The sequence below is a fragment of the Photobacterium swingsii genome, assembly GCF_024346715.1.
GTDB classification, from domain to species: domain Bacteria; phylum Pseudomonadota; class Gammaproteobacteria; order Enterobacterales; family Vibrionaceae; genus Photobacterium; species Photobacterium swingsii.
Genome location: NZ_AP024852.1, coordinates 3,402,499 through 3,633,184, shown reverse-complemented (window position 1 = coordinate 3,633,184; position 230,686 = coordinate 3,402,499). Strand labels below are relative to the sequence as shown.

The 230,686-nt window shown below is 46.0% G+C and carries 195 protein-coding genes, 32 tRNA genes, 14 rRNA genes and 1 riboswitch (2 of these 242 running past the window's edge); of the genes, 171 read left to right on the top strand and 70 right to left on the bottom strand.

The window, feature by feature from the left end; translation table 11 throughout:
• Positions 1 to 104: riboswitch (cobalamin riboswitch) on the top strand (it extends 114 nt beyond the left edge of the window).
• A gap of 37 nt (positions 105 to 141) precedes the next feature.
• From OCU77_RS16515 to murI, 3 genes are all read left to right on the top strand, one after another.
• The gene (locus OCU77_RS16515; protein WP_048900047.1) at positions 142 to 2,019 is read left to right on the top strand and encodes a TonB-dependent receptor domain-containing protein; all 1,878 of its coding nucleotides are present in this window, start codon (positions 142 to 144) and stop codon (positions 2,017 to 2,019) included.
• A 78-nt stretch (positions 2,020 to 2,097) separates the two neighbouring features.
• A complete protein-coding gene (locus OCU77_RS16510; RefSeq protein ID WP_048900048.1) occupies positions 2,098 to 2,766 on the top strand; it encodes a Dph6-related ATP pyrophosphatase in 669 nt (222 codons plus the stop codon).
• A gap of 69 nt (positions 2,767 to 2,835) precedes the next feature.
• Complete coding sequence (gene murI, locus OCU77_RS16505) at positions 2,836 to 3,627, top strand: glutamate racemase (RefSeq protein ID WP_048900049.1); 792 nt, start codon at positions 2,836 to 2,838, stop codon at positions 3,625 to 3,627.
• Here the strand turns inward: murI and OCU77_RS16500 are convergent.
• The gene (locus tag OCU77_RS16500) at positions 3,599 to 4,063 is read right to left on the bottom strand and encodes an RNA recognition motif domain-containing protein (RefSeq protein ID WP_048900050.1); all 465 of its coding nucleotides are present in this window, start codon (positions 4,061 to 4,063) and stop codon (positions 3,599 to 3,601) included. The two genes, murI and OCU77_RS16500, sit on opposite strands and share 29 nt — an antisense overlap.
• A gap of 586 nt (positions 4,064 to 4,649) precedes the next feature.
• Between OCU77_RS16500 and OCU77_RS16495 the strand changes: the two genes are divergently transcribed.
• From OCU77_RS16495 to OCU77_RS16380, 24 genes are all read left to right on the top strand, one after another.
• A 16S ribosomal RNA gene (locus OCU77_RS16495) occupies positions 4,650 to 6,192 on the top strand.
• A 96-nt stretch (positions 6,193 to 6,288) separates the two neighbouring features.
• Positions 6,289 to 6,364, top strand: a tRNA-Glu gene (locus OCU77_RS16490).
• Position 6,365: 1 nt separating this feature from the next.
• Positions 6,366 to 6,441: transfer RNA gene (locus OCU77_RS16485), tRNA-Lys, on the top strand.
• Positions 6,442 to 6,472: 31 nt separating this feature from the next.
• Positions 6,473 to 6,548: transfer RNA gene (locus OCU77_RS16480), tRNA-Val, on the top strand.
• Positions 6,549 to 6,862: 314 nt separating this feature from the next.
• Positions 6,863 to 9,754 (top strand): 23S ribosomal RNA (locus tag OCU77_RS16475).
• A gap of 127 nt (positions 9,755 to 9,881) precedes the next feature.
• Positions 9,882 to 9,997 (top strand): 5S ribosomal RNA (gene rrf, locus OCU77_RS16470).
• 407 nt (positions 9,998 to 10,404) lie between these two features.
• A 16S ribosomal RNA gene (locus OCU77_RS16465) occupies positions 10,405 to 11,947 on the top strand.
• 99 nt (positions 11,948 to 12,046) lie between these two features.
• A tRNA-Glu gene (locus OCU77_RS16460) sits at positions 12,047 to 12,122 on the top strand.
• Position 12,123: 1 nt separating this feature from the next.
• A tRNA-Lys gene (locus OCU77_RS16455) sits at positions 12,124 to 12,199 on the top strand.
• A gap of 31 nt (positions 12,200 to 12,230) precedes the next feature.
• Positions 12,231 to 12,306: transfer RNA gene (locus OCU77_RS16450), tRNA-Val, on the top strand.
• Between the two features lie 41 nt (positions 12,307 to 12,347).
• Positions 12,348 to 12,423 (top strand) — tRNA-Ala (locus OCU77_RS16445).
• A 259-nt stretch (positions 12,424 to 12,682) separates the two neighbouring features.
• Positions 12,683 to 15,574, top strand: a 23S ribosomal RNA gene (locus OCU77_RS16440).
• Positions 15,575 to 15,701: 127 nt separating this feature from the next.
• Positions 15,702 to 15,817, top strand: a 5S ribosomal RNA gene (rrf, locus tag OCU77_RS16435).
• Positions 15,818 to 16,224: 407 nt separating this feature from the next.
• Positions 16,225 to 17,767 (top strand): 16S ribosomal RNA (locus tag OCU77_RS16430).
• A 75-nt stretch (positions 17,768 to 17,842) separates the two neighbouring features.
• A tRNA-Ile gene (locus tag OCU77_RS16425) sits at positions 17,843 to 17,919 on the top strand.
• A 45-nt stretch (positions 17,920 to 17,964) separates the two neighbouring features.
• Positions 17,965 to 18,040: transfer RNA gene (locus OCU77_RS16420), tRNA-Ala, on the top strand.
• A gap of 259 nt (positions 18,041 to 18,299) precedes the next feature.
• Positions 18,300 to 21,191 (top strand): 23S ribosomal RNA (locus tag OCU77_RS16415).
• A gap of 127 nt (positions 21,192 to 21,318) precedes the next feature.
• A 5S ribosomal RNA gene (gene rrf / locus OCU77_RS16410) occupies positions 21,319 to 21,434 on the top strand.
• A gap of 407 nt (positions 21,435 to 21,841) precedes the next feature.
• Positions 21,842 to 23,384, top strand: a 16S ribosomal RNA gene (locus OCU77_RS16405).
• 75 nt (positions 23,385 to 23,459) lie between these two features.
• Positions 23,460 to 23,536: transfer RNA gene (locus tag OCU77_RS16400), tRNA-Ile, on the top strand.
• 45 nt (positions 23,537 to 23,581) lie between these two features.
• Positions 23,582 to 23,657 (top strand) — tRNA-Ala (locus OCU77_RS16395).
• Between the two features lie 259 nt (positions 23,658 to 23,916).
• Positions 23,917 to 26,808 (top strand): 23S ribosomal RNA (locus OCU77_RS16390).
• Between the two features lie 127 nt (positions 26,809 to 26,935).
• Positions 26,936 to 27,051, top strand: a 5S ribosomal RNA gene (gene rrf, locus OCU77_RS16385).
• The 16S, 23S and 5S rRNA genes sit together here with 12 tRNA genes alongside, the layout of an rRNA operon.
• 66 nt (positions 27,052 to 27,117) lie before the next feature.
• Positions 27,118 to 27,194, top strand: a tRNA-Asp gene (locus OCU77_RS16380).
• 634 nt (positions 27,195 to 27,828) lie between these two features.
• Here OCU77_RS16380 and pssA read toward each other — a convergent pair.
• Together pssA and OCU77_RS16370 are read right to left on the bottom strand one after the other, a co-directional pair.
• On the bottom strand, positions 27,829 to 29,178 hold the full coding sequence (gene pssA / locus OCU77_RS16375) for a CDP-diacylglycerol--serine O-phosphatidyltransferase (protein ID WP_048901105.1): 1,350 nt from the start codon (positions 29,176 to 29,178) through the stop codon (positions 27,829 to 27,831).
• Between the two features lie 102 nt (positions 29,179 to 29,280).
• Entirely contained in the window at positions 29,281 to 29,724 is a 444-nt protein-coding gene (locus OCU77_RS16370) for a GNAT family N-acetyltransferase (RefSeq protein WP_048901104.1), read from the bottom strand.
• A gap of 76 nt (positions 29,725 to 29,800) precedes the next feature.
• Here OCU77_RS16370 and murB point away from each other — a divergent pair, with 76 nt between their 5' ends.
• From murB to rpoC, 16 genes are all read left to right on the top strand, one after another.
• Positions 29,801 to 30,841 carry a UDP-N-acetylmuramate dehydrogenase gene (gene murB, locus OCU77_RS16365; protein WP_048901103.1) on the top strand — a complete coding sequence of 347 codons (1,041 nt, stop codon included), beginning with the start codon at positions 29,801 to 29,803 and terminating at the stop codon, positions 30,839 to 30,841.
• Positions 30,838 to 31,800, top strand: a complete 963-nt coding sequence (birA, locus tag OCU77_RS16360) for a bifunctional biotin--[acetyl-CoA-carboxylase] ligase/biotin operon repressor BirA (RefSeq protein WP_048901102.1) — start codon at positions 30,838 to 30,840, stop codon at positions 31,798 to 31,800. Before murB ends, birA begins: the two co-directional genes overlap by 4 nt.
• Positions 31,800 to 32,531, top strand: coding sequence for a type III pantothenate kinase (locus OCU77_RS16355; protein ID WP_048901101.1), 732 nt, complete (start codon positions 31,800 to 31,802; stop codon positions 32,529 to 32,531). Before birA ends, OCU77_RS16355 begins: the two co-directional genes overlap by 1 nt.
• Before the next feature lie 95 nt (positions 32,532 to 32,626).
• Positions 32,627 to 32,702 (top strand) — tRNA-Thr (locus OCU77_RS16350).
• Positions 32,703 to 32,719: 17 nt separating this feature from the next.
• Positions 32,720 to 32,804 (top strand) — tRNA-Tyr (locus OCU77_RS16345).
• Positions 32,805 to 32,843: 39 nt separating this feature from the next.
• Positions 32,844 to 32,918 (top strand) — tRNA-Gly (locus tag OCU77_RS16340).
• 11 nt (positions 32,919 to 32,929) lie between these two features.
• Positions 32,930 to 33,005: transfer RNA gene (locus OCU77_RS16335), tRNA-Thr, on the top strand.
• Positions 33,006 to 33,107: 102 nt separating this feature from the next.
• A complete protein-coding gene (gene tuf / locus OCU77_RS16330; protein ID WP_107303053.1) occupies positions 33,108 to 34,292 on the top strand; it encodes an elongation factor Tu in 1,185 nt (394 codons plus the stop codon).
• 220 nt (positions 34,293 to 34,512) lie between these two features.
• The gene (secE, locus tag OCU77_RS16325) at positions 34,513 to 34,890 is read left to right on the top strand and encodes a preprotein translocase subunit SecE (RefSeq protein WP_107303052.1); all 378 of its coding nucleotides are present in this window, start codon (positions 34,513 to 34,515) and stop codon (positions 34,888 to 34,890) included.
• Between the two features lie 11 nt (positions 34,891 to 34,901).
• On the top strand, positions 34,902 to 35,447 hold the full coding sequence (nusG, locus tag OCU77_RS16320) for a transcription termination/antitermination protein NusG (protein ID WP_048899793.1): 546 nt from the start codon (positions 34,902 to 34,904) through the stop codon (positions 35,445 to 35,447).
• A gap of 126 nt (positions 35,448 to 35,573) precedes the next feature.
• The gene (gene rplK, locus OCU77_RS16315) at positions 35,574 to 36,002 is read left to right on the top strand and encodes a 50S ribosomal protein L11 (RefSeq protein ID WP_048899794.1); all 429 of its coding nucleotides are present in this window, start codon (positions 35,574 to 35,576) and stop codon (positions 36,000 to 36,002) included.
• Between the two features lie 4 nt (positions 36,003 to 36,006).
• Positions 36,007 to 36,711, top strand: coding sequence for a 50S ribosomal protein L1 (gene rplA / locus OCU77_RS16310; RefSeq protein ID WP_048899795.1), 705 nt, complete (start codon positions 36,007 to 36,009; stop codon positions 36,709 to 36,711).
• 252 nt (positions 36,712 to 36,963) lie between these two features.
• The gene (rplJ, locus tag OCU77_RS16305; protein WP_048899796.1) at positions 36,964 to 37,458 is read left to right on the top strand and encodes a 50S ribosomal protein L10; all 495 of its coding nucleotides are present in this window, start codon (positions 36,964 to 36,966) and stop codon (positions 37,456 to 37,458) included.
• Between the two features lie 60 nt (positions 37,459 to 37,518).
• Positions 37,519 to 37,884, top strand: coding sequence for a 50S ribosomal protein L7/L12 (rplL, locus tag OCU77_RS16300; protein ID WP_048899797.1), 366 nt, complete (start codon positions 37,519 to 37,521; stop codon positions 37,882 to 37,884).
• A 224-nt stretch (positions 37,885 to 38,108) separates the two neighbouring features.
• Positions 38,109 to 42,134 (top strand): DNA-directed RNA polymerase subunit beta, encoded by a 4,026-nt coding sequence (gene rpoB, locus OCU77_RS16295; RefSeq protein ID WP_107303051.1) that lies wholly within the window; start codon positions 38,109 to 38,111, stop codon positions 42,132 to 42,134.
• Positions 42,135 to 42,230: 96 nt separating this feature from the next.
• Complete coding sequence (gene rpoC, locus OCU77_RS16290) at positions 42,231 to 46,445, top strand: DNA-directed RNA polymerase subunit beta' (protein ID WP_048899798.1); 4,215 nt, start codon at positions 42,231 to 42,233, stop codon at positions 46,443 to 46,445.
• A 212-nt stretch (positions 46,446 to 46,657) separates the two neighbouring features.
• On the opposite strand, the gene OCU77_RS16285 is transcribed toward rpoC, so the two are convergent.
• Positions 46,658 to 47,140: an Rsd/AlgQ family anti-sigma factor gene (locus OCU77_RS16285; RefSeq protein ID WP_048899799.1), complete on the bottom strand. Its 483-nt coding sequence runs from the start codon at positions 47,138 to 47,140 to the stop codon at positions 46,658 to 46,660.
• Positions 47,141 to 47,290: 150 nt separating this feature from the next.
• Between OCU77_RS16285 and nudC the strand changes: the two genes are divergently transcribed.
• Together nudC and hemE are read left to right on the top strand one after the other, a co-directional pair.
• Positions 47,291 to 48,052 (top strand): NAD(+) diphosphatase, encoded by a 762-nt coding sequence (gene nudC / locus OCU77_RS16280; protein ID WP_048899800.1) that lies wholly within the window; start codon positions 47,291 to 47,293, stop codon positions 48,050 to 48,052.
• A gap of 255 nt (positions 48,053 to 48,307) precedes the next feature.
• Entirely contained in the window at positions 48,308 to 49,375 is a 1,068-nt protein-coding gene (gene hemE, locus OCU77_RS16275) for a uroporphyrinogen decarboxylase (RefSeq protein ID WP_048899801.1), read from the top strand.
• Between the two features lie 113 nt (positions 49,376 to 49,488).
• Here hemE and OCU77_RS16270 read toward each other — a convergent pair whose 3' ends face one another.
• Entirely contained in the window at positions 49,489 to 50,070 is a 582-nt protein-coding gene (locus OCU77_RS16270; protein ID WP_048899802.1) for a uracil-DNA glycosylase family protein, read from the bottom strand.
• A 6-nt stretch (positions 50,071 to 50,076) separates the two neighbouring features.
• Complete coding sequence (locus tag OCU77_RS16265) at positions 50,077 to 50,988, bottom strand: D-2-hydroxyacid dehydrogenase (protein ID WP_048899803.1); 912 nt, start codon at positions 50,986 to 50,988, stop codon at positions 50,077 to 50,079.
• Positions 50,989 to 51,117: 129 nt separating this feature from the next.
• Here OCU77_RS16265 and OCU77_RS16260 point away from each other — a divergent pair, with 129 nt between their 5' ends.
• Both OCU77_RS16260 and brnQ read left to right on the top strand, forming a co-directional pair.
• Positions 51,118 to 51,705: a YjaG family protein gene (locus tag OCU77_RS16260; protein ID WP_048899804.1), complete on the top strand. Its 588-nt coding sequence runs from the start codon at positions 51,118 to 51,120 to the stop codon at positions 51,703 to 51,705.
• A gap of 576 nt (positions 51,706 to 52,281) precedes the next feature.
• The gene (gene brnQ, locus OCU77_RS16255) at positions 52,282 to 53,598 is read left to right on the top strand and encodes a branched-chain amino acid transport system II carrier protein (protein ID WP_048899805.1); all 1,317 of its coding nucleotides are present in this window, start codon (positions 52,282 to 52,284) and stop codon (positions 53,596 to 53,598) included.
• 106 nt (positions 53,599 to 53,704) lie between these two features.
• Here the strand turns inward: brnQ and OCU77_RS16250 are convergent, their stop codons facing one another.
• Positions 53,705 to 54,760, bottom strand: coding sequence for a CNNM domain-containing protein (locus OCU77_RS16250; protein ID WP_048899888.1), 1,056 nt, complete (start codon positions 54,758 to 54,760; stop codon positions 53,705 to 53,707).
• A 225-nt stretch (positions 54,761 to 54,985) separates the two neighbouring features.
• On the opposite strand from OCU77_RS16250, the gene hupA reads away from it, so the two are divergent.
• Both hupA and OCU77_RS16240 read left to right on the top strand, forming a co-directional pair.
• On the top strand, positions 54,986 to 55,258 hold the full coding sequence (gene hupA, locus OCU77_RS16245) for a nucleoid-associated protein HU-alpha (RefSeq protein ID WP_048899806.1): 273 nt from the start codon (positions 54,986 to 54,988) through the stop codon (positions 55,256 to 55,258).
• A 44-nt stretch (positions 55,259 to 55,302) separates the two neighbouring features.
• Positions 55,303 to 55,998, top strand: a complete 696-nt coding sequence (locus OCU77_RS16240; protein WP_048899807.1) for a DUF1481 domain-containing protein — start codon at positions 55,303 to 55,305, stop codon at positions 55,996 to 55,998.
• Positions 55,999 to 56,089: 91 nt separating this feature from the next.
• Here the strand turns inward: OCU77_RS16240 and purD are convergent, their stop codons facing one another.
• Both purD and purH read right to left on the bottom strand, forming a co-directional pair.
• Entirely contained in the window at positions 56,090 to 57,379 is a 1,290-nt protein-coding gene (gene purD / locus OCU77_RS16235) for a phosphoribosylamine--glycine ligase (protein ID WP_048899808.1), read from the bottom strand.
• A 218-nt stretch (positions 57,380 to 57,597) separates the two neighbouring features.
• Positions 57,598 to 59,190, bottom strand: a complete 1,593-nt coding sequence (purH, locus tag OCU77_RS16230) for a bifunctional phosphoribosylaminoimidazolecarboxamide formyltransferase/IMP cyclohydrolase (protein ID WP_048899809.1) — start codon at positions 59,188 to 59,190, stop codon at positions 57,598 to 57,600.
• 222 nt (positions 59,191 to 59,412) lie between these two features.
• On the opposite strand from purH, the gene zntR reads away from it, so the two are divergent.
• Complete coding sequence (gene zntR, locus OCU77_RS16225; RefSeq protein ID WP_048899810.1) at positions 59,413 to 59,886, top strand: Zn(2+)-responsive transcriptional regulator; 474 nt, start codon at positions 59,413 to 59,415, stop codon at positions 59,884 to 59,886.
• Here zntR and OCU77_RS16220 read toward each other — a convergent pair.
• A complete protein-coding gene (locus tag OCU77_RS16220; RefSeq protein WP_048899811.1) occupies positions 59,883 to 60,092 on the bottom strand; it encodes a hypothetical protein in 210 nt (69 codons plus the stop codon). The genes zntR and OCU77_RS16220 overlap by 4 nt on opposite strands.
• Positions 60,093 to 60,253: 161 nt before the next feature.
• Between OCU77_RS16220 and ppnP the strand changes: the two genes are divergently transcribed.
• A complete protein-coding gene (ppnP, locus tag OCU77_RS16215; protein WP_048899812.1) occupies positions 60,254 to 60,535 on the top strand; it encodes a pyrimidine/purine nucleoside phosphorylase in 282 nt (93 codons plus the stop codon).
• A gap of 67 nt (positions 60,536 to 60,602) precedes the next feature.
• A complete protein-coding gene (locus OCU77_RS16210) occupies positions 60,603 to 60,905 on the top strand; it encodes an antibiotic biosynthesis monooxygenase family protein (RefSeq protein WP_048899813.1) in 303 nt (100 codons plus the stop codon).
• A gap of 69 nt (positions 60,906 to 60,974) precedes the next feature.
• On the opposite strand, the gene fis is transcribed toward OCU77_RS16210, so the two are convergent.
• From fis to OCU77_RS16150, 12 genes are all read right to left on the bottom strand, one after another.
• Entirely contained in the window at positions 60,975 to 61,271 is a 297-nt protein-coding gene (gene fis / locus OCU77_RS16205; protein WP_005372656.1) for a DNA-binding transcriptional regulator Fis, read from the bottom strand.
• Between the two features lie 23 nt (positions 61,272 to 61,294).
• Positions 61,295 to 62,260, bottom strand: coding sequence for a tRNA dihydrouridine synthase DusB (dusB, locus tag OCU77_RS16200; protein ID WP_048899814.1), 966 nt, complete (start codon positions 62,258 to 62,260; stop codon positions 61,295 to 61,297).
• 175 nt (positions 62,261 to 62,435) lie between these two features.
• Positions 62,436 to 63,320 carry a 50S ribosomal protein L11 methyltransferase gene (gene prmA / locus OCU77_RS16195; protein WP_048899815.1) on the bottom strand — a complete coding sequence of 295 codons (885 nt, stop codon included), beginning with the start codon at positions 63,318 to 63,320 and terminating at the stop codon, positions 62,436 to 62,438.
• Positions 63,321 to 63,510: 190 nt separating this feature from the next.
• Entirely contained in the window at positions 63,511 to 64,971 is a 1,461-nt protein-coding gene (gene panF, locus OCU77_RS16190) for a sodium/pantothenate symporter (RefSeq protein ID WP_048899816.1), read from the bottom strand.
• The gene (locus OCU77_RS16185; protein ID WP_048899817.1) at positions 64,964 to 65,245 is read right to left on the bottom strand and encodes a YhdT family protein; all 282 of its coding nucleotides are present in this window, start codon (positions 65,243 to 65,245) and stop codon (positions 64,964 to 64,966) included. The genes panF and OCU77_RS16185 overlap by 8 nt, the downstream gene beginning before the upstream one ends.
• Before the next feature lie 190 nt (positions 65,246 to 65,435).
• Positions 65,436 to 66,779: an acetyl-CoA carboxylase biotin carboxylase subunit gene (gene accC, locus OCU77_RS16180; RefSeq protein WP_048899818.1), complete on the bottom strand. Its 1,344-nt coding sequence runs from the start codon at positions 66,777 to 66,779 to the stop codon at positions 65,436 to 65,438.
• Between the two features lie 13 nt (positions 66,780 to 66,792).
• Positions 66,793 to 67,260, bottom strand: a complete 468-nt coding sequence (accB, locus tag OCU77_RS16175; protein ID WP_048899819.1) for an acetyl-CoA carboxylase biotin carboxyl carrier protein — start codon at positions 67,258 to 67,260, stop codon at positions 66,793 to 66,795.
• A gap of 20 nt (positions 67,261 to 67,280) precedes the next feature.
• Entirely contained in the window at positions 67,281 to 67,736 is a 456-nt protein-coding gene (gene aroQ, locus OCU77_RS16170; protein WP_048899820.1) for a type II 3-dehydroquinate dehydratase, read from the bottom strand.
• 352 nt (positions 67,737 to 68,088) lie between these two features.
• On the bottom strand, positions 68,089 to 68,994 hold the full coding sequence (locus OCU77_RS16165) for a DMT family transporter (protein WP_048899821.1): 906 nt from the start codon (positions 68,992 to 68,994) through the stop codon (positions 68,089 to 68,091).
• A gap of 214 nt (positions 68,995 to 69,208) precedes the next feature.
• Positions 69,209 to 71,158: an acetate--CoA ligase gene (gene acs, locus OCU77_RS16160; RefSeq protein ID WP_048899822.1), complete on the bottom strand. Its 1,950-nt coding sequence runs from the start codon at positions 71,156 to 71,158 to the stop codon at positions 69,209 to 69,211.
• 307 nt (positions 71,159 to 71,465) lie between these two features.
• Positions 71,466 to 72,089, bottom strand: a complete 624-nt coding sequence (locus OCU77_RS16155) for a 3'-5' exonuclease (RefSeq protein ID WP_048899823.1) — start codon at positions 72,087 to 72,089, stop codon at positions 71,466 to 71,468.
• 26 nt (positions 72,090 to 72,115) lie between these two features.
• Complete coding sequence (locus OCU77_RS16150; protein WP_107303049.1) at positions 72,116 to 73,963, bottom strand: DUF294 nucleotidyltransferase-like domain-containing protein; 1,848 nt, start codon at positions 73,961 to 73,963, stop codon at positions 72,116 to 72,118.
• 208 nt (positions 73,964 to 74,171) lie between these two features.
• On the opposite strand from OCU77_RS16150, the gene OCU77_RS16145 reads away from it, so the two are divergent.
• Entirely contained in the window at positions 74,172 to 75,332 is a 1,161-nt protein-coding gene (locus OCU77_RS16145; RefSeq protein WP_048899824.1) for a 3-phenylpropionate MFS transporter, read from the top strand.
• 89 nt (positions 75,333 to 75,421) lie between these two features.
• Here OCU77_RS16145 and flhA read toward each other — a convergent pair whose 3' ends face one another.
• The 7 genes from flhA to OCU77_RS16110 are packed head-to-tail and all read right to left on the bottom strand — an operon-like array spanning position 75,422 to position 81,743.
• Positions 75,422 to 77,521 carry a flagellar biosynthesis protein FlhA gene (gene flhA / locus OCU77_RS16140; RefSeq protein WP_084711839.1) on the bottom strand — a complete coding sequence of 700 codons (2,100 nt, stop codon included), beginning with the start codon at positions 77,519 to 77,521 and terminating at the stop codon, positions 75,422 to 75,424.
• Between the two features lie 15 nt (positions 77,522 to 77,536).
• Entirely contained in the window at positions 77,537 to 78,664 is a 1,128-nt protein-coding gene (gene flhB, locus OCU77_RS16135; protein ID WP_048899825.1) for a flagellar biosynthesis protein FlhB, read from the bottom strand.
• Positions 78,661 to 79,437 carry a flagellar biosynthetic protein FliR gene (gene fliR / locus OCU77_RS16130; RefSeq protein WP_048899826.1) on the bottom strand — a complete coding sequence of 259 codons (777 nt, stop codon included), beginning with the start codon at positions 79,435 to 79,437 and terminating at the stop codon, positions 78,661 to 78,663. The genes flhB and fliR overlap by 4 nt, the downstream gene beginning before the upstream one ends.
• A 6-nt stretch (positions 79,438 to 79,443) precedes the next feature.
• Positions 79,444 to 79,713: a flagellar biosynthetic protein FliQ gene (locus OCU77_RS16125; protein WP_048899827.1), complete on the bottom strand. Its 270-nt coding sequence runs from the start codon at positions 79,711 to 79,713 to the stop codon at positions 79,444 to 79,446.
• Positions 79,714 to 79,754: 41 nt separating this feature from the next.
• Positions 79,755 to 80,483, bottom strand: coding sequence for a flagellar type III secretion system pore protein FliP (fliP, locus tag OCU77_RS16120; RefSeq protein ID WP_048899828.1), 729 nt, complete (start codon positions 80,481 to 80,483; stop codon positions 79,755 to 79,757).
• On the bottom strand, positions 80,483 to 80,842 hold the full coding sequence (fliN, locus tag OCU77_RS16115; RefSeq protein WP_048899829.1) for a flagellar motor switch protein FliN: 360 nt from the start codon (positions 80,840 to 80,842) through the stop codon (positions 80,483 to 80,485). The genes fliP and fliN overlap by 1 nt, the downstream gene beginning before the upstream one ends.
• Complete coding sequence (locus OCU77_RS16110; protein ID WP_048899830.1) at positions 80,835 to 81,743, bottom strand: flagellar motor switch protein FliM; 909 nt, start codon at positions 81,741 to 81,743, stop codon at positions 80,835 to 80,837. Before OCU77_RS16110 ends, fliN begins: the two co-directional genes overlap by 8 nt.
• 637 nt (positions 81,744 to 82,380) lie before the next feature.
• On the opposite strand from OCU77_RS16110, the gene OCU77_RS16105 reads away from it, so the two are divergent.
• From OCU77_RS16105 to OCU77_RS16070, 8 genes are read left to right on the top strand one after another with little or no spacing between them, the layout of a single operon-like run.
• Complete coding sequence (locus tag OCU77_RS16105; RefSeq protein ID WP_048899831.1) at positions 82,381 to 83,253, top strand: MotY family protein; 873 nt, start codon at positions 82,381 to 82,383, stop codon at positions 83,251 to 83,253.
• A complete protein-coding gene (locus tag OCU77_RS16100) occupies positions 83,250 to 84,749 on the top strand; it encodes a sigma-54-dependent transcriptional regulator (RefSeq protein WP_239686032.1) in 1,500 nt (499 codons plus the stop codon). Before OCU77_RS16105 ends, OCU77_RS16100 begins: the two co-directional genes overlap by 4 nt.
• Positions 84,750 to 84,769: 20 nt before the next feature.
• The gene (locus OCU77_RS16095) at positions 84,770 to 85,114 is read left to right on the top strand and encodes a flagellar hook-basal body complex protein FliE (RefSeq protein WP_048899832.1); all 345 of its coding nucleotides are present in this window, start codon (positions 84,770 to 84,772) and stop codon (positions 85,112 to 85,114) included.
• A 13-nt stretch (positions 85,115 to 85,127) separates the two neighbouring features.
• Complete coding sequence (gene fliF, locus OCU77_RS16090) at positions 85,128 to 86,825, top strand: flagellar basal-body MS-ring/collar protein FliF (RefSeq protein WP_048899833.1); 1,698 nt, start codon at positions 85,128 to 85,130, stop codon at positions 86,823 to 86,825.
• Positions 86,812 to 87,819, top strand: a complete 1,008-nt coding sequence (gene fliG, locus OCU77_RS16085) for a flagellar motor switch protein FliG (RefSeq protein ID WP_048899834.1) — start codon at positions 86,812 to 86,814, stop codon at positions 87,817 to 87,819. The genes fliF and fliG overlap by 14 nt, the downstream gene beginning before the upstream one ends.
• An 8-nt stretch (positions 87,820 to 87,827) precedes the next feature.
• Positions 87,828 to 88,535: a flagellar assembly protein FliH gene (fliH, locus tag OCU77_RS16080; RefSeq protein ID WP_048899835.1), complete on the top strand. Its 708-nt coding sequence runs from the start codon at positions 87,828 to 87,830 to the stop codon at positions 88,533 to 88,535.
• Positions 88,528 to 89,859: a flagellar protein export ATPase FliI gene (gene fliI / locus OCU77_RS16075; RefSeq protein ID WP_048899836.1), complete on the top strand. Its 1,332-nt coding sequence runs from the start codon at positions 88,528 to 88,530 to the stop codon at positions 89,857 to 89,859. The genes fliH and fliI overlap by 8 nt, the downstream gene beginning before the upstream one ends.
• A gap of 10 nt (positions 89,860 to 89,869) precedes the next feature.
• Positions 89,870 to 90,304 (top strand): flagellar FliJ family protein, encoded by a 435-nt coding sequence (locus tag OCU77_RS16070; protein WP_048899837.1) that lies wholly within the window; start codon positions 89,870 to 89,872, stop codon positions 90,302 to 90,304.
• Positions 90,305 to 90,329: 25 nt separating this feature from the next.
• On the opposite strand, the gene OCU77_RS16065 is transcribed toward OCU77_RS16070, so the two are convergent.
• From OCU77_RS16065 to flgA, 3 genes are all read right to left on the bottom strand, one after another.
• The gene (locus OCU77_RS16065) at positions 90,330 to 90,764 is read right to left on the bottom strand and encodes a flagellar protein FlgN (RefSeq protein ID WP_048899838.1); all 435 of its coding nucleotides are present in this window, start codon (positions 90,762 to 90,764) and stop codon (positions 90,330 to 90,332) included.
• Positions 90,764 to 91,039, bottom strand: coding sequence for a flagellar biosynthesis anti-sigma factor FlgM (gene flgM / locus OCU77_RS16060; RefSeq protein WP_048899839.1), 276 nt, complete (start codon positions 91,037 to 91,039; stop codon positions 90,764 to 90,766). The genes OCU77_RS16065 and flgM overlap by 1 nt, the downstream gene beginning before the upstream one ends.
• Before the next feature lie 105 nt (positions 91,040 to 91,144).
• Positions 91,145 to 91,915 carry a flagellar basal body P-ring formation chaperone FlgA gene (gene flgA / locus OCU77_RS16055; RefSeq protein ID WP_084711840.1) on the bottom strand — a complete coding sequence of 257 codons (771 nt, stop codon included), beginning with the start codon at positions 91,913 to 91,915 and terminating at the stop codon, positions 91,145 to 91,147.
• 74 nt (positions 91,916 to 91,989) lie between these two features.
• Here flgA and flgB point away from each other — a divergent pair, with 74 nt between their 5' ends.
• From flgB to OCU77_RS15930, 24 genes are all read left to right on the top strand, one after another.
• Positions 91,990 to 92,364 carry a flagellar basal body rod protein FlgB gene (gene flgB / locus OCU77_RS16050; protein ID WP_107303048.1) on the top strand — a complete coding sequence of 125 codons (375 nt, stop codon included), beginning with the start codon at positions 91,990 to 91,992 and terminating at the stop codon, positions 92,362 to 92,364.
• Positions 92,365 to 92,369: 5 nt separating this feature from the next.
• The gene (gene flgC, locus OCU77_RS16045; RefSeq protein ID WP_048899841.1) at positions 92,370 to 92,789 is read left to right on the top strand and encodes a flagellar basal body rod protein FlgC; all 420 of its coding nucleotides are present in this window, start codon (positions 92,370 to 92,372) and stop codon (positions 92,787 to 92,789) included.
• An 11-nt stretch (positions 92,790 to 92,800) separates the two neighbouring features.
• On the top strand, positions 92,801 to 93,487 hold the full coding sequence (locus tag OCU77_RS16040; protein ID WP_048899842.1) for a flagellar hook assembly protein FlgD: 687 nt from the start codon (positions 92,801 to 92,803) through the stop codon (positions 93,485 to 93,487).
• A 31-nt stretch (positions 93,488 to 93,518) separates the two neighbouring features.
• On the top strand, positions 93,519 to 94,775 hold the full coding sequence (gene flgE, locus OCU77_RS16035; RefSeq protein WP_048899843.1) for a flagellar hook protein FlgE: 1,257 nt from the start codon (positions 93,519 to 93,521) through the stop codon (positions 94,773 to 94,775).
• Positions 94,776 to 94,788: 13 nt separating this feature from the next.
• Entirely contained in the window at positions 94,789 to 95,523 is a 735-nt protein-coding gene (gene flgF / locus OCU77_RS16030; RefSeq protein ID WP_107303047.1) for a flagellar basal-body rod protein FlgF, read from the top strand.
• Between the two features lie 87 nt (positions 95,524 to 95,610).
• The gene (gene flgG / locus OCU77_RS16025; RefSeq protein WP_048899844.1) at positions 95,611 to 96,396 is read left to right on the top strand and encodes a flagellar basal-body rod protein FlgG; all 786 of its coding nucleotides are present in this window, start codon (positions 95,611 to 95,613) and stop codon (positions 96,394 to 96,396) included.
• Between the two features lie 10 nt (positions 96,397 to 96,406).
• Positions 96,407 to 97,066: a flagellar basal body L-ring protein FlgH gene (gene flgH, locus OCU77_RS16020; RefSeq protein WP_048899845.1), complete on the top strand. Its 660-nt coding sequence runs from the start codon at positions 96,407 to 96,409 to the stop codon at positions 97,064 to 97,066.
• Positions 97,066 to 98,175: a flagellar basal body P-ring protein FlgI gene (locus OCU77_RS16015; protein WP_169773267.1), complete on the top strand. Its 1,110-nt coding sequence runs from the start codon at positions 97,066 to 97,068 to the stop codon at positions 98,173 to 98,175. The genes flgH and OCU77_RS16015 overlap by 1 nt, the downstream gene beginning before the upstream one ends.
• Entirely contained in the window at positions 98,175 to 98,684 is a 510-nt protein-coding gene (locus tag OCU77_RS16010; protein ID WP_053111866.1) for a rod-binding protein, read from the top strand. The genes OCU77_RS16015 and OCU77_RS16010 overlap by 1 nt, the downstream gene beginning before the upstream one ends.
• On the top strand, positions 98,681 to 100,087 hold the full coding sequence (flgK, locus tag OCU77_RS16005) for a flagellar hook-associated protein FlgK (protein WP_048899846.1): 1,407 nt from the start codon (positions 98,681 to 98,683) through the stop codon (positions 100,085 to 100,087). Before OCU77_RS16010 ends, flgK begins: the two co-directional genes overlap by 4 nt.
• A gap of 58 nt (positions 100,088 to 100,145) precedes the next feature.
• Positions 100,146 to 101,027, top strand: coding sequence for a flagellar hook-associated protein FlgL (flgL, locus tag OCU77_RS16000; protein ID WP_239686033.1), 882 nt, complete (start codon positions 100,146 to 100,148; stop codon positions 101,025 to 101,027).
• A 110-nt stretch (positions 101,028 to 101,137) separates the two neighbouring features.
• Positions 101,138 to 102,223: a hypothetical protein gene (locus tag OCU77_RS15995; protein WP_048899848.1), complete on the top strand. Its 1,086-nt coding sequence runs from the start codon at positions 101,138 to 101,140 to the stop codon at positions 102,221 to 102,223.
• Between the two features lie 299 nt (positions 102,224 to 102,522).
• Positions 102,523 to 103,722, top strand: coding sequence for a flagellin N-terminal helical domain-containing protein (locus OCU77_RS25225; protein WP_048899849.1), 1,200 nt, complete (start codon positions 102,523 to 102,525; stop codon positions 103,720 to 103,722).
• A 233-nt stretch (positions 103,723 to 103,955) separates the two neighbouring features.
• Positions 103,956 to 105,503, top strand: coding sequence for a flagellar filament capping protein FliD (gene fliD, locus OCU77_RS15980; protein ID WP_048899850.1), 1,548 nt, complete (start codon positions 103,956 to 103,958; stop codon positions 105,501 to 105,503).
• Between the two features lie 18 nt (positions 105,504 to 105,521).
• Positions 105,522 to 105,929 (top strand): flagellar export chaperone FliS, encoded by a 408-nt coding sequence (gene fliS / locus OCU77_RS15975; protein WP_048899851.1) that lies wholly within the window; start codon positions 105,522 to 105,524, stop codon positions 105,927 to 105,929.
• Positions 105,919 to 106,206, top strand: a complete 288-nt coding sequence (locus tag OCU77_RS15970) for a hypothetical protein (RefSeq protein WP_048899852.1) — start codon at positions 105,919 to 105,921, stop codon at positions 106,204 to 106,206. Before fliS ends, OCU77_RS15970 begins: the two co-directional genes overlap by 11 nt.
• A 10-nt stretch (positions 106,207 to 106,216) precedes the next feature.
• Positions 106,217 to 107,389 carry a flagellar hook-length control protein FliK gene (locus tag OCU77_RS15965; RefSeq protein WP_048899853.1) on the top strand — a complete coding sequence of 391 codons (1,173 nt, stop codon included), beginning with the start codon at positions 106,217 to 106,219 and terminating at the stop codon, positions 107,387 to 107,389.
• Positions 107,390 to 107,409: 20 nt separating this feature from the next.
• Positions 107,410 to 107,892: a flagellar basal body-associated FliL family protein gene (locus OCU77_RS15960; protein ID WP_048899854.1), complete on the top strand. Its 483-nt coding sequence runs from the start codon at positions 107,410 to 107,412 to the stop codon at positions 107,890 to 107,892.
• 8 nt (positions 107,893 to 107,900) lie between these two features.
• Entirely contained in the window at positions 107,901 to 108,653 is a 753-nt protein-coding gene (locus OCU77_RS15955) for a FliA/WhiG family RNA polymerase sigma factor (RefSeq protein WP_048899855.1), read from the top strand.
• Positions 108,654 to 108,666: 13 nt separating this feature from the next.
• Entirely contained in the window at positions 108,667 to 109,515 is an 849-nt protein-coding gene (motA, locus tag OCU77_RS15950) for a flagellar motor stator protein MotA (protein ID WP_048899856.1), read from the top strand.
• Positions 109,516 to 109,519: 4 nt separating this feature from the next.
• Positions 109,520 to 110,521 (top strand): flagellar motor protein MotB, encoded by a 1,002-nt coding sequence (locus OCU77_RS15945; protein WP_048899857.1) that lies wholly within the window; start codon positions 109,520 to 109,522, stop codon positions 110,519 to 110,521.
• 147 nt (positions 110,522 to 110,668) lie between these two features.
• Positions 110,669 to 111,715 (top strand): plasmid segregation protein ParM domain-containing protein, encoded by a 1,047-nt coding sequence (gene parM, locus OCU77_RS15940; protein WP_048899858.1) that lies wholly within the window; start codon positions 110,669 to 110,671, stop codon positions 111,713 to 111,715.
• Positions 111,708 to 112,625, top strand: a complete 918-nt coding sequence (locus tag OCU77_RS15935; protein WP_048899859.1) for a hypothetical protein — start codon at positions 111,708 to 111,710, stop codon at positions 112,623 to 112,625. The genes parM and OCU77_RS15935 overlap by 8 nt, the downstream gene beginning before the upstream one ends.
• Before the next feature lie 109 nt (positions 112,626 to 112,734).
• Positions 112,735 to 116,166, top strand: coding sequence for a PAS domain-containing hybrid sensor histidine kinase/response regulator (locus OCU77_RS15930; RefSeq protein WP_107303046.1), 3,432 nt, complete (start codon positions 112,735 to 112,737; stop codon positions 116,164 to 116,166).
• Positions 116,167 to 116,882: 716 nt separating this feature from the next.
• Here OCU77_RS15930 and OCU77_RS15925 read toward each other — a convergent pair.
• The 7 genes from OCU77_RS15925 to aspA form a co-directional block, all read right to left on the bottom strand.
• The gene (locus OCU77_RS15925) at positions 116,883 to 118,586 is read right to left on the bottom strand and encodes a sodium:solute symporter family protein (RefSeq protein WP_048899860.1); all 1,704 of its coding nucleotides are present in this window, start codon (positions 118,584 to 118,586) and stop codon (positions 116,883 to 116,885) included.
• 11 nt (positions 118,587 to 118,597) lie between these two features.
• Entirely contained in the window at positions 118,598 to 118,864 is a 267-nt protein-coding gene (locus OCU77_RS15920) for a DUF4212 domain-containing protein (protein WP_048899861.1), read from the bottom strand.
• Positions 118,865 to 119,067: 203 nt separating this feature from the next.
• On the bottom strand, positions 119,068 to 119,700 hold the full coding sequence (locus OCU77_RS15915; protein WP_107303045.1) for a MarC family protein: 633 nt from the start codon (positions 119,698 to 119,700) through the stop codon (positions 119,068 to 119,070).
• A 273-nt stretch (positions 119,701 to 119,973) separates the two neighbouring features.
• On the bottom strand, positions 119,974 to 120,609 hold the full coding sequence (locus OCU77_RS15910; protein WP_048899862.1) for a response regulator transcription factor: 636 nt from the start codon (positions 120,607 to 120,609) through the stop codon (positions 119,974 to 119,976).
• Positions 120,610 to 120,776: 167 nt separating this feature from the next.
• A complete protein-coding gene (locus OCU77_RS15905; protein ID WP_048899863.1) occupies positions 120,777 to 121,691 on the bottom strand; it encodes a LysR family transcriptional regulator in 915 nt (304 codons plus the stop codon).
• 469 nt (positions 121,692 to 122,160) lie between these two features.
• Positions 122,161 to 123,468, bottom strand: coding sequence for an anaerobic C4-dicarboxylate transporter (locus OCU77_RS15900; RefSeq protein ID WP_048899864.1), 1,308 nt, complete (start codon positions 123,466 to 123,468; stop codon positions 122,161 to 122,163).
• A 124-nt stretch (positions 123,469 to 123,592) separates the two neighbouring features.
• Positions 123,593 to 125,053, bottom strand: coding sequence for an aspartate ammonia-lyase (aspA, locus tag OCU77_RS15895; protein WP_048899865.1), 1,461 nt, complete (start codon positions 125,051 to 125,053; stop codon positions 123,593 to 123,595).
• A 442-nt stretch (positions 125,054 to 125,495) separates the two neighbouring features.
• Between aspA and OCU77_RS15890 the strand changes: the two genes are divergently transcribed.
• Complete coding sequence (locus OCU77_RS15890) at positions 125,496 to 126,059, top strand: FxsA family protein (RefSeq protein WP_048899866.1); 564 nt, start codon at positions 125,496 to 125,498, stop codon at positions 126,057 to 126,059.
• 137 nt (positions 126,060 to 126,196) lie between these two features.
• Here the strand turns inward: OCU77_RS15890 and OCU77_RS15885 are convergent, their stop codons facing one another.
• The gene (locus OCU77_RS15885; protein ID WP_107303044.1) at positions 126,197 to 127,555 is read right to left on the bottom strand and encodes an MATE family efflux transporter; all 1,359 of its coding nucleotides are present in this window, start codon (positions 127,553 to 127,555) and stop codon (positions 126,197 to 126,199) included.
• Between the two features lie 207 nt (positions 127,556 to 127,762).
• On the opposite strand from OCU77_RS15885, the gene OCU77_RS15880 reads away from it, so the two are divergent.
• The 3 genes from OCU77_RS15880 (at position 127,763) to ltrA (ending at position 132,593) form a co-directional block, all read left to right on the top strand.
• The gene (locus OCU77_RS15880; RefSeq protein WP_048899867.1) at positions 127,763 to 128,053 is read left to right on the top strand and encodes a co-chaperone GroES; all 291 of its coding nucleotides are present in this window, start codon (positions 127,763 to 127,765) and stop codon (positions 128,051 to 128,053) included.
• Positions 128,054 to 128,092: 39 nt separating this feature from the next.
• The gene (groL, locus tag OCU77_RS15875) at positions 128,093 to 129,739 is read left to right on the top strand and encodes a chaperonin GroEL (protein ID WP_048899868.1); all 1,647 of its coding nucleotides are present in this window, start codon (positions 128,093 to 128,095) and stop codon (positions 129,737 to 129,739) included.
• A 1,162-nt stretch (positions 129,740 to 130,901) separates the two neighbouring features.
• Entirely contained in the window at positions 130,902 to 132,593 is a 1,692-nt protein-coding gene (gene ltrA, locus OCU77_RS15870; protein WP_048899869.1) for a group II intron reverse transcriptase/maturase, read from the top strand.
• A gap of 1,602 nt (positions 132,594 to 134,195) precedes the next feature.
• Here ltrA and rimK read toward each other — a convergent pair.
• The 4 genes from rimK to epmB form a co-directional block, all read right to left on the bottom strand.
• Entirely contained in the window at positions 134,196 to 135,101 is a 906-nt protein-coding gene (gene rimK / locus OCU77_RS15865) for a 30S ribosomal protein S6--L-glutamate ligase (protein WP_048899871.1), read from the bottom strand.
• A 255-nt stretch (positions 135,102 to 135,356) separates the two neighbouring features.
• Entirely contained in the window at positions 135,357 to 136,571 is a 1,215-nt protein-coding gene (gene alr, locus OCU77_RS15860) for an alanine racemase (protein WP_084711841.1), read from the bottom strand.
• Positions 136,572 to 136,610: 39 nt separating this feature from the next.
• Positions 136,611 to 138,239 (bottom strand): methyl-accepting chemotaxis protein, encoded by a 1,629-nt coding sequence (locus tag OCU77_RS15855; RefSeq protein ID WP_048899872.1) that lies wholly within the window; start codon positions 138,237 to 138,239, stop codon positions 136,611 to 136,613.
• Between the two features lie 198 nt (positions 138,240 to 138,437).
• A complete protein-coding gene (epmB, locus tag OCU77_RS15850) occupies positions 138,438 to 139,460 on the bottom strand; it encodes an EF-P beta-lysylation protein EpmB (RefSeq protein WP_048899873.1) in 1,023 nt (340 codons plus the stop codon).
• A 33-nt stretch (positions 139,461 to 139,493) separates the two neighbouring features.
• Here epmB and efp point away from each other — a divergent pair, with 33 nt between their 5' ends.
• The gene (gene efp, locus OCU77_RS15845) at positions 139,494 to 140,060 is read left to right on the top strand and encodes an elongation factor P (RefSeq protein ID WP_048899874.1); all 567 of its coding nucleotides are present in this window, start codon (positions 139,494 to 139,496) and stop codon (positions 140,058 to 140,060) included.
• A 77-nt stretch (positions 140,061 to 140,137) separates the two neighbouring features.
• Here the strand turns inward: efp and OCU77_RS15840 are convergent, their stop codons facing one another.
• From OCU77_RS15840 to frdA, 5 genes are all read right to left on the bottom strand, one after another.
• On the bottom strand, positions 140,138 to 140,842 hold the full coding sequence (locus tag OCU77_RS15840) for a VV20781 family protein (protein ID WP_107303043.1): 705 nt from the start codon (positions 140,840 to 140,842) through the stop codon (positions 140,138 to 140,140).
• Between the two features lie 210 nt (positions 140,843 to 141,052).
• Complete coding sequence (gene frdD, locus OCU77_RS15835) at positions 141,053 to 141,415, bottom strand: fumarate reductase subunit FrdD (RefSeq protein ID WP_048899877.1); 363 nt, start codon at positions 141,413 to 141,415, stop codon at positions 141,053 to 141,055.
• Positions 141,416 to 141,425: 10 nt separating this feature from the next.
• A complete protein-coding gene (gene frdC / locus OCU77_RS15830; RefSeq protein ID WP_048899878.1) occupies positions 141,426 to 141,809 on the bottom strand; it encodes a fumarate reductase subunit FrdC in 384 nt (127 codons plus the stop codon).
• A 2-nt stretch (positions 141,810 to 141,811) separates the two neighbouring features.
• Positions 141,812 to 142,552, bottom strand: coding sequence for a succinate dehydrogenase/fumarate reductase iron-sulfur subunit (locus OCU77_RS15825; protein WP_048899879.1), 741 nt, complete (start codon positions 142,550 to 142,552; stop codon positions 141,812 to 141,814).
• Positions 142,552 to 144,351 (bottom strand): fumarate reductase (quinol) flavoprotein subunit, encoded by a 1,800-nt coding sequence (gene frdA / locus OCU77_RS15820; RefSeq protein WP_048899880.1) that lies wholly within the window; start codon positions 144,349 to 144,351, stop codon positions 142,552 to 142,554. Before frdA ends, OCU77_RS15825 begins: the two co-directional genes overlap by 1 nt.
• Positions 144,352 to 144,934: 583 nt before the next feature.
• Here frdA and epmA point away from each other — a divergent pair.
• On the top strand, positions 144,935 to 145,900 hold the full coding sequence (epmA, locus tag OCU77_RS15815; protein WP_390624755.1) for an elongation factor P--(R)-beta-lysine ligase: 966 nt from the start codon (positions 144,935 to 144,937) through the stop codon (positions 145,898 to 145,900).
• A gap of 374 nt (positions 145,901 to 146,274) precedes the next feature.
• Here epmA and OCU77_RS15810 read toward each other — a convergent pair whose 3' ends face one another.
• From OCU77_RS15810 to OCU77_RS15800, 3 genes are all read right to left on the bottom strand, one after another.
• The gene (locus OCU77_RS15810) at positions 146,275 to 147,162 is read right to left on the bottom strand and encodes a DMT family transporter (RefSeq protein WP_048899881.1); all 888 of its coding nucleotides are present in this window, start codon (positions 147,160 to 147,162) and stop codon (positions 146,275 to 146,277) included.
• 193 nt (positions 147,163 to 147,355) lie between these two features.
• Complete coding sequence (locus tag OCU77_RS15805) at positions 147,356 to 148,090, bottom strand: carbonic anhydrase (RefSeq protein ID WP_048899882.1); 735 nt, start codon at positions 148,088 to 148,090, stop codon at positions 147,356 to 147,358.
• Positions 148,091 to 148,352: 262 nt separating this feature from the next.
• Complete coding sequence (locus tag OCU77_RS15800; protein WP_107303041.1) at positions 148,353 to 150,236, bottom strand: methyl-accepting chemotaxis protein; 1,884 nt, start codon at positions 150,234 to 150,236, stop codon at positions 148,353 to 148,355.
• Between the two features lie 555 nt (positions 150,237 to 150,791).
• Here OCU77_RS15800 and OCU77_RS15795 point away from each other — a divergent pair.
• On the top strand, positions 150,792 to 151,373 hold the full coding sequence (locus tag OCU77_RS15795) for a porin family protein (RefSeq protein ID WP_048899883.1): 582 nt from the start codon (positions 150,792 to 150,794) through the stop codon (positions 151,371 to 151,373).
• 70 nt (positions 151,374 to 151,443) lie between these two features.
• On the opposite strand, the gene OCU77_RS15790 is transcribed toward OCU77_RS15795, so the two are convergent.
• From OCU77_RS15790 to rsgA, 3 genes are all read right to left on the bottom strand, one after another.
• Positions 151,444 to 152,859 (bottom strand): SLC13 family permease, encoded by a 1,416-nt coding sequence (locus OCU77_RS15790; RefSeq protein WP_048899884.1) that lies wholly within the window; start codon positions 152,857 to 152,859, stop codon positions 151,444 to 151,446.
• Between the two features lie 145 nt (positions 152,860 to 153,004).
• Positions 153,005 to 153,871: an archaetidylserine decarboxylase gene (asd, locus tag OCU77_RS15785; RefSeq protein WP_048899885.1), complete on the bottom strand. Its 867-nt coding sequence runs from the start codon at positions 153,869 to 153,871 to the stop codon at positions 153,005 to 153,007.
• A 211-nt stretch (positions 153,872 to 154,082) separates the two neighbouring features.
• The gene (gene rsgA, locus OCU77_RS15780; RefSeq protein WP_048899886.1) at positions 154,083 to 155,135 is read right to left on the bottom strand and encodes a small ribosomal subunit biogenesis GTPase RsgA; all 1,053 of its coding nucleotides are present in this window, start codon (positions 155,133 to 155,135) and stop codon (positions 154,083 to 154,085) included.
• A gap of 82 nt (positions 155,136 to 155,217) precedes the next feature.
• Here rsgA and orn point away from each other — a divergent pair, with 82 nt between their 5' ends.
• The 17 genes from orn (at position 155,218) to OCU77_RS15695 (ending at position 158,011) form a co-directional block, all read left to right on the top strand.
• The gene (gene orn / locus OCU77_RS15775) at positions 155,218 to 155,763 is read left to right on the top strand and encodes an oligoribonuclease (protein ID WP_048899887.1); all 546 of its coding nucleotides are present in this window, start codon (positions 155,218 to 155,220) and stop codon (positions 155,761 to 155,763) included.
• Between the two features lie 129 nt (positions 155,764 to 155,892).
• Positions 155,893 to 155,969 (top strand) — tRNA-Met (locus OCU77_RS15770).
• 23 nt (positions 155,970 to 155,992) lie between these two features.
• A tRNA-Gly gene (locus OCU77_RS15765) sits at positions 155,993 to 156,068 on the top strand.
• 83 nt (positions 156,069 to 156,151) lie between these two features.
• A tRNA-Met gene (locus OCU77_RS15760) sits at positions 156,152 to 156,228 on the top strand.
• 23 nt (positions 156,229 to 156,251) lie between these two features.
• A tRNA-Gly gene (locus OCU77_RS15755) sits at positions 156,252 to 156,327 on the top strand.
• An 83-nt stretch (positions 156,328 to 156,410) separates the two neighbouring features.
• Positions 156,411 to 156,487 (top strand) — tRNA-Met (locus OCU77_RS15750).
• A 24-nt stretch (positions 156,488 to 156,511) separates the two neighbouring features.
• Positions 156,512 to 156,587: transfer RNA gene (locus OCU77_RS15745), tRNA-Gly, on the top strand.
• A 55-nt stretch (positions 156,588 to 156,642) separates the two neighbouring features.
• A tRNA-Gly gene (locus OCU77_RS15740) sits at positions 156,643 to 156,718 on the top strand.
• Between the two features lie 67 nt (positions 156,719 to 156,785).
• Positions 156,786 to 156,861 (top strand) — tRNA-Gly (locus OCU77_RS15735).
• Between the two features lie 68 nt (positions 156,862 to 156,929).
• A tRNA-Met gene (locus tag OCU77_RS15730) sits at positions 156,930 to 157,006 on the top strand.
• 23 nt (positions 157,007 to 157,029) lie between these two features.
• A tRNA-Gly gene (locus tag OCU77_RS15725) sits at positions 157,030 to 157,105 on the top strand.
• 83 nt (positions 157,106 to 157,188) lie between these two features.
• A tRNA-Met gene (locus OCU77_RS15720) sits at positions 157,189 to 157,265 on the top strand.
• Between the two features lie 24 nt (positions 157,266 to 157,289).
• Positions 157,290 to 157,365 (top strand) — tRNA-Gly (locus tag OCU77_RS15715).
• 83 nt (positions 157,366 to 157,448) lie between these two features.
• Positions 157,449 to 157,525: transfer RNA gene (locus OCU77_RS15710), tRNA-Met, on the top strand.
• Between the two features lie 24 nt (positions 157,526 to 157,549).
• Positions 157,550 to 157,625 (top strand) — tRNA-Gly (locus OCU77_RS15705).
• 209 nt (positions 157,626 to 157,834) lie between these two features.
• Positions 157,835 to 157,911: transfer RNA gene (locus OCU77_RS15700), tRNA-Met, on the top strand.
• 24 nt (positions 157,912 to 157,935) lie between these two features.
• Positions 157,936 to 158,011: transfer RNA gene (locus OCU77_RS15695), tRNA-Gly, on the top strand.
• Positions 158,012 to 158,935: 924 nt separating this feature from the next.
• On the opposite strand, the gene queG is transcribed toward OCU77_RS15695, so the two are convergent.
• Together queG and OCU77_RS15685 are read right to left on the bottom strand one after the other, a co-directional pair.
• Positions 158,936 to 160,069 carry a tRNA epoxyqueuosine(34) reductase QueG gene (gene queG, locus OCU77_RS15690; protein WP_107303160.1) on the bottom strand — a complete coding sequence of 378 codons (1,134 nt, stop codon included), beginning with the start codon at positions 160,067 to 160,069 and terminating at the stop codon, positions 158,936 to 158,938.
• Positions 160,070 to 160,303: 234 nt separating this feature from the next.
• Complete coding sequence (locus OCU77_RS15685; RefSeq protein ID WP_048900345.1) at positions 160,304 to 161,056, bottom strand: PEP-CTERM sorting domain-containing protein; 753 nt, start codon at positions 161,054 to 161,056, stop codon at positions 160,304 to 160,306.
• 299 nt (positions 161,057 to 161,355) lie between these two features.
• Here OCU77_RS15685 and OCU77_RS15680 point away from each other — a divergent pair, with 299 nt between their 5' ends.
• From OCU77_RS15680 to motX, 12 genes are all read left to right on the top strand, one after another.
• Positions 161,356 to 162,843: an NAD(P)H-hydrate dehydratase gene (locus OCU77_RS15680; protein ID WP_107303159.1), complete on the top strand. Its 1,488-nt coding sequence runs from the start codon at positions 161,356 to 161,358 to the stop codon at positions 162,841 to 162,843.
• Between the two features lie 7 nt (positions 162,844 to 162,850).
• Positions 162,851 to 163,318, top strand: coding sequence for a tRNA (adenosine(37)-N6)-threonylcarbamoyltransferase complex ATPase subunit type 1 TsaE (gene tsaE, locus OCU77_RS15675; RefSeq protein WP_048900346.1), 468 nt, complete (start codon positions 162,851 to 162,853; stop codon positions 163,316 to 163,318).
• 1 nt (position 163,319) lies between these two features.
• The gene (locus OCU77_RS15670) at positions 163,320 to 165,026 is read left to right on the top strand and encodes an N-acetylmuramoyl-L-alanine amidase (RefSeq protein WP_107303158.1); all 1,707 of its coding nucleotides are present in this window, start codon (positions 163,320 to 163,322) and stop codon (positions 165,024 to 165,026) included.
• A gap of 2 nt (positions 165,027 to 165,028) precedes the next feature.
• Positions 165,029 to 167,170 carry a DNA mismatch repair endonuclease MutL gene (gene mutL / locus OCU77_RS15665; RefSeq protein WP_048900347.1) on the top strand — a complete coding sequence of 714 codons (2,142 nt, stop codon included), beginning with the start codon at positions 165,029 to 165,031 and terminating at the stop codon, positions 167,168 to 167,170.
• Positions 167,163 to 168,098: a tRNA (adenosine(37)-N6)-dimethylallyltransferase MiaA gene (gene miaA, locus OCU77_RS15660; protein ID WP_048900348.1), complete on the top strand. Its 936-nt coding sequence runs from the start codon at positions 167,163 to 167,165 to the stop codon at positions 168,096 to 168,098. The genes mutL and miaA overlap by 8 nt, the downstream gene beginning before the upstream one ends.
• Before the next feature lie 86 nt (positions 168,099 to 168,184).
• Positions 168,185 to 168,451 (top strand): RNA chaperone Hfq, encoded by a 267-nt coding sequence (gene hfq, locus OCU77_RS15655; protein WP_261855994.1) that lies wholly within the window; start codon positions 168,185 to 168,187, stop codon positions 168,449 to 168,451.
• Between the two features lie 26 nt (positions 168,452 to 168,477).
• Positions 168,478 to 169,767, top strand: coding sequence for a ribosome rescue GTPase HflX (gene hflX, locus OCU77_RS15650; RefSeq protein ID WP_048900350.1), 1,290 nt, complete (start codon positions 168,478 to 168,480; stop codon positions 169,765 to 169,767).
• Between the two features lie 51 nt (positions 169,768 to 169,818).
• Positions 169,819 to 170,979, top strand: coding sequence for an FtsH protease activity modulator HflK (gene hflK, locus OCU77_RS15645; protein WP_048900351.1), 1,161 nt, complete (start codon positions 169,819 to 169,821; stop codon positions 170,977 to 170,979).
• 2 nt (positions 170,980 to 170,981) lie between these two features.
• Positions 170,982 to 171,974, top strand: coding sequence for a protease modulator HflC (hflC, locus tag OCU77_RS15640; protein WP_048900352.1), 993 nt, complete (start codon positions 170,982 to 170,984; stop codon positions 171,972 to 171,974).
• A 65-nt stretch (positions 171,975 to 172,039) separates the two neighbouring features.
• Complete coding sequence (locus tag OCU77_RS15635) at positions 172,040 to 172,234, top strand: DUF2065 domain-containing protein (protein ID WP_048900353.1); 195 nt, start codon at positions 172,040 to 172,042, stop codon at positions 172,232 to 172,234.
• A 122-nt stretch (positions 172,235 to 172,356) separates the two neighbouring features.
• Positions 172,357 to 173,673, top strand: coding sequence for an adenylosuccinate synthase (locus OCU77_RS15630; protein ID WP_048900354.1), 1,317 nt, complete (start codon positions 172,357 to 172,359; stop codon positions 173,671 to 173,673).
• A 268-nt stretch (positions 173,674 to 173,941) separates the two neighbouring features.
• The gene (gene motX / locus OCU77_RS15625; RefSeq protein WP_048900407.1) at positions 173,942 to 174,568 is read left to right on the top strand and encodes a flagellar protein MotX; all 627 of its coding nucleotides are present in this window, start codon (positions 173,942 to 173,944) and stop codon (positions 174,566 to 174,568) included.
• 118 nt (positions 174,569 to 174,686) lie between these two features.
• Here motX and hmpA read toward each other — a convergent pair whose 3' ends face one another.
• Positions 174,687 to 175,871 carry an NO-inducible flavohemoprotein gene (gene hmpA, locus OCU77_RS15620; RefSeq protein ID WP_107303157.1) on the bottom strand — a complete coding sequence of 395 codons (1,185 nt, stop codon included), beginning with the start codon at positions 175,869 to 175,871 and terminating at the stop codon, positions 174,687 to 174,689.
• Between the two features lie 106 nt (positions 175,872 to 175,977).
• On the opposite strand from hmpA, the gene nsrR reads away from it, so the two are divergent.
• The 7 genes from nsrR (at position 175,978) to rplI (ending at position 181,589) form a co-directional block, all read left to right on the top strand.
• Positions 175,978 to 176,418, top strand: a complete 441-nt coding sequence (gene nsrR, locus OCU77_RS15615) for a nitric oxide-sensing transcriptional repressor NsrR (protein WP_048900355.1) — start codon at positions 175,978 to 175,980, stop codon at positions 176,416 to 176,418.
• 160 nt (positions 176,419 to 176,578) lie between these two features.
• Positions 176,579 to 179,149 carry a ribonuclease R gene (rnr, locus tag OCU77_RS15610; RefSeq protein ID WP_048900356.1) on the top strand — a complete coding sequence of 857 codons (2,571 nt, stop codon included), beginning with the start codon at positions 176,579 to 176,581 and terminating at the stop codon, positions 179,147 to 179,149.
• 3 nt (positions 179,150 to 179,152) lie between these two features.
• Positions 179,153 to 179,890: a 23S rRNA (guanosine(2251)-2'-O)-methyltransferase RlmB gene (gene rlmB, locus OCU77_RS15605; RefSeq protein ID WP_048900357.1), complete on the top strand. Its 738-nt coding sequence runs from the start codon at positions 179,153 to 179,155 to the stop codon at positions 179,888 to 179,890.
• A 241-nt stretch (positions 179,891 to 180,131) separates the two neighbouring features.
• Positions 180,132 to 180,545: a 30S ribosomal protein S6 gene (gene rpsF, locus OCU77_RS15600; RefSeq protein WP_048900358.1), complete on the top strand. Its 414-nt coding sequence runs from the start codon at positions 180,132 to 180,134 to the stop codon at positions 180,543 to 180,545.
• Positions 180,546 to 180,552: 7 nt separating this feature from the next.
• Positions 180,553 to 180,867 (top strand): primosomal replication protein N, encoded by a 315-nt coding sequence (priB, locus tag OCU77_RS15595; RefSeq protein WP_048900359.1) that lies wholly within the window; start codon positions 180,553 to 180,555, stop codon positions 180,865 to 180,867.
• A 3-nt stretch (positions 180,868 to 180,870) separates the two neighbouring features.
• Positions 180,871 to 181,098, top strand: coding sequence for a 30S ribosomal protein S18 (rpsR, locus tag OCU77_RS15590; protein ID WP_006233798.1), 228 nt, complete (start codon positions 180,871 to 180,873; stop codon positions 181,096 to 181,098).
• Positions 181,099 to 181,136: 38 nt separating this feature from the next.
• Entirely contained in the window at positions 181,137 to 181,589 is a 453-nt protein-coding gene (gene rplI / locus OCU77_RS15585) for a 50S ribosomal protein L9 (protein ID WP_048900360.1), read from the top strand.
• A 98-nt stretch (positions 181,590 to 181,687) separates the two neighbouring features.
• Here the strand turns inward: rplI and OCU77_RS15580 are convergent, their stop codons facing one another.
• A complete protein-coding gene (locus OCU77_RS15580) occupies positions 181,688 to 182,437 on the bottom strand; it encodes a DUF481 domain-containing protein (protein WP_107303156.1) in 750 nt (249 codons plus the stop codon).
• Between the two features lie 208 nt (positions 182,438 to 182,645).
• Here OCU77_RS15580 and OCU77_RS15575 point away from each other — a divergent pair, with 208 nt between their 5' ends.
• The 3 genes from OCU77_RS15575 (at position 182,646) to OCU77_RS15565 (ending at position 186,429) form a co-directional block, all read left to right on the top strand.
• On the top strand, positions 182,646 to 184,043 hold the full coding sequence (locus OCU77_RS15575; RefSeq protein WP_048900362.1) for a replicative DNA helicase: 1,398 nt from the start codon (positions 182,646 to 182,648) through the stop codon (positions 184,041 to 184,043).
• Positions 184,044 to 184,067: 24 nt separating this feature from the next.
• On the top strand, positions 184,068 to 185,147 hold the full coding sequence (gene alr, locus OCU77_RS15570) for an alanine racemase (RefSeq protein ID WP_048900363.1): 1,080 nt from the start codon (positions 184,068 to 184,070) through the stop codon (positions 185,145 to 185,147).
• 88 nt (positions 185,148 to 185,235) lie between these two features.
• The gene (locus OCU77_RS15565; protein ID WP_107303161.1) at positions 185,236 to 186,429 is read left to right on the top strand and encodes a BamA/TamA family outer membrane protein; all 1,194 of its coding nucleotides are present in this window, start codon (positions 185,236 to 185,238) and stop codon (positions 186,427 to 186,429) included.
• Between the two features lie 64 nt (positions 186,430 to 186,493).
• On the opposite strand, the gene OCU77_RS15560 is transcribed toward OCU77_RS15565, so the two are convergent.
• Positions 186,494 to 186,913: a secondary thiamine-phosphate synthase enzyme YjbQ gene (locus OCU77_RS15560; RefSeq protein WP_048900365.1), complete on the bottom strand. Its 420-nt coding sequence runs from the start codon at positions 186,911 to 186,913 to the stop codon at positions 186,494 to 186,496.
• Positions 186,914 to 187,188: 275 nt separating this feature from the next.
• On the opposite strand from OCU77_RS15560, the gene pgi reads away from it, so the two are divergent.
• The gene (gene pgi / locus OCU77_RS15555) at positions 187,189 to 188,841 is read left to right on the top strand and encodes a glucose-6-phosphate isomerase (RefSeq protein ID WP_048900366.1); all 1,653 of its coding nucleotides are present in this window, start codon (positions 187,189 to 187,191) and stop codon (positions 188,839 to 188,841) included.
• A gap of 300 nt (positions 188,842 to 189,141) precedes the next feature.
• Complete coding sequence (locus tag OCU77_RS15550) at positions 189,142 to 190,536, top strand: SPFH domain-containing protein (RefSeq protein ID WP_084711875.1); 1,395 nt, start codon at positions 189,142 to 189,144, stop codon at positions 190,534 to 190,536.
• A gap of 176 nt (positions 190,537 to 190,712) precedes the next feature.
• Here the strand turns inward: OCU77_RS15550 and OCU77_RS15545 are convergent, their stop codons facing one another.
• The 3 genes from OCU77_RS15545 to OCU77_RS15535 form a co-directional block, all read right to left on the bottom strand.
• A complete protein-coding gene (locus OCU77_RS15545) occupies positions 190,713 to 191,174 on the bottom strand; it encodes a chemotaxis protein CheX (RefSeq protein WP_048900367.1) in 462 nt (153 codons plus the stop codon).
• A gap of 28 nt (positions 191,175 to 191,202) precedes the next feature.
• Positions 191,203 to 191,652 (bottom strand): zinc uptake transcriptional repressor Zur, encoded by a 450-nt coding sequence (zur, locus tag OCU77_RS15540; RefSeq protein ID WP_048900368.1) that lies wholly within the window; start codon positions 191,650 to 191,652, stop codon positions 191,203 to 191,205.
• 710 nt (positions 191,653 to 192,362) lie between these two features.
• Complete coding sequence (locus tag OCU77_RS15535) at positions 192,363 to 192,602, bottom strand: hypothetical protein (RefSeq protein ID WP_107303155.1); 240 nt, start codon at positions 192,600 to 192,602, stop codon at positions 192,363 to 192,365.
• A gap of 433 nt (positions 192,603 to 193,035) precedes the next feature.
• Between OCU77_RS15535 and OCU77_RS15530 the strand changes: the two genes are divergently transcribed.
• Positions 193,036 to 193,356, top strand: coding sequence for a hypothetical protein (locus OCU77_RS15530; RefSeq protein ID WP_048900370.1), 321 nt, complete (start codon positions 193,036 to 193,038; stop codon positions 193,354 to 193,356).
• A gap of 38 nt (positions 193,357 to 193,394) precedes the next feature.
• Entirely contained in the window at positions 193,395 to 193,523 is a 129-nt protein-coding gene (locus tag OCU77_RS15525) for a hypothetical protein (RefSeq protein WP_261855993.1), read from the top strand.
• Positions 193,524 to 193,580: 57 nt separating this feature from the next.
• Here the strand turns inward: OCU77_RS15525 and OCU77_RS15520 are convergent, their stop codons facing one another.
• A complete protein-coding gene (locus tag OCU77_RS15520) occupies positions 193,581 to 194,189 on the bottom strand; it encodes a S24 family peptidase (RefSeq protein ID WP_048900371.1) in 609 nt (202 codons plus the stop codon).
• Between the two features lie 134 nt (positions 194,190 to 194,323).
• Here OCU77_RS15520 and OCU77_RS15515 point away from each other — a divergent pair, with 134 nt between their 5' ends.
• The 20 genes from OCU77_RS15515 to OCU77_RS15420 all read left to right on the top strand — a co-directional run bounded on the left by OCU77_RS15515 (position 194,324) and on the right by OCU77_RS15420 (position 204,153).
• Complete coding sequence (locus OCU77_RS15515; RefSeq protein WP_048900372.1) at positions 194,324 to 194,578, top strand: pyocin activator PrtN family protein; 255 nt, start codon at positions 194,324 to 194,326, stop codon at positions 194,576 to 194,578.
• Positions 194,579 to 194,588: 10 nt separating this feature from the next.
• On the top strand, positions 194,589 to 194,831 hold the full coding sequence (locus tag OCU77_RS15510) for a hypothetical protein (protein ID WP_144414933.1): 243 nt from the start codon (positions 194,589 to 194,591) through the stop codon (positions 194,829 to 194,831).
• Positions 194,832 to 194,833: 2 nt separating this feature from the next.
• A complete protein-coding gene (locus OCU77_RS15505) occupies positions 194,834 to 195,013 on the top strand; it encodes a hypothetical protein (protein ID WP_048900374.1) in 180 nt (59 codons plus the stop codon).
• The gene (locus tag OCU77_RS15500) at positions 195,013 to 196,917 is read left to right on the top strand and encodes a replication endonuclease (RefSeq protein WP_107303154.1); all 1,905 of its coding nucleotides are present in this window, start codon (positions 195,013 to 195,015) and stop codon (positions 196,915 to 196,917) included. Before OCU77_RS15505 ends, OCU77_RS15500 begins: the two co-directional genes overlap by 1 nt.
• Before the next feature lie 185 nt (positions 196,918 to 197,102).
• The gene (locus OCU77_RS15495; RefSeq protein ID WP_048900376.1) at positions 197,103 to 197,474 is read left to right on the top strand and encodes a hypothetical protein; all 372 of its coding nucleotides are present in this window, start codon (positions 197,103 to 197,105) and stop codon (positions 197,472 to 197,474) included.
• Positions 197,475 to 197,942, top strand: coding sequence for a hypothetical protein (locus OCU77_RS15490; RefSeq protein ID WP_048900377.1), 468 nt, complete (start codon positions 197,475 to 197,477; stop codon positions 197,940 to 197,942).
• Positions 197,923 to 198,147 carry a hypothetical protein gene (locus OCU77_RS15485; RefSeq protein WP_048900378.1) on the top strand — a complete coding sequence of 75 codons (225 nt, stop codon included), beginning with the start codon at positions 197,923 to 197,925 and terminating at the stop codon, positions 198,145 to 198,147. Before OCU77_RS15490 ends, OCU77_RS15485 begins: the two co-directional genes overlap by 20 nt.
• Positions 198,134 to 198,793 (top strand): type IV secretory system conjugative DNA transfer family protein, encoded by a 660-nt coding sequence (locus OCU77_RS15480; RefSeq protein ID WP_048900379.1) that lies wholly within the window; start codon positions 198,134 to 198,136, stop codon positions 198,791 to 198,793. The genes OCU77_RS15485 and OCU77_RS15480 overlap by 14 nt, the downstream gene beginning before the upstream one ends.
• Positions 198,794 to 199,038: 245 nt before the next feature.
• On the top strand, positions 199,039 to 199,866 hold the full coding sequence (locus OCU77_RS15475; RefSeq protein WP_048900380.1) for a major capsid protein P2: 828 nt from the start codon (positions 199,039 to 199,041) through the stop codon (positions 199,864 to 199,866).
• A gap of 8 nt (positions 199,867 to 199,874) precedes the next feature.
• Positions 199,875 to 200,150, top strand: a complete 276-nt coding sequence (locus OCU77_RS15470) for a hypothetical protein (RefSeq protein ID WP_048900381.1) — start codon at positions 199,875 to 199,877, stop codon at positions 200,148 to 200,150.
• Position 200,151: 1 nt separating this feature from the next.
• A complete protein-coding gene (locus OCU77_RS15465) occupies positions 200,152 to 200,304 on the top strand; it encodes a hypothetical protein (protein ID WP_162845637.1) in 153 nt (50 codons plus the stop codon).
• Positions 200,304 to 200,528, top strand: coding sequence for a hypothetical protein (locus OCU77_RS15460; RefSeq protein ID WP_048900382.1), 225 nt, complete (start codon positions 200,304 to 200,306; stop codon positions 200,526 to 200,528). Before OCU77_RS15465 ends, OCU77_RS15460 begins: the two co-directional genes overlap by 1 nt.
• A 3-nt stretch (positions 200,529 to 200,531) precedes the next feature.
• Complete coding sequence (locus OCU77_RS15455) at positions 200,532 to 200,912, top strand: hypothetical protein (protein WP_048900383.1); 381 nt, start codon at positions 200,532 to 200,534, stop codon at positions 200,910 to 200,912.
• Positions 200,902 to 201,393 carry a hypothetical protein gene (locus OCU77_RS15450; RefSeq protein ID WP_048900384.1) on the top strand — a complete coding sequence of 164 codons (492 nt, stop codon included), beginning with the start codon at positions 200,902 to 200,904 and terminating at the stop codon, positions 201,391 to 201,393. Before OCU77_RS15455 ends, OCU77_RS15450 begins: the two co-directional genes overlap by 11 nt.
• A 2-nt stretch (positions 201,394 to 201,395) precedes the next feature.
• A complete protein-coding gene (locus OCU77_RS15445; RefSeq protein WP_048900385.1) occupies positions 201,396 to 202,094 on the top strand; it encodes a hypothetical protein in 699 nt (232 codons plus the stop codon).
• On the top strand, positions 202,094 to 202,801 hold the full coding sequence (locus tag OCU77_RS15440) for a hypothetical protein (protein ID WP_048900386.1): 708 nt from the start codon (positions 202,094 to 202,096) through the stop codon (positions 202,799 to 202,801). Before OCU77_RS15445 ends, OCU77_RS15440 begins: the two co-directional genes overlap by 1 nt.
• Positions 202,802 to 202,856: 55 nt before the next feature.
• Positions 202,857 to 203,267: a virion protein gene (locus OCU77_RS15435; protein ID WP_146156706.1), complete on the top strand. Its 411-nt coding sequence runs from the start codon at positions 202,857 to 202,859 to the stop codon at positions 203,265 to 203,267.
• 13 nt (positions 203,268 to 203,280) lie between these two features.
• Positions 203,281 to 203,457 (top strand): hypothetical protein, encoded by a 177-nt coding sequence (locus OCU77_RS15430; RefSeq protein WP_160314735.1) that lies wholly within the window; start codon positions 203,281 to 203,283, stop codon positions 203,455 to 203,457.
• Entirely contained in the window at positions 203,454 to 203,675 is a 222-nt protein-coding gene (locus tag OCU77_RS15425) for a hypothetical protein (protein ID WP_048900388.1), read from the top strand. Before OCU77_RS15430 ends, OCU77_RS15425 begins: the two co-directional genes overlap by 4 nt.
• 226 nt (positions 203,676 to 203,901) lie before the next feature.
• Entirely contained in the window at positions 203,902 to 204,153 is a 252-nt protein-coding gene (locus tag OCU77_RS15420; protein WP_048900389.1) for a hypothetical protein, read from the top strand.
• Positions 204,154 to 204,170: 17 nt separating this feature from the next.
• Here OCU77_RS15420 and OCU77_RS15415 read toward each other — a convergent pair whose 3' ends face one another.
• A complete protein-coding gene (locus OCU77_RS15415; RefSeq protein WP_048900390.1) occupies positions 204,171 to 205,250 on the bottom strand; it encodes a site-specific integrase in 1,080 nt (359 codons plus the stop codon).
• A gap of 83 nt (positions 205,251 to 205,333) precedes the next feature.
• On the opposite strand from OCU77_RS15415, the gene dusA reads away from it, so the two are divergent.
• From dusA to OCU77_RS15380, 7 genes are all read left to right on the top strand, one after another.
• The gene (gene dusA / locus OCU77_RS15410) at positions 205,334 to 206,362 is read left to right on the top strand and encodes a tRNA dihydrouridine(20/20a) synthase DusA (protein ID WP_048900391.1); all 1,029 of its coding nucleotides are present in this window, start codon (positions 205,334 to 205,336) and stop codon (positions 206,360 to 206,362) included.
• Between the two features lie 248 nt (positions 206,363 to 206,610).
• On the top strand, positions 206,611 to 206,841 hold the full coding sequence (gene pspG, locus OCU77_RS15405; RefSeq protein ID WP_048900392.1) for an envelope stress response protein PspG: 231 nt from the start codon (positions 206,611 to 206,613) through the stop codon (positions 206,839 to 206,841).
• A gap of 157 nt (positions 206,842 to 206,998) precedes the next feature.
• Complete coding sequence (locus OCU77_RS15400; protein ID WP_048900393.1) at positions 206,999 to 207,646, top strand: TIGR04219 family outer membrane beta-barrel protein; 648 nt, start codon at positions 206,999 to 207,001, stop codon at positions 207,644 to 207,646.
• A 149-nt stretch (positions 207,647 to 207,795) separates the two neighbouring features.
• The gene (locus OCU77_RS15395) at positions 207,796 to 208,029 is read left to right on the top strand and encodes a hypothetical protein (RefSeq protein WP_048900394.1); all 234 of its coding nucleotides are present in this window, start codon (positions 207,796 to 207,798) and stop codon (positions 208,027 to 208,029) included.
• Positions 208,030 to 208,174: 145 nt separating this feature from the next.
• Positions 208,175 to 209,992 carry an assimilatory sulfite reductase (NADPH) flavoprotein subunit gene (locus tag OCU77_RS15390; protein ID WP_107303152.1) on the top strand — a complete coding sequence of 606 codons (1,818 nt, stop codon included), beginning with the start codon at positions 208,175 to 208,177 and terminating at the stop codon, positions 209,990 to 209,992.
• A complete protein-coding gene (gene cysI / locus OCU77_RS15385) occupies positions 209,992 to 211,683 on the top strand; it encodes an assimilatory sulfite reductase (NADPH) hemoprotein subunit (RefSeq protein WP_048900395.1) in 1,692 nt (563 codons plus the stop codon). The genes OCU77_RS15390 and cysI overlap by 1 nt, the downstream gene beginning before the upstream one ends.
• Positions 211,676 to 212,464 (top strand): phosphoadenylyl-sulfate reductase, encoded by a 789-nt coding sequence (locus tag OCU77_RS15380; RefSeq protein ID WP_048900396.1) that lies wholly within the window; start codon positions 211,676 to 211,678, stop codon positions 212,462 to 212,464. The genes cysI and OCU77_RS15380 overlap by 8 nt, the downstream gene beginning before the upstream one ends.
• A gap of 108 nt (positions 212,465 to 212,572) precedes the next feature.
• Here OCU77_RS15380 and OCU77_RS15375 read toward each other — a convergent pair whose 3' ends face one another.
• Positions 212,573 to 213,073, bottom strand: a complete 501-nt coding sequence (locus OCU77_RS15375) for a DUF2780 domain-containing protein (protein ID WP_048900397.1) — start codon at positions 213,071 to 213,073, stop codon at positions 212,573 to 212,575.
• Positions 213,074 to 213,283: 210 nt separating this feature from the next.
• Positions 213,284 to 213,904: an FKBP-type peptidyl-prolyl cis-trans isomerase gene (locus OCU77_RS15370; protein WP_048900398.1), complete on the bottom strand. Its 621-nt coding sequence runs from the start codon at positions 213,902 to 213,904 to the stop codon at positions 213,284 to 213,286.
• A 136-nt stretch (positions 213,905 to 214,040) separates the two neighbouring features.
• On the opposite strand from OCU77_RS15370, the gene OCU77_RS15365 reads away from it, so the two are divergent.
• Positions 214,041 to 214,727, top strand: coding sequence for a LysM-like peptidoglycan-binding domain-containing protein (locus tag OCU77_RS15365; RefSeq protein ID WP_048900399.1), 687 nt, complete (start codon positions 214,041 to 214,043; stop codon positions 214,725 to 214,727).
• A 99-nt stretch (positions 214,728 to 214,826) separates the two neighbouring features.
• On the opposite strand, the gene OCU77_RS15360 is transcribed toward OCU77_RS15365, so the two are convergent.
• From OCU77_RS15360 to OCU77_RS15350, 3 genes are all read right to left on the bottom strand, one after another.
• Entirely contained in the window at positions 214,827 to 215,288 is a 462-nt protein-coding gene (locus OCU77_RS15360) for a GNAT family N-acetyltransferase (RefSeq protein ID WP_048900400.1), read from the bottom strand.
• Positions 215,289 to 215,397: 109 nt separating this feature from the next.
• Positions 215,398 to 215,979: a Crp/Fnr family transcriptional regulator gene (locus OCU77_RS15355; protein ID WP_048900401.1), complete on the bottom strand. Its 582-nt coding sequence runs from the start codon at positions 215,977 to 215,979 to the stop codon at positions 215,398 to 215,400.
• A 93-nt stretch (positions 215,980 to 216,072) separates the two neighbouring features.
• A complete protein-coding gene (locus OCU77_RS15350; RefSeq protein WP_107303151.1) occupies positions 216,073 to 218,037 on the bottom strand; it encodes a bifunctional 2',3'-cyclic-nucleotide 2'-phosphodiesterase/3'-nucleotidase in 1,965 nt (654 codons plus the stop codon).
• Between the two features lie 408 nt (positions 218,038 to 218,445).
• Here OCU77_RS15350 and cysG point away from each other — a divergent pair, with 408 nt between their 5' ends.
• From cysG to OCU77_RS15310, 8 genes are all read left to right on the top strand, one after another.
• A complete protein-coding gene (gene cysG / locus OCU77_RS15345) occupies positions 218,446 to 219,852 on the top strand; it encodes a siroheme synthase CysG (protein WP_048900402.1) in 1,407 nt (468 codons plus the stop codon).
• Positions 219,853 to 219,865: 13 nt separating this feature from the next.
• Positions 219,866 to 220,774 carry a sulfate adenylyltransferase subunit CysD gene (gene cysD, locus OCU77_RS15340; protein ID WP_048900403.1) on the top strand — a complete coding sequence of 303 codons (909 nt, stop codon included), beginning with the start codon at positions 219,866 to 219,868 and terminating at the stop codon, positions 220,772 to 220,774.
• Positions 220,775 to 220,784: 10 nt separating this feature from the next.
• Positions 220,785 to 222,215 (top strand): sulfate adenylyltransferase subunit CysN, encoded by a 1,431-nt coding sequence (gene cysN / locus OCU77_RS15335; RefSeq protein WP_048900404.1) that lies wholly within the window; start codon positions 220,785 to 220,787, stop codon positions 222,213 to 222,215.
• 3 nt (positions 222,216 to 222,218) lie between these two features.
• Positions 222,219 to 223,946 (top strand): SLC13 family permease, encoded by a 1,728-nt coding sequence (locus OCU77_RS15330; protein ID WP_048900405.1) that lies wholly within the window; start codon positions 222,219 to 222,221, stop codon positions 223,944 to 223,946.
• 23 nt (positions 223,947 to 223,969) lie between these two features.
• On the top strand, positions 223,970 to 224,590 hold the full coding sequence (gene cysC, locus OCU77_RS15325; RefSeq protein WP_048900406.1) for an adenylyl-sulfate kinase: 621 nt from the start codon (positions 223,970 to 223,972) through the stop codon (positions 224,588 to 224,590).
• A 24-nt stretch (positions 224,591 to 224,614) separates the two neighbouring features.
• Positions 224,615 to 225,358, top strand: a complete 744-nt coding sequence (gene cysQ, locus OCU77_RS15320; RefSeq protein ID WP_084711876.1) for a 3'(2'),5'-bisphosphate nucleotidase CysQ — start codon at positions 224,615 to 224,617, stop codon at positions 225,356 to 225,358.
• A gap of 713 nt (positions 225,359 to 226,071) precedes the next feature.
• Positions 226,072 to 227,614 (top strand): 16S ribosomal RNA (locus OCU77_RS15315).
• Between the two features lie 367 nt (positions 227,615 to 227,981).
• A 23S ribosomal RNA gene (locus OCU77_RS15310) occupies positions 227,982 to 230,686 on the top strand (it continues 187 nt past the right edge of the window).

Below are 230,686 nucleotides of genomic sequence, written 5' to 3'. Positions count from 1 at the left end.
TTTTGTCTATTTAGCTCAGCAATAGATGAAATGGGAAGTTGTTGCCGTAGGCGGTGTAAACCTCGCTCTTAAGTCCGAATACCAACCAGTGCTTCGAAGCAATGTGCTTAGTAATAAACGCGACTTAAGGTATCCAACATAATGAAAAAAACGCTCTTAGCAGTGGCGTTAGCCCCTCTATTTATTCAAAGTCAGGCTTTTGCGACCGAAACATCAACCGATGATGTCATGGTGGTAACCGCGAACCGATTTGAACAGCCTCTCTCTACTGTCATTGCATCAACGGATGTAGTGACAAAAGCACAGATTGAAAGCCGTCAATTAAAAACACTTACTGATGTTCTAAAGTGGTTGCCTGGTGTGCAAGTTACTAACAATGGTGGCCTTGGCCAATCAAGCTCGGTATCCATTCGTGGTAGTTCTTCTAAGCATGTTGTTGTGCTTTATAACGGTGTTCGTTTAGGAAGTGCGACAACAGGGAGTGCAAACTTTTCAGCAATTCCGTTAGTTGGTGTTGAAAAAGTAGAGTTAGTGCGAGGCCCTCGTGCTGCAGTATATGGTGCAGATGCTATTGGTGGTGTGATCAATATTGTGACGACCAGTCATATTGAAGGCGATCAAGGCGTTATTTCTGCCGGCATAGGAAGTGATGAATATCTGCAAGGGCAAGCATCCGTTGCTAGTCAGCTGGGTGAGAATAGTTGGCTAAAAGTTGGTGTGAATAGCGAGTCAGCAGAAGGTTTTGATGTCTCTGGTGAAGGGTTTAACCCAGATCAACCAGATGATGATGGCTTCCGTCGTCAAGATCTGTCTTTAGAGTTAGGTAGTCAATTTACGCCAACTCTTCGTGGCCGCGTTTTAGGCTTTTATCACACTAGCTTGAATGAGTATGAATACTATATTTCAAATGGTCAGAAATCACCGGATGAGCAAGAGTCAAAGCTATTCAATGTCTCAGGCCAGCTGGAATACAGCCGTGATAAATTGGGGTCAGCACTTACTATCTCTAAAAACCAAGATTCCAGTGATAATAAAGGTGGAGAATTCCCTGGCAGTAAGATTGTGACAGATCGCTATGTCATTAACTGGTTGAACTCTTACCAACTGACTGAAAGCGTCTTAATTCAAGGTGGCATTGATTATCAAAATGATTCGGTCGCGGACTCAAACTTGTGGAATTCATCGAAGGGTAAATTTGAGTCATACGATGGGACTAGTCGTTATAATCGTGCTGCCTTTTTATCGTCGTTTGTTAATTTAGGTGATGCGCAGTTCGAAGCTAGTGTACGCTACGATGATAATGAGGCTTTTGGCAGCTACACAACTTGGCAGTTGGGGGCTGGCTATGGCGTAACGGATAATATTCGTGTAATTGCATCTGCTGGAACAGGTTTCCAAGCGCCAACCTTTAATGATTTATATTGGCCGGGTTACGGTAATAAAGAGCTTAAGCCTGAAGAGTCTTTTAATTATGAGGCTGGGGTTGAGGCATATTACTCTTTTGCTGATTTTAGAGTGGTGGGTTATTCCAACAAAATTGATAACCTCATAACTTACCAAGGAAAAGATAAAGAGCTAGAGAGTTCTAGCGCCGATATTAAAGGTATCGAGATTTCAGCAAACTTTGATACGGGCCCTTTTTCTCACATGGTATCGCTTGATTTACTGGATCACGATAATAAAGTGAATGTGGCTGGCTTTGGGAAACCGACGGATATTCAATCAAAAAAACTCGCACGTAAGGCTAATGAAGTGGCTAAGTGGTTAGTGAGTTATACGTATGATGAGTGGCAAGCTGACTTGAGTTATATGTATCAAGGTAAGCGCTATGATGATTCAAAAAATACGATTGAACTCGAACCGTATAGCTTAGTTGATGTCTCAGCGTCTTATGCTATCAACACTCGCTGGGTCGTTAGAGGAAAAGTTGCTAATTTATTAGATAAAGAGTATCAAACAGCCAATACGTATAATACTCAGCGTCGCGCTTTCTACCTGACAACGACATATCAGTTCTAACAAGGTATTTATTGTTCAAGGCCGCGATATAGCGGCCTTCTTTATATCTATTTTATAACCACATAGTGTTGATAAAACATGAAACCCATTAATGTTGTTATCAGTTGGAGTTCGGGCAAAGACTCGACACTGACACTACTTCGCTTATTAGACGATCCTCAATACAGGGTTGTGGGGTTGGTTACCACCTACCTAGAAGATGAAGTGCCTTTTCAGGCTACCCCGATAGATGTTGTTCGCCAACAAGCAAGTCTAATAGGTTTGCCTTTGATTACCGTTGCTCTGCCAAGTGTATTTCCACCGAATGACGTGTACCAGTCGATGGTAGTTAATAGCTTAAAAACATCGAAGCTAGAAATAGATGCTGTCGCGTTCGGGGATATGTTCTGCAATGGTATTGCAGACTACCGCCGTAGCTATATTGAACCCGCGGGTTGGCAGTGCATTTTTCCATTGATGGGTGAAAGTAGCCAAGATCTAGCGAAAGAAATACTCACCCGAGGCATCGAAACACTGGTGACTACGGTGGATACGGAGCAACTAGATAGTCGCTATTGTGGTCAATGGTATAGTGCTGAGTTTATTGCGGCTTTACCTAGTGGTGTTGATCCTTGTGGTGAAGATGGTGAGTTTCATACATTAGTCGTGGCTGCTCCCTGCTTTAAAGGTCAACTTGAAATAGTACCTTCTTATATAGACCGAACAGCTAGATTTCATTATCAACGCTATCAATATTCTATTGGCTAATGTTGGTTTCTGAACGATAAAAATCGCAGTATGATAGCCTCTGTTTTTATCACCTAGGTATCATGTGTTGTGAGAAGTGTTCTGATTTTTGATTCTGGAGTCGGTGGGTTATCGGTATATCAAGAGATCCGTGCACTACTTCCGCATGAGCATTATGTTTACGCTTTCGATAATGCGGCTTTCCCTTATGGTGAGCTGGAAGAGTCGGTACTGATTGCTCGGACATCGAAAATTGTGTCACAGCTAGTGCAAAAACACAGTGTTGATTTAGTGGTGATTGCCTGTAATACCGCGAGCACTATTGTCTTACCTACGTTAAGAACACAATTAGATATCCCTGTGGTAGGAGTCGTTCCTGCAATAAAACCTGCTGCTGCTTTAAGCCAAAAAAAGGTTATTGGCCTATTGGCCACGCCTGCAACAGTAAAACGCCGTTATACCCAAGAGCTAATTGCTGAATTTGCAAAAGATTGCGAAGTGCTGATGATAGGCTCAACACGATTGGTTGAAATCGCAGAACAAAAGTTACGAGGTGAACTCGTTTCAGTTGCCGAGATCCAAGAAATACTTTCTCCTTGGCTTGAGCGTGTTGACGGTATTGTATTGGGGTGTACGCATTTCCCTCTGATCAAGAATGAAATTCAACAGGCTTTTTCCACACCCGTGCAAATCATTGATTCGGGGAAAGCGATAGCAAATCGTGTGAAGGCGCTACTTGGTGAAAGTGATAGTAAGAGTAAATCCGTAAAAGCGAACATTACATACAACAGTGCCGCTTCACATCATGAAGCGGCACTGAATATTTTTCTTATTGAGTTAGGGTTAAGCCCTATTAAGAATCTAAATCTTCCCCATTTTTAGGCTCATTAGCCTCACGTACTTTCAGTGTGCGTTGGCCGTATTCTTTGTTGTTTAGGTTAGTGATAGCCGTTGCGACATCGGCACTATTCATAACAACAAAGCCAAACCCTCTACGTTTACCTGTACGTTTGTCTTTCATTAGGCGAACAGCGAAGACTTCACCATGTTCAGAAAATAACTCTTTTACGTCATTTTCATTTGCACGATAAGGCAGATTGCCAACGTAAATTGTTTTACTTGAACTCGAAGTAGAAGATGAGTCATCAGAAGTTGCAGCTGTAGAAGATGTTCCTTGCATAAAGTGGACAGCTAACCCAGATAGGATGACACCTAACGCGAAGGCGATAGAAGGTGAGATATCGATAAAGCTCATGATTAAAGCCCCTAGTACAGCGAGAGCTATGATTGTTACTAAAGTTTGATTGGATAATTTCATATTCAATACTACGTCGTCGTAAATAGTAAGAAGAATGCTTATTGGTTATTTTAACATCAGAATCACATTGATATTACTTTCATTGACTTATAATTGCCAGTAAGTGAATGTGACGATCGTCAAATGTTGCCCTGTGCAGGCTAAATAACACATTAGGTTAAATGTTCACCGGTTGCATATTTTTTTGATAAAAAGGCTTGTCAGTGCGATCTAAATCTCTATAATGCCGCCTCACTGACACGGAGAGCTGCTTACCAAACAGGTAAAAGAAGCAACGAGTTAGTGTGGTGAAAGCCTCTAAAATAAAGTTTCAAAAAGTGTTTGACACTTACGATGATTTCTTTAGAATGGCGCACCTCTTCAGAGCGAAAGCGAAGAAGAAAGTTCTTTAACAATTTGACCATGCAATCTGTGTGGGCACTCGTGAAATGAATAGTCAAAAAGATTATATCAATGAACTGAGTGACCAATACAAATAACAAGTTTACTTATTATTTGGCACAGTCAATTCGAATATCATGACTAGCTTCTAGTTATCGATATTCAATCAGTATTCATTGAGCCGGTCGCAAGACCAACAAAACTTTAATTGAAGAGTTTGATCATGGCTCAGATTGAACGCTGGCGGCAGGCCTAACACATGCAAGTCGAGCGGTAACAGGAAGTAGCTTGCTACTTCGCTGACGAGCGGCGGACGGGTGAGTAATGCCTGGGAATATGCCTTGATGTGGGGGATAACTATTGGAAACGATAGCTAATACCGCATAATGCCTACGGGCCAAAGAGGGGGATCTTCGGACCTCTCGCGTCAAGATTAGCCCAGGTGGGATTAGCTAGTTGGTGGGGTAAAGGCTCACCAAGGCGACGATCCCTAGCTGGTCTGAGAGGATGATCAGCCACACTGGAACTGAGACACGGTCCAGACTCCTACGGGAGGCAGCAGTGGGGAATATTGCACAATGGGGGAAACCCTGATGCAGCCATGCCGCGTGTATGAAGAAGGCCTTCGGGTTGTAAAGTACTTTCAGCAGTGAGGAAGGTGGTAGTGTTAATAGCGCTATCATTTGACGTTAGCTGCAGAAGAAGCACCGGCTAACTCCGTGCCAGCAGCCGCGGTAATACGGAGGGTGCGAGCGTTAATCGGAATTACTGGGCGTAAAGCGCATGCAGGCGGTCTGTTAAGCAAGATGTGAAAGCCCGGGGCTCAACCTCGGAACAGCATTTTGAACTGGCAGACTAGAGTCTTGTAGAGGGGGGTAGAATTTCAGGTGTAGCGGTGAAATGCGTAGAGATCTGAAGGAATACCGGTGGCGAAGGCGGCCCCCTGGACAAAGACTGACGCTCAGATGCGAAAGCGTGGGGAGCAAACAGGATTAGATACCCTGGTAGTCCACGCCGTAAACGATGTCTACTTGGAGGTTGGTGTCTTGAACACTGGCTTTCGGAGCTAACGCGTTAAGTAGACCGCCTGGGGAGTACGGTCGCAAGATTAAAACTCAAATGAATTGACGGGGGCCCGCACAAGCGGTGGAGCATGTGGTTTAATTCGATGCAACGCGAAGAACCTTACCTACTCTTGACATCCAGAGAATTCGCTAGAGATAGCTTAGTGCCTTCGGGAACTCTGAGACAGGTGCTGCATGGCTGTCGTCAGCTCGTGTTGTGAAATGTTGGGTTAAGTCCCGCAACGAGCGCAACCCTTATCCTTGTTTGCCAGCACATAATGGTGGGAACTCCAGGGAGACTGCCGGTGATAAACCGGAGGAAGGTGGGGACGACGTCAAGTCATCATGGCCCTTACGAGTAGGGCTACACACGTGCTACAATGGCGTATACAGAGGGCTGCCAACCAGCGATGGTGAGCGAATCCCAGAAAGTACGTCGTAGTCCGGATTGGAGTCTGCAACTCGACTCCATGAAGTCGGAATCGCTAGTAATCGTGGATCAGAATGCCACGGTGAATACGTTCCCGGGCCTTGTACACACCGCCCGTCACACCATGGGAGTGGGCTGCACCAGAAGTAGATAGCTTAACCTTCGGGAGGGCGTTTACCACGGTGTGGTTCATGACTGGGGTGAAGTCGTAACAAGGTAGCCCTAGGGGAACCTGGGGCTGGATCACCTCCTTAACGATAGACTGCTTGTTTGATGCAGTGTCCACACAGATTGCTTGGTCGAAATGTCAGAGAGCACCATGTTGCCCAACAACATGGTAGAAATACTTAGTCCCATTCGTCTAGAGGCCTAGGACACCGCCCTTTCACGGCGGTAACAGGGGTTCGACTCCCCTATGGGACGCCACGGGTCGTTAGCTCAGTTGGTAGAGCAGTTGACTTTTAATCAATTGGTCGCAGGTTCGAATCCTGCACGACCCACCATTCTTTCTCACGAAGGAATTCAAACTATCGTGGGCGATTAGCTCAGTTGGGAGAGCACCTCCCTTACAAGGAGGGGGTCACTGGTTCGAGCCCGGTATCGCCCACCACTCTCTAACTGTTTTCTGCGTCATGCAGATTCAATGAAGGTTTCCTTTGTTGAGTCCGCTTTTTTGCCGCCGAAAATCATTAGAAAGTGGTTCTTTAGATAGAAACACATGCTCTTTAACAATCTGGAAAGCTGACTAGTACATTCAATCGAATGATTGAATGACAATAGTTTTTATCTTAATGATAAAAACGAGTTCTCAAAACAACACACATTCAAGTGTCTTGTGTAAGAGTCCGGCGAAAAACCAATTTGTGTCCTTATCAGACACACAAACCTTGGTTGTTTGAACATACAGACCCTTTGGGGTTGTATGGTTAAGTGACTAAGCGTACACGGTGGATGCCTTGGCAGTCAGAGGCGATGAAGGACGTATTAACTTGCGATAAGCCCAGTTTAGATAGTAAAAATCACTTGAGACTGGGATTTCCGAATGGGGAAACCCAACTGCATAAGCAGTTATCGTTACGTGAATACATAGCGTAACGAGGCGAACCGGGGGAACTGAAACATCTAAGTACCCCGAGGAAGAGAAATCAACCGAGATTCCGACAGTAGCGGCGAGCGAAATCGGATTAGCCCTTAAGCTAGTCTTGCGTTAGGTGAACAAGCTGGAAAGCTTGGCGATACAGGGTGATAGCCCCGTAACCGACAACGCATTACAAGTGAAAACGAGTAGGACGGGACACGTGATATCCTGTTTGAACATGGGGGGACCATCCTCCAAGGCTAAATACTCCTGACTGACCGATAGTGAACCAGTACCGTGAGGGAAAGGCGAAAAGAACCCCTGTGAGGGGAGTGAAATAGAACCTGAAACCGTGTACGTACAAGCAGTAGGAGCCCACTTGTTGGGTGACTGCGTACCTTTTGTATAATGGGTCAGCGACTTAATTTTAGTAGCAAGGTTAACCGTTTAGGGGAGCCGTAGGGAAACCGAGTCTTAACTGGGCGTCATAGTTGCTAGGATTAGACCCGAAACCAGGTGATCTAGCCATGGGCAGGTTGAAGGTGAGGTAACACTTACTGGAGGACCGAACCGACTAATGTTGAAAAATTAGCGGATGACTTGTGGCTAGGGGTGAAAGGCCAATCAAACCTGGAGATAGCTGGTTCTCCCCGAAAGCTATTTAGGTAGCGCCTCGGACGAATACTACTGGGGGTAGAGCACTGTTAAGGCTAGGGGGTCATCCCGACTTACCAACCCTTTGCAAACTCCGAATACCAGTAAGTACTATCCGGGAGACACACGGCGGGTGCTAACGTCCGTCGTGGAGAGGGAAACAACCCAGACCGCCAGCTAAGGTCCCAAAGTTATAGCTAAGTGGGAAACGATGTGGGAAGGCTCAGACAGCCAGGATGTTGGCTTAGAAGCAGCCATCATTTAAAGAAAGCGTAATAGCTCACTGGTCGAGTCGGCCTGCGCGGAAGATTTAACGGGGCTAAGCTATACACCGAAGCTGCGGCAATATGACTTGTCATATTGGGTAGGGGAGCGTTCTGTAAGCCGTTGAAGGTGGTCTGTAAGGGCTGCTGGAGGTATCAGAAGTGCGAATGCTGACATGAGTAACGATAAAGGGAGTGAAAAACTCCCTCGCCGGAAGATCAAGGGTTCCTGTCCAACGTTAATCGGGGCAGGGTAAGTCGACCCCTAAGGCGAGGCCGAAAGGCGTAGTCGATGGGAAACAGGTTAATATTCCTGTACTGCTTATAACTGCGATGGGGGGACGGAGAAGGCTAGGTGGGCTTGGCGACGGTCGTCCAAGTTCAAGGGTGTAGGCTGATAGTTTAGGCAAATCCGGACTATCTTAAGGCTGAGACCTGATGTCGAGTCACTACGGTGATGAAGTCATTGATGCCATGCTTCCGGGAAAAGCCTCTAAGCGATAGGTTATACGTAATCGTACTCCAAACCGACACAGGTGATCAGGTAGAGAATACCAAGGCGCTTGAGAGAACTCGGGTGAAGGAACTAGGCAAAATGGTACCGTAACTTCGGGAGAAGGTACGCTCCTCACGGTGATGAGACTTGCTCTCTAAGCTGTAGGGAGTCGCAGATACCAGGTGGCTGCAACTGTTTATTAAAAACACAGCACTGTGCAAAATCGAAAGATGACGTATACGGTGTGACGCCTGCCCGGTGCCGGAAGGTTAATTGATGGGGTTAGACTTCGGTCGAAGCTCTTGATCGAAGCCCCGGTAAACGGCGGCCGTAACTATAACGGTCCTAAGGTAGCGAAATTCCTTGTCGGGTAAGTTCCGACCTGCACGAATGGCGTAATGATGGCCACGCTGTCTCCACCCGAGACTCAGTGAAATTGAAATCGCAGTGAAGATGCTGTGTACCCGCGGCTAGACGGAAAGACCCCGTGAACCTTTACTACAGCTTGGCACTGAACATTGACCCTACATGTGTAGGATAGGTGGGAGCCTTTGAAACCTCGTCGCTAGATGGGGTGGAGGCAATCTTGAAATACCACCCTTGTATGCTTGATGTTCTAACGTCGCCCCCTTATCGGGGGTGCGGACAGTGCCTGGTGGGTAGTTTGACTGGGGCGGTCTCCTCCCAAAGAGTAACGGAGGAGCACGAAGGTGGGCTAATCACGGTCGGACATCGTGAGGTTAGTGCAATGGCATAAGCCCGCTTGACTGCGAGAATGACAATTCGAGCAGGTGCGAAAGCAGGTCATAGTGATCCGGTGGTTCTGAATGGAAGGGCCATCGCTCAACGGATAAAAGGTACTCCGGGGATAACAGGCTGATACCGCCCAAGAGTTCATATCGACGGCGGTGTTTGGCACCTCGATGTCGGCTCATCACATCCTGGGGCTGAAGTCGGTCCCAAGGGTATGGCTGTTCGCCATTTAAAGTGGTACGCGAGCTGGGTTTAGAACGTCGTGAGACAGTTCGGTCCCTATCTGCCGTGGGCGTTAGATGATTGAGAGGGGCTGCTCCTAGTACGAGAGGACCGGAGTGGACGAACCGCTGGTGTTCGGGTTGTGATGCCAATCGCATTGCCCGGTAGCTACGTTCGGAATCGATAAGCGCTGAAAGCATCTAAGCGCGAAGCGAGCCTCAAGATGAGTCATCTCTAGACCTTTAAGGTCTCTAAAGGGTTGTCGAAGACTACGACGTTGATAGGCAGGGTGTGTAAGTGCTGCGAGGCATTGAGCTAACCTGTACTAATTGCCCGTGAGGCTTAACCATACAACACCCAAGGGGTTTTACGGACTCCATGAGCACTTGAATGACGTGTTTGAACGAAATTGTAAACACTAGTTAGATTTTCCCAGATTGTATTTATCGCCTGATGGCGGTAAATAACCCGAATTTGCTTGGCGACCATAGCATTATGGACCCACCTGATCCCATGCCGAACTCAGTAGTGAAACGTAATAGCGCCGATGGTAGTGTGGGGTCTCCCCATGTGAGAGTAGGTCATCGCCAGGCTTCAATTTTGAGAGCCCGTTGGCAACAACGGGCTTTTATTTCGCTCTAGCGCCACCTGGTGTGAGCGGAGTCAACATAAGGTTTTTGTGTTTTAATCGAATGATTAAAAAGATGAAAATTTTATCTTGACTTAAAAATCAAGAAGCGTATTATACGCGTCCTGACTTGCTGAAGCGTTTAACGCTAAGGCATTGAAAGTCAACGTTCTTTAACAATTTGACCATGCAATCTGTGTGGGCACTCGTGAAATGAATAGTCAAAAAAGATTATATCAATGAACTGAGTGACCAATACAAATAACAAGTTTACTTATTATTTGGCACAGTCAATTCGAATATCATGACTAGCTTCTAGTTATCGATATTCAATCAGTATTCATTGAGCCGGTCGCAAGACCAACAAAACTTTAATTGAAGAGTTTGATCATGGCTCAGATTGAACGCTGGCGGCAGGCCTAACACATGCAAGTCGAGCGGTAACAGGAAGTAGCTTGCTACTTCGCTGACGAGCGGCGGACGGGTGAGTAATGCCTGGGAATATGCCTTGATGTGGGGGATAACTATTGGAAACGATAGCTAATACCGCATAATGCCTACGGGCCAAAGAGGGGGATCTTCGGACCTCTCGCGTCAAGATTAGCCCAGGTGGGATTAGCTAGTTGGTGGGGTAAAGGCTCACCAAGGCGACGATCCCTAGCTGGTCTGAGAGGATGATCAGCCACACTGGAACTGAGACACGGTCCAGACTCCTACGGGAGGCAGCAGTGGGGAATATTGCACAATGGGGGAAACCCTGATGCAGCCATGCCGCGTGTATGAAGAAGGCCTTCGGGTTGTAAAGTACTTTCAGCAGTGAGGAAGGTGGTAGTGTTAATAGCGCTATCATTTGACGTTAGCTGCAGAAGAAGCACCGGCTAACTCCGTGCCAGCAGCCGCGGTAATACGGAGGGTGCGAGCGTTAATCGGAATTACTGGGCGTAAAGCGCATGCAGGCGGTCTGTTAAGCAAGATGTGAAAGCCCGGGGCTCAACCTCGGAACAGCATTTTGAACTGGCAGACTAGAGTCTTGTAGAGGGGGGTAGAATTTCAGGTGTAGCGGTGAAATGCGTAGAGATCTGAAGGAATACCGGTGGCGAAGGCGGCCCCCTGGACAAAGACTGACGCTCAGATGCGAAAGCGTGGGGAGCAAACAGGATTAGATACCCTGGTAGTCCACGCCGTAAACGATGTCTACTTGGAGGTTGGTGTCTTGAACACTGGCTTTCGGAGCTAACGCGTTAAGTAGACCGCCTGGGGAGTACGGTCGCAAGATTAAAACTCAAATGAATTGACGGGGGCCCGCACAAGCGGTGGAGCATGTGGTTTAATTCGATGCAACGCGAAGAACCTTACCTACTCTTGACATCCAGAGAATTCGCTAGAGATAGCTTAGTGCCTTCGGGAACTCTGAGACAGGTGCTGCATGGCTGTCGTCAGCTCGTGTTGTGAAATGTTGGGTTAAGTCCCGCAACGAGCGCAACCCTTATCCTTGTTTGCCAGCACATAATGGTGGGAACTCCAGGGAGACTGCCGGTGATAAACCGGAGGAAGGTGGGGACGACGTCAAGTCATCATGGCCCTTACGAGTAGGGCTACACACGTGCTACAATGGCGTATACAGAGGGCTGCCAACCAGCGATGGTGAGCGAATCCCAGAAAGTACGTCGTAGTCCGGATTGGAGTCTGCAACTCGACTCCATGAAGTCGGAATCGCTAGTAATCGTGGATCAGAATGCCACGGTGAATACGTTCCCGGGCCTTGTACACACCGCCCGTCACACCATGGGAGTGGGCTGCACCAGAAGTAGATAGCTTAACCTTCGGGAGGGCGTTTACCACGGTGTGGTTCATGACTGGGGTGAAGTCGTAACAAGGTAGCCCTAGGGGAACCTGGGGCTGGATCACCTCCTTAACGATAGACTGTTTGTTTAATGCAGTGTCCACACAGATTGCTTGGTTAAAATGTAAAAGAACATATTCATGTTGCCCAACAACATGAAAGAAACACTTAGTCCCATTCGTCTAGAGGCCTAGGACACCGCCCTTTCACGGCGGTAACAGGGGTTCGACTCCCCTATGGGACGCCACGGGTCGTTAGCTCAGTTGGTAGAGCAGTTGACTTTTAATCAATTGGTCGCAGGTTCGAATCCTGCACGACCCACCATTCTTTCTCACGAAGGAATTCAAACTATCGTGGGCGATTAGCTCAGTTGGGAGAGCACCTCCCTTACAAGGAGGGGGTCACTGGTTCGAGCCCGGTATCGCCCACCATCTTCTCTATTGAGAACTTCTCCTAAGAAGTAAAACTTTATGGGGCTATAGCTCAGCTGGGAGAGCGCCTGCCTTGCACGCAGGAGGTCTGCGGTTCGATCCCGCATAGCTCCACCACTTTCTAAAAACATTCGTTTGAGTGTGTTTAGAAAGTGGATGTCTTCGGACTAACACATGTTCTTTAACAATCTGGAAAGCTGACTAGTAAATTGAATCGTTAGATTCAATTACAATAGTATTTTCGAAAGAAAATACGAGTTCTCAAAACAACACACATTCAAGTGTCTTGTGTATGAGTCCGGCGAAAAACCAATTTGTATCCTTATCAGACACACAACCTTGGTTGTTTGAACATACAGACCTCTTGGGGTTGTATGGTTAAGTGACTAAGCGTACACGGTGGATGCCTTGGCAGTCAGAGGCGATGAAGGACGTATTAACTTGCGATAAGCCCAGTTTAGATAGTAAAAATCACTTGAAACTGGGATTTCCGAATGGGGAAACCCAACTGCATAAGCAGTTATCGTTACGTGAATACATAGCGTAACGAGGCGAACCGGGGGAACTGAAACATCTAAGTACCCCGAGGAAGAGAAATCAACCGAGATTCCGACAGTAGCGGCGAGCGAAATCGGATTAGCCCTTAAGCTAGTCTTGCGTTAGGTGAACAAGCTGGAAAGCTTGGCGATACAGGGTGATAGCCCCGTAACCGACAACGCATTATTAGTGAAAACGAGTAGGACGGGACACGTGATATCCTGTTTGAACATGGGGGGACCATCCTCCAAGGCTAAATACTCCTGACTGACCGATAGTGAACCAGTACCGTGAGGGAAAGGCGAAAAGAACCCCTGTGAGGGGAGTGAAATAGAACCTGAAACCGTGTACGTACAAGCAGTAGGAGCCCACTTGTTGGGTGACTGCGTACCTTTTGTATAATGGGTCAGCGACTTAATTTTAGTAGCAAGGTTAACCGTTTAGGGGAGCCGTAGGGAAACCGAGTCTTAACTGGGCGTCATAGTTGCTAGGATTAGACCCGAAACCAGGTGATCTAGCCATGGGCAGGTTGAAGGTGAGGTAACACTTACTGGAGGACCGAACCGACTAATGTTGAAAAATTAGCGGATGACTTGTGGCTAGGGGTGAAAGGCCAATCAAACCTGGAGATAGCTGGTTCTCCCCGAAAGCTATTTAGGTAGCGCCTCGGACGAATACTACTGGGGGTAGAGCACTGTTAAGGCTAGGGGGTCATCCCGACTTACCAACCCTTTGCAAACTCCGAATACCAGTAAGTACTATCCGGGAGACACACGGCGGGTGCTAACGTCCGTCGTGGAGAGGGAAACAACCCAGACCGCCAGCTAAGGTCCCAAAGTTATAGCTAAGTGGGAAACGATGTGGGAAGGCTCAGACAGCCAGGATGTTGGCTTAGAAGCAGCCATCATTTAAAGAAAGCGTAATAGCTCACTGGTCGAGTCGGCCTGCGCGGAAGATTTAACGGGGCTAAGCTATACACCGAAGCTGCGGCAATATGACTTGTCATATTGGGTAGGGGAGCGTTCTGTAAGCCGTTGAAGGTGGTCTGTAAGGGCTGCTGGAGGTATCAGAAGTGCGAATGCTGACATGAGTAACGATAAAGGGAGTGAAAAACTCCCTCGCCGGAAGATCAAGGGTTCCTGTCCAACGTTAATCGGGGCAGGGTAAGTCGACCCCTAAGGCGAGGCCGAAAGGCGTAGTCGATGGGAAACAGGTTAATATTCCTGTACTGCTTATAACTGCGATGGGGGGACGGAGAAGGCTAGGTGGGCTTGGCGACGGTCGTCCAAGTTCAAGGGTGTAGGCTGATAGTTTAGGCAAATCCGGACTATCTTAAGGCTGAGACCTGATGTCGAGTCACTACGGTGATGAAGTCATTGATGCCATGCTTCCGGGAAAAGCCTCTAAGCGATAGGTTATACGTAATCGTACTCCAAACCGACACAGGTGATCAGGTAGAGAATACCAAGGCGCTTGAGAGAACTCGGGTGAAGGAACTAGGCAAAATGGTACCGTAACTTCGGGAGAAGGTACGCTCCTCACGGTGATGAGACTTGCTCTCTAAGCTGTAGGGAGTCGCAGATACCAGGTGGCTGCAACTGTTTATTAAAAACACAGCACTGTGCAAAATCGAAAGATGACGTATACGGTGTGACGCCTGCCCGGTGCCGGAAGGTTAATTGATGGGGTTAGACTTCGGTCGAAGCTCTTGATCGAAGCCCCGGTAAACGGCGGCCGTAACTATAACGGTCCTAAGGTAGCGAAATTCCTTGTCGGGTAAGTTCCGACCTGCACGAATGGCGTAATGATGGCCACGCTGTCTCCACCCGAGACTCAGTGAAATTGAAATCGCAGTGAAGATGCTGTGTACCCGCGGCTAGACGGAAAGACCCCGTGAACCTTTACTACAGCTTGGCACTGAACATTGACCCTACATGTGTAGGATAGGTGGGAGCCTTTGAAACCTCGTCGCTAGATGGGGTGGAGGCAATCTTGAAATACCACCCTTGTATGCTTGATGTTCTAACGTCGCCCCCTTATCGGGGGTGCGGACAGTGCCTGGTGGGTAGTTTGACTGGGGCGGTCTCCTCCCAAAGAGTAACGGAGGAGCACGAAGGTGGGCTAATCACGGTCGGACATCGTGAGGTTAGTGCAATGGCATAAGCCCGCTTGACTGCGAGAATGACAATTCGAGCAGGTGCGAAAGCAGGTCATAGTGATCCGGTGGTTCTGAATGGAAGGGCCATCGCTCAACGGATAAAAGGTACTCCGGGGATAACAGGCTGATACCGCCCAAGAGTTCATATCGACGGCGGTGTTTGGCACCTCGATGTCGGCTCATCACATCCTGGGGCTGAAGTCGGTCCCAAGGGTATGGCTGTTCGCCATTTAAAGTGGTACGCGAGCTGGGTTTAGAACGTCGTGAGACAGTTCGGTCCCTATCTGCCGTGGGCGTTAGATGATTGAGAGGGGCTGCTCCTAGTACGAGAGGACCGGAGTGGACGAACCGCTGGTGTTCGGGTTGTGATGCCAATCGCATTGCCCGGTAGCTACGTTCGGAATCGATAAGCGCTGAAAGCATCTAAGCGCGAAGCGAGCCTCAAGATGAGTCATCTCTAGACCTTTAAGGTCTCTAAAGGGTTGTCGAAGACTACGACGTTGATAGGCAGGGTGTGTAAGTGCTGCGAGGCATTGAGCTAACCTGTACTAATTGCCCGTGAGGCTTAACCATACAACACCCAAGGGGTTTTACGGACTCCATGAGCACTTGAATGACGTGTTTGAACGAAATTGTAAACACTAGTTAGATTTTCCCAGATTGTATTTATCGCCTGATGGCGGTAAATAACCCGAATTTGCTTGGCGACCATAGCATTATGGACCCACCTGATCCCATGCCGAACTCAGTAGTGAAACGTAATAGCGCCGATGGTAGTGTGGGGTCTCCCCATGTGAGAGTAGGTCATCGCCAGGCTTCAATTTTGAGAGCCCGTTGGCAACAACGGGCTTTTATTTCGCTCTAGCACCACGTGGTGTGAGCGGAGTCAACATAAGGTTTTTGTGTTTTAATCGAATGATTAAAAAGATGAAAATTTTATCTTGACTTAAAAATCAAGAAGCGTATTATACGCGTCCTGACTTGCTGAAGCGTTTAACGCTAAGGCATTGAAAGTCAACGTTCTTTAACAATTTGACCATGCAATCTGTGTGGGCACTCGTGAAATGAATAGTCAAAAAAGATTATATCAATGAACTGAGTGACCAATACAAATAACAAGTTTACTTATTATTTGGCACAGTCAATTCGAATATCATGACTAGCTTCTAGTTATCGATATTCAATCAGTATTCATTGAGCCGGTCGCAAGACCAACAAAACTTTAATTGAAGAGTTTGATCATGGCTCAGATTGAACGCTGGCGGCAGGCCTAACACATGCAAGTCGAGCGGTAACAGGAAGTAGCTTGCTACTTCGCTGACGAGCGGCGGACGGGTGAGTAATGCCTGGGAATATGCCTTGATGTGGGGGATAACTATTGGAAACGATAGCTAATACCGCATAATGCCTACGGGCCAAAGAGGGGGATCTTCGGACCTCTCGCGTCAAGATTAGCCCAGGTGGGATTAGCTAGTTGGTGGGGTAAAGGCTCACCAAGGCGACGATCCCTAGCTGGTCTGAGAGGATGATCAGCCACACTGGAACTGAGACACGGTCCAGACTCCTACGGGAGGCAGCAGTGGGGAATATTGCACAATGGGGGAAACCCTGATGCAGCCATGCCGCGTGTATGAAGAAGGCCTTCGGGTTGTAAAGTACTTTCAGCAGTGAGGAAGGTGGTAGTGTTAATAGCGCTATCATTTGACGTTAGCTGCAGAAGAAGCACCGGCTAACTCCGTGCCAGCAGCCGCGGTAATACGGAGGGTGCGAGCGTTAATCGGAATTACTGGGCGTAAAGCGCATGCAGGCGGTCTGTTAAGCAAGATGTGAAAGCCCGGGGCTCAACCTCGGAACAGCATTTTGAACTGGCAGACTAGAGTCTTGTAGAGGGGGGTAGAATTTCAGGTGTAGCGGTGAAATGCGTAGAGATCTGAAGGAATACCGGTGGCGAAGGCGGCCCCCTGGACAAAGACTGACGCTCAGATGCGAAAGCGTGGGGAGCAAACAGGATTAGATACCCTGGTAGTCCACGCCGTAAACGATGTCTACTTGGAGGTTGGTGTCTTGAACACTGGCTTTCGGAGCTAACGCGTTAAGTAGACCGCCTGGGGAGTACGGTCGCAAGATTAAAACTCAAATGAATTGACGGGGGCCCGCACAAGCGGTGGAGCATGTGGTTTAATTCGATGCAACGCGAAGAACCTTACCTACTCTTGACATCCAGAGAATTCGCTAGAGATAGCTTAGTGCCTTCGGGAACTCTGAGACAGGTGCTGCATGGCTGTCGTCAGCTCGTGTTGTGAAATGTTGGGTTAAGTCCCGCAACGAGCGCAACCCTTATCCTTGTTTGCCAGCACGTAATGGTGGGAACTCCAGGGAGACTGCCGGTGATAAACCGGAGGAAGGTGGGGACGACGTCAAGTCATCATGGCCCTTACGAGTAGGGCTACACACGTGCTACAATGGCGTATACAGAGGGCTGCCAACCAGCGATGGTGAGCGAATCCCAGAAAGTACGTCGTAGTCCGGATTGGAGTCTGCAACTCGACTCCATGAAGTCGGAATCGCTAGTAATCGTGGATCAGAATGCCACGGTGAATACGTTCCCGGGCCTTGTACACACCGCCCGTCACACCATGGGAGTGGGCTGCACCAGAAGTAGATAGCTTAACCTTCGGGAGGGCGTTTACCACGGTGTGGTTCATGACTGGGGTGAAGTCGTAACAAGGTAGCCCTAGGGGAACCTGGGGCTGGATCACCTCCTTAACGATAGACTGCTTGTTTAATGCAGTGTCCACACAGATTGCTTGGTTAAAATGTAAAAGAACGCAAAAAAGACTTGGGTCTGTAGCTCAGGTGGTTAGAGCGCACCCCTGATAAGGGTGAGGTCGGTGGTTCAAGTCCACTCAGACCCACCACTTTTTCTCCCAGAAAAAGTGATGGTACAGTCTTTTTATACCGTTGGGGTTATAGCTCAGCTGGGAGAGCGCCTGCCTTGCACGCAGGAGGTCTGCGGTTCGATCCCGCATAGCTCCACCACTTTCTAAAAACATTCGTTTGAGTGTGTTTAGAAAGTGGATGTCTTCGGACTAACACATGTTCTTTAACAATCTGGAAAGCTGACTAGTACATTCAATCGAATGATTGAATGACAATAGTATTTTCGAAAGAAAATACGAGTTCTCAAAACAACACACATTCAAGTGTCTTGTGTATGAGTCCGGCGAAAAACCAATTTGTGTCCTTATCAGACACACAACCTTGGTTGTTTGAACATACAGACCCCTTGGGGTTGTATGGTTAAGTGACTAAGCGTACACGGTGGATGCCTTGGCAGTCAGAGGCGATGAAGGACGTATTAACTTGCGATAAGCCCAGTTTAGATAGTAAAAATCACTTGAGACTGGGATTTCCGAATGGGGAAACCCAACTGCATAAGCAGTTATCGTTACGTGAATACATAGCGTAACGAGGCGAACCGGGGGAACTGAAACATCTAAGTACCCCGAGGAAGAGAAATCAACCGAGATTCCGACAGTAGCGGCGAGCGAAATCGGATTAGCCCTTAAGCTAGTCTTGCGTTAGGTGAACAAGCTGGAAAGCTTGGCGATACAGGGTGATAGCCCCGTAACCGACAACGCATTACAAGTGAAAACGAGTAGGACGGGACACGTGATATCCTGTTTGAACATGGGGGGACCATCCTCCAAGGCTAAATACTCCTGACTGACCGATAGTGAACCAGTACCGTGAGGGAAAGGCGAAAAGAACCCCTGTGAGGGGAGTGAAATAGAACCTGAAACCGTGTACGTACAAGCAGTAGGAGCCCACTTGTTGGGTGACTGCGTACCTTTTGTATAATGGGTCAGCGACTTAATTTTAGTAGCAAGGTTAACCGTTTAGGGGAGCCGTAGGGAAACCGAGTCTTAACTGGGCGTCATAGTTGCTAGGATTAGACCCGAAACCAGGTGATCTAGCCATGGGCAGGTTGAAGGTGAGGTAACACTTACTGGAGGACCGAACCGACTAATGTTGAAAAATTAGCGGATGACTTGTGGCTAGGGGTGAAAGGCCAATCAAACCTGGAGATAGCTGGTTCTCCCCGAAAGCTATTTAGGTAGCGCCTCGGACGAATACTACTGGGGGTAGAGCACTGTTAAGGCTAGGGGGTCATCCCGACTTACCAACCCTTTGCAAACTCCGAATACCAGTAAGTACTATCCGGGAGACACACGGCGGGTGCTAACGTCCGTCGTGGAGAGGGAAACAACCCAGACCGCCAGCTAAGGTCCCAAAGTTATAGCTAAGTGGGAAACGATGTGGGAAGGCTCAGACAGCCAGGATGTTGGCTTAGAAGCAGCCATCATTTAAAGAAAGCGTAATAGCTCACTGGTCGAGTCGGCCTGCGCGGAAGATTTAACGGGGCTAAGCTATACACCGAAGCTGCGGCAATATGACTTGTCATATTGGGTAGGGGAGCGTTCTGTAAGCCGTTGAAGGTGGTCTGTAAGGGCTGCTGGAGGTATCAGAAGTGCGAATGCTGACATGAGTAACGATAAAGGGAGTGAAAAACTCCCTCGCCGGAAGATCAAGGGTTCCTGTCCAACGTTAATCGGGGCAGGGTAAGTCGACCCCTAAGGCGAGGCCGAAAGGCGTAGTCGATGGGAAACAGGTTAATATTCCTGTACTGCTTATAACTGCGATGGGGGGACGGAGAAGGCTAGGTGGGCTTGGCGACGGTCGTCCAAGTTCAAGGGTGTAGGCTGATAGTTTAGGCAAATCCGGACTATCTTAAGGCTGAGACCTGATGTCGAGTCACTACGGTGATGAAGTCATTGATGCCATGCTTCCGGGAAAAGCCTCTAAGCGATAGGTTATACGTAATCGTACTCCAAACCGACACAGGTGATCAGGTAGAGAATACCAAGGCGCTTGAGAGAACTCGGGTGAAGGAACTAGGCAAAATGGTACCGTAACTTCGGGAGAAGGTACGCTCCTCACGGTGATGAGACTTGCTCTCTAAGCTGTAGGGAGTCGCAGATACCAGGTGGCTGCAACTGTTTATTAAAAACACAGCACTGTGCAAAATCGAAAGATGACGTATACGGTGTGACGCCTGCCCGGTGCCGGAAGGTTAATTGATGGGGTTAGACTTCGGTCGAAGCTCTTGATCGAAGCCCCGGTAAACGGCGGCCGTAACTATAACGGTCCTAAGGTAGCGAAATTCCTTGTCGGGTAAGTTCCGACCTGCACGAATGGCGTAATGATGGCCACGCTGTCTCCACCCGAGACTCAGTGAAATTGAAATCGCAGTGAAGATGCTGTGTACCCGCGGCTAGACGGAAAGACCCCGTGAACCTTTACTACAGCTTGGCACTGAACATTGACCCTACATGTGTAGGATAGGTGGGAGCCTTTGAAACCTCGTCGCTAGATGGGGTGGAGGCAATCTTGAAATACCACCCTTGTATGCTTGATGTTCTAACGTCGCCCCCTTATCGGGGGTGCGGACAGTGCCTGGTGGGTAGTTTGACTGGGGCGGTCTCCTCCCAAAGAGTAACGGAGGAGCACGAAGGTGGGCTAATCACGGTCGGACATCGTGAGGTTAGTGCAATGGCATAAGCCCGCTTGACTGCGAGAATGACAATTCGAGCAGGTGCGAAAGCAGGTCATAGTGATCCGGTGGTTCTGAATGGAAGGGCCATCGCTCAACGGATAAAAGGTACTCCGGGGATAACAGGCTGATACCGCCCAAGAGTTCATATCGACGGCGGTGTTTGGCACCTCGATGTCGGCTCATCACATCCTGGGGCTGAAGTCGGTCCCAAGGGTATGGCTGTTCGCCATTTAAAGTGGTACGCGAGCTGGGTTTAGAACGTCGTGAGACAGTTCGGTCCCTATCTGCCGTGGGCGTTAGATGATTGAGAGGGGCTGCTCCTAGTACGAGAGGACCGGAGTGGACGAACCGCTGGTGTTCGGGTTGTGATGCCAATCGCATTGCCCGGTAGCTACGTTCGGAATCGATAAGCGCTGAAAGCATCTAAGCGCGAAGCGAGCCTCAAGATGAGTCATCTCTAGACCTTTAAGGTCTCTAAAGGGTTGTCGAAGACTACGACGTTGATAGGCAGGGTGTGTAAGTGCTGCGAGGCATTGAGCTAACCTGTACTAATTGCCCGTGAGGCTTAACCATACAACACCCAAGGGGTTTTACGGACTCCATGAGCACTTGAATGACGTGTTTGAACGAAATTGTAAACACTAGTTAGATTTTCCCAGATTGTATTTATCGCCTGATGGCGGTAAATAACCCGAATTTGCTTGGCGACCATAGCATTATGGACCCACCTGATCCCATGCCGAACTCAGTAGTGAAACGTAATAGCGCCGATGGTAGTGTGGGGTCTCCCCATGTGAGAGTAGGTCATCGCCAGGCTTCAATTTTGAGAGCCCGTTGGCAACAACGGGCTTTTATTTCGCTCTAGCACCACGTGGTGTGAGCGGAGTCAACATAAGGTTTTTGTGTTTTAATCGAATGATTAAAAAGATGAAAATTTTATCTTGACTTAAAAATCAAGAAGCGTATTATACGCGTCCTGACTTGCTGAAGCGTTTAACGCTAAGGCATTGAAAGTCAACGTTCTTTAACAATTTGACCATGCAATCTGTGTGGGCACTCGTGAAATGAATAGTCAAAAAAGATTATATCAATGAACTGAGTGACCAATACAAATAACAAGTTTACTTATTATTTGGCACAGTCAATTCGAATATCATGACTAGCTTCTAGTTATCGATATTCAATCAGTATTCATTGAGCCGGTCGCAAGACCAACAAAACTTTAATTGAAGAGTTTGATCATGGCTCAGATTGAACGCTGGCGGCAGGCCTAACACATGCAAGTCGAGCGGTAACAGGAAGTAGCTTGCTACTTCGCTGACGAGCGGCGGACGGGTGAGTAATGCCTGGGAATATGCCTTGATGTGGGGGATAACTATTGGAAACGATAGCTAATACCGCATAATGCCTACGGGCCAAAGAGGGGGATCTTCGGACCTCTCGCGTCAAGATTAGCCCAGGTGGGATTAGCTAGTTGGTGGGGTAAAGGCTCACCAAGGCGACGATCCCTAGCTGGTCTGAGAGGATGATCAGCCACACTGGAACTGAGACACGGTCCAGACTCCTACGGGAGGCAGCAGTGGGGAATATTGCACAATGGGGGAAACCCTGATGCAGCCATGCCGCGTGTATGAAGAAGGCCTTCGGGTTGTAAAGTACTTTCAGCAGTGAGGAAGGTGGTAGTGTTAATAGCGCTATCATTTGACGTTAGCTGCAGAAGAAGCACCGGCTAACTCCGTGCCAGCAGCCGCGGTAATACGGAGGGTGCGAGCGTTAATCGGAATTACTGGGCGTAAAGCGCATGCAGGCGGTCTGTTAAGCAAGATGTGAAAGCCCGGGGCTCAACCTCGGAACAGCATTTTGAACTGGCAGACTAGAGTCTTGTAGAGGGGGGTAGAATTTCAGGTGTAGCGGTGAAATGCGTAGAGATCTGAAGGAATACCGGTGGCGAAGGCGGCCCCCTGGACAAAGACTGACGCTCAGATGCGAAAGCGTGGGGAGCAAACAGGATTAGATACCCTGGTAGTCCACGCCGTAAACGATGTCTACTTGGAGGTTGGTGTCTTGAACACTGGCTTTCGGAGCTAACGCGTTAAGTAGACCGCCTGGGGAGTACGGTCGCAAGATTAAAACTCAAATGAATTGACGGGGGCCCGCACAAGCGGTGGAGCATGTGGTTTAATTCGATGCAACGCGAAGAACCTTACCTACTCTTGACATCCAGAGAATTCGCTAGAGATAGCTTAGTGCCTTCGGGAACTCTGAGACAGGTGCTGCATGGCTGTCGTCAGCTCGTGTTGTGAAATGTTGGGTTAAGTCCCGCAACGAGCGCAACCCTTATCCTTGTTTGCCAGCACGTAATGGTGGGAACTCCAGGGAGACTGCCGGTGATAAACCGGAGGAAGGTGGGGACGACGTCAAGTCATCATGGCCCTTACGAGTAGGGCTACACACGTGCTACAATGGCGTATACAGAGGGCTGCCAACCAGCGATGGTGAGCGAATCCCAGAAAGTACGTCGTAGTCCGGATTGGAGTCTGCAACTCGACTCCATGAAGTCGGAATCGCTAGTAATCGTGGATCAGAATGCCACGGTGAATACGTTCCCGGGCCTTGTACACACCGCCCGTCACACCATGGGAGTGGGCTGCACCAGAAGTAGATAGCTTAACCTTCGGGAGGGCGTTTACCACGGTGTGGTTCATGACTGGGGTGAAGTCGTAACAAGGTAGCCCTAGGGGAACCTGGGGCTGGATCACCTCCTTAACGATAGACTGCTTGTTTAATGCAGTGTCCACACAGATTGCTTGGTTAAAATGTAAAAGAACGCAAAAAAGACTTGGGTCTGTAGCTCAGGTGGTTAGAGCGCACCCCTGATAAGGGTGAGGTCGGTGGTTCAAGTCCACTCAGACCCACCACTTTTTCTCCCAGAAAAAGTGATGGTACAGTCTTTTTATACCGTTGGGGTTATAGCTCAGCTGGGAGAGCGCCTGCCTTGCACGCAGGAGGTCTGCGGTTCGATCCCGCATAGCTCCACCACTTTCTAAAAACATTCGTTTGAGTGTGTTTAGAAAGTGGATGTCTTCGGACTAACACATGTTCTTTAACAATCTGGAAAGCTGACTAGTACATTCAATCGAATGATTGAATGACAATAGTATTTTCGAAAGAAAATACGAGTTCTCAAAACAACACACATTCAAGTGTCTTGTGTATGAGTCCGGCGAAAAACCAATTTGTGTCCTTATCAGACACACAACCTTGGTTGTTTGAACATACAGACCCCTTGGGGTTGTATGGTTAAGTGACTAAGCGTACACGGTGGATGCCTTGGCAGTCAGAGGCGATGAAGGACGTATTAACTTGCGATAAGCCCAGTTTAGATAGTAAAAATCACTTGAGACTGGGATTTCCGAATGGGGAAACCCAACTGCATAAGCAGTTATCGTTACGTGAATACATAGCGTAACGAGGCGAACCGGGGGAACTGAAACATCTAAGTACCCCGAGGAAGAGAAATCAACCGAGATTCCGACAGTAGCGGCGAGCGAAATCGGATTAGCCCTTAAGCTAGTCTTGCGTTAGGTGAACAAGCTGGAAAGCTTGGCGATACAGGGTGATAGCCCCGTAACCGACAACGCATTACAAGTGAAAACGAGTAGGACGGGACACGTGATATCCTGTTTGAACATGGGGGGACCATCCTCCAAGGCTAAATACTCCTGACTGACCGATAGTGAACCAGTACCGTGAGGGAAAGGCGAAAAGAACCCCTGTGAGGGGAGTGAAATAGAACCTGAAACCGTGTACGTACAAGCAGTAGGAGCCCACTTGTTGGGTGACTGCGTACCTTTTGTATAATGGGTCAGCGACTTAATTTTAGTAGCAAGGTTAACCGTTTAGGGGAGCCGTAGGGAAACCGAGTCTTAACTGGGCGTCATAGTTGCTAGGATTAGACCCGAAACCAGGTGATCTAGCCATGGGCAGGTTGAAGGTGAGGTAACACTTACTGGAGGACCGAACCGACTAATGTTGAAAAATTAGCGGATGACTTGTGGCTAGGGGTGAAAGGCCAATCAAACCTGGAGATAGCTGGTTCTCCCCGAAAGCTATTTAGGTAGCGCCTCGGACGAATACTACTGGGGGTAGAGCACTGTTAAGGCTAGGGGGTCATCCCGACTTACCAACCCTTTGCAAACTCCGAATACCAGTAAGTACTATCCGGGAGACACACGGCGGGTGCTAACGTCCGTCGTGGAGAGGGAAACAACCCAGACCGCCAGCTAAGGTCCCAAAGTTATAGCTAAGTGGGAAACGATGTGGGAAGGCTCAGACAGCCAGGATGTTGGCTTAGAAGCAGCCATCATTTAAAGAAAGCGTAATAGCTCACTGGTCGAGTCGGCCTGCGCGGAAGATTTAACGGGGCTAAGCTATACACCGAAGCTGCGGCAATATGACTTGTCATATTGGGTAGGGGAGCGTTCTGTAAGCCGTTGAAGGTGGTCTGTAAGGGCTGCTGGAGGTATCAGAAGTGCGAATGCTGACATGAGTAACGATAAAGGGAGTGAAAAACTCCCTCGCCGGAAGATCAAGGGTTCCTGTCCAACGTTAATCGGGGCAGGGTAAGTCGACCCCTAAGGCGAGGCCGAAAGGCGTAGTCGATGGGAAACAGGTTAATATTCCTGTACTGCTTATAACTGCGATGGGGGGACGGAGAAGGCTAGGTGGGCTTGGCGACGGTCGTCCAAGTTCAAGGGTGTAGGCTGATAGTTTAGGCAAATCCGGACTATCTTAAGGCTGAGACCTGATGTCGAGTCACTACGGTGATGAAGTCATTGATGCCATGCTTCCGGGAAAAGCCTCTAAGCGATAGGTTATACGTAATCGTACTCCAAACCGACACAGGTGATCAGGTAGAGAATACCAAGGCGCTTGAGAGAACTCGGGTGAAGGAACTAGGCAAAATGGTACCGTAACTTCGGGAGAAGGTACGCTCCTCACGGTGATGAGACTTGCTCTCTAAGCTGTAGGGAGTCGCAGATACCAGGTGGCTGCAACTGTTTATTAAAAACACAGCACTGTGCAAAATCGAAAGATGACGTATACGGTGTGACGCCTGCCCGGTGCCGGAAGGTTAATTGATGGGGTTAGACTTCGGTCGAAGCTCTTGATCGAAGCCCCGGTAAACGGCGGCCGTAACTATAACGGTCCTAAGGTAGCGAAATTCCTTGTCGGGTAAGTTCCGACCTGCACGAATGGCGTAATGATGGCCACGCTGTCTCCACCCGAGACTCAGTGAAATTGAAATCGCAGTGAAGATGCTGTGTACCCGCGGCTAGACGGAAAGACCCCGTGAACCTTTACTACAGCTTGGCACTGAACATTGACCCTACATGTGTAGGATAGGTGGGAGCCTTTGAAACCTCGTCGCTAGATGGGGTGGAGGCAATCTTGAAATACCACCCTTGTATGCTTGATGTTCTAACGTCGCCCCCTTATCGGGGGTGCGGACAGTGCCTGGTGGGTAGTTTGACTGGGGCGGTCTCCTCCCAAAGAGTAACGGAGGAGCACGAAGGTGGGCTAATCACGGTCGGACATCGTGAGGTTAGTGCAATGGCATAAGCCCGCTTGACTGCGAGAATGACAATTCGAGCAGGTGCGAAAGCAGGTCATAGTGATCCGGTGGTTCTGAATGGAAGGGCCATCGCTCAACGGATAAAAGGTACTCCGGGGATAACAGGCTGATACCGCCCAAGAGTTCATATCGACGGCGGTGTTTGGCACCTCGATGTCGGCTCATCACATCCTGGGGCTGAAGTCGGTCCCAAGGGTATGGCTGTTCGCCATTTAAAGTGGTACGCGAGCTGGGTTTAGAACGTCGTGAGACAGTTCGGTCCCTATCTGCCGTGGGCGTTAGATGATTGAGAGGGGCTGCTCCTAGTACGAGAGGACCGGAGTGGACGAACCGCTGGTGTTCGGGTTGTGATGCCAATCGCATTGCCCGGTAGCTACGTTCGGAATCGATAAGCGCTGAAAGCATCTAAGCGCGAAGCGAGCCTCAAGATGAGTCATCTCTAGACCTTTAAGGTCTCTAAAGGGTTGTCGAAGACTACGACGTTGATAGGCAGGGTGTGTAAGTGCTGCGAGGCATTGAGCTAACCTGTACTAATTGCCCGTGAGGCTTAACCATACAACACCCAAGGGGTTTTACGGACTCCATGAGCACTTGAATGACGTGTTTGAACGAAATTGTAAACACTAGTTAGATTTTCCCAGATTGTATTTATCGCTAATGGCGGTAAATAAAACAGAATTTGCTTGGCGACCATAGCATTATGGACCCACCTGATCCCATGCCGAACTCAGTAGTGAAACGTAATAGCGCCGATGGTAGTGTGGGGTCTCCCCATGTGAGAGTAGGTCATCGCCAGGCTTCAAATTTAGATATACGTATTGAACGACGTGTATCGGATAGACAGATTACTGTTTATCACCGTGTGGAGCGGTAGTTCAGTTGGTTAGAATACCGGCCTGTCACGCCGGGGGTCGCGGGTTCGAGTCCCGTCCGCTCCGCCACTTATACTAAGCCCGAGTCTTACGACTCGGGCTTTTTTACGTTTGTACTTTGGCGAATCATGGTGCGGAATCGATCGTTCAGTTGGTTAGCCTCTTTACCTTTTGACCTTGAAGGCGGCGGCCTATCACGCCGGGGATGTGCTGATTTTTGGTGTGGCAGTTTATCTATATAAAGTCCTGTCCGCTCCGCCACTTATACTAAGCCCCCTTTTGTTTGCAAATAAGAAAGTACGACTTGGGCTTTTTTACATTTGTACTTTGGCGAATCATGACGCGGAAGCGGTCGTTCAGTTGGTTAGCCTCTTTAGCTTGAAGGCAGCGGCCTGTCACGCCGGGGGGCGCTTATTTTCGGTGTGGCAGTTTATCTATATAAAGTCCTGTCCGCTTCGCTACTTATACTCAGCCTGAGTCTTACGACTCGGGCTTTTTTATGTTTATAGTTTATAAAAGATCTCGCTGAGTGATCATTTTGTGGGTTTCTCTGCAGCTGTAGGGTCGACATATAGAGTAATGGTCGAGCTATGTTGTGTAATTACCTCAGTGGTTTCATACCATTACGCTTTTTGGACTGTAAAGAAAAAGGCCAGTGATTTAATCACTGGCCTTGGAATTGTAGGCTTTTCTGCACTGTAGTTTATAGAATCTGATTAAGGATATGGTCAGCCTTAATGGTTTTGATTCGCTTGATAAGCTTTCGCACAGGGGCTGGGTACGACTCGATTTTTTCGATGTACTTGTAGCTGTCAATGCGCAAGGTATGCGTTAGGATCTTATCTAACTCTTGTTGTTTTTGTTCCGCCAAAAGTTGATTTTTATCGTGAACCAAAATGGCATTCTCCAGATCAAGCTTCCAAGCGCGAGGGTTGAGGTTATTACCCGTGATCAACATGAATTTCTTATCTACCCAGATCCCTTTTAGGTGGAAGCTGTTGTCATTGTGCTTCCATAAGTGGATAGAGAGTTGACGCTGGGCAATAGCAGCTTCGTTTTGTTTGGCGAAATTACGAAGATTCACTTCGTATAAGTAAGGTAATCCAGCGATTGTTTTGAATGGTTCACTAGGTGGAATGAAAAAGTCATTCGCTGTTTTGTCACCTACAACGATAGTTACCTTAACACCACGACGAATAGCGCGACGTACTTCACGGCTGATTGTTCGCGGGAAGTTAAAGTACGGGGTACAGATTGTCAGTTCTGTCTGAGCACTTGCTATCAGAGTACAAATATGGCGATTCAGTTTGTTCTTACGCTTACCTAAGCCAACAAGCGGAGTCAGTCCCACCTGGTCTTCGTTAATTGCTTCTGGTTCGAACTCATAGCTTGCACGCTGTAGCGAACTTCGTAGCTGGCGAATTGCACCTTTAAGGTTTTTGGTATCCGGTCGATTCTTCTGATTTAAGCAATTAACAGCATCACTATCGACGAGTACATCGGAGATGAAGTTCGCCATACTATTCGCAAGTTGTTCATTACGAATAACATGGTAGCGGTCGTAGCGGTAGCGATCGTGCTGAGCTAGATAAATATCATTCAAGCTGGCGCCACTATAGATAACCTTGTTATCCACGACAAAGCCTTTCAGGTGGAGTACACCAAAAACTTCACGGTTTCGCACTGGTACGCCTAAAACTTCAATTTGAAATTGATGCTTTTCTGCAAATTCGCGGTATAGCGCCGCATTACCATCTGACTTTTCAGCGCCAATCAGCCCACGTTGAGCACGGTGCCAATCAACCAAGACCTTAATATCTAGCTCTGGATTAGCTTGCTTTGCATTGTATAAGGCTTGTAGCACGCTACGGCCAGCTTCATCATCTTGTAAATAAAGCGCTACAAGGTAGATTCGATGTTTTGCTTGTGCAATCTCACTGAGTAAACGTTCACGGAAAGACCCCGCATCTAGCAGTGTTTCAAGATCTTTCGGGTTGTGTGCAATACGTGGTAATTGCTCAATGAGCTGTCTATTGACTGTAGCTGAATCCATCATCGCCTCGTTTCGCGGCCTATACGATATAAATCTGTTAATTTGATGGGCAATTATATCAGAAAAATATTAAACACCATCACATGTATAGCAGACTTCGCCTTAGTTCTGACCTAACGCAGGTTTCTGATAAATCATTGGAACCAAATTCTTGCCACTTTCGCTATAACGCTTAAAGCGTGAGGCAAGATAATGAGGTAGTTCAGTGTCTTCGATCACGGTGAAATGCGCCCTTTGGTATAAAGGCACAAGGTGGCTGAAGGCAAAGCAATAGCATGGCTGGCTTTCAATTTGTTTTGTTGTCGCGGCGAGTAGCGCATCGCCGACTCCTTTTCCACGGTAATCAGGAATAACTAACATGCCTGTTAGCAGCTGAATATCTTCGATTTTCTTGAAACGAACACAGCTTATTATGCTGTTTCCATCCTCACCGACCCAAATGTCCTCATCTTTTTTCGCTTTGCCTGCTGGGTAATAATTTTTATATAAACGATTAATTAATGGAAACCGTAGTGGCTCTAAAATATGGAAACTTAGCTTGTTCATGGGAAAACACTGCGTTGATTGAATGAATCGGTTAAAATACTGCAATTATTATACAAAGGTATGGTTCGATAGCCGCATGAATATTTTGCCTGAAAAGTCACTCGCACCTTTTCATACATTTCACTTAGATGTGAATGCTGATGTGATCGCTGAAGCTAACAGCCCCGCAGACTTGCTTGCAATTTGGCAGAGTGAAGAGTTTCAGAACCTACCGAAGTTATTATTAGGGCAGGGGAGTAATATGTTATTTACGGCCCCTTTCCAAGGTGTCGTTGTACTTAATCGTATCAAGGGCATCAAGGTTAATGAGACAGCACAAGGTTACCATCTTGATGTTGGGGCTGGCGAAGACTGGCATCAGTTGGTTAAGTGGACTGTTGCGAATGGGATTGCAGGCCTAGAAAATTTGGCTTTAATACCTGGTTGTGTCGGCTCCTCGCCTATACAGAACATAGGGGCTTATGGCGTAGAACTGAAAGACGTCTGCGAGTATGTTGATGTGCTTGACTTAAAGACGGGGGCTCAGGAACGTTTATCGAATCGTGATTGTTTATTCGGTTATCGCGACTCTATCTTTAAGCATGCGTATAAAGATAATAAAGCCATTACGGCTGTTGGTTTGTTTCTCCCGCGTGAGTGGCAGCCTCAATTAGCCTATGGTCCGCTTGCCGAGCTAGATCCCGCATCAATCACAGCACATGATGTTTTCAGCCGTATCTGCACCATTCGACAAGAAAAGCTGCCCGATCCAAATCTGATCGGTAACGCAGGTAGTTTTTTTAAAAACCCCGTCATCTCCATTGCTCTGCGTGATCAAATGTTGGTGTCATACTCTAATTTGCCTAGTTATGCTGTGTCTGACACTGAATGTAAGCTTGCTGCTGGTTGGTTGATCGATCAGTGTGGCTTAAAAGGTTATCAGATTGGTGGCGCTAAAGTGCATCAGCAACAAGCTTTGGTTTTAACTAATACTGGCACAGCGACCTCTGCAGATGTGACACGTTTGGCGGCTTATGTTGTGGAACAGGTGAAATTGAAGTTCGGTATTTGCTTGGAGCACGAAGTTCGCTTCATGTCAGCAACGGCTGAAACGAATTTAGCGGAGGTGATGCGATGAAAGAGCATACCACTCGCTTAACATTAATTCGTGCATTAGCGGACGGAGCTTTTCATTCTGGTGAAACCCTAGGTCAACAGCTGGGCATTTCTCGTGCTGCAATCAGTAAGCATATTAAGGCTCTTCAAGATTGGGGGCTAGATATTTATCGGGTTCAGGGAAAGGGCTATTGCTTGGCGAATGAGCTCGAACTACTTGATTGCGAAAAGATTTTAGCTCAAGTAAAGTGCTCTCACTTGAGTTTAATTCCTGTTATTGATTCAACAAACCAATATTTGTTAGATCGCGTCGGTCAGTTACCGAGTGGTGCAGTTTGCTTAGCTGAGTACCAGCAAGCAGGGCGAGGTCGTCGAGGTCGACAGTGGTTATCGCCTTTTGGCAGTAATTTGTATTTGTCGATGTATTGGCGACTTGATGCGGGTATGGCGGCGGCGATGGGGCTGAGTTTAGTGGTTGGCATTGCTATTGCTGATACATTGACCTCACTCGGTGCACAAAACATTAAGCTAAAATGGCCGAATGACTTGTATTACCAAGATAAAAAGCTGGCCGGCATTTTAACGGAGATGACAGGACAAGCCGGAGATGCTGCCCATTTGGTTATCGGTATGGGGTTAAACATTGCGATGTCTGCTCGTGACGGTGACGCTATAGAGCAGTTGTGGATCAACCTTTCGGATGCGTGTGAAAATGTTCCATCGCGTAATGTCTTGGCTGCGACGCTAATTGAGCGTCTTCAGTGCATACTTGTTGAGTATGAGCAGGTTGGTCTTGCTGGCTTTGTTGATCGTTGGAATGAGTACGATAATTTTTTGAATCGTCCTGTGAAATTATTGATTGGTGAACGTGTGGTTGAAGGAATTGCCCGCGGAATTGATAAGCAGGGCGGGTTATTACTAGAAACTGAGCAAGGTATTACACCTTACATCGGTGGTGAAATCAGCCTCAGGGGTTGTTGATGCAATTATTAATCGAAGCGGGTAACACTTACGTTAAAGTGGCCCAATTGTTTCAAACTGGCGATCTTGAGTTATTAGGTCGTTACCCAAGTAAAAAGTTAGAAATGGTCTTAGAACCCCTGTTAGAAAAAGGAATAAACAGGATTGTCTTTGCCAGTGTTGGGCCTGTTGAAGTTGATAACTCGATTCAGCGCATAGCCCAGCTTGCAAACATACCCGTGCTTCAAGTGAAAACTCTGCGTAAGGATTTTGGAGTAAAGAATGCTTACGCTGAGTATCAGTACCTGGGTGTGGACCGTTGGCTAACATTGGTTGCCATTCGACAAGAGTTCAAGAAGCCGACAGTGATTGTCGACATAGGCACGGCATTAACTTTTGATGTGATGTCTGATGATGGCAAACACCTCGGTGGTTGGATCGCACCGGGTTATCAACTCATGATGAAGTCCGTATTAGAAAACACAACCAAAGTATTCTCCGATCGTGAGCATAGTGAAACGCTGACTTTCTCTGATAATACGGCGGATGGTCTTAAAAATGGTTGCAGAGCAGCATTACTTGGGTTGATTGAATATGGTCTAAAGCAAGCCAAAGATCGCTTAGGGGCTGAGCCTGAAGTGATTTTATGTGGTGGTGGTGTTCGTCATTTACCTGTGTCATGGGCTAAGCACTATCGCCATAAGTCGGAATTAGTTCTTGAAGGGTTAGCTCTTTACGCAAAATGTAGGTAGTGTCTAAAATTTGAACGTTTGAAATAAAAAGCAAAAAAAAAGGCTAAAAAGTATTGCAAGGCTTATACGCTTTCACTAGAATGCGCAGCAATTACGCCGACTTAGCTCAGTAGGTAGAGCAACTGACTTGTAATCAGTAGGTCACCAGTTCGATTCCGGTAGTCGGCACCAGTTTTTGCTACACCCCTGGAGGGGTTCCCGAGTGGCCAAAGGGAACAGATTGTAAATCTGTCGGCTCTGCCTTCGATGGTTCGAATCCATCTCCCTCCACCATTTTCAAACGTTTGAATAGCTCTACGAGTTACGAGTTTTGCGGGCATCGTATAATGGCTATTACCTCAGCCTTCCAAGCTGATGATGCGGGTTCGATTCCCGCTGCCCGCTCCACACTTTTGTGTGCTGATATAGCTCAGTTGGTAGAGCGCACCCTTGGTAAGGGTGAGGTCGGCAGTTCGACTCTGCCTATTAGCACCACTCCTCCCAAGTTACTCTCAAACATTTGATATATACTCTACAAACCCATGATTGGTTGTGTGGTCGTAATGCCACCAAATACCGTGCCTAGAGGGACTATCCATGTCTAAAGAAAAATTTGAACGCGTAAAACCGCACGTTAACGTTGGTACTATCGGCCACGTTGACCACGGTAAAACAACTCTAACTGCTGCTATCTGTACTACACTTGCAAAAGTGTACGGTGGTGTTGCTAAAGATTTCGCATCTATCGATAACGCTCCTGAAGAGCGCGAGCGTGGTATCACAATCTCAACTTCTCACGTTGAGTACGATACTCCAACTCGTCACTACGCACACGTTGACTGTCCTGGACACGCCGATTACGTTAAAAACATGATCACTGGTGCTGCTCAAATGGACGGCGGTATCCTAGTTGTTGCTGCAACTGATGGCCCTATGCCACAGACGCGTGAGCACATCCTTCTTGGTCGTCAGGTTGGTATCCCTTACATCATCGTATTCATGAACAAATGTGACATGGTTGATGATGAAGAGCTACTAGAACTAGTAGAAATGGAAGTTCGTGAACTTCTTTCTGAATACGAATTCCCTGGTGATGACTGCCCAGTAATCATGGGTTCTGCTCTTGGCGCTCTAAACGGCGAGAAAGAGTGGGAAGACAAGATTGTTGAACTAGCTGAAGCGCTAGATTCTTACATCCCAGAGCCAGAGCGTGCTATCGATCTGCCATTCATCCTTCCAATCGAAGATGTATTCTCAATCCAAGGCCGTGGTACTGTTGTAACTGGTCGTGTTGAGCAAGGTATCATCACTGTAGGTGACGAAGTTGCTATCGTAGGTATCAAAGAAACTACGCTAACTACTTGTACTGGTGTTGAGATGTTCCGTAAACTTCTTGACGAAGGCCGTGCTGGTGAGAACGTTGGTGTTCTTCTACGTGGTACTAAGCGTGATGAAGTTGAGCGTGGTCAAGTTCTTGCTAAGCCAAACTCAATCACTCCACACACTACTTTCACTTCAGAAATCTACGTTCTTTCTAAAGATGAAGGCGGTCGTCACACTCCTTTCTTCAAAGGTTACCGTCCACAGTTCTACTTCCGTACAACTGACGTAACAGGTACTATCGAACTACCTGAAGGCGTAGAAATGGTAATGCCTGGTGATAACATCTCTATGACTGTTACTCTAATCGCGCCAATCGCGATGGACGAAGGTCTACGTTTTGCTATCCGTGAAGGTGGCCGTACAGTTGGTGCTGGTGTTGTTGCAACTATCGTTGAATAATATTTGACGACACGGTACTAAAAAGGGCATCATTTGATGCCCTTTTTCTGCGTTAAATGTCTAAATTGCATGTTTTTTAGCCATTTAACGTAGAGAGAAATTTTGCAGAGATGAAATTTTCTGTTCGTTAATTAATAAGTTAGCGATTGATTTCATTTTCTTTGCCTCGCTTTTGCGGGGTAATTTTCGTCTATATTGAGACTAGTTACAGGTTGGTTGTATGAAAGCGAATGCCGAAAACCCAAGCAGCTCAAGCAATATGGATGGCCTTAAATGGGTTGTCGTAATTGCGCTGCTCGCTGCCGCTGTGGTTGGTAATTACCTGTACAGTGATGTTTCTGTAGTGTTCCGCGCTGCTGCTGTTGTAGTCCTTGTGGCTGCTGCTGGTGGTATTGCTGCACTTACAGCGAAAGGTAAAACCGCGATTACGTTTGCTCGTGAGTCGCGCATGGAAGTCCGCAAGGTAGTATGGCCTACTCGTCAGGAAGCTACGCAGACAACCTTTATCGTTCTAGCTGTCACTGTTGTTATGGCGTTAGCCCTATGGGGCATTGACGGCATTATGGTCCGTCTAGTCCGCCTAGTTACCGGTGTGTGAGGTAAAAGTTCATGAGCGAAGCTCCGAAAAAACGATGGTATGTGGTTCAAGCCTTCTCTGGTTTTGAAGGTCGTGTGGCACAATCACTACGTGAACATATCAAAATGCATGGTATGGAAGACCTATTCGACGAGGTTTTAGTACCTACGGAAGAAGTGGTTGAAGTGCGTGCAGGCCAACGCCGTAAAAGCGAGCGCAAGTTCTTCCCAGGCTATGTACTTGTACAAATGGTGATGAACGATGAAAGCTGGCACTTGGTGCGTAGCATTCCTCGTGTAATGGGCTTCATTGGCGGAACGTCAGATCGTCCAGCGCCTATCTCTGATAAAGAGGCGGCAGCAATCCTTAATCGCCTTGAGAAGGCGAGCGAGTCACCAATTCACAAAACGGTCTTTGAACCAGGTGAAGTGGTACGTGTTACCGATGGTCCATTTGCTGATTTCAACGGTACTGTTGAAGAAGTGGATTACGATAAGAGCCGTATTAAGGTTTCTGTATCGATCTTCGGTCGCGCAACGCCAGTTGAACTAGAATTCGGTCAAGTGGAAAAAAGCTGATCAAAAAACAATCAGCGTGATATTGTCAGGGGCGTGAAATTACATTATAATTTCGCGCCCTTTCGTTAGACGGGGAGTCTATTTTTTAAGAAATAGACGTTTGAACCCAAATTTAGGTATATAGCAATGGCTAAAAAAGTAGAAGCGTACATCAAGCTGCAAGTAGCAGCTGGTGCAGCAAACCCTAGTCCACCGGTTGGTCCAGCACTTGGTCAACACGGTGTTAACATCATGGAATTCTGTAAAGCGTTCAACGCTAAGACTGACTCTCTAGAGAAAGGTCTACCGACTCCAGTTGTTATTACAGTATACAACGACCGTTCTTTCACGTTCATCACTAAGACTCCACCGGCAGCAGTTCTTCTTAAGAAAGCTGCAGGCGTTAAGTCTGGTTCTGGCCGTCCGAACACTGAGAAAGTTGGTACTATTACTGACGCTCAGATCCAAGAGATCGCAGAAACTAAAGCTGCGGACATGACTGGTGCTGACATCGAAGCTATGAAGCGTTCGATTGCTGGTACTGCTCGTTCAATGGGTCTAGTGGTAGAGGGTTAAGACAATGGCAAAACTTACTAAACGTATGCGCGTAATCCGCGAAAAAGTTGATATCACTCGTGAATACGAAATCAACGAAGCTGTTGCTCTTCTTAAAGAACTAGCTACTGCTAAATTTACAGAATCTGTAGACGTTGCAGTTAACCTAGGCATTGATGCACGTAAATCAGACCAAAACGTACGTGGCGCAACTGTGCTACCACACGGTACTGGTCGTGAGATCCGTGTTGCTGTATTCACTCAAGGTGCAAACGCTGAAGCTGCTAAAGAAGCTGGCGCTGACCTAGTGGGTATGGAAGAGCTTGCTGATCAAGTTAAGAAAGGCGAGATGAACTTTGACGTAGTTATCGCATCTCCTGATGCAATGCGCGTTGTAGGTCAGCTTGGTACTATTCTTGGTCCACGCGGTCTAATGCCAAACCCTAAAGTTGGTACTGTAACTCCTAACGTTGCTCAAGCAGTTAAGAATGCTAAAGCTGGTCAGGTTCGTTACCGTAACGACAAAAACGGCATCATCCACACTACTATCGGTAAAGTGGACTTCGATGCTGCACAACTAAAAGAGAACCTAGAAGCTCTTCTAGTTGCACTGAAGAAAGCTAAGCCTTCTTCAGCTAAAGGTACTTTCCTTAAGAAAGTAAGCATCTCTACCACTATGGGTGCAGGTGTAGCGCTAGACCAGAATACTCTGGACACTAACGCACAATAATTTGCAGTAACGCCAAATTGCTGTATAATTTGGCGTTCACAAATTCATGGCTGAGGTTAATTACTTGATAATTAACCTTCGTCAAAGACCGTAGGCGTTCTTTTGAACTTAATATCTACCTACGTAGACGGTGCCAGAACATGATTGATGTAAATCTATCTTGGATCTGCGCCGTAAAGACTCTCCTGTCATACTGGCAGTGAGTGGTGTAATGACTGGGGTAACCCAGCAAAAAATCCAGGAGCTATTCCAATGGCATTAAATCTTCAAGACAAAAAAGCAATTGTTGCTGAAGTCAACGAAGCTGCCAATGGTGCCCTGTCTGCAGTTGTTGCTGACTCTCGTGGCGTTGCAGTTGGTGCGATGACTTCTCTACGTAAACAAGCTCGTGAAAACGGCGTTTACCTGAAAGTTGTTCGTAACACACTAGCACGTCGTGCAGTTGAAGGTACTGATTTTGAATGTCTTAAAGACGTTTTTGTTGGTCCATCACTAATCGGCTTCTCTAACGAGCACCCAGGTGCTGCAGCGCGTCTTTTCAAAGACTTCGCTAAAGAGAACAAAGATTTCGAGATCAAAGCAGCCGCATTCGAAGGCGCTGTTGCTGACGCAGAAATTCTTGCGACACTACCAACTTACGACGAAGCTATTGCACGCCTAATGATGTGCATGAAAGAAGCTTCAGCTGGCAAGCTGGTACGTACTATCGCAGCTGTACGCGATCAGAAAGAAGAAGCAGCGGCTTAATTGTCCCTGTTTTATCTGAACGCTATATTAAATTAATTGTTGATTTCAAAGAGAATTGTTATGTCTATCACTAACGAGCAAATCCTAGACGCAGTTGCAGAAATGTCTGTAATGCAAGTTGTTGAGCTTATCGAAGCTATGGAAGAAAAATTCGGTGTTTCTGCTGCAGCTGCAGTAGTAGCAGGCGGCGCAGCAGCAGAAGCTGCTGAAGAGCAAACTGAGTTTGACGTAATCCTAACAGCTGCTGGTTCACAGAAAGTACAAGTTATCAAAGCTGTACGTGGCGCAACTGGCCTAGGTCTTAAAGAAGCTAAAGCTGTAGTAGACGGCGCGCCAGCACCACTTAAAGAAGGTGTTGACAAAGCTGAAGCTGAAGCTCTTAAAGCTCAACTAGAAGAAGCTGGTGCTTCTGTTGAAATCAAATAATAAATATTTGATTTCTTAGCCTTTTTAGGCTAATGGCTGGTGGCAAAATGCCACCGGCCTTTTTGCGCTGTAGGGTAATGGTAATTTTCACATTGTTTTGTAACCATTATTCACGCAAAAAACAGCTCTATATTCTTTGGAGTTGTTCCTACAATAAACAATGTTACTAGTCACTGTCCCATAGTTGGACAGTTTGGATCACTTATCAGCGATCTGAGGAACCTATGGTTTACTCTTATACCGAGAAAAAGCGTATCCGTAAGGATTTTGGTAAGCGTCCGCAAGTGTTGGACATACCATACTTGCTGTCGATCCAGCTTGAGTCTTTTAAAAAATTCATCGAGCAGGATCCTGAAGGGCATTACGGTCTAGAAGCTGCCTTTCGTTCTGTTTTTCCAATTCAGAGCTACAACGGCAATTCCGAGCTGCAATACGTTAGCTATCGTCTCGGTGAGCCGGTCTTCGATGTTAAAGAATGTCAGATTCGTGGCGTAACATATTCAGCTCCACTACGCGTGAAGCTTCGTCTTGTTATGTACGATAAAGACGCGCCTGCTGGCACCGTAAAAGACATCAAAGAACAAGAAGTTTACATGGGCGAAATTCCGCTCATGACAGATAACGGTACATTCGTTATTAACGGTACCGAGAGGGTTATCGTATCCCAGCTGCACCGTAGCCCGGGTGTCTTCTTCGACAGCGATAAGGGTAAGACCCACTCCTCAGGTAAAGTGCTATATAACGCACGCGTAATCCCATACCGTGGTTCATGGTTGGATTTCGAGTTTGATCCTAAGGATAACGTATTCGTACGTATCGACCGTCGTCGTAAGCTTCCTGCTTCAATCATTCTTCGTGCTCTAGGTAAAACTACTGAAGAGATCCTTGACCTATTCTTCGAAAAAGTAAATTTCGAAGTTCAAGGCACTGCTTTAGTAATGGAACTAGTACCTGATCGTCTTCGTGGCGAAACTGCAAGCTTCGATATCGAAGCAAACGGTAAGGTGTACGTTGAAACTGGTCGTCGTATCACTGCCCGTCATATTCGCCAACTAGGCAAAGACGGCGTAGATCATATCGAAGTACCTGTTGAATACATTGTAGGCAAGATTTCTTCTCGCGATTACGTGAATGAAGAGACTGGCGAGCTGATTGTTTCAGCTAACCAAGAATTGAGCCTAGAATCACTAGCATTGCTATCTCAGGCTGGTCACAAGTCTATCCAGACGTTATTTACTAACGATCTAGACTTTGGTCCGTACATGTCTGAAACGCTACGCGTTGACAGCACAACAGATCGTCTAAGTGCGCTTGTAGAAATCTACCGCATGATGCGCCCTGGTGAGCCGCCAACACGTGAAGCTGCTGAGCAACTGTTTGAAAGTCTGTTCTTCTCTGAAGATCGTTACGACCTATCTGCTGTAGGCCGTATGAAATTCAACAGCTCTATGCTACGTGACGAAACAACAGGTTCAGGCACACTAGACGAGCACGACATCATTGATGTTATGCGTAAATTGATCGACATCCGTAACGGTCGTGGTGAAGTTGATGATATCGACCACCTTGGTAACCGTCGTATTCGTTCAGTTGGCGAAATGGCTGAAAACCAATTCCGCGTTGGTCTAGTACGTGTTGAGCGTGCAGTTAAAGAGCGTCTAAGCCTAGGCGATCTTGATGCAATCATGCCTCAAGACCTAATTAACGCTAAGCCAATTTCTGCGGCAGTAAAAGAGTTCTTTGGCTCTTCGCAACTGTCTCAGTTTATGGACCAGAACAACCCACTGTCAGAAGTTACTCACAAACGTCGTATCTCGGCGCTTGGTCCAGGTGGTCTGACTCGTGAACGTGCTGGCTTTGAGGTTCGAGATGTACACGCGACTCACTACGGTCGTCTATGTCCAATCGAGACCCCAGAAGGTCCAAACATCGGTCTTATCAACTCACTTTCAGCGTTTGCTCAATGTAACCCTTACGGTTTCCTTGAAACGCCTTACCGTAAAGTTGTTGATGGTAAAGTTACCGAAGAAATTGAATACCTGTCTGCAATCGAAGAAGGTCAATACGTTATCGCACAGGCGAATGCCGCGCTTAACGAAGACGGTTCTTTTGCTGACGAACTGATCACTGCACGTCAGAAAGGTGATTCAGGTCTGCACCCACGTGACCACGTTCAATACATGGACGTTGCAACCAACCAGGTTGTATCTGTGGCGGCATCCCTAATCCCGTTCCTTGAACACGATGATGCTAACCGTGCCCTTATGGGTGCGAACATGCAACGTCAGGCAGTTCCAACACTACGCGCTGATAAGCCGTTAGTTGGTACTGGTATCGAGCGTAACGTAGCGGTTGACTCAGGTGTAACAGCTGTTGCTAAACGTGGCGGTATGGTTCAGTCAGTAGATGCTTCTCGTATCGTTGTTAAAGTTAACGAAAGCGAGCTAGTACCTGGCGAAGCTGGTATCGACATTTACAACCTGACGAAGTACACCCGTTCTAACCAGAACACATGTATTAACCAGCGTCCAACTGTACTACCTGGCGAGCCAGTAGCACGTGGTGATGTTCTTGCTGATGGTCCTTCAACAGACCTTGGTGAGCTAGCGCTTGGTCAAAACATGCGTATCGCATTCATGCCTTGGAACGGTTACAACTTCGAGGATTCCATCTTAGTATCTGAGCGTGTTGTACAGGAAGATCGCCTGACAACTATCCACATTCAAGAACTATCTTGTGTGGCTCGTGATACTAAACTTGGCTCAGAAGAAATCACTGCCGATATCCCTAACGTGGGTGAAGCAGCGCTATCTAAGCTGGATGAATCAGGTATCGTTTACATCGGTGCGGAAGTTAAAGGCGGCGACATTCTGGTAGGTAAAGTGACACCGAAAGGTGAAACGCAACTGACTCCAGAAGAGAAGCTACTTCGTGCAATCTTCGGTGAGAAAGCGTCTGATGTTAAAGACTCTTCTCTACGTGTACCTAACTCAGTGTCTGGTACCATCATCGACGTTCAAGTCTTTACTCGCGATGGCGTAGAAAAAGACAAGCGTGCGCTTGAAATCGAAGAAATGCAGCTTAAAGAAGCGAAGAAAGACATCACAGAAGAATTCCAGATCCTTGAGGGTGGTCTTCTTGCTCGTGTTCGTACACTGCTTCTTTCTGCGGGCTACAGCGAAGATAAAATGTCTTCAATGAACCGTGAAACGCTGTTTGCACAAACGCTTGACGATGAAAACCTGCAAAACCAACTAGAGCAGTTGGCTGAGCAGTACGATGAGCTTAAAGCTGAATTCGATAAGAAGTTCGAAACCAAGCGTCGTAAGATCACACAGGGCGATGACTTAGCACCTGGCGTACTTAAGATTGTTAAAGTATACCTAGCTGTTAAACGTCGTATCCAGCCTGGTGATAAGATGGCGGGTCGTCACGGTAACAAAGGTGTAATCTCTAAGATTAACCCTGTTGAAGATATGCCGTACGATGAAAAAGGTCAGACTGTCGACATCGTTCTGAACCCACTGGGTGTACCATCTCGTATGAACATCGGTCAGATCCTGGAGACTCACTTGGGTCTTGCAGCGAAAGGTATCGGTGACAAACTTAACGAGATGCTGAAACAGCAACAAGAGCTTCATAAGTTCCGTAACTTCCTGCAGAAAGTTTACGATCTAGGCGATACTCGCCAGAACGTAGATATTGCAGAGTTATCTGACGATGAAGTACGTACGCTGGTTCAGAACCTACGTAAAGGTCTACCAATTGCAACGCCTGTATTTGATGGTGCTCCTGAGAAATCTATCAAAGAACTGCTGAAGCTTGGTGATCTACCAGAGTCTGGTCAGTTGAAACTGTTTGACGGTCGCACCGGTGATGCGTTTGAGCGTCCTGTAACTGTTGGTTACATGTACATGCTGAAACTAAACCACTTGGTTGATGACAAGATGCATGCCCGTTCTACCGGTTCTTACAGCCTAGTTACTCAGCAGCCGCTGGGTGGTAAAGCTCAGTTCGGTGGTCAGCGTTTCGGTGAGATGGAAGTATGGGCGCTAGAAGCATATGGCGCAGCTTACACTCTACAGGAAATGCTAACTGTTAAGTCGGATGACGTTAACGGCCGTACGAAGATGTACAAAAACATCGTCGATGGCGACCATCGTATGGAACCTGGTATGCCGGAATCGTTCAACGTATTGTTGAAAGAAATCCGCTCGTTGGGTATCAACATCGAGCTGGAAGACGAATAAGCAGGCATAAGCCATACTTATTAGTTACTCCGGTATATATATGAAGGCGCCAGCAGACTGGCGCCTTTATGGGTCAACTCCTCACAGGAGCCGAATGTGAAAGACTTACTTAAGTTTCTGAAAGCACAACATAAGACCGAAGAATTTGATGCAATCAAAATCGGTCTTGCTTCACCTGACATGATCCGTTCATGGTCTTTTGGTGAAGTTAAAAAGCCAGAAACCATCAACTACCGTACCTTTAAGCCTGAGCGTGACGGTCTTTTCTGTGCACGTATCTTTGGCCCGGTAAAAGACTACGAATGTCTTTGTGGTAAATACAAGCGCCTTAAACACCGCGGTGTTATTTGTGAAAAATGTGGCGTAGAAGTAACTCAGACTAAAGTACGTCGTGAGCGTATGGGTCACATTGAGCTTGCTTCACCTGTAGCCCACATCTGGTTCTTAAAGTCACTTCCGTCTCGTATCGGTCTGTTAATGGACATCCCGCTACGTGATATCGAACGTGTTCTTTACTTCGAATCATATGTAGTTATCGAACCAGGCATGACCAACCTTGAGCGTAGCCAACTGCTTTCAGAAGAGCAGTACTTGGATGCACTTGAAGAGTGGGGCGATGAGTTCGACGCTAAGATGGGTGCAGAAGCGGTTAAAGCACTTTTAGGCAACATGGACCTAAATGCTGAAATCGAAAACATGCGCGAAGAGCTAGAAGAAACTAACTCTGAAACTAAGCGTAAGAAACTGACCAAGCGTCTTAAGCTTGTTGAAGCATTCCTACAGTCAGGTAACAACCCAGAGTGGATGATCCTGTCTGTACTGCCAGTACTACCGCCGGATCTTCGTCCGTTGGTACCGCTAGATGGTGGCCGTTTCGCTACTTCAGATCTGAATGATCTGTACCGTCGCGTAATTAACCGTAACAACCGTCTGAAGCGTCTACTGGATCTAGCAGCACCTGACATTATCGTACGTAACGAAAAACGTATGCTTCAGGAGTCTGTAGATGCATTGCTTGATAACGGTCGTCGTGGCCGCGCTATCACAGGTTCAAACAAACGTCCTCTGAAATCTCTTGCTGATATGATCAAGGGTAAACAAGGTCGTTTCCGTCAGAACTTGCTTGGTAAGCGTGTAGACTACTCAGGTCGTTCTGTTATCACAGTAGGTCCATACCTACGCCTGCATCAGTGTGGTCTTCCTAAGAAGATGGCACTAGAGCTATTCAAACCGTTTATCTACGGCAAACTAGAAACTCGTGGCCTAGCGACGACGATCAAAGCTGCTAAGAAAATGGTTGAGCGCGAAGAAGCTGTTGTTTGGGATATCCTAGACGAAGTGATCCGCGAACACCCAGTAATGCTTAACCGTGCACCAACACTGCACCGTCTAGGTATTCAGGCATTTGAACCAGTACTAATCGAAGGTAAAGCGATTCAGCTTCACCCACTAGTGTGTGCGGCATACAACGCCGACTTCGATGGTGACCAGATGGCGGTACACGTACCTCTAACTCTGGAAGCACAGCTTGAAGCACGTGCACTGATGATGTCTACCAACAACATCCTATCGCCAGCGTCTGGTGATCCTATCATCGTACCTTCTCAGGACGTTGTATTGGGTCTTTACTACATGACGCGTGACAAGATCAACGCGAAGGGTGAAGGCATGTACCTTGAAGGCTCGTCTGAAGCTGAAAAGGCATACCGCACTGGTAACGCAGAACTACACGCTCGCGTGAAAGTTCGCATCACAGAACACCGTTACGACGAGCAAGGCAACCTAGTTGCTGATACTAAGCTTGTTGATACAACGGTTGGTCGTGCAATCCTATGGCAAATTGTTCCTAAAGGTCTTTCTTTCGATCTTGTGAACACTGAAGCACTGGGTAAGAAACAAATTTCTAAGCTGCTTAACACTTGTTACCGTGAATTGGGCATGAAAGACACTGTAGTCTTCGCTGACCAAATCATGTACACAGGTTTTGCATACGCTGCACTATCTGGTGTGTCTGTAGGTATCGACGATATGGTTGTACCTGAAGCGAAATACACCAAGATCGCAGAAGCAGAAGCAGAAGTTGCTGAAATCCAAGAGCAGTTCCAATCTGGTCTTGTAACAGCTGGCGAACGTTACAACAAAGTTATCGATATCTGGGCAACAGCGAATGAGCAAGTTGCTAAAGCGATGATGGATAACTTGTCGTTTGATACTGTTGTTAACCGTGATGGTGAAGAAGAACAACAGAAATCGTTCAACAGCGTTTACATGATGGCCGATTCTGGTGCTCGTGGTTCTGCAGCGCAGATTCGTCAGCTTGCTGGTATGCGTGGTCTGATGGCTAAGCCGGATGGCTCAATCATCGAAACGCCGATCACTGCGAACTTCCGTGAAGGTCTGAACGTACTACAGTACTTCATCTCTACGCACGGTGCTCGTAAGGGTCTTGCCGATACAGCACTTAAGACAGCGAACTCAGGTTACCTAACACGTCGTCTAGTAGACGTAGCACAAGACGTAGTAATCACTGCGGATGATTGTGGTACGCACGCTGGTATCACTATGATGCCTCTAATCGAAGGCGGTGACGTTAAAGAGCAACTGGGTGATCGTGTTCTTGGTCGTGTTGTGGCTGAAGACGTTATCAAACCTGGTACAGATGAAGTTCTTGCACCACGTAACACGCTTCTTGATGAGAAGTGGTGTGAAATCCTGGAAGAGAACTCTGTAGACCAAGTTAAAGTACGTTCTGTTGTAACATGTGAAAACGACTTCGGTTGTTGTAAGCACTGTTACGGTCGTGATCTTGCGCGTGGTCACTTGGTGAACACTGGTGAAGCAGTAGGTGTTGTTGCTGCACAATCAATCGGTGAACCAGGTACACAGCTAACGATGCGTACGTTCCACATCGGTGGTGCGGCATCTGCAGCAGCGGCTGAAAACAGCATCCAAGTTAAGAACACAGGTTCTGTTAAACTACAGAATGCTAAGTTCGTAACTAACAACGAAGGTAAGCTAGTTATTACTTCTCGTGCGTCTCAAATGAGCATCATTGATGAATTTGGCCGTACTAAAGAGAACTACAAACTGCCTTACGGTTCACACCTGTCGAAAGGCGACGGTGAAGAAGTTCGAGCTGGCGACGTAGTTGCTAACTGGGACCCACACACAATGCCAATCATCACTGAAGTGGCAGGTCGTATCCAATTCGTTGATATGATTGATGGTGTGACGATCTCTCGTCAAACTGATGACCTAACGGGTCTGTCTATGATTACCCTACTAGACGCTGCTGAGCGTACTGGTGCAGGTAAAGACATGCGTCCAACGGTTAAATTGGTTGATGAGCAAGGTAACGATGTAATGATCGCCGGCACTGAAATGCCAGCACAATACTTCCTACCTGGTAAAGCGATCGTACAACTAGAAGACGGTGCTGAAGTTGGCATCGGTGATACGCTAGCGCGTATTCCACAAGCTTCTGGCGGTACTAAAGATATCACCGGTGGTCTACCACGAGTTGCTGACCTATTCGAAGCACGTAAGCCGAAAGAGCCTGCAATTCTTGCAGAAATCACGGGTACAGTTTCGTTTGGTAAAGAAACGAAGGGTAAACGTCGCCTAATCATCACGCCTGCTGAAGGCAACGCATACGAAGAAATGATCCCTAAATGGCGTCAGTTGAACGTATTCGAAGGTGAGAAGGTTGAATGTGGTGATGTAATCGCTGATGGTCCAGAAACTCCGCACGATATTCTACGTCTACGTGGTGTACACGCAGTAGCAGAATACATTGTGAACGAAGTTCAGGAAGTTTATCGTCTACAAGGCGTTAAGATTAACGATAAGCACATCGAGACTATCGTTCGTCAAATGCTGCGTAAGGTAACTATCGTAGCGGCAGGTGACTCTGAGTTCCTACCGGGCGAGCAAGTTGAATTCTCTCGCGTAACAATCGCAAACCGTCAGCTAGAAGCTGAAGGCAAGCTGATTGCGACATACTCTCGTGACCTTCTAGGTATCACGAAAGCATCGCTAGCGACTGAGTCATTCATCTCTGCTGCATCGTTCCAAGAAACGACGCGCGTACTTACTGAAGCTGCGGTTTCTGGTAAGCGTGATGAGCTTCGTGGTCTGAAAGAAAACGTAATCGTTGGTCGTCTAATTCCAGCGGGTACCGGTTTCGCTTACCACCAACGCCGTCAAGACGAGCGTAATGCAGAACTTGAGCCAGTAGCGCCTCAAGTAGATCAAGAGCAAGCGACTCAAGATCTTGCAGCACTGCTTAACGCGGGTCTGAACGACGATTAATCATCGTAGTCATACTTGATTGATATTAAAAAGGCATCCTTAGGGATGCCTTTTTGTTTTCTGGCGTTTATAGCGGAAAGGTAAGATAGATTGGTGGATGATAGTGCCGAGGGCAGCACTTGCTTTCGTTAATATGTGGCAGATAATGGGGTATTACAGGCACAACGAGAAGCAGCTAGGCTGCCTCACCGTTATCTGTTACTTGCTGGCCTTTATGCGCCCGGAGGGCAAGCCAGGCTTTCGCTGATTAATTCAATCAGCTTATCTTCAAGTGCAAAACGCTGCTCGATAAGCTCACCAACTGCGGATAAGTGCTGATCGAAACTATCCATCGTTGTGGCTTCATCAGCATCACAATAGCGGTCAGCGAAATTTAATAGGGGATCGGTCGTTTGGGTGATTCTTACGTATAGCTGGGAGATATCTTCAGTCGGAGAATATCCCGTATCGTTCCAGCGTGCCATCACCATGTCATAGATCTTAAAATGGCCAGCGGAAATATAATCGACGAGTTGTTGCGAGAATAGTTGTAATTGAGAGGCTTCAGGTAGTTGATTTTTACTGCTTTCAAAGGGCGGTAGCCCTGCAAGTTTACAGTAATCAATCAGCAACTGTTGACGTGACATTAACCAGTGGTCAATGACGTCGCTGGTGCCGCCCCATTGTTGTTGTACTTGCTCAAATTTACTCAACATGACCATGCCCTCATGATCTACCAGTATCCTAACAAGATACTATACCTATGAAACTCTTAATAAAGAGAACCTTGTATGCGGATTCATATTCCGTTATCAAGTTTAGATTGCCAGTAAAAACGGTACCCTGCAAGGATGGATGTAACATTGATGTTAAATAAACAAGAAATAGCGTATTGGTGTGTAGTACAAGATCGTAAGGTTTACCTTCCATTTGGTGAACTTCCACTACTTACTGCCAATGAATTGGCGTTTGATACTGATTTGGCAAGAAAAGTTGGTGAATACAATAATCACCCTGTGTATTGGCTTGAAGCGCCCGAAGCGCTGAATAGTGCAGATTTTCACACTCAACGTGAATTATTGGATGTGGCGCCAGCTTTATTTGATTTAGTGGGGCGTGCAACGCAACTGTCGCATATGCTGCATACCCAAAAATATTGTCCGTCGTGCGGTGGCCAATGCCAGTTAGCTGAAATGGATATTGCCATGGTGTGCCAGCAGTGCGATAGCCACCACTACCCGCGTATTTCACCGTGCGTGATTGTCGCAGTGCGCCGTGGTGACGAGTTGTTGTTAGCACAGCACCCTCGCCATAAGACAGGCATGTACACTGTTATTGCAGGCTTTGTTGAAGCGGGTGAAACGCTAGAGCAATGCGTGGCTCGTGAAGTATTAGAAGAAACGGGGATCATTGTCAGTAATATTCGTTATGTCGGCAGCCAGCCGTGGGCATTTCCATCTAATTTAATGATGGGCTTTTTAGCCGACTACCAAAGCGGTGAATTAAAGCCAGATTATACTGAGTTGAGTGATGCTGTTTGGGCCACGAAAGCAACCCTGCCTGAGGTTGCTCCTAAGGGAACTATTGCTCGGCACCTTATCGAATTATCGTTAGAAAAAATGAAATAACTCTAAAGAGGTAGGGAGGGAGTCAGAGATAAAAAAACCCTCCGAAGGGAGGGATAAGGTGTGATTCATTACTCTCTGATGAGTAAGTCGTTGTTATTATTGCTAGCACGCTCGTTTTGTATCACGTCTTATGGCTCTCTCACAAATAGAGTAATCAGAATGTTGCAGTAAACTTGATCTGCTTAACAATTGCCCTCTTTTGTTGCCGCTAGGGAGTGATACAATACGCGACAGAATTTACCCATGGAGTTTCAAATGAGCGAATTAAAGAATGACCGTTACCTACGTGCGTTGCTAAAGCAACCAGTAGATTGCACCCCTGTGTGGATGATGCGTCAAGCTGGCCGTTATCTTCCAGAATACCGTGCGACACGTAGCGTTGCTGGTGATTTCATGTCGCTGTGTAAGAATGCTGAGCTGGCAAGTGAAGTAACCCTTCAGCCACTGCGTCGTTTCCCACTTGATGCGGCGATCCTATTCTCAGACATTCTAACCATTCCAGATGCGATGGGTCTGGGTCTTTACTTTGAAGCAGGTGAAGGTCCTAAATTTGAGCGTCCAATTACTTGCAAAGCCGACGTAGAAAAAATTGGCCTGCCCGATCCTGAAGGTGAACTGCAATACGTTATGAACGCAGTGCGTCAGATCCGTAAAGATCTTCAAGGTGAAGTGCCGCTGATCGGTTTCTCTGGTAGCCCATGGACACTAGCGACTTACATGGTTGAAGGTGGTAGCTCAAAAGCCTTCACCAAGATCAAGAAGATGATGTATGCAGAGCCACAAACCCTACACCTATTGCTCGATAAACTGGCTGATAGCGTGATTGAATACCTCAACGCACAAATCAAAGCGGGTGCGCAATCTGTGATGGTATTTGATACTTGGGGCGGTGTACTGACACCACGTGATTACAACGAGTTCTCACTGCGTTACATGCACAAGATTGTTGATGGTCTGATCCGTGAAAACGAAGGCCGCCGTGTACCTGTCACCCTATTCACCAAAAATGGTGGCATGTGGTTAGAGCAAATCGCAGCAACAGGCTGTGACGCGGTTGGTCTAGATTGGACGATTAATATTGCGGATGCCAAAGCACGTATTGGCGATAAAGTTGCACTGCAAGGCAACATGGATCCTTCTATGTTATATGCTCAACCTGAGCGTATTCGCCAAGAAGTGGCAACTATCCTTGAAGGTTACGGTGACGAAGGTACAGGCCATGTCTTTAACCTAGGCCACGGTATTCACCTAGATGTGCCGCCTGAAAACGCGGGTGTATTTGTAGAAGCAGTGCATGAGCTGTCTAAGCCATACCACAAATAATACGTTAACGCTTAGCCTTAGCTGTTTTGAGTGAGGTAACGCGTGACATAAAGATGAATGAACAGCCCATACCTCTACGGTGTGGGCTTTTTTTGTCTCAAGATAAAGTCTTATTACTTCAGGTGCTGGTGGACGTAATCACGGATATAAGGCACTACGTCTTCTTCAAACCATGGGTTACGTTTAAGCCACAGCGTATTACGTGGCGATGGGTGAGGCAGCGGCAAATATTGCGGTGCCCACGTTCGCCACTGCTTAACGGTCTCAGTCAGTGTTTTGGGTTTATCCGTTAGGTAGTGCTTTTGTGCGTACTGACCGATGAGCAAAGTCATGCCGATCTTAGGCAGCACTGGCAATAGTTGAGGGTGCCAATGAGGGGCACACTCTGGTCGTGGCGGTAGATCGCCTGATTTTCCTTTGCCGGGGTAGCAAAGTCCCATGGGTATAATGGCTATTTTACTACTGTCATAGAATATGTCAGGTGGAAGATCGAGCCAAGTACGCAAACGCTCACCGCTGGGGTCATTCCATGGTATGCCAGTTTCATGGACGCGAGTGCCAGGTGCTTGCCCAATAATCAACAATCGTGCCTGTGGGTTTGCTTGAACAATAGGGCGAGGACCCAATGGGAGATGATCGTGGCAGATCGTGCACGCGCGCACACGATCTAGCAGGTTGCTAAAATGTTGCGTCATCTTGTGTTAGTAGCCTTGTTGGAAGTCTACTGAGTATTGTAGCGCTTGTTGCTGACGGAAACGGTGGTAGTTTTCGGTAAAGATAGTCATAACTTGCTCGGGAAAACTTTCCGCCGCGATATGTGGGGTGATTGTGATGTGTTCACTTGCCCAGAATGGATGTGCGGGTGGTAAAGGTTCTTGTTTGAAGACATCCAGATAAGCGTGGGCAATATGTCCCTGTTTGATAGCGGTTAATAACCCGTGCTCGCAGATGGCATTACCGCGCCCGACATTAAATAACAATGCCTGTTTGCAGGCTTGTAGGCTGGTGGCATTGAGCAAATCATTGGTTTCTGTGGTCGCAGGCAAGGTTGAGACGATGACATCAGCCTGAGCCAAGGCATCGCTGAGTGATTCATGAGAATAGCTGCGAGCAAACGCAGGGTTATTATGATGGCCTCGGCGGTTGACGCCAATAACGGTTAAACCTAATGCTTGACTCGCTTGGGCTAAGTGCGTGCCGATCGACCCTGTGCCTAAGATGACAATCTTCAGATCGGCTAATGAACGATAGGGCTGAGGCTGCCAAGCCTGTCGTTGGTTTAGCTGCTGATAATGACTGATATGGCGAAAGCGATCGATCAGAAACCCCAGTACATATTCACTGATTAGCTGGCCAAAATAGCCTCGTACATTGGTCAAACGATAATCGCGGCGTAGCTGAGGTGCCGTTAGCGCATCAACTCCAGCAAAGGTGGATTGTAGCCACTGTAATTTGGGGTAGTCATCCAGTTGATCCGCAATTCGTGGCGGATCCGCTAGAATGATAGTGGCTTGTTGAGGATCGTCGGTTACGCTCAAGTCTGGCAGAGAGGATTGAGCGAGTAAATCGCGGTAAACCCGATGTTGACGCGAGACGATCATTACCTTGTGCATGCCATTTTCCTTTTGGGCTGATGAATATGGTGGGATTCTTATCGATCTTGCTGTTGAAGCCTGTAGTTAATTGTTCAGCTTGGTATTATCAAGTAGAATTCGTTGCAAACCACTATCGCAGATTATTCCATGCTAAAAAATCCAGTTCAGCTTCGTTTAGAGAAATTAGAACCGTGGCAACACCTTACTTTTATGGTGTCGTTATGTGAACGTATGTATCCCAATTATGTGCTGTTCTGTGAGGAAACGGAGTTTGCCGACGCTTATACCTACCGCGTTATCCTCGATAGCATCTGGGAAATCTTAACGGTTAAATCGGCAAAGATTAACTTCGAAAAGCAATTAGAAAAGCTTGAAGATATGGTCCCAAGTGCTGATGATTTTGACCTTTACGCGGTGAATCCTGCAATTGACGCTTGTGTCGCTTTGGCTGATTTACTCCACGCCATGCTGGATCGTGATCTTATGCTGGAGACGATCAACAAGATCAGTTCGCTGTCAGCAGAAACCGTTGCGGATTTAGAAATGGCTCGCTCGGGTGAAGAAATCACCAACGAGAACCAAAAAGAAAATGAAGCCGTATGTGAAGAGTGGGATGTGCAGTGGGCAATTTTCCGCGCACTGAAAGATGCAGAGAAACGTGATATTGAACTAATTCGTAGCTTACGCGATGAGCTTCGTGATGAACCTGTTAGTAATATCGGTATTGCTTTATAAGCAGCATTGAATCGCATCATTCTATTAAGGAGCCGAATGGCTCCTTTTTTGTGCGTATTGTTTGTCGTTTATCCCGCTTATAGGGTGTTTGTGTTTGTTAGTCACTTGTTAAGTGAATAGTTCTGCTTTGAGAGTCAAAAACCAGCGCAATATGCTGATTACTGGTTGTGGTGTAATCCAAAAAACTTATTTTATTTTGGTGCTTGTTTGTTATCGTCGAGACGTTTATAACATTAGCCATCGAACGAAAAGAGGATGTCCCTCTTTTTATGATTATGGATAGTCCCTGTTTAGGGGTAGGAGTCACTGTGAATACATTCGTACGCACAATTTGTCAGAATATCGCACTGGTTGCGATGCCTGCGCTACTCCTCCTCTCTCTGAACCTGATTCGGAGCTGACAGGCTATACGCAATTTCTGTCAGCTTGAGAAAGTTGGCAGGAATAATATCAATAATATCCCTCCTTACTAACTTTCCTCCAAGCTGATTTCACTACACCGATATACCAATGCAAACACAGCCAATTTGGTCACCTTATTGATCTGGCTTTGGTAATGAAACGCCGAGGATAACTATGTTAAGTGCACGCAATATCGCCGCTTTAGGCTTTATGACCTTCGCCATGTATTTGGGCGCAGGCAATCTAATTTTCCCTCCCTTTTTGGGCTATCAAGCGGGTGATCACTTCTTAAGTGGCATGGTTGGCTTTTTGCTTACAGGCGTTGGGTTACCAGCATTAGCGCTGGTAATGGTGGCTATCGTAAATGGCTCTGACAATCTAACCGCGGCACTACCACGCCGTGTTGCAACCAGCTTTTGGGTGATGGTCTTCATTGTTATTGGCCCTGCTTTTATTATTCCTCGTGCCATTACGGTTGCTTATCAATTTACTTTCGCCCCTTTTGTTGGCGATGCCGCGCTTCCTTTTTTCTCTGCAGCTTTTTGTTTAGCGGCTATCTTATTTTCGTTGTATCCAGGTAAGCTGGTGGACTCGCTAGGTAAATGGCTAACGCCGGTCTTGATTGTAATGCTAACGACCTTGGGTGTTTTCGCGGTGGCGTTTCCTGGTGGGGATGTTGTGACAACCGCTGAAGTGTATCAACAGAATGCTTTAGCAGAAGGTCTAACTCAGGGCTACATGACGATGGATGCGCTGGGTTCTATTGGTTTTGGTTGGGTTATTTTCCGCGCGATTCAGGGTATGGGTGTCACTGCACCGAAAGCAATTGCGAAATATACCTTTTACGCAGCAGCGATGTATGCCGTCGCGATGGCCTTGGTTTATATTGCATTAGCTTATATCGGGAGTACCAGCGCAGATCTAGGCTCAGATTTCTCAAACGGTGGTGAAATCTTAACGGCATTTACGACCTTGCACTTTGGTGTTTATGGTACCTTGCTATTGGGCTCTGTCATGGTATTGGCGTGTTTGACGACTGCGATTGGTGTTACGACAGCAGGCAGTGAATTCTACAGTCGTACATTTACCCCGGTATCGTACAAGGCCAGTGTGTGGGCAACCATGATAGCGTCTGGCTTGGTGGCAAATATTGGTTTGGATCAGTTGCTAGCGATTACTTTACCTGTTGTTGTAGCCTTACACCCGATTGCGATTGTATTGCTATTTATTGCCCCGGTACGCAAGCGCTTAACCCAAGGAGCCGTGATGGCAACGGTTATCACAACAACGGTGTTTGGTTGTGTGGATGCATTACATATCTTAGGTAAGATGCCGACAGGCTTAAATGAGACACTAGAGCAATCACTGCCGCTTTATAATTTCTATGCAAGCTGGATTATGCCAGCGGTCGTGATGTTAGTGATGAGCTTGGTGTACTCAATGTCTAAAATGAAAGCGCGCTCAGCAGAGATGGCATCAGTTGCATCATAGTGAGTGATGTAAAGAGGCCAACTGGCAGGTTAAGCACGTAAAAAAAGGGACCGTTAGGTCCCTTTTTGTTTTCGGATAGCAGCATGGCAGCATGCTATACCTTGTCTTATTCTTCGTCTTTGCTTTCAATAACACCGTGAAGTTTTTTCCAGCGTTCCCAGCGTTGAAATGCCAATTGCTGCATGTCGGTGTTGGTGTCGGCTTCATCGACAATTTCTTCACCCACTAGGCTTTCAAATACATCTTCAAGGGTGACGAGGCCCTGAACCGTACCGTATTCATCGACCACCAATGCCAGCTGGGAGCGTTCCTTCATTAAACGCTCAAAGGCTGTAGGGACGCTCACCGTATTTAACACCACAGGAATAGGGCGCATTAATGCACCTAATTCTTGGCCACCACGACCAGCTTGGCTTTCGGCAAACAGCTCTAGTCGGTGCACAAAACCCAGAATATTGTCTTTTTGCTCACTGTAAACCAGCGGACGTGAAAACGGACTATCTTTGTGTGCGCTTAAGAACTCATTGATTGTTTGCTCAGCTTCTACACGGAATAACACTGGGCGTGGTGTCATGATTTTGGTGATGCTGACGTTACGAAACTCCAGCAAGTTTGCCAGTATTTTGGATTCCCCTTCTGCGAGCTCACCAGATTCACGGGCTAGCATCGCCATCGCGGAAAGTTCATCGCGTAATTTAGGCGCTTCATGACCGTGTGCCAAACGACGAGTGATTTGCTCTGACACCCAAACAAATGGCGTTAATGCCCATACCATCCAGCGTAAGACTGTCGCTGACATAGGTGCCAGTTGACGCCAATATGTTGCGCCGATGGTTTTCGGAATGATTTCTGAAAATAATAAAATAGCGAAGGTTAGGAAGGCTGAGAAAACCCCTAGCCATTGGCTACCAAATACAATCGCAGCTTGTGCACCGGCAGTGGCAGCACCCACGGTATGTGCAATGGTATTCAAGGTTAAGATTGATGCCAGTGGGCGATCAATATTGTCTTTTAGGGCGGCTAAACGAGGAGCCACCGGGTGGTTTTGTTGACGCAATGTGCCAATGTAGCTTGGCGATATACTCAAAAGAACAGCTTCTAACACCGAACATATAAACGAAACACCAATCGCAACTGCGATGTAAATCGTAAGGAGTAACATGGTTACCTGCATTTTATTAATAGACTACGTTTATATTATTCGTCCTTGCGAGAAGTAGATACAATTATTTCACTTGTTAAATGCGTAACATTTTGTGAACTTGCGCTCAGTTTATGGTTAAAGAGTCTGCATCTAAGCAAATGATGGCTGACAAACCTTTGCCACAAAGGCTTCTTTTGAATTAGAGTTGATGCGTCTGAAGAAAAACCTTAGAAGGGACACCAAATGAACAAGACCCAACTGATTGACCTGATCGCAGAAAAAGCGGATCTTTCTAAAGCTCAAGCTAAAGCTGCACTAGAGTCAACACTTGAGGGCATTACTGACGCGCTTAAAGAAGGCGACCAAGTTCAACTTATTGGCTTTGGTACGTTCAAAGTGAACCACCGTGCAGCTCGCACTGGTCGTAACCCACAAACGGGTCAAGAGATTCAAATTGCAGCAGCAAATGTTCCTGCATTCGTTTCTGGTAAAGCACTGAAAGACGCAGTGAAATAATCTATACTCCGCCAGTATCCTTATTCTGGCGGAGTTTTTCTTTTATGAAGCGATCTTTTCTTTTTCTCCTCTCATCGTTTCTGCTTGCCGGTTGTGAATCAACCAACATCCCTGATAATCCCGTCACGCAAATTGAGACGCAGGTTGGTGGCCAAACCCTTGGCGACACGACATCTGTTTATTGGTATACCCATCGTCAGAATCGTCCTATCGATCTCTCTGAACATGTGTGGATGGGCGATTACGGTGATTATGAATCTGTTTATCGTTGGCGTGCTGGCAAACTGCGTGAAGTAAAGCGCACTGGGCAGCAGCTGCAAGGCGATAGCGTAAAACCTTTCTCATTGCATGTCCGCTATGACACCCAAGGTAAAGCGGTTTTCCAACGCTATTTGGTCGACGATATCGTATTGCCGTTATCCGATACTCAGCTGCACCGTTATACCGAACAGGCTGCGCGTGCCTTGAGTACGATGAGGGCGCAAAATAAAGAGGGGCAACGTTTAGTTCAAGGTCAGTGGCGTGATGGCACCTTAGTACGCTGTGATGATGGTAAGGCGCTGAAAGTGACCTTTACACCAGCACTACCTGATCACTTGAATAAACAGTTAGCAGCGCCGCAGGGAGGCTATTTTATTGCTGTTGTCGGTAAAGTTCGCCGGAATGAAGTGACGGCGACTGAATTGCTGTTGCTACAAGAAGGTGGCAGTTGTTTAGTTCCCCCACCGATCGCTGAGTAAATTTGTCATCAAATAAGAGCGAATAAAAAACGCGCACTAGGCGCGTTTTTTGATGCTCTGTGGATAGCTGCTGTGAGCGAGTAGAAAATCGCTATTGGTTATTTTCGCGCTCAATCGCACGGTAACCGATGTCGTTACGATGGAACATGCCATTCCAGCTTACTTGCTTGGTTAGCGCGTAAGCACGCTCCTGAGCCTCAGAAACACTGTTACCGAGTGCAGTAGCACAAAGTACACGACCACCGTTGGTCACTACACTGCCCGTTTCGTTGTTTGCCGTCCCCGCATGGAAAATCTTTTGGCCTTCAGTCTCGCCTGCTGGCAGTGAAATCACATCACCTTTGGCGTAATCAGCTGGGTAGCCACCTGCCGCCAATACCACTCCGATAGAAGCGCGTGGATCCCACTTAGATTCCGCTTGGTCTAGCTTCTCATCGATCGCCATTAGGCAAAGTTCAACAAGGTCAGACTCCATACGCATCATGATAGGTTGGGTTTCTGGATCGCCGAAGCGGCAGTTGTATTCGATAACCTTAGGTGTGCCGTCAGCATCGATCATTAGACCGGCATAAAGGAAACCTGTGTATGGTGCACCTTCTGCATCCATACCACGTACCGTTGGGTAGATAACTTCTTCCAAAATACGATTGTGGATTTCAGGCGTTACCACAGGTGCTGGTGAGTAAGCTCCCATGCCGCCAGTGTTAGGGCCTGTGTCTTTGTCGCCAACACGCTTGTGGTCTTGGCTGGTGGCCATCGGCAATACGCTTGCACCATCAACCATCACGATGAAGCTCGCTTCTTCGCCTTCTAGGAATTCTTCGATAACCACGCGGCTACCCGCTTCCCCAAATGCATTACCCGCTAGCATGTCTTTGATTGCATCTTCTGCTTCAGTCAGGGTCATGGCAACGATAACGCCTTTACCTGCCGCAAGGCCGTCAGCTTTCACTACGATTGGTGCGCCTTGCTCGCGAACGTAAGCGATCGCAGGCTCAATCTCAGTGAAGTTTGCGTAAGAACCTGTAGGAATACCATGGCGAGCTAGGAAGTCTTTAGTGAATGCTTTAGAGCCTTCAAGTTGCGCAGCCGCTTGAGTTGGGCCAAAAATTGGAAGACCTGCTTCACGGAAGGCGTCAACGACACCAATCACTAAAGGAGCTTCAGGACCAACAATCGTGAGTTCAATGGCTTTTTCTTTGGCAAATGCGACCAATTCCTCAATGTCTTCAACACCAATTGCCACATTTTCTAGTTTAGGCTCAAGCGCTGTGCCTGCATTACCAGGTGCAACAAAGACGGTTTCAACATTTGGGTTCTGAGCGGCTTTCCAGCCTAAAGCGTGTTCACGACCGCCTGCGCCAATGATCAATACATTCATGTTTTAAAATCCTTATAGCTGCGTCAGTGTCTCTATTTCTGTGTCAAACACGCTCACTTATGGTCATAAGTGAGCGTGTTTTCCTTAAACTAAAGCCACTGACTTGCTCTAACGTATTTCAAATATCGAAATATTTAAAAAAACAAAATTATCAGTTTTGCTCAACGTAGTTGGTGAAAGCAGTTAACACCACCACAATGCTAAGTACGATGAGAAAATTAGTGGCGGAAGTGGCGCATACCTGTAAATACCATCGCCATACCATGTTCGTCGGCAGCGGCAATCACTTCGTCATCACGCATTGAGCCACCAGGCTGAATCACACAAGTGATTCCTGCTTCTGCGGCTGCATCAATACCATCGCGGAATGGGAAGAAGGCATCTGATGCCATCACGCTACCTGCAACTTCTAGGTTTTCATCAGCTGCTTTGATACCTGCGATTTTCGCAGAGTAAACACGGCTCATTTGGCCAGCACCGACACCGATAGTCATGTTGCCTTTTGCATAAACAATCGCGTTTGATTTCACGTATTTTGCTACTTTCCAACAAAACAGTGCATCACGCAGCTCATCAGCATTAGGGGTACGTTTAGAGACTACTTTAAGGTCATCTTTATTAACCATGCCTTGATCACGGTCTTGTACCAGCAGGCCGCCATTAACGCGCTTAACATCGAAGCCCGTCGTTTTAGTTGTCCACTCACCACATTCAAGTAGACGTAGGTTTTTCTTCGCTGCCACTATGCCCACCGCTTCAGCAGACACAGAAGGAGCAATAATGACTTCAACGAATTGACGCTCAGTGATAGCCGTTGCTGTTGCCGCGTCTAGTTCACGGTTGAATGCAATAATGCCGCCAAATGCTGACGTAGGGTCGGTTTTGTATGCGCGGTCGTACGCTTCCAAAATGTTATCGCCTAGCGCCACACCACAAGGGTTAGCATGTTTTACAATCACACACGCGGGAAGGTCGAATTCTTTAACGCACTCAAGTGCTGCATCCGTATCCGCGATGTTGTTGTATGAAAGTGCTTTACCTTGGATTTGACGGGCGGTGGAAACCGATGCTTCTTCAGGATTTGCTTCAACATAGAAAGCTGCGGCTTGGTGGCTGTTTTCACCGTAGCGCATGTCTTGTTTTTTCTCGAACTGTTGGTTGAAGGTACGAGGGAATTTCGATGCCTCATCACCTTCTTTATTGTCGCCGTACGATGGCACCATAGTACCGAAGTAGTTCGCGATCATGCCGTCGTAAGACGCTGTGTGCTCGAATGCTGCGATAGCCAGATCGAAGCGAGTCGCTAGCGTTAGAGAGCTTTCGTTCGCATCCATTTCCGTGATAACACGGTCGTAATCATGCGCGTTAACCACAATCGCTACATCTTTGTTGTTTTTCGCTGCTGAGCGCACCATAGTCGGGCCACCGATATCGATATTCTCAACAGCATCCGCTAGGGTACAGCCTTCTTTGGCGACGGTTTCAGCGAATGGGTAAAGGTTCACGACCACCATATCGATAGGGTTGATACCGTGTTGCTCCATCACTGCGTCATCTTGGCCGCGACGGCCTAATACACCGCCGTGTACTTTCGGGTGAAGGGTTTTAACACGGCCATCCATCATTTCAGGGAAACCAGTGTAATCAGAAACTTCAGTAACTTTGATACCTTGCTCAGCAAGTAGGCGAGCAGTGCCGCCAGTTGATAAGATATCAACACCACGGTTTGTTAGCGCTTGCGCGAATTCTACAATACCAGTTTTGTCTGATACGCTAATTAGCGCACGGCGGATAGGACGAGCGTTTTCCATTGCAAGCATCTCTTTCAATACACGGGGATAGGATATTTTCCAAAACTAAGCTGCAGATTAGCCATAGTTTGGTTTTGGGAAATATCCTCGGCTAAAATCGCGTAGTGCCGAGTCATTTAATGGCGTGATAGGTTGATGAGGCGTATTTTACATGATTTCATCTGTTGCGCAAACGTTTGCCTTGCGGTTTCCACGGATACTTTGTGAGGAAAGGAGAGAAAGATGTATTTAATTGGTCAGCTGGCCAAACGCTCTGGGGTAAGTAGCGATACGCTAAGGTTTTATGAAAAGAACGGGTTATTACAACCGGCTGGGCGCAGTGATAGTGGTTATCGGCTTTATAGTGAAGAAAATTTGTCGCGAGTGAAATTCATCATGCGCTCTAAAGCCGTTGGTTTGAGTTTAGATGAAATTCGAGAGTTGCTCGATATTCGCTTAGAGGCCAGCCAGCATAGTTGTGCGGAAGTGAAAGCCATCACCCAAGCCAAGCTAGAAGAAGTGGATACCAAAATTGCTGAGTTAAGTCGGATTCGCGTGGCGCTAAAGAAGATCAATGATGCCTGTTGTGGCCATGATGATGATAACGCGAGTCACTGTTCGATCTTAGAGGCGTTGGGGGATCATCAGGATGGGCAGGAAAAGGCCCCGACAGAAGTCTGCTGTGCAGGGCAATGTCGCAAGGAAAAGGCTGATTAGCCTTCTTCTGATGACGTCGCTTCTTTGGCATTTTCGATGGCATCTTTAGTGGTGTCACGGAAAAAGTGGCCCGTTGCTTTCGTTGCGTCACGGGTCGCATGGCCAATATCTCGGAAGCCGTCTTTAATACCTTGTTTTTCTTGTGCAGAACAACCCATTAAAACTAGGCTACTGATTGCTGCAACCAACAGGATTGCTTTTTTCATAACTGTTTATCCAATTTACGAGTGACTATTGCGCATAGTGTATCGAAATATTGCGATTAAAAAACCCTTAGATTGTTCATCGCTTTACTTCAGTCTTGCTAGTGAAAGCCAAATAACTGTGGTAATTTCAGGTGAATGAATTGCTGTAGATAGGGATTATCATGCTAAAAAATAACGAATATTTTGATGGTCAGGTGAAGTCGATTGGGTTTGAGACTCAAGGCGATCATTGTAGTGTTGGTGTGATGGCGGCGGGAGAGTATAAGTTTGGTACTGCTGCCCCTGAGAAAATGACGGTCGTTAAGGGCGCACTCATCGTTAAATTGCCCGGTCATGTTGAATGGGAAACATACAGTGCAGGTGACAGCTTTGAGGTGCCGGGTGATTCCGCCTTTGAGGTAAAGGTGGTCGAGCCAACCGCCTATTTATGTGATTATTTATAAAGGAAGAGCTTCGCGTTGGCGGAGCTTTTTTTTGCCTGAAATTTGAGACAGGAACTTAGGAGTAAACATGATATTGGAAGTTGCGTTATTGGATGTAAAGCAAGGACAGCAAGCTGCATTTGAAACCGCTTTTGCTGAGGCTCAGCAAATAGTTAGTGGGATGAGTGGTTACCTTTCGCACCAACTGCAAAAGTGTATCGAGAAAGACAATCGCTATCTGTTGTTGGTGAATTGGGAAACATTGGCTGATCATCAAGTGGGGTTTCGCCAGTCAGCGGAATACCAACAATGGCGTGAATTGCTTCATCACTTCTATGAAAACTTCCCTGACGTAGAGCACTTCACCACACTCTATCCAAACGAAGCATAACGTTGACTACAATACAAAAAGCCCCGCTCATTGAGCAGGGCTTTTTGAAAAAATAGCAAAACTATTAAATTAGTTCATGCCGTATTTTTTAAGCTTCTTGCGAAGAGTACCACGGTTGATACCCATCATGGTTGCTGCACGCGTTTGGTTACCGCGTGTGTACTGCATGATAGTGTCTAGTAGTGGTTGCTCAACTTCAGCAAGTACTAGCTCGTACAGATCATCGACTTCTTGACCATTTAGTTGAGCAAGGTAGTTTTTAAGTGATGCTTTCACAGAGTCACGTAGTGGTTTCTGTGTGATTTGGTCTTGTGAAGTTACAGTTGTTACTGTTAGTGCTTCGGAAGTCAGATTTTGTTCGAACATAATTCTGTAAGCTCTTCTAATATTTATGCAACGTTTTCGAAGTAGCCTTGCAGCGCATCGATTTGCTGTTGGGCATCCTCGATAGCGTTGAAGGTCCGGCGAAAATCGCCTGCTGGTGCATGTTCTTTTAAGTACCAAGACACGTGTTTACGTGCAATGCGCAACCCTAAGTACTCTCCGTAGAAACGGTGGAGTTCTTGAACATGGCCCAACATGATTTCACTCACTTCTGCCATTGCTGGGGAAGGTAAGTGTTCACCGGTTGTTAAGTAATGATGGATTTCGCGAAAAATCCACGGACGCCCTTGTGCAGGTCGGCCAATCATCAAAGCATCGGCACCCGTATAGTCGAGTACAAAGCGTGCTTTTTCGGGTGAATCGATATCACCGTTAGCGATCACGGGAATAGACACCGCTTGTTTCGCTGCTCTGATGTATTCATATTCTGCCTCGCCTTTGTACATGCAGGCTTTTGTTCGGCCGTGAAGGGCCAGTGCCTGAATGCCGCATTGCTCGGCCATTTTTGCGATATCGACACAGTTACGGTTTTCCAGATCCCAACCTGTACGTGTTTTTAACGTAACAGGGACATCGACGGCATCGACCACGGTACGAAGAATGTCTTCGATAATCGCGGGGTACTGTAACAGGGCAGACCCTGCCAGCTTCTTGTTGACCTTTTTCGCTGGACAACCCATGTTGATGTCGATGATTTGCGCACCATTTTCAACGCTGAATTGAGCTGCTTCGGCCATCAATTTTGGATCGGCGCCAGCAATTTGTACTGAACGGATCCCCGATTCGCCTTCGTGAACCATACGGTTCTGAGATTTAGCCGTTTTCCAGAGATCTGGATTCGATGACATCATTTCACTGACTGCCATTCCCGCACCGTAACGGAGACATAGCTCACGAAACGGACGATCGGTCACACCCGCCATTGGCGCGACAATTAACTGGTTTTTAAGTTGATAAGGACCGATCTGCAAAACGTCTACACCTGACTGTGCCAGTAAGGGCGCGCATTTTACGCATTTTTTCGCTGTCTGAAAAGACCAATAATTGAGCATTTAAGTTTTGATTTTCAAAACTGTTTAATTTTCAGTCGATTGGGTGTTTTTCAGACAAGCACGCCCAGCATTTAATTTTATCGAATGGCGTAAATTACGCTTTTCGACCCGAAATACGACACCAATCTTCACGCACTGCCACAGGGTCTAGTGCGATTTCATCGCTGTAATAGGTCGCTACGTCTTCGGCTTGTGTTTCTAGTACGCCTGAAATGGCCAAGTCACCGCCGTCTTTCACTAGGCTCTTAATCACTGGCGATAGCTCGCGTAATGGCCCAGCAAGGATGTTAGCAACCACGACATCAGCTTGAATGCCTTCAGGTTGGTCTTGAGGTAGGAATAGCTCTAACTGCTCTGATACGCCGTTACGTTCAGCATTATCGCGTGAGGCTAAAATTGCTTGTGGATCGATGTCGATACCGATCACTTTCTTGGCGCCAAGTTTCAGTGCGGCAATTGCAAGGATGCCTGAACCACAACCAAAGTCGATCACTGTTTTGCCCGTAAGGTCTTGGCCGTCTAACCACTCAAGACACAGTGATGTAGTTGGGTGAGTCCCCGTACCAAATGCCAAACCTGGGTCTAGCAGTACGTTGACTGCGTCAGGTTCTGGTGCTTCACGCCAGCTTGGGCAGATCCACAAGCGACGACCGAAACGCATAGGGTGGAAGTTTTCCATCCACTCACGTTCCCAGTCTTTATCTTCTAACTGCTCGATTTTATGAGCAAAATCGTCTGCAATCAGTGGACTGTTGTTTAACATTGTCAGCACAAATTCCATGTCGGCTTCAGCATCGTATAAACCGATTACATCCGTATCACCCCAAAGGCGTGTTTCGCCCGGTAGTGGTTCGAATACTGGCGTATCTTGTGCGTCAAGAAAGGTAACTGATAGCGCGCCAGTTTCTTCCATTAGCATATCGCCAATCGCTTCAGCATTTTCAGCGGTTGCGTTCAGTTTGATTTGAATCCAAGGCATGGTGTATTCGCTTTTGTGTTGACTAAAATTGAGGGAGCGAAGTCTAGCATGAATTTTCGACAATCCACACTGGTTGCGTGGTGAATAATTTCGAACAATTGCCGATAGCGGCAGCGGCAAGGTGGGTAGAGGTGTGTTTTTGATAAAAAAATAGCACCTATAAGGTGCTATTTAAAGATGATGAGGCGACTTACGCTGTCTGTGGTGGTTCGCTTGCCATCACCGGTTTCGCGAGGCTACCAGCCACAAATGCGACTAACCCAATCGCTAGGGTCGGTACAATCGCGTGGACGCCCCCCATGTCTGGCTTTAGGATAGCCAAACTCGCGTAGGTGGTTAAGCCCGTGAACATTGAGGCTAACGCGCCAATGGCCGAGGCTTTCTTCCAATACAGTCCTAGCACTAACGGCCATAAGAACACGGCCTGCATGCCGCCAAAGGCCAATAGATTCAACCAAATCAACATATCCGGTGGGTTCATTGCAGCGACAAAGACCAAGGCAGAGAAAATACCCGTGACCCACAGTGAGAGTCGAGGTAGGCGCTTTTCTGCATCGGCTTTCTCGGCGGCTTTAGGATTGATGTAGTTGAGGTACAAATCCTTCAGTAGGGTCGCGGAGGCTTGGATCAGTTGAGAGTCGATGGTCGACATAATAGCCGCCATTGGCCCAGCTAAAAACACACCAGCAACCACAGGAGGAAGGACAGTCATCATTAGGGTTGGCATGATTTGGTCAGGGCTGGCGATATCTGGCACGATAGCGCGCCCCAAAGCGCCAGCAAGGTGCATGCCTAGCATGAGGAAGGCAACCATAGCCGTACTTATCACCATGCCTTTGTGCAGCGAGCCACTGTCTTTATACGACATACAGCGCACCGCGGCGTGCGGCAAACCAATCACACCGAAGCAGACGAGGATCCAGAAGCTGAGCATAAAGGGTTGGCTGAGGAAGTTGTCAGGGCCAAAAGGGGTGATGAGCGCAGGATCGATGTGATGTAGTTCATTGACTAATTCCCCCACGCTGCCACCGGCATGAACAATGCCCACCAGAAGCGCAATGGTCCCGATGATCATCATGATGCCTTGGATGGTGTCTGTCATGACTACTGCTCTAAACCCACCTATGGTGGTGTAGAGGCCAACCGTAACGGCAAACATCATGAGCCCCTGTTGGTAGCTTAAGCCTGTCATGGTTTGCAGTAAGCGAGCTCCGCCGACAAACTGCACTACCATGGTGCCAAAAAAGGCCAACAACAAGGCTAAGGAGGCGAAAATGACCACGGTGCGGCTGCGATAACGTGCGAATAAAATGTCATTGAGAGTGAGGGCGTTATGGCGGCGCGCTTCAATGGCAAATTTCTTACCTAAAACGCCAAGAGTTAGCCAAGCGGCGGGTAATTGGATCATGGCGAGTAACACCCAACCGAGTCCCATTTTATAGGCGGCGCCCGGACCACCAATGAAGGTGCTGGCGCTGGCGTAAGTAGCGGCTAGGGTCATGGCAAGTACAAAGCCCCCCATGCTGCGATTGCCTAATAGGTATTCACTGAGGAAATTGGAACTTTGGGTACGTTTTTGTCGTGCAAAGAGAGCGACGGCAAAGACGGCCACTAAATAGATCACCAAGGGGATCAGTAGTTGGCTATTCATGGTGCGACTCTTTTTCTATCTCTAGTGACATGTCTTGATAAATGTATTTAACCATTAGCCCACATAGCGCGGTGAAAATGATGGGGCCAAGGATACACGCTAATAAAAACCAAAGTGGAAAGCCGAAATACAGCTCAGGTATGGCGGTGTCTGTGATGGCTGGAGCAAATGCATAAGCGGAAACGTACCACCAAAGGAAATAGGCCAGTGCTAAACCCACCGCCCATTTGGCTTCGCGGTGTGCTTGGCGATAGCGGTCTGATAGCGTTTTCATGGGGGGATCTCCCGTTATTCGATCGGTCATTCATCGGCAAAGCGTCAGTATTGGCCGATAAAGGGCCGTTATTGTGGCAAAAGTTATTCTGGTTGCAAAGGTGGAGTTACGAGAGACGCGGTTTTCACTGCGCTGAAATAACAAAAAGGCTGCCCAAGGCAGCCTTTTTCAATGCAAAGTGCGGTGATGCTTATTGCAGACCTAATTTCTTCTCAAGGTAGTGGATGTTAGCGCCACCGTGTTGGAAGTTTTCATCCAGCATGATTTCTTGCTGTAGCGGGATGTTAGTTTTAATACCGTCGATAACGGTTTCTGCTAGGGCATTACGCATACGCGAAATCGCGACGTCACGGTTTTCACCGTAAGTGATCAGTTTACCGATCATTGAATCGTAATGCGGTGGCACTGTGTAACCTGCGTAGATGTGCGATTCCCAACGAACACCCATACCGCCAGCGGAGTGGAAACGTTCGATTTTGCCAGGGCAAGGTAGAAAGCGCTCTGGATCTTCAGCATTGATACGACACTCAACCGCATGGCCGCGGATTTGGATGTCGCTTTGGTTGAATGACAGCGGTTGACCTGCTGCGATGCGCAGTTGTTCTTTGATCAAGTCGACGCCAGTGACCATTTCGGTTACTGGGTGCTCTACTTGAATACGGGTATTCATTTCAATGAAGTAGAACTCACCGTTTTCGTAGAGGAATTCAAACGTACCCGCACCGCGGTAGTTGATTTCCACACAAGCACGACAACAACGCTCACCGATGTACTTACGCATTTCTTCGGTAATACCTGGTGCAGGTGCTTCTTCCACGACTTTTTGGTGGCGACGTTGCATTGAGCAGTCACGCTCGCCAAGGTGGATTGCGCCGCCTTGACCGTCCGCAAGAACCTGTACTTCAATATGACGAGGGTTTTCTAGGTATTTCTCCATGTAAACCATGTCGTTATTGAAACATGCTTTTGCTTCAGCACGTGTCATTGCGATTGCTTCGCTTAGTTCACCTTCAGAGCGAACAACGCGCATACCACGACCACCGCCGCCACCAGAGGCTTTGATGATCACTGGGTAACCGATACGTTTTGCGAATGATTTGTTGCGTGCTTCATCGTCGTCCAGTGGACCGTCAGAGCCAGGTACACAAGGTACGCCCGCTTTTTTCATTGCATTGATCGCTGATACTTTATCACCCATGATGCGGATGGTTTCAGCTTTAGGGCCGACAAAGATGAAGCCAGAGCGTTCAACTTGTTCAGCAAAGTCCGCGTTTTCAGATAGGAAACCGTAACCAGGGTGAACCGCAACTGCGCCCGTGATTTCAGCCGCACTGATAATGCGTGGAATGTTTAGGTAGCTTTCAGTACCTTTTGCTGGACCAATACAAATGGTTTCATCAGCAAGTAATACGTGTTTTAGATCGCGGTCAGCGGTTGAGTGCACGGCAACTGTTTTGATGCCGAGCTCTTTACATGCACGCAAAATACGTAGTGCAATTTCACCACGGTTAGCGATAACTAATTTATCTAACATAATGTCCCCGTGGTTACTCGATGATAACTAGAGCCTGGTCAAACTCTACAGCATCGCCGTCTTCAGCCAGAATAGCGACAACAGTACCGGCTTTGTCTGATTGAATTTGGTTCATCATTTTCATTGCTTCAACGATACATAGGGTATCGCCAACATTGACTGTTTGACCTACTTCAACGAATGCTTTTGCTTCAGGGCTTGGTGCACGGTAGAAAGAACCAACCATTGGAGAAAGAACTTTGTGACCCGCTGGTTCTGCTGGAGCCGCAGGTGCTGCTGCCTCTGCAACTGGCGCTGCTGCTGGAGCAGGAGCTGCAACGGTTGCCGCAGCAGGAGCTGCCATGAACTGTTGAGCGGGAACCGCGCTAGCCGGTACGTTACGGCTGATGCGTACTGATTCTTCACCTTCAGAGATTTCTAGTTCCGCAATGCCTGATTCTTCAACTAGTTCAATCAGCTTTTTGATCTTACGAATATCCATTTATCTTTCTCTTATATTGTTCATTTAGCGTTCTGATGCAGGCGGCGAGCCGCAGCATTCAGGGCGAATTCATAACCGTCGGCACCTAAACCACAAATCACGCCTACCGCTTTATCTGATAGGTAGGAATGATGACGGAAAGGCTCCCGTGCATGCACGTTCGATAAGTGCACTTCTATAAACGGGATCGCAACCCCCAATAATGCATCACGAATCGCAACGCTGGTATGGGTGAAAGCGGCTGGGTTGATGATGATGAAATCCACGTTACCGTGGGCTTGGTGGATGGCATCGATCAGTTCGTGTTCGGCGTTTGATTGGATGTGTTCTAGGCGAATATCCAATGCATCCGCTTTGGCTGTTAAATCCGTCACGATGTGGGCCAATGTTTGTTGACCATAATGACCCGGCTCTCTGAGACCTAACAAATTAAGGTTAGGTCCGTTAATCAGTAAAATGCGCTTAACGGTCGACATCTTGGGGTTAACTCACTTCTTTTTGATGATTAACTCTAGTAACGTGCAAAAAGTTGCACCACTACTTCCTTGTGCTCAAAAATAAACAGCCAAATCGTGTTTGTGGAGCAATTATAGAGAATTCACCGCAATTAGCAGCAAAATACTGGTCTAATCACTGCTAAATTTAAACAGGCGGTCATCTGGTTGTAAAAAACAGCTTATATGCAAATGTTTCGCTTATTGTCTGCTTCTCGATAACAGAGTGGTAGATCTATGATAGTGCATAGTTTTTAGACTATCAGTAAGCCTTTCCATCAGAACATAGATAATATTTGAAGGAAAGGCTTTGGGAGGATAGTGCTTTTGGTGGCTATTTACTGCGCACTAGAGCACGAATTGATGGAAAACGACTGAGCTTTGCAACCACGATACCGATAAAGAGCGGCGCGAGTAGCTGCTGGGATAAGGCTGAAAGGTGGTTGTTATTGAGCCAAGCATCCAAGCATAGCGCCACAATTGGGAAGATTAAAAAGCATAAAGAGGCGGTGAAAGGTGACGTGACTTGGTTTAAGCGAAAGTAAGCCACAATCCCGCCAACACTTGCGATCAGGCCTAAATACCCCACAGCTTGAATAGAATGGGTTGTCATGAGGTGCCATTGTGGCTGTTCCCAAAGGTTGCCAACAATCAGTAATAGCACGGCAGCCATCGCAGAAGGGAGAGCATTGTAGGTTAGCACTTGAATACCTTGGCCATATTTCTGAGTAAAGACATACATTACGGCGTGGATAGCAACCGCAGTCACTAAGGCGACAATGCCAGCGTAATCATTATTATCACCGATATCTAACTCATTCTTTAAGATCAGGCATAGGCTGATGATCGCCACGGCAAGGCCGACGAGCTGATGAGGCAATAAGCGTAGCCCTAAGCTGAGCATAGAGACGGCGAGCACGGCCAGAGGCATATTGGCAAAGATGATAGAGGCGAGACCTGACGAAATATATTGTTCGCCCACAATCATTAAGGTGAAAGGGATAGCAAAATAAAAGACGGCGACGGCACACATAAATCCTCGTTTTCCTTTCGGAAAACAAAGAGGTGCGCCGGTACATTTTGCCAGTAATAAAATACAAGGTGCTGAGATTAAAAAGCGTAGTCCAGTTGCGGTGATCGGTGGAACAGACTCGACAGCGATTTCCATGGCCATCCAGGTTGTGCCCCAGATAGTACAAACCGCAATAAAGAGCGCGGATGTAACGAATGTATCCTTCATTTTGAAAACTTGTAAGTGAATTGTAGTGTGGCGGTATTGTAGTGGGTTTGCTGTAAAACCTTTTTCTTTATTGTTAGGTAATTATGGCTATGTTTGGAAATTTATTTCATACGGTACGCTTAAGTGAAAACATTTTCTTTTTAAGGGCTTAAATAAAGAAAACCAGACTAATAGTCTGGTTTTATTGGAGGTGCAATTAGCGACAGAAAAAGTGTTACATGATCTTCTGTTTTTCTTCGATTAGCTTATCGACCACGCTTGGGTCAGCCAGTGTGGAGGTATCCCCGAGTGTACCTGTGTCACCTGTGGCGATTTTACGCAGAATACGGCGCATGATTTTGCCTGAACGTGTTTTTGGTAATGCATCGGTCCAGTGAAGGAAATCAGGGGTTGCAATAGGGCCAATTTCTTTTCGTACCCAGTCTTTGACTTCTTTGTGCAGCTCAGCACTTGGGATCTCACCATCATTGAGGGTGATGTAAGCGTAAATGGCTTGGCCTTTGATATCGTGTGGCACACCGACAATGGCCGCTTCGGCGATTTTATCGAAAGCAACCAGTGCCGATTCGATTTCTGCTGTCCCCATACGGTGACCCGAAATATTCAGTACATCGTCGACACGGCCGGTGATCCAGTAGTAACCATCTTCATCACGGCGCGCGCCATCACCAGTAAAATACATGCCTTGGAATGTTGAAAAGTAGGTTTGTTCGAAGCGTTCATGATCACCCCATAAGGTGCGCATTTGCCCAGGCCATGAATCGATCATCACCAAGTTACCTTCGGTTGCCCCCTCAAGAATATTACCCATGTTATCGACAATTGCGGGTTGTACCCCAAAGAATGGACGTGTAGCTGAGCCGGGTTTGAGTGCTGTAGCGCCTGGTAGTGGGGTGATCAAAATCCCACCAGTTTCTGTTTGCCACCAGGTATCCACAATTGGGCAGCGGCTATCACCTATCGTGCGGTGATACCATTCCCATGCTTCTGGATTAATCGGCTCACCAACTGATCCCATAATTCGCAGGCTGGCGCGTGATGTCCCTTGAATGGCTTCATCCCCTTTCGCCATTAAGGCGCGAATGGCCGTTGGTGCGGTATAAAGGATACTGACGCTATGTTTATCAACCACTTCACTCATTCGACTGGTATTGGGGTAGTTCGGGACACCTTCAAATAAAAGGGTGGTTGCACCATTGGCTAATGGTCCGTATACCAAGTAGCTGTGGCCTGTGATCCAACCTACATCGGCAGTACACCAATAGATATCACCGTCTTGATAGTCGAACACATATTTAAAGGTCATAGTAGCATACACGAGGTAGCCGCCTGTGGTGTGTAACACGCCCTTAGGTTTACCCGTAGAGCCTGAAGTATAAAGAATGAAAAGTGGGTCTTCGGCATTCATTTCTTCGGGTTCGCAGTTGGCAGAAGCCACGGCTGTTGCGTCATGCCACCACACATCTCGTTCGCTATCCCATTCAACGTTGCCACCTGTGCGTTTTAGGACGAGCACTTTTTCAACGCTGGTGACCTCATCATTGGCCAGCGCATCATCGACATTTTTCTTGAGTGGAACTGCGCGACCCGCGCGAACACCTTCATCGGCGGTGACAACTACCTTAGCGTTAGAGTCGATAATACGCCCAGCCAGCGCTTCAGGTGAAAAGCCACCAAAGACGATGGTATGGACGGCACCAATACGGGTACAAGCCAGCATGGCAATCGCCGCTTCAGCGACCATTGGCATGTAGAGACAGACGACATCGCCTTTGCGAACGCCTTGGCTTTTGAGTGCGTTGGAGAATTTACACACTTCTTCATGTAATTCGTTGTAGGTGAGGGTGGCATCATCGGTTGGATCGTCGCCTTCCCAGATAATGGCGGGTTGATCACCGCGAGTGGCAAGGTGACGGTCAAGGCAGTTGGCTGATACATTCAAGGTACCGTCTTCAAACCAATTCACACTGACGTGGCCAGTATCGAAAGAGGTGTTTTTCACTTTAGAGAAAGGTTTAATCCAATCAAGGATTTGACCGTGTTCGCGCCAGAAGCCTTCTGGGTTAATGACCGACTGTTGGTACATTTCACGGTATTTATCATCGGTAATGTGTGCATTGTCTGCAATCGCTTGATTGACAGGGTAAACATGAACCTCACTCATCCTATTCTCCTTGTGTTCCCATCGGTAGCCACTATCTGGGCTGGGATATTCTTGTCGTATGGCTATACAGATATTAGTCAGTATTGGTATTCAGCGTTTGTTTCGTTATTTATTTCACTGGTTATTAACTTGATTCAGATTCTGATTTGCCACAATTAGACTTTAGGATGAGAGAGGCAGATCAATTGTTATTTCAGCGGTTTACATGCTTGTTTCATTGTAAAAGGTGAGCAAGCAATGATCTGATTGTTGCTCGTAAGGCGCTTTAGGGGGGAGGTTGAGTGGAAGCAATGAAAAGGTAGAGGTATCAAGATGAGGTGAGCATCGGCATGTCACCATGCTTTAATCGCACATAAATGAGTGCGGCAGTAATGGCATCTTCGAGGGCATCGTGGCGTTCTGGTGCAGGTAACCCTAAATGGTGGCTAATTGCTTCAAGGCTTAAATCGTAATACGCGTTAGGTAATAAGCGTTCGAGCCGTTCGTGATACAGATGGCTAACCTCGACTAAAGGGTTGGGAAGTGGAAAGCCAAAGTATTGCTGGTAATAGCGATCGAGGATCGTTTTATCGTAGCGGATATGGTAGCCAACGAGTGGGCGGTTACCGATAAAATCGAGCAATTGAGTTAGCGCTTGCTCATTGTCGAGGCCATGCTGTAAATCTTGGTGGCGGATCTGATGAATGGCAATAGAGGCACTATCTAGGCTCGATGGCGCTTGTAACGACAGGTGAATGGATTGGCTGGTCAGGATCCGATTGGCTTTGATCCGCGTCGCAGCAATGGTGACTAATTCTGCACGGTGCGGATTTAGGCTGGTGGTTTCACAGTCGAGTGATACCAGCTCATCACCTTGGTATCGCTGGAATAAGGCAGCATGTTGAGTGTGCTTATATTTATGTTGGTACCAAGCGCGGCGAAGACGGTTCATAGGGTTCTCTCACATCTTTTTATTGGTTAATCGCGGATTTGGTAGTGGTAGCCTAGCCATTCCTTGAATTTTTTGACGACATGCAGACTGTGACGAAGGACATCACGCTCGGCGCGGCTTAAGGTGCTGATATCGATATGGTGTTGTTGGCCATCTTCTTGCTGACTCAACTGTTGATGCAGGCGTAATTTAATAAATAATTTTAGCGCTTCACTGAGGTTATCCGCAGTACGCTGCTCCAGTACACGTTGCGTGGTTAATGCCGCAATGCGAGCAAAGGTATTGTTGGGGCTGATATTGTGCTCAAGAGCTAGTGCGCGGATACCATGCACTATGGGGAAAATCCCACCCTGCTTGATGTTTAGCCCATGTTTACCTGCTTTTAAGTTGCCAAAAATAGTCAGCGGTATCGAAAATTGTAATGCGGGACGTGTGAAGATAGAGAGCAAACGCTCTTGATCGGCAAGCTGTTGATGCAGGCATAGTTGCAGTGGTGTCTGCAGTGCTTGATTGCCCGCAATCGCGTGGCTGTCGGCTAAAATCGCCAGTTCCATCATGCTATCAGGATCACCCTGTCGGCATAATTGGGTGATACGTTGCAGCCAGCTCCGCTGAGAGTTGACCCAGTGCGGATTACTCACCATGACATTACCCGGGCAAAGTGGGTAGCCAAGTTGCTGCAGGGTGTGGGTTAATTGCGCCATAACGCCATGGCAATCCGGCCAGTTGATACCATCTTCTATGATCAAGGCATTGTCTTGATCGGTTTTCAGTATTTGTTCACCCCGGCCCTCAGAGCCCATTACCATCAAACAACAGTGTGGCTGTAAGTGAGTGGGTACTATCAGTTTAAAGGCCTTCTCTATGATCTGCTCGTTAACGGCAGCGATTAGCTCCATCACAAACAAGGTGCGAATACCGTTATTGAATAAGGTTTCCACCAAGGTTTGTTGACTGTTCGCTGCCAGGGCGAGCTCTTCAATGGTTTCAGACCGTGCAATACGCAGTGTAAGCACATGAGAATGAGTGGAAAACAAGCTGAGCACTTGGGTGAGATCAAGCATGCCAACCACACTATTGTCATCACAAACTTGCACCCGCTTTACCTTTTGGCGCGTCATCGCCAGCATGGCATTGAAGAGGTAATCGCCTTTGTTGACGCTGACAACGGGCGTAGTGGCAATGGTGCTGACTGGGGTATCGTGCGGGTGTCCATCTAACAAGGTGGCATGCAATAAATCGGTGCGGGTTACTATGCCGTATTGCGGCAAGCCATTGAGGGTGATAAAGGCGGCATCCAACTCGTTGTTTTTCATCTGTTGAGTCACGGCTAATAAGCTGGTGTCATGGGGCACCACTAAACAAGGCTGAATATTGTCATCATCAATTTTTGTGAGGATAAACTCCGCGAGGTTCTGCTGATGGTGCGCTTCGTCGAGTAAGGCTTGGCGCTTGGTGAGATCGGTATCGAAGTACGCGGCAAACTGACTGTTGTTTTGATAGCACAGAACAAATAATTCGCGCGGTAGTGCATAGCAAATGGTATCTTCGCAGGCTTTAAATGTATGGCGACTCTGCCCTTTTAGCTGGGCGCTGACATCAAATAAATCATCGTTAGCATAGTGGGCGAAGGTTTCTTTATGTTGTTGCTTATCGGCGGTCTTTGGTATGGTCGCGGATGGATTTGAGGTAACACTGTATTCTTCAATATTGCCTTTAATGATGATGTAGAGCTGGTGGCAGTCATCGCCTGCCGTAATCACTGTTTCTCCCGCGCGAAAATACACCACATCTAAGGCGCTACGTAAGGTGTGTTGCTCGGTAGCTGTCAAGCGATCGAAAGGTGGTAGCGAGGTATCAAACTTATCGGTCATTTTCACTCCAAGCGTTCACCATACAAAAGAGATAAAGCTATTGTCGGTGCTTATACCGCTTGAAACTAGACGACTTTAGTCTAGCGTCTCGTGAGGTTTTCCCTAGTGCTTGATGGCTTCTTTTCGCAAACTATTACCGCTATAGCTATGGGCGCATATTGAAACTTTAGGCATAATACCGCTATATTTTCGTGCATTAGGATGTCGCATGTTTCGTAGTAGTCCGTATGGCTGGACCTCGCAGTACCTGTTCGGTTTTTTCTTTAGTTATGGTGTTTATCTACCGTTTTGGGGATTGTGGTTTGCGCATTTAGGTGTGAGTGCATCAAATATTGGTTTATTGATTGGTATGGGGTTAGCAGTGCGTTGTGTCGCTAACTTAGTGCTAACGCCGCGCATTCATAAAGTTGAGCACTTGATCCCCGCACTACGCTGGCTAGCTTTGGCTGCGTTATTAAGCTGTGTCATTTACATTTTCTGTGGTGGAAGCCTGTGGGCGCTAACGGCTGTGACCGTGCTGTTTAATTTAGCGGCTGGTCCGGTGATCCCACTCTCCGACGCCTTAGCGAATCATTACGCCAAAGATGGTCACTTAGACTATGGTCGAACGCGCTTATGGGGCTCAATTGCTTTTATTGGTGGCTCAACGCTGGTGGGTTTATTAGCGGCTGAATACGGTGCGAATGTGATCCCTTGGGTCGCGATTGCTGGCTTAGCGGCTGCATTGGCTTTCTCGATGCGTAATCCAACCATAGCACCGAGCGCGCACGATGAGCATGCGCAAGCCCGACCTGTTTTGAGTGAGATGCTTCGCGATAGTTTGGTGATCCGCTTATTGGTGATTGCAGCGTTGTTGCAGGGAAGCCATGCCGCGTATTACAGCTTTAGTGCGATCTATTGGAAAGAGATAGGCTATAGCGAAGCTATTATAGGTTACTTGTGGAGCTTTAGTGTGGTGGCGGAAATAGCCGTTTTTGCGACCAGTAAGCGTTTGTTCGTCAATTGGAGCGTGGCGGGGATGTTCCGCTTGGCAGCCTTTGGCGTATTGCTGCGCTGGGGATTGACGGCATCGATGACAGCACTGCCAATGTTAGTGATTGCACAGGCATTGCATGGTGTTACGTTTGCCGCAGCGCATTTAGCCGCTATTCGTTATATTCAGCAAGCGCCAAGTAGTCAAATGGTAGCACTACAAGCCCTGTACAATGCCTTACCGTTGGGGGCGTTTATGGCCTTAATGACGGCATTAAGTGGTTGGTTGTACGGTTTATGGGGAGCGAATTTATTCTGGCTAATGGCCGCAATGGCAGTGCCTGTGTTGTTCATTCCTGTTGAAAAGAAAACCACAGCACAAGCGGTTTCGTCATAGCTTTATGTTGGATTAAATGAAAAACGGGGCGCTAACTTAGCGCCCCGTTTTTTTATGCTGGGAATGGTCGTTTTATCAAAGCTGATGGGTTAGCCCATATTGCCTACAACCGAAATATTACGGTCATCAGGGATTTCATTAAACGACAACACGTATAAGCCTCGGGCACAGATCCGCGAATAACGGGCCAGTAGTGGTCGCAGTTGCGGCATCACTAACAAGATTGGCGTGTGGTTATTCAAACGCATGTTATCCAATACCTCAGGTAAACTGCGTTGCAGCTTTTCAATGACCGTTGGCTCAAGCGCGAAACCATCTAGCTGCACGTGCCCCCCTGCTTGGGCTTGGCTGAGTGCATTGACCAACATATTTTCGAGCTCAGCAGATAAGGTGATAGCGGGAATATCGGCTTTGGTGCCCACCAAGTTCCCCAAGATTACGCGCCGTAGCATGCAGCGCACATCTGCAGCTAACAATATCGGGTCTTTGGATAGTTCTGCCGACTCAACCAATGAGTTGGCAATGGTCACAATATCCGACAGTGAAACACCATCAACGGTGAGCTGGCGGAAAACGCGCAATAGCTGCTGTTGTGTTAACTTTTGTTGCAAGTCATCGGCTAATTTACCGTTCAGTGCCGCTAAACGATCCATGATGCCGGTGACTTCTTCTGGGCTTAGCACTTCTTCAATACAGTCGTTGATGATTTTACTGATATGAGTCGAAATGATGGTTGCATGATCAACAACGGTATAGCCAAGGTTCACGGCTTTGTCTTTGTCGTGAGGTTTAATCCAAATGGCTTCCATGTTGTAAGCGGGATCACGGGTCATGATGCCATCGACACTGCCGTACACTTGACCTGGATTGATTGCTAATAGGCAGTCCATCTCGACTTCAGCCTCGACGATGTTGGCACCTCGTACGGCAATTTTATAATGGTTGGCATCAAGGGCTAAATCATCGCGGACATGAATTTGCGGCACCACAAAGCCACGGTGTTCAGTCAAGGTTTTACGGACGCCCAGTAAGCGACTCAGCAGCTCAGCCCCTTGCTTGCGGTCGATCAAATTCACTAAACGATAGCCGACATTGAGGCTAATCGCATGAACGATAGGAATGTCTTTAGATGCAATTTCCCGTTGGTCGGGTTGATCGTGTTGTTCAACAATTTCTTCGGCGCGGGCCAAATCATCATCATTGATGACAGGCGTTTCTTCACGCATTTTCCAGCCAGCAAACGCGACCACAGCAGCAAAACACAGAAATGCTAAGTGTGGCATGCCAGGGATCAAACCGAGTACCAGCATGATACCAGCCACCACATACAGAGCGCGTGGTGATGCCAGCATTTGGCTGGTGATTTGGTTGGCTAAATCATTGCTATCGGTGACCCGGGTAACCACAATCGCGGCAGAGGTTGCCAGCAAGAGTGATGGGATTTGAGCAACTAAGCCGTCACCTATGGTCAGTAGAACAAAGGTTTGAAATGCATCAGAAAAGCCCAAGCCGTGCTGGAATACACCTATGCTGACACCACCAATAATGTTGATAAATAAGATCAACATCCCGGCGATAGCATCACCCCGTACGAACTTAGATGCACCATCCATCGAACCAAAGAAATCGGCTTCTTGTGCGACATCTTCACGGCGTTTCTTGGCTTGGTTATGGTCGATAATACCGGCATTTAAATCGGCATCGATCGCCATTTGTTTACCGGGCATAGCATCCAAGGTAAAACGGGCACTGACTTCTGAAATACGCTCGCCACCTTTGGTCACCACCACGAAGTTGATGATCATTAAGATAACGAAGACCACCATACCCACAACATAGTTACCGCCGATAACCACATCACCAAAGGCTTGGATCACTTTACCAGCCGCATCGCCACCTTCGTGACCATGAAGTAATACAACCCGTGTAGAGGCGACGTTCAGTGCCAAACGAAGTAGCGTGGCAATCAGCAAGATACTCGGGAAGACCGAGAAATCAAGTGAGCGCTTACTATATACGCTGACCAGCATCACCAATAAAGCTAATACAATATTGAAGGTGAACAGCATATCCAGAATGACAGGCGGCACAGGCAAAATCACCATCGCAAGGATGGTCATCAGGAGCAGCGGGATCCCTACTTGTCCTTTGCTGAGCACGGACATCAGGGGAGCGAGTTTCTGTTTCATAGCAGATTGGTCTCGTTAACGGCGAAGTTCACGGGGAATAGAAACCCGTGGAAATTCAGGTTTACTTGGCTGGCGCCCTTTTTGATATTCCTTCATTTGGAAGACAAACGTCAGAATATGAGCAACAGCGACATATAAAGGAGCAGGCACTTCCTGCCACTCATTGGTGGAGTAATAGACCGCACGCGTTAACGGCGGGATCTCAACCACGGGGCAATCATAGCGACGGGCCACTTGTTGAATTTGGAGTGCCATTTGGTCGACCCCCTTGGCGATAACAAATGGGGCACCGGCTTTATCTAAATCGTATTTCAATGCCACCGCATAGTGGGTTGGGTTAGTAATCACTACGTCGGCTTGTGGGACTGTTTGGGTTAAACTGCGTTGTGACATTTGGCGTTGAAGCTGACGAATACGTGCCTTCACTTCAGGGCGACCTTCGCTGTTTTTACTTTCTTCTTTCACTTCTTGCTTGGTCATCTTGAGCTGTTTGGTGTACTCCCAGCCCGAATATGGCAGCTCTAAAATGGCAATAAACAGCAGTGCTAAACCAAAACTAAAGAGTCCTAGCCACAAAAAATCCACGGTTTGCAGCATGGCTTCAGGCAATGGCAAGCGCTGCAAATTCACAATATCAGTTAGGGTATTACGGATCAGCAGTACCAAAGTGGCGATGATCAGTGTGACTTTGAGGATACTCTTGATCAGCTCGGCCAATGATTTGGTCGAGAACATCCGCTTAATTCCTGAAATGGGATTAAGTTTGGAAAATTTAGGTTGGGCGGATTTTGCGGAGAGGTTCCAACCACCGCGCAAGAGGTTGGCTAAAATGGTGATCAAGACCAGTAAGCCCAACATAGGGCCGATTGCCATTACCATTAGCCATAAACTCTCGCTCAAGTGCTGGAGCATGATCTTGGTATCGAAAGCCGCTTCTTTGGATAAGCGCATGTTTAACTGTGTCACTTGGCGAAACATTTCCGCCAAAGTGCCGCCAAATGCGGTTAGCAGCAGTGCACTCCCCAGTGTCATCAGGGCGGTCACCAACTCTTTAGAACGTGGTAGGTTACCGTCTTCTCTGGCTTTGCGTAATTTCTGCTGACTGGGCTGTTCCGTTTTATCCTGACTACTGTCATTGCTCATGGCCGTACCTCCTCAAGCGTTAACATCAGCGATAGGGTTTCGCTGCTTAAACGGGTGAAGTTTTCAGGAATGCCAGATGTCGTGATCAGTAAACAGATCAGGCCCAATAACATGGTCATTGGGAAGCCGAGGGCAAAGACGTTAAGTTGCGGCGCAGCGCGGTTCATCATACCGAATGAACCGTTGACCAATAGCATGGCGCAAACCGCAGGTAGCGACAGCAATAGCGCGGCAGCCATCATCCAGCCAAAGCGCATAATGATAGTATCTAGTGCCATTTGGCTCATCATCTCGCCGACAGGCCAAATATTGAAACTCTGTACCATCACATCCAAGGCAACTAAGTGGCCGTCTAATGCTAAAAAAAGCATTAAGGCATAGAGCTGATAATATTTACCTAATGCTGGAATGCTGACTCCATTGATAGGGTCATTCATCATCGCCATACCAAGACCCATCTGCATCGATAAGATTTGGCCCATAGTGGTAAAAATGGCAAAGAGTAGGTCAAGCAATAAGGCCAGCATGGCACCTATGATCACTTGCTGACCAGCCAAGATTAAGGCTTCAACAGATAAGGGATCGACCGCAGGCATTGCAGGCATTAATGGTGCTGCCAGTACGCTAATTATGAGCGCTAACGCGATGCGTACTTGTACGGGGATTTGGCTGCCACCAAAAATCGGCATAAGCATTAATGTGGTGCTAATACGAAAAAATGGCCACCATACTTGCCCGATTAATGCGGTGAACTGCGCAGCGGATAACTCCATCTTGGGTTAACCGATCAAGTGCGGGATATCGAGGAACAAGCGGGTAAATAAATCCCCCAAGGTCCGTAATAGCCAAGGGCCTGCAAAGCCCAGCATTGCCAAGGTGACAAGGAGGCGTGGTAGAAAACTCAGGGTTTGCTCATTGATTTGGGTTGCGGCTTGAAAAATACTGACCACTAAGCCAACTAACAGGCTAGGGACAATTAATACGCAAACCATACTGATGATGATAACGAGTGCGTCACCAAAAAACGCAGCTACAAATTCTGAACCCATACCTTACCCCATTATTTCCAGCGATGAACGGCGGATGTGATTTAGCCAAAGCTGGCAGTTAATGTGCCTACTGTCATAGACCAACCATCGACCATGACGAAAATCATTAGCTTAAATGGCAGCGAGATGATCAGGGGTGATAGCATCATCATACCCATTGCCATCAAGACACTGGCGACAACGATGTCGATAATCAAAAATGGAATGAACAGCATAAAACCGATTTGAAAAGCCGTTTTCAGCTCACTCAATACGAATGCGGGCATCACAATCAGAAAGTCGAGATCGTCTAAGTTAGCAGGGGCGGGTTCGTTGGCGATACGAAGGATCTGCTCTAAATCGGTTTCTCGTGTTTGTTGCAACATAAATTGACGTAGCGGTTTTGCCGCTGTTTGTGCCGCCTCTTGCAACGTCATTTGATTTTCTTGGTAAGGGATAACGGCATTGTCATAGATGTTGTATAACACAGGACGCATGATGAACAAGGTCATGGTCATTGCGATGCCGACCAAAATACGGTTGGGGGGACTTTGTTGTAAGCCCATTGCTTGGCGCAAAATACCCAGGACGATAATAATACGTGTAAAGCTGGTCACCATGAGTAACATGGCTGGCAAAAAAGCCAGCGCAGTCATCAGTAAGAAGACTTGCAGCTTTACACTGTACTCCTCTTGCCCAGCAGGGCCATTAATGGTCAGTAATGACAAATCTTGTGCCCAGGCCGGCGTACAAGCAAAGAGCCAAAAGCCCATTAAAGCCAGGTAGCGCATTACTTGGTTAACCCTTTTAGCATGTCGTTGTCATCAACCACATCCACTAAACGTAGGCCGTATTTGTTGTTCACAATAACGACTTCAGCATGACCGAGTAAGGTGCCGTTGACTTTCACATCCATGGCTTCGCCGCTCAGTTTATCGAGCTCGATTACCGTGCCTAGACCGACGTTCATTAAATCGCCCACCATCAGCTCGGTACTCGCAACTTCCAGCGTTAGGTTAACGGGAATATTGCGAATGAAGCTCATATCTTGCGTTGGCGTATTCATTGCGCTTGGCATTGGGTCTTGCCCTAAGCTACCAAGATCCAGGTCATCAAGATCGATGTTTAAATCAGAGGCTTGTTCAGACATTTTTATTCCTATTTTGCTTAATCACGCTTTGAACTTGAAGAACGAGGCTGGCATTGTTTTCAGCAACACGAGCGGTAAACAGGGCGGTATTTCCCGCTTTCACCGTGACTTCACTCGGCAGCTCTACCGGAATAACGTCACCTGCTTTGAGATCCATCACATTGCCCAAAGGCAAGCGACGCTCTGCTAGTGTGGTTGTCAGGTGCATAGGAGCCTGACAGATTTTGGCTTGAATACGGGCCTGAAGCTCTGGGTCAGTATCGATATCAATAGGTTTTTGCTGGTCACGCAAAAAATCTAATCCAGCAAAAGGCAGTGAGATCGCCAGCCAGCCTTTGTGTCCGGCGACTTCCATCGTGAAGTGGCAGACTTGGTAGAGCTGGTTGTTTTGCATCATGTTGCCAAGGCGCAGTGTATTCTTTTCAGTAAGAGCACTTTGCCAATTTGTGATGCTGTGCCAACCGTTTGAAAAATGTTCCAGAGCAACACAGAAAAAACGCTCAACCAAGCGTAATTCGGTATCACTCATTTCTGTGCGCTTGCGCTGGCTACTTCCTTGCCCACCAAAGAACAGATCCACCATGAAGAAAAGCAGTTCGCCATCAATCGCTATCGTGCCGTGTAAGTCGTGCGGTGACACAATAAACTCACGGTACAGAGAAGGCTTTGGCATTTGCTGCAAGTAATCTTGGATTTTCAGCGTATCTTGTTGCTCAAGGCTAAATGATACCGGATGGCGAAGTAGATGGTGATATGACTGCCGAGCCGTTCGTTCAAATTGTTTGCAGACATTATCAATGATCGCTTGAAGCGCACCGATACGATGTTCTGGGCTGGCAAGATCAAAATCGCGAACTTCGACCTGATCAGTATTGGATATGATTTTACTCTTTTTAGTCATAATCACTTGCAAATAATAAGACTGACAGTCGATGGATAGTGGTGGCTATCAAGTTGAAAAAAATCTCTGATATTCTTGATAAATTATATTAAACGATAATAAATAAGTAATAAAAGTTAACGGCTTGTTTTAAATAATTAAAGCGGGAAAAGTGAATTTCCATTGGTTAACATCGGTATTTTAGTTGTTTTTATTACTGAGTCATTTTGGCGAGAGAGACTACCTTTATAATGGTTATCTTGTCAAACCAATACACTTTTAGTATTCGAATAATATACGGTCAACCGTACTGTTTAGTTGGTGTTTATGGGTGGATTATTAATTGACCATTTTATTGACTTTAAATGTTCATTTTATTGACAGTTGACATGCCAGGGCTAATGCATTCTTATTAGCGCGTATAATTAAAACGAAATAATAAATTCCCATGTTATTTGAGATGATATGTAGCCGCACTGGCTATTGTCGTCTTTATTTCTATTTGTTGTTGATAAGTGGTTGAAAGTTTAAAGTTATTTTATTTTCTTGGTTTTTGGGAAATAAAATTTAAGTTCGCCTTAAAGTCGGTCGCTTTACTGTTTCTTATGCTTTCAAATAACTTTGGTGGTGTTTAAGGGTTGTTCTGGAGTTCTTTATAATGGTTTGTCGTGGAATCATTGTTGCTGTAATGGTGGTTGCTTCTTGTGCAGTTAATGCGCGAGAAAATAAGTGGATGGCAGCATTAGATGACAGTAGTTGGGGGTTTTATGGAAGCAAAACTTCTTGTGTTCTTTCTCATGAAATCCGAGATTTTGGTTCAGTGAAACTTATTTCTGAAGCTGGGGAGAAAACCCGGTTAATGATAAAATCCACTAAAATTAAGCCATTTAATAATATTGTTGATGTGGAATCAGTATCACCATTTTGGACATCAACTCCAGATGTAAGTTTATATTCAAAAACGCCAGTACAACGTTCTCAGTCTGCTGATGAATTAATAATAAATAATGCTGAAAATGTTATTAATGAGTTAATTTATGGCCGTTGGATAAAAGTAACTTTGACGGATGAGCGTCAAAAAAACAGCGCTGTGGTTATCCAAAATATAAACCTTAGCGAGCCAATGGCTGAGTTTCAGCAATGTAAAAATCAATTAATAGCATATAACTATCAACAAATTAGAGATTCAGAATTTTACTTTGATGCCGCTTCTTCGCGTCTAAATAAGCAAGATATAAATAAGTTGAAAGGGATTGCAGAATATATTCGCGTTGATGCACAGGTTCAAAAAGTGCTCGTCGATGGTTATTCCGATCAGCTCGGCCAATTTAGTAGCAAGATGCGTGTCTCTCGCCAGCGAGCTGAAGAGGTTGCAGCCATGCTGATTGAGTTGGGGGTTCCTCGTAAATTATTACAAATCCGTTCTCATGGTGATCGCTACTTAGTTAGCACAGAAATGGATAAGCAGGCATTGCAATTAAATCGTCGCGCTACGGTTCGGCTGGTTAGAAAATCAGGAGCAGGTTCATGACAAAGAAAATTTGGCAAGTGCTGATGTTTCATCCCCAGCATACGGTGCTTGATAACGTATTAGCGAATGGTGAAGCTGAAGGTTACCAACTCAGCCGCGTGACCAATGTGATGGGCTGCTTAACCACCTTAGATCAACAAGCATGGGATCTGTTATTAGTACCCGCTTGCCTCGATGATGGTAGCGAAGCCGCAGACATTATTGCCTTGGTGCGTCGCCAAGGTTACGACGGTCCTATTGCAGTGCTCTCAGAATTACCTCATGCCACTCAGGTTAGCCAAGCATTACAAGTGGGGGCGACTGATTATCTGCTGATCCCATTTGGTCATACGCACTTAGGCCAATTGGTGCAGCGTATTATGCAAACCAACCAGTCATGTGACTCTGTGGTGGCGGAAGCGCCGCAAAGCAAGCAACTGCTACAGCTTGCGCAGCGTGTCGCACAAACTGATGCCTCTGTTCTGATCAATGGTGAGAGTGGTACGGGTAAAGAGATCTTGGCGCGTTTTATCCATAATGCCTCGCCTCGTGCACAGTCCCCGTTTGTTGCGATTAACTGCGCGGCCATTCCTGAAACCATGATTGAGTCGATTCTATTTGGCCATGCCAAAGGTGCTTTCACCGGCGCCTCATCCGCACAACCGGGTAAGCTTGAGATTGCCAATGGCGGTACGCTGCTACTTGATGAAATCGCAGAGCTGCCATTGGCGTTACAAACTAAGCTACTGCGAGTGCTGCAAGAGAAAGAAGTTGAGCGCTTAGGTAGCCACCAGAAGATCAACCTTGATATTCGCGTGTTAGCTGCAACCAATCAGAATCTTGAAAAAGCAGTGGCGGAAGGTCGCTTCCGTGCTGACCTCTATTACCGTCTTAACGTTTTCCCATTGTGTTGCGCGTCGCTGCGTGACCGTACTGAAGATATTATCCCGCTTGCTAAGCACTTGCTTAAGCGCCATATGGCATTAGGGCAGGCTGCAACGCACTTCACTGATTCAGCAAAGCGTGCGCTTAAAGCCTATTCATGGCCGGGGAATGTCCGTGAATTAGAGAACATAATCCAACGCGCATTAGTAATGAGCCACGGTTGTTTGATCCGTGCGCAAGACTTGATGTTGCCTGGCCAACCCTTGGTCACTGAGTCTGAAGTGAGTATGCCAGAAGAATTACTTGCGATGGATGCAACCTCGATGGCAAATACCACAACGACAACCATGCCGGTGGAACATGAGCCATTGAACGTGACTGTGGATTCGGAGAAAGCCAGCAACAAGCGACCTAGCTTACACAAAAGCCGTAAGCTAGCAGAATTTAATACCATCATTGAGACTTTGCGTCGCTTTAATGGGCATCGTAGTAAAACAGCTGAAGAGCTTGGCGTATCAACGCGCGCTTTGCGGTACAAGCTGCAAACGATGCGTGAACAGGGTATGGATGTAGAACAAATCCTTACGAACCAAAGTGCTGATTTTTCAGCGAATAACTATAACTTTTCTTAAGCATTTTTAGAGACCTTGTTATGTCAGAGAACGTGTTAGCCATGCAACAGCCTTTAAGCCAAATTGCTGAAGTTCAGGCACAAATTCAATCGTTTGATGCAATTCAAATTGCACCAAACCCGATCACAACACCGCAAACCCAAGCCGTTGATTTTACCTCGGTGATCACTGAAACCCTTAATAGCGTGGATCAACAAGGCCGTGATGCGTCGGCAAAAATGACGGCGGTTGATACGGGGAAAAGTGATGATTTAGTGGGGGCTATGGTAGCCAGCCAAAAGGCGAGTTTAGCCTTCTCTGCTATGGTGCAGGTGCGTAATAAGCTCCTGACTGCGTACGACGATGTTATGAAAATGCCAGTGTAGTGAGAATGCTTAAGTGACTGAAGTAATGAAGCAAAAATTGGTGAATATGGCAGGTCCAACAGGAATGGGCCGCTTATTTTCAGGCATGCGGTTAGCAGGCTTATTGGCTGCTATTGCCGCCTTAGTGACTGTCGCTGTGGTATTGGGCTTATGGCAGGGCAGTAGTCAGTATCGTCCGCTGTATGGTGAAGCAGAGCAGTTTGACCGTAGCCAAGTGATCGCGGTACTGGAAGAAAAAGGGTTGGATTATTACGTTGAGCCGCAAAAGGGCAGCGTGATGGTTGATCGTAACAGTTTGGGGAAGGCGCGTTTAGCACTGGCTGCTGCCGGTGTTGAAGCACAGCTACCTGCTGGACTTGAAATTCTAAGCCAAGATTCAAGCTTAGGAACCAGCCAATTTGTTGAAAATGCGCGTTACCGTCATGGTCTTGAAGGCGAACTCGCGCGTAGCATTATGGCGTTGGATGCGGTACGTAATGTTCGTGTTCACTTAGCGATGCCAAAGCAAACCTTGTTTGTTCGTCGCGATAAAGAACAAGCTTCAGCCTCGGTGATTATCTCGTTGCAACCGGGGCAAACACTGGATGCTGAACAGGTAACAGCCATCGTTAATTTGGTCGCTGGTAGTGTGCCTGAGCTTGAAGCTGATCAGGTGAATGTGATCGATCAGCAAGGGAACTTGTTGTCAGCCTTAGTCGGTGAAGGCCGCCATGGTAAAAACAGCAGTGCCTACCTTGATTATGTGCAAAAGCTTGAAACGACGTACATTAACCGAGCCTCTCGCATGCTTCGCCCTATGGTCGGTAGCGATAACTTCCAAGTAGAAGTTGCCGCGGCAGTGAATTTTGATCGCACTGAGGCGACAGAAGAATTGTACGCGCCTGAAGGTACTGTGCGTTCAGAGTTCTCATCTTACGATCGTCGTGTAGGCAAAGCCGCGCAAGGTGTTCCCGGTGCCTTGAGTAATCGTCCTCCAGAAGAGGGGGATGAAGAGACCGATCCGAATGCAGGTAATGAGCGTGGTGAAAATTCACGTGATTACGTGATGGATCGCACCATGAAGCACACTTACTACCAACAAGGTCAGATTGAGCGTTTAAGTGTGTCTGTCTTGCTCAACGGTGATCCAGAAGCTTTCCCGTCAGCGAAGATTGACAGCATTCGTCAGATGTTGACAGATGCGATGGGTATTGAAGCAGCACGCGGCGATAGCTTTAGCTTACATGTCTACCCATTCAATAAAGCAGAGGCACAGCTGTTAGCCGAAGAGCCTGTGTGGTGGATGCAAAATGTATGGCTAGATTACTTACGCTACATTCTTTCCGCGATTGTTGCCTTGGTGATTTTACTGGTTGTGGTACGTCCTGCGATCCGTCAATTGGCGGGTGAGCGTCAACGCAGCAAAGATCCAGTGCTAGATAGTGTGTTACCAGAGAGCAAAGCGCCAAGCGGAAGTGAAGTGGCGACACTGAACACCAGTAATGCTATTACACCAGCGGATAGTGAGCTCGAAGCGCCATCAAAAGCCGCGGTGGCTGAAACGGCATTAAGTTCAGCTGTGGTGCCTGAAGAGAGCATGCCAGAGCTGCCAAGTCCTGAAACGGGACTTGAAATTCAAACCTCTTACTTGCAAGCGTTATCGGAAAAAGAACCTGAACGTGTTGCGCATGTTGTTAAACAATGGATAACCCCGAAAGATGCAGACAAATGATAACAACCAAGGCATCGAACAGGCCGCAATTTTATTGCTAAGCATGGGGGAGGAAGCTGCCGCTAACGTGTTGCAGCAACTCGATCGTGAGCAAGTGCGCCAATTATCGATTGCCATGGCCAGTATTCCAGCCGTAAAAAAAGATCAAGCGGAAGGCGTGTTTCAGCGCTTCTTCCAAGACTTTAAACGTGAGTCTGGGATCTCAGGGGCATCACGTAGTTACTTAGAGCGCACGCTCAATAAAGCGCTGGGGCAATCATTGTCACAGCCGCTACTTGATGCAATTTACGGTGATTCACTCAAGCATAACTTACAGCGTTTGCAGTGGCTTGAGCCAGCCAAGTTAGCTGAACTTATCTCGGGTGAGCACCCGCAGATGCAGGCAGTATTCTTGGCTTATCTTGAACCTGATGTGGCGACAGGGTTGTTGGCGAAACTGCCACAAGACAACCTCGATGAATTGTTGTATCGCTTAGCAAACCTAAAAGAAATCCACCCAGACATGATGCAAGAAGTGCACGTGCTACTGGAGAAGTTCTTGGCGCAAGTTGGTCAGCAAAATAGCACCTTGATTGATGGTACTCAAAAAGCGGGTGACATCATTAATCGCTTGCAGGGTGATCAGAGCCAGAGAGTGATGACAGGGTTAAAAGAGATTGACCCAGAGTTAGTCGCACAACTTGAATCGCAAATGTACAACTTCAGCATTTTGGTGCGCCAAACCGAAGACACCTTGGAGCGCTTGGTGGAAGAGGTCGATCAAGACTTACTGGCAACTGCGCTTAAGGGTGCTGACGAAGAATTGCTGGATAAAGTATTCGCCACTATGCCAAAACGTGCCGCGCAGTATCTACGCGAAGCGATGGAAGGTAAAGGTCGAGTGCGTGTAAGTGCGGTTGAAGAGGCTCGTAATCAATTAGTTTCGACGCTACGCCAGTTGGCAGATGCAGGCGAGATTGAATTGCAGCTCTTTAGTGAGCCCGTGGTGGAATAGGAGCAATAATGAAAAAGAATCAGCCGAGTAATGTATTGCATCCTCAGCTTGGTCAGTATCGCCCTTATCACTTTCCGCCGTTGATGCAGCCTGAAGAAGATGATTTATTTGGTGATGAAACCACAGGTTCATACCAAGATGAATTTCATAATGGCTTTCAAGATGGTCAACAGAAAGGCCATGAGCAGGGATACCAAGAAGGCGTAGCCCAAGGGTTACAAGCGGGTCATGAGCAAGGGCTTGAACAAGGTCGTCAGCAGGGGGTACGAGAAGGTGTCGCTCAAGTCCAACAGCAAATGGGCAGTACCGCGGCTTCTGTTGATCACCTGATGCAGCAGATCCAGCAAGTGTTCCAGCAACATGTTCGCCAACAAAGTGAAATGATTTGCGACCTAGTACAGAAAGTCGCACGCCAAGTGATCCGTGCCGAGTTAACTCTCAAACCGGGCCAAATGGTGCATTTGATTGAAGAAACGCTCGCACAAATGCCAGAGCAAAAACCGGATTTAGTGATTTACTTGAATCCGCAAGATTGCCAGCGTTTAGTGGAATTGGTGCCAGAGCAAGTGGCAACATGGACCTTACAGCCTGACGACAGTTTAGCGATTGGTAGCTGTCGTGTAACCAGCAGTGAATCTGAAGCCTTTGCCGATAGTGAAGAGCGATTAGAAACCTGCATGGATTCGATTCGAGATAGTTTACTCAGCGATGCGTGATTTATTCCAAGAGCTCAACGCCCGACTAAGCTCTGCGGTAGAGCAGGTACCTGAAGTCCCAGTTGCTCGTACTTGGGGCCGTTTGACTCGTATGGCTGGCTTGACCTTGGAAGCCGTAGGTTGTCGACTCTGTACGGGTCAGCGCTGCATGATTGAAACCGACCATGGCACTTTGGTGGAAGCCGAAGTGGTCGGTTTTGATCGTCAAGCATCCGTCTTAATGCCTATCCGTCATACCACGGGATTACGGCCAGGTAGCCGTGTGTTGCCTTTGCATGGTGACAGTAAAATTGATGTGGGTTACAGCATGTTGGGCCGAGTGCTCAACGGCTTGGGTGAGCCTTTGGACGGCAAAGGCGCTATCCATGGTGAGCAGCGCATAAACCTGCAAGGTGAGACGATTAACCCTTTGCAGCGCCTTCCGATTTCAACCCAGCTAGATGTTGGTGTCCGCGCAATTAACGGTATGTTGAGCGTGGGTAAAGGCCAGCGAATGGGTTTATTTGCGGGTAGTGGTGTGGGTAAAAGTGTGTTGTTAGGCATGATGACACGTAACACCACGGCAGAAATCACCGTGGTGGGACTAATTGGTGAACGTGGCCGTGAGGTGCGCGAGTTCATTGAACACTCCCTTGGCCCTGAAGGGATGAAAAATGCCGTCGTGATCGCTTCACCAGCGGATGATCCACCTTTGATGCGTCTGCGTGCTTCGGTGTTGTGTCACCGTATTGCCGAGTTCTTCCGCGACCAAGGCCATGATGTTTTACTGTTGATGGATTCATTAACACGTTATGCGCAAGCGCAACGTGAAATTGCCTTAGCCGTTGGCGAGCCGCCCGCGACCAAAGGTTATCCGCCTTCGGTGTTCAGTTTGTTACCACAGTTGGTAGAGCGTGCAGGTAATGGCGCAACCGAGCGAGGTTCCATCACCGCCTTCTACACTGTTTTGTCGGAAGGGGATGATCAACAAGATCCGATTGCCGATGCAGCTCGCGCTATTTTGGATGGTCACATTGTCCTGAACCGTGAACTGGCCGAGCAAGGTCACTATCCAGCCATTGATATCGAGCAGTCGATCAGCCGTGCTATGCCGCAAGTGGTAAGCGCTGAACAGTTGAAGCAAGCGCAACAAATTAAGCAGCGTTACGCGCGTTATCGCCAAATTCAAGACTTGATTGCACTGGGGGGTTACCAACCGGGGCAAGATCCTAATCTTGATATTGCGGTACAGCAATACCCAGCAATTTGCCAGTTTCTTCAGCAAGGTATGCAAGAGCGTGTGACGCTAGATCAAACGCAGCATGCCATGATGCAGTTAACCTAAGAGAATCATCATGCGACGAGTGAAAATGCTGCAACATTGGCGTGAACAGCAACAGCGCCAGTTTGATGCTATTCAGCAAGAATTTGGTCAGGTCAATAGTCAGCATCAAGCGCATCAACAGCGATTGGAATTGCTGGAAAGTTTATCTGGGCAGTATTGTATTGAAGGGGGGCAGCAAGCATCGGCTTTGATGTTAAAGGGGATTGGACGTTTTCGTTATCAGCTGGATAATTTAACGAATTTGCAGCGCCATGAATTAGCGATGTCTGAGGTTGAATTGCGTACCACCAATGAACGCTTGGTGCAGCAGCACTGCCAAGTACGAATGGGTGAGAAAATTATTGAAAAACGCCAGAATCAAATAGCCCTCAAGCAAGAGCGTCAGCAGCAAAAGATCCTTGATGAATTGTCAGCGAATAAGTTTTACCGTCAGCGCATCACCTGATGGAATGGTTAGCGAGTAACGAAAATTACTCGCCAGGACCATAGCAATATTGTTGCTCAGGCTTGAGTAAGCGATCTATGAGCTGCTTTTGTTGGGCTAACAAACGACCATTCGTGTTGTTGAGCTCTTGGCAGGTTAGCGTGAGATCATACAGCTTTTGCCATAGCATCATGCCTTTTTGCTGCACTTGCTGAGGCAGTTTACTTAATAGTTTCTGCATGCCTTCATTGTTTGCCGTCACACCGAGTCGTGTAAGAATCGTATGGCGGTTGGTCGCATGCTGATTTAATAGTGCCATCAAAGACTGTAGCTGCTGGTTGTGACCAATCAGTGCTTGGTTGTCACGATTCACTAGCAAGACATGTTGTTGCTTCAGTTGAGCAACTAACTCTTGATAGTGGGCTACATCTTGATTGAGTTCATTGAGCAAGGTTTTCACCATGCTACTGTTGTCGCTCATTATTGATTACCTTGGTAATAATCAACCATAGTGCCTGCCAACTGATCAAGATCGACCGATGCTTGACCTGACTGCAGTAGTTGCTTCATTTTTGCCACTTTATCCATATCCACATCATTAGTGTGTTGGAGATCGGCTTTCGCACTTTGTAGTGACTGCACTTCACTGCTTAATTCAACTTGTTTTGTCGTCGCTGTCATGGCTGTTTTACCCGCTGTTGGGCGGTTTTCAGCATTTACAGGTAATGACATTGAGTTGTGAATTTTTCCAATCATGAATGTACTCACAGGGTAGTAGGGTTATTGGTATACAGCGACCAGCTGTCATAGAGCTTAACTGCTTTTTTAGCCTTTTGTTATAAAACTCATCGTAAAAGAAATTTAAAACAGAGTTTGTACCTTTTTAGGGCCAATCACAGTGGCCAGAATCGTCTTATGTGAAGAGCTATTTTTTACTTTAATTTCCTCACCTTTACTGCCGGATTCTAGCGCAATCCCTTTCATTCTGGCTGTCATCTTGCCCATCTTTGCCTCGATCATCACTTCTTGGTGACGTTCGACCCAGTTGGCAAATTCTACCATACGTGGACTGATAATTTTTCCCACCGTAATCCGCCGTTTGCTGACTTGATTGGTTAATTCTGCAATAGAGGTGAAATATCCCTGACGGACATAAGAAATATCAGTGCGGCGCCGTTTGAAATCATTGGCGGTTAAGACTTGGTCGCGCTCTATGGTGTTTTTTGCCACCACTATTTTCTGATAAACCCGTACGTCTGCTTTTATGCGTGATTTCCAGTATTTAGGGTGTTGGCATTCAATGGTTAGGGTGACTTTTCCCGTCGGAGAACGCCCTTGATGACGACTAATGTTCAAGGGGCTATTACACGTAGGTAAGGCCGTCTTATCAAGGTCGAAGCGAAAGTCATTACTACCAATGCTCCCCGCAAAACGTGCCACCTCACGATATAAATAACTACGGATCTGTTGATGATCTTTTTCTGCCATGACGGGCTTACCCGCAACCGCAGCATGACTGAATGTACTTTCAAATATCAACAGGCTGAGCACAAGTGACAAGTGGCGGATTTCCGCTCGGAAGTCATACTTCCGCTTATTGAGTGTTGAACGGCAATTATTTGTGTAAGGCATTGATATTTTGACTTTAAATGCGTGGCATGAAAATTGCTTAATAGTCGATATTCAATCTAAAGGTGGTGGGTGAGATGGCAATCAACTTTGAAGATGCATTGGGGGTACACCCTAATACATTGCAGTTCCGAACACAACGCGCAAAGGTGTTGGCGAGTAACTTGGCTAATACCGATACGCCCAATTTTAAAGCGCGTGATATCAGTTTTGAAGATGCAATGAATCAAGTCGCGAGTGAAGCCCGCACTAAGCATCTAGGCCGTCGTAGAACACAGCAATCACATGAACTGCTGTATCGCAACCCACAGCAGCCAGCACAAGATGGCAACACAGTTGAATTGGGCGTTGAGCAAGCCAAATTTGCGGGCAACGCAATGGATCTTGAAACCAGCTTAACTTTTTTGAACATGAAAATTCGCGGTCTGAAGCAGGCCATTAACGGACAATAATTCCTATGTCTTTTTCCTCTATTTATGACATTGCAGGTTCTGCAATGACAGCGCAAAGCGTTCGTTTAAATACGGTCGCTAGTAACCTTGCGAATGCCGACGTGGTATCTGGTTCCGAGCAGGATGGTTACCGTGCTAAGCGCCCCGTTTTTTCTTCTGTGATGGTGGATATGAACGATCCTAATGCCGGTACACGTGTGCGGATTGATGATGTCATTGAAAGTGATGAACCATTACGTCGTCGCTACGAGCCTAATCACCCTGAAGCGAACAAAGAAGGCTATGTATTTCATTCAACCGTGAATGTGGTTGAAGAAATGGCAGACATGATGGCTGCATCGCGCAGCTTTGAAACTAACGTTGACGTAATGAGTCGAGCGCGCAGCATGCAGCAGAGCATCCTTCGCCTAGGTCAAACGAGCTAAGGGAATAAGCAATGAGCTTACCGCAAATTAATACGGCAGGTCAGTACAACCGTACGACGACACAAGCGAATGCTGAGCCACAAGTGACCAGTAATGGTCAAAAAGACATGACGCCAACCAGCAATGAGTTTTTAACCATGATGGTGGCGCAGGTACAAAATCAGAACCCGCTAAACCCAACGGATGGTACAGAGTACTTGACGCAATTGGGCATGATGTCAGCCGTTTCCAGTTTGGAAGGGGTGAAGCAAGGCATGATGAACATGAACATTGGTATGACTAACTTGGAAATGCTGCAAGCGACCAACCTTGTTGGCAAAAAAGTGCTGATGGATGTGAAAAACGGTTTGGATATTAGCGAAGGTCAAACCCTGAATGGTCGTGTTCAGTTTGATAAGCCGGTCGATAGTGCAACCGTGATTGTTTACGACGACAAAGGCAAAGAAGTCGACAAGATCAAATTGGGTGCACAAGGCAAAGGCATGGCTGAGTTTGAAATTGACGGTGATGAGCTGGGTAAGGGCACTTACTCGTTCAAAGTGGTTGCTGAGAGTGGCGATCAGGCTTGGGATCAAAACATCATGATTGCTGCCGAAGTGGAATCGGTCAACATCCCTGCCAATGGCGGTGCGGTGTTATTAAGTCTTGCGGGCGTGGGCAAAATGTCGATGTTCGATATGCGTGAAATTACGGCGTAAATAATAAAAATTAAGTAGATAGGAATCTTTTATGTCAATCAGTGTTGGCCTAAGTGGCTTGCGAGCAACATCCGAACAGATGAACTCAATCAGCCACAATATTGCAAACGTCGGTACCGTGGGTTTCAAATCATCCCGTACTGAATTTCAAGATGTTTATGCACCCCAGTTTGGCGGCGGTGAAATGAACGGTGTTGAAGTAGCGCAAGTGCGTCAAAGCTTCACTTCGGGCGGTACGACAAGTACGGGCCGTAATAGTGACTTGGCGATCAACGGTGAAGGCTTCTTCATGGTGCAAAACAATGGCCAGCAAATGTTTACGCGTAACGGTGTATTCAACCTAGATACTGAGGGTTACATGGTATCGGGTGATGGTCACCGCCTACAGGGGTATGGTGTGACAGAGTCAGGTCAAATTCAAACGGGTACTGTGACGGATCTGCGCGTTGACACCGGTGACATGGCGGCGAAAACCACCACTAAAGTTCACCAAGGTCTTAACCTTGATGCTAATGCTGCCATCGTGACGAATTCTGCTGATGATAAATTCGATCCAGAAGACCCATCAACTTTTACCTCGAGTGTTACCTCTACCGTTTATGACTCATTGGGTAGTGAGCACCAAGTGACTCAGTACTACGTAAAAACCGCCAGTAATGAATGGAAAGTACATTACGCATTAGATGGTGACGTGCTGAAAGGCCAGACCAACACCATGGGCTTTGATAGCGACGGTAAACTTAGCACTGTCAATGGTGCTCCAGCGATGGATAACTCAACCACACCTCCAACGATGAAAATCGATACCTTGTCGGTTGATCTTGCGTTTAAGAATGGTGCCGCTAAACAAAGCGTTGGTATGACACTGGCTGATACGACTCAATACGGTAGCGAATTCTCAATCAATAAAAATGCGCCAGACGGTCATGCGCCTGGTCAAATTGCGGGTTGGTACTTTGAAGGTGATGGCACTGTGTATGCTCGTTATTCAAATGGTCAAACCAAAGCACAAGGCCAAGTGCTTATGGCGCGCTTCCCGAACCAAGAAGGCCTACAACAGGCGGGTGGTACGCGCTGGACACAAAGTTTTGCGTCAGGTGCGCCATTACTGGGCACACCAGGTACAGGTCAAATGGGCGCGCTTCGTACCGGCATGTACGAGAACTCTAACGTTAACCTGACCAATGAGATGGTGTCTTTGATGTCAGCGCAAAGCAACTACCAAGCGAATGCGAAGACCATCAAAGTGTCGCAAGAAATGACTCAAATCCTGTTCCAGAACTTATAAGTCGAGGCTGGGCATGGATAAATTATTGTTCACTGCAATGTCGGGTGCTAGCCGCGTCATGATGGCGCAGCAGGTACACGCGAATAACCTCGCTAACGTGAATACCACGGGGTTTCGTACCGATATCGAACAGGCCGATAGCGTCAAAGTAAAAGGCCAAGGCTACGATACGCGCGCCTTAGTGGCTGCGCGTGCGGGGGGAACTGATTTCTCTGAAGGCGCAATGCAGCACACGGATAACCCGTTAGATGTATCCATTCGCGGTGCGGGCTTCTTTGCTGTTGAAGCCGGTGAAAATGACGAAGCCTACACCCGTGCGGGTAACTTCACGTTAAGCCCTGATGGTCAACTAATGCTGGGCAAGCGACCTGTGATGGGAACGGGTGGCGCGATCACTATTCCTGAATACGAACAGTTAAGCATTGGTTCTGATGGCACCATTTCTGTGGTGCCTCAGGGCGGTGGTTTAATTCAGGAAGTGGGTCAGCTCAAGTTAGTGAAGCCTGAGAATAACCAACTGCGAAAAGGTGAAGACGGTTTGTTTCGCGTGATTGGCGGTGGTGGTCAGGCGGATGCTGACGACACAGTGACTGTGGCATCGGGTTACCTTGAAAGCAGTAACGTTAATGCCATCGATGCATTAGTGAATAACATTTCCCTTGCTCGTAATTTCGAACTGCAAGTCAAAATGATGAAAACCGCCGAGCAACTGGCGACAGCGGGTAACCGCTTAGTACGCGGTAGTTAACGTCACACAGTGCTTAACGCCCCGTTAGTTTTTATCTTTCCAGCACCTTGCCATTAAAGGTGCTGTCTTTATTCAGGAGAATTTGTCATGCATCCAGCACTTTGGGTGAGTAAAACAGGCCTTGCGGCACAAGATACACAAATGCAGGTTATTTCAAATAACCTTGCCAACGTGAATACCGTCGGCTTTAAACAAGATCGTGCTGTCTTTGAAGATTTGTTCTATCAAATGAAAAAGCAACCAGGCTCTATGGTTGATCAGCAAAATGAAGCGCCGGGTGGTTTACAGTTGGGTAACGGTGTTCGCACTGTTGGTACCCAAAAGCTAATGAAAACGGGTAGTTACCAAAATACGCAAGAAGCGACTGACCTTGCGATTATGGGCGCAGGCTTCTTTCAAGTGGAGCTAAGCGACGGTACTACCGCCTATACCCGTAACGGTCAATTTCACCGTAACTCGGAAGGTGCATTGGTGAATGCTGCGGGCTTGCCAATGATCCCGAACATCGAAATCCCTGAAAATGCGACAGGCATGAGCGTGGGCACTGATGGCATGGTGTCGATTAAAGTACAAGGTGAGCCTGAGCCGCAAGAAATCGGTCAAATTACCTTGGCAAACTTCACCAACCCATCGGGTCTTGAAGCCATGGGCGGTAACTTATTCCGTGAAAGCGGCGCATCAGGTGCACCGATTGAAGGTGTGGGTGGTGAAGACGGCATTGGTGCTATTAGCCAATTCACATTAGAAGGCTCTAACGTGAGTGTGGTGGAAGAAATGGTGAACATGATCACGACCCAGCGCGCTTACGAAATGAATGCCAAAGTGGTCTCAAGTGCAGACCAAATGCTGAAGTTTGTTAGCCAATCAATGTAAGGGTAAGGCGATGATGCGCATTATTTTTCTGTTGGCGGCATTAGTGATGACAGGGTGCGCCCCTGTCTCTAGTGTGGTTGACCGTCAGCCACCTGAAGAGGTGCCTTATACCAATTATCCAACATTTACGCCTGATAAAGACGGCAGTTTATTTAATGCTAGCTACGGCATGGCACTGTTCCAAGATCGTCGTGCATTTCGCATTGGCGATATTCTAACTGTGGTGTTGGATGAGCAAACGCGCTCAAGTAAAAAAGCGGGTACCTCTTTTGGTAAAGAAAGTAATACTGGTATTAGCGTTCCGAAAATTGCTGGCACTGTCTATCCTGAAGGTGAATTTTCACTAAAAGGCGATCGTGACTTTAAAGGCGCATCATCAAGTTCGCAGCAAAACTCCTTAAGCGGCAGCATCACAGTTTTGGTCTCTGAGGTGATGCCAAATGGGGTGCTACGCGTGCGTGGTGAAAAGTGGCTCAAGCTTAATCAAGGCGATGAATATATTCGTTTATCTGGCCTTGCACGTGTGGATGACATTGACGGCTCTAACCGCATTTCATCTCAACGTTTAGGTGATGCGCGTATTACCTATTCAGGTCGAGGCACATTGGCTGATGCGAATGAAGCTGGTTGGCTTTCTCGATTCTTTAACAGTTCATGGTTCCCGATCTAATGACATTAAAACACATACTCTTTGCTGCAGGTTTAGTGCTGTTTCCACTTGTGGCCTCTGCTCGCCCCTTGCTGAGCTTGGTCGATATCCAAGGGATCAGGGAAAACCAGTTAGTGGGCTATGGCTTGGTTGTCGGTTTAAGCGGTACTGGTGATAAAAACCAAACTAAGTTTACTTCGCAGTCAGTGAAAAACATGCTGAGTCAATTTGGGGTGCAGCTGCCAGCCAACGTCGATCCTAAATTGAAAAACGTTGCCGCGGTTGCGGTGAACGCCTCTATTCCTGCATTGGCTGGTAAAGGCCAATCGCTGGATATCACTGTGTCGTCAATCGGTGATGCTAAAAGTCTGCGTGGCGGTACGTTATTACTCACGCCGCTAAAAGGGGTCGATGGCCAAATCTATGCTATGGCGCAGGGTAACTTAGTCGTGGGTGGTGTAAATGCCCAAGGTAACAGTGGCACTGGCATAACAATCAATATCCCAACGGCGGGTCTGATCCCTAATGGCGGGATCATCGAGCGTGAAATTCCGTCGTCGTTCTTAACGTCGACCGATGTCATTTTGAATTTAAAAGTGCCGGGTTTTAATACCGCCCGTAACATCGAAAAAGAAATTAACCGTGTGTTTGGCCCTGATGTCGCATTAGCAGAAAGCCATGCCCGTATCCGTGTGCGTGCGCCACATAAAGCGAGCCAGCGCGTGACTTTCTTAGCCATGCTTGAAAACCTCGATGTTGCCCAGCAGAAGAAACTGGATCGTGTGGTCTTTAATGCCCGTACAGGTACGATTGTGGTAGGCAAAGATGTGCGAGTGCACACCGCTGCTGTCAGTCACGGTAACTTAACAGTCAGTGTGGTTGAGAACTACAACGTGAGTCAGCCGAATGCATTTAGCAACGGTAAAACGACAGTTACGCCATCGTCAGATGTCTCGATTGATCAAGAGCGTGGCAAAGTCTTTATTTGGCCTGAAGGTAACGAAGGCACATCGCTGCAAAGTATTGTTGATGCAGTGAATAGTTTAGGTGCATCACCTAATGATCTGATGTCAATTTTGATTGCATTGGACGAATCAGGTGCGCTAGATGGTGAATTGGTAATTCTGTAATGAAAGTGATCGATAACGAGCAGCACTCAGCCTTATACAACGACATGAGTGAACTAAATAAAATCACCGCAAATCCGGATAAAAAGCAAGCGCTACAACAGGCTGCCAATCAGTTTGAGGCGGTATTTTTGCAAACTGTGCTGCGTCATATGCGTAAAGCATCAGAGTCGATGAATGAAGGGGAAGACTCTCCGTTCAACAGTAAACAGCAAAAGTTTTTCCGCGAAATGTACGACAGTCAAATTGCGGTTGAAATGAGCCAGCAACAGAGCATGGGTATATCTGACATGCTGATTAAACAATTGGGTCAGCATGAAGCATTTAAGCCACAGCCACAGGCGGTCGCTGTTAATCAACAGACACCGATTGAATCGTTAGCTGGGAATTTTAGCCCAGCGAATGACACCAGATTGCAATCCGGTAACCAGGTTAAGTTGCCACACTGGTGGGGGAATACTACTCCGCTGTCGCAGCATTTGAAAATCCAGATGGATGACGAAGAGTTATGAGTTTGATTAATATCGGCTTGTCCGGCATGAATGCTGCGAACGCAGGCCTTTCTGTGACAGCCCACAACGTTTCTAACGTGATGACCCCAGGTTACAGCCGCCAACGTGTTGGTTTTGGTGCGGTAACTGGTGCCAATAACAGTGGTGCTGGGGTTGGCGTAAGTAACGTGGAACGCATGGCGGATAACTACCTGAACCAGCAGATTTATCGTCAGCGCGGCTCGTGGGGTTACAATGCGATCAGTTCGCAGTACATGCAAAAAACAGAAACGGTATTAAACAATAAAAGTACCTCTATCAGTACAGGTCTAGACCGTTTTTATGCCAGCCTTAATGAAGCCTCTGCGAAGCCACAAGACATTGCTTATCGCCAGACGATTGTCAGTGAAAGTAAGTCGATGGTGCAGCGCTTTAATAACTTAAGCAATCAACTTGATAGCCAAGAAACGCAGGTTAAAGGCCAGCTAGATGCGTCGATCACCGATGCCAATACTTTGATGGCAAGCATTGCGAGCCTTAACAGCAGTATCCGTGATGTGGGTGGTAACAGCGAAGCGGCAAGCAGCTTGCTTGATGCGCGTGATGAAGCGATTCGCCAGTTGTCATCAATGATGGATGTGAATCCAACGTATCATGATGATGGCACAGTGACTGTCACTATGGCCAAGGGGCAAACACTGGTTAGCGGAACCACCGCAAGCCAATTGAGCCAAGATCATAATGGCGAGTTAGTCTTGAAGCGTGGTGATACTAACCTTGCGCTAGATGATAACTTGGGCGGCACCATTGGTGGCTTAGTGGATTACCGTGACAATGAACTGGTAGGCTTACGCCGCGAGTTGGATGTCATGGCTTATAGTTTTGCTACTGAATTTAATGAGAAGCACCAACAAGGTTTTGATTTAAATGGCGATGCGGGTAAAGCCGTTTTTGGTGGTGTGGATAGCGTTGAAGGCGCAGCATCAAAATTGACCTTATTGGTTGATGACCCTAAGCAATTAGCGTTTTCGTCTGCTGCAGATGAACCGGGCAACAGTGACAACCTTAAAGGTTTAATTGAGCTTAAAAATGCGCCGGTTAATGTAGATAAGAGCAAGCTGACACCAGAAGCATTGGAAAAATATGAACTGGCGATTGATAAGCTTAATGGTAAGTCAATTTACAGCAACTACACAGGTTTAACCGGTGATTGGGCGATTCGTACCGCGCAGCTTGAAGCCGACACTAAAGCCTCTGCGGCCTTGGTTGATCAGGCACAAGGCGAACGTGATAGCAAAAGCGGCGTTAACCTCGATGAGGAAGCGGCTAGCATCATGACGTATACCCAAATGTATCAAGCGAATGCACAAGTGATTTCAACCGCTCAACAGCTGTTTGATGTCACTTTGTCGATGTTCCGCTAATTAAACATACCAGTAGGATTGAATGATGCGGATAAGCACCTCGCAAATGAACAATATTATGTTGACGAGCATGCAGAGCTCGACAACAGGTGTGAACAAGACTTTTATTCAGCTTAACTCTGGCGAGCGCATGCTGAAGCCATCGGATGACCCGCTTGGTGCCGTACAGCTGATGATGCTGGATCGTGAGCAAGCCGATATTTCTCAGTTTAAAAAGAATATCTCGAACTTGAAGACTCAGTTAGGCCAGACTGAATCACACCTTGATGCCTCAAATACTGCGGTATTGCGTGCGCAAGAATTGGTGACTGGCATACTGAATGCGAGCAACAGCACCATGGAAGGCCGCGAAGCAATTGCAACGGAGTTGGATGGCATTTTGGGTCAGCTAACGGATATTGCGAACAGTAAGAACCCTAACGGCGATTACATTTTTGCTGGCACCAAAACTGATACTCAACCGATCGTGAAAGATCCAGCTACAGGTAAATATGTTTACCAAGGTAACAGCGATCAGCGTGAAGTGCAGGTTGCAGAATCGATGTCGATTCCAGCGAACCAGACGGCAGATGTGATGTTCTCTAATGGTAGTGATAATATTTTCAATACCTTAGATAGCGTGATTAATGATCTGCGTAACCCCGCTGTTGATGGAAGCAACCTCACCAGCAGTGTCACGCAAGCACAAGCAGACATTAAAAGCACCTTGTCATCGATCAATGGCGCGTTAACGGATGTCGGTGGTCAGCAAAATTCATTGACCATGATTTCAGGTTCGCATGATGATAATAAGCTCATCAATGATAAACTGATCGGCGATGTGAAAGATTTAGACTACAGCCAAGCGATTTTAGAGCTCAATACTCAAATGGCTGCGCTGCAAGCGACGCAAATGACGTACAGCAAAGTACAGAATTTATCGCTGTTTAAATTGATGTAATGCCTCTGTGGGTGAGTCTGTGATTTGCCTACATGGGTTTGATATTTATTGCCCTGAGTGACAGAAGAACGCTGGTATTCAGGGCAATGTAATGAGTTAAAGAGGCCGCCTTGGTTAACCAAATTTCTTCGAGTCCCAATACCCTTCGTAGTGGTGACAGCACCCAACCTGAACGCATTGCTCAGCAACAACCCGTGGCTGCGGTCAGTCGTGTCTCTGAGAAAAAATCTCGCCAAGAGCAGCAACAATCGAATTTAACGGGTAAGCCGCGTAGCTTACTCACCCAAACGACACTTGCACATAACCAAGCTGCGCAAGCACAAACCGCACAAAAAGCTTTGCGTGATGCCAGCGAACTCTTAAACCAGCTTCGCCAAGTGGCGCGTCGCTCCTTGAGTAGTCAAGAAGGCAAGCGCGACCAACTTCAGCAGTCTTTGCATCAGCTTAAAGGTAAGTTAGCCAAGCTAACCCGTGAAGCGAAATACCAAGGTGAACCTGTATTGCACCATGACCTGACGCCACGGTTAGAAGGTGTGCAGCAAACGGAACAATTCGGCATTAAAGGCTTGCGCTTAAATACGCTGCGTAATCAAGATGAGATTGTGCGCTTTCAGTTTGAGTCAGGTTCGCCATCTTCTGTGCGTGCCTTGATTGAGTCCGATGAAAACAGCCATGAAATCGCCAATAAGTTGGATCGGGCGTTAGCGCCGCGCGGTATTCAAGTCGGGGTCGATAAGTTTGGTGATATGGCTTTCACGGTGGATAAAGCTGAGTGGGTCAATATTCGTAAAGGGGTTTGGGTGTCGGGCGGTGGTCAAATTCTGCCATCGGGTAACCCAATTAAAGCTCGCCTAGAATCGCACGATAAGCAAGCGACAGAACCTGAAGCATTAGAATTTTCTAAGCCTCAGCAGTCTCGCAAAGCGTTGGCGGATATCGAGCGCATGCTGCAAAAAGTGCAGCAAGCACTGAGCCAAATCGATAAAGTGCAGCAGCAAGTGGGTGCTGATTTAGAGCGTATAGTACGGACGAATAGCTTGAAGTCCGGCATCATCAATCAGCAAGGTGAAATTGACGCCAGTTGGATGGATGCACCGCAAGATGTATCGCTGCAGCTAATAGAAAATGCGGTACCGACATTATTGGCACAAGCCAATGCGACACGTCATAACGTGGTGGCTTTGTTAGAACCCTAGCATTTAGTGGTTTCCCTTGGTTTTGAACTAGGGCAATGAAGGCACATCAAAGTCAGCTACAAGCCAATAGAAAGCGGGATCATCCCGCTTTTTTGTGCCTGTTATTTATCGATAAGCATATGAGTGAATAGCGATTTATGGTCAAAAAGCGGTATTTCTTCGCAGCAAAGTCACACCGCAAAATAAAGTAAAAAAAATACTTAAGAAGCGTAAAAAGTGGGTCGCTCTGAAAAAGTAACAACCGAGCCCATTGCCGTAAGGCGGCACTGTGGAACACTATTACATAGAGGACTGCTCTCATGGCAATGACCATCAATACTAACTTTGCATCAATGAATGCACAGCGTAACCTGACTAGCACTCAAGGTTCACTTAACTCTTCACTACAACGCCTATCTACAGGTCTTCGCATTAACAGTGCAAAAGACGATGCGGCTGGCCTACAAATCGCAAACCGTATGGACTCACAAGTTAACGGTCTGAAAGTCGCGCAACGTAACGCGAACGACGGCATCTCTATGTCACAAACGGCTGAAGGTTCTCTACAAGAGTACACAAACATCCTTCAACGTATGCGTGATCTGTCTGTACAGTCTAAAAACGGCACTAACTCAGATGCTGACCGTACTGCACTTGATAAAGAATTCCAAGCGATGACTAAAGAGCTTAACCGTATCCAAGAGACAACCACTTACGGTAAGGGTGAGAAGTTATTTGATAAGCTAAACACAGGTGTCGATTTCCAAGTGGGTGCAGATGTTGACCCTAAAGATAAAGATGCGGCTAAGATGACAAAATCTGATACTGAGTCAGTACTTGCAACGGTTAAGTCAGAGCTAAATGGTGCAGATCTAACAGATCTTAAAGCTGCTTCAGGTCAGATGGACGGTACAAAGACTCTTACTAAAGAGCAGGCAGAAGCGGTAAATACAGCTTTAGGTCAAACATTAGCAACGGATGGTACGGCTAAACTTGATAAATCAACTTTATCTCAAGAATTACAAGATAAACTAGCTGCCGGTGTTACTGCTGCCGATATTACTCCTGCTGCTGATGCTGCAGACGGTACAGGTACAAATGCTCTTACTGCACTTAAATCTGAAATGGAAACGGCGAAGATGGACGTGTCTTCATTTGTTTCTGATTCTAACGTTATCAGCGTTAAAGTAGACAGCGCAGCACTAGACACATCTAACCTAGGTGACGTTAACAGCGTTGCGGGTTCTGAAAAAGCTATCCAAGAAATCGACAAAATGATTGAAAGCGTTGGCGCTGTGCGTGCTGACCTTGGTGCGACTCAAAACCGTTTCCAATCAACGATCAACAACCTTGGCAACATCTCTGAGAACATGTCTGTGGCGAAAGGCCGCATCATGGATGCTGACATCGCTGCAGAATCTGCAAACATGACTAAGCAAAACACTATGATGCAAGCAGGTATCACAGTGCTTTCTCAAGCTAACCAAATGCCAAGCATGGTTTCTCAGCTACTACGTTAATCGCTTCCCACTCCAATGGGCGTTAACAAGTACTGAATATATAAAGCGGAAGTTTTACTTCCGCTTTATTTTTATCAAAATCACGTACAAGCATAAATTTACCTCAAAATTGATTCAAATACTGACTCAAAACAACAAAATCAACGACTTAAACTTGGTATGAACTTTGCTTTATACGCATGGGTATAGGGCGCTTCCTACCACATTCCCTTTTTGAATGGAGATAGCACAGCATGATAATGACAGGTATTGGCTCAGGCATTGATTATGAATCAATGATTAGCGCAATCATTGCTGCCGAACGTGCACCAAAAGACAATCAGCTGAACCGTCAAGAAGGTATGAACAAAGCTGAAATGGAAGCGCTGAAAGAGATTCAGAACACCATTAATAACTTTCGCGACACGGTAGAAGATCTTGGCTCAAAGCGAGAATTAGAAAAACTAAAAGCAACGTTAAGCAACGAAGACTTCTTAAGTGTAGCGGTAGATGCCAATGCGGTTGCGGGTGAGTATGCGTTTGATGTAAAGCAACTAGCGACAGCACAGCGTGATAAATTATTTGAAGCCAGTGCAGATACCCATTTTACCAAAGGTGTAATCAAATTTGGTGATACTGGCAAAGAAGTGACGGTTGATATAGCTAAACTACAAACGGATTTAATTGCCGCGCAAGACACCAAAACCCAAGAGCTAACCGACAGCCAACTTGAATCAGTGGCCAAAAAACACGGCTATGACTTAACTGTTCCTGCTGAAAAAGCCGAAGCGGAAAAGGCGCTGACTGATCCTACTCATGCTAACTACGACAAAGATCGTCACGACAGTTACCAAAGTCGTCTAGATGGCATAGCCAAAGAAAAAGCACGTTTACAAACTGATGGTGTGACGTTTGAAGAAATTCAAACCGCAATCAATAACGACCCTAAAAATGATTACGCCAAAGCGACCTTAGTGCGCAGTGGCAACAATGTCAGCTTAGTATTGAATGCGAAAGATACCGGCATTGAAAACAAAATCGATCCGATATTTGTTTCTTTGTCTGGCCCCCAGAAGCCTGGTGACGTAAGTATTCATTCTAACCTCCAAGGCGCACAAGATGCCGAGGTGAAGTTTGGCTCGATGACACTGACATCGGCCAGCAACAAAATGGAAAACGTCATTGATGGCATGACGCTAAACCTAAAAGCGGTAGGTAAAGTTAACGTCAAGGTCGAAGCGGATCAGAGTGGTGTAAAAGACACCATTAAGAGTTTTGTTGACGAATATAACAAGATCATCGAAACCGTAAACACTTACACCAAGTCGAGCGAAGATGGTGCTGCAGCCCTATCGGGTAATGCCTCTGTTCGTAGCATGGTCAGCCGCTTACGTGGTGTGATTTCAGATGAATACGGCGCATCAACCTTTAGCACTTTGTCACAATTGGGGATTACCACCAGCCGTAAAGGTGTGTTGGAAATCGACAATAAAAAGTTAGATAAAGCGATTGAAGATGACTTTGAGCAAGTCGCTAACTTGTTCGTTGGTACTGATACCCAACCCGGCATGATGGACAAGATGCTGGTGGTATTGGATGACTACCACAAAAATGGCGGTATCTACGATCAGCGTACCGATCAGCTGGAGTACAACAATAAAACCCTGCAAAAAGATCGTGAACAGCTTGATGAGCGCATGAAAGCTAAAACCATAACGTTACGTGACTACTACGCTCGTATGGACAGCCAAATCGCCAATATGAACCAAACCCAAAGCATGTTGATTGGCATGCTTAGCTAATAACAAAAGAATTCAACCATGATGAACCCAGAAGGCCTAGGTGCCTACCAACAATCGCAAAACCATGCGCAAGCCGCATCTGCAAGCCCGCACCGTTTGATCCAAATGCTGTTGGAAGGTTTGCTGGATAATTTAAGCCGTGCTCGCGGTTTTATGGAACGCGGTCAAATAGCAGATAAAGGCATGATGATTACCAAATGCCTCGATATTTTAAATGGCTTAAGCTCAGTGCTTGATGAACAAAAAGGGGGCGATGTGACCCAAGAGTTATTCCGTTTATATGATTACTGTGGTCGCCGTTTGTTTGAAGCAAATTTGCAAAATGATGTCACCGCGATTGATGAAGTCAGCCGATTAATTCGGGATATTCTTGATGGCTGGGTGGTGTTAAAGCCTGATCGTGTTCAGGTTGCTAATGAAGATTGAGCGCCAGCTAGAGAGTATTTTACAGCACTTTAAACGCGCGTTAGCAGCAGGTGATTGGGATAAATTAGCCGATTTAGATACCAAGCTACAACAGGCACTGCCCAAGCTGAAACAGTCGCCGCTAACACCTGAAGTGAAAGTGAAATTGGCTCAAATCAACCAATTCTATAGCCAAATGATTGCGCGTGGAGAATCGGAAAAAGCCGATATTCGCGCTCAAATACAGCAGCAACAAACCAATAGCGAAGGAATGCAGGCTTACCTGCAAAACCGTTGAGAATCATTTAATGCAAGCAGTAGCAAATCAATCAATACGCCCAAGTTCTACGTCAAGTTCATCGAATGCAGCCCCTGTTGTTAAAGGGAATGCGTCGTTGGGTGAGCCTATGGGGTTTCAGCAATTTGAGCAGAAACTTAATCAAGGTGAGCGTAATACAAATGCGATGAAGGAGGTTGATGCTAAAGCGCGTGCAGAAGGTGAACAAGACAACGACATTAAGGGTGATGAAGCAGCTCAACCTGCGGCTGGTTTTGTAGTGTCTGATGCCTACTTGGCACAGTTGAAGCAGATGCTTGGCGGCCAACAAGAGGCTAACGAGGCTAAAACTAAAGGTGCTGAAGGCGATATGGCAGCACAATTGTTGACATCGGCGGGACTATCGCAACGCCACGTTAATGCTAATACGCTTGCTGAAATGAACGCGATGCCTCTAAAAGGAGCGCAGGCTCTTGATGCACGTGCTGCTCAACAAGTGAATCAGCAGCTTCAAGGCCAATTGCCTCAAGATCTAGCCGCTGTATTAGCGGCTAAGAAAGAGGCATCAAGTACCCAAGCTGAAATGCTGCAAGCATTAAAGCATCAGCTAGCAGATGGGCCGAAATCAGACATTAATAGCTTGGCATTAGAGCGCCTTATTGCTGCGACGCAAACCCATAATCAAAACTTGCACGCATCGGTTTCGCCGATGGCGTATGTACAAAGTGCAGCGACAGAGCATGCAACCAAGATGGTGCCTCAGCAGTTTCAAGCGAGTGTTGATATCACTCAGGCTGATTGGGGTAAGGATCTGGTTGATCAACTGCGATCGCGAATGCAATTTAGCAAAACTGATCACTTACAACAGGCGCATGTTCGCCTTGATCCGCCTGAGTTGGGCAAGTTGGATATCAATTTGCGTTTAGAAGGCGACAAGGTATCTGTGCATTTTACCGCGGCTCATCCGCAACTTCGTGAAGCCTTATTAGCCAATGCTGAGAGGCTACGGTTTGATTTTGATGGTGGTCAATTACAGCTGGGTGACGTCTCCGTTTCGAGTGGTAATCAACAACATGGTCAGCAATCGCATTCTTCATTAGATGGGGAAGACGAAATGGTGGCATCGAACAACCGCATTATTCAACAGGGTGGTGCGTTAGGTGATTCAAAATCTGCGTCAAGCCGTTTTGAATCAATGATTTAAATTGTGGTGTTAGCAAAATAATGACAGAAGAAGTAAAACAAAAATCAAAATTGCCGCTAATGATCGCAGCTGGCGCTCTTACACTCGCAATCGCGGGTGGGGGCGCTTGGTGGTACCTCCAGCAACAAAAAGCTGTACTCATTGAGACGGCATCAACACCGGCATTGCCTGCAACAGCATTAGTCAAAAAACCGGTTTTTTTACCACTGACTAAGTTCGTGATGAGCGTGAAAGGTGATGATCGTTTGCATTACTTAATGCTGGAGCTCTCGATCATGAGTTATAGCGAAGATCAGGTCAAAGTGCTGCAAGACTATATGCCAGTGATCCGCAATGCTGTGATCACTCTTGTTAGCAGCAAAGATTATGAAACGCTATCAGAGCAAGGTGTTATTCCCGTGCTTCAGGCTGAATTGAAAGAGCATCTCGGTAAAGTGATGAACGAGATGAATTCAAGTAATGGCATCGACAGAATTTTGATCACTAAAATGGTCATTCAGTAGGAGTGCCCATGCAAAGTGCGGCTATGTACGATCCACAAGGGGTTAACGCCTATCAACAGCATCAGCAATTGGGACAAAAAGCGCAAGAACAACGCTTATTAACCAAATATGCGGGCTTGGTTCGTCGGGTTGCTCGCCATATGACGCCACAAGTGAATGCTGTTATCTCGATGGAAGATATGGAGCAAATTGGCTTAATGGCGTTATTGGATGTGATCCGTCGTTATCCTGATGAAGACCATGAAGCGCTAGAGCGCCTGGCGGTGCAACGCATCCGCGGTGCGATATTGGATGAGCTTCGCCGAATGGACTGGCGCTCTCGTCGTTATCGTCAACGTGGTTATGAACTGCGTGATGCTGAACGGGCATTGAGCCGCCGCTTGGGTCGTGCGCCAAGTGATACTGAATTAGCCACCGAACTTGAGATTGAGTTAAGCGAAGTACATCGCCGTCGAGTGGATGTTCAAGCTGAAAGTCTGGGCAGTTTTGAATCTTTACAAGAAGATGGCGAACAATTTTTTGGCTTGAGTTTTCAATGCCAAGCGCATGAAAAAGCGGCGTTAAAAAAAGCCATGCGTAATGCGTTAGCCCGATTGAGTGAACGTGAACAAATCATGCTGAATTTTTACTATGAGCATGAAATGAATCTAAGAGAAATCGCGCTTGTTTTTGAATTAACAGAAGCGCGAGTAAGCCAAATTCACAAGAAAGCCTTGAAAACGTTGCAAGCAACGTTAGTGGATTGGCGAGAATCGGTATAACGGAGTAACACCCATGCAAATGATCCTTGGTTTTGTCATTGTTTTTGGCAGCGTGATTGGTGGCTATTTGATGGCGACCGGTAAAATGGCGGCACTGTGGCAACCAGCAGAGTTGATTATCATCATAGGCGCTGCATTGGGCGCGATGGTGATATCGAACCCTAGTTATGTACTGAAAAATATTATTACACGCATTAAAATGCTAATGGGAAAAGGCTACAGCGATGATTACTATAAATCGGTGCTAGAGCTGATGTTTGAGCTGTTGGAAACCATCCGTAAAGATGGCATTAAAAAGCTTGATGATCATATTGAAAACCCACAAAGCAGCGACATATTCAAAAAATACCCAGAAGTTATGCAATCTAATGTGTTGGTGAGCTTTATTACCGATAACTTGCGCATGATGGCAATGGGTAAAATGAATCACCATGATCTTGAAGCTGTGCTGGAAATGGAACTGCACACCCTTGAAGAAGATTTACTTCGTCCATCGAAAGCGATGAGTAAAACCGGTGAAGCCATGCCGGGCTTTGGTATTGTTGCGGCGGTACTGGGTATTGTGGTAACCATGCAAAATATCGGCGGCCCACTGACTCTTATCGGGGTAAAAGTGGCGGCGGCATTGGTGGGAACATTCATTGGTGTATTGATGGCATACGGTGTATTTGAACCGATAGCATCAGGTATTGCGGGTTTAGTGAAAAAAGAAATGATGGCGTTGAATATGACGTCAGCCATTTTGGTGGCACAGGTGCAGGGTAAGCCAACACTGTTAGCACTCGATGCTGGGCGAAAAGTTTTACACAGTGAATATAAGCCTTCTTTTGCCGAGATGGAAACCTGGGTGACTGGAGACTGATGGCATGAGTAAAGAACCTCATATTATCATAGTCAAAAAGAAGCGCCGGGGGCATCACGACGAGCACCATGGTGGTGCGTGGAAAGTCGCTTTTGCCGATTTCGCAATTGCAATGATGGCATTTTTCATGGTGCTGTGGATCATGGAAATTGCATCGCAAGAAGAGCGTGAAGAGATTCAATATCAACTGCAAAATAGCAGTGTGTTCGACAATATGGAGAATGTCTTTGATGTGGCGAATAGCCCGTTTCCGATTGATTTCGGTGGTCAGGCATCACCGTTTGAGAACCCTGTGCAGTCGAAGCTAAGTGGCAATAATAAATTGGATTCATCGCTGCATCAGCAGATCCCTGAAGGGACTGTGGGTGCCAATGCGGGGCGCGGCTCTAAACTGAATTCGATGTTAGCTGGTAAGCATTTATCAACGGCTCAGTTGATGATGTTGGCAAATGAATTGAAAACAGTCACGGATGCCTTGTCTGCATCTGAAAACGTGATGTTAGAGATAGTGCCGCAAGGGTTGCGTATTTTGATCCAAGACAGCACCCGCCATTTTATGTTTGAACGCGGTAGCTCAAATATGACACCTTTCTTCGAAGATATGTTATATAACCTAGCGCCGATTTTAGGACAGATTAAAAATAGAATGGTGATCAGTGGTCATACTGATGTGACGAAATTCCATCGCGATACCTATTCTAACTGGGAGCTGTCGGGGGAGCGTGCGTTGAAGGCGCGTCAAACCTTGGTCAGTTCTGGCTTACCGCAAGCGAATGTATTGCAGGTAGCGGCGATGGCAGAGCGTATGTTGGTGAATGAAAGCGATCCGAAAAGCGGTAAAAACCGTCGTATCGAAATGATGATACTGACCAAAGAAGCAGATGCACAGCTGGCGCTGTTATTTGGCCAAGGCCCTGCAGTAACACAAGCCCCTGTGATCCAACAGGCGCGTAATTTTGCCGAATCCAACCAGCCTGTGAGTCGGTTAGATGTAATGCTGAATTAAAAAACTAAAGTAGAAGAGCATAATGCTAATGATATTCACATTGATGACTATCAAGCTAAGTGTTTGATTAAATTGAAAGCCGGAGGTGGCATGGCTACCTTCGGCTTCTCTGTTTGTTATTGATAATAAAAATTGCGAGTAAAAAATATGACGGTTTCTGCGTTTACCTTTGCGGTTGATGACGGTTCTACAAATGTAAAAGTAAGCTGGATCGAAAGCACTCAGCTTAAAACGATTATCTCTCCGAACTCTTTCCGTAAAGATTGGAAAAGTGCGGCGCTGCGTCGTGATAAAAAAGTGTTTAACTACACTATTGGTACGACGAAGTACACGTACGATGCCACGTCAGATAAAGCACTAGAAACGACACACGTCGATTATCAATACGATGATTTAAATTTACTGGGTGTTCACCATGCATTGCTGCAAACCGGTGTGACACCATGTCCAGTTCGTCTAGTGGTTACGCTACCTATTACTGAGTTTTACAACGCAGAAGACTGTCAGCGTAATGAAGCGAACATTGAGAAAAAACGCCAAAACCTGATGCGTGAGATTTCATTGAACAAAGGTGATTTGTTTGAGGTTGTTGACGTAGTCGTAATGCCTGAAAGTGTCCCTGCGGTATTGTCTACTCTGATGGATTCTAACTGTAACGAGTTTACGCGCTCACTGGTTGTCGATTGTGGCGGCACAACCCTAGATATGGGTGTGGTAGTGGGTGAGTTTGATGATGTTTCTGCAGTATACGGCAATAAAGAAATTGGCGTATCTATGGTGACAGACGCTGCACGTAAAGCGTTAGCAGCTGCAGACAGTGATGCTAGCTACCTAGTGGCGAATGAACTGATTAAACGTCGTTACGATATGGACTTCGTACGTGAAGTGGTTAACGATGAATCTCAAATTGATGTGATCCTGACTAAGATTGAAAACAAAATCCAAGAGTTAGGTACTTCTGTCGCTTACGAAGCGAAGAAATTTGCTAAAAATCCAAACCGTGTTTACTTGGTTGGTGGTGGTGCATCGTTAATTGCGCCAGCATTAAAAGAAGCGTACGCGACGTTAGGTGAGCGTGTTGTACTTATTAACGACGCGCAATCGGCATTAGCCCGTGAACTATGTATGTACCACAGTGACTTTGATGAGTTAGAAGTTGCGCCTGAATCATTAATTGAGGTTGAGGATGAGTAGCCAATTAAAACGGGTTAATTATTCGATCTATCTTGATTTAGTTAAATCTCAGTCCGACCGCTTTGCGGTCGGGGTGATGCAAAAATGGGTCGATGAGCGTAAGCAGTTAGTCGAAAACCCATCGGATGCAGCAGCGTTGCATTCCAGTTTGCACATGCACAAAACCATCTATTTAGCGGGTATGTACATGTACCTACTGAGCCCGGCATTAAGTCAGGGCTTAGTGGATAACTTGGGCAAAGATACGGTTGATATTCCGACATTACGCCGCCAACTTGAAATCTGTGGTTTTCAGTTAGATAACGCTGAAACGACAGATCTTTCAGGCATGCTGGAGCAGATCAAAGGGGCTGTTGATTTCAGCTCGGTAAATCAAGGCTTGGCTGAGCTGCAACAGAGTGTGATGGACCTCCGTCACCTTGATCGTGAAGGCCCTGCAGGGGAAGAAAATACTGCGCAAGCGGATTTATCTGAAGCGAGTTTAGTGGCTGTCACACAGGCGATGCAGGCTCAATTTCAGCCATTGCAAGCCCAGTTGATGGAAGTCGAAGCGCGTTTATCGGGGCAAGACTCGACGTCGACTGAAAAAGCCGAAATCATACGTGCGATGGCTGAACAACAAGCCATTGCTTTGGATCAGCAAAATCAGCAGTTAGCCGAGATCAAGGCACTGTTAGAAGCACAACGACAGGCATCAGAACTTGCTGCTGAACAAGCGGCGAGTGCCAAGCAAGCGGCACAAGAGATGGCTGAGTTAAAAGCCATGTTAAAAGCGCAAACACAGATGATCCGAAACTTATCTTTGAATGCACCTGCCGCAGAAACAAAAGCCGCAGTGCCAGAAGATGAACCCGACCTTTCGCAACGTATTGCCAGCGTGCAAAAGATTAAAAAGAAAGGTTTATTCTAGAGCTGGCTCTTATCACGCTGTCTTGATGAACTGTGATCCCCCTGATTGAGTGAAATCTACCCAGTCGTTAACATGACGTAACGGGAAGTTAACACGGTTAGGGGTGTTCATGGCGCAAGGATGGGTCGTCGTACCGGTATCACTGGTATACCTTGGGGTACTTTTTTTTATTGCTTGGTATGGCGACAAAAAGCTGACATGGCTTGCACGTTGGCGCCCTTGGATTTATAGCCTATCGATTGCGGTGTACTGCACTTCGTGGACTTTTTACGGCACGGTTGGTCAAGCTAGCCAAGACGCTTGGTCATTTCTGCCTATATATCTTGCTCCTATACTCGTCTTTACTCTTGGTTGGCGTATTCTCGCTCGCCTGATCCTCATTGCTAAACGTGAACACATTACGTCTATTGCCGACTTTATTGCTGCCCGATACGGTAAGTCGCAAGGGTTAGCAGTATTGGTAACCGTGATCGCTGTGATTGGTATCTTGCCTTATATTGCGCTGCAATTACGTGGGATCACCATGGGGCTGACGCAAATCGCTCCTGACTTAGGTGGGCAGCCCGATACGAGCAGTGTTTTTGATACTGCATGGGTCGTAACGCTATGTATGGCTGCATTCACCGTCTTATTCGGTACCCGTCATATTGATACGACAGAACACCATCGCGGCATGATGATGGCGGTGGCATTTGAGTCTTTGATCAAGCTAGGCGCATTTTTAATTGTGGGTGGCTTTTCAGTGTGGCTGTTACTGGAGCAGCCTGATTGGTCGGTGAAAGCACAGCAACATATGGTCTCTAGTTCGCTGAACATCGGCAGCTTTTTGATCCATACCTTGTTTACTATGGCAGCCATTATTTGTTTGCCTCGCCAGTTTCATACGATTGTGGTTGAAAATAGTCGGGCACAAGATTTACATAAAGCACGCTGGATATTCCCAGGTTATTTAGTACTGATGGGTATTTTTGTGCTGCCGCTTGCATTAGCGGGGGAGGCATTGATCCCACAAGTGTCAGCCGATACCTATGTGATCAATCTTCCTCTACTGCAGGGCGCCGATAGCATTGCACTCTTGGCCTTCTTAGGTGGCACCTCTGCGGCGAGCGGGATGGTGATAGTGTCAACGATTGCGTTGGCCATCATGGTCTCGAATGATCTTGTTCTGCCTTTACTACTGCGCCGTTTACGTATTTCTGAACGCAAATTTGCGGCATTCTCAGGTCTGTTACTTAACATTCGTCGTGCTTTGATTTTGGTACTGCTTTTTGCTGCGTGGGGCTTTTATCAGGTACTCGATAATATCCCGTCCTTATCCGCTATTGGCTTATTATCGTTTGCGGCGATTGCCCAGTTTTCCCCTGCATTATTAGGGGGGATTTATTGGCGAGAAGGCAACCGCAATGGGGTGTATGCTGGTTTGCTTGGTGGTGTCGCAGTGTGGGTGATCACCATGATGACCCAAACGGGTATGTTGGCGGGGAGCGCTGAAACTAATGTATTGTTATGGCTATTAACCCCTCCATCCATTCCAGTGATGGAAGCACTTACTACTGTTGACTGGGGCATGTTACTTAGCTTGTTGGTTAATGTGAGCTTGTATGTTGTCGTATCTATTTTCACCCGTTCATCATTGACGGAGCGACTGCAAGCGGCGACGTTTGTTGGAGCGCCGTTGCCGGAAACTGAAGATGTCAGTTTATACCAGAGTAGGGTAACCGTCGGTGAGCTTGAAATGTTAGCAGCACGGTTTGTTGGGCGTAAACGTGCACGCAAAGCCTTTCGTCAGTTTACCGAGCAACACCGAGGCAGTTTAGCGCCAGAGCAGCAAGCCAGTGCTGCGTTGATCCGTCACACAGAACGTGTATTGGCTGGGGTGTTTGGTGCATCTTCTGCAAGGTTAGTGCTTACTTCTGCTCTAAAGGGCAGAAATATGCAACTTGAAGAAGTCGCAACCATAGTTGATGAAGCCTCTGAGCTGTTTGATTTTAGCCGAGGCTTGTTACAAGGGGCGATAGAGCATATTAACCAAGGTATCGCGGTGGTCGACAAGCAATTGCGGTTAGTTGCTTGGAATCAACGTTATCTGGAATTGTTCACCTTCCCTGCTGGGTTGATCCAAGTGGGGCGGCCTATTGCTGATGTGATTCGCTATAACGCGCAGCAAGGTTTATGTGGTGCAGGCGACCCTGAACAACATGTCGCGAAGCGGGTTGAGCATTTACAGCGCGGTACTGCCCACACTTCATCACGGATCCGCAGTGACGGTCAGGTTATTGAAGTGCAAGGTAACCCTATGCCTGGTGGCGGCTTTGTGATGAGCTTTTCTGATATCACCGCGTTTCGTCAAGCTGAGCTAGCGTTAAAAGAAGCCAATGAAAACCTCGAAGCGCGTGTTCAGCAGCGTACTCAAGAATTGGAATTATTAAATCGTAAATTGGTGGCTGCAACGCAACAGGCTGAGCAGCAATCCCATTCAAAAGGGCGTTTTTTAGCTGCGGTTAGTCATGATCTGATGCAGCCTCTCAATGCTGCTAGACTGTTTTCATCCTCGTTAAGTGAAGTCACCAAAGATCAAGAGAGTCGTCAGCTTGCACATCATATTGAAAGTGCATTAGGGGCGGCTGAAGACCTTATTGGTGATTTGCTGGATGTGTCTCGTTTGGAAGCCGGTAAGCTACAGGTGCATGTTCATGCTTTTCCGCTCAGTGATGTTTTTAATACCCTCAAAGCTGAGTTCGGTGCTTTGGCCAAACAGCAAGGGATCCACTTTACTGTCATAAGCACTCAAGTTGTCATTCAATCCGACCCTAAACTACTTCGTCGTGCGTTACAAAACTTCTTAACCAATGCCTTTCGTTATAACCCAAAAGGCAAAGTGACCCTTGGCGGACGGCGTATCAATGGACACTTTCGTATAGAAGTTTGGGACGATGGTCCTGGCATTCCAGAGGAGAAGCAAGTTAATATTTTTGATGAATTCACGCGGCTAGACCGGGGTGATGTTGAACACGGCCTTGGGCTTGGTTTGGCTATTGCACGCGGTATTGGTCGAGTGCTTGATCATCCTTTATCGCTGCGTTCCTGGGTTGGTAAAGGCACGGTGTTTGCACTGACGACGCAAAGAGGTCAGTTAATACCTGAGGTCGTGAAACCACAAAGCGTAGCCATACAGAAACCCGCCCTTGATGGTATCAAAGTGCTGTGTGTTGATAATGAACCTGAGATTTTACTTGGAATGGAAACACTTTTGGCGCGTTGGGGCTGTGATGTACGTTTGGCTGAAAACCTCACAGATGCGATGCAACATTTAACCGATGACTGGCAGCCTGCATTTGTACTGAGTGATTACCATCTTGCGAAAGAACAAACGGGTTTGCAGGTGTTGCAGCAATGTCGTTTACGTCTTGGGCACACATTTAAGGGGGCCATTATTAGTGCAGACAGAACGACAGAGACACAACGGATGATCAAAGGGCATGGTTTTAGTTTTATCAGTAAACCAATTAAGCCCCTAAAATTACGCGCAGTTTTATCTTAATCATAAACATTTAGCATAAATAAATATTTTTCAGGAATAATTTTATATTTCAAAGAGATGGTCGCTTTATATTATTAGTCATACATAATCCTGCTTCTAAGTAAGTGTGATGATGCATTGTTTATAGGTATAAATTGATTGGTTTAATATTGAAAACTTATTATTATAATTGTTACTAAGAGCTATTATTAAAACAAAAAGTGTGATCTTGAGGGAAGAGCTGGCATTAGTCATGCTGCCGATGATCACCACTCATAATATATTATCGATAAGTTACTCGATAAGTCATTTTAAGCACGACATGTTGTAAGTGAGAGCCAATGTTCCGTTCCTATGCTGTATTCTCCTCAAATCACCCCTGGATACATGGGTTTATTCTGCTATTAACTTTTATATTCACTATATTATGTGTGTATATGACGTTAGGGGAGGAAAATATATTGTTTTTGCCTCTATTGCTTGTACCTTTGTTGATGACGATTCTTTTTGGGAAAGCATCGGATTACAAAAGAAAATTTCTTCATAGCAACAAGTAGCATCCTTTGTGGATATTATTGGGCGTGATATTGCTTTATTTGTCTTCCTTTGTAGACATTTTGTTGTCTGGCTATATAGAAAACCAAATAATGCTAATCCTAAAGTATTAACACTGAATAATAAAAACGGAGCGTATGCTCCGTTTTATTTTTTGTTAGGTTATTGTTTGAATTAACTTATTAGTGATCGTGCGCTTCACCTGCCCCTTTCGGGTAGCGAATAGATTCCACCATATCTTGCACTTCAGTAGGTACTTCAGCGGTAAACTTATTAACGACAATTGATACCACAAAGTTTAAGCACATTCCTAACGTGCCAATACCTTCTGGACTGATACCAAAGAACCAGTTTTCAGGCGTACTTGCCGCTGGGTTAATGAACTTAAAGTAAATGATATATGATGCAGTGAAAGTGATACCCGTTAGCATGCCTGCGATCGCACCTTCTTTGTTCATTTGCTTATAGAAGATCCCCAGAATAATAGCAGGGAAGAAGGATGCTGCGGCTAGGCCAAATGAGAAGGCGACGACTTGAGCGACAAATCCAGGTGGATTTATCCCTAAGTATCCAGCACCGACAATCGCAACGGCAGCACCAATACGCGCGGCCATCAGCTCTTGCTTATCGGTCATATCTGGCTTAAAGCCTTTTTTCAGTAAGTCGTGTGAAATAGAGGTTGAGATCACCAGCAGTAAACCTGCCGCCGTTGATAATGCCGCTGCTAAGCCACCCGCAGCGAGTAGGGCTACCACCCAGTTAGGCAATTTTGCCAGTTCAGGGCTCGCTAGTACGATAATGTCGCGGTTAATATCCATCTCGTTGCGCTCATCACCCGAGTAGAACATTTTGCCATCGCCATTTTTATCTTCCCATTTAACTAAGCCTGTTTTTTCCCAGTTTGTCACCCAGCTCGGTGCTTGTTCAGCCGTGACACCCTGCATGTCTGGACCGTTGATTGTCTGGATCATATTGACCCGTGCGAATGCGGCAACAGATGGCGCTGTGGTGTACAGCAAAGAGATAAACAACAGTGCCCAGCCAGCAGAGATACGCGCATCTTTGACACGTGGGACAGTGAAGAAACGAATAATAACGTGTGGCAAACCTGCAGTACCGACCATTAGAGCGGCACAGATAAAGAACACATCCACCATACTTTTCGAGCCATCAGTATAGGCAGTAAAGCCAAGCTCTGTGGTTAGGCCATCGAGTTTATCGAGTACATAGGTTTCAGAGCCTGTTAGCGTTGAACCTAAGCCGATTTGTGGGATCGGTGTACCTGTCATCATGATTGAGGTGAAGATCGCTGGTACTAAGAACGCAAAAATGAGTACACAGAATTGGGCAACTTGGGTATAGGTAATGCCTTTCATGCCGCCTAAAACCGCATAGAAGAACACAATCCCCATCCCGATAATGATACCCATATTGATATCGACTTCGAGGAAGCGTGCAAATACGACGCCGACACCTCGCATTTGGCCTGCAACGTAGGTAAACGAAACGAAGATGGCACAAAAGACAGCAACCATACGTGCAGTTTTGGAATAGTAACGTTCACCAATGAAATCTGGGACGGTGAACTGACCGAATTTACGCAGGTAAGGCGCTAGACAAAGGGCAAGCAATACGTAGCCACCGGTCCAACCCATCAGGTATACACCACCGTCGTAACCCACGAAAGAGATGATACCCGCCATTGAAATGAAGGAGGCTGCCGACATCCAGTCTGCCGCGGTTGCCATACCATTTGCTACAGGGTGAACACCGCCCCCAGCAACATAGAATTCACTGGTTGACCCTGCACGTGCCCATATGGCGATGCCGATGTAAACCGCGAAAGTGAGACCCACTAAAATAAACGTCCAAGTTTGAATATCCATGAAATAACCTCTTAGTCTTCCTGTACGTTGAACTTACGATCCAGTGCGTTCATACGCATCACGTAGACAAAAATTAGGGCAACGAAGGTGTAGATAGCTCCCTGTTGTGAGAACCAAAAACCTAGCTTAAAACCACCAATTTGAAAGTTGTTGAGGGCATCCACAAATAAGATCCCTGCGCCGTATGAGACTAAAAACCAGATGGCCAGTAGCGATCCCATGGTGGCGAGATTTTCTCGCCAGTAGGCTTGTGCATGTTCCTTGGATTCAAACGCCATTGCTATCTCCTTACACGTTACGAAAGTAAAAACGCCAACTTGAACGTTAATAAAATGTTACGTAACGACAATAGCAATGAATAGAAAAAGGCACAGTGCAACTTTAGTCGAGGCAGAAACGACAAAATCGCTACGAATGCAGCGATTTTGTGAAGTGAGTGAATATTTGGGGGTGTTAACGAAATGTTGCGTTAGCCTAAGGTCTAACCCATGACGTAAAAATCTTTAATACCAACCAGTAGATTATTGACTGCAACCGCTGCGAGTATTAACCCCATCACGCGGCTAATGATGGCTGCCCCCACATTGCCGATATATTTCTGGATTTTGTTCGCCCCGAGTAACAACAATAAGGTGATCATTAATACACTGAGCATAACGAGAGTTGTCATGAATTGATCGCCCACCGCATAGCGATTGTTATCGGTTAGCATGACTACTGCCATCATAGCACCCGGTGAAGCAATGGATGGAATAGCAAGCGGATACACAGCTAAGTTGCTAAGTTCAGAGTGTTGCACATCTTCTTGGCTGAGTTTGCATTCTTGTTCGACTTTGCTTTCACCGAAAATCATGGTGAGGGCAAATAAGAGCAAGACTAAGCCACCAGCAGCTTGAAAAGCAGGAAGGGGAATTTGCATGGCTTCTAAAAGAATCTGCCCCACAATGACAAAAAATAACAGTACGCCAGTCGCGATCGCGACGGCTTTTAATGCCACTAAGCGACGTTGGTGGGCTGTGAGGTGGTTGGTTTGAGCAAGGTAGACAGGCACAGATCCTATAGGATCAACCACCGCCCAAATAAGAACAAATTGCGTAATTAAAGCACTGAGCAAAATAGCCTCCTTAAAGTGATAGAGAGGAATTGTGTGTAATTTGAGGGTTTAACCTTTATTTATTGTTAAGGATAGCAAAATAACATCATTTTTTATGAAATTATTGCTCTTTTCTTAGGCTTTAGTTGTTACAAAAAAATATGCGAGTAGCCCTTATTGAGGTAACACTGTGGTATCTGATCTTGATATGTAATTATCCCTTTAAATATAAAGGGATAATTAAGAAGCTTAGTCGAAGGGATTGTTGCAATAGGTGTGTGTGGATATTTCTTGTTATAAATCCATTTGCTGCAACAAAATAACAGCCTGCGTTCTATTTTTAACATCAAGCTTGCGGAAAATGGCCGTCATATGGGCTTTAATTGTCGCCTCTGAGACATTTAAATCATAGGCAATTTGCTTGTTGAGTAAACCATCAGAAAGCATGCATAACACTTTGTATTGCTGAGGGGTTAAGGTTGCAATTTTTTCAGCTAACTCGGTATGGTCATCATCATCTGCTTCACTCATGCCTTCAGGGTAAAAGGGTTCCCCTTCTAAAACTTGGCTAAGTGCTGACACTAAAGCGCGCATATCACTCGACTTAGGGATAAAGCCAAATGCACCGTGGCTACGTACCTGTTTGACAACGCTATGCTCTTCACTGGCTGAAATAACTACGATAGGTAAATCGGGGTGCTGACTGCGTAACTGAATCAAGCCTGACATGCCATTGGCACCGGGCATTTTTAGGTCGAGCAGCAATAAATCGACCTCGGCTTCTTCTTTATCGAGTAGGGTTAGCAATGAGTCGAGAGAATCAGCTTCAAGGAGGTTGGCGCCACTAAACGCCATGTGCACGGATTGAAATAATGCATTACGAAATAGCGGGTGATCATCGGCAATGACAATAGTGTACTGGGCTTCCATATCCATCTCATTATTTGTCTTTTTATCTACGCTATCACTGCCTTATGTTGAGATCAATTTGTTAACACTCAAGATCTGCGTTAGATCAGAGCTAGACTGCAAGGGCAAAGCCGTCGCTATCACCTAGCGTTATAACGTCCTCACCCATCAATCATTTAATGCGATGGTTAGGAGTGCTGTTTAGCCAATGCATTTCGCATGAAATCAATGAAATGACTAATGTGCAAAGGGACATAGCCCAACCGCTGATAAAGCATATAAATCGGGCGCGGTGGGGAGTACCATTCAGGCATCATGGTGGTTAATTGTTGTTTATTGAGCGCATCAGCGACCACGTAATTAGGCAGGCAGGCAATCCCTAAACCATTGATGGCTGCTTGCTTGATACTGTTAAGATCTGCAATGGCCATTCGTACAGGGGAGTTGAGCCATACTGTTTCATTATTTTGCTTGGAAGTGAGTGCCCACTCAAACTCGGGTACGCTAGCAAGACGAGCATGAAGGGCTAACTCCTCTGGCGTTTGAGGCGTGCCTTGCTGCTCTAAATAGCAAGGAGAAGCGACCACAATACGCTGAGATTCCCCTATGGTTGCGGCAGCAAAACTGGAGTCGGGTTGCTGGCCGACTCGAAATACCACATCGTATTGCTCTGGGCTGTAATCATGCTGCTGATTTGATAAATGATTAAGCGATAACGTGACTTCTGGATATTGCGCTAAGAACTGATTAAACAGTGGCATGAGTTGGTACGTTAACAAACCGACAGGGGCGGAAATGCGTAACGCGCCACGTGGGGTGTTTTGGCTGCTGTCTTGAATTTCGCTAGTGGCTGCTTCTAAATCATCGATTAACGGCTGGCAGCGCTCGAAGTAATTTTGACCGAGTGGGGTCAATGACACATTGCGGCTGTCACGGATCACCAGTTGGCTACCCAAGGTATCTTCTAGCCGTTGTAACCGACGACTGAGCGTCGCTGGGGGGATATCCAGTGCACTGGCTGCGGCTCTGAAGCTTCCTTGTTGAGCAATCGCAATTAGGGTGCGTAGGTCATCTAACTTCATACCATTTTTGCATCGCTGCATCACGCTTTTACCTCTATCGCATTAGGCGTGCTGTGACTACTATAAGGGTTCAGGTTGTCCTGTCTTCAACCTGAATCTGTAGCAAAACACTGAGACATATCGAATAAGACACTGGGATTGGTGAATTATTCGAGTAGAACACGAACGATGGGAATCCGTTGGTGTTCGGGTCTTCGCCCTAGGATGGGGCGGAGACAATAATCCCCTTCATTTTACCGCGTTTTTCTCCTGCTTTACTCCTTTCTTTACGTATTAAAAACGTAACACTATTTTTCATTCTCTCTTGTTATTCATCCGAGTTAAAACCATCCCTACAACGATAGTAAGCAAATACTAACCAGGTTGAATATATTACCGCTGTTCGGCGGAGTTACCTGCGTGACCTCTCTGACTCCATTCATATTGATGGCATAAAAAAGGCCACCCGAAGGTGACCTTATGCTGTTTTAGTACTTAGTGTATCAAGCGATTACAGAATCATACCGCCGAATAGGAAGCCGAGTGCAACCGAGGTTGAAATCGTCACCACACCAGGGATAAAGAACGGGTGGTTAAAGACCAAGTTACCAATACGGGTAGAGCCTGTGTCATCCATCTCAACCGCTGCTAATAGCGTTGGGTAAGTCGGAAGAACGAATAGCGCACTTACTGCCGCAAATGATGCGATAGCTGTTAGTGGTGCGACACCGATAGCCAGTGCTGCAGGCATAAGTGCTGTGGTAGTTGCACCTTGAGAGTAAAGCAGCATAGAGGCTAGGAACAATACGATAGCCAGCATCCATGGGTAATCACTCAGTAGTGAACCCGCCACTTCTTTGATTCCATCAACGTGAGAGTTAACGAAGGTTGAACCCAACCAAGCTACACCTAGTACACACACACATGCTGTCATACCAGAACGGAACGTTGGCGCCGCTGCGATTTTTGAAGCGTCAATTTTAGTGAATGTCACGATAGCGGCCGCGGCTGCCAGCATCACTGTCATAATCGCTTCGTTACGACCCAGTGCTGGGTTTTCAATTAGGCCAACAGAGCTTGAAATCGCTGCTGCGTAGCACACTACGAAGGCGATAGCAGCAAGGAAGATGTAAGTCGCTGTTTTTGCTGTTGGCAAAATCTCGCGCTTCTCTGTGCCTTTTAGTTTAATCAGACCTTTTTCTAGGCGTTCTTGGTAGATAGGATCATCTTTTAGTTCACAACCTAGGAAGTTAGCTACAAACGCACCAGCCATACATGCTAGGAATGTGGTTGGAATACAAATCGCAAGTAGGGTTAGGTAACCCACACCGAGTGGCTCAAGAATACCTGAGAAGAACACCACCGCCGCTGAAATAGGCGATGCTGTGATAGCGATTTGTGAAGCAACAACGGCAATAGAAAGTGGACGAGAAGGGCGAACACCTTGCTCTTTAGCCACTTCCGCAATAACTGGAAGGGTAGAGAAAGCCGTGTGACCAGTACCCGCCATCAGTGTCATGAGGTATGTCACGATAGGCGCGTAGAAAGTGATGTGTTTAGGGTTTTTACGAAGGAAGTTTTCGGCAATTTCAACCAGCCAGTCCATACCACCAGCCACTTGCATCGCGGCGATAGCTGTAATTACTGACATGATAATAAGGATTACATCTACGGGAATAAAAGATTGACTCGTTGGTACGCCTAAAAAGAGCGATAACACAATGACACCAGCGCCACCGGCTAAACCAATACCAATACCACCGATACGTGCGCCTAAATAAATAAACGCGAGAACAACAAAGAGTTCTACACCAATCATAGGGATCTATCCTGTCTTAAAGTTAATCAAAAAAAATAAAAGGGGGGAATCTGTAGCAAAGAAGGGCGGACACTCGTCCTGAATATCCGCCAAATTTTAAATTATATTGCGAGGGTCGTTACTATTAGTTGTAACGTTTCGCTTTGTATTCTGGGTGCATTAGGTTTTGTACTGAGAAGATGTCGTCTAGTTGTTCTTCTGTTAGAAGACCACGCTCTAGTACAACTTCACGTACACTCTTACCTGTTTCCGCACAAATCTTACCAACGATGTCGCCTTCGTGGTGACCGATGAATGGGTTTAGGTAAGTAACGATACCGATAGAGTTGAACACGAAGTTTTCACATACTTCTTTGTTCACTGTGATACCAACAATACACTTGTCTGTTAGGTTGATAGCGGCATTTTTCAGTAGGTCGATAGACTCGAATAGTGCCTGACCGATCACTGGCTCCATAACGTTCAACTGAAGCTGACCTGCTTCTGCTGCGAAAGTTAGGGTAGTGTCGTTACCAATTACTTTGAAACACACTTGGTTAACCACTTCAGGGATTACTGGGTTAACTTTTGCTGGCATGATAGAAGAACCAGCTTGCATTTCAGGTAGGTTTAGTTCGTTTAGACCAGCACGAGGACCAGAAGAAAGTAGACGTAAGTCGTTACAAATCTTAGATAGTTTCACAGCAGTACGCTTAAGTGCGCCGTGAATCATTACGTAAGCACCACAGTCAGATGTTGCTTCGATAAGGTCTTCAGCAGGTGTACAAGGTAGGCCTGTGATTTCTGCTAGACGTTGAACTGCTAGCTCTTGGTAGCCAGTCGCTGCGTTCAAACCAGTACCGATAGCTGTTGCACCTAGGTTAACTTCAAGTAGAAGTTCAGCGGTGTGCTTAAGGTTTTTGATTTCTTCTTTAATTAGAATGCCGAATGCGTGGAATTCTTGACCTACAGTCATAGGTACTGCGTCTTGAAGTTGGGTACGGCCCATTTTCAATACGTGTGCAAATTCTTTATCTTTTGCATCGAAAGCAGCTTTTAGGTGCTCAAGTGCGTCAAGCATGTTGATGATGCTGTTGTATACAGCAACACGGAAACCTGTTGGGTAAGCACAGTTAGTAGACTGAGATTTGTTCACGTGATCGTTAGGGTTAACGATCTCGTATTCGCCTTTCTCTTTGCCCATTAGCTCAAGCGCTAGGTTAGCAATTACTTCGTTAGTGTTCATGTTAACAGAAGTACCTGCACCACCTTGATATACATCAGATGGGAACTGATCCATGCACTTGCCTGTTTCTAGGATCACGTCACATGCTTTGATGATGTATTCACCAACTTCAGAAGGGATAGCACCGAGTTCTTTGTTTGCCATAGCAGCAGCTTTCTTAGTGAAAACCATACCACGAACAAATTCAGGAACATCTGAGATAGTCGTTTTAGAGATGTTGAAGTTTTCAACAGCGCGAAGAGTGTGGATACCCCAGTAAGCGTCAGCTGGAACGTGACGATCACCAAGTAGATCTTCTTCAATGCGGGTTGCAACGTTAAGAGTTGCTTCGTTTTTTTCTAGATCAATCATCTGAGACATATTGTAGCCTTATGGGGAATCTGCTAAGAAAATTCAAATGTTGAGCCAGTTCTGAATAAGAATCCATTCTGCAGAAGTGTTGGCTAGATGATCGTACCTGACACCTTTATTTGCTGACGATAATACTCCCCTTTAGGGGTAAAAACATAACCCAGATCACTTTTTTGAATGACCTAGTTTTATTTGCATAAAAACGAGAGTTCGCTCACATTTGCTGTTAACAATAGAGACGCTGAATAAGATGAAAAATGACCAAATATAATAGAATGTGAAAGGTTTGTTTGTTTTATCTTGTCACAAATAATGCAGGCTCTGTCTACGCCATGGCGCTTGAAAAATGCCACAATGCCCGCATAGTTTAGATGTACTCTAATTTTTCATGTTGGCCAGCGAAAATGATAGCGTTGGGCGGCAATTATCACAGACCACCAAGAGGTAAGTCGTGTTTCCTATTTTAATGTTTCTTTTTATTGTTGTGCCAATTGTAGAAATCGCCTTGTTTGTTCAAGTGGGTGGTTTTCTTGGGATGTGGCCAACAATAGGACTTGTGCTGGTAACGGCTATTGTGGGCGCATCACTGGTGCGTAGCCAAGGCATTGCAACCTTAATGTCGGTGCAAGGCAAGTTGGCGCAAGGCGAGCTGCCTGCTCAACAAATCGTGGAAGGTGTGATGCTAGCGGTTGCGGGTGTACTCCTATTAACGCCGGGCTTTATGACTGACTTCCTTGGTATGGCGGTGTTGTTACCTGCGCCACGCGCGTACTTAGCCAAGCAGCTAATGAGCCGCGTTAAAGTGAGCAGTATGGGTGCAGGAGCTGGCTTTAGCGGTGGTTTCGGTGGCGGTCAGGGGTTCAATGGTCAAGGCCCCTTTGATCAACAAGGGCCGTTTGACCCACAAGACCCCTTTGGGTCTCAGCGCCGTGATCAAAATGGTGATGTATTTGATGGTGAGTTCGAGCGTAAAGGTGAAGAGAAAAAAGACGATGATACGCCACGCTTACCTTAATTCATCCCGCAACATGATAGTTTGTATGACAATATGTGAATGATAAAAAAGCAGCCTTGGCTGCTTTTTTTGTTCATATCTTATTTTATTTGACGAGAGAAAAGAGGGATTCGTGGTGTGTTTTTTTATCGCTATGCTTAACCTGTTTGAGCGAGATGGAGGCGTTGCACCCGAAGCGCATAACAGTAGGCACCAATACCACTGAAAATGTTGGCGATCGCGATGCCGATAAACAGCCCTTCGGTGCCATAGACTTGGCTGCCGACCCATGCTGCAGGTAACAAAAAAGCGAATAATCGAAGTAGGTTCCAAATCAATGCATTCATGGGTTTATGCATCGCATTTAGTCCGCTAATTAATAGCATGCAAACGGCCTGTAAGCCGTAGCTGATTGGTACCACCATCAAATAATGCCACAGTAAGCTTTGCACTTGACTGTCTTGACTGAAAATCGCCGACAGTGGCCAGCTGAGCGGTACCATCATGACAAAGACCAACAGCTGAAACAGAATGGCAAAGCGCATTGCTAGAAAAAGGGCTTTAAACGCGCGGTGTGGATTATTCGCACCAAGATTTTGTGCCATAAACGGCATTAAGGCTGATCCTAATGACATCATCACAATGACAAGTAATGATTCTATGCGCATAGCAGCACCGTAGGCAGCGACGGACGTTGTCCCTTGGGCGGCCAAAATAGTCATCAATAATGCGCCGGATAAGGGGTTGAGGGCACTGGATAATCCCGCAGGCGTGCCCACCTCTAATACCTGACGCCAATCTTGCAATAATTTAGTGGGTTTAGGCCAAGCAAGCAGCTTTTCTCGCATCGTCAGTACGTATAAAGATCCAATCAAGGCACACGCCCAGCTGACGCCACTGGCAATCGCTGCGCCTTGTACGCCAAGCTCAGGAAAGGGGCCATAGCCGAAGATCAATAAAGGATCCAAGATACCATTGATCAAGCCTGCTAGCATCATGATCTTGGCGGGAGTTTTGGTATCTCCTGTTGCACGTATTGCACTGTTCCCTGCCATTGGAATGACCAAGAGTGGAATAGCGACGTACCACACAGACATGTATTCATGAATGATGGGTAGCAAACTTGGTGATGCCCCTAATAAGGAAAACAAAGGCTCTATGGTGACAAAGCCCAAGCTCGATGCGGTAATCATCATGATCACGGCCAACAATAAACCGTGACTGGAAAAGCGTGCCGCCGATGCCATATCCCCTTGGCCCAGTAAGCGCCCAATCGAAGTGGATAGACCCACACCGACACCCATGGTGATACAGTTCAATGCAAAAGTGACAGGGAAGGTGAAGCTGACAGCGGCTAGTGCTTCGGTTCCCAGCAACGAAATAAAGAAGGTATCAACCAGATTGAACATTAGAATTGCCACCATACCAAACACCATAGGGATGGTTAGGCGGCGTAAAACGTCATCAATGGGAGCCGTAAGCAGCCCGTGTTTATCTGGGGTAGTTATTCGCGTCATAGTTGTCTCGACGTTAAGATGCTCGCTCACCCTAAAGCAAAGAATGTGACGGGGCAAAAGTTCTAGAATAAATTTTTAAATTATTTCAGCCATAAGGCTTGGGTTACAGAAAATCGACCCAACATGCTATGTATCGAAGGAGTAAGCGCCTTATATTATCTTACTCACTTATTTTATTGGACATAACCAAATTAGGAGAGACGACCGATGAATATTCGTCCATTACATGACCGAGTTATCGTTGAACGCCAAGAAGTTGAATCTAAGTCTGCTGGTGGCATCGTTCTTACTGGTTCTGCCGCTGAAAAATCAACGCGTGGTGTGATCCTTGCTGTAGGTAAAGGTCGCATTCTAGAGAACGGTACTGTACAAGCGCTGGACGTTAAAGTTGGTGACACAGTTATCTTCGCTGAAGGCTACGGCACTAAATCAGAAAAAATCGACGGTAAAGAAGTGCTAATCATGTCTGAAAACGACATCATGGCAATCGTTGAATAATCCATTCACCAATATCAAGAATTAAGAAAGGAAACTGACATGGCTGCTAAAGACGTAAAATTTGGTAATGACGCACGCGTACGCATGCTAGAAGGTGTAAACGTTCTAGCTGACGCAGTAAAAGTAACGTTAGGCCCTAAAGGTCGTAACGTCGTATTAGATAAATCTTTCGGTGCACCAACTATCACTAAAGATGGTGTATCTGTAGCGCGTGAAATTGAACTGGAAGACAAATTCCAGAACATGGGCGCACAAATGGTTAAAGAAGTAGCGTCTCAAGCTAACGATGCTGCGGGTGACGGTACAACAACAGCAACGGTACTTGCGCAAGCAATTATCACTGAAGGTCTAAAAGCGGTTGCTGCGGGCATGAACCCAATGGATCTTAAGCGCGGTATCGACAAAGCTGTTACTGCCGCTGTTGAAGAATTAAAAGCACTGTCTGTACCTTGTGAAGATACCAAAGCAATCGCACAGGTAGGTACTATCTCTGCAAACTCTGACGAGACTGTCGGTAACCTAATTGCAGAAGCAATGGAAAAAGTAGGCCGTGACGGTGTTATTACGGTTGAAGAAGGTCAAGCACTTCAAGATGAACTAGATGTTGTTGAAGGTATGCAGTTCGACCGCGGTTACCTATCGCCTTACTTCATCAACAACCAAGAAGCGGGTTCGGTTGATCTTGAAAGCCCATTCATTCTACTTGTAGATAAGAAAGTATCGAACATTCGTGAACTACTTCCTGCTCTAGAAGGCGTTGCAAAAGCATCACGTCCACTACTGATTATTGCAGAAGACGTAGAAGGCGAAGCACTAGCAACACTTGTTGTGAACAACATGCGCGGTATCGTGAAAGTAGCTGCTGTTAAAGCGCCTGGTTTCGGTGACCGTCGTAAGTCAATGCTACAAGACATCGCAGTACTAACTGCAGGTACAGTAATCTCTGAAGAGATTGGTCTTGAGCTAGAAAAAGTACAACTTGAAGATCTAGGCCAAGCGAAGCGCATTACTATCACCAAAGAAGCAACGACTATCATTGACGGTGCTGGTGAAGAAGCAATGATTGAAAGCCGTGTTGTGCAAATTCGTCAACAAATCGAAGATGCAACATCGGATTATGACAAAGAAAAACTTCAAGAGCGCGTAGCTAAACTGGCTGGCGGTGTAGCAGTAATCAAAGTGGGTGCTGCAACAGAAGTTGAAATGAAAGAGAAAAAAGACCGCGTAGAAGATGCACTACATGCAACTCGTGCAGCGGTTGAAGAAGGTGTTGTTGCTGGTGGTGGTGTAGCACTAATCCGCGCAGCATCAAAAGTTGCAAACCTAGAAGGTAGCAACGAAGAACAAAACGTAGGTATCCGCGTTGCACTTCGTGCAATGGAAGCACCTATCCGTCAAATCACTAAAAACGCAGGTGATGAAGAGTCAGTTGTGGCGAACAACGTTCGTGCAGGCGAAGGTAACTACGGCTACAACGCTGCAACAGGTGAATACGGCGATATGATCGCAATGGGTATCCTAGACCCTACAAAAGTAACGCGTTCTGCACTGCAGTTCGCAGCATCAGTTGCTGGTCTAATGATCACAACAGAAGCTATGGTTACAGACCTACCAGCGAAAGACGCACCAGCAATGCCTGATATGGGCGGCATGGGTGGTATGGGTGGTATGGGCGGCATGATGTAGTGCGACGAGAGTCGTGCTAGCTGAGACCTATTTCACATTATTGAAATAGGCTCGCTCAGAGTGGTTGATGAAAATCGCCACTCGCTCTAAGGTAATAAATGAGGTCTTCGTATCTCATTTATTACCTACCAGACTAGGAGTTGGAAAGTCTGGTACCTGAAATACGGTCACTCCCTCCCACCAATAATGCCTTAGGGCAATAGGGTCAATCAATGCGCAAGTCTATTGCCATTGGTAGATTGAATGATCCTGTCAAATACTGAACTCCAGTAAACTCAAACTACAGTCTTAATGATTACGACTAGTCGATCCTTGCGTTTGGTTAACGCTTGATCGATCAACTATTCATAGCTTCTCTGTGAATTCAATAAAACAGCATCGTTAGACATATTCGGTATGTCGAGACTTTGCTTGTCTGTTTAACCAACAAAAGAAAATTGAGCGACAGCTAGCAATGGCAAAAGCTTATGCTCATATTGTTCGTAGTTAAATGTAACTATTTAATTAACGAACCAATTGTGTAGTCAATTGTAGCCTAGGGCTAGTGCATCTTTGGTAACGGAGATGTGCGAAGCTCCCTGACAATGTACTCCCGTATCTGCGGTTAATTTCAAGTGTGAACTTGGGTTAAGACAACCTAAATACAATAGGTTTAGAGGCTAGGCTAGGTAATATGGCGAACATACGTGAACTGTTAATAAACACCGTCAGCCGCAATAAGCGAAATGTATTGATACGCTTTAACCAAAAAGGTAAGTGGTCAAGCTATTCCTTTTACATCTGGGAATACACTACTGACGTACCACCGGTGAATAGACAGCGCCTACGTTATCTTTGTATGAACATAGGAACTCGGTAAGCCCTATTAATCGCCTAATTTAGGCAGGAAAACCGCAAGGCAATCTGATGGTTAAGAGGGTAAAGGAGGAGAGAAAAAGCGAATGTTTTACTGTAATGGTAAAAATAGAGGTTCAAAATTTGCCTCACGTGAAAGCGTGCTAACTTCTTTCTGGTCTTTAATCGTGTGAAAACATGTAAAGCCACCAAAATACGTTTAAACGTTTAATTCAAACTAACCCCATAGGGATAAAGAAACTTTATCCCTATGGGGTAATTGTCTCTTTTCCTAGGAGTGTGTTTGGCTAACTAGGAGAAAAGCAAGATGAGTAATTCTTCTGAATTACCTGCATTCTCACACTCAGAATTGCATTGGCACAGTATTAACTGGGAGTTAATGTATCAAAGAGTGAGGGGGCTACAGGTCAGGATCGCGAAAGCAACACTGAAGTCTGATTGGAGACAAGTTAAACAACTGCAACGCATGTTAACTCATTCGTTTGCTGCCAAAGTAATCGCCATTAGGCGTGTTACAGAAAATCGAGGGAAAAGCACTCCAGGGGTAGATGGAGCAATCTGGAATACTCCTGCATCGAAGTGGAACGCTATAAGCAAACTTAGTCGCAAAGGTTATAAACCAAAGCCGCTAAAGCGTGTTTATATTCCAAAAGCTAATGGTAAACGTAGACCTCTTGGCATTCCAACAATGACCGATAGAGCGATGCAGGCCTTATATCTGCTAGCTCTAGAACCCGTTGCTGAATCTCAAGCAGATCGTAATAGTTATGGCTTTCGTCCAAATCGCTCCTGTGCTGATGCTATCGAACAATGCTTCGTGAATCTCAGCCGAAAATCTAGTGCTCAATGGGTGCTAGAAGGAGATATCAAAGGGTGCTTTGACCACATTAGCCATGAATGGCTTATTACTCATATTCCTATGGATAAAGTAATACTTCGAAAATGGCTAAAAGCTGGATTCATGGAATCAGGAAAATTTAATCCAACGGATGCAGGTACACCTCAAGGTGGAATTATTTCACCTGTGCTTGCAAACTTGGCATTAGATGGCTTGGAAGCAGTATTGGAAGCCCATTTTGGGAAGAAAAATACTAAAGCTAGCTATAAAACCAAAGTTAATTATGTGCGTTATGCTGATGACTTCATCATTACTGGTATATCGAAAGAGTTACTGGAAAGGGAGGTGCTACCACTTGTTCGAGCCTTCATGGCTGGGAGAGGGTTACAGCTTTCTAAAGAGAAGACATTAATTACGCGTATAGATGAAGGTTTTGATTTCCTTGGTCAGAATTTACGTAAATACAATGGCAAGATGATAATTAAGCCATCGAATAAAAACGTTAAGGTGTTTCTGCGAAACATACGTGATTACCTCAATAGTCATAAAACGGTGCCAGCAAAAGCAGTTATAGCAAAGCTGAATCCTATGATCCGAGGATGGTGTAATTACCATCGTTGGGTCTGCGCTAGTGAGACATTCAAATATGTAGATTACAGAATCTGGAAAATGCTATGGCAGTGGTGTCGCCGTATACACCAAAATCGCCATAAACGCTGGGTTAAAGAGAAATATTTTAAAACAGTAGGTGAGAGAAACTGGGTGTTTAGTGCTCCAAAACCAAACAGAGAAGATGGCTACTATCGCTTGCTTAATGCAGCGAGAGTAAAAATTGATAAGCATGTGAAAATTCGGGCATTAGCGAATTGTTATCTACCTGATGACGAGCAATATTTTGAGCGTCTAAAGATGCAAAGGTTGAAGAAATCTTTAGCGGGTAGCATGAAGCTATGGAAGATTGTCGAAAGACAAGATTTTAAGTGCTCTATATGTCGTCAACAGTTTAACTCTCAGGATGAGTGGGATATTCACCATATTATTCGGAGGGTTGATGGCGGTTCAGATATCAGTTCAAACTTGACGATGTTACACATAAATTGTCATCGGCAACTTCACAACATGACAGATGGGAGTCCTTCGACTCCCATAATGTTTATATGAAGAATGTTCCTATGTGGTAAGCCATAAGAAGCATTGCTGGAGATATGTTTATTTGGATACTTATATTCATAACGTCCTCTCACTTGGGTTGATAACTCGATTAACTTATCGAGAGTAACCTGTCCAAAGAAAGGGGGCTACAACACGAAAATGTTGTTGGCTCTGTTGCTGATCCTTATAAAATAATAAGGGTTTATAAAGGCTTGAGCCGTATGCGGGGAAACTCGCACGTACGGTTCTTAGGGGGCGGTGGCGCAGTAATGCGTTGCTGCTACCCGACAGCCGACCCTATCATCTCATTGCTAGGAGCTCCAATAATTACGTCGGAAGTGCTCATTTACTCGCGTAAACTCCGCGCTTCCTTCTTGCTCTGGAAGCTCCCAGCGTCGAGCTGACAGTTTCTTAAGCCGAGGTTTATACCTCGGCTTTTTTACGTCTGTAGAAAGTGGGGGGAGGAATATGGGGTAATGTGGCAGTAAAAATGCCTCCTCATTAAGCCTCATACGTATTCTTCTATAACTGAACTACTTCCTAAAAAGGCTCTATCTCGCTTATATCGATGGTTTTCCAGCCGATTTTCCTCAGTACAGTTCACCTGTGAAAAAGCACAATAAGCTGTACGCATTTTTTGTTTAATAAAATCAATTGCTTATGTTTTATTTTTAGTTGTTGGAGTATGGGTGCTAAATTGATCACCATTTTCCAGTACATTAAGGGGAAAGCGGTACATGCTTGAGGAGGGTAATCGACGTTATAGTATGATCTATTAATTCTTGCTGCTTGTCTTCTGTTACTTCGCTGCTGTATTGGCCCTGTGTTTATGCGTTTCATCTTGGTTATTCATGCCTGTCATCCACTGTCGTATTTCTTGTTTTCAAAGGAAAAGAAATGCGACACCCTAAACGAGGAAAAAGCCAGAAAAGCTGCACGATATTTTTAATTGTTTTAAAACAATGGCTTATGATGACTCTGAGTCGTTTTTATATCATGGCGTTCTTTTTGTGTTCCTTTTTGCTGTTTTTTAAGTGAAAAGCTGCACGTCTATGGAAGCAGGGGATTGTTGGAAGGTTGAAATTGGTCGTAATAGGCTAAAAAGTGTCATGAGCAGTTCACTTTGAAAAAAGCCAGAAAAGCTGCACACTATTTTAATCTTTTAAAATCAGTCACTTATGATTGTTGTGAGCGGTTTGGATTAAAAATGCAAATGCGTTCACCTTTTAGCTGCTAAGTTTTACATAAGCTGTACTTGCTTTTACGGTTGAAAATCGGATTAATGAACAACCATACAATGCTACATCGCATTATGTGTGGGAATGAATGGTCAAAAGCAGGTGATCCCCCCCTTATGTAAAAGTGGGTGCAGTTATACCCATTTATGAAATGCGGTAAAAAATAATTTAAATAGCCAGAGAGTGGTTTGATTAAGATTTTGATTTTAAATGTTTATTTTTTATAGGCGGCGCTCGATGCGTTTTTTGAATATAAAGAAAAAGCAGCTGAAAATTCAGCTGCTTTTGATTAAAGCGAATTAAAAATTCGCAGAGAGGTTTTGTGGCTAAAACACGTTACCGTTGTTTTATCTATCGCACTTGCTGCTGTCTATTACTGATCTTGCAACAAGCGACGGCTTTTTTTCTGAGCGTTCTTTTCGATATAGTCGATAATCATGCCAGCAATATCTTTGCCTGTGGCCGCTTCAATTCCTTCAAGGCCTGGTGATGAGTTGACTTCCATCACTAGCGGACCACGTTCAGAGCGAAGTAGGTCTACACCTGCCACGCTTAAGCCCATAGCTTTTGCTGCTGCAACGGCTGTTTTGCGTTCTTCTGGTGTGATCTTAATTAACGATGCACTACCACCACGGTGAAGGTTGGATCGGAATTCACCTTCAGCCGCTTGACGCTTCATGGCGGCAATGACTTTGTCACCAATCACGAAACAACGAATATCAGCACCGCCTGCCTCTTTAATGTATTCCTGCACCATGATATTGGCTTTTAAGCCCATGAATGCCTCGATAACACTTTCGGCAGCTTTTTGGGTCTCAGCTAAAACCACGCCGATGCCTTGTGTACCCTCTAGCAGCTTAATGACTAGCGGTGCACCACCAACCATTTTAATGAGGTCTGGTACATCATCCGGCTTGCTTGCAAAGCCAGTGATAGGCATACCAACGCCTTTACGGCTGAGTAATTGTAATGAACGCAATTTGTCACGAGAGCGAGAAATCGCAATCGATGGGTTAATCGAAAACACATTCATCATTTCGAACTGACGTAATACCGAACATCCATAAAAAGTGATGTCAGCACCAATACGCGGAATGATGGCGTCGAAGCCTGTTAAGTCATTACCTTCAAAATGAATTGAAGGTTGAACCGAGTTGATATTCATATAACAGCGCAATGCGTTAATGATCACTGGCTCATGACCGCGTGCTTCACACGCTTCACGTAGACGACGGGTAGAGTATAAGTTTTCGTTTTGGGAAAGAATGCCAATTTTCATTGCGTTACTCGCGACAAATAGAAATTTAATGACCAGCAGAGGGAAGTTTGGCGAACTTCCTTAGAGCCTTGTTGCCCGTTGCTGAATGGATGGCGACTATGCACGCAAAATGAGCGGAAATCGAGAGTTATGACGATGATATTTTTTTATCGACAGGATAGAGAATGCTGATGAAGTGATGAGCCCAGTCAGCAGGCTGCTGACTGGACGAGGTACGCTGAATTAGCGATTTAAGACACGCAGAATTATTGCCAATTAACGGTAGATGCGAGGGTTAGTTGCACCCCAAATAGTGTAATGCTCAGGTAAAATACGGCCGCTACGCTCTTCGGTTTCATCACTGGTGATAACGTCTTGACCTTGTGGGCCAAAGATCACTACTTCGCTATTCGCTTTAACATCAACGATATCCGTTACATCGACCATGGTGGTATTCATGGATGCCATACCAACGACTTTTGCACGCTGACCATTGATCAGCACTTCAGCTTTATTGCTGAGTGAACGAGCAAAACCATCAGAGTAACCAATGGGTAGGTTAGCTAATACAGAATCACGCTCTAATACCGCGGTGCTGCCGTAACCTATGGTGCTACCTGCTGGAAAGTGGTGCAGCGATGCAATACGAGTTTTGAATGAAACAATGCGTTGGAATGGTGCTTTTGCTGGATAGTCACCATATAGCATGCCGCCAGGGCGAACCATGTCTAGATGTGCCTCTGGTAAGTTTAATGTGATGTAAGAGTTCGCTACGTGAAGGGTGATATCTTCACGGGAGAGATCTGCACTGTCGATTAGCCATTGTGTTTCCACTTTAAAGCGTTCAACTTTACGCTTGATTTCGTCGAGACCTTCATTGGGGAAGTGGGTCATCATGCCTACGATTTCTAGATTAGGATCACCTGCGATTTGTACGCCTTCAACTTGGCCTGCGTATGTTGTTAAATCTAAACCGTTACGACCCATACCAGAAGTGTTAAGAGCAAGATGAACTGGGATCGTAGTACCGTGTGTGCGTGCAATTTCAATGATTTGATCGGCTTGTTCTTTGGTGCCGATTAGTTCTTCCATGTGGAAATCTAGACCGCCTTCGATTTCGTTGCGGCTAGCCGCACGTACACGCATGATTTTACCTGTGTAGCCATGTTTACGGACTACGCGCGCCTCTTCGTTACTTGTGATACCAACACAAGCTACATTGTTCGCGATAATAGATGGCATTAAGCCTGCGATACCGTTACCGTAAGCATCTGCCTTCATAATGGCGCAGATTTTTGTGTTATCAGCTAGTTGGTTTTGAAGCAGCTGAATATTGTTAGAGAAAGCATGCGTATCAACTTCTAACCATGCATTGCTTGATTCAACGCGTTCTTCTCGTTCGCTGTTGTCAAAATCGACAAGTAAAGGAGCTGCTTGGGCTGTAGTTTGGCCCATAAGAGCAAGTGCGATTAAGCTTAATTTTAATTTCACAGTGTTTTTCCTGTTGTTTATAGTAAAGGTATTTATCAGTTAAAGCGTGAATAGCTGAACGACATCGCGTAGCGTGCCAGTTCGACGCTTTAGCTCTTCAACACCTTGTTGTGCCTCTTGCGTTGAGAGGCGGTTTTCGTTGGCACTGTTACTCAGTGCTGCAACATTTGAGGATAAGTGTTCAGCAGCAAAGGCTTGCTCCTTGACCGATTCAGTAATTTCTTCCATTCCTTCGGTAACGGAAATAATTTCAGCACGGAAACCATTGAGGGAGTCGTTGGCTTGATCTGCGTGTTGAACACAACTATCGACCTGACCGACAGCCTGTTGCATGGTATCTGTGGTACTGCTGGTATCGCTTTGAATCGAAGTGATCATCGAGCCAATTTCGATGGTCGCTTTGGCTGTCCGTTCAGAAAGTTGACGTACTTCGTCAGCAACAACAGCAAAGCCTCGCCCTTGATCACCGGCACGAGCGGCTTCAATAGCGGCATTTAATGCGAGTAAGTTCGTTTGGTCGGCAATGTCTTTGATCACTTCAACAATTGAGTTGATATCGTTTGCACGACTGTCTAGTTGGTGCAGTTTTTCTGCGACTGTGTTGGTTTCATGCTGAACGCTTTGCATGCCAGTCACCGCGTGGTTGATTGCACCAACGGTATTTTGAGTATGTTGCTCAAAGCTGGTCATTTTTTGGTTGGCTTCATTAACCACGCCCGAAATACTTTGTGAACTGGTCGCTAGCTCTTCAATGGCGGCAGCGCTGTTACCAACATTTTCAGCTTGTTCTACCGAACGCTCGGTGACTGCTTGAACCAATAGATCAAGCTGAGTCGTAATGGCTGCTACGTTATCCGTTGTGTGGCTAACTTCTAATAGGCGTTCTCGTAATGCTGCCATGAAAGTATTAAAAGATGCGGACATCATGCCGACTTCATCTTGGCTTGTTACAGGTACACGTTGAGTAAGATTCCAGTCACCATTTGCAATGTTTAATAGCACTTTGTTAAGTGCGTTAATGGGTTCCACGATACGAATGGCAATGAAGCGTGCAGCAAGTAGCGACAGCGCCAAGATGATCATTGCAGTGAAACAGACTTGCTTTAGCTCTTGATTCAGTAGCTCATCAACTTCTTTTAACGCGAGGTCGACACCAATAACATACGTTTCTCCTTGAGCGTTACGCATTGGAATAAAGATAGAGCGGTAGCGACCAAATTCGCCTTGGTATTCTTCAAATTGAATGCGCTTCGTTAGAAAGGCTTCGCGCAGCATTTTGGGAACGATTTGGTATTCTTCTAAATACCACTCTTTGTATTGACCACTGCGAGCTTCATCGGAACTGTGGTTGATATAGGTGTAGTAGACACGGTCGTTTTTCATCACCGTTGAGTACGCCCAATCTAATTCAGAACCTTGGGTAAATTGGGTGAGTTGCTGGCTGATAGCATCGTAATCGTTATGGGCTTTATCTAACTGATTGTGTTTATTTACGCCGATAATTTGCTGAGTAGCGTAGGCTGCTGTTTTTAGTTCTGAGTCAATGCCAGCTAATGTTGAATTCTCTAATGTTTGGTAAGAGAAGTAAGATAATGAGATCGTTATGAGTAGTGATAATGCAGCAAAAAAGGCTGCAAGTTTCGCCTTTAAATTCCAATTTATGGTCATGTTATTATTAGCTTCTTAAGTGTGATCTTGGTTCCATATGTTTGCTTATGTAAAAAGCGGCATAAAAATCCAAGGAGTTAACTGTTTTAGAAGCGATTGCCTGCTTTGTGACCAAGTTCTAAGGCGAAGAGGAGTATGGTTGCGCCATTATTGACGCAAACTGAGTAAATATAACGGGAGGATGTGGCTAAAGAGGGATTATTCAAGGTGTAAGTCGAGTGGGGTTTTACTGCTTCGCCCACCAATTTCTCGTGTTAATTTAGGGACTAAATACCCTGAGACTTCCTGCATTAACCCTGCCATAAGCTCTTTGGCTTCCACATCAGTGACCATGAAGTGGGCTGCGCCTTGTACCTTGTCTAAGACATGCAGGTAATAAGGTTGAATACCTGCATCGAACAGGGATTCGCTTAAATTCACTAAGGCCTCTACGGTGTCATTCACGCCTTGTAGCAATACACCTTGGTTTAATAAGGTGACATTGGCTTGCTTCAATTTTTTCATGGCTGCGGATAAGGCAGAGTTAATCTCATTAGCATGGTTGATATGGGTAACAACAATGCATTGAAGACGCGTATTATCCAGCAATTGGCATAGCTCATTTGTGATACGGCTGGGTATGACCACAGGCAAGCGGGTATGGATCCGTAATCGCTTAATGTGTGGGATTGTTTCGATCCTTTCGATCAACCAAGCCAGTTCATGATCTTTCGCCATTAAAGGATCACCACCTGACAATATCACTTCATTGAGCTCTGGATGGGCAGCAATATAATCAAGGCTCACTTGCCATTGACGTTTACCACCTTTGTTATCCTCGTAGGGGAAATGGCGACGGAAACAGTAACGGCAGTTCACCGCACAGCCGCCTTTTAAGATCATAAGTACACGGTTTTTATATTTGTGCAGTAATCCCGGTGTTTCATTATCTTGCTCTTCGAGAGGATCTAACGAATACCCTGCGTGCACATCAAATTCTTGCGCCAATGGCAGTATCTGACGTAAGAGGGGATCGTGTGGGTTGCCTATTTCCATTCTTTCAACAAAACTTATCGGTACGCGTAGCGCAAACAACTTTCGGGCTTCTAACCCTTGTTGCCATGGTTCTGGATCGATATTTAGCGTTTTAAGCAAAAGAAAGGGGTCAGAAATCGCATTAGTCAGCTCTTTGAGCCAGTTTTGCTCAACAGATGATGCGTTTCGGGTTACTATATGCGGCATTAAATACAACTCGAAGATGTTAAGAGGATAGAAATGGCGTCTTTCAGCACCAATGAATTCCGCAGCGGAATGAAAATTATGCTAGATAATGAACCATGTGTCATTATCGAAAACGAATTTGTTAAGCCAGGTAAAGGCCAAGCATTTAACCGTGTTAAGATCCGTAAGCTACTATCAGGCAAAGTGCTTGAGAAAACTTTTAAATCTGGCGAGTCAGTTGAAGCTGCAGACGTAGTCGACATCGAGCTTGATTATCTATACAACGATGGCGAATTCTACCACTTCATGGACAATACTTCATTTGAACAGCTTGCTGCTGACGTGAAGTCTGTTGGTGATAGCGCTAAATGGTTGGTAGAAAACAATACTTGTACGCTAACACTGTGGAATGGTAACCCTATCACAGTAACACCACCAAACTTCGTAGAACTTGAAGTGACTGAAACAGATCCAGGTCTGAAAGGTGATACTCAAGGTACAGGTGGTAAGCCTGCGACACTATCAACTGGTGCCGTAGTACGTGTACCACTGTTCATCGCTATTGGTGAAGTGATCAAAGTTGATACGCGTTCAGCTGAATACGTAGGTCGTGTGAAGTAATTACACCGCATGCAATAAAAAAGGTCGCTAAGGCGACCTTTTTTGTATCTATGATTTTCTTTCGCTTGTTATCACGATTACTCGTTATCTGCGTCTGCACGCCAGCTCATTGCACTGGCAATAGTAGCGACAGCCAGTACGTCTTTCTGGTTGGCGGTGAGGTTAGGTAGCATTTGTAGCGAGATACTGCCGTTGGTGTAGATAGCCGCGACACGTTTGCCATCTTGGCTAACATGAAAACCTGATGGGTTATCTGTTTTCATAAAGCTTCCTTCGATCTGATGATCGGACGTGAGTTGGTAGCGGATGTTATTCATTTCAATAAAGCCTTCAACTTCTTTGGTTGTTCCTAGCTTAATGGCACCACTTTTATCTCGTAACTCTACTTTGCCGACATTGTTTTTACCATCGAGGATCTGACAGGTGTAAGGATCGGATGAACCAACAGAAATTCCCCCAAAGTTCACACCTGTATAGCCACCGCTACACATTAGATTCCATGTATGATCGTTGCTGACCTTGATAACACGAGCGACAAGTTCTGCGTTAACGTCATCAATCGGCATCCACCAAGTATTGCTCTTATCTCGGCTGTAATCGCCTTTATATAGGCCTGCCATATCGAAATTACCGCTACGACCTAATCCCCAAAACATACCACTGGTCTTTACCGCGATTTCGGGCTGCTGCTTAAGCGCATCATCCACTTTAATTTTAGTGGTGACGGCCCCACAGCCGGCCAGGGTGAGTAGAGTTAGAGAGGTGATAGCAAATTTTTTCATGAGGCATCCTTATAGGATTATTTATTGAATGGTGTTTTATTAAGTTGGGAAGGATACTTGAACCCGGTGTGTTTTTCATCTTACTGACGAAGTTTTTGCGTATGGAGCACACAAAATAAGAAAGTAAAATAGGTTGAAGCTGCGTGATAAATTGAAGGCATAAAAAAACACCGCCGAAGCGGTGTTTTTGAGGCTAGGTTATCTTGATGATTAGATCATGAATACAAAGATAACAGCCAGCGCAGACACTAGAAATGCTGTTGCGTAACACGCAATTTTACCAGCAACGCCTGTGTGGAATTTCAGGTCATGCATACCGTGGTGTAAACGGTGCATTGCATGCCACATTGGCAGTGCTAATGTCGCGATAGTGAATAGCGCACCAATGATGCTAGTTACAAAGCCTGTAACGCGCTCGTAGCTCATTGCTTCTGCATCGATCATGCCTAGCGGCACCATGATACCCAGAACAAGCACTGTTACTGGTGTTAGCATTGCGAACCAAGTACCACCAGCACCGAACAGACCCCACCATACTGGCTCGTCAGAACGTTTAGGATTTAGATTGACCACGTGGTTCTCCTTAAACTAGTACTAGAACGAATAGTGAGATTGCTGCAACAGCGGCCCACTGTGCTAGCACAACAATTTTCTTATCAAGTGTTTTGCCTTTGATTTTAATCGGCATTACTTGAGGCATCATGCTGAAGAATGTTTGTGCGTGGAACAAGCTACCCGCAAGAGCGAGGATGTTCAGCACAACAACAACAGGGTTAGACATGAAGCTTAACCAAGTTGCCCATGCTTCAGGGCCTTTCACTAGGCTACCTAGACCGAAGGTCAGACAGATAGTGAAGAAAATTAACGGTAAAATTGTTGCTTCACGAACCATGTAGAAGCGGTAGAAAGGGTGATCTTTCCACCATGTACGTGTCATTTCACGAACGTAAGGTTTACGGTTGCTCATCCTTATGCCTCCTGAGGCTTAATCATGGCAATAACGAAATCTTTAGAAGATTCTACTTTGCCTTGGTTAACTGCTGCCGCTGGATCAACGCTCTTCGGACAAACTTCAGAACAGTAACCCACAAACGTACAACCCCATGCGCCATTTTCGCCGTTGATAAGCTTCATACGCTCATCAGAGCCGTTGTCACGGCTATCTAGGTTGTAACGGTGTGCCAGTGTTAGCGCCGCAGGACCAATGAACTCTGGGTTCAAACCAAACTGAGGACATGCTGCGTAGCAAAGACCACAGTTGATACAGCCAGCAAATTGCTTGTATTTCGCCATTTGCTCTGGTGTTTGGTTGTTCGGGCCATCTTCTGGTGTGCGATCGTTACCAATGATGTAAGGCTTGATTGCTTCTAGACGCTCGATGAACGGTGTCATATCAACAATTAAGTCTTTTTCGATAGCAAAGTTAGATAGTGCTTCGATTTTTAGACCATTCGGGTAATCACGTAAGAAGGTTTTACAAGCCAGTTTTGGCACCTTGTTAACCATCATGCCGCAAGAACCACAGATCGCCATACGGCAAGACCAACGGTAAGCCAGATCTTTGTCTAGGTTATCTTTGATGTAACCTAGCGCATCAAGTACTGACATAGTTTCGTTAAACGGTACTTCAAACATCTCGAAGTACGGTTCTGCGTCTTTTGCTGGGTCATAACGCAGGATTTCAACTTTTTGGATACGATTGCCTGACATTATGCCTGCTCCTCTGCTTGCTTCGCTTCAGCCGCTGCTTCTTCAGCCGCTGCACCGTATAGACGTGCTTTTGGCTGAGACTTAGTGATAGTCACGTCGCTGTATTCAATGCGAGGTGCTTTATCACCGTTGTAGAATGCTAGCGAGTGTTTCAGGAAGTTCACGTCATCACGTTCTGTGCAGTTGTCATCTAGACGTTGGTGCGCACCACGTGATTCGCGACGAAGAATTGCTGAGTGAGCCATTGCTTCTGCAACTTCAAGGCCGTAACCCACTTCAATTGCGTATAGCAGATCCGTGTTGAATACTTTGCCTTTGTCTTTAATGCTGATTTTCTTGTAACGCTCACGAAGCTCGGCAAGTTTGTCGACAGTCGCTTGCATAAGATCTTCTTGGCGGTAGATACCACAACCCGCTTCCATGGAGTGACCCATTTCAGTACGGATATCAGCCCAGTTCTCGTCACCTTCTTGAGAAAGAAGTGTATCGATACGCGCTTGAACCGCAGCGACTTGTTGTGCGATAGCGTCGTCGTTCCAACCTTTAAACTCTTCTGCACGTTTTGCTGCGCCTTCACCCGCTAGGCGGCCGAATACAACAAGTTCTGCCAGTGAGTTAGAACCCAGACGGTTTGCACCGTGAAGACCAACAGATGAACATTCACCAACAGCGTATAGGCCTTTGATGCGTGTTTCGTTGTTCTTGTCTGTTTCAATACCACCCATGGTGTAGTGAACGGTTGGACGAATTGGAATTGGCTCTTCCGCAGGGTCAACGTTCACGTAAGCTTTAGACAACTCACAGATGAATGGTAGACGTTCGTGTAGGTATTCTTTACCTAGGTGGCGCAAGTCAAGGTGAACAACATCGCCCAGTGGGTGTTTGATGGTGTTGCCTTTTTGCATCTCGTGCCAGAACGCTTGAGAAACTTTGTCACGTGGACCCAGTTCCATGTATTTGTTTTTAGGCTGGCCGATTGGTGTCTCAGGGCCCATGCCGTAGTCTTGCAGGTAACGGTAGCCATTTTTGTTCAGCATGATACCGCCTTCACCACGACAACCTTCGGTCATCAAGATGCCTGTGCCTGGAAGGCCAGTTGGGTGGTACTGAACGAATTCCATATCACGTAGTGGTACGCCGTGACGGAACGCCATCGCCATGCCATCACCTGTTACGATACCGCCATTGGTATTACAGTTGTAAACGCGGCCTGCACCACCTGTTGCTAGTACAACAGATTTCGCTTTAATACAGATCAATTCGCCTTCAGCCATGTGAATAGCAACGAGACCTTGTACTTCACCGTCTTCTACCAGTAGATCAACCACGAAGTATTCGTCGAAACGGTTGATTTGCGAGTACTTGATAGACGTTTGGAATAGCGTGTGTAGCATGTGGAAGCCAGTTTTATCGGCTGCGAACCATGTACGCTCAACTTTCATACCACCAAAACGACGAACGTTTACGTCACCGTTTTCTTTACGGCTCCAAGGACAACCCCATTGTTCTAGTTGGGTCATCTCGCGAGTCGCGTTTTCTACAAAATATTCAACAACGTCCTGTTCACATAGCCAGTCACCACCACCAACGGTATCGTTGAAGTGATTGTCTAAGCTATCCTCATCCTTGATGACGGCAGCGGAGCCACCTTCTGCAGCTACTGTGTGTGAGCGCATTGGGTAAACTTTAGAAATCAGTGCGATCTCTAAGTTTGGGTTTGCTTCTGCAGCAGCGATGGCAGCACGTAGGCCTGCGCCACCTGCACCGATTACAGCGATATCTGTGGTAATAGTCTTCACAGCTATCCTCCGAAGGTAAGACGATAAAATTAAAAAAAGTGCGTAGAACGCACTTATCCTTGAAATCCTAATGACTATTCTATGAAACAAATCTTCATGAAAATTTGATTTAGACGCAGCTTTTTCACCGAAATAACCCGAAAGTATAGGTTGATTACATTTTTTGTGATTATTGTCACAAGTTGTCATTACTTATAAATATTAATTAACTGTTTTGAATTGTTTTAGTTGTTTGCAGTGTGTTGCTGGTGTGTTTCATATATTGCGGCTAAGTATCTAAAAATAAAAAGTTTATCAATGCTTCCGCTACGCCTACTAAGAGGTAATGTGCATATAATGATAATTTGGTTGCCAAACTGTGTTGATTTGCGTTGTGTTAATGTGTTCTTTATGTGGCGGTAATGATCTTGGGTTTAACTTTCTGTTCATTATTGTTCATAACTGGCTGTGGTTTTTTAATCGGAAAAAGTGAAATAACTCTCTTAGCTATAACAGAGGTGTTCTGGAGGGTTACGCTAGGTTTCCACATAATAGGTTTGGTAAACTGATGCTCTTTCTATATCCCTTTCAACGGTGAATCCCCATGACTTGGCAACCGACAGCCTCCATCAGCAAGCTAAAGCAGCGTGCTGCTCTTCTGAAAAACATACGAGATTTCTTTGCAGAGCGTGATGTCTTAGAAGTTGATACACCCGCAATGAGCCAAGCGACAGTGACGGATGTGCATCTTCATACTTTTAATACTGAGTTTGTGGGGCCGGGGTATGCACAAGGGCAAACGTTATATTTAATGACGAGCCCTGAATTTCATATGAAGCGCTTGCTTGCTGCAGGAAGTGGCGCTATCTATCAGATTTGTAAGTCATTTCGTAACGAGGAGTCAGGCCGTTATCATAACCCTGAGTTTACTATGTTGGAGTGGTATCGCCCGGGCTTTGATCACCACCAACTGATGGATGAAATGGATGAGCTGCTGCAGCTGATCTTGCAGTGTGCGACGGCAACCCGCATGACCTATCAAGCTGCATTCTTATCGGTACTGAATGTATGTCCACTTGAAGGCTCAATGGCTGAATTAAAAGCGGCTGCGCGAGAACTCGGTTTAGCCGATATTGCAGATCCAGAAGAAGACCGCGATACGCTATTGCAGCTGCTATTTAGTGTCGGGGTTGAAGCAAAGATTGGTTTAAATGCGCCCGCTTTTGTTTATGACTTTCCAGCGTCACAAGCCGCATTAGCACAGATTAACCCTGATGATGCGCGTGTAGCAGAACGCTTTGAGGTGTATTTCAAAGGTATTGAGCTCGCTAATGGCTTTCATGAGCTGTCGAATGGTGATGAACAATTGGCGCGATTTGAAGAAGATAACACTAAGCGTGTCACCATGGGACTAGAACAGCAGCCGATTGACATGCATTTGGTCAATGCGTTGCGTGCTGGCTTCCCTGACTGTGCGGGGGTTGCCTTGGGCATAGATCGTTTGATCATGCTGGCGATTGGTGAGGATCATATCGATCAAGTAACGGCGTTTCCGATCGATATTGCGTAATTGATCCAATTATACTGCTTAAAGTGTGATCCAACGACAAAAGCGCGATACGAATATCGCGCTTTTTTATCGTATGAGGGCGACCAAGCACCATACTAAATACTGCTTTTTTGATAATACGGTGTCATCTAGGTGAGTGATCCGATTATCAAACGGCTAAATAGCTTCACTTTCTCTCATCAGAAAGTGGGGGGAACAGCTAGTTGTTGGTTTAGGTAGCTTCTTCACAAAATGATTCATGAAGATGAAGCGGATAAGGGCAAGTTAGGATTTCAAGGCATCTTATTCGTCAAGCTGAAGAAACTATAAGCAATTTACACCGCAAATGCAAGTGGTTATCATTTGCGTTTTTTGGTTACGCGTGCTGGCTCGGCTTAATTGCTTATGATCAACGCTGTTCCACAAACAGCCAATAGCGCCCCTAGCCAAGCTGTGAATGCGGGGCGTTGGCGAGTATGCCACCAAAGTAGCGGTAATATTATGATGGGGGTGGTGGAGGAGAGTAAGGCGACAACCCCGACATCACCAAAGCGTAACGCATACAGGATCAGCGTCATTCCGAATGCCATCGCAAGCAAGCCATTGAGTGCGACCATGCCTAATATTGGCCAAGAGATAGGGTTTATCGGTTTGGCTATGGGTACTTGTAATAGCCGTAGTAAAAAATGTGCGCCAAATGCGGTGGCCATTCTAATTGCTGAAGCGGCGATGGGGTCGATGGCTGTACTCATTGCTGGTTTCGCTATAATCGCGCCTAGTGACTGGCATAGTGCAGCGGTGAGCCCTAATACTATCGCGATCCACCATTGGCCGCGGGTGGTTTCCCATTGATGGTTTTGCTTTCGTTGACCGAAGAAAATAGCCGTTGCAACGCCACTAAAGACAAGCACACTGCCGATTAATTTCCAGCCTGCCAGAACTTCGTCAAATAACCAGATCCCTAAGAGTGCGGAAAAAATGGCGTGACACGAAAACAGTAATCCGCCACGTCGGGGGCCAATACGGTTGAAACAGGCAAATAATGCGGTATCACCAATAAAGATACCGATTAATCCAGACAACATCATGATAAGTGCTATGTCGAGTTGAACACTGAACCAACCCCCATTGAACCACGCCATACTGGATAGCATGATGGTGACACACGCCATGCGCCAGCGACTGTATGCGAATGCACCAAGATGACGCGCTGGGGCAACTGAAATTAAACTGCTGATAGCCCAAAGTAACGCAGCTCCGAGGGCTAACCATTCGTATCCCATAACAATCCTTGTCGGTGTGAACGCGATGGAAAGGAGAGCGCTTCACATAAAAAAGCACTTTATATTGTCATCGCTATTTTACTTGATGATAGCGATGACATTGATAAAGTCATCAGGATCTTTTTTCATACTCATTGTGAGAAATCATCATCACTAGGCGCGTTATTCCCCTATGTAATGAGATAGGTTTAGTTTACGGTGAACTTAGAATTGTTCTCGCATTTAGCGGCTGTAGTGGGCGCGCATTATTTCCCATTGCTTGTTGTAGTGCTTCTACTTCATCACGAGTGCTTGTGAGGTGTTCTTTGAGTACAAACCAGCGTACACCTTCACTGCAAGGTGGTGTTGTGAGTGAGCCATTAAAGCGGTAATACTCACGACTGCGCGGGAGCAGTTGTGCTGGGTTGATTGCAGTATTGATGGCTTGCTTAGTATTAGGGGGCGGTAATACGGAAAGTAAGGTTTTGATGTTGTCACTTTCACGCTCTCCAGTTGCAAACATAACACCAATGACGGCTAATTCGCCTTGGCTGCTGGCATGGACAAAGTGGGCTTCGAGGGGGAATTGCTTACCTTGTAGGTAGTTTTCGGATGGCGTATGGAAGTGAAACTGCTTGAGTTGGTAAGCTTTACCTGCCAGCGTTAAGGTGTTGTTACCACTGACATTGGCCTGAATGGTATGGCCGTTATTGACTAACTCTGTGATCGATCCTTGATAGTTGATGTGCAGTGGTGTGAGCTGGGCATCTATGGTTTGCTTAATATCGATGGGTGATTGGTTTTTACCTTCACCACATGTTTGAAACGTTTTTCCCCAAGAATCAGGGCCGTGCTCGCCTTGGTAACCCCATTCAGTGGCTGCTTGAGTGTGTATTGGCAGTATCAGTGGAAGTAAAGCACTGAGCCTGATTAACCATGTCTTATCCATTTATTCGTCCTTATTATTTTACCATTGCGCTTGTTTCTTACTGTTTTTATCTTAAGTGATAAAGCGTGTGATGAGCGCGCATGACTGCCCAATACGATGAATTAAAGCTAGACGGCTAACGATAGGGAAGACAACAGATAGTAAGAAAGATGGAAGTCATCTCCCTTTTTAACGCAAAAGTGAAATGAGAAATAAAAAACGCCGAAGCAAGGCTTCGGCGTGGGTAAAGAGTTAAGCGTTATTTTGTCTGCGTCATGGCGTTTTACACTTTGAAGCGAGAAACATCACTGCGCATGGCTTCAGCAGAGGCATTCATATCTCGGGCACTGCTGCTGACTTCTGCTGTTTGAACCGAAAGGTGGTCAGACACATCTTTGATAGCCTGGGTATTTCGGCTGATATCTTCGCTCACAGCACGTTGCTCTTCGGCTGCGCTGGCAATTTGTGATGCCATGTCCGAGATCTCTGTGATGGTTTGGGTAATTTGGTTCAGGCTATCGCTTGCTGCGCCAGCATAATCGACACTTTGTCCTGCCAGCTCGGTACTTGATTGCATGCTATCGACAGCTTGACGGGTATTTTGCTGCAAGGTATCAATCATGCTACGAATTTCTTCAGTAGAATCATGTGTGCGTTTACTCAGTACGCGTACCTCATCAGCAACCACGGCGAAACCACGGCCTTGTTCGCCTGCACGTGCAGCTTCGATAGCTGCATTTAAGGCAAGAAGGTTAGTTTGTTCAGCGATGCCTTGAATGGTCGATAGGATTTGGTTGATATTCTGGGCGTTGCTTTCTAGTTCATGAATTACATTTGCTGCATCTTGAACTTGGTTGGCTAGCGAGGTGATTGCCTCTCGGTTTTGGCTGATCACATGTTTACCAGATTCACAGGCTTCGGTAGAGGCTTGTGCCGCTGATGCTGTCATTTCTGCATGACTAGCCACTTCGGCTGAGGTCGCTGACATTTCATGTATTGCGGTGGCAATTTGGTTTACATCATTTTGTTGATCAGACACTTTCAATGATGCTTGCTCAGCTTGTTCTGCCGATTGCTCTGCATATTGGCTTAGGTTCATTGATTGGCTGACGATACCTTTGATCATCATTTGTAGTTGGCCAAGGAAGCTATTCATGTTCTCGGCCAATTCACCAATCTCATCCATACGTTTGATTTCGATGCGCTGGGTCAGATCACCACTGCCTTGTGCTAATTGTTCAACCGATTTGCTTAGCTCTGTCAGTGGACGTAGTAGGTTAGTAATGATGTAGGTCGCGATAGCTGCAATCACTAAATACAGAACAACAGAGGCAATCAGCACAAATTTCATTTGTTGGCTGATTGAGGCAAAGGCTAATTCCTCATCTTGTACAACACCTAATGTCCATGTTGTACCAGCAATCGGAGTGGTAAAGATAAGCTTATTGCTACCATCACTTTCTTGGAAGAAAGTCCCAACTTGTTGGCCAGAAGCCAGTTGGCGAATAACATCGGCGGTTAATTCGTTATCGAGTTGAGTCAGTGGCTTTTGGCTAAGGGCTTCATCGCGGTAAGCCACAATGCGGTTCTCACCATCGACTAAGAATGCATAGCCGGCGTTATCAATATCGAGGCTTAGCACTTCTTTGATTATGTTGTTAATTGTAAGGTCAGAAGCAAGTACGCCGCTGTATTGGCCTTGGAATGATTTGGCAATACTGACCACAATACTGCCGTCAAAATCTTGGTAAGGTTCAGTAATGATTGTTTTGCCTGCGTTAATCGCATCTCGGTACCAAGGGCGAGTACGTGGGTCATAATCAGCAGGCCAGTCTTCAGTCTTATCACCAAAAGCGATACGGCCATCAGTAAAGCCTGCGTATACCGATAAGAAGTTACCTGCGCGCTTAGTGACTAAGAGTTCACGATCAACGTCACGGTTGGTACTAATAATGCTTTCATTCGCGAGCATCATATCGGTACGAGTATCTAACCAACTGGCAATGAAGTTGCTGGTTGATTTACCGATGTCCGTCATTTGACCGTAAACTTGTTTAGTTGTTTCTGTCTTGAGTTGGCTGATGGATATCCATGCTTGGACAGCACTCACCGAGGCTATAATGATGGCGATGGCCACCTGAATTTTAAACTTGATCGTATGTTTCATCGTGGACTCTCTGATTGTTTTCGCTATTCCATTGCGTGAGTCGCAAAAAGAGTAGAATTATTTTTGTTTGTTAAGGTTATCGACTGATATCTCATTTCATTAATGATAAAGCGCATAAAAGATACAAAGCGCCGATGTTTGATTCGATAATTGTGATCGTTATCTATAAATGCAAGCACTTAATTGCTAATCACATATTCTCATATATGATGGCGCAGTCATGGCTCGGTGAGTTCAATCGGTAAACTTGCTTATCTCGCTACAACTTGCTGTTCAACGGAAATGAACCTTTGCTATGTTTCCTTTGAGTGTTATTTCAGCACCTTTAACCGTGGTGCGTACTCGGAGAGAATGAGGTTGAGATAAAACGCATGTGGAAAATTTATAAAAAGTGCTTAAAGGCATCTTATTTACAATGAGTTCATATATATCTAAATATAAATCCAACTCATTTTTTATTAAATAAATCTCTATTTATTGCGGCTTGGTATTAACACGTCGCTTTAATTATTGATGACGTTACTCTCTTATTAAAAAAATAATCAGGACATTTTCATGAAATTAAATGCGTTATTATTCGCAGCATTAAGCCTTTCTGCTGTTTCAGTTGCTCAGGCAGACGTTAAAACAAGTGGCTTCTATGTTGGTGGTGCTATTGGTTCAACAGGGGTTGATGCCAGTAGTGATATTAGTATTAACGCTGATGGTTCAAGTTATAAGTTTATTGGCGGTTATCAGTTTAACCGTATTGTAGGTATCGAAGCGCAGTACACGCGTTACGGTGATATTACTCTCCCTGCAGACAAGAATACATGGTCAGCGTCATCAACGGCGGTAACAGCTAACCTTGGATATACGTTTGATAACGGTTTACGTCCCTACGGTTTGATTGGTTTATCATCGATTAATCTTAATGAGTCAAAGGAAACGTTAGTTGATGATCAAGGCATTGCTTTACGTGCCGGTGTTGGCCTTGAATATGCTCCAGCTATGCTTAATGGTTTAGCTTTTCGTTTAGGGTATGAAATGGATTATTTTGGCATCCAAACACAATATAGTCTTTTCGGTTCAACGGTTACCGAAGATGTCACCTACGGTATTAGCTCGTTGAACTTAGGTGTAACGTATAAGTTTTAATCAATAGATATATTAAAAAGAGGCTGTTAGACAGCCTCTTTTTATATTCAATGCATAGTGAAATTTGCATTTAGGTCAAAATGAGTGCGCCTATATAAACAATCACTAGACCGAGTAAGCCAACAATAAGACCTGTTTTTGCCATATCTTTACTTTCAATAAGGCCTGTGGAATACGCCAAGGAGTTGGGTGGTGTTGAGACGGGTAAGATCATCCCAAGTGAAGCTGAGAAAGCGACAACGACCAAGACACCTTGCAAGCCTCCCATTGACGCCAAGCTTTCCATGGAAGTGGCAACCGCGGCAGCGATAGGCATTAATAAGTTTGCGGTAGCAGTATTCGACATAAAGTTAGCCATTAGCCAACAAAGTATGGAAAGGGTAAACACGACGGCAACAGGTGAGAGCGCATCATAATCAATCGCATGGGCTAAAGCAGCGGCAAGCCCTGTTTTATCCAGTGCTAAGCCAATAGCGATCCCCCCAGCGACTAACCAGAGCACATCCCAGTTAATCAACTTCAATTCGTCTTTGCCCATAATGCCGGTAAGGGTGAAGACTGCCAGTGGAATAATCGATACAACATAGGTATTCATGCCATGTAACGAGGTAGTCATCCACATAATGATGGTTAAGGCGAACGTGATATATACCACGATGGCTTGCCAGCTTTTCTGAAATTTACCATCGAGCTTTAAAATCATTTCTTGTTGGCTTGAGGGGAACATTTTTTGTAATAGCCACCAAGCGAAAGCCAGTTGAATGATCACAAAAGGCAACCCCATCATCATCCAGCCAAGAAAGCTAATGCTGTGCTCTCCTGTTAAATATTGCAGGGCGATGGCATTAGGTGGTGTGCCTATTGGCGTGGCGATACCACCTGTGTTGGCGGCAATGGGAATACATAAAACTAACGCTTTAATGCCGATATCCCCCTTAGGTACCGACGCAACAATAGGGGCGAGTAATGCTAACATCATGACTGTGGTGGCGGTGTTAGACATGAACATGGAAAACACCGCGGTGATAAGCATTAATCCAAGCATGATGAACTTAGGTTGGTGACCGAAAGGCTTGAGGAGCACTCTGGCTAAATTATTATCGAGTTCATATTTCGATGCGGCAATCGCGAGGGCAAATCCCCCCATAAAAAGAATGATGATGGGTGATGAAAAAGCACCAAAAATATCGGTGTATTTCATCATCTCGCCCATTTCATGCCCTGCGGGTGGTGTACGAAATAAATGTAATCCTTTGTCTGAAATCATGATCAGTTCAAGGGCGATAATAAGAATGGATGTTGCGAAAACGGGGACGGGTTCTAAAACCCAAAGGAGTGCTGCAAGAGCGAAAATAGCAAGAAGTCGGTGTTGGACCAGCGTTAAATCGCTAATGGGAATGGCATCTATGGGCATCATCAAAATACCGAGTGGAATACCAAATGCAATGAAGAGCCGTATGAGCTGAGAAATCGATAAGTTTTTCATAGTGATGTTGGTTTGCTTTTTATAATGAGATTACAAATCAGCATACTATTTGACCAAAAAAAATCCGTTGGTAAGGTCAATTTTTGGTGCGAAAAAAGGGACGCATTGCGTCCCTTTTGTTCAGAAATGTTAACTGGTTAGTCGTTTATGACTTTTGCAGTTCCGCGTAAGGTTGACCCATACGCGTGCTCTGAAGTGGCTTCATATCTTCGACAAAATGGATCATGTCTTTCGGGAACAGGTTAATGACTGTTGAGCCCAATTTGAAGCGACCCATTTCTTCACCTTTCTTCAGTACAACGGCGCTATCACCAGTTGCAGGGTAATCCCAACGACGTACTGCTGGACCCGTAGGTGGGGTAACAGTACCTGCCCATACCGTTTCGATGCTACCGACAATAGTTGCACCAACCAGCACTTGTGCAACAGGGCCGTGCTCGGTATCAAAGATACATACGACACGTTCGTTACGTGCAAACAGGTTAGGGACATTTTCTGCCGTTAATGGGTTTACCGAGAATAAATCACCAGGGACGTAAATCATTTGGCGTAAGGTACCATCACATGGCATGTGCACACGGTGGTAATCACGCGGTGATAGATACAGGGTTGCGAACTCACCATCGATAAACTCTTCGGCCAGTGCTTTATCACCGCCTAGCAGTTCGCAAGCATCAAAGTAATGACCTTTAGCTTGGAATAGGCGACCTTCTTTAATCGGACCTAATTGGCTCACACAAGCATCTGCTGGGTGTGAAATGATGTTGTCGTCACCGTTAATTGGACGAGCACCATCTTTAAGTTCGCGAACAAAGAACTGATTGAATGTCGGGTAGGCTGCTGGATCTGGATTACGCGCTTCAGACATATCAATTTTGTATTGGTTGATAAACCAACGAATAATTGCAGTGGTGAATTTACCACCTTCAAAAGCTGCAATTTTGCCAACTAAGCGGGTTAACGCATGTTTCGGTGTGCAGTATTGCAGGCCGATTTTGAGGTTATCTAGCACAGTATATTTTCCAGAAAGTGTCAATTAATCAACAGTCTAGTTACTTGTCTTAACAAACAAATAATAACTCGAACCGAGAATAATACCGAAAGTATTTTCTAAAGTCAGTTAAATCAGTCAGCAATTAAATGCGATGAAGTGAAAAATAAGGTAAGCATGTCATTGGGATGAAGCTAGGAAATGCCTCTGTATAAAACAGAGGCATTGGATGTTAGTCAACTTTATTACGAGAGAATTGACGGTTAGCGACATTCTCAGACATGCTTTCAATGATCTTATGATAGCTGTCGTAGCGCTCACGGGTGATTTTTCCGTCTTGCATTGCTTCACGGATCAAACAACCAGGATCATTTCCATGTTTACAGTCACGGAATTTACACCCGCCAAGGTACTCTCTAAATTCAACAAAAGCATTTGTGACTTGCTCTGGCTCTAGGTGCCATAAACCAAATTCACGTACCCCTGGTGAATCGATTAAATCACCGCCTTCAGGGAAGTGGTATAAACGTGCCGCGGTTGTGGTGTGTTGGCCGAGTCCTGAGTTTTCAGATACATCACCGATTTCTGCGTCGACTTCTGGCATTAGGGTATTCACCATACTGGATTTCCCTACACCAGATTGACCTGCAAAGATGTTAATGTGGTCTTTCAGATCAAGCTTGAGCGACTCCATACCTTCACCGGTTGTAGAGCTGACATAACGCAACTCATAACCAATGTCTTGGTAAAGCGATAAGGTTTCTTCGACTTGTTTACGTTCTTCGTCACTCAATAAATCGACTTTATTCAGGACAATTAAAGGCTCGATACCGACAGTCTCGGCTGCAATTAAGTAGCGGTCGATGATATTAAGCGATAGCTCAGGTAAAACGGCTGAAACGATGATAATACGGTTAACGTTAGCCGCTACCGCCTTTACACCATCATAGTAATCTGGCCGAGTCAGCATAGACTTTCGTTCATGCACGGCTTCAACAACGCCGGAAATCCCATGCAGAGTTTCAACGCCTGGGCGCCAAACAACACGGTCACCAGAAACTAGGCTTTGGATGCTTCGACGTAAATTACAGCGATGGATCGTGCCTGTTTCAGGATCTTCAACATCAGCATGTTGGCCGAAACGCGTGATCACAAGCCCTTCACGAGCGGATTCCAGCAGGGCTTCGTCCCACTGGACATCATTTTTTTCGCGTTTCAGTCGTTTGTCTTGGTTTGAGCGAACACGTCGGCTCTGTCCTTTAGTCAGCTTTTTCTTTTTGGCCACAAGATTATCGTTCTGTATTGGTTGGCTTTCGGTATAAGCCAAGTATGATACATGGTTTAGTCACAAAATAGGCAATAATCCAATGACAATCAGCGATCAGAATTTAATTTGGATCGATCTTGAAATGACAGGTCTCGATCCAGAAACGCATAAAATCATTGAAATCGCGACCATAGTGACGGATGCCCAACTAAATATTTTAGCAGAAGGCCCTACACTTGCGATTCATCAACCAGAATCTGAACTTGATAAAATGGATGATTGGTGTACCAACACGCACACAGGAAGTGGCCTTGTGGAGCGTATTCGCCAGAGTAAATTGACTGAAGAAGATGCCATTCGTGAAACCATTGCCTTTTTGGAGCAATGGGTACCTAAAGGTGTATCCCCAATCTGTGGTAACAGCATTGGTCAAGATCGTCGCTTTTTGTATAAGCATATGCCTGAGTTAGAGCAGTATTTTCATTACCGTTACCTTGATGTGAGCACGTTAAAAGAGCTGACTCGCCGTTGGCAACCAGAGTTACTTGATGGTTTTTCTAAGAAAGGTAGCCACCTAGCGCTTGATGACATCCGTGACTCGATTGCTGAACTGCGCTATTATCGTGAGCATATTTTCAATATCTGATTGTAAAATAATCACTTGGCGTGATGAAGACAGTTTTTTTGTGAGAAGTGTTGCATCCGCCAATTTTCCTCGTATAATGCGCAGCCTCGAAGGCAATAACGTGTTTATTTTCTTTCGATAAAAATCGGACGCGGGATGGAGCAGCATGGTAGCTCGTCGGGCTCATAACCCGAAGGTCGTAGGTTCAAATCCTGCTCCCGCAACCAATCACTTGTTGAAATACAAGTATGCGACACTAGCTCAGCTGGTAGAGCGCAACCTTGCCAAGGTTGAGGTCACGAGTTCGAACCTCGTGTGTCGCTCCACTTTTTCTTTATGAAAGAGCGTTTTATTGCTAAGGCGATGAAACAATAGTTGTTACCGTACTTAACGGTGAATATAAATCGGACGCGGGATGGAGCAGCATGGTAGCTCGTCGGGCTCATAACCCGAAGGTCGTAGGTTCAAATCCTGCTCCCGCAACCAATCACTTGTTGAAATACAAGTATGCGACACTAGCTCAGCTGGTAGAGCGCAACCTTGCCAAGGTTGAGGTCACGAGTTCGAACCTCGTGTGTCGCTCCACTTTTTCTTTATGAAAGAGCGTTTTATTGCTAAGGCGATAAAACAATAGTTGTTACCGTACTTAACGGTGAGTATAAATCGGACGCGGGATGGAGCAGCATGGTAGCTCGTCGGGCTCATAACCCGAAGGTCGTAGGTTCAAATCCTGCTCCCGCAACCAATTTACTTGTTGAAATACAAGAATGCGACACTAGCTCAGCTGGTAGAGCGCAACCTTGCCAAGGTTGAGGTCACGAGTTCGAACCTCGTGTGTCGCTCCAATTTGTAGATAATGGCTTCGGCGGTTATCGGAAGGTGAAAGACCTTTCCTGTGATGCGACACTAGCTCAGCTGGTAGAGCGCAACCTTGCCAAGGTTGAGGTCACGAGTTCGAACCTCGTGTGTCGCTCCAATTTGTAGATAATGGCTTTAGCGGTTATCGAAAGGTGAAAGACCTTTCCATTCTCGATAGAGAATATGCGACACTAGCTCAGCTGGTAGAGCGCAACCTTGCCAAGGTTGAGGTCACGAGTTCGAACCTCGTGTGTCGCTCCAAATTGGTTTTATTGCTAAGGCTATGAAACAATAGTTGTTACCGTACTTAACGGTGAGTATAAATCGGACGCGGGATGGAGCAGCATGGTAGCTCGTCGGGCTCATAACCCGAAGGTCGTAGGTTCAAATCCTGCTCCCGCAACCAATCACTTGTTGAAATACAAGTATGCGACACTAGCTCAGCTGGTAGAGCGCAACCTTGCCAAGGTTGAGGTCACGAGTTCGAACCTCGTGTGTCGCTCCACTTTTTCTTTATGAAAGAGCGTTTTATTGCTAAGGCGATAAAGCAATAGTTGTTACCGTACTTAACGGTGAGTATAAATCGGACGCGGGATGGAGCAGCATGGTAGCTCGTCGGGCTCATAACCCGAAGGTCGTAGGTTCAAATCCTGCTCCCGCAACCAATTTACTTGTTGAAATACAAGCATGCGACACTAGCTCAGCTGGTAGAGCGCAACCTTGCCAAGGTTGAGGTCACGAGTTCGAACCTCGTGTGTCGCTCCACTTTTTCTTTATGAAAGAGCGTTTTATTGCTAAGGCGATGAAGCAATAGTTGTTACCGTACTTAACGGTGAGTATAAATCGGACGCGGGATGGAGCAGCATGGTAGCTCGTCGGGCTCATAACCCGAAGGTCGTAGGTTCAAATCCTGCTCCCGCAACCAATTTACTTGTTGAAATACAAGCATGCGACACTAGCTCAGCTGGTAGAGCGCAACCTTGCCAAGGTTGAGGTCACGAGTTCGAACCTCGTGTGTCGCTCCAAATTGAATCTCATGACGAAAGTGGTGAGAAAAAGTGAAACACAGGTAAAGCTGGTAGAGCACAACCTTGCCAAGGTTGAGGTCACGCCTAGCTCCTCGAAGATCGGGAACCTCGTGTGTCGCTCCACTTTTTCTTTATGAAAGAGCGTTTTATTGCTAAGGCGATGAAACAATAGTTGTTACCGTACTTAACGGTGAGTATAAATCGGACGCGGGATGGAGCAGCATGGTAGCTCGTCGGGCTCATAACCCGAAGGTCGTAGGTTCAAATCCTGCTCCCGCAACCAATTTACTTGTTGAAATACAAGCATGCGACACTAGCTCAGCTGGTAGAGCGCAACCTTGCCAAGGTTGAGGTCACGAGTTCGAACCTCGTGTGTCGCTCCAAATTGAATCTCATGACGAAAGTGGTGAGAAAGTGAAACACAGGTAAAGCTGGTAGAGTACAACCTTACCAAGGTTGAGGTCACGCCTAGCTCCCCGAAGATTGGGAACCTCGTGCATCACCCCCACTTTTTCTTTATGAAAAAGTGTTTTCAGTTAAAAAACTGCAAAAATTATTACCGTAGTTAACGGTACCCTACTACTGTGAAGTAATAGTCCCTAGCTGCATCAGGTTTCCAAGTGTGAAAGCCACCTGCATGTTGCTCCAAAATTCCTAACGTTGGTTAGGATACATAGAAGTGAACAGCTTCAAACATCATTAAAATTTACACTGCAACCTCTATGAGGTTGTTCTTGTTATCTGTTGATTTTAATGCTCTGTGACGATTAATAGCTGTGTAGCGTTACCCTAGTGAATGCTCATACAACGAGCTAGACGGGTAAAGTAAGCTTCAAATAATACCTGCTCTCTTATCCAGTACTGTTTTTCATCTAAAGGCTTATATTACTTGGCCTCGCAATGATATTAACAGGGGATCTCCGATCTTAATTAACAGAGTTATCCACATTGTGGTTGCTGTGAATAAGTTAGTTGATTACATGTGCTGATGCCGTGTGAATAACTTTTATACCTTTCTTTTTATACCTCGCGATAGATCTATCTTGATAACTTTACTCACACCCTAAGCGATTGTTTTTTATTTATTTTAAGCTTTTACTCCCAACTTTATATACAGCTTGATCAGTATCTGTTCTTGTGGAAAAAATGCGCTGATGCTGATTAAGTGCATCTGTGTTTAATTGTTTGCTCTATAGGCGAAAAGCCATAAACTGCAAATGTTTTCCACATATACACTGAATGCTGACCTAGCTCGCATTTTGTATAGGAATAGTAGCTAAAACTGAAATGTTAGTATGCTGCGTGCATTACGCATCGCGTGGTAAGCCTTTTTCGATAATTCGAACTAGGCGCTTTGTTTTTGTTGGAAGTACATCGATACTGATTGCTGCTCGTTTTTGTTGTTGTTGCTCAAGTGCCCAATAAATATGGACGTCCAATATTTCATTGAGTGCGAGTTTATCGTTCAAAGCATCAATGATTTCTGGCTGGTAAGGGGCATTACCGAGTGCGATAGTGAGATTGCGGAGCCACTGTATGTGGCCAATTCGCCGAATAGCGGAGCCTTCAGTATTTTTTAGAAAGGTTGCTTCGTCCCATGCAAACAGCGCAAGAGTGTCTTGCTGATATAAGCTGTTACGGCAGTGGTAGTCTTCTTCTTCTGTAATATCAGAAAAGCGATTAAATGGGCAAACTAATTGGCAGTCATCACAGCCATAGATGCGGTTCCCTATTTTTTCGCGAAACTCTTCAGGGATTATGCCATCAAACTCAATTGTCAGATAAGAAATACAGCGTCTTGCATCAACCACACCTTCTTCAATAATTGCACCTGTTGGGCAACTCGTCATGCAAGCAACGCACTTGCCGCATTGGTTACTTTCTGGCGTATCGACAGGAAGCGGTAAATCTATCAGTAATTCCCCTAAGAAAAACCACGAGCCAGCTTCTTGGCTCAAGATTAGAGAGTGCTTGCCTGTCCATCCAAGTCCTGATTTTTCTGCTAATGGTCGTTCTAAAATAGGCGCTGAATCGACGAAGGGGCGATGACCAAATTGGCCAACGACTTGTTCGATATTTTGCCCTAATTTTTTCAGGCGATTACGAATTAGCTTGTGGTAGTCGCGCCCGAGAGAGTAGCGGCTAATGTAGGCTTTGGCTGGGTTTTTTAATGTTTGAGCGAACTCTGCATTTGGTGGTAAATAATTCATGCGTACGCTAATGACACGCACTGTACCTGGTAGCAGTTCATGTGGACGAGCACGCATCATACCGTGGCGCGCCATCCAATCCATTTCACCATGATATCCCGCATCTAGCCAACGCTGAAGTTGGGCCTCATGTTGGCTTAGATCGACATCGCAGATCCCAACATGTTGGAAACCTAATTCTTGTCCCCACAGCTTAATTTGTTGGGCTAGGGCGTGATAGTCGATGCTCATGGTGTTGCTCGCTCAATTTCGGGGGGCGAAGTGTAGCATAGAATAGTGCTGTTATTTCGTGAAAGTCTTGATGGTTAAGCGTTGGAGATACTGCTTTTTTGCGGGCGTTAGGCGTGGAGTAGAGAAAGATAAAAAAGAAGAAGGGGTTAGGCTTCTTCCTTTTGATCTTGTCACTTACTCTTGTGCTTCTCGTAAATGTGGAACATAAGAGATCGGTAAGGCGATAAATGCCCTTTATGCGGATTCACCTTTTTCCTTACGGCGATAGCCCATAGCTCCAAACATTAATAAACCTGTACCGAAGATAGCCATAATTGAAGGCTCTGGTACGACACCCCAAGAGTCAATTTTAATATCGATGGAATCACCATCACCTTTGAAGCCCCAAGAAATGGCACCAACTTGAGTTAGATTTACAGCGGCAAAATTAGAGAGATCTAACAATACTTGGCCTGTATTCCCCATATTTGTGCCGTTGAATGTGGCTGATGCACCAGAGGTATCGTAGACGCTAAAGTAGTAGTCAAAGTCATTCGCATCATCATTGGCCGTGACATTAAAGAAGAAGTCTGTGAAGGTTGATAAGTCGATACCACCCAGCCCATCGGTATCAATATTATTACCCTGAGTTGTCGTGTAAGGGCCTGCGGCGTTATGTGCATTCGTTGTGCCATCGTAGACCATCTCGACCCAAGAGACAGCGCCACTCGAATTACTCCAACTAAGCTGAGAGCCCATCGGGTTAATGCCAGCTTCAGCCAAGGCATCTGTTGATGCGCCAGTTGCTGTGGTGACGGTTAAGCGAATGTCGCGCTCACCACCTAAAATAACAGCGGGGTTGGTTAATCGAGCATCTTGGCTTTGCGCACCGCCTGCACCAATATTAAGGGGGCCGTGACCTATATCAAAGTCATCAAAAATAACGGTGGTTGCTTGGGCGTTAAGGGTGAAACCAAGTAATGCTGAAGCTAATACTAACTTTTTCATTTGTATCTCCCTGGACTTCCGATGGCGTTAGTCAATGTGCTAGCGCTTTGTTGTATAGCTAACAAAGCAAAGGGGGTGCCAATTAATTAAGACCTTTCTTTTTATAGGGTTAGAAAATCAAATGGTGAGTAGCGTGCCACGACTGTAAATAAAGCTGACACTTTGTTTGTTGTTCTTTAGTTTGTCGTTTCGGTGGATTACAGCGCGGTATTTTATTTATATAGTGATGCTTATTTTGCTCCGTACATGTTCGTGTCGAGAGTAGGCACTTATTCCATCATCAGAAAAAGGATAACGTGATGGTGACTTCAGTATTACCTCTTACGCTTTATCAAGCTAACACGGTCAGGGTGGGCGAACGAGCAGCCGCGAAAAGTGTACAGGTTTCGATGTATACCTTGATGGAACGAGCTGGCGCTGCTGTTTTTGAATGTCTTAAAAAGATGCCGTGTTCAGTAAACTCAATACTTATTTGTTGTGGTGGCGGTAATAATGGTGGCGATGGTTATATTGTTGCGTGTTTGGCAGTAGCTGCAGGGATTGATGTTGAAGTGTGGCATCTTGGTGACGCCAATCAACTAACTGGCGATGCAGCGCGCGCGCGTGATACTTGGTTGGCAGCTAAGGGGCTGATTGGCACTCCACAAACAGAGTTGCCTGCTGGTGTCGATGTGGTTATTGATGCGCTTTTAGGTACGGGGTTGTCGGGTATGGTACGCGATGACGCCAGTGAGTTAATCAATACAATTAATCAAGCTCATAAGTCTGTAATTGCGGTGGATGTGCCTTCCGGTTTATGCGCTGATACTGGACGAATACTGGGTTGTGCAATTCAAGCAGATAGCACGGTAACCTTTATTGGTGTTAAGCAAGGTCTTGTGACTGGGCAAGCCCCCAATGTGGTGGGTAAGCTTTTTTTTGCTGGGCTGGGTGTTGGTGAGATTTTTGATGACCAACAACAAGCAAGTGCAACCTCACTGACTGACGAGATTATTCCTGCGTTATTATCGCAGCGAAAGCGGACTGCCCATAAAGGCGATCATGGTCGAGTAACATGCTTTGGTGGCAACCTCGGTATGGCAGGAGCGATTCGCTTAGCTGCTGAAGCTTGTTTACGTACAGGCTCTGGTTTAACCGCTGTTGTCACGCAACCTGACAATGTTATGTCAATTGTCGCAGCACGCCCTGAGATAATGGTGCAAGGTTGGCAAGAAAAAGCTCATGAAATCAGGCAGCAACGTGATTGGAGTGATGTTATTGTTCTTGGGCCAGGCTTAGGAACCAATGATTGGGGCAAAGCACTTTATTTCCATTTAGCGGACTGTGAAAAAAAAATGGTCGTCGATGCAGATGGATTGAACTTATTAGCCCTTTCCCCTGACTATAAAAATAATCGTATAATTACCCCTCACCCAGGTGAAGCTGCGCGATTACTTGCGTGTAACATTGCTGAAATTGAAGCCGACCGCTTTTTAGCCGTGCAACGGCTACAACAAAAATACGGCGGAGTTGCTGTATTAAAAGGAGCTGGCACCTTAGTTTTTGATGGGGTGTGCTTAACGGTATGCAGAGCCGGCAACCCAGGTATGGCGACTGGCGGTATGGGTGATGTGTTATCTGGTATTATTGGTAGCCTATTGGGGCAAAATTTATCATTATCAGATGCCGCGATGCTGGGCGTGTTTATTCACAGTAAAGCCGCTGATCTTTGCGCTCTAGAGGGAGAGCGTGGGATGATAGCCAGTGATTTATTCCCGTATATTCGACAATTGGTCAATTCAAGATAATAAGATAATGCAAACAATTGAAATTCAACTTGCTGATGAGCAAGCGACGGTAGAATTAGGCCTGCAATTAGCGCAAGCCTGTGAACGTCAAACAACGATTTACCTTCATGGTGATTTAGGTGCCGGTAAAACAACCTTCAGTCGTGGTTTTATTCGTGCATTAGGCCATCAGGGAAATGTGAAGAGCCCAACTTACACCTTAGTAGAACCTTACGAACTGCCACCTTGGCAAGTGTATCATTTTGACCTTTACCGCCTTGCCGATCCTGAAGAGTTAGAATTCATGGGGATCCGTGATTACTTCTCTGCTGATGCAATTTGTTTGGTGGAGTGGCCTGAAAAAGGACACGGCTTATTGCCTCAACCCGACCTAGAATTAGATATGCGCTACCATGGCGAACAACGTAAAGCCACATTAACGGCTAACAATGAGTACGGTATGGCGTTAGTTAAACATTTGGAGTTGTGTCGATAGGATGTCTGTGCGGACTTTTTTTCAGATTGTAATTTTAGGGGCTGGGTTATTTAGCACTATGGCGGCATGGGCCAATGAGCTAAAGAGTATTCGTGTATGGCCTGCGCCTGACGAAACCCGCGTTGTTCTCGACATGCAAAGCGAGGCGGTATATTCCTACTTTACCCTAACTAAACCTAACCGTTTGGTGGTGGATTTAAAGAAGACGACTTTAAAAACCAAGCTGCCAGTCGTGGTGAAAGATAGTGAGGTTTTGAAAAAAATTCGCAGCAGCGGAGCACCAGACAAGCGTTCATTCCGTTTGGTGTTTGAAATAAAAACGGGCATGACCCCAAAATTATTTACCCTAGCTCCAACCCCTGATGGACACTATGGCCATCGTTTAGTGCTGGATTTACCCCATGGCAAAAAAGCAGTAGTCGTCAAACCGACGAAGCCAAAACCTGCGGTTGAAAATCATGCTGCGCAGCTTCCTTCGGGTAACGACGACATCATTATTGCGATTGACCCAGGACACGGTGGTGAAGACCCTGGTTCTATTGGACCTACGCGTAAATATGAAAAGAATGTCACGCTTGATGTTTCGAAGCGTGTTGCCGCTAAAATTAATGCGACGCCAGGTATGAAGGCTGTATTAACTCGCCGTGGTGATTACTTCGTTAATTTGAATAAACGTTCTGAAATTGCGCGTAAAAACAAAGCCCACTTACTGGTATCGATTCATGCCGATGGTTTTCATAAACCACAGCCACGAGGCGCATCGGTATGGGTGTTAAATACCCGTAGAGCTAACTCTGAAATTGGTCGCTGGATTGAACAAACCGAAAAACAATCGCAACTGCTTGGTGGTGGTGATGTGTTGTCGGGTGACAACGATGATCAATATTTAAGTATGGCTGTTCTTGATTTGCAATTTAGTCATTCGCAAAAAGAAGGTTACGACGTTGCCTCTCGGGTGCTGAAAGAATTGGGGCGTGTCACTACACTACATAAAAGCCGCCCTGAACATGCAAGTTTAGCGGTTTTAAAATCGCCTGATATTCCCTCTTTGTTGGTTGAAACGGGTTTTATTACTAACCCTAAAGAAGAGCGTTTACTGAATTCGTCAGCGCATCAGAATAAAATCGCTAATGCGGTTTATAAAGGTGTGTTGCAGTACTTCAATGAAAAGCCACCCGAAGGCACCCTGTTTGCGTCGCGTAAGCACGGTATTAAACACAAGGTAACCTCAGGACAATCGTTGAGTATCATTGCTAAGCGCTATAACACTTCGGTTAGTGCGATTAAGCAAGCCAATAACTTAACATCCAACACGGTTAGGATTGGGCAGGTTCTGTCGATCCCAGGTGGTAAAGCGCCGTCATCAACGACAGTTGCCGTGAATAAACCTGCGCCAGCAAAGGCGAAAATCGTGACGCACACAGTGCAGCGCGGTGAGTTTCTTGGCAAGATTGCTGAGAAGTACAGCGTGACTGTGGCGAGTATCAGAAGCGAGAACAAGTTACGTTCTGATTCATTGGCCGTTGGCCAAAAGTTGAAAATTAACTTAAGTAATCGTAAAGCATTGAATCACACCGTTAAACGCGGTGAGTTTTTAGGTAAAATAGCCAGCCAATATGGTGTCAGTGTCGATAGTATTCGAAGTGCGAATAAGCTAAGCTCTGATAACTTGGCCGTCGGTCAGAAATTAGTCATACCTAGAAGTTAATTATGCCCATTCAGATATTACCTGCCAGACTGGCAAACCAGATTGCAGCAGGTGAGGTAGTGGAACGTCCCGCTTCAGTGGTTAAGGAGTTGGTCGAAAATAGCCTCGATGCTGGCGCAACCCGAATCGATATTGATATCGATAAAGGGGGGAGTCGGACAATCCGAATTCGGGATAATGGCAAAGGGGTCGTGAAAGATGAGTTGGGTTTGGCGCTAAGTCGTCATGCCACCTCGAAGATTTCTTCGCTAGACGATCTAGAAGCCATTGTAAGTTTAGGTTTTCGTGGTGAAGCACTGGCTAGTATTAGCTCGGTGTCGCGGCTAACCATTACTTCGCGTACCCAAGACCAAGAGGAAGCTTGGTCGGCGTATGCCGAGGGGCGTGATATGGATGTGCAGCTTAAACCTGCTGCGCACCCTGTGGGAACGACACTGGAAGTGTTGGATCTGTTTTTCAATACGCCTGCGCGTCGTAAGTTCTTACGTACTGAGAAAACCGAATTCAACCATATTGATGAATTGCTCAAGCGTATTGCTTTGAGTCGTTTTGATGTAGCGATTAATCTTCGTCATAACGGTAAGCTTATTCGCCAGTACCGCGCCTCAGAAACACAGGTGCAGAAAGAGCGTCGTTTAGCTGCGGTGTGTGGTGGGCCTTTTCTGAAACACGCGCTTGCGGTTGAACTTGAGCATGGTGATTTAAAACTGTCTGGTTGGATTTGTAATCCGCATGGTGCTAGGGCACAAAACGATATTCAATACTGCTATGTGAATGGCCGGATGATGAAAGATAAACTCATCAACCACGCGATTCGTCAGGCTTATGAAAGCAGTTTACCGTCCGATCAGTATGCTGCCTATGTCTTGTTTATTGAAGTGGACCCGCATCAGGTCGATGTGAATGTGCATCCTGCAAAGCATGAAGTGCGTTTTCATCAAGGACGCTGGGTACATGATTTTATTTATCAGGCCGTGCAAAGTGCATTGCAGCAGAGCATGGCGGAAGGTGAGGCGATGTATCAAACGCCTCAACGTGCCAGTGCCTCGGCTCAGCATTACGCAGAACCTAGCGACCAGCCAACGCATCAGATTGCTGAAGCTGCCCCCTCATCTGCAGCAATAGCCAATACGCCTGATTATCCCAATAAAGCCAATGCGAGTGATTGGTTACATACCGATGAGCGCATGCTCGTTGAACGCGCATCAACCCAGCATCATGGGCAACAAGCTCCCAGAGAAAGTACGGGTGTGAAAGTACCGAATGCTGGAACTACATCGCCATCGGCTTATTCAGGCAAGGGGCGACAATTTGGTAGTGATGCGCCTTCAAAACAAGAGGTTGCTGCGTATCAACGGTTAATGCAAACTGCTGATAGCAGCCGTACGCCAACCGTTAATTTGAATGTGCCAAGCCATTCTGTGTCTGCTTCACTGAATCAGCCATCGTCAGCATCGCAGCAGAGCAGCCAAGAGGTCACACCGTCAGCATTATCGCAGCGTGAATGGCAACCGAGTGCACCGACTACGCCAATCGCTCGATCGGTAAACCCTCCGATTGGTGGCAGTAGTCATGTTGGGCTTGGCAAGGCATTATCACTTGTTGCCCAGCGCTTTTTATTATTAAGCCGTGAAGATGGCGTTTATTTGCTGTCTTTAGATGTGGCGCAACGTTTGCGTCATAAAGGCCAGCTAAAACTAGCACAAAGCGAAGGCTTGAAAGCGCAACCATTATTGATCCCGCATTCAGTGCCCGTTGAGCCTGAATTGATCGCATGTGCAGAGCAACATGCGTTGCTGTTAAAACAGCTGGGTATTCAGCTGAAGAAGAAAAACAATAATGGCCTAATTATTTTGTCGGTGTGCATGCCACTTCGACAGCAAAATTTACAGCAACTGATCCCAAATCTATTAACGTATTTATTATCCGTTGCTGAGGATCAACAAGCCCAAGGTTGGGATAAATTATTAGATTGGCTGGCAGCGCAATGTGTGATGCCAACAGACGCTTTTAGTCTGTCCCAAGCGATTCAGTTAGTGACTGAGCTTGAGCATTTATGGGCCAATGATCTTGAACTTTATTATCAGAATTTGCTGCGCCCGGTGAATATCGACGAAGCAATAGAAGCATTTAATCATGAGTAAGCCATTACCACAGGCCATTTTTTTAATGGGCCCGACCGCATCAGGTAAAACTGATTTAGCAATTCGTTTACGAGAACAGCTACCTGTAGAGTTGATTAGTGTCGACTCTGCCCTTATCTATAAAGATATGGACATTGGTACGGCTAAGCCAGATGAGCGAGAACTCGCCTTAGCGCCTCACCGACTGATTGATATTCGTGATCCAGCGCAAAGTTATTCGGCTGCAGACTTCAGAGCCGATGCGTTAAAAGAAATGGCTGATATAGTTGCAGCAGGGCGCATACCACTTCTTGTGGGTGGCACCATGTTGTATTTTAAAGCATTACTGGAAGGGCTATCGCCATTGCCAGCAGCAGACTACGATGTGCGAGCGCAGATCGAACGTGATGCAGCTGAACAGGGTTGGCAAGCTCTCCATGATGAATTAGTGCGTATTGACCCTGTTGCAGGTGCTCGAATTCACCCAAACGATCCACAGCGTCTTTCTCGCGCATTGGAAGTTTTCCGTATTTCGGGTAAAACTTTAACAGAGTTAACACAAACTCAAGGTGAACCTCTACCCTATAAGGTTCATCAATTTGCAATAGCTCCCATGGATAGGGCTGTACTGCATCAACGGATCGAACAACGTTTTGGCAAAATGATGGAAGCAGGTTTTGAACAAGAAGTTCGTGCGCTTTATGAGCGTGAAGACCTGACGCCGGATTTACCCTCTATTCGTTGTGTTGGTTACCGTCAGATGTGGGACTATTTGGACGGGCAGTGTGATAAGGATGAAGCAATTTTTCGCGGAGTCTGTGCTACCCGTCAATTGGCGAAGCGTCAAATTACTTGGCTGAGAGGCTGGGAAAATTTGACCTGGTTGGATAGCAGTAACGTAGATATAGCGTTACAAACAGTCACAAACTCAGTTAGATGTGATGTTTGATAAACGTGTATACTCATTACTGTTTTGCGTATTTTTAATTTTTGTTCGTTGCTAATACAACTACAAACTAATAAGGAAAAGAAATAATGGCTAAGGGGCAATCTTTGCAAGACCCGTTTTTGAATGCGCTACGTCGTGAACGAATCCCGGTTTCAATTTACCAGGTAAACGGCATTAAATTGCAAGGTCAAATCGAATCATTTGATCAGTTTGTGATCCTACTTAAAAACACTGTAAACCAAATGGTATACAAGCACGCAATTTCTACTGTTGTTCCTGCTCGCCCAGTGAATCATCATCACACAGGTGAGCGTCCAGCAGGTGACCGTCCTCAAGAGAAAACAGAAGAATAATCATTCTTTGTTAAGGAGTTGGTTGCTTGTTTGACCGTTATGAAGCCGGTGAGCAGGCAATTCTTGTTCATATCAACTTCACGCAAGAAGGGGAATGGGAAGATCTAAGCGAATGTGAAATGCTGGTCTCCTCTGCGGGAGTCAATACACTGCGTGTAGTTACAGGCAGCCGTAAGACTCCCCACCCTAAATATTACGTCGGAGAAGGTAAGGCGCAAGAAATTGCTGATGCGGTACGAATGGAAGGGGCTGAAATAGTCATCTTCAATCATGCCCTCTCTCCCGCGCAAGAGCGCAATTTGGAATACCTTTGCAAATGTCGCGTATTAGACCGTACTGGCCTGATATTGGATATTTTTGCCCAACGTGCGCGTACTCACGAAGGTAAGCTGCAAGTTGAGTTGGCGCAATTGCGTCATATTTCTACACGTTTGATCCGAGGTTGGACGCACCTTGAGCGCCAAAAAGGCGGGATAGGTTTACGTGGCCCTGGTGAAACTCAGTTGGAAACTGACCGTCGCTTATTACGTGATCGTATTAAGGCGATTTTACGTCGTTTAGAGAAAGTATCTAAACAGCGTGATCAAGGTCGTCGAGCGCGAAACCGTGCTGAAATCCCAACAATCTCACTTGTTGGTTATACCAATGCGGGTAAATCAACACTGTTTAACCGTATTACAGATGCTGGGGTTTATGCAGCTGATCAGCTGTTTGCGACCCTCGACCCAACGCTTCGCAAAATTGAAGTCGCTGATGTTGGCACTTCGATTCTAGCGGATACCGTTGGCTTTATTCGTCACTTGCCCCACGACTTGGTGGCAGCATTCAAAGCCACACTGAAAGAAACCCAAGAAGCGAGCTTGTTGCTTCATGTGGTGGACGCCAGTGATGATCGCTTCCGTGAAAATATTGAAGCGGTTGATGATGTGCTTGAAGAGATCGATGCCGGTGAGGTGCCGATGCTGATAGTGATGAATAAAATCGATAACCTGGAAGGGGCTGAACCACGTATTGAACGTGATGACGAGGGGGTTCCTCGCCGCGTGTGGGTATCAGCGATGGAAGGGATCGGTATCGATTTACTATTCCAAGCGCTAACAGAGCGTTTAGCTGGCACTATGATCTGCCATACCTTGCGGTTACCACCGCAACATATTGGTCGTATTCGTAGTAAGTTTTGCCAGTTGGACTGTATCTTGCGTGAAGAATATGAACCGGATGGCAGCCTGACGATTGACATTCGCTTACCGCAGGCTGATTGGTCGCGGTTAGAAAAAAGAGACAGTGCATCACTGGATGACTTTGTTGTCAGTTGAGGATGTGTTGTTAAAAAAACTGTCGTCATATCACATTGATGGAGTTCTATAATGGCGTGGAATGAGCCTGGAAACAACGGCGGCCGTGATAAAGACCCTTGGGGTAATAATAATCGCGGTGGACGTGAACAAGGCCCGCCCGATCTAGATGAAGTTTTTTCAAAACTGAGTCGTAAGGTTGGCGGTATTTTTGGGAATAAGAAAGGTGGTTCTTCAACGGGTGGCGGTGGTGCTGCTGGTTTAGGAGCTATTGCGGTGCTGGCTGTTGCCGTGTGGGGCTTCTCGGGTTTCTACACTATCGGTGAAGCAGAGCGCGGTGTGGTTCTTCGTTTCGGTAAGTTTTATGAAATGGTTGATCCAGGTCTGAACTGGAAACCAACGTTCATTGACGAAGTGGAAGCTGTCAACATTCAAGCGATTCGTTCACTACGTAGCTCTGGTCTTATGCTGACCAAAGATGAAAACGTATTGAAAGTAGAAATGGATGTTCAGTACCGTGTATCTGATGCACAGAAATATCTGTTTAGCGTGACGAACGCTGACGATAGCTTACGCCAAGCAACTGATTCAGCATTACGTGCTGTGATCGGTGATTCAAAAATGGATGAAGCACTGACAACGGGTCGTCAAACGATTCGTGCCAATACCCAAGAAGCAATTGATAAGATCATTGCGAAGTACGACATGGGTATTTTGGTTGTAGATGTGAACTTCCAATCAGCGCGTCCACCAGAAGCGGTGAAAGATGCATTTGATGATGCAATCGCAGCGCGAGAAGATGAAGAGCGTTTTGTTCGTGAAGCTGAAGCTTACAGCAATGATATTTTGCCAAAAGCGACAGGTCGTGCAGAACGTCTGAAAAAAGAAGCTGAAGGTTATTCTGAGAAAGTGGTTAACGGTGCATTGGGTGAAGTTGCTCAATTCGAAAAACTACTGCCTGAATACTTAGCAGCACCTGAAGTAACGCGTAACCGTTTGTACCTTGATACGATGGAGCGTGTTTACTCAAGTACAAGTAAGGTGATGATCGATTCTGAATCGAGCGGTAACTTGCTGTATTTACCGCTAGATAAGCTGATGAACCAAGGCGAAACTCAAGCTAAGCCGAAGAAATCATCAAGCAGCTCTTACGGTATCGAACTAGAGAAAGTGGCAACACCGACTCCAGTGACAACACCGCGTAATGACACTGGTCGTCAGGGGAGATATTAATAATGCGTAAGTTAATTATCCCAGTAGTAGTGATTTTCATTGCTTTACTACTGATGTCGATCTTTGTGGTTAAAGAAGGTGATCGCGGTATCGTGGTACGTTTCGGTCGTATTATTAAAGACAATAATACTGAAGTGGCACGTATTTATGAGCCAGGTTTGCACTTTAAGGTGCCTGTATTTGACCGTGTTCGTACGTTAGATGCACGTATCCAAACGATGGATGATCAAGCTGATCGTTTCGTAACAGCTGAGAAAAAAGACGTTATCATTGATACTTACGTTAAGTGGCGCATCAAAGACTTTGGTGCTTACTACCTAACAACGGGTGGTGGTGACAAGTCGACAGCTGAAGCGCTATTGAAACGTAAAGTGGTTGATAGCCTACGTGCTGAAATTGGTGCGAAAGAGATCAAGCAAATCGTTTCAGGTCCTGACCGTGGCGAGAAAGTTGATCCAGGTGCCGTTATCGCTGATGACACTGCGCCAGCAACGACTATCGTAGACGAAGTTGTGCCGCGTAAAGAAGTTGAAGGCCAACGTGATAAAATCATGGCTGATGTATTGGTTGAAGCGCAAGAAAGTGCAAAAGACCTAGGCATTGAAGTGGTTGATTTCCGTATGAAGAAAATCAACCTACCAGATGAGATCAGTGAGTCTATCTACCGTCGTATGCGTGCAGAGCGTGAATCGGTTGCACGTAAGCACCGTTCACAAGGTCGTGAGAAAGCTGAAGTTATTCGTGCTCAATCTGAGCTAGAAGTCGCGAAGATCCTTGCAGAAGCTGATCGTGAAGCGCGTGTTGTTCGCGGTTCGGCAGATGCGGAATCTGCGAAAATTTATGCTGATGCGTTTAAAGGCCACGCAGAGTTCTATAACTTTGTTCGTTCCCTTAAGGCATACGAAAACAGCTTTAATTCGAAAAACGACATGCTAGTGGTTGACCCGAATTCAGATTTCTTCCGTTACATGAAGCAGTCTGACGGTATTAACTAAGTTAGCGATGCGAGTGATAATAGAGACAAGGCTTAGGCCTTGTCTTTTTTTTGGGAGGAATAAAAGTGAATAATGCAATTTGGTTAGCGCTCGGGCTTGTCTTAGTGTTTGAAGGGTTAGGGCCACTCTTAGTGCCGAAAGGTTGGCGCGAGATGGTAGGGCAATTGGCTCAGCAAGATGACAACACATTGCGTCGTATTGGTGGATGCTTGGTGGTTGCTGGCTGTACGATTGCCTACATGATGTATCGCAACCTGTAAATTATGCTAGCAGTTGCTTGTGACAATCTTCTTGCAAAAATAATTGCTATGGTCAAAAAATGACTGCAACCCGCACGCTAAGGTGCTAGAATCCTTTTTTAACTACTGATAGACGAAGAAAGATGGCAAATAATGTAGTCGTTCTTGGCACCCAATGGGGTGACGAAGGTAAAGGTAAGATCGTTGATCTATTAACCGAAGATGCAAAGTATGTAGTACGCTACCAAGGTGGCCACAATGCAGGTCATACCCTTGTCATTGACGGTGAGAAAACTGTCCTTCACCTGATCCCATCAGGTATCCTGCGTGACAACGTTAAATGTATCATCGGTAACGGTGTTGTACTTTCTCCAGATGCTCTGATGAAAGAAATGGGCCCACTAGAAGAACGTGGTATCCCTGTTCGTGAACGTCTGTTCCTGTCAGAAGCTTGTCCGCTAATTCTTCCATACCACATTGCGCTTGACCAAGCGCGTGAGCTTGCTCGCGGTAAAAAAGCGATTGGTACAACAGGTCGTGGTATCGGTCCTGCGTACGAAGATAAAGTTGCACGTCGCGGTTTACGCGTTGGCGACCTATTCGATAAAGCTGCATTCGCTGAGAAGCTAAAAGAAGTCATGGCTTACCATAACTTCCAGCTTGAGCATTACTACAATGCTGAACCTGTAAGCTACGAAGATGTACTGGCTGGCGTTATGGCACAGGCAGATATCCTAACGGCTATGGTTATTGACGTAACTAAAGAACTTGATGACGCACGTCTACGTGGCGACAAAATCATGTTCGAAGGTGCGCAAGGTACGCTGCTAGATATCGACCACGGTACTTACCCGTACGTAACCTCTTCTAACACGACTGCTGGTGGTGTTGCTGCTGGTTCTGGTTTTGGTCCTCGTCACCTAGGTTACATTCTAGGTATCGCGAAAGCATACTGCACACGTGTAGGTGCGGGTCCATTCCCAACTGAGCTATACGATGGCTTAGACAAGCAAGACCCTGTAGGTAAGCACCTAGGTGAAGTAGGTAACGAGTTTGGCGCAACAACTGGTCGCCTACGTCGTACAGGTTGGTTCGATGCAGTGGCTATGCGCCGCGCAGTACAAATCAACTCTATTTCAGGTTTCTGCCTAACTAAGCTAGACGTACTGGATGGCTTAAAAGAGCTTAAAATCTGTACTGGCTACAAAACCAAAGATGGCGAAATTCTAGAAGTATCTCCAATGGCGGCTGACGCTTACGAAGATCTAGAGCTAATCTACGAAACAATGCCTGGTTGGTCTGAAAATACTTTCGGTGCTAAATCACTAGATGCGCTTCCACAAACCGCACTAGATTACATCGCTCGCATCGAAGAGCTAACGGGTGTGCCAATTGATATTATTTCAACAGGCCCAGACCGTAACGAAACTATCATCAAGGTTCACCCATACGGTGAGTAATTGTTGATGTTTTGCCAAAAGCCAACCTAAGGGTTGGCTTTTTTATACCTGTAATTTACCTTTTGCCTAAATATCAGCTTGGTCTTTTTCTTGGTGTCAAAAAGGTGAATTGTTTTTGTGATATTGCGGCAAAAAAATGCCGTTTTTGCGAAAACTTATTAAAGAGTTTGCCGCCTTCGCCGATACGCTTTGTACTGCCAGCCATTCGTCTGGTAAACCGTGCAGCGTCTTGGTGGCGTTACTATTTAGGGAATACGAGCTTAGTGTGATGAAACTGCGTACCTTACTTCTTTCAACAGTGTTGTTTGCAACGCCAGTACATGCGATTGAAAGCGTGGGTGAAGCAGTAGAGGTGTACACAGAATCTGAGCTATTTCGTTTGTTTGATTCCAATAGCCACCTTGAGCGTGTTAAGGCTGATGATTGCCAGCTTGTTCAAGATATCGAAGCGCGCGCCCAGCGAGTGGAGTCACCGGCCTACGAGTTCTTGTACGGTGATATGCTGGCTTGGGGTGTGTGTGTTGAGCGTGATGTTGAGCTGGGAATAGATTACATGCAATCGGCTGCTCACCAAGGATCGCCAGCAGCACTTGAGCAACTCGGTCGTTATTTTGCTCGTGGTATCTTGGTGCAGCAAGACAGAGAACGTGCCATTCCCTACCTACGTGAAGCTGCTTCAATGGGCAATGTCGCTGCCCGTATTCAATTGGCAGAATTGTTGCTCAATAACTATGGTAGTCCGCTCGACTTCGAAGATGCTTACCGTTGGCTGTACAACACCGTTGTCGCTAATAAGTCGACCCACCGCAAAATCACCACCCTAAGACATAGCCTTGAAACACATATGCCCGCGAATGTGATTGCTCGGGCCAAGCGCCGCGATACCTTTTGGTAAGTTAAGCCTTTAGCCAGTTACGCTAATGCGGCTTGCCATTGGCAACGAGCAAGAATAGCAGACACAAAAAAGAGCGCCGATGCGCTCTTTTTGAGTATAGGGTTACTCGAATTGAATACTAGAGTACTTTATGCGGACCAAAGCATTCGTAGTGAATTCGATCTTCGCTTACACCTAAATCGATAAGCTGTTTGGCGACATGTTGCATGAAGCCTACAGGGCCACAGAAGTAGTATTCCATTGCTGGATGATTGATCTGATTATCGACTTGGTTAAGATCGATTAAGCCAGTGAAGTCAAAATCTTCCGCTGGGCGATCGGCCGCTAACGGTTCACGGTACCAAGTTTTGGCTGTGAAGTGGTCATGCTGCGATACCAAACCATTGACGTGATCTTTAAAGGCATGATGGCTTCCATTTTCTGCTGCGTGTAACCAGTTAACCGGTGCTTGGTGTGCTGTTAAGGTTTCTAGCATTGATAATGTTGGGGTTAATCCCACACCAGCAGAAATCAACGTAACAGGTGTTGTTGGTGCCGCTTCTAAGAAGAAATCACCCGCAGGGGCAGCCAGTTGCACCTTGTCACCGACTTGTAATTGACTGTGTAGGTAGCTAGATACCTTGCCACCTTCTTCGCGTTTGACAGAGATTCGGTAGGTATCGGCTTGTGGAGCCGATGATAAGCTGTACTGACGGATCTCTTGGTTTTCAAATGCGTCAGATGTTAGGTAAATTCCTAAGTACTGGCCCGGCTTAAAGCTTGATACAGGTTTGCCATCAGTTGGCTTAAAAGTAAAGCTGGTGATCACCTCAGACTCTTGCTGTTTAGCAATCACTTCAAATTCACGCGTACCGCGCCAACCACCGTCTTTGGCTTCGTTTTCTTGGTAAATGGCTTCTTCACGTTGAATAAAGACATTGGCTAATACGCCATAGGCTTCGCCCCATGCATCAAGTACAGCTTGGCCTGGTGATAGCAGTTCATCAATTGTCGCTAATAAGTGGCCGCCAACAATAGAGTACTGTTCTGCTGTGATCATAAAACTGGTGTGCTTATGCGCAATCTTTTCAACGGCAGGTAATAGTGCTGCGAGGTTATCAATGTTATTTGCGTATGCACAAATAGCATTAAACAGCGCTTCACGTTGATCACCGTTACGCTGGTTACTCATGTTAAAAATGTCTTTTAGTTCAGGGTTGTGGCTGAACATGCGCTGGTAGAAGTGAGCAGTCAATGCAGGGCCTGTTTGAGCGATAACAGGCGCTGTTGCTTTGACAGTATCAATGGTTTGTTGGCTAATCATTACGACTTTCTCTTGAAGTTGTATTTATAATGTATGTTATAAGTTGTATCCGATCTGTATCTTTTAGTCAATAACAAGATTAGAATACTTACCAGGAGGAGCTATTGTGCAGTTAACCAGTTTTACCGATTTTGGCTTAAGGGCGTTGATCTATCTTGCCACTTTGCCTGAAGGCGAATTAGCCAGCATTACAAAAGTGACAGACGTTTACAGCGTGTCGCGTAACCATATGGTCAAGATTATAAATAAACTTGGTCAATTGGGTTACGTTGAAACTGTACGCGGTAAAAATGGTGGTATCCGATTAGGCATGCCCGCAAAAGATATTGTGGTTGGAGATGTTGTCCGCGCAATTGAACCGCTTCAGATCGTCAATTGCAGTGAAGATTTTTGTCATATCACTCCGGCTTGTCGTTTGAAAGGTATTTTAGCGACAGCACGTGAAGCGTTTTTGAATGAGTTGGATCAGCATACGCTGGAAAGCTTAATTGATGACAATCCACCACTGCGTGTGTTGTTAGATGTGCCAGCTGAGCCGCTGAACTAATCGCTGTACAATCTCTCTTAAAGGGCACGCTTCAGTGCCATCCTCAAATTCTGTGGAGTGAAGTACTTAGGCTATGGCCTTAAATTTGTACTTGGCTCCCATCTGTTCACCTATGGTCTGGATATACTAATGTTATGTCCTCGCCAATATGGATCTATTTATGCCTAAAGGTACTACCGATTTACCGGTCGATCCTTTCCGCGATCGCGAAGCGTTAAACTACGAAAACCCGATTCCAAGCCGTGAAATGTTGCTGGAAGTGATTCGTGGGTTTAGTACGCCTGTGAGCCGCGACCAACTATTTACTGAGTTGAAATTGGAAGGGGATGACCACTATGAAGGTCTTCGTCGCCGTTTACGTGCGATGGAGCGAGATGGTCAACTTATATTTACTCGCCGCCAGTGCTATGCCTTGCCTGAGCGTCTTGATTTGATCAAAGGCTATGTTATCGGCCACCGTGATGGCTTCGGGTTTATCCGCCCTGAAGGCAGTGTTGGTAAAGATGACGACTTACTGCTGCCTAACCACCAAATGCGTGGTGTGTTGCACGGTGACTACATTTTGGCTCAGGCTGACGGCGTTGATAAGCGTGGTCGTCGTGAAGGCCGTGTAGTTCGTGTATTACAAGAACGCACAGGCCAAATTGTGGGCCGCTTCTTTGTTGAAGATGGTATGGGGTATGTGGTTCCTGATGACTCGCGTATTGCGCAAGATATTGTGATCCCACAAGACAATCGCATGGGCGCCCGTATGGGTAATGTGGTTGTGGTTGAAATCAGTCAACGTGCCACACGCCAATACAATGCTGTGGGTAAAGTCGTTGAAGTACTTGGTGAGAATATGGCACCGGGTATGGAGATTGAAATTGCTTTGCGTACGCATGACATTCCCCATGAATGGCCACAAGAGGTCGAGAAGCAGATCGAAGGCTTGGGCGAGCATGTGCCAGAAGAAGCCAAACAAGGCCGTGTTGATTTACGCGACTTACCGTTAGTAACCATTGATGGCGAAGACGCGCGTGACTTCGATGATGCGGTTTTCTGTGAGCGTAAAAAGTCTGGTGGCTGGCGATTATGGGTCGCGATTGCGGATGTGAGTCACTATGTTCGTCAGGGTTCTGCGCTGGATAAAGAAGCGATTAACCGTGGCAACTCGGTGTACTTCCCATCGCAAGTGATCCCTATGCTGCCTGAAGTGTTATCGAATGGCCTGTGTTCGCTTAACCCGCAAGTTGATCGCTTATGTATGGTGTGTGAGATGACTATCTCAGATACAGGTAAGCTATCGGGTTACAAACATTACGAAGCGGTAATGAATTCACATGCGCGCCTGACTTACACCAAAGTGAGTAAGATGCTGGATGGGGATGAAGTGCTACGTGAACGTTATCAGCCGCTAGTCCCTCATCTTGAAGAGCTGTTTGCGATGTACAAAACGATCAAAAAGTCACGTGAAGAACGTGGTGCGATCGAATTTGAAACTATCGAAACCCAGTTTATCTTCAATGCTGATCGCAAGATCGACCGTATTGTGCCAGCAGAGCGTAATGAAGCGCACAAGATCATCGAAGAATGTATGATCATGGCGAACGTTGCGTCGGCACGTTTTGTTGAAAAAGCCAAAGAGCCAGCGCTGTACCGTGTGCATGATAGCCCAGGTGAAGAGCGCCTAACGGGTTTCCGTGACTTCTTGGGTGAGTTGAGCTTAAATTTATCAGGTGGCCTTGCGCCGTCACCGAGCGATTACGCGGCATTAGCAGCAATGATCCAAGATCGTCCTGATAAAGAACTGATCCAAACCATGCTGCTACGTTCAATGAAGCAGGCGGTTTATCAGGGGGATAATATTGGTCACTTTGGCTTGGCGCTGAAGCAATACGCGCACTTTACTTCGCCAATCCGTCGCTACCCAGATTTAACCCTGCACCGTGGCATCAAGTATCTGATTGCCAAGCAGAACGGTACTAATACCGATCGCTGGACGCCGACAGGCGGTTACCATTATTCATTCGATGACATCGATGTACTGGGCGAGCAATGTTCGACCACCGAACGCCGTGCCGATGATGCAACCCGTGATGTGGCTGACTGGCTTAAATGTGAGTACATGCAAGATCATCTGGGTGATGAGTTTGACGGTGTGATTGCTAATGTTACAGGCTTTGGTTTCTTTGTTCGTCTGACAGAATTGAACATCGACGGCCTGGTGCATATTTCAAATCTCGCGAATGATTACTACCAGTTTGATCCTATCGGCCAGCGTTTAGTGGGTGATAGTTCTGGGCAAATATATCGTTTAGGCGATAGCGTGAAAGTGAAAGTCGCGGCAATTAATCTAAATGATCGTCAGATTGATTTTGATATTGTAGGCTCGTCACGTAAAGCACGTGGTGCGGGTAAAACGGCGAAAACCCGAGAAAAGCAACAGCGTATGCGTAAAGCACAAGGCCTTCAGCGTCAGAACCTGAAGTCTTATCGCGTGGAAGGTGGTGAAGCGCAGGCGACAGCTGAGCAAGAACACCGTGCTAAATCGAAAAAAGATCGTTCGTCAGTACGTCAAAAGCTAAAAGCGGGTGCGATCCCTAAAGAAGATGGCGATAAAAAGCCGAAGGGACGCAAAAGCGACGATACTAAACCGAAAACGAAAAGCAGAAAGAAACCATCGACTGCTGCTCGTAAAAAGAAAAAGCAACGCGCGGGCAAAGCTGAACGCGCCGCAAAGAAGAACTAAGTAATGAGTAATGAAATGATTTTCGGCATTCATGCCGTCAAAGCTGTATTAGCGTCTGATCCTGCACGGTTTATTGAAGTTTTCGTACTGAAAGGCCGTGAAGACGACCGCCTACAACCAGTATTAGATGAACTCAATATGCTAGGGATCACCGTTCAGCAAGCGGGCCGTAAAGCATTGGATGACAAAGCAAAGGGTGCGTCTCATCAGGGTGTGATTGCACGTGTTAAAGCGGGCAAGCAATACAACGAAAATGACCTAGATGCGATTCTAGCGGGTAAAGAAAACCCATTGTTGTTGGTACTTGATGGTGTGACAGATCCTCACAATCTTGGTGCATGTCTGCGTAATGCTGATGCGGCTGGTGCGGTAGCGGTTATCGTACCGAAAGATCGTTCAGCGCAGCTAAATGGTACCGCTTCTAAAGTGGCGTGTGGTGCCGCTGAAGTTGTGCCATTAGTGCGTGTCACTAACCTTGCCCGTACGTTACGTGCGCTTCAAGAGCTTGGTGTATGGGTGGTAGGCACCGCAGGTGAAGCCACACATGACGTGTACCAAAGTAAGCTAACAGGACCATTGGCGATTGTTATGGGGGCTGAAGGCGATGGTATGCGCCGCCTAACGCGTGAGACCTGTGATGATTTAATTAAGATCCCTATGGCTGGAACGGTTTCAAGCTTGAATGTTTCGGTTGCGACTGGCATTTGTTTGTTTGAAGCTGTGCGTCAACGCCAAGGCTAATCATGTGTCGTTAGCGCGGTTATCCGCTATAACTCGCAGCAAAAATGCTCATGGAAGGGTTGCTATTACAGCAACCCTTTTTATTTGCTGGTATTTACGGGAATGGATGTAAAAAGCCTTGCGAAAATTGTCCATTCTCTATACTATTCTGCCTCCAAATTCTCGGTTCTTTTTTAGTTCCTTGCTTCCTCTGGATAACCGAGCCAATTCAGGAAGCTGATTAATCCGTAAGGAGCAACCAATGCGTCATTACGAAATCGTATTCATGGTGCACCCTGATCAAAGCGAACAGGTTGCTGGCATGATCGAGCGTTACACTGGTTCAATCAAAGATTCTGGTGGTCAAATTCACCGTCTAGAAGATTGGGGTCGTCGTCAAATGGCTTACCCAATCAACAAACTGCACAAAGCACACTACGTTCTTATGAACGTTGAAGCTGAGCAGTCTGTAATTGACGAGCTTGAGTCTAGCTTCCGTTTCAACGATGCAGTGATCCGTAACATGATCATGCGTGCGAAAAACGCTGTTACTGAGCCATCTCCAATGATGAAGGCTAAAGAAGAGCGTACAGAGCGTTTCTCTAAGCGTGACGAGCGTTCAGAAGCTCCAGCAGAAGCTCCAGCGAAAGCTGAAGGTGAAGCAGCAGCTGAGTAATTTGTAAATGACCAATCGTCTGGTGTTGTCTGGCGTTATCGCCAAAGAGCCCAAACGAAGCCAATCCCCGGCAGGTGTTCCTCATTGTCACTTTGTGCTTGAGCATCGTTCCTACCAACGGGAAGCTGATTTACCTCGCCAAGTGTATTGTTACATTAACGTGGTAGTTAGCGGCAAAGGTTTACAAGCACTCACTCAAGATTTAGCTGTTGGCAGTTCTATTAAGGCATCGGGATTCATCTCGTACCAAACCGGCCGTAATGGCATCGGTAAATTAGTATTACATGCTGACCACATTGAAATAAATTGTTCAGGAGATTAGCCCATGGCACGTTTCTTCCGTCGTCGTAAATTCTGCCGTTTCACTGCAGAAGACGTACAAGAGATCGACTACAAAGACGTAGTTACTCTAAAAAACTACATTACTGAAGCTGGTAAAATTGTACCTAGCCGTATCACTGGTACTCGCGCTAAATACCAACGTCAGCTAGCTCGCGCTATCAAGCGTTCTCGTTACCTAGCACTTCTACCATACACAGACAAGCATCTGTAATCGGTAGCGGTTAAATTAAGTTTAAGAGGACATAGATAATGCAAGTTATTCTACTTGATAAAATCGGTAACCTAGGTGGCCTTGGCGACCAAGTTAACGTTAAATCTGGCTACGCTCGTAACTTCCTTATCCCACAGGGTAAAGCAGTTATGGCAACTAAAGCTAACGTTGAAATGTTTGAAACTCGCCGTGCTGAGCTAGAAGCTAAAGTTGCTGAGCAACTAGCTGCGTCTCAAACACGTGCAGACAAACTAAGCGCTCTAGAAGCAGTTGTTATCGCTTCTAAAGCTGGTGACGAAGGTAAACTATTCGGTTCTATCGGTACTCGTGACATCGCTGACGCTATCACAGCGGCAGGTGTTGCAGTAGCGAAGAGCGAAGTTCGTCTACCTGAAGGCGCGCTACGTACTACTGGTGAATTCGAAGTTAGCATCCAGCTACACTCTGAAGTATTCGCTACAATTAACCTAAACGTTGTAGCTGAAGCTTAATAACGTTTTGTGTTAATTAAAAAACCAGCCTTAGGGCTGGTTTTTTTATGCCTGCGATTTGAGTGCTTAGATTCAAATGCTTAATGAGGCGTATTGTTTTAAATTTTGAACAGCAATGTCATGGTCAGGGTAGAGTCACGCTTTTTCAGTCCATCAGGGACCCATGTATTGTATTTCTGTGTATTACTGACTTTAATCGCAATATGTTCGGTGATCGAACTTGTTAGGTTAACCTCACCTTCTAGGGTACTGTTGCTGTTACCCCCAATCCCCGTAATACGCGTATTGATCTCCACCGTTTTTGTCGGCTTCCATGTAAACTTGGTGCTACCACGAATAATGATTTCTTGTACCGTTTCCGGCACCACGATGTCATCGTCATCGATTTCATCAAAGTTAGGATCTTGAAAACGGTAGCCGGGGCCAGCTTCGATTTCCATTTGGAATGTTTCTCGACGGATTAACTGGTAACCCAGACCCGTCGCTAGCGTGAAATCATTAAAATATGGGCCATAACGATCGTTGGTGTAGTTGGCATTACCCAAGATATAGGCACGCTCATTGATCTTCATATCGCTTTGCAGCTCGAGCTGACCTTTACGTTTATCTTCTTTTTCGTTTTTGGTCGCCAGTAAATACTTGGCCTCTGCCGTATTACGAAATTGATTTTTTACGTAGGTTAGCCCGATGCGGCTATTCAATGATTGAGAATCCGAGTTACCTGACAGTGATTGATAACCCAGCTCTATTTCGGTTTTTAGTGGTGAAGGGGGCGCTTGAGTCTCTTCTTCCTCAGCATAGGCGGTGCTGGTGGCAAGCAGTAGTGCAGCGAACAGGTATTTAGCCAAGCATCCTCCTACAGGTGTCTAAATGGAAAGAAAGCGGTCAGTGTACCGCAATAATGTCAACTTTTGGTCAGGAATTCTGTGGTGAATATCGATTAGAATTAAAAAGCGCATAATAGAGAATGACTACCGAGTTCTAATGAGTTTTTCACTACTAAACCATGAATGAGGTATACTATCAGGCTACGTTTTTAGTAAGTACGCGATCCCTATGGCAGAGAAAAGTAAACCGAATAATCAACGAGATACCCAAGTGGATGCCATTAAAATGCCTCCACACTCATTGGAAGCAGAGCAGTCAGTTTTAGGTGGCTTATTGCTTGATAATGAAAAATGGGACTCAGTTGCCGAAAAAATCTTGGCGAGTGACTTCTACAGTCGTCCCCATCGTATTATTTTCGAGTCGGTCACGGCTTTGCTGGAAGGTGGTAAGCCGCTGGATTTGATCACCCTTTCTGAGCAGCTTGAACAAGCCGATCAGCTTGAAGATGTTGGCGGTTTTGCGTACTTAGCCGAATTGGCAAAGAATACACCGTCGGCAGCCAATATTGCTGCTTATACCGACATCGTACGTGAGCGTGCGATGATCCGCGGTATGATCGGTGTAGCAAACGAAATCGCGGATGCAGGTTATGATCCACAAGGCCGAACCAGTGAAGATCTGCTGGATATGGCTGAAAGTAAAGTTTTCGCGATCGCAGAACAACGCACCTCGGAAAATGAAGGCCCTCAGAATGTTGATACGATACTAGAAAAAACGCTAGAACGTATCGAGCTTTTATACCAAACCCCACAAGATGGTGTGACAGGTGTAACGACTGGCTTTACCGATCTCAATAAGAAAACCGCAGGCTTACAAGGGTCAGATTTGATTATTGTCGCAGCCCGTCCATCTATGGGTAAAACCACCTTTGCGATGAACTTGTGTGAAAACGCCGCGATGGATCAAGAAAAGCCCGTCCTGATTTTCTCGTTAGAGATGCCCGCTGAACAAATCATGATGCGTATGCTGGCCTCACTTTCTCGGGTGGACCAAACCAAGATCCGTACCGGTCAGCTTGATGATGAAGATTGGGCCCGAATTTCTTCAACCATGGGTATCCTCATGGAGAAGAAAAACATGTATATCGATGACAGCTCGGGTCTGACACCGACAGAAGTACGCTCTCGTGCACGTCGTATTGCCCGTGACCATGGTGGTCTGAGTATGATCATGGTCGACTACTTACAGTTAATGCGTGTGCCGGGCTTGCAAGATAACCGTACCTTAGAGATTTCAGAGATTTCACGCTCATTGAAAGCCTTGGCAAAAGAACTGAACGTTCCTGTTGTTGCCTTGTCTCAGCTAAACCGTTCCTTGGAGCAACGAGCAGATAAACGCCCGATTAACTCGGACTTACGTGAATCTGGAGCGATCGAGCAGGATGCCGACTTAATTATGTTTATCTACCGTGATGAGGTGTATCACGAAGAAAGTGCACTAAAAGGCATTGCGGAAATCATTATTGGTAAGCAACGTAATGGTCCTATCGGCTCGGTACGTTTAACTTTCCAAGGGCAGTTTTCACGTTTTGATAATTACGCAGGCCCTGCGTTTGACGAAGAATAATAACCACATCACTAGGAACTCGCGATGAAAGCGGCTACCGCCTATATCAGTACCGACGCGCTGCAGCACAATATTGCGCAACTGCGCCAAAAAGCCCCGAACAGTAAGATGTTGGCGGTGGTCAAAGCAAACGCTTATGGCCACGGTCTTTTACCTGTCGCACAACACTTGGCTGATGTTGATGGGTTTGGTGTTGCGCGGATTGAAGAAGCGCTCACATTGCGAGCCGGTGGTGTTGTTAAGCCTATTTTATTGCTGGAAGGGTTTTACAGTGCCGCGGATTTACCGGTATTAGTGACCAATAATATCCACACCGTGGTGCATAGTGTTGAGCAACTGACGGCACTTGAAGAGGCTGAGCTTGAAACCCCTGTAGTGGTATGGCTAAAAATTGATAGCGGCATGCACCGCCTTGGTGTACGCCCCGAGCAATTTACCGATTTTGTGACGCGTTTACATGCCTGCAAGAACGTTGCTAAACCGTTGCGCTATATGAGTCACTTTGGCTGTGCCGATGACTCTACTAGCCCAGTGACAGCCGAGCAATTAGATACCTTTTTAAGCCTAACGGCAGGTTGTGCGGGTGAGCGTTCACTTGCTGCTTCTGCGGGGATATTAGCTTGGCCTGATAGTCAGCTTGAGTGGATTCGTCCTGGGATCATTATGTACGGTGTCTCGCCATTTACTGAACCTGAACGTAATGCAGATGCCTTTTCCATGAAGCCCGTTATGACCCTCACCTCATCGCTGATTGCGGTACGAGAGGTGAAAAAAGGGGAAGCGGTTGGTTATGGTGGCACTTGGGTAAGCCAGCGAGACACTAAAGTAGGTGTTATTGCTATCGGCTATGGTGATGGTTATCCCCGTTCAGCGCCAAACGGTACCCCAGTATTAGTCAACGGCCGTATTGTGCCTATGGCTGGGCGAGTATCAATGGACATGCTAACGGTTGATCTTGGCCCTGAATGTAATGATAAAGTAGGTGATGAAGCGATTTTGTGGGGGCAAGGATTACCTGCTGAAATCGTCGCGGAATATGTCGAAACGATTGCGTACGAGCTCGTTACCAAGTTAACCCCGCGTGTGGCTATGGCCTATACCTAGTTTGTTAGATCGACAATAGAATGGATGATTTTTGAAAAAGTTAGCTACCTCTTTCAGTATTTTGTTAGCTGCAAGTTTGAACTCGGCAATGGCGACCGAGCAAACATGGCCTGAATACGAACCTGACACGAATGTTGTCCCTTTTGCTTTTTCGACGGACTCCATGGGGGTATCCGTTGGTGTCGCTGGCTTGATTAAAGGTGCGGGTCAACCTCAGGCTGCAGTCATTGGTGCTGGCTTGATGAGTGATAAAGGCACTTGGATATCCTACTTTGGTGCCAGTAACTATGCGTTATCAGCGGAGAGCCGTTGGCTTTTTGGCTTAGAGCTATTTTCAGCATCTTATAAGCAGTTTGAATACTTTGTTGGTGAGGGGACCTCGAATGACTCCTCGTTTGATGATGCGATTATTGCTGATGCACGCGAAGACGAACATCGGCTAAAGGCGCGTTACATCCTGCCTATCGGTGCTGCTAAATCGAATGGCTTAATGGCTGCATTACGCCCTAATCGCCCTGTGACGGGGTCTGTGCCTTGGGAAAGCGGGGTTACATCGATCGAGTTTCGTCCATTCTACAAGAGTCGACGCTTTGCCAACGCCTCACTCTTCCCCAAACAGCCGAAGGCCAATAATAGCGATGAAGTGTATGGTTTAGAGACGCGTCTTGATTGGGATAATCGAGATAACAGCCGTAATCCTACTGAAGGCAGCCGTAGCCAGTTCACGTTAACCGTTGATCCTGGTAGCTCAGATCGTGCCAGTTGGGCAACGTGGGAAGCAAGCCAGAGCTGGTTCTGGGATATCGGTTCTTTAGGAGAGCTTCTTGACCAGCAAGTGTTTGCTTTTAATATCTATACGGCTGATACCCCAACTTGGAATCAAACGGAAACCATTAACGGTCAAGAAACCTATAATCGCCCGCCAGAATTTGCCGCAAATAGCTTAGGGGGGTTATATCGCCTGCGTAGCTTCCAAAGTAATCGTTATGTTGGCCGTTCAGCAATGAGTTATAGCATGGAGTACCGTGTGCTACCGGATTGGCAGCCTCTTGGCGATTGGCCTATTTTCAATTGGTATGACGTGCCGTGGTGGCAATGGGTTGCGTTTGCCGATGTGGGGCGTGTCGCAGACGAATATAATTTAGTTGAGCTGCATAAAGACATGAAGTGGAGTGCGGGCGGTGCTGTGCGCTTCCAAGTCGAAGGGATTGTGGTTCGCACTGAAATGGCGTGGGGGAGCGAAGAAAGTATATTCCGCGTGATGGTAAACCAGCCCTTCTAGCCCATCTCTGCTGATTGTCAGCGGTGAGAATAACAGTAAAAGCGAGCCATAGAGCTCGCTTTTTTTATTGCCCTTGGATTGTGATAATCAAAGTACGTTGGCCACCATGGTCACGATGCTCGCCTAAGTAAATACCTTGCCACGTGCCTAGTGCGAAACGTCCCTGACGGATAGGCAAAGTAATACTATTTCCCAGTAAAGAAGCTTTAATATGCGCTGGCATATCATCATCACCTTCGTAGGTATGTTGATAATACGGTGCACGTTCAGGGACGAAGCGATCAAAGTGGGCTTCCATATCCATGCGAACCGTCGGATCGGCATTTTCATTAATGGTTAGACTGGCTGAGGTGTGTTGAATAAAAATATGTGCCAAACCAACGGTCATCGATGATAATTCTGTAAGTTGTTGCTCAATTTCAGCGGTGACTAAATGAAAGCCGCGTGACTGAGCGGGCAGTTGGATGACTTTTTGGAACCACATAATACTTGCCTTCCTTGTTAAGCTCTGGTGCAATCAGCGCTAGGTTAATGGTCAACTTGTTTCATTTAATAGCATTGATAAGTCTTAAATTTCGTGACCTGACGCAATGCAGCTCGCTATACCTTAGCGTCATAATTGACGAAACGTTGTAATATTACATCAAGATAGTCATGAACAAGACTACAGATTTATAACATTCTACTTATCGGGGGTCCATTAGTGAGCAATACCGATTAACTAATGGATTAAACATAAAAAAATCAGGAATTTTCACCATGTTGAAAAACATCAACCCAACTCAAACGCCTGCGTGGCAAGCACTGACGGCGCACTTTGAACAAGCGCAAGACTTACAACTCAGTGAACTGTTCGCCAATGATAGCGAGCGTTTTACTAAGTTTTCTGCAGAATTTGGCTCAGATATTCTGTTGGACTATTCAAAGAACTTAATCACAGAAGAAACGCTAGCTAAGCTGTTCGATCTTGCTGAACAAACTGAACTAAAAGCTGCGATTGCAGAGCTATTCAGTGGTGAAAAGATCAACCAAACGGAAGATCGTGCGGTACTGCATGCAGCACTACGTAACCGTAGCAATACGCCGATCATGGTTGATGGCAAAGATGTAATGCCAGGTGTAAATGCCGTTCTGGACAAGATGCAGGCTTTTACAGTACGTATCGTGGATGGCGAGTGGAAAGGTTACACGGGTAAAGAAATTACCGACGTGGTGAACATTGGTATCGGTGGTTCAGACTTAGGTCCATATATGGTGGCAGAAGCCCTTGCGCCGTACAAAACACGCTTGAACATGCATTTTGTATCGAACGTTGATGGCACACACATTGCTGAAACCTTAAAAGGCCTAAACCCTGAAACGACACTATTTCTGATTGCGTCTAAAACATTCACTACGCAAGAAACCATGACTAATGCACACTCAGCGCGTGATTGGTTCCTTGCGACAGCACAAGACTCAGCACACGTTGCTAAGCACTTTGCTGCGCTTTCAACAAATGCTACCTCGGTAGCTGAGTTCGGTATTGATACCGACAACATGTTTGAATTCTGGGATTGGGTTGGTGGTCGTTACTCGCTATGTTCAGCGATTGGTTTATCTATTTCGCTAGCGGTTGGCTTTGATAACTTTGTTGAGCTACTTGAAGGTGCTCATGCTATGGATAAGCACTTTGCAGAAACACCTGCAGAGCAAAATATCCCAGTGATCTTGGCGTTAATTGGTATTTGGTACAACAACTTCCACGGCGCAGAGTCAGAAGCCATCCTACCTTACGATCAGTACATGCACCGTTTCGCAGCGTACTTCCAACAAGGTAACATGGAATCGAATGGTAAGTGTGTCGATCGTGGCGGTAACCCTGTTGACTACCAAACTGGCCCTATCATTTGGGGTGAGCCGGGAACGAACGGTCAACATGCTTTCTACCAGTTGATTCACCAAGGCACTAAGCTTATTCCTTGCGACTTTATTGCGCCCGCTATTAGCCACAACCCGATCAGCGATCACCATCCGAAACTAATGGCAAACTTCTTCGCGCAAACCGAAGCACTTGCATTTGGTAAGAGCAAAGAGCAAGTGGAAGCTGAATTTGTTGCTGCAGGTAAATCATTAGATGATGTGAAAGATCTTGTGTCATTCAAGGTGTTTGAAGGTAACCGTCCAACAAACTCAATTCTTGTTAAGCAAGTAACGCCACGCGTATTGGGCTCATTGATTGCAATGTACGAGCACAAAATCTTCGCACAAGGCGTTATCTGGAATATCTTTAGCTTCGATCAGTGGGGTGTTGAACTTGGTAAGCAGCTGGCAAACCAAATCCTACCTGAGCTAACCAGTGATGATGCAGTTGCAAGCCACGATAGCTCAACCAATGGTTTGATTAACCAATTTAAGTCATGGGCTAAATAAATAGTCTGACTTAAACTCGAATCAGTAACGAGAACGCGGCCACCATGGCCGCGTTTTTTATACCTGTTATTTTTCTTTACTGTGTTAACTATCAATTGAACGTCATTTTATTTGTTGTGTTGTACGAGCTTAAAATTGCTTATAATCGCGACTCACAAACACAATAAGAAATGGAATGTACGCTAAATCCTTGGTGATTAATGGTTTTTAGATTGAGTTCCAATCTTTGACTCGCCATTGTCGGCTTGGTAATCGTACATCGTAAACTTGTAGGTAATCATGGATATAAAGGACGATACGATGGATATGAAAACGCAGGTTGCAGGTAACCTGAAAAAGAAAGTTTCAGTACCTGTAGTCGCTGGCATATTAGGAACGGCAGCTGTTCTGGGGTTATTGAATAATTCAGTATTGATGACAGATGCAGGCTATACCTATGTACACCAGAATAACCTGACAGGTGAACTCGATGTGTTTAACGAACCTGGCATTCATTTTCGTATGCCGTTCTTATCGAAAATTACTAAATATGATCAAGTCATTACGGTATCGTACGGCAACACAACGGGTGAGGATTTTTATCAACGCTTACCGGCAATTCAAGCCCGCTTTGCCGATACTTATATTGGGAATATACCTGTCACCTTCCGCTTTAAGCTGTCGTTAAACCCTGATGCGGTAATAAAAATGCACCGTGAGTTTCGTAATAACAGCAATCTGATTGATGCGCTATTGGTAAAGAACGCACGAAATGTCACGGTTATTACGGCCACGCAATACACGGGTGAAGAATTTTTCCAAGGGGGATTGAACCAGTTCAAGACGCAACTTGGCGATCAGCTACGTGACGGCATTTACATGACAGAGCGTAAGCAGGTCGAAGTTGAGCAAATCGACTTGGCACCTGTGGGCGTAAACCAAGCGAATTCGAATAAGCTGCAACGTACCCAGCAGCTAGTCTGGAAAACGGTGCCTGTATTTGATGCTGAAGGTAATTTAAAACGCCAAGATAATCCTTTGCAGCAATACGGCATTGCAGTGACACAAGTGACGATTGGCGATCCATCGCCAGAAGAACAGTTAAATAAATTGTTGATGGATAAGAAGCGGTTAGTTGCCGATCGTATTCGTGCTATCCAAGAGCAAGAAACATCAAAAGCCCAAGCGGAAACCGAGCAGTTACGGAAAGAAATTCAACGCACCCGTGAAGTACAAGATGCACAGCGTAATAAAGAATTAGCGATTATTTCACAACAAAAAGAGGTTGAAATAGCCCGCCAGATTGCAGAGCGTGAGATTGTTGAAGTTGAAAAGAAAAAGCGTCTAGCTGAAGTTGATAAAGAGAAAGAGCTTGCTATCGCAGAAGCAAACCTTGCGATCCAAAAAGCCAATGCTTTGTCGGCAGAATATGAAGCGAAAGCCATCTTGGCCAAAGGGCGAGCTGAAGCTGTGGTACTCAAAGCGAAGTATGATGCCTACGGTGCAAACCGTGATGTTTACTTGGCTGAGCTAAACCGTGATGTTTCTACTGCACTATACAATAACTTGAAAAACTATCAGGTTGAGATGCCAAAGAATTATTTTGGCGGCGGTAATGGCAGTAAGTTAACCACTAATTTAGATGTGATCACAGGCTTTGGCGCATTAGGCATGTTGGATAAAACGCAAAAACTGACGGAAGAGAAGCAAAACTAGTGACATGTTCTTTGCTTAATATCGAGTGGTGTAAATCCAATATATCGGCGAAAGGTATAGGGTAAGTGTTTACTATAAGCTGGGATAAGATGATCGGTAGATATTAGGCATTATTAACCACCAGTCAGGGAAAACCTGACTGGTGTTATAATATCGTCGCAGCGGTAGGTGTCAGATTAATCGAAGCAGATCTCGATGAATGCTTTACCGTGTTCAGAATCAAATGGCATGATGATGATAGCGCCATCGCATTTGTGAGTAATGGTGTGACCACGGCCTGAAACAACTGCTGGGGTTGCCATGTCAAACTCATAGCCCTTATCAGATAAGATGCGTTTAGCACCACCTGTTACCATATTGGTAATTTCACCCACCATATCAGTCACTTCTTCATTGATACCGTTCGGACGTTCACCCAGCATTCGCTGCATGATTTCAAGTGCTAGTCCTTCATCAAAAGTAATCGACATCGACCCTTTTGTTGTTGGTCCAACCATACCAATCAAGCCAGAGACATCACCTCTAGCGACTTCATCTTTTTTTAAACGCGGCTTCTGCGGAGCAAGTTCCATAGATGCCATTGTTTTTAATACATTTAGCAATGATGCTAAGAAAGGGTTTACGAATTCTGCGCGCATAATGACGTTATTATTCTTTAATTAAAAGTTATTGCTGATCGCTCTGACAGTCTTTGCAAATACCGTGGCTTTCTACCACATGGTGAGCGATTTTAAACCCATGAGAATCAGCTTTAATACGTAATAATTTTGCCAGCTCTTCATCATGGCATTCATCTACTGAACCACATTCATCACAGATCAATAGCTGCGAACAATGCTCGGCATGGCCAAGCAAACAACAGGCAATATAGCTATTGGTCGACTCTACTTTATGAATGAAGCCTTGAGCCATCAGAAAGTCTAAAGCTCGATAAACTGTCGGTGGCTTCGCTTGTGGTTCTGTTACTTTGAGTAAATCTAGCAACTCATAGGCACTGATCGAGCGACGATGCTCAACAATAAGAACGAGAACTTTTAAACGTTGAGGCGTTAAGCGTACACCTCGTTGCTCGCAAAGTTGTTGTGCTTGAAGCAACAGTTGTGCTTGGTTTGCCATATAACCTCAAATAACAGCGGTAGGACCTCTAGTTTACCACAGCTAACAATAAAGGTATCTCTGAACGAAAAGTTCCTGATTGGAAGATGACGCTTTTTTGTGCTTCTGGTCACAAATTATTATCGCGAGTTACATGTATATAGCGTCCCCCTTTCGAGTTTTCTTTACCCCTCATAGTCGATTTCACTGAAATCATCGAGTAGATGCTCTGTCTATGAGCAATTATGAGAGATAAGAAGATGTACAGCTTTTATTGAATAAGTACGCTTTTTTATGAACGCTCAGTGAGTGCGCTTAAATGGTTTTCTTTAAGTTGTTGATTTATAAGTGTTTGGTCGGCTGTGCAGCTTTTGGGGTATTATGCTTAAAGAGCTGTAAAAGCTGTACGTGATATTTTTTATTGTTTAATTTCAATTGACTAGATAAGAATTAAAAATAACACCATGTTCTTTTATCTTAGCTAAATAGATCTGATAAATAAGGTTTGATGATCAAGCTTTGCAACCTGAGTGTGGAAAGCTATTGTTTCGTTGTACAGTAAAATGGCTAATGTTTCGCTTTAAGCTGATCTTGTTGTGCGCTTCCTCTTGCTGCTTTTCTTAACTTGTTGATTTTTATTGCTTATAAGTCCTGTGCAGCTTTTGGGCTATTATGTTCCAAAAGCTAATTTTGCTGTACATGACTAGGTGATGTTTTGTTTTTACTTTATTTTATTTGTTTCTTAACAGTGAGTTATGAGTTATTTTGATTGGCTTGCCATGTTGCTTTTGATTTTTTGATTTTTTGATTTTTTGATTTTTTGATTTTTTGATTTTTTGATTTTTTGATTTTTTGATTTTTTGATTTTTTGATTTTTTGAGTTTGCTGTGAGTGCTATTAGATAGGCCCTGATAAGGTGCAAATAAATCCAATTGGGAAACACCAATGAATAAGGTAGAATTCGTGGTCATTTTTCACTCTTAGTCTCTATATAGAGTGAAAACGTAATAATGGTGATTAACGAGGTAATCTAATGCCAAACAGTGCTGTTGCGAGTTGCGACGATTTACAAACAGAACTTACACGCCAGGAGGAGTTTCCTTCTTGTCGTTTCTCTGTCGCGCCTATGCTCGATTGGACTGACTTTTAGATTATCTCTAGCTTCTCAGTGATTAAGGGGTACTATAGGGGGACGGCTATAGTATTTTAGATAAAATATTTGATTTGACTCCCTCCCCATTTAAGTATAAAAACAGTTGCTCCTGTTAATTGTTTGTGATTTAGTATGAATTAAATTCAATTCAGCGAAATTCTAGGCTATTCTAGATATAAAACTTGTACAATACTTGTTCGGAACGGTACAATCACTGCCCAAATTTTTAGGCTTTTTGGTGAAGTGAAAAAATGGAAGATGAATTAAATTTCCTGTACCAGCGTGTATTTAAAGTTGCTAAGCATTTCTTAGATCAATCAAAACTATTTACTGTACAAGAGCTTAGTCAGCATAACGAACCAACTTACGAACAGTTTGCTGAATATGCGAACCTTATGGCTTCCACCATCGGGGCGATTGCTGAAGCTGGCGGTTGGGATGAAGAGCGAATTTCTCTTAATGCTCGTCAAGCCGCGCTACTGATGGAAAAAATGGCTTTATGCATTGCTAATCATGACCAAGATGGTCTAAAAGCTGCAGAGCATGATCTTGAAAAAATGAGTTTTGTTTAACGTCATCTATCGTTGCGCATCAAAAAAAGGGTATTAATATGAAAAATTGTAATGAGCTTTTAATTAGAAGGCTTATGAAAGAAGCACACTCTTACTTGGATAAGATGGAATCTCTACTTTCTTCTGTAGATAATCGACTAGCAGAAGATGCAAAAAAAGCCGCATAACAAAAAAAGGACTCATACTTGAGTCCTTTTTTGTGTCAAAAAGGTATAATTTAGCTATCACATCCGTTGCCCTGTCCAAACAACTTTCCCTATTACTTCAAAATCTTCAGCTTGAACATCTTTTTTACTAAGCTCCCACGGTTCGTAAGTACCATTATCGCTAACGACTTTTAATCCAGCTTTGGAGTATTGAAGGCGTTTTACCATTAAACGACTATCAAATCGAAATACATAGATTCCATCATCAGTAAATTCTTCGACTTTGTGTACCATCATAACACCGCCATGTTTCAACGTAGGGTGCATACTGTCACCTTTAATAGGCATTAAAAGTACACTATTTGGGGTTACGCCAATTTCTTTACGTAGATAGCCTTCACTGAAAATTATCGCAGATGACAGATCTTCTCTTTCAACGAGAACGCCATGACCAGCACTGACTTCTACTTCATAAAATGGTAATTCAACGTAGCCGTTAGGTGTTGCCATACTGCTATTTTGTGATATCTGTCGCGCTTTAATGAAAATGTCTTCAGGGATATGATCGCGGTGTTTCCAGTTTGAGATCGTCTTTGGGGATTTACCAAGAACCCTTGCTAGGTCTACGTTCTTAGCTGTATTTGTAAGTTGCTTTAACTCTCTTAGTTGTTCCTCAAAACTTCCCATGAGTCATTCTCCGTGTATATTTGGGGTTGCTTTACCTTTAAACTTCCCTAATAATTCCCCGTGTCGATTTTGAGGACTATTTAGGGTTGTTTGAGTTGCTCTAAATGTCCTTAAGTGTACTACATGGAGGATTTATGAATACACAATTTGCACTGCTTGCGCGTTACGGAACTCCCACTATTGAGCTGAAAGAGGTCTGTAAGGAATTTTTTGGCATTACACCTAAGACTGCTGAACAAAAAGCAAAGGCGTGTGATTTCCCCGTTCCTACCTTCAAATTGCGCGACTCAGAGCGCAGTCCCTCCCTAATCAAAATCGAAGATTTGGCGGCTTATATCGACCAGCGATATGAGCAAGCTAAAGCCGAATGGCAATCAGTGAATGCGTAAGGGGTTAATTATGAAAAAGACAGCTAAAGAACATTTCAAAACTATGTATAAGGCGGTTCGGCTAAACCGTATTCCTTCATCGATTGCACGTGCATCGTTAGATGCGAGTGAGGATTTTGGTCGTGTGTTTGCTGTTGAACTCGCGTGCGCTGCAAGAGAAGCCACTGACCCATGCTTTCAACAGCGTCTGCAGGATAGGCTTGCTCATTTCAAGTGTACTGGTGAGTTGGTTCCTAAGCACGCGAGGGTGTAGCCATGCCAGCCAAAGACTATGAATTCCCAAATGAAAAGCAGTGCTTAATCGGTTTGAAGAATATCAGCAAGATTCGCGGCGAAATGAAGCGAATCAAAGCTAAGAGAGACCGCAAGAAAATCCACACATTAGACCGTATTCGAATTAGAGCAAATCAACTGCAAGCAAGGGTTGTCCAGTAGTGAAAACATATAACCAAAACACAAAAAACTCTCTCAAAGCTTTGCCGCCATCTCTCCGTGTTGAGCTAGCGCAATACGTGGTTAAAAACCAACGTACAAATCCAGAGTTATGCGTGGTCACTGAGCAACGAGCTGATTATGGGTTACTAACGCCACGAGAGCAGGTGTTTGATTTTGCTAACCAAGTTAGGGCGCAATTCAAATTACCTGCGGATATTAAAACCTATCTTGATAAAGCTTCTGCTGCCCGCTTTCGTAAATACGGTTTTAAACGTGCAATTTCGTTTATTGAGTCTCGCGCTAAGGCTGCACATGCGGCCTTGGCGGTTTTACCTGAACCGTTTTGGTGTGTGAATACCGAGTATAAATGTGCGCGTCTTGCTGATGAGTTAGCAGGGCGCGCACGTATGCACTTGGATCTCGCAGTTAAAAAGGGGTTAAGCCCGCTTGATACGTTGCGTGAAATTAATGAGTTCACGGGGCTAGCCCTGTGGATGCCTCAGTTTGAGCCGAGCGAAGGGTGCGACGAAGAGGTTTATTTCAGCATTATTGTCAGAGCTATTGATGATTCAGTATGGAAACGGAGTATTCAAAAGCAAGTGGTTGCTGCATTTGAAAATGCCCGTCGAGCGGCGGGGATGGTCTCGGATAACACAAGTCCTTATGCCTCATATTCTGCTTGTCAGTGGTTGAAGGGACGCCAAGAAAAACAGCGTGAATGGCTTGAAATGATGGCGATTGAAAATGAAGACGGTGAGCAATTTAGCATGACTGATATTCATGATGCGTCAGTAGCAAACCCAGAAAACCGCCGTAACGAGTTAATGACCCGTATCGCTGGGTGTCAGGAATATGCAGACGAGCAAGATCATGTTGCAGTCTTTGTGACTATGACAGCAGCAGGTAAATACCATCGTTTGAAAAAGCGCGGCAAGTATTGGGTTGAAAACCCCAACTGGAACGGTCAGGGCACACAAGCGGCGCATGATTGGCTGTCTCTGTCTTGGCAGCGATTTCGTGGTGCTTCCGATAGAACAACGAAGACCCGAGAGCGCCTCACCTATTACGGGATGCGTGTTGTTGAGCCTCATATTGATGGTACTCCGCACTGGCACGCTGTCTTTTTTATGCCGTTTGAGCAAGTGTCACAGTTCACTGCCCTGATTCAGTTTTACCAGTTCCAACGTGACCGTGACGAACTGTTTTTTGATGATGGCAAGCCAAAAGCTAAGGCAATGCAAGCTCGTGTCAAAGTTGATGTTATTGACCGTAGCCAAGGTGATGCCGTGGCCTATATCGCGAAATATATCTCAAAGAATATTGATGGCTACGGCCTAGATGGCCTGTCAGATTTGGACTCTAAAAAGACCAAATTACTTGAAGTTGTTAACAACGTGACAGCGTGGGCGCGCTGTTTCAACTTTCGTCAATTCCAATTCCAGAAAACACCAAGCGTCACCGTGTGGCGAGAGCTACGTCGAATTGAAGGCGAACAGGAATACTCCCTGTTTGAGAGAGCCCGAAGAGCGGCTGACTTTGGTTTTTTCTCTGCGTATTTCGATTATATGGGCGGGCACAGAGTAAGTCAGCGTGAGCGTCCTATCACGTTATACAAAGAACCAACCGAAAACCGCTACGGTGAACCGACAGAGAAAGTCACTGGTGTTACTGGTGTTGGTATCACCGTTTTTACTCATGAGCATGAGTGGAAGATGGTCAAGCTGGATGCACCGCAGTCAGATGCGGGTGCTCTTGCTCTTTTAGGGGATGGGCATCCCCGTCCTTGGACTTGTGTCAATAACTGTACGCAAGGCAAACCACTAACGAAACAAGAGCGAATAGTCTCAAAATTCTTTCTTCACTTGGAGTTAGACAGAGGCCATGTCGAGTTATTTAGCACATAGGGTGAAAACAGTGTCAGCAGAATCGTTACAGAAAGCATCAGCAGAAATTACAAAAACTATCAGTGAGGCGGGCGAGTCATTTACTAATTCATTGATGGGTAAATCGTTCAAACCGTTGGTTAGTGCATTGCTTCGATATATCAAAATCACTAATCAGCGACTAACCAAACTAGAAGGGAATGCGAATGGACAATGAAACCGAAATCTTAGGGTATGTGGTGTGCCGTACTTGCTTAAACCCTAAATCTATTAAGCAAGGCAAAGGGAAACGAGCTGCTTTTGTTCATGGTCGTTGTGAATGTGGCCCTGATACCCGTACAGGCAAAGCAGCGCAAGTGGAAATGAAAGCATTTAAACCACTTGAAGAAGTGCAATCCGAAATTGAAGTGCTGAAAACGCCGAAATCGGAAGTCAATCAGGTTGTAAACGAAGTGGTATCTAAGCCAAATCAGGATACCGAATCAAAGCAAATGGGAACCGTTGCCTGTGTGGGTATAGGTGCGGTTATGGGGCTTGTGTTTGGCGGTTTAGTGAAAACATTAAAAATGGTGGCTTAAATGGAAAATGAACTTGAAGTAAATGAAATCGAAGTAAATGAAGATGCACATACAACGGAAGAAGAGGCGGCACTTCTTCAGCAACTCGGTGATGAACAAGATTTTGACCCAAGCACGGCAGATATTAAAGCTGCGGACAACTCGCTCGCATTAGCGCAAGGTGCGGCTTCTGTCATGGCTGTGCTTGGTGTGTCTGAGCAATTGCTTAAACAGTTCGGCCATAAAGATTTTGCGTTTGATTCATCGCAGGCCGAAAACGTAGCAAGTACAACCGCGCCCTTGTTTGTGAAATATGGTGGCGAACTGCCGCCGTGGTTAGCGCAGTACAAAGAGGAATTCTCTTTCGTTGTTGCGGCGGGGGCTTTGGGTTTCTCATCGTTCCAGCAAATTAGAATGTTAAAAGTTTCTGATGCCGCTAAGGATGTGACTCCTAGTGAGGATGAATCTGATGCTGTTACGAACGAATAATGCTGATTTCTATTTGTTGGATGGACGCCCTGCGCATTGTGATGGGCGATTAGTTATGTTGTTGAAGCAAAATGAGTTAAACGACATTATCGCAACAAAGTTAACAGAGGCGGAGGCATTGCAGCTAATTAGTGAGGCTGTTCCGTTTCAATGTGGCGTTGATTCTGTTGTGCCTTTGAAGGGGGAATTAAATGCAGCCAATTAACCCAAATAATGCCCTTAAGAATGGTCACGTATTTGCGGTTGGTATGAGTGGCAGTGGTAAAACCTCTGCCGCTAAAAAACTATTCATCAAATCTACCGACCAAGTGGCAATGTTTGACCCAATGGGGGATTACACTGGCAAGCTTGCAGGGCGAGTGGTGCGCGGTTATTCCAATATCAAAGAGTTCGCCGCGGCATTGATTGCGGGGCGCAAAACAAAGCAAGGTTTTAAGATTGCTTATCAGCCAACTCATGAAACCACATCTAAAGACTTTGATAAATTTTGTCAGGTTGTTTGGGCAATGGGAAATGGAAAACATACCAAACCATTAATGATTATTTGTGAAGAAGTGGCAGAGCACAGTGAAAACGCGGGTAAGGCTGTAGGCTATCACGGGAAAATATTGCGCTTAGGACGTAAGTTTAATTTGCATACTATCAACCTGTTTCAGCGTGGTCAGGAGGTATCGAAAACCATTATAGATAACTGCCAACGTGCTTGTGTGATGATGCAAAAGACCAAAGCAAGCGCAATGTATTTGGAAAAAATGACCGGAATCCCTGCTAGCGATATAGATAAACTCAATCCGCTTGAGTACCTGCTACAAGATGGGAAGGCGTTTAAAAAGGGAGTGATTCGATGGTGATTTGTGACTTGAGTCAAATTTAAACCAAACCTAAACCGAATAAGTATTAGGTTAGAAACCAAATAAATTTCATTAAATAGGCACTCCTAAGGCGAGTGCCTTTTTTATTGGAGTTATTTAAATGGGTTTTAAACCAAAACAATTATTTGTTATCGCATGTGTTTCAGCGCTCGTTGCTGCTGGCGTTGTTTGGTCATCAAATAACGTTGACGCCGTTGAAAACGTTTTAGATTAAGGGCGGATATATGGAATTAGTATCTTCTAAGTTCGCCCCTAAAGCGAAAGAGCTTGACCCTATTGAGGGTGTTGGTTGGGGAAACCGTTGCTCGTTACGTTTGCCAGCGGGTCCTACTTATCATTCGATTGAGTTGGTAACTGATATTACTGACCCAAAAGATATTGAGCGTATTGAAGTTGTTTTCAATGGCTCGCCTATTTACAACATTTCAGCTGAAACACTGATTAAAGTGAACAAGCACCGCAAGTCATATGCTGTAGATGGGCGCTATGTCATTCCTTTTGGTGATGACTCTTTACGTACCAAAATTGGTGTTCGACAAAGCGACCTTGTCACCCTGCCGAATGAGATTTGGTTCATCTATATCTCGCTAAAATCGAAGTCAGCAACGACCCCGTCTATTCGCGCTCGCGCTCATGTGTTACCTGCACAAAGTGAACGTTATTACTTACCTCGTATGTATGAACTGAGTTGGTTTGCTGCGGCAGCTGGTCGCACGCCGTTTGATTTTGCAGAGAAATCACCGTTTATCTTTTTGAAGCGTGTTCACTTCAAAGATGACTCAGTGCAGCGTGTGCGCTTGCTTCGAGATGACCTCGAAGAAATAAACGTGCGCAAAGAAGATAACGCGTTTGATTTGGCATCAAGTGGCCAAGAGCAAAATCCAAAGTGGTTTAGCTTGGACTTTTGCCGCACAGGTTTTGGTGCTGATGGCATGTTACCTACCTCTGCCACTCGACAACTTCAATTTGAACTAGATAAAACGGAAACGGGATCTGTTCCAGTCATTATCGAATCTATTGAGCAGGTCAAACTACTCCCATCAGGTGAATAAGGGGACTTATGTTTGATGATTTAGGTGAGGCGCTGGGAGGTGCTTGGGATTCGGTTGTTAGTGGCGTTGGTGACGTTCTTGAGTTGCAAGGCAAGGCGGAAGCAAACAAGACGGCGTCAGCTGCGCCAGAGCTGAACCGAAAAACGAATCAAGCGGTGCAATCGAATGGGCAACCACTACCAACAACACAGCCAGGGCAATTTGTGATTAATGGGCGTCATTTCATGATGGCGGGTGGTTTGATGGGTGCAATAGTTCTGATTGTTTTGCTTAAGGGGGATTGATATGCCGTTGATTCCTCTTTTCATGGTGTTAGGTGGTAGCGGTCTTTTTGCTGCGGGTTTCTGGGCTGGCGGTGGTGTAAGCAAAATGACGAAAGTGATTTTTATGTTGGCGCTTGCCATGTACCTCTATTCGAATTACGGGGGTAAGCATTGATGCTTGGTTCGCTAACTAGCCTAACGGGTGGTGGTGGCTTGAAAGGCGGCTCATCGGGCCCCGCTACTGCGACGAGTACGGTAACCCATAGCACTAAGACTACGAATGAAAGTGGTTTTAAAGGTGGTGAGTTAAACATGGGCAGTAAGAACGGTATCCCTACATGGGCGTTATTACTTGGTGGTGTGGCTGTTCTTTGGATTTTGAGTAACAAAGGTAAGTAAAACATGATTTCGGTGTGTACGTGGGATGAGGCGCAGGAAAAGTTACACCTTGCGCTGGCTGGATACTTTGATGAAGCAAAGGCAGAAGTAGCAGCAGGACGGGAGGCGGTTTTCCGCGTAGGCACAGATTCTTTTGCTTGCATTCGTTTTGAACAGTTTACCGATACGAATGAAATAGAAATGGTCGTAGTCGGCTTTGCGGGGAATGTCAGTTGCACTGATGCACTGTTTGAGTACGGACGGAGTCGCAATTGTCATTCTGTGCGAATGCATACCTATAGAACAGGCTTGCAATGGGTTTTAAATCGCATGGGGATGCCTTTCTTCTTAGATGGTAAGGACGAAGACGACCGTTTAGTCATAAGGGCTATTTATGGGCGGTAGTAGTCGCAGTAGTAATAAAACAAAGAACGTAACTAATACAACCACCACGACACATAACACGTCAGGTACAGCAGGTGTTTCAGGTGATAACACTGGGGTTGTTTTATCTGGTGTATCTAACTCCTCTGTCAATGTTTCTCTGACTGACCACGGTGCGGTAACCAAAGCGGGGGAACTTGCTGAACTGGCATTAACCTCCAACGCGGAGGTTTCAAAAAGTGCTCTCGATAAGACAGCAGAAGTAAGTAAGAACGCTATCAAGAGTGTGAGTGATAGTAATCATGAAAACTTACAGGTATTGGCAGGGATGAGCGGTCAACAGGCTAAACAAAATTCAGCCAATCTTGAAGCGCTGCGGGAGTTAGCACAGGCCAAGTCTGATGGCGGTCAGGTGCAAACATCCAGTCAAATGGTCAAAGTTGTTTTTGCAGTGGCTCTGGCTGCGGTCGCGGTCGTGTATTTAGGGGGTAAAGGAACGTGAGTTTGAACCAATATTTGCAACCATCTCAGCGTGTTGAGTTTCATTTGATTGGTGAGTTTCTTCATGTCGAAGCTTGTCCTGATGTGGTTCTGATTGAAACGATGCGGGGGCAATATCGCTTAAAACAAGGTGCGCAGGTTCGCGCAGAAAATCTGAGCGGGAAAGTTACCGTGACGAATTTAAGTGATAAGGCGGGAGCGGTTGAGATTGTTAGCGGCTCTGGCTCGTATTCCCCTCCCACTGAAGGGCGCGCAGTTAGAGTGTCGCAGATGCCCGCGGTTGAGGTATCACAGATGCCTGCCGTTCAGGTGTCGCAGGTGCCTGCAATTGAGGTGTCACAAATGCCTGCTGTTCAGGTATCGCAGATACCCGCAATTGAAGTGTCACAGATGCCTGCGGTTCAAGTTTCGCATTTGCCAGCAGTGGAAGTGAAAGTAGGGCAAGTTATCCCTGTAACCACGGTGACGGCTGAGCGGCTGATTAGCAATGTGTTAACCCTTGTTGATGGAAAGGCCACACAAGCATCACGCTCTGCACGCTCTCAAGTGATGGTGAAAGCGGCAAAAGAGAATAAAGGTATTGTTTTACTTGGTTCTTATGAGCTTGAAGCGTCTGAAAAAATCACGTTACCAACGACAGCGGCGTTAAGTTTTACAGGCGTTGATGGTGACAAAATTCAATTAATTGAAATGGTGAAATAGTGAGTATTTTACAGTCATTACCTGCTGGTAGCTCTCGGAACAAAATTGAACATTTAGCTAAGGCTATGGATGAATACATCGCTGAAAATGGTGGTGATAGCGATGGTGACAATGGTCATGGTGGTGAGGTTTTTAAGGCTGAAAAGTTGGAAATCTTATCGCTTCGTCTTCCTCTTCAGTGCGCCAGTAATTTAGAGAATGGCAAGATTAAGCTTTATATGAATCGTGGTCGTCAAGAAATGCTGTTTTATGGTGATTTTTTTGAAAGTGAATTCGGTGAATTAACGTTCGATAAAATGCCATCAAATGTTCGCCGTGTTTGTGGGCGCTTTGATATTTTCGGGTTAAACGTTGATTACGATTCGATGAATGAATCAAATAAGGTCGAAGGTACGCCAGCATTCTGCATAAACGACCCAATGGGTGATTATATCATTCCTATTCATACCTCAAAGTTTGCAGATACTAATTTCAGTGTGTCTGCAATTGGTAGCTTTCCCTTTGAATCAGACATTCTGCCTAATTTGGTGTTTGGTTTTTATCAAGATGAACATGGCTTTCAGCCTGCCCCTAAAGACTTTCAGTCAGCCGATGTAACGCTACGCGGTAATCTTGTTATTGATTATGTGCGTTATGCGGGGGGCGAGAATGATGGTGGTCGACATATGAGTTGGAATGAAGATGAATTACCGAACCGCCCTTATTAGCTGCGCAATTATTGGTTGTTTTCTCACGTTTAAATTGAAAAAGGACGCGGTCAGTATGACTAAATCAGGGCAAGGTGGTGCGGTGGGGATTCGTAATAAGAACCCGCTTAATATTGAGTATAACGAGCGTAATAACTGGAAAGGTCAAACAGGGCGTAACGGGCGTTTTTGTACTTTTAGCCATAATAAGTGGGGCTTTCGTGCTGGTGCTCGGGTGCTGAAAAGTTACCGAAATCGTAAGGTTCGCACCATTACAGATATTGTTAATACATTTGCGCCACCAAATGAAAATGATTCGGAACGCTATGTCAGCCTTGTTTGTCAGTGGGCTGGTTTACCTCCAAGCCATGTAGTAGACACAAATAATGACCGTGAAATGGCCTCGGTATTGCGTGCAATGGCTCGTATGGAAGTTGGTATTGAATTTCCACTTAGTGATGTGATGGCTGGTATCGCATTAGCGTGAGTAAGGGGCTGTGATGTTTGAACATCAGGCCGTGCAGGCTTTAAGCAAAGAACCTAAAAAAGTGAAGAAAGTAAAAGCCCCTGAACCCAATCTTTGGGCTGGAGTAGCTGCAAAAATTACAGTTACAGTCATTGGTGGTGTAGCGGCTGCTTACACCATCAAATATCTGAAAAAGAGTAAGTTACTATGAAAGATTTTCTAAAGGATATTTTGAACATTGATGTAGACCAACCATCGACTAAAAAAGGTATCGCGTTACTTGGTGCTGGTGTGGCGCTTGCTGTTGGTCACCCTGAGTTACTAACGGCAACCGTCACTGATGCGGGTGTGAGCTATGGTGGTTTAATTGGTACAGCTGTTCCTGTTGTGCTTGGTGTATGGGAAACCTTGAGAAATGAGTTCAAGTGATATGGTTGAGGTGTTGCAATACTTTACTTCAATGGGCTTACCGCCCTCAATGCTGGTTATTATCGCTATCTTTTGGAGGCATAATAATCGTCTCATTCGACTGGAAACAAAGGTGTTAGGATAAGATTTTCAATATTATGTTGTTTCATGATATGCATCTCATAACTGTGCAACTTTGTGGGTTTAATATGATTGCCTGTTTTATAGCTATTAATTAGAGGTAAGCATGGCTTTATATTTTATTACTTATGACTTAAGGAAATCACGAGATTATCAAAAGTTGTATACAGAGCTGAAGGAATATAATGCAGTTCGAATTTTAGAGTCTACTTGGTGTTTTAAGCGTGATAATACATCACCATCACGGTTGCGAGATCATTTTAAAAGCATTATTGATGGTGATGATGCGATTATGGTGTCAGAGGTTACTAATTGGGCATCGATAAATACGGATGGTAACCCTAACCAGTTGAAATGAAATGTATAAGCTCGCTTTTAGCGAGCTTTATTTTTTTGTTTGTTGTGTAGTTTATGTGGTAATAATTGAGTGTAGACTTGCCATAAAATATTGATGTTTCTATGCCCAGTTACCTGCGCTACTTCCTCTATCGAATACCCTTTTTCAAACAGCCTACTAGCTCCTTCTCGCCTCATGTCGTGATAGCGCAAGTCTTCAATGCCTAAACTGTTTCTTACTCTTTGAAAGCCTGCTGTGACACTGCGCGGGTTGTAAGGGAAAATCAGTTCGTTTGTTTTGGGCTGGTTCATAGCAATGTCGAACGATTCAGCTAGCAATGGAACAATCATGTGGTTTCCCTCTTTTTTGCGAGGGTCTTTACGGTCACGGACAACAATGGTTTTGTGTTCTTCGTTTAGATCTTCCCAACGGAGTTTGCATACTTCCCCAATTCGCATACAGGTCAAAATGCTGAAATCCAGAATATCTAAGAAAGGTATTCGTGTTTTGCCGTTGGAGCGAAAGTCCTGACGTGCTTTCAGCCCTTCTTTGAGCCTGTCTAGCTCTGTCTCTGTAGGGCGTCGGGTGCGTTTTTGACTTTTACCTACGAGTCCCATATCTATCAGTACAGGGACTGCTTCATCGAAAATTGGATAGTTCGCATTGATATTAAAAACAGGTGTAGCTTTTTTCATTACCGAGCGTAGGTAAGCTATGTCATGGTAAACCGTGGCAGGTTTTGCTCCTGCTGATCTTCTGTTTCGACAGTGTTCTATAAGATCGCTTGTTCTTAATTGGTTGCTGTCAATGTTCGCTATATCGCAATCTCTTAGCATTTGAATGACATAGCGCTTGGTTCGTCCAGTTTTATTCCATAAATCAGCATCATTCATGAAACGGTCAAGCAGTACCCCTAGGGGGACTGAGTTATTAATTTGTACCCCTTTAGATTCTAATTCCAGAACTCGATTTCGCCCAAAAGTGCGAGCTAAATCCTTTTTTCTGAAAGTTTTCGATTCTCGATGTATAATCCGCGAGTTCTTTTTTACGAAAACAGTTGCTTTGTACCGCAGTTCGCCGCTTTTGAGTTGTCGTTTTTCTACCGTGAAAGATGCCATTTGTCCTACTCTGTCGGGGGTACTATGAGGGGTACTGTAGAACGAAATTCAAGCAATTTCAACGATATTACAGGTAATTCGAAATGACATTAAATGTTGATAAACATCAGGAAATTAGCGGCGTTGCTGGTGATTACCCCTCTTGCCGTTTCTCTGTCGCGCCTATGCTCGATTGGACTGACCGCCACTGTCGTTACTTTCACCGCTTGATGAGTGAGCATGCGTTGCTTTATACCGAGATGGTGACAACGGGCGCTATTATTCATGGTAAAGGCGACTTTCTTGCGTACAACGAAGAAGAGCACCCATTAGCGTTACAACTGGGTGGGTCAAACCCTGCGGATTTGGCGCGTTGTGCCCAGCTAGCACAAGAGCGTGGCTATGATGAAATTAACCTGAACGTAGGTTGCCCTTCAGATCGTGTGCAAAACGGTATGTTTGGTGCCTGTTTAATGGGTGAAGCCGATTTGGTTGCGCAGTGTGTCTCTGCAATGCGTGAAGTGGTTGATATCCCGGTTACGGTGAAAACGCGCATCGGTATTGATGAGCAAGACTCTTATGAGTTTTTGACTCAATTTATTTCGACAGTGTCTGAGAAAAGCGGCTGTGATGATTTCACTATTCATGCTCGCAAAGCATGGCTGAAGGGATTAAGCCCGAAAGAAAACCGTGAAATCCCACCACTAGATTACCCGCGTGTTTACCAATTAAAACGTGATTTCCCGCATCTAAAGATGGCCATTAATGGTGGTATTAAGACGTTTGAAGAGATGGACGAACACTTGAAACATCTGGATGGCGTCATGGTGGGCCGCGAGGCTTACCAAAACCCTTACATGATGGCGCAAGTGGATCAGCGTCTCTTTGGTAGCACGAAACCTATTATCAAGCAGCGTGAGCTGGTTGAAGCTATGTTCCCATATATAGAGCGCCAACTTGCCAACGGTTCATACCTTGGTCATATCTCTCGCCATATGTTGGGCTTATTCCAAGGTTTACCGGGTGCGCGTCAGTGGCGTCGTCATATCAGTGAAAATGCCCATAAGCCGGGTGCAGGCATTGAAGTACTGCAACAAGCGGTAGCAAAAATTCCAGCGGAATTAGACGTGTAGTTGATTTAACCAATTTGTTGGTGAAATTGACCACGTGGATAAAGAGCGATAGGCGAAAAGCCATCGCTCTTTTTTTGTTTTTGAGTTTAACTTTCTGATTATACGTGTTTTATTTAATTGGCTAGAAAGTGGCGCAGTTTGTGCGGTCTATATATTAGGTTCTAAATGAATCACGTTGTGATTAAGCAGGCGTTGCACAGAAAAGCGGTTGTAGATTGTCTGCTAAGCCAGAATTCAGAGGGGGATGTATGGTCGAGATTTTATTCCTATTCACATTTGCGATGGTGCTTATCTTTACTGGTATCAGTATGTTAGGGATGTTCTTAGCGGTGGCGGCTGGCTTTGCTGTGATGGCTGTCATTGGTATGTTAGGCGTAATGTTTAAGTTGTTACCTTGGCTTATTGTTATAGCCCTAGGTGTCTGGTTTTATCGTGAGCACAAAGCGGATAAAGCACACCGTAATCGTATGAATTACTGAGGTTAAGATTGAGTTTTTACTCAATCTGAAACTTACGTCAGGAGAGTGTTATTTTTTGTATAAAAGACATTGTTTAACAAATCAGATGGGGTCATTTTGTATAGCATCTGGTATAGTCTCGCCCGAATTTTATACAAATTAAGAGCGGAGACTCTGCATGAATAAATTTACTCTTACAGCAGCGGCCGCTGCTGTCGCATTTGCAGCAGCAATGCCAGCACAAGCAGCTACCCTTCTTGGTGTAAAAGTAGGTGCTGATGCATGGTTTACTGGCGGTAAAACAGAAGTCGCTTCAAACTCTGTAGACGCAGAAGACAAAACAATGGGCACATTCCACATTGCGTTTGAACACTTTATCCCACTAGTACCAAACGCACGTATCCGTTACAGCGATGTTGATAACGGCACTATTTCGTTTAACCAGATTGATTACACTGCTTACTACGAAATTCTAGATAACGACGCTGTTGCGCTGGATCTAGGTGTGGTGATGTCTAAGTTCAATGCTGGTGAATTTGCAGGGAAATCATTCAGTGAATGGCAACCAGCGGTTTACGGTGCAGGTGAAATCGGCATCCCAATGACACCAGTATCTGCGTTTGGTGATCTGACTTACGGTACGTACGACGATACGAAAACGGTTGATGCACAAATTGGTGTTAAGTGGACTATCCCTCTAGTGGTTGATCTAAACCTTCGTGCAGGTTACCGCGTGATGGATCATGATTTTGCATTCATTAACGGCTACAACTCTGTAAAAGTGAAGAATGACGGTTGGTTCCTAGGTGTAGAAGTCGACATCTAATCGTGACACTTACTTTGTAAGATGTGCAAAAAGCCTTAGGGGCAGCTCCCCATGAATTGAAAGCCACGATTATCGTGGCTTTTTTGTTGCCTGTTTACTCAGTTTTGTACCATTTTTAATAGATGACTGAGTTATCAGGAAGTGGGCTAATGACATTAACGGAACTGCAAGGGTTGTATGCACGCAGCGATTTAGTCGAAGCCGTGGTAGAGCCATCAATCCAAGAAGATGGCTGGATTGTCGAGTTTCGCCATCGTCGAGGTGGCTTTGTCCCTTTGACGGACGGTGCGGGAAGTGAGCAATGCTACCAAGATGTTGATACTGCAAGTGAGCGGGCGTTTGAAGTCGGATTTCACCAAGTTCGAATTGCCGATAGCTTCTAAATCGTAACCTTTCTCTGATGTGAGTCGGAAAATTCTTGCGCACCTTATCCTTACTAAAAGTTATAAAACATTCTTATCTATTCTTTCTTGTTATTTCATTGAGTGGCTAATCTAACCTTACGCAATGTATAGGGAACGTCGTGTCATGGTACTCAAGGAACTCTCGGCCTTAGCCAGCCCACTCAATGATCAACAAATAGATCAACTTCAACAGGCTACATCAGAACTGTCACCTCAGCAGATGGCATGGATCAGTGGTTACTTTTGGGGGTTAAGCCAAACGCAACCCACAGCTCAAACACAAACTGCAAGTCAGTCTATTGCTGCAGTGGCAACACAACCTGCTGGTAAGTTAACGATTATCTATGCTTCGCAGACTGGCAATGCGAAAGGGCTTGCTGAAGCCTTACATGCAGAAGCGGATGCTGCAGGCATGCGTGCTGAGATCTTTTCTGCGGGTGATTACAAAGGTAAACACTTAACGAAAGCCACCCACCTCATTATTGTTGCTTCGACGCATGGCGAAGGTGAAGCACCCGATGATGCGATTGAATTACATGAATTTTTACAGTCGAAGAAAGCACCAAACTTATCACATTTAAAATATGCAGTGATTGGGTTAGGGGATTCTAGTTATGAATTCTTTTGTCAAACAGCCAAAGACTTTGATGGTTATCTCGCGAAGTTGGGCGCAGAGTCGATACTGGATCGTTTAGATTGTGATGTCGATTATGAAGCTGAAGCCGCACAATGGCGCACATCGGCATTAGAAAAAGTGAAGCTAACCTTATCAACAGGTGAAGCCGAGGTAGTGCAACTGCCTGTTAGTCAAAGCCAAGCGGCTGTGTCGGCATACACTAAGCAGCACCCGTTTGAGGCCTCGTTATTAACCAGCCAGAAGATCACTGGGCGTAATTCGGGCAAAGATGTACGTCATATCGAAATTGACCTTGAAGGTTCAGGGTTAAGCTATCAGCCGGGCGATGCACTGGGAGTATGGTACGACAATGACTCTAACCTTGCCGCTAAAATCATTGCGCAAGTTGGATTGGTTGACGATGCACAGATAGAGGTCGACGGTGAATCACTCCCGTTACTACAGGCGTTGATTAAGCATTATGAAATTACCAATGCGAACCCGCAGTTCGTCACTCAATACGCCACCTTGTCAGGCAGTAAAAAACTAGAAAAGCTGGTGGCAGATAAAGACAAGCTACGTACTTATGCGGGCAAGACGCAAATATTAGACGTATTGGCAGAAAAGAAAACCAAGCTCACAGCCGAGCAGTTACAAGGATTACTACGTCGCTTGACCCCTCGTCTCTATTCTATCGCTTCGAGCCAAGAAGAAGTGGGTGAAGAAGTCCACTTAACAGTAGGTGTTGTTGAGTATCAACAAGGTGAAGAAACTCGACAGGGAGGCGCCTCTAGCTTTCTATCGCACCGTCTTGAAGAGGGGGGAAGTGTTCGCGTTTTTGTGGAAGAGAATAAGCATTTTAAACTTCCCGAAAATGATGACACGCCAGTCATTATGGTTGGCCCAGGTACAGGAATTGCCCCTTTCCGTGCCTTTATTCAAGAGCGTGAAAACCGTGACGCGAGTGGAAAGAATTGGCTGTTCTTTGGTGATCGCACTTTCACGGAAGACTTTTTGTATCAAGTCGAGTGGCAGAAGTATTTGAAGGCGGGTGTGATGGATCAAATCGATGTGGCTTTTAGTCGTGATCAAGCTGAGAAAGTTTATGTGCAGCATCGATTGCTCGAGCAAGGGGCGAAGGTGTGGCAATGGCTCCAAGCGGGTGCGCACTTTTATGTGTGTGGTGATGCGAACCAGATGGCAAAAGATGTCCATCAAGCGCTACTCACTATTATTGAACAGCATGGCCAGCAAAGCCGAGAGCAAGCCGAAGATTATTTAACTGAGTTACGTAAGAGTAAGCGTTATCAAAAGGATGTGTACTAATGAGTGAGCAAAAATTAGCAGATAACGAACGCCTTAAACGTGAAAGTAACTTCTTACGTGGCACCATAGTGGAAGATTTGGCAAACCCTGTCACTGGGGCATTTCAAGGCGACAATTTTCAATTGATCCGTTTTCATGGCATGTATCAACAAGATGATCGTGATATTCGAGCCGAACGTGCCAAGCAGAAACTCGAACCCTTGCAAAACGTGATGTTGCGTGCGCGCATGCCTGGCGGTGTGATTACGCCAAGCCAATGGTTAGCGATTGATAAGTTTGCAGCAGAGCATAGCTTGTACGGCAGTATCCGTTTAACGACGCGTCAGACGTTTCAGTTTCATGGGGTACTAAAACCAAACATTAAATTAATGCACCAAACACTGAATAAAATTGGTATCGACTCTATTGCAACTGCGGGTGATGTGAACCGTAATGTGCTGTGTACAACAAACCCTATTGAGTCGGAGTTACATCAGGAAGCCTATGAATGGGCAAAGAAAATCAGTGAACATTTACTCCCCAAGACACGTGCGTATGCGGAAATTTGGCTTGATGGAGAAAAGCTTGAAACGACCGATGAAGAGCCGATTTTAGGGAGTACCTATCTGCCGCGTAAATTTAAAACGACGGTCGTGATCCCGCCGCAAAATGATGTGGATGTGCATGCCAACGATCTAAACTTTGTCGCGATTGCCGATGAAGGGAAATTGGTTGGTTTCAATGTGCTGGTGGGTGGTGGCCTTGCAATGACACACGGTGATAAATCGACTTACCCACGTCGTGCTGATGATTTTGGTTTTATCTCCTTGGAAAATACCCTCGCCGTGGCAGAGGCGGTGGTGACAACTCAACGAGATTGGGGGAACCGCTCGAATCGTAAAAATGCCAAAACCAAGTATACCTTAGACCGAGTCGGATCTGATGTCTTTAAAGCCGAAGTGGAAAAGCGGGCTGGAGTGGCATTTACCGCGAGTCGCCCGTATGAATTTACCGATCGCGGTGATCGTATTGGTTGGGTCGAAGGCATTGATGGTAAATACCATTTAGCCTTGTTTATTGAAAATGGGCGCTTGCTGGATTTTCCTAATAAACCGCTTAAAACGGGTATGTCAGAGATAGCGAAAGTCCATAAAGGCGATTTTCGTATGACAGCAAACCAAAATATTATTGTTGCAGGTGTGCCTGTTGCTGAAAAAGAAAGGATCGAAAAGATCGCTCGTGATCATGGTTTGATTGATGATGGTGTCACCGAGCAGCGTAAAAATTCGATGGCATGTGTGTCGCTGCCGACCTGTCCATTAGCCATGGCAGAAGCTGAGCGTTTTTTACCTGATTTTGTGACTGATATTGAAGGCATTTTAGCTAAACATCAGCTTGGGGAAGAGGAAAACATCATTACTCGCGTGACAGGCTGCCCAAATGGTTGTGGACGCGCCATGCTGGCTGAAATTGGTTTAGTCGGAAAAGCGCCTGGGCGTTACAACTTACACCTTGGCGGTAACCGTAACGGTACCCGAGTACCGAAAATGTACAAAGAAAACATTACTGTTGCTCAAATACTTGCGGACATTGATGAGTTAGTCGGGCGTTGGGCACGCGAACGTGAAGAAAACGAAGGCTTTGGTGATTTTACGGTTCGCGCTGGCATTATTGCACCAGTGCTCGTCTCTAAGAGGGATTTTTATGCCTAATTCAGCGACAGTTGCGCCGACAAAACGTTGGCAATTGCAGGATTTACTGGCTTTAAATAAGGTCGATCAAATTCTTCAATTAGCACAAATTAATGCAGAGCTTGAAGCGTTATCAGCACAAGATCGTGTTCGTTGGGCATTGGATCACCTTCAAGGTGATTTTGCCTTAGCCTCTAGTTTTGGGGTGCAATCAGCAGTGATGTTGCACTTGGTGACCAAGGTAAAAGCCGATATTCCGGTAATAGTGACAGATACTGGGTATTTGTTTCCTGAAACTTACTTGTTTATCGATGAGCTGACAGCGCGTTTATCATTGAATGTTCAGGTTTATCGTTCACCGCTGACCCCTGCGTGGCAGGAAGCGCGTTACGGTAAACTATGGGAGCAGGGGGTTGAAGGCATTAAGCTCTACAACAAACTCAATAAAGTAGAGCCTATGCGTCGTGCTCTCAATGAGCTGCAAGTGGGAACTTGGTTTTCGGGGTTACGTCGAGAACAGTCAAGTACACGGGCGTCTTTACCTGTGCTGGCGATCCAAAATGGGGTCTTTAAATTTTTACCTTTGATAGATTGGACGAATGAGGACGTTGAGGTTTACTTAGCGGATCATGATCTTCCTTACCACCCATTATACGAGCAAGGTTACATGTCGGTGGGTGATGTGCATACTACTCAGAAATGGGAGCCAGGAATGAAAGAAGAAGAGACCCGCTTTTTTGGTTTAAAGCGTGAATGTGGCTTACATGAAGATGATGCTGAGTCTGATGGTTCGGGGATCTAACTCTCGGTATTAATCGTTAACTCTTTTATTTTCAATGCTTACATAACTCTGACAGGGTAGCTTTGGCTACCCTGTATGCTATGCGCGCGAAAAATGAATGTACTGATGTTAACTGGCTGGGTTCCAGATTTTGCCCACGGCTTCCATCAGGCCAGCGCTTGCACCTTGATCCCCCATAAATTGCATGACAATGGGAATGAATTGGCTGACCATGCTTGGATCCATACCGAGTGTTGAAAAGACTTTATTCAAGCTATCTGCATTGGTGATCATGCTACCAAGCCCTGCGGGTAGGGCACCTGTTAACCCTTCAGCACCGGGGATCATATTGGTGAGTTCACTGGCTTGATCGCCTGTGAGTTGTTTGCTCGCAAGAGCTAATAGCGCACCAGCGCCCCCTGTGGCTTGTTCGTTACTGATCCCAAGCTGGCTGGTTAGCATATCGGTCAATGGATTGCTTAGTGCTTCACTGGCGGTTTCAGTTTTTTCGTCACTGCCACCGAACAGATCGGAAAAACTGAAAGCATTAGCGGCGGTACTGAAACTCAGGCAGGCAAGTAGCGCCAACATGGTGCTGAAAAGGTGGCTTTTTGAGGCAAATGACTTCATGGCTTTCTCCTATTTAACCAAGGCTTAGAGCGTCGATGCATTTCACTGGAGGAAATACTCGTATGCTCAGTAACGTAATTAAGCCTAGTGGAGAATGTGGCATTCGTAGCAAATAAATTGGCTAAAAAATGCTATAGCTATAAGAGGGTTACAGGACATATAAAAAACGGCGCAAGCGCGCCGTTTTGTAACTGAAAGTTAGTGGGTAACTTACAGGATATCTAGAAGCTCAACTTCGAATACTAGTGCTGCGTATGGAGGGATAGCTGCACCCGCACCGCGCTCACCGTATGCTAGGTTTTGTGGGATGTATAGTTTCCACTTAGAGCCTACAGGCATCATTTGTAGAGCTTCAACCCAACCAGCGATAACACCAGTTACTGGGAACTCAGCAGGCTGACCGCGAGTTACAGAGCTATCGAATACAGTACCGTCAGTTAGTTGACCGTGGTAGTGAACACGTACTTGTTTGTCTGAAGTTGGGATTTCACCGTTGCCTTCAACAAGCACTTCGAACTGAAGACCAGATTCAGTTACTGTAACTTCTTCGCGTAGTGCGTTATCTTTTAGGAAAGCTTCGCCGTCAGCAGCAGCTGCTTTAGCTTGCTCTGCACGCGCTTCTTCTGCACGAGTGTGTAGATCGCGAAGTGCGTTGTTGATGTCGTCAACTTCGATTTCTGGCATGTCGCCAGTTAGAGAAGTTGCGATACCTTTAGCGATAGCTGCAACGTTAAGGCCTTCAAGACCGCTTTGTGCTAGTTGTTGGCCCATTTGTAGACCAATACCGTAGCTTGCTTTAGTTTCAACTGTATCTAGTTTAACGTCAGACATTTTGTCATCTCTTAATTAGAGTCAATAAAGCAGGCAGGATAACAGTTTCAACCCTTGTGGGTAAACTCTTGTTAAGAATTGTCACCCTTTTTGCGTCGTAGATGTATTCTGCTGTATTCGTGATGGAGAAATAGTTATGGGACAGGCTAGACGCCGTTCAAAGAAAAAGAGCGAATGGACACTGCCAAAGTTGCAGTTTGATCGCGCGGCTCTCTCTGCGATGAAAGAAAAGTGTTTAGAGGCGCTAACCCCACTGCGAGAGCGTTGGTTGGCATTGCCGAAACTACACCGTCGTGCACTTGCTGTATTAGTGCCTGTGGTTATCGTGCTGTGGTTATTGCCGAGTGATCCTGGTGCAACGATAGAACCAGAGGCTGATAGTGTCCGCCGTGAGGTGTCATTAAATTTGGGCAACAATGATTTGCCTCCTGTTGGAGAGCGAGCTGAGCCGGTGTCCCCGCAGCGTATTCAACGTTTAGAACCAATTACTCCTTCGGTGACTGTATCAAACGAGCCGGCGGCAACAAAAGTGGTATCGACGCGTACTAAAGCGCCTGACCTTGAGTGGCAGCGTTACCAAATTCAGCAAGGGCAAACATTGGCGAATATCTTTCGTGAGAAATCACTGCCTTTATCTGATTTGTACGCGGTGGCAGCTATTGAAGGTAAAGATAAACCCTTGAGTAAAATTAAGTCGGGCCAATGGATCCGCTATAAGCAAAATGCGTCTGGCGATCTTGACGCGATTCAGATTGAAACGACCAGTGGTAAATCTGTGATGTACTACCGTTTATCGGATGGTAGTTTTTCTCGAGGTAAGTAGAAAGGTTTTGTATTCCTGATATAGGACGACAGAGGTTATCGATAAAATAACAAAGCCGCATCATGCGGCTTTGTTGCTTGATGAGGAAGTGAAGCTCGATTAACGAGTAATAGTTTTTTCCAATCGCATATCAATGTGCGGAATATCATCTTCTAAGTACATCGCTGAAATTGCCGTAAATCCATATTCTTTATAATATGCTTGCAAATGATCTTGTGCGCCAATGTCTATGGTTTGATCTGGCCATTGTGTTTGTGCTGCGTCCAGTGCCTTCGTTAATAACTGATGACCAAGACCTTTTCCGCGTGCATGACTTGTTGTTAATACTCGGCCTATGCTGACATTATCGTAAGTCGCACCTGCAGGAAGAAGACGCAAATACGCCACTAACTGATCATTATCGTAAGCCAGTAAATGTTGCGTGTCTGGGTGACGGTCATGTTCATCTAATTCGTGGTAAGGGCAATTTTGCTCTACCACAAAGACGTCAACACGAGCTTTTAGCAGATCATACAGTTGGTGAGTTGTCAGTTGTTCAAATGGTAAACAGTGCCATTGCATACGGTATTCTCATCTCTTCAAGAGCGGCTTTTCAAAGCCAGTCATTATTACGAAATAGTGGCGATGCTTTATTTATCATCGCTTTACTCAAATAGTCATTCTTTTTACGTTATTTTTTCAAGCCTTTCTCTTCATCCTGTCGCGCTTTTATGCGGCTGAGGCTAGTGGCTGTGATCCCCAGATAAGAGGCGAGTTGTTTATCGGTGATTTGAACGTCCAGTTGTGCAAAGTTGTTAGCAAATAATCGATAGCGTTCCTCTGGACTATACATCAGCATAAAACGCTCTTTGTTTTCTTTAAAGGTGAGCTGTCGTTCAAGCAAAGCGGTATAAACAGGGTGGCGTTGGGTGCGCCATTGTGTGAGTAAACGAATTGGCAAGGCTAAGATACGGCTGGTGGTCAGCGTTTCAAGCAAAAAGGGGGAATGACCATGCGTGGTTAGCGCTTCGAAGCCGATAATGGTTTCTTGTTCCCAGTAGAATTCTTTACTAAAAGCACGACCTTCTTCTGTTAAGTAACAGGCGTGGCATACTCCCTCAGCTAAAAAGTAAAAGTGTTCCGCGGTTTGACCTTGGTGGATCAAGATATGGCGAGTCGGTAATTCCAGAGGGGTTGCTTGTGCGGTAACGGCTTGAGCCTCTTCATCATTTAACCCAAATTGCCGTAAAAAATGGTGCAGTGCTGCTTTCATGCTGAACTCATTGAGAAGTGAGAATAAAGATAGCATAACAAAAAAAGACCGCCGCAAAAGCGACGGTCTTTATAAGGGGGAAAGGAGATGACTTTATTTTGCCTGTAGATCGATACGGTAAACCGCAAAACCTACCTTGTCTGAACCGACGTTAGTCATCGGGTAGACGCCTTTCTCTTTAATAAACGCAGCCGCTTTGTCTGTTGGTGATGTTTCAAAAGTGACGTTGAGTTTTTTGTCACTTTTCAGTGGTGCAAAGTGCCAGTTGTTATCCGCGCTAGGGATCACTTGACCTTTCTCTTTGCTCACTCGGCTGATGTAATCTGATAGTACAGTACGGTTTTCATCTGGTGATGCAAATGCGACAAACTTCTCACCTGTACCCGCAAACTTACCACTGTATGCGCGGTAGTTATTGGTAGCGATAATGAAGTCCTGTTTTGGATCTACCGGTTTGCCGTTAAAGGTCAACGTTTGAATACGTTCAGCATCAGCATTCACCAGTTTACAGTCACCGTCGTAACGCGCTGGCTGAGAAATGTCGATGGCATAGTTAACGCCATCAATCACATCAAAGTTGTAAGTGCGGAAACCATCCCAATTGATCAGGCCTTGTTGTGCTGTGCTGTTGACATCAATTTGGTTAAATTGTGCCGCTGAACATTCAAGCCATTCTTTGACTTCTTTACCTGTCACTTTCATTGCAACAAGGGTATTTGGGTAGAGGTAAAGATCGGCTGCATTTCGGAATGTTAGCTGACCTGACTCTACTTCAGTAAAGTTTGTTGGATCGTTACCACGGCCGCCTGCTTTAAATGGTGCAGCAGCAGAAAGAACAGGAATACCATCTAGGTCAGGATCACCTTGAATAAAGCGCTCAACATAATCTTTTTGTGCAAGGTTGACGATTTGCACTGTTGGATCGTCTTGTACCAAGGCTAGGTAGCTGTACATGACATCGCTAGCTTTACCAATCGGTTGATTGACAAAAGTACGTGTTGCCTTGTGATCGGATTCAACGGCTTTCACCATTTTCTGGTCTGCTTCAACAAGTGCTACGCGTTTTTCTTTATCAAAAATTGGGCGAGCTTCTGTTTTCGCATCACTGACTTCCCAACCTGCATCTTCTTTTTCAAGTACAAGGTCAACGACACCAAGGTGATCACCCCAGCGACCCGGCATAACAGCTGCTACGCCATTGATGGTACCTTTTTCTATATCAGCGCCAGGTACGTTGGCAAAGCTCTTACTTGGGAATACAGCATGTGAGTGACCAAATGCAATGACATCAATATCTTTAACATCGGTGAGGTAGTAAGTAGAGTTTTCAGCTTTTACTTTATACGGATCAGTAGAGATACCTGAGTGAGGAATCGCAACAATGATATCTGCGCCCTCTGCTTTCATTTGTGGTACGTACTTTTCAGCCGTTTGTTTGATATCTAGCGCATCAACACGGCCTTCCAGATTCTTCTTATCCCAAATCATGATCTGTGGTGGAACAAAACCGATATAGCCCACTTTCACTTCGTGCTCAATACCATCGGTATCTTTTAACGTATGTGATTTGATGATGTATGGTGTGAATAGATTTTTGCCTGTTTTTACATCAATAACGTTGGCATTAATGTATGGGAAGTTTGCGCCCGCAATCGAGTTTTTCAAAAACTCTAAACCGTAGTTGAATTCGTGGTTACCTATATTGCCCACTTCGTAGTCTAGCTGGTTCATGGCTTTATAAGCAGGGTGGATTTCACCCATTTTAATGCCTTTGTCAGCCATGTAGTCGCCCATTGGGCTGCCCTGAAGTAAGTCACCGTTATCAACCAATAGGCTATTGGTCACTTCTGCACGTGCTTCTTTTACCAATGTTGCGGTACGCACTAAGCCTGTTTTTAGCGTTGGCTTATCTTTGTAGTAGTCAAAGTCCATCACATTCATGTGAATGTCAGTGGTTTCAAGAATACGTAGCTTGATTGTCTCTGCTGTTGCAGGACCAGCCATTGTCAATAAACCACCTAATACCGCAATAGTTAGAGGCTTGGCAGATAATTTCATGATTTACTCCAAGAAAGTGAGTTAGGAAAAGCCGCGCTAAGGTAACAAAAAATATGTCGAGTGAAAGTTTGATTCTTACTTTAATGTGCTGTAACTCTCACTTTAAGTGCGATAAATGTTATCTCATCAGCAGTTCTTATTTTCGGTCTAGATGACGCCCGTGCTATTTAAGAAAAAAACAGCATAACTTACATCCAAAAGAACTAGGTAAAGAGCCACATCATTCCAATTAGGCACATTTGTCGCCTTTTTTACCCGAATTAGCGGTAATTTATTGTGTGTGTTCTCTCATTTCTGCTTTCCAAGTTTCATGCGAACTTTTTGGAATAAAAAATACAATTTTAGAATTTCAGGTAATATCAAGCTGTGTCTATAGTGCTCTAAATAGGAATTAAAGAGGGCGCAGGCATGGACTACTTGCCAATTTTTGCAGATTTAAAGCACCGACCGTGTGTGGTGGTGGGGGGTGATACTGTCGCATGGCGAAAAACGCAGATGCTGCTCAAAGCAGGAGCGGATGTTCGTGTGGTTGCGCCTGAACTCAATGCCGATTTCCTTTCTGCAGTCGCTAATCTTCAAGTCTCGCATATTGCCACCGAATTCACGCCTGAACTACTGGATGGCATTTTTCTTGCCATCGCTGCAACCGAGCGAAAAGCACTGAATGCATTAGTGTATCAATCTGCAAATCAACGCCAAGTATTAGTCAATGTCGTCGATGACACCCAGCGCTGCAGTTTTATCGTTCCTTCTATTATCGATCGCTCTCCAATTGTGGTTGCGATTTCCTCTTCAGGTAAAGCGCCTGTACTGGCGCGTTTACTCCGCGAAAAGATTGAAGCGCTATTACCGCAACACTTAGGCGCAATGGCGAACATCGCTGGACGTTTTCGTGATCGCCTTAAGCGTACTATTTCTGACTTTGCTACGCGTCGTTTGTTTTGGGAGCAAGCCTTTGACGGGCGTTTCTCGCAACTCGTAGCTGCAGGAAAAGAGCAAGCTGCTGAATTGGAATTGATCCGTTTATCGCAAACTGTGCAGCGACAAGGTGAGGTCTCGCTTATTGGCGCAGGTCCGGGTGACGCGGGATTGCTGACATTACGGGCATTGCAGTTGATGCAACAAGCAGATGTGGTGTTGTACGACTATTTAGTCTCAGATGAAATCATGGATTTAGTCCGCCGTGATGCAGACTTGGTTTGCGTCGGTAAACGCGCGGGCTTTCACAGTGTGCCGCAACAAGAAACCAACCGCTTAATCGTTAAATATGCCCAGCAAGGTAAGCGGGTGGTGCGTTTAAAAGGCGGTGACCCTTTTATGTTTGGTCGCGGGGCTGAAGAGCTTGAAGTCTTGTTTGATGCTGGCATCCCTTTCCAAGTGGTTCCCGGCATTACCGCTGCTGCAGGGGCGACGGCGTATGCCGGGATCCCATTAACCCACCGTGATTACGCGCAAACCGCGATGTTTATTACTGGCCACACTAAATCTGATGATGATCCCCTCGATTGGTCGGTATTGGCACGTGGGAAGCAAACCTTAGTGATTTATATGGGCTTGATGAAATCGAGCCATATTCAGCAACAGCTACTTCAATATGGTCGTCAGCCTGATACTCCTATTGCCATTATTGAGCGCGGTACCCAACAGAATCAGAAAATTTTTAAAGGTCAGTTAAGTGAACTGGCTGAGCTCGCAAAAAATGCGGCGTCACCATCATTAATCGTGGTGGGAGAGGTCGTGACACTATCAGAAAAGCTACGTTGGTTTGGCAATCAGGATATTCAATCAGAGCCACGATCAGTGGTCAGTCTATAGCATGGAGAGAGTGATGGACCCGAAACGATTAACTCATCTCAAGCAGCTTGAAGCGGAGAGTATACATATTATTCGCGAAGTCGCTGCTGAGTTCGATAACCCCGTAATGATGTATTCCATCGGTAAAGATTCATCGGTGATGTTGCATCTGGCGCGTAAAGCGTTTTACCCAGGCAAGATTCCATTTCCTTTGCTGCATGTTGATACCAACTGGAAATTTCGCGAAATGATTGAATTTCGTGATCGCACGGCAAAGAAATACGGTTTTGATCTCTTGGTACATAAAAACCCAGAGGGGTTAGCGATGGGGATCAGCCCTTTTGAGCATGGGTCATCAAAACATACCGATATTATGAAAACTCAAGGATTAAAGCAGGCGTTAGATAAGTATGGTTTTGATGCGGCATTTGGTGGAGCACGCCGTGATGAGGAAAAGTCGCGTGCTAAAGAGCGTGTTTATTCATTCCGCGATAAAAACCACACCTGGGATCCGAAGAATCAGCGCCCTGAATTATGGAAAACTTATAACGGTCAAATTAACAAAGGCGAGAGTATTCGAGTATTCCCATTATCGAATTGGACTGAGCTCGATATTTGGCAATACATCTACCTAGAGAGTATCGAAATTGTGCCTCTGTACTTGTCTGATGTTCGCCCTGTGGTAGAGCGAGATGGCATGTTGATCATGGCTGATGACGATCGGTTGAAGCTCGAACCGGGGGAAAGTATTCAGCAAAAAAGTGTCCGTTTCCGCACGTTAGGCTGCTACCCGCTAACTGGGGCGATTGAATCGCAGGCCGACACGCTGCCAGGGATCATTGAAGAGATGCTGGTCGCGACATCCAGTGAGCGCCAAGGGCGAGCGATTGATCACGACCAATCAGGCTCGATGGAATTGAAAAAGCGTCAGGGTTACTTCTAAGGAAAGAGTGATGAACAGTCTTATTGAACAACAAGTGGCTGAGTTAGGCATTGAAGCCTACCTTGACCAGCACCATAACAAGTCACTACTGCGCTTTTTAACCTGTGGCTCCGTGGATGATGGAAAGAGTACCCTAATTGGGCGTTTGCTCCACGATTCTCACCAGATTTATGAAGATCAATTGGCTGCAATTCATACCGATAGTCAAAAAGTGGGGACGACAGGGGATAAACCAGACCTCGCACTGCTGGTGGATGGGTTGCAGGCAGAGCGTGAGCAAGGGATCACCATCGATGTGGCTTACCGTTATTTCTCGACCAAAAAGCGTAAGTTCATCATTGCTGATACCCCAGGCCATGAACAGTACACCCGTAATATGGCAACAGGGGCATCGACTTGTGATGTTGCTGTGATCCTGATTGATGCGCGTAAAGGGGTCTTGGATCAAACGCGTCGCCATTCTTATATCGCCAGCTTACTGGGTATTCGCCATTTTGTGGTCGCGATTAATAAGATGGACCTTGTGGGGTTCGAGCAAGCACGCTTTGAGTCGATTAAAGAGGATTACCTGGCTTTTGCTAAGAAACTCAATCGTAACATTGATATCCAGTTAGTGCCTTTGTCTGCGCTTGAAGGCGATAACGTGGTGAGCCTTAGCAGTAAAACACCATGGTACAACGGGGACTCTTTACTTACCTTGCTTGAAAATGTCGATTTTGGCCAAGAACGAGAAAGCGAAGCTCTACGTTTCCCCGTGCAATATGTAAATCGTCCTAATCTCGATTTTCGAGGTTTTGCGGGGACGGTTGCAACTGGAGTGATCAAAGCTGGTGATGCGGTGAAAGTCTTGCCATCGGGTAAAGCCTCGGTCGTAGAGCGTATTGTCACTTTTGACGGTGATTTACCAAAAGCTTATCCCGGCCAGGCGGTAACCCTGACATTGGCTGATGAGATTGATATCAGTCGTGGTGACACCATAGTTGCCGCAAATGATGACGTGCCCCTCAGTGATCGTGTGCTAGCCGATATTGTTTGGATGGCAGAAGCGCCCTTAGAGGTAGGTCGTCAGTATGATGTAAAAATAGCCGGAAAGAAAACCGTAGGCTCGGTACAAGCTATTCGTCATCAAGTGGATATTAATAACCTCGATACGTTTTCGACTGACACATTACCGCTCAATGGTATTGGTGTTTGCGAAGTGACATTGACTGAAGCGATAGCGGTAGATGGCTATCAACACAGTACCGATACTGGCGGTTTTATCATTATTGATCGCTTAACCAATGTGACAGTTGGGGCAGGCATGATCCAACAGGCTTTAGCTCAAGATAGTGAAAGCATTGGTGCCGCAAATATCAGTGCGTTTGAGTTGGAATTTAATGCACTGGTACGGAAGCATTTCCCACACTGGGAAGCGAAAGATATCAGTAAACTGGGGTAGCCGATGAACTGGGAACAAGGCATCGTGCTTGCCATGCTAATGGTGATAATTACTTGTTTGCTCACAACGCGGATCAAACCTGCATTTCTGTTTGCAGGTGCTGCGTTTATGGGATACCAAACCAATATGATTGATTTGGCAACTTTAGCCGGTAATTTTACTAATTCGTCATTACTGACTTTGGTATTGCTGATCCTTGTTTCCATCGCTTTAGAAAAAACGCGCTTGATCAGCTGGGTTGGCCAGCAAATTTCACGAGGTGGTCAATCGAGTGTCATTGCTAAACTTGGTCTATCAACCGCGTTTCTCTCTTCTTTTACCAATAATACGGCTGTGGTGGTGTCTTTGATTGGTGCGATAAAACGTAATCAACGCCATGCGCCTTCTAAATTACTGATCCCGCTGTCGTATGCTGCGATATTAGGGGGAACCCTGACTTTAATTGGCACTTCAACCAATCTAATTATCAATAGCTTTGTTGAAGATGCCGGGCTGCCAAGCCTCAATTTCTTTGCGCCAACCTTAATTGGGTTAGCAGTATTGGTCGCAGGTATGCTGATTGTTATACCTCTTAGTTACTTTTTGCCAAGCCATGATGATCATCAGCAAGATGCTTTACCTTACTTTCTTGAAGCTAAAATAGAACCGCTTTCTCCTTTGGCGGGGAAGTCGGTTGCAGAGAATGGTTTGCGTGCTTTGCGACGTTTATTCTTGGCGGAGGTGATCCGTGATGGACAAACTATCGCACCTGTCTGTCCTGACACCAAATTACAGGCGGGCGATCGGTTGTTATTCTGCGGTGATGTGGAAAGTGTGACGACTTTACAAGAGATAGAAGGCTTGCAGTTGTTTGGGCAGCATCACCTTAATGGTCAATCCATGATGGAGGTGATTGTTAGCCATTCGGCAGGGATCCGAGGAAACACATTAAAGAGTGTGAAATTTCGTGAGCGTTTCGATGCTGTTGTGGTTGCCATTCGTCGGGGCCATGAACGTTTAGCGGGTGGTCTCGGGAATATTGAGTTACATGCTGGCGATACGCTGGTGGTAGTGCCAGGCAAAACCTTCCATGCCAATAAGCAGCAATTGAACCGTGAATTTGTTTTGGTCAGTGGACTTGATTCGAGTGCGCGTCTCGACAGCAAGAAAAGTATTGCAGTGCTGTTGGGGTTTATGGCGGTTATTAGTGGCGCATTGATAGGGGGCTTTCCAATCATTAAAGGGTTGGCTGGCTACTTATTACTCCTCGTCGCTGTTGGCATTATTTCTTTTGCTGAGCTTCGCCGTCGCTTCCCGCTGGATATTGTCGTCATTGTTGGTTCTGCCTTGTCATTGGCGCAGTTAATGATATCGAGTGGCTTATCGGAACGTATTGGTGATCTCTTCATGACTGCGCTCAATGGGTGGGGGCTTTATGGGGCTTTAGTTGCTGTGTATTTGTTGACACTTGTTCTTACAGAGTTGGTTACTAACAATGCTGCAGCGGCTTTATCTTTTCCGATTGCCTACAGCCTAGCGGTGAGTTCCGGGGCAGATCCTATGCCTTTTATTATGGCTATCTTATTTGGAGCGAGCGCGAGCTTTATTTCCCCTTATGGCTATCAAACCAACCTTTTGGTTTACACCATAGGGAATTATCAACTTAGAGATTACGTTCGGGTTGGTCTGCCGCTATCAATCGTTTATTCGGTTGTGGTTCTTGGCTTGATCCCCGTGCTATTCCCCTTTTAGCGATAGACAGAATGGAGTCTTACATGTCTACGGATGTGAAAACGAAAGAGTCAGTCAACATAGTGTGGCATCAGCACCATGTCGAGAAGCAGCAGCGTGCTCAACAGAAAAACCAAAAACCTTGTTTGTTATGGTTTACGGGGTTGAGCGGTGCTGGTAAATCAACGGTTGCGGGTGCATTAGAAAATCGATTAGTTGAGTTGGGTTATCACACCTATTTACTTGATGGTGACAATGTTCGGCATGGATTGTGCCGTGACCTTGGCTTTTCAACCCAAGATCGCCGCGAAAATATCCGTCGGATTGGGGAGGTCGCTAACTTAATGGTCGACTCCGGACTCATTGTATTATCGGCATTTATCTCTCCTCACCGTGAAGAGCGTCAAATGGTCAGAGAATTAGTTGGCAAAGATGAGTTTTTTGAAGTTTATGTTGATACTGCATTAGCTGAGTGTGAGAAGCGTGACCCTAAAGGCTTGTATAAAAAAGCACGTGCAGGTGAAATTAGGCAATTCACGGGGATTGATTCAGAGTACCAAGTACCTCTGCAGCCAGAGATCCATTTGAATGCTGGTGAGCAGACAGTGTCAGAATCCGTGGAGTTATGTATTCAAGTTTTGCTGCGCCATAAGATTATTAGTTAACAATCTATAAAGGAGAAAGATTAGGTGAAAGGATTGCTTGAGCCCATTGTTGATATTGCTATAGCGGCAGGTGATGCCATTATGATGCGATATCATCGTCATATCGAAGTACTAGAAAAGGCAGATTTGAGCCCTGTGACTGAAGCGGATCTTGCCGCAAACACGATTATTCTAGAGCAACTGTCACGCCTGACGCCTAATATTCCTATCTTATCAGAAGAGTCTGTTCATACGGATTGGCAGCAACGTCAACATTGGGGATCATTTTGGTTGGTAGATCCTCTCGATGGGACGAAAGAATATATTCGGAGAAACGGTGAGTTTACGGTCAATATTGCGTTGATAGAAAAAGGAGTACCTATTCTATCTGTAGTGCATGCACCAGCATTAGGCAAAACTTGGTTGGCTGATGGTAAAAATGCCTGGCTTCAAACTCAGGGCCGTCGCAATATCATCAAAGTTAGAGCGGCTTCTATACCAACAGTAGTCGGAAGTCGTTCTCATCCTAGTCCTGACTTAGCCGCTTTCTTGGCGCAGTTAGGAGAGCACAAGCTAGTCGAAGTAGGCTCTTCTCTGAAGTTTTGCCTTGTTGCTGAAGGCCGAGCACAGTTTTATCCGCGCTTAGGCCCAACGATGATGTGGGATACTGCAGCGGGTCATTGTGTTGCGACTAGCGCAGGAGCGACAGTGAGTATGCTGGATGGATCAGAGTTGACTTACCATAGACCACATCTGTTAAACGCTTCTTTTATTGTCCAAGTTGTCTAGTGAGAATTGCCCTTATTGAATAGGGGCATTTTTACCGCACTAAGTCTTATTTTCTCTACTAAACTAGATCCACGCCCCCCTTTAGGAATCCTCTTGGATGTAGAACAGTGAAATTGATGTGATTTTGTATTCTTTTGGAGCTTTTGGTATTTAAAAGCAGCATTTGGCCAGAATTACAAAGAAAAGGGTTGTGCTTTGTTCTGGGCTCCCTATAATGCCGCTCCATCGACAGGGAATACAACGGTTGAATAAGTTATTCACAAGTTGTGTATAACATGTCGGTAAGGTGTTCTTAACTTTATCTTTGTTGATTTAAGCTTGTGTTGTTTATTTTGATGTGGGTAAATAAGGGTGTCGAGGTGAAAACCTAATGGAGTGGTCGAAAGGCTATTTATTGGTTTGTTGCCCTCAGTCTTTTCGCGGTTTTAAAAGATTTAAAATAACGCTTGACTGAAAAGATTGGTAGCGTATTATACGCAGCCTAGCCAGCACGAAGTGTTGCGCTGAATGTTCTTTAACAATTTGACCATGCAATCTGTGTGGGCACTCGTGAAATGAATAGTCAAAAAAGATTATATCAATGAACTGAGTGACCAATACAAATAACAAGTTTACTTATTATTTGGCACAGTCAATTCGAATATCATGACTAGCTTCTAGTTATCGATATTCAATCAGTATTCATTGAGCCGGTCGCAAGACCAACAAAACTTTAATTGAAGAGTTTGATCATGGCTCAGATTGAACGCTGGCGGCAGGCCTAACACATGCAAGTCGAGCGGTAACAGGAAGTAGCTTGCTACTTCGCTGACGAGCGGCGGACGGGTGAGTAATGCCTGGGAATATGCCTTGATGTGGGGGATAACTATTGGAAACGATAGCTAATACCGCATAATGCCTACGGGCCAAAGAGGGGGATCTTCGGACCTCTCGCGTCAAGATTAGCCCAGGTGGGATTAGCTAGTTGGTGGGGTAAAGGCTCACCAAGGCGACGATCCCTAGCTGGTCTGAGAGGATGATCAGCCACACTGGAACTGAGACACGGTCCAGACTCCTACGGGAGGCAGCAGTGGGGAATATTGCACAATGGGGGAAACCCTGATGCAGCCATGCCGCGTGTATGAAGAAGGCCTTCGGGTTGTAAAGTACTTTCAGCAGTGAGGAAGGTGGTAGTGTTAATAGCGCTATCATTTGACGTTAGCTGCAGAAGAAGCACCGGCTAACTCCGTGCCAGCAGCCGCGGTAATACGGAGGGTGCGAGCGTTAATCGGAATTACTGGGCGTAAAGCGCATGCAGGCGGTCTGTTAAGCAAGATGTGAAAGCCCGGGGCTCAACCTCGGAACAGCATTTTGAACTGGCAGACTAGAGTCTTGTAGAGGGGGGTAGAATTTCAGGTGTAGCGGTGAAATGCGTAGAGATCTGAAGGAATACCGGTGGCGAAGGCGGCCCCCTGGACAAAGACTGACGCTCAGATGCGAAAGCGTGGGGAGCAAACAGGATTAGATACCCTGGTAGTCCACGCCGTAAACGATGTCTACTTGGAGGTTGGTGTCTTGAACACTGGCTTTCGGAGCTAACGCGTTAAGTAGACCGCCTGGGGAGTACGGTCGCAAGATTAAAACTCAAATGAATTGACGGGGGCCCGCACAAGCGGTGGAGCATGTGGTTTAATTCGATGCAACGCGAAGAACCTTACCTACTCTTGACATCCAGAGAATTCGCTAGAGATAGCTTAGTGCCTTCGGGAACTCTGAGACAGGTGCTGCATGGCTGTCGTCAGCTCGTGTTGTGAAATGTTGGGTTAAGTCCCGCAACGAGCGCAACCCTTATCCTTGTTTGCCAGCACATAATGGTGGGAACTCCAGGGAGACTGCCGGTGATAAACCGGAGGAAGGTGGGGACGACGTCAAGTCATCATGGCCCTTACGAGTAGGGCTACACACGTGCTACAATGGCGTATACAGAGGGCTGCCAACCAGCGATGGTGAGCGAATCCCAGAAAGTACGTCGTAGTCCGGATTGGAGTCTGCAACTCGACTCCATGAAGTCGGAATCGCTAGTAATCGTGGATCAGAATGCCACGGTGAATACGTTCCCGGGCCTTGTACACACCGCCCGTCACACCATGGGAGTGGGCTGCACCAGAAGTAGATAGCTTAACCTTCGGGAGGGCGTTTACCACGGTGTGGTTCATGACTGGGGTGAAGTCGTAACAAGGTAGCCCTAGGGGAACCTGGGGCTGGATCACCTCCTTAACGATAGACTGCTTGTTTAATGCAGTGTCCACACAGATTGCTTGGTAAAATAGTTTTAGAAATAGCGAAAGCGCTAATGAATAACGCCAGTTATTGATTAACGCTTTTTGCGTTATGCTCTTTAACAATCTGGAAAGCTGACTAGTAAATTGAATCGTTAGATTCAATTACAATAGTATTTTTGCTTCTTTATTTAGAATCAGAAATACGAGTTCTCAAAACAACACACATTCAAGTGTCTTGGTTTTTGTCTTCACTTTTTAAAAAAGTGGAAATGAAAATAACGAGTCCGGCGAAAAACCAATTTGTGTCCTTATCAGACACACAACCTTGGTTGTTTGAACATACAGACCTCTTGGGGTTGTATGGTTAAGTGACTAAGCGTACACGGTGGATGCCTTGGCAGTCAGAGGCGATGAAGGACGTATTAACTTGCGATAAGCCCAGTTTAGATAGTAAAAATCACTTGAGACTGGGATTTCCGAATGGGGAAACCCAACTGCATAAGCAGTTATCGTTACGTGAATACATAGCGTAACGAGGCGAACCGGGGGAACTGAAACATCTAAGTACCCCGAGGAAGAGAAATCAACCGAGATTCCGACAGTAGCGGCGAGCGAAATCGGATTAGCCCTTAAGCTAGTCTTGCGTTAGGTGAACAAGCTGGAAAGCTTGGCGATACAGGGTGATAGCCCCGTAACCGACAACGCATTACAAGTGAAAACGAGTAGGACGGGACACGTGATATCCTGTTTGAACATGGGGGGACCATCCTCCAAGGCTAAATACTCCTGACTGACCGATAGTGAACCAGTACCGTGAGGGAAAGGCGAAAAGAACCCCTGTGAGGGGAGTGAAATAGAACCTGAAACCGTGTACGTACAAGCAGTAGGAGCCCACTTGTTGGGTGACTGCGTACCTTTTGTATAATGGGTCAGCGACTTAATTTTAGTAGCAAGGTTAACCGTTTAGGGGAGCCGTAGGGAAACCGAGTCTTAACTGGGCGTCATAGTTGCTAGGATTAGACCCGAAACCAGGTGATCTAGCCATGGGCAGGTTGAAGGTGAGGTAACACTTACTGGAGGACCGAACCGACTAATGTTGAAAAATTAGCGGATGACTTGTGGCTAGGGGTGAAAGGCCAATCAAACCTGGAGATAGCTGGTTCTCCCCGAAAGCTATTTAGGTAGCGCCTCGGACGAATACTACTGGGGGTAGAGCACTGTTAAGGCTAGGGGGTCATCCCGACTTACCAACCCTTTGCAAACTCCGAATACCAGTAAGTACTATCCGGGAGACACACGGCGGGTGCTAACGTCCGTCGTGGAGAGGGAAACAACCCAGACCGCCAGCTAAGGTCCCAAAGTTATAGCTAAGTGGGAAACGATGTGGGAAGGCTCAGACAGCCAGGATGTTGGCTTAGAAGCAGCCATCATTTAAAGAAAGCGTAATAGCTCACTGGTCGAGTCGGCCTGCGCGGAAGATTTAACGGGGCTAAGCTATACACCGAAGCTGCGGCAATATGACTTGTCATATTGGGTAGGGGAGCGTTCTGTAAGCCGTTGAAGGTGGTCTGTAAGGGCTGCTGGAGGTATCAGAAGTGCGAATGCTGACATGAGTAACGATAAAGGGAGTGAAAAACTCCCTCGCCGGAAGATCAAGGGTTCCTGTCCAACGTTAATCGGGGCAGGGTAAGTCGACCCCTAAGGCGAGGCCGAAAGGCGTAGTCGATGGGAAACAGGTTAATATTCCTGTACTGCTTATAACTGCGATGGGGGGACGGAGAAGGCTAGGTGGGCTTGGCGACGGTCGTCCAAGTTCAAGGGTGTAGGCTGATAGTTTAGGCAAATCCGGACTATCTTAAGGCTGAGACCTGATGTCGAGTCACTACGGTGATGAAGTCATTGATGCCATGCTTCCGGGAAAAGCCTCTAAGCGATAGGTTATACGTAATCGTACTCCAAACCGACACAGGTGATCAGGTAGAGAATACCAAGGCGCTTGAGAGAACTCGGGTGAAGGAACTAGGCAAAATGGTACCGTAACTTCGGGAGAAGGTACGCTCCTCACGGTGATGAGACTTGCTCTCTAAGCTGTAGGGAGTCGCAGATACCAGGTGGCTGCAACTGTTTATTAAAAACACAGCACTGTGCAAAATCGAAAGATGACGTATACGGTGTGACGCCTGCCCGGTGCCGGAAGGTTAATTGATGGGGTTAGACTTCGGTCGAAGCTCTTGATCGAAGCCCCGGTAAACGGCGGCCGTAACTATAACGGTCCTAAGGTAGCGAAATTCCTTGTCGGGTAAGTTCCGACCTGCACGAATGGCGTAATGATGGCCACGCTGTCTCCACCCGAGACTCAGTGAAATTGAAATCGCAGTGAAGATGCTGTGTACCCGCGGCTAGACGGAAAGACCCCGTGAACCTTTACTACAGCTTGGCACTGAACATTGACCCTACATGTGTAGGATAGGTGGGAGCCTTTGAAACCTCGTCGCTAGATGGGGTGGAGGCAATCTTGAAATACCACCCTTGTATGCTTGATGTTCTAACGTCGCCCCCTTATCGGGGGTGCGGACAGTGCCTGGTGGGTAGTTTGACTGGGGCGGTCTCCTCCCAAAGAGTAACGGAGGAGCACGAAGGTGGGCTAATCACGGTCGGACATCGTGAGGTTAGTGCAATGGCATAAGCCCGCTTGACTGCGAGAATGACAATTCGAGCAGGTGCGAAAGCAGGTCATAGTGATCCGGTGGTTCTGAATGGAAGGGCCATCGCTCAACGGATAAAAGGTACTCCGGGGATAACAGGCTGATACCGCCCAAGAGTTCATATCGACGGCGGTGTTTGGCACCTCGATGTCGGCTCATCACATCCTGGGGCTGAAGTCGGTCCCAAGGGTATGGCTGTTCGCCATTTAAAGTGGTACGCGAGCTGGGTTTAGAACGTCGTGAGACAGTTCGGTCCCTATCTGCCGTGGGCGTTAGATGATTGAGAGGGGCTGCTCCTAGTACGAGAGGACCGGAGTGGACGAACCGCTGGTGTTCGGGTTGTGATGCCAATCGCATTGCCC

Bases quoted from the DNA above. Each gene is read 5' to 3' on its own strand.
- OCU77_RS16515 (WP_048900047.1), top strand. From the start codon at position 142: ATGAAAAAAACGCTCTTAGCAGTGGCGTTAGCCCCTCTATTTATTCAA.
- OCU77_RS16510 (WP_048900048.1), top strand. From the start codon at position 2,098: ATGAAACCCATTAATGTTGTTATCAGTTGGAGTTCGGGCAAAGACTCG.
- OCU77_RS16500 (WP_048900050.1), bottom strand. From the start codon at position 4,063: ATGAAATTATCCAATCAAACTTTAGTAACAATCATAGCTCTCGCTGTA.
- pssA (WP_048901105.1), bottom strand. From the start codon at position 29,178: ATGGATTCAGCTACAGTCAATAGACAGCTCATTGAGCAATTACCACGT.
- OCU77_RS16370 (WP_048901104.1), bottom strand. From the start codon at position 29,724: ATGAACAAGCTAAGTTTCCATATTTTAGAGCCACTACGGTTTCCATTA.
- murB (WP_048901103.1), top strand. From the start codon at position 29,801: ATGAATATTTTGCCTGAAAAGTCACTCGCACCTTTTCATACATTTCAC.
- birA (WP_048901102.1), top strand. From the start codon at position 30,838: ATGAAAGAGCATACCACTCGCTTAACATTAATTCGTGCATTAGCGGAC.
- OCU77_RS16355 (WP_048901101.1), top strand. From the start codon at position 31,800: ATGCAATTATTAATCGAAGCGGGTAACACTTACGTTAAAGTGGCCCAA.
- tuf (WP_107303053.1), top strand. From the start codon at position 33,108: ATGTCTAAAGAAAAATTTGAACGCGTAAAACCGCACGTTAACGTTGGT.
- secE (WP_107303052.1), top strand. From the start codon at position 34,513: ATGAAAGCGAATGCCGAAAACCCAAGCAGCTCAAGCAATATGGATGGC.
- nusG (WP_048899793.1), top strand. From the start codon at position 34,902: ATGAGCGAAGCTCCGAAAAAACGATGGTATGTGGTTCAAGCCTTCTCT.
- rplK (WP_048899794.1), top strand. From the start codon at position 35,574: ATGGCTAAAAAAGTAGAAGCGTACATCAAGCTGCAAGTAGCAGCTGGT.
- rplA (WP_048899795.1), top strand. From the start codon at position 36,007: ATGGCAAAACTTACTAAACGTATGCGCGTAATCCGCGAAAAAGTTGAT.
- rplJ (WP_048899796.1), top strand. From the start codon at position 36,964: ATGGCATTAAATCTTCAAGACAAAAAAGCAATTGTTGCTGAAGTCAAC.
- rplL (WP_048899797.1), top strand. From the start codon at position 37,519: ATGTCTATCACTAACGAGCAAATCCTAGACGCAGTTGCAGAAATGTCT.
- rpoB (WP_107303051.1), top strand. From the start codon at position 38,109: ATGGTTTACTCTTATACCGAGAAAAAGCGTATCCGTAAGGATTTTGGT.
- OCU77_RS16285 (WP_048899799.1), bottom strand. From the start codon at position 47,140: ATGTTGAGTAAATTTGAGCAAGTACAACAACAATGGGGCGGCACCAGC.
- nudC (WP_048899800.1), top strand. From the start codon at position 47,291: ATGTTAAATAAACAAGAAATAGCGTATTGGTGTGTAGTACAAGATCGT.
- hemE (WP_048899801.1), top strand. From the start codon at position 48,308: ATGAGCGAATTAAAGAATGACCGTTACCTACGTGCGTTGCTAAAGCAA.
- OCU77_RS16270 (WP_048899802.1), bottom strand. From the start codon at position 50,070: ATGACGCAACATTTTAGCAACCTGCTAGATCGTGTGCGCGCGTGCACG.
- OCU77_RS16265 (WP_048899803.1), bottom strand. From the start codon at position 50,988: ATGCACAAGGTAATGATCGTCTCGCGTCAACATCGGGTTTACCGCGAT.
- OCU77_RS16260 (WP_048899804.1), top strand. From the start codon at position 51,118: ATGCTAAAAAATCCAGTTCAGCTTCGTTTAGAGAAATTAGAACCGTGG.
- brnQ (WP_048899805.1), top strand. From the start codon at position 52,282: ATGTTAAGTGCACGCAATATCGCCGCTTTAGGCTTTATGACCTTCGCC.
- OCU77_RS16250 (WP_048899888.1), bottom strand. From the start codon at position 54,760: ATGTTACTCCTTACGATTTACATCGCAGTTGCGATTGGTGTTTCGTTT.
- hupA (WP_048899806.1), top strand. From the start codon at position 54,986: ATGAACAAGACCCAACTGATTGACCTGATCGCAGAAAAAGCGGATCTT.
- OCU77_RS16240 (WP_048899807.1), top strand. From the start codon at position 55,303: ATGAAGCGATCTTTTCTTTTTCTCCTCTCATCGTTTCTGCTTGCCGGT.
- purD (WP_048899808.1), bottom strand. From the start codon at position 57,379: ATGAATGTATTGATCATTGGCGCAGGCGGTCGTGAACACGCTTTAGGC.
- purH (WP_048899809.1), bottom strand. From the start codon at position 59,190: ATGGAAAACGCTCGTCCTATCCGCCGTGCGCTAATTAGCGTATCAGAC.
- zntR (WP_048899810.1), top strand. From the start codon at position 59,413: ATGTATTTAATTGGTCAGCTGGCCAAACGCTCTGGGGTAAGTAGCGAT.
- OCU77_RS16220 (WP_048899811.1), bottom strand. From the start codon at position 60,092: ATGAAAAAAGCAATCCTGTTGGTTGCAGCAATCAGTAGCCTAGTTTTA.
- ppnP (WP_048899812.1), top strand. From the start codon at position 60,254: ATGCTAAAAAATAACGAATATTTTGATGGTCAGGTGAAGTCGATTGGG.
- OCU77_RS16210 (WP_048899813.1), top strand. From the start codon at position 60,603: ATGATATTGGAAGTTGCGTTATTGGATGTAAAGCAAGGACAGCAAGCT.
- fis (WP_005372656.1), bottom strand. From the start codon at position 61,271: ATGTTCGAACAAAATCTGACTTCCGAAGCACTAACAGTAACAACTGTA.
- prmA (WP_048899815.1), bottom strand. From the start codon at position 63,320: ATGCCTTGGATTCAAATCAAACTGAACGCAACCGCTGAAAATGCTGAA.
- panF (WP_048899816.1), bottom strand. From the start codon at position 64,971: ATGAATAGCCAACTACTGATCCCCTTGGTGATCTATTTAGTGGCCGTC.
- OCU77_RS16185 (WP_048899817.1), bottom strand. From the start codon at position 65,245: ATGAAAACGCTATCAGACCGCTATCGCCAAGCACACCGCGAAGCCAAA.
- accC (WP_048899818.1), bottom strand. From the start codon at position 66,779: ATGTTAGATAAATTAGTTATCGCTAACCGTGGTGAAATTGCACTACGT.
- accB (WP_048899819.1), bottom strand. From the start codon at position 67,260: ATGGATATTCGTAAGATCAAAAAGCTGATTGAACTAGTTGAAGAATCA.
- aroQ (WP_048899820.1), bottom strand. From the start codon at position 67,736: ATGTCGACCGTTAAGCGCATTTTACTGATTAACGGACCTAACCTTAAT.
- OCU77_RS16165 (WP_048899821.1), bottom strand. From the start codon at position 68,994: ATGAAGGATACATTCGTTACATCCGCGCTCTTTATTGCGGTTTGTACT.
- acs (WP_048899822.1), bottom strand. From the start codon at position 71,158: ATGAGTGAGGTTCATGTTTACCCTGTCAATCAAGCGATTGCAGACAAT.
- OCU77_RS16155 (WP_048899823.1), bottom strand. From the start codon at position 72,089: ATGAACCGTCTTCGCCGCGCTTGGTACCAACATAAATATAAGCACACT.
- OCU77_RS16150 (WP_107303049.1), bottom strand. From the start codon at position 73,963: ATGACCGATAAGTTTGATACCTCGCTACCACCTTTCGATCGCTTGACA.
- OCU77_RS16145 (WP_048899824.1), top strand. From the start codon at position 74,172: ATGTTTCGTAGTAGTCCGTATGGCTGGACCTCGCAGTACCTGTTCGGT.
- flhA (WP_084711839.1), bottom strand. From the start codon at position 77,521: ATGAAACAGAAACTCGCTCCCCTGATGTCCGTGCTCAGCAAAGGACAA.
- flhB (WP_048899825.1), bottom strand. From the start codon at position 78,664: ATGAGCAATGACAGTAGTCAGGATAAAACGGAACAGCCCAGTCAGCAG.
- fliR (WP_048899826.1), bottom strand. From the start codon at position 79,437: ATGGAGTTATCCGCTGCGCAGTTCACCGCATTAATCGGGCAAGTATGG.
- OCU77_RS16125 (WP_048899827.1), bottom strand. From the start codon at position 79,713: ATGGGTTCAGAATTTGTAGCTGCGTTTTTTGGTGACGCACTCGTTATC.
- fliP (WP_048899828.1), bottom strand. From the start codon at position 80,483: ATGCGCTACCTGGCTTTAATGGGCTTTTGGCTCTTTGCTTGTACGCCG.
- fliN (WP_048899829.1), bottom strand. From the start codon at position 80,842: ATGTCTGAACAAGCCTCTGATTTAAACATCGATCTTGATGACCTGGAT.
- OCU77_RS16110 (WP_048899830.1), bottom strand. From the start codon at position 81,743: ATGACTAAAAAGAGTAAAATCATATCCAATACTGATCAGGTCGAAGTT.
- OCU77_RS16105 (WP_048899831.1), top strand. From the start codon at position 82,381: ATGGTTTGTCGTGGAATCATTGTTGCTGTAATGGTGGTTGCTTCTTGT.
- OCU77_RS16100 (WP_239686032.1), top strand. From the start codon at position 83,250: ATGACAAAGAAAATTTGGCAAGTGCTGATGTTTCATCCCCAGCATACG.
- OCU77_RS16095 (WP_048899832.1), top strand. From the start codon at position 84,770: ATGTCAGAGAACGTGTTAGCCATGCAACAGCCTTTAAGCCAAATTGCT.
- fliG (WP_048899834.1), top strand. From the start codon at position 86,812: ATGCAGACAAATGATAACAACCAAGGCATCGAACAGGCCGCAATTTTA.
- fliH (WP_048899835.1), top strand. From the start codon at position 87,828: ATGAAAAAGAATCAGCCGAGTAATGTATTGCATCCTCAGCTTGGTCAG.
- fliI (WP_048899836.1), top strand. From the start codon at position 88,528: ATGCGTGATTTATTCCAAGAGCTCAACGCCCGACTAAGCTCTGCGGTA.
- OCU77_RS16070 (WP_048899837.1), top strand. From the start codon at position 89,870: ATGCGACGAGTGAAAATGCTGCAACATTGGCGTGAACAGCAACAGCGC.
- OCU77_RS16065 (WP_048899838.1), bottom strand. From the start codon at position 90,764: ATGAGCGACAACAGTAGCATGGTGAAAACCTTGCTCAATGAACTCAAT.
- flgM (WP_048899839.1), bottom strand. From the start codon at position 91,039: ATGATTGGAAAAATTCACAACTCAATGTCATTACCTGTAAATGCTGAA.
- flgA (WP_084711840.1), bottom strand. From the start codon at position 91,915: ATGCCTTACACAAATAATTGCCGTTCAACACTCAATAAGCGGAAGTAT.
- flgB (WP_107303048.1), top strand. From the start codon at position 91,990: ATGGCAATCAACTTTGAAGATGCATTGGGGGTACACCCTAATACATTG.
- flgC (WP_048899841.1), top strand. From the start codon at position 92,370: ATGTCTTTTTCCTCTATTTATGACATTGCAGGTTCTGCAATGACAGCG.
- OCU77_RS16040 (WP_048899842.1), top strand. From the start codon at position 92,801: ATGAGCTTACCGCAAATTAATACGGCAGGTCAGTACAACCGTACGACG.
- flgE (WP_048899843.1), top strand. From the start codon at position 93,519: ATGTCAATCAGTGTTGGCCTAAGTGGCTTGCGAGCAACATCCGAACAG.
- flgF (WP_107303047.1), top strand. From the start codon at position 94,789: ATGGATAAATTATTGTTCACTGCAATGTCGGGTGCTAGCCGCGTCATG.
- flgG (WP_048899844.1), top strand. From the start codon at position 95,611: ATGCATCCAGCACTTTGGGTGAGTAAAACAGGCCTTGCGGCACAAGAT.
- flgH (WP_048899845.1), top strand. From the start codon at position 96,407: ATGATGCGCATTATTTTTCTGTTGGCGGCATTAGTGATGACAGGGTGC.
- OCU77_RS16015 (WP_169773267.1), top strand. From the start codon at position 97,066: ATGACATTAAAACACATACTCTTTGCTGCAGGTTTAGTGCTGTTTCCA.
- OCU77_RS16010 (WP_053111866.1), top strand. From the start codon at position 98,175: ATGAAAGTGATCGATAACGAGCAGCACTCAGCCTTATACAACGACATG.
- flgK (WP_048899846.1), top strand. From the start codon at position 98,681: ATGAGTTTGATTAATATCGGCTTGTCCGGCATGAATGCTGCGAACGCA.
- flgL (WP_239686033.1), top strand. From the start codon at position 100,146: ATGTTGACGAGCATGCAGAGCTCGACAACAGGTGTGAACAAGACTTTT.
- OCU77_RS25225 (WP_048899849.1), top strand. From the start codon at position 102,523: ATGGCAATGACCATCAATACTAACTTTGCATCAATGAATGCACAGCGT.
- fliD (WP_048899850.1), top strand. From the start codon at position 103,956: ATGATAATGACAGGTATTGGCTCAGGCATTGATTATGAATCAATGATT.
- fliS (WP_048899851.1), top strand. From the start codon at position 105,522: ATGATGAACCCAGAAGGCCTAGGTGCCTACCAACAATCGCAAAACCAT.
- OCU77_RS15970 (WP_048899852.1), top strand. From the start codon at position 105,919: ATGAAGATTGAGCGCCAGCTAGAGAGTATTTTACAGCACTTTAAACGC.
- OCU77_RS15965 (WP_048899853.1), top strand. From the start codon at position 106,217: ATGCAAGCAGTAGCAAATCAATCAATACGCCCAAGTTCTACGTCAAGT.
- OCU77_RS15960 (WP_048899854.1), top strand. From the start codon at position 107,410: ATGACAGAAGAAGTAAAACAAAAATCAAAATTGCCGCTAATGATCGCA.
- OCU77_RS15955 (WP_048899855.1), top strand. From the start codon at position 107,901: ATGCAAAGTGCGGCTATGTACGATCCACAAGGGGTTAACGCCTATCAA.
- motA (WP_048899856.1), top strand. From the start codon at position 108,667: ATGCAAATGATCCTTGGTTTTGTCATTGTTTTTGGCAGCGTGATTGGT.
- OCU77_RS15945 (WP_048899857.1), top strand. From the start codon at position 109,520: ATGAGTAAAGAACCTCATATTATCATAGTCAAAAAGAAGCGCCGGGGG.
- parM (WP_048899858.1), top strand. From the start codon at position 110,669: ATGACGGTTTCTGCGTTTACCTTTGCGGTTGATGACGGTTCTACAAAT.
- OCU77_RS15935 (WP_048899859.1), top strand. From the start codon at position 111,708: ATGAGTAGCCAATTAAAACGGGTTAATTATTCGATCTATCTTGATTTA.
- OCU77_RS15930 (WP_107303046.1), top strand. From the start codon at position 112,735: ATGGCGCAAGGATGGGTCGTCGTACCGGTATCACTGGTATACCTTGGG.
- OCU77_RS15925 (WP_048899860.1), bottom strand. From the start codon at position 118,586: ATGGATATTCAAACTTGGACGTTTATTTTAGTGGGTCTCACTTTCGCG.
- OCU77_RS15920 (WP_048899861.1), bottom strand. From the start codon at position 118,864: ATGGCGTTTGAATCCAAGGAACATGCACAAGCCTACTGGCGAGAAAAT.
- OCU77_RS15910 (WP_048899862.1), bottom strand. From the start codon at position 120,609: ATGGAAGCCCAGTACACTATTGTCATTGCCGATGATCACCCGCTATTT.
- OCU77_RS15905 (WP_048899863.1), bottom strand. From the start codon at position 121,691: ATGCAGCGATGCAAAAATGGTATGAAGTTAGATGACCTACGCACCCTA.
- OCU77_RS15900 (WP_048899864.1), bottom strand. From the start codon at position 123,468: ATGATTGGTGTAGAACTCTTTGTTGTTCTCGCGTTTATTTATTTAGGC.
- aspA (WP_048899865.1), bottom strand. From the start codon at position 125,053: ATGTCTCAGATGATTGATCTAGAAAAAAACGAAGCAACTCTTAACGTT.
- OCU77_RS15885 (WP_107303044.1), bottom strand. From the start codon at position 127,555: ATGACGCGAATAACTACCCCAGATAAACACGGGCTGCTTACGGCTCCC.
- OCU77_RS15880 (WP_048899867.1), top strand. From the start codon at position 127,763: ATGAATATTCGTCCATTACATGACCGAGTTATCGTTGAACGCCAAGAA.
- groL (WP_048899868.1), top strand. From the start codon at position 128,093: ATGGCTGCTAAAGACGTAAAATTTGGTAATGACGCACGCGTACGCATG.
- ltrA (WP_048899869.1), top strand. From the start codon at position 130,902: ATGAGTAATTCTTCTGAATTACCTGCATTCTCACACTCAGAATTGCAT.
- rimK (WP_048899871.1), bottom strand. From the start codon at position 135,101: ATGAAAATTGGCATTCTTTCCCAAAACGAAAACTTATACTCTACCCGT.
- OCU77_RS15855 (WP_048899872.1), bottom strand. From the start codon at position 138,239: ATGACCATAAATTGGAATTTAAAGGCGAAACTTGCAGCCTTTTTTGCT.
- epmB (WP_048899873.1), bottom strand. From the start codon at position 139,460: ATGCCGCATATAGTAACCCGAAACGCATCATCTGTTGAGCAAAACTGG.
- efp (WP_048899874.1), top strand. From the start codon at position 139,494: ATGGCGTCTTTCAGCACCAATGAATTCCGCAGCGGAATGAAAATTATG.
- OCU77_RS15840 (WP_107303043.1), bottom strand. From the start codon at position 140,842: ATGAAAAAATTTGCTATCACCTCTCTAACTCTACTCACCCTGGCCGGC.
- frdC (WP_048899878.1), bottom strand. From the start codon at position 141,809: ATGAGCAACCGTAAACCTTACGTTCGTGAAATGACACGTACATGGTGG.
- OCU77_RS15825 (WP_048899879.1), bottom strand. From the start codon at position 142,552: ATGTCAGGCAATCGTATCCAAAAAGTTGAAATCCTGCGTTATGACCCA.
- epmA (WP_390624755.1), top strand. From the start codon at position 144,935: ATGACTTGGCAACCGACAGCCTCCATCAGCAAGCTAAAGCAGCGTGCT.
- OCU77_RS15810 (WP_048899881.1), bottom strand. From the start codon at position 147,162: ATGGGATACGAATGGTTAGCCCTCGGAGCTGCGTTACTTTGGGCTATC.
- OCU77_RS15805 (WP_048899882.1), bottom strand. From the start codon at position 148,090: ATGGATAAGACATGGTTAATCAGGCTCAGTGCTTTACTTCCACTGATA.
- OCU77_RS15800 (WP_107303041.1), bottom strand. From the start codon at position 150,236: ATGAAACATACGATCAAGTTTAAAATTCAGGTGGCCATCGCCATCATT.
- OCU77_RS15795 (WP_048899883.1), top strand. From the start codon at position 150,792: ATGAAATTAAATGCGTTATTATTCGCAGCATTAAGCCTTTCTGCTGTT.
- OCU77_RS15790 (WP_048899884.1), bottom strand. From the start codon at position 152,859: ATGAAAAACTTATCGATTTCTCAGCTCATACGGCTCTTCATTGCATTT.
- orn (WP_048899887.1), top strand. From the start codon at position 155,218: ATGACAATCAGCGATCAGAATTTAATTTGGATCGATCTTGAAATGACA.
- queG (WP_107303160.1), bottom strand. From the start codon at position 160,069: ATGAGCATCGACTATCACGCCCTAGCCCAACAAATTAAGCTGTGGGGA.
- OCU77_RS15685 (WP_048900345.1), bottom strand. From the start codon at position 161,056: ATGAAAAAGTTAGTATTAGCTTCAGCATTACTTGGTTTCACCCTTAAC.
- OCU77_RS15680 (WP_107303159.1), top strand. From the start codon at position 161,356: ATGGTGACTTCAGTATTACCTCTTACGCTTTATCAAGCTAACACGGTC.
- tsaE (WP_048900346.1), top strand. From the start codon at position 162,851: ATGCAAACAATTGAAATTCAACTTGCTGATGAGCAAGCGACGGTAGAA.
- OCU77_RS15670 (WP_107303158.1), top strand. From the start codon at position 163,320: ATGTCTGTGCGGACTTTTTTTCAGATTGTAATTTTAGGGGCTGGGTTA.
- mutL (WP_048900347.1), top strand. From the start codon at position 165,029: ATGCCCATTCAGATATTACCTGCCAGACTGGCAAACCAGATTGCAGCA.
- miaA (WP_048900348.1), top strand. From the start codon at position 167,163: ATGAGTAAGCCATTACCACAGGCCATTTTTTTAATGGGCCCGACCGCA.
- hfq (WP_261855994.1), top strand. From the start codon at position 168,185: ATGGCTAAGGGGCAATCTTTGCAAGACCCGTTTTTGAATGCGCTACGT.
- hflK (WP_048900351.1), top strand. From the start codon at position 169,819: ATGGCGTGGAATGAGCCTGGAAACAACGGCGGCCGTGATAAAGACCCT.
- hflC (WP_048900352.1), top strand. From the start codon at position 170,982: ATGCGTAAGTTAATTATCCCAGTAGTAGTGATTTTCATTGCTTTACTA.
- OCU77_RS15630 (WP_048900354.1), top strand. From the start codon at position 172,357: ATGGCAAATAATGTAGTCGTTCTTGGCACCCAATGGGGTGACGAAGGT.
- motX (WP_048900407.1), top strand. From the start codon at position 173,942: ATGAAACTGCGTACCTTACTTCTTTCAACAGTGTTGTTTGCAACGCCA.
- hmpA (WP_107303157.1), bottom strand. From the start codon at position 175,871: ATGATTAGCCAACAAACCATTGATACTGTCAAAGCAACAGCGCCTGTT.
- rnr (WP_048900356.1), top strand. From the start codon at position 176,579: ATGCCTAAAGGTACTACCGATTTACCGGTCGATCCTTTCCGCGATCGC.
- rlmB (WP_048900357.1), top strand. From the start codon at position 179,153: ATGAGTAATGAAATGATTTTCGGCATTCATGCCGTCAAAGCTGTATTA.
- rpsF (WP_048900358.1), top strand. From the start codon at position 180,132: ATGCGTCATTACGAAATCGTATTCATGGTGCACCCTGATCAAAGCGAA.
- priB (WP_048900359.1), top strand. From the start codon at position 180,553: ATGACCAATCGTCTGGTGTTGTCTGGCGTTATCGCCAAAGAGCCCAAA.
- rpsR (WP_006233798.1), top strand. From the start codon at position 180,871: ATGGCACGTTTCTTCCGTCGTCGTAAATTCTGCCGTTTCACTGCAGAA.
- rplI (WP_048900360.1), top strand. From the start codon at position 181,137: ATGCAAGTTATTCTACTTGATAAAATCGGTAACCTAGGTGGCCTTGGC.
- OCU77_RS15575 (WP_048900362.1), top strand. From the start codon at position 182,646: ATGGCAGAGAAAAGTAAACCGAATAATCAACGAGATACCCAAGTGGAT.
- alr (WP_048900363.1), top strand. From the start codon at position 184,068: ATGAAAGCGGCTACCGCCTATATCAGTACCGACGCGCTGCAGCACAAT.
- OCU77_RS15565 (WP_107303161.1), top strand. From the start codon at position 185,236: ATGGCGACCGAGCAAACATGGCCTGAATACGAACCTGACACGAATGTT.
- OCU77_RS15560 (WP_048900365.1), bottom strand. From the start codon at position 186,913: ATGTGGTTCCAAAAAGTCATCCAACTGCCCGCTCAGTCACGCGGCTTT.
- pgi (WP_048900366.1), top strand. From the start codon at position 187,189: ATGTTGAAAAACATCAACCCAACTCAAACGCCTGCGTGGCAAGCACTG.
- OCU77_RS15550 (WP_084711875.1), top strand. From the start codon at position 189,142: ATGGATATGAAAACGCAGGTTGCAGGTAACCTGAAAAAGAAAGTTTCA.
- OCU77_RS15545 (WP_048900367.1), bottom strand. From the start codon at position 191,174: ATGCGCGCAGAATTCGTAAACCCTTTCTTAGCATCATTGCTAAATGTA.
- zur (WP_048900368.1), bottom strand. From the start codon at position 191,652: ATGGCAAACCAAGCACAACTGTTGCTTCAAGCACAACAACTTTGCGAG.
- OCU77_RS15535 (WP_107303155.1), bottom strand. From the start codon at position 192,602: ATGACCACGAATTCTACCTTATTCATTGGTGTTTCCCAATTGGATTTA.
- OCU77_RS15530 (WP_048900370.1), top strand. From the start codon at position 193,036: ATGGAAGATGAATTAAATTTCCTGTACCAGCGTGTATTTAAAGTTGCT.
- OCU77_RS15525 (WP_261855993.1), top strand. From the start codon at position 193,395: ATGAAAAATTGTAATGAGCTTTTAATTAGAAGGCTTATGAAAGAAGCA.
- OCU77_RS15520 (WP_048900371.1), bottom strand. From the start codon at position 194,189: ATGGGAAGTTTTGAGGAACAACTAAGAGAGTTAAAGCAACTTACAAAT.
- OCU77_RS15515 (WP_048900372.1), top strand. From the start codon at position 194,324: ATGAATACACAATTTGCACTGCTTGCGCGTTACGGAACTCCCACTATT.
- OCU77_RS15510 (WP_144414933.1), top strand. From the start codon at position 194,589: ATGAAAAAGACAGCTAAAGAACATTTCAAAACTATGTATAAGGCGGTT.
- OCU77_RS15505 (WP_048900374.1), top strand. From the start codon at position 194,834: ATGCCAGCCAAAGACTATGAATTCCCAAATGAAAAGCAGTGCTTAATC.
- OCU77_RS15495 (WP_048900376.1), top strand. From the start codon at position 197,103: ATGGACAATGAAACCGAAATCTTAGGGTATGTGGTGTGCCGTACTTGC.
- OCU77_RS15490 (WP_048900377.1), top strand. From the start codon at position 197,475: ATGGAAAATGAACTTGAAGTAAATGAAATCGAAGTAAATGAAGATGCA.
- OCU77_RS15485 (WP_048900378.1), top strand. From the start codon at position 197,923: ATGCTGTTACGAACGAATAATGCTGATTTCTATTTGTTGGATGGACGC.
- OCU77_RS15480 (WP_048900379.1), top strand. From the start codon at position 198,134: ATGCAGCCAATTAACCCAAATAATGCCCTTAAGAATGGTCACGTATTT.
- OCU77_RS15475 (WP_048900380.1), top strand. From the start codon at position 199,039: ATGGAATTAGTATCTTCTAAGTTCGCCCCTAAAGCGAAAGAGCTTGAC.
- OCU77_RS15470 (WP_048900381.1), top strand. From the start codon at position 199,875: ATGTTTGATGATTTAGGTGAGGCGCTGGGAGGTGCTTGGGATTCGGTT.
- OCU77_RS15465 (WP_162845637.1), top strand. From the start codon at position 200,152: ATGCCGTTGATTCCTCTTTTCATGGTGTTAGGTGGTAGCGGTCTTTTT.
- OCU77_RS15460 (WP_048900382.1), top strand. From the start codon at position 200,304: ATGCTTGGTTCGCTAACTAGCCTAACGGGTGGTGGTGGCTTGAAAGGC.
- OCU77_RS15455 (WP_048900383.1), top strand. From the start codon at position 200,532: ATGATTTCGGTGTGTACGTGGGATGAGGCGCAGGAAAAGTTACACCTT.
- OCU77_RS15450 (WP_048900384.1), top strand. From the start codon at position 200,902: ATGGGCGGTAGTAGTCGCAGTAGTAATAAAACAAAGAACGTAACTAAT.
- OCU77_RS15435 (WP_146156706.1), top strand. From the start codon at position 202,857: ATGACTAAATCAGGGCAAGGTGGTGCGGTGGGGATTCGTAATAAGAAC.
- OCU77_RS15430 (WP_160314735.1), top strand. From the start codon at position 203,281: ATGTTTGAACATCAGGCCGTGCAGGCTTTAAGCAAAGAACCTAAAAAA.
- OCU77_RS15425 (WP_048900388.1), top strand. From the start codon at position 203,454: ATGAAAGATTTTCTAAAGGATATTTTGAACATTGATGTAGACCAACCA.
- OCU77_RS15420 (WP_048900389.1), top strand. From the start codon at position 203,902: ATGGCTTTATATTTTATTACTTATGACTTAAGGAAATCACGAGATTAT.
- OCU77_RS15415 (WP_048900390.1), bottom strand. From the start codon at position 205,250: ATGGCATCTTTCACGGTAGAAAAACGACAACTCAAAAGCGGCGAACTG.
- dusA (WP_048900391.1), top strand. From the start codon at position 205,334: ATGACATTAAATGTTGATAAACATCAGGAAATTAGCGGCGTTGCTGGT.
- pspG (WP_048900392.1), top strand. From the start codon at position 206,611: ATGGTCGAGATTTTATTCCTATTCACATTTGCGATGGTGCTTATCTTT.
- OCU77_RS15400 (WP_048900393.1), top strand. From the start codon at position 206,999: ATGAATAAATTTACTCTTACAGCAGCGGCCGCTGCTGTCGCATTTGCA.
- OCU77_RS15395 (WP_048900394.1), top strand. From the start codon at position 207,796: ATGACATTAACGGAACTGCAAGGGTTGTATGCACGCAGCGATTTAGTC.
- OCU77_RS15390 (WP_107303152.1), top strand. From the start codon at position 208,175: ATGGTACTCAAGGAACTCTCGGCCTTAGCCAGCCCACTCAATGATCAA.
- cysI (WP_048900395.1), top strand. From the start codon at position 209,992: ATGAGTGAGCAAAAATTAGCAGATAACGAACGCCTTAAACGTGAAAGT.
- OCU77_RS15380 (WP_048900396.1), top strand. From the start codon at position 211,676: ATGCCTAATTCAGCGACAGTTGCGCCGACAAAACGTTGGCAATTGCAG.
- OCU77_RS15375 (WP_048900397.1), bottom strand. From the start codon at position 213,073: ATGAAGTCATTTGCCTCAAAAAGCCACCTTTTCAGCACCATGTTGGCG.
- OCU77_RS15370 (WP_048900398.1), bottom strand. From the start codon at position 213,904: ATGTCTGACGTTAAACTAGATACAGTTGAAACTAAAGCAAGCTACGGT.
- OCU77_RS15365 (WP_048900399.1), top strand. From the start codon at position 214,041: ATGGGACAGGCTAGACGCCGTTCAAAGAAAAAGAGCGAATGGACACTG.
- OCU77_RS15360 (WP_048900400.1), bottom strand. From the start codon at position 215,288: ATGCAATGGCACTGTTTACCATTTGAACAACTGACAACTCACCAACTG.
- OCU77_RS15355 (WP_048900401.1), bottom strand. From the start codon at position 215,979: ATGAAAGCAGCACTGCACCATTTTTTACGGCAATTTGGGTTAAATGAT.
- OCU77_RS15350 (WP_107303151.1), bottom strand. From the start codon at position 218,037: ATGAAATTATCTGCCAAGCCTCTAACTATTGCGGTATTAGGTGGTTTA.
- cysG (WP_048900402.1), top strand. From the start codon at position 218,446: ATGGACTACTTGCCAATTTTTGCAGATTTAAAGCACCGACCGTGTGTG.
- cysD (WP_048900403.1), top strand. From the start codon at position 219,866: ATGGACCCGAAACGATTAACTCATCTCAAGCAGCTTGAAGCGGAGAGT.
- cysN (WP_048900404.1), top strand. From the start codon at position 220,785: ATGAACAGTCTTATTGAACAACAAGTGGCTGAGTTAGGCATTGAAGCC.
- OCU77_RS15330 (WP_048900405.1), top strand. From the start codon at position 222,219: ATGAACTGGGAACAAGGCATCGTGCTTGCCATGCTAATGGTGATAATT.
- cysC (WP_048900406.1), top strand. From the start codon at position 223,970: ATGTCTACGGATGTGAAAACGAAAGAGTCAGTCAACATAGTGTGGCAT.